General features: G+C 65.2%; 204 protein-coding genes, 2 tRNA genes and 6 pseudogenes (2 of these 212 only partly in view). 100 read left to right on the top strand and 112 right to left on the bottom strand.

What is annotated here, in order from left to right:
• From CHINAEXTREME_RS15870 to CHINAEXTREME_RS15845, 6 genes are all read right to left on the bottom strand, one after another.
• Positions 1-373 carry the 5' portion of a DUF7110 family protein gene (locus CHINAEXTREME_RS15870; protein WP_029601700.1) on the bottom strand. 209 nt of this gene lie to the left of the window's left edge, so the window shows 373 of its 582 coding nt (coding positions 1-373); the start codon lies at positions 371-373; its stop codon lies beyond the left edge, outside the window.
• A gap of 137 nt (positions 374-510) precedes the next feature.
• Positions 511-855 (bottom strand): glutaredoxin family protein, encoded by a 345-nt coding sequence (locus tag CHINAEXTREME_RS15865; protein ID WP_007142799.1) that lies wholly within the window; start codon positions 853-855, stop codon positions 511-513.
• A 77-nt stretch (positions 856-932) separates the two neighbouring features.
• Positions 933-2,297 (bottom strand): PQQ-dependent sugar dehydrogenase, encoded by a 1,365-nt coding sequence (locus CHINAEXTREME_RS15860; protein ID WP_007142798.1) that lies wholly within the window; start codon positions 2,295-2,297, stop codon positions 933-935.
• Between the two features lie 74 nt (positions 2,298-2,371).
• Positions 2,372-3,355, bottom strand: a complete 984-nt coding sequence (locus tag CHINAEXTREME_RS15855; protein ID WP_007142797.1) for a deoxyhypusine synthase — start codon at positions 3,353-3,355, stop codon at positions 2,372-2,374.
• Between the two features lie 82 nt (positions 3,356-3,437).
• The gene (locus tag CHINAEXTREME_RS15850) at positions 3,438-4,235 is read right to left on the bottom strand and encodes a M14 family metallopeptidase (protein WP_007142796.1); all 798 of its coding nucleotides are present in this window, start codon (positions 4,233-4,235) and stop codon (positions 3,438-3,440) included.
• 78 nt (positions 4,236-4,313) lie between these two features.
• A complete protein-coding gene (locus CHINAEXTREME_RS15845) occupies positions 4,314-4,808 on the bottom strand; it encodes a DUF309 domain-containing protein (protein ID WP_007142795.1) in 495 nt (164 codons plus the stop codon).
• A gap of 199 nt (positions 4,809-5,007) precedes the next feature.
• Between CHINAEXTREME_RS15845 and CHINAEXTREME_RS22465 the strand changes: the two genes are divergently transcribed.
• The 6 genes and pseudogenes from CHINAEXTREME_RS22465 to CHINAEXTREME_RS15820 all read left to right on the top strand — a co-directional run bounded on the left by CHINAEXTREME_RS22465 (position 5,008) and on the right by CHINAEXTREME_RS15820 (position 9,392).
• Entirely contained in the window at positions 5,008-5,139 is a 132-nt protein-coding gene (locus CHINAEXTREME_RS22465) for a hypothetical protein (protein ID WP_007142794.1), read from the top strand.
• A 206-nt stretch (positions 5,140-5,345) separates the two neighbouring features.
• Positions 5,346-5,428 (top strand) — tRNA-Leu (locus tag CHINAEXTREME_RS15840).
• 321 nt (positions 5,429-5,749) lie between these two features.
• A complete protein-coding gene (locus tag CHINAEXTREME_RS15835; protein WP_007142793.1) occupies positions 5,750-6,571 on the top strand; it encodes a hypothetical protein in 822 nt (273 codons plus the stop codon).
• 79 nt (positions 6,572-6,650) lie between these two features.
• Positions 6,651-7,490: pseudogene (locus tag CHINAEXTREME_RS15830) on the top strand (IS4 family transposase); the annotation flags it as partial.
• Between the two features lie 193 nt (positions 7,491-7,683).
• A complete protein-coding gene (locus CHINAEXTREME_RS15825; RefSeq protein ID WP_007142792.1) occupies positions 7,684-8,469 on the top strand; it encodes a hypothetical protein in 786 nt (261 codons plus the stop codon).
• Between the two features lie 110 nt (positions 8,470-8,579).
• Complete coding sequence (locus CHINAEXTREME_RS15820; protein ID WP_007142791.1) at positions 8,580-9,392, top strand: inositol monophosphatase family protein; 813 nt, start codon at positions 8,580-8,582, stop codon at positions 9,390-9,392.
• A gap of 6 nt (positions 9,393-9,398) precedes the next feature.
• Here the strand turns inward: CHINAEXTREME_RS15820 and CHINAEXTREME_RS15815 are convergent, their stop codons facing one another.
• Positions 9,399-9,815 (bottom strand): DoxX family protein, encoded by a 417-nt coding sequence (locus CHINAEXTREME_RS15815; protein WP_007142790.1) that lies wholly within the window; start codon positions 9,813-9,815, stop codon positions 9,399-9,401.
• Positions 9,816-10,147: 332 nt separating this feature from the next.
• Here CHINAEXTREME_RS15815 and CHINAEXTREME_RS15810 point away from each other — a divergent pair, with 332 nt between their 5' ends.
• Positions 10,148-11,272, top strand: coding sequence for a DUF63 family protein (locus CHINAEXTREME_RS15810; RefSeq protein WP_007142789.1), 1,125 nt, complete (start codon positions 10,148-10,150; stop codon positions 11,270-11,272).
• 96 nt (positions 11,273-11,368) lie between these two features.
• Here the strand turns inward: CHINAEXTREME_RS15810 and CHINAEXTREME_RS15805 are convergent, their stop codons facing one another.
• A complete protein-coding gene (locus CHINAEXTREME_RS15805) occupies positions 11,369-12,184 on the bottom strand; it encodes a TrmB family transcriptional regulator (protein ID WP_007142788.1) in 816 nt (271 codons plus the stop codon).
• Between the two features lie 143 nt (positions 12,185-12,327).
• Between CHINAEXTREME_RS15805 and CHINAEXTREME_RS15800 the strand changes: the two genes are divergently transcribed.
• The 3 genes from CHINAEXTREME_RS15800 to CHINAEXTREME_RS15790 all read left to right on the top strand — a co-directional run bounded on the left by CHINAEXTREME_RS15800 (position 12,328) and on the right by CHINAEXTREME_RS15790 (position 18,528).
• Entirely contained in the window at positions 12,328-14,346 is a 2,019-nt protein-coding gene (locus CHINAEXTREME_RS15800; protein WP_007142787.1) for a COG1361 S-layer family protein, read from the top strand.
• 6 nt (positions 14,347-14,352) lie between these two features.
• Positions 14,353-16,773: an efflux RND transporter permease subunit gene (locus CHINAEXTREME_RS15795; protein ID WP_007142786.1), complete on the top strand. Its 2,421-nt coding sequence runs from the start codon at positions 14,353-14,355 to the stop codon at positions 16,771-16,773.
• Between the two features lie 117 nt (positions 16,774-16,890).
• Entirely contained in the window at positions 16,891-18,528 is a 1,638-nt protein-coding gene (locus CHINAEXTREME_RS15790) for a potassium channel family protein (protein ID WP_007142785.1), read from the top strand.
• A gap of 115 nt (positions 18,529-18,643) precedes the next feature.
• Here CHINAEXTREME_RS15790 and CHINAEXTREME_RS15785 read toward each other — a convergent pair whose 3' ends face one another.
• The gene (locus tag CHINAEXTREME_RS15785) at positions 18,644-20,179 is read right to left on the bottom strand and encodes a TrkH family potassium uptake protein (RefSeq protein ID WP_007142784.1); all 1,536 of its coding nucleotides are present in this window, start codon (positions 20,177-20,179) and stop codon (positions 18,644-18,646) included.
• Positions 20,180-21,514 carry a Trk system potassium transporter TrkA gene (gene trkA / locus CHINAEXTREME_RS15780; RefSeq protein WP_007142783.1) on the bottom strand — a complete coding sequence of 445 codons (1,335 nt, stop codon included), beginning with the start codon at positions 21,512-21,514 and terminating at the stop codon, positions 20,180-20,182.
• A 581-nt stretch (positions 21,515-22,095) separates the two neighbouring features.
• Here trkA and CHINAEXTREME_RS15775 point away from each other — a divergent pair.
• The 4 genes and pseudogenes from CHINAEXTREME_RS15775 to CHINAEXTREME_RS21545 form a co-directional block, all read left to right on the top strand.
• Entirely contained in the window at positions 22,096-24,399 is a 2,304-nt protein-coding gene (locus tag CHINAEXTREME_RS15775; RefSeq protein ID WP_007142782.1) for an amino acid permease, read from the top strand.
• A 170-nt stretch (positions 24,400-24,569) separates the two neighbouring features.
• Positions 24,570-25,466 carry an NOP5/NOP56 family protein gene (locus tag CHINAEXTREME_RS15770; protein WP_029601697.1) on the top strand — a complete coding sequence of 299 codons (897 nt, stop codon included), beginning with the start codon at positions 24,570-24,572 and terminating at the stop codon, positions 25,464-25,466.
• Positions 25,459-26,106 (top strand): fibrillarin-like rRNA/tRNA 2'-O-methyltransferase, encoded by a 648-nt coding sequence (locus CHINAEXTREME_RS15765; RefSeq protein ID WP_007142780.1) that lies wholly within the window; start codon positions 25,459-25,461, stop codon positions 26,104-26,106. The genes CHINAEXTREME_RS15770 and CHINAEXTREME_RS15765 overlap by 8 nt, the downstream gene beginning before the upstream one ends.
• 1,194 nt (positions 26,107-27,300) lie before the next feature.
• Positions 27,301-27,564: pseudogene (locus tag CHINAEXTREME_RS21545) on the top strand (IS701 family transposase); the annotation flags it as partial.
• 162 nt (positions 27,565-27,726) lie between these two features.
• Here the strand turns inward: CHINAEXTREME_RS21545 and CHINAEXTREME_RS15750 are convergent.
• Entirely contained in the window at positions 27,727-28,209 is a 483-nt protein-coding gene (locus CHINAEXTREME_RS15750) for a hypothetical protein (protein ID WP_007142778.1), read from the bottom strand.
• Between the two features lie 422 nt (positions 28,210-28,631).
• Between CHINAEXTREME_RS15750 and CHINAEXTREME_RS15745 the strand changes: the two genes are divergently transcribed.
• Positions 28,632-29,885 (top strand): outer membrane protein assembly factor BamB family protein, encoded by a 1,254-nt coding sequence (locus CHINAEXTREME_RS15745; RefSeq protein WP_007142777.1) that lies wholly within the window; start codon positions 28,632-28,634, stop codon positions 29,883-29,885.
• A gap of 81 nt (positions 29,886-29,966) precedes the next feature.
• Entirely contained in the window at positions 29,967-31,049 is a 1,083-nt protein-coding gene (locus CHINAEXTREME_RS15740) for a glutamate--cysteine ligase (protein ID WP_007142776.1), read from the top strand.
• A 2-nt stretch (positions 31,050-31,051) separates the two neighbouring features.
• Here CHINAEXTREME_RS15740 and CHINAEXTREME_RS15735 read toward each other — a convergent pair whose 3' ends face one another.
• From CHINAEXTREME_RS15735 to CHINAEXTREME_RS15715, 5 genes are all read right to left on the bottom strand, one after another.
• On the bottom strand, positions 31,052-31,639 hold the full coding sequence (locus tag CHINAEXTREME_RS15735; RefSeq protein ID WP_007142775.1) for a DoxX family protein: 588 nt from the start codon (positions 31,637-31,639) through the stop codon (positions 31,052-31,054).
• A gap of 103 nt (positions 31,640-31,742) precedes the next feature.
• Positions 31,743-32,993 carry a hypothetical protein gene (locus CHINAEXTREME_RS15730; RefSeq protein ID WP_007142774.1) on the bottom strand — a complete coding sequence of 417 codons (1,251 nt, stop codon included), beginning with the start codon at positions 32,991-32,993 and terminating at the stop codon, positions 31,743-31,745.
• Positions 32,994-33,057: 64 nt separating this feature from the next.
• Positions 33,058-33,597 (bottom strand): SPW repeat domain-containing protein, encoded by a 540-nt coding sequence (locus tag CHINAEXTREME_RS15725; protein WP_007142773.1) that lies wholly within the window; start codon positions 33,595-33,597, stop codon positions 33,058-33,060.
• A gap of 73 nt (positions 33,598-33,670) precedes the next feature.
• Entirely contained in the window at positions 33,671-34,093 is a 423-nt protein-coding gene (locus CHINAEXTREME_RS15720) for a universal stress protein (RefSeq protein ID WP_007142772.1), read from the bottom strand.
• Positions 34,094-34,150: 57 nt separating this feature from the next.
• Complete coding sequence (locus CHINAEXTREME_RS15715) at positions 34,151-34,930, bottom strand: sulfite exporter TauE/SafE family protein (protein ID WP_007142771.1); 780 nt, start codon at positions 34,928-34,930, stop codon at positions 34,151-34,153.
• A 204-nt stretch (positions 34,931-35,134) separates the two neighbouring features.
• Between CHINAEXTREME_RS15715 and gyrB the strand changes: the two genes are divergently transcribed.
• Positions 35,135-37,069, top strand: a complete 1,935-nt coding sequence (gyrB, locus tag CHINAEXTREME_RS15710) for a DNA topoisomerase (ATP-hydrolyzing) subunit B (RefSeq protein ID WP_007142770.1) — start codon at positions 35,135-35,137, stop codon at positions 37,067-37,069.
• Between the two features lie 226 nt (positions 37,070-37,295).
• A complete protein-coding gene (gene gyrA, locus CHINAEXTREME_RS15705) occupies positions 37,296-39,800 on the top strand; it encodes a DNA gyrase subunit A (RefSeq protein WP_007142769.1) in 2,505 nt (834 codons plus the stop codon).
• A 304-nt stretch (positions 39,801-40,104) separates the two neighbouring features.
• On the opposite strand, the gene CHINAEXTREME_RS15700 is transcribed toward gyrA, so the two are convergent.
• The 3 genes from CHINAEXTREME_RS15700 to CHINAEXTREME_RS15690 all read right to left on the bottom strand — a co-directional run bounded on the left by CHINAEXTREME_RS15700 (position 40,105) and on the right by CHINAEXTREME_RS15690 (position 42,551).
• Positions 40,105-40,638, bottom strand: a complete 534-nt coding sequence (locus CHINAEXTREME_RS15700; protein ID WP_007142768.1) for an Rrf2 family transcriptional regulator — start codon at positions 40,636-40,638, stop codon at positions 40,105-40,107.
• A 136-nt stretch (positions 40,639-40,774) separates the two neighbouring features.
• Positions 40,775-41,707: a ZIP family metal transporter gene (locus CHINAEXTREME_RS15695; protein WP_007142767.1), complete on the bottom strand. Its 933-nt coding sequence runs from the start codon at positions 41,705-41,707 to the stop codon at positions 40,775-40,777.
• Between the two features lie 163 nt (positions 41,708-41,870).
• Entirely contained in the window at positions 41,871-42,551 is a 681-nt protein-coding gene (locus CHINAEXTREME_RS15690) for a metal-dependent transcriptional regulator (RefSeq protein WP_007142766.1), read from the bottom strand.
• Positions 42,552-42,765: 214 nt separating this feature from the next.
• Between CHINAEXTREME_RS15690 and CHINAEXTREME_RS15685 the strand changes: the two genes are divergently transcribed.
• Positions 42,766-43,935: an NAD(P)/FAD-dependent oxidoreductase gene (locus tag CHINAEXTREME_RS15685; protein ID WP_007142765.1), complete on the top strand. Its 1,170-nt coding sequence runs from the start codon at positions 42,766-42,768 to the stop codon at positions 43,933-43,935.
• A gap of 154 nt (positions 43,936-44,089) precedes the next feature.
• Here the strand turns inward: CHINAEXTREME_RS15685 and CHINAEXTREME_RS15680 are convergent, their stop codons facing one another.
• The 3 genes from CHINAEXTREME_RS15680 to CHINAEXTREME_RS15670 form a co-directional block, all read right to left on the bottom strand.
• Positions 44,090-44,680, bottom strand: a complete 591-nt coding sequence (locus CHINAEXTREME_RS15680; RefSeq protein WP_007142764.1) for an acyltransferase — start codon at positions 44,678-44,680, stop codon at positions 44,090-44,092.
• A gap of 63 nt (positions 44,681-44,743) precedes the next feature.
• The gene (locus tag CHINAEXTREME_RS15675; RefSeq protein ID WP_007142763.1) at positions 44,744-45,583 is read right to left on the bottom strand and encodes an Nmad3 family putative nucleotide modification protein; all 840 of its coding nucleotides are present in this window, start codon (positions 45,581-45,583) and stop codon (positions 44,744-44,746) included.
• Positions 45,584-45,671: 88 nt separating this feature from the next.
• Complete coding sequence (locus tag CHINAEXTREME_RS15670; protein WP_007142762.1) at positions 45,672-45,932, bottom strand: hypothetical protein; 261 nt, start codon at positions 45,930-45,932, stop codon at positions 45,672-45,674.
• Between the two features lie 753 nt (positions 45,933-46,685).
• Here CHINAEXTREME_RS15670 and CHINAEXTREME_RS15665 point away from each other — a divergent pair.
• A pseudogene (locus tag CHINAEXTREME_RS15665) lies at positions 46,686-46,910 on the top strand (type IV pilin); the annotation flags it as partial.
• A gap of 7 nt (positions 46,911-46,917) precedes the next feature.
• Here the strand turns inward: CHINAEXTREME_RS15665 and tnpC (CHINAEXTREME_RS15660) are convergent.
• Positions 46,918-48,354, bottom strand: coding sequence for an IS66 family transposase (gene tnpC / locus CHINAEXTREME_RS15660; protein ID WP_029601814.1), 1,437 nt, complete (start codon positions 48,352-48,354; stop codon positions 46,918-46,920).
• A 403-nt stretch (positions 48,355-48,757) separates the two neighbouring features.
• Here tnpC (CHINAEXTREME_RS15660) and CHINAEXTREME_RS15655 point away from each other — a divergent pair, with 403 nt between their 5' ends.
• Positions 48,758-49,240 (top strand): type IV pilin, encoded by a 483-nt coding sequence (locus CHINAEXTREME_RS15655; protein WP_007142725.1) that lies wholly within the window; start codon positions 48,758-48,760, stop codon positions 49,238-49,240.
• A 26-nt stretch (positions 49,241-49,266) separates the two neighbouring features.
• Here CHINAEXTREME_RS15655 and CHINAEXTREME_RS15650 read toward each other — a convergent pair.
• Positions 49,267-49,578: pseudogene (locus CHINAEXTREME_RS15650) on the bottom strand (hypothetical protein); the annotation flags it as partial.
• Positions 49,579-49,787: 209 nt separating this feature from the next.
• Between CHINAEXTREME_RS15650 and CHINAEXTREME_RS15645 the strand changes: the two are divergent.
• Positions 49,788-49,973: a hypothetical protein gene (locus CHINAEXTREME_RS15645; protein ID WP_076738754.1), complete on the top strand. Its 186-nt coding sequence runs from the start codon at positions 49,788-49,790 to the stop codon at positions 49,971-49,973.
• A 163-nt stretch (positions 49,974-50,136) separates the two neighbouring features.
• Here the strand turns inward: CHINAEXTREME_RS15645 and CHINAEXTREME_RS22300 are convergent.
• Together CHINAEXTREME_RS22300 and CHINAEXTREME_RS15635 are read right to left on the bottom strand one after the other, a co-directional pair.
• Positions 50,137-50,364: pseudogene (locus CHINAEXTREME_RS22300) on the bottom strand (DUF7563 family protein); the annotation flags it as partial.
• 109 nt (positions 50,365-50,473) lie between these two features.
• Positions 50,474-50,544 (bottom strand) — tRNA-Pro (locus tag CHINAEXTREME_RS15635).
• Between the two features lie 117 nt (positions 50,545-50,661).
• On the opposite strand from CHINAEXTREME_RS15635, the gene CHINAEXTREME_RS15630 reads away from it, so the two are divergent.
• Complete coding sequence (locus CHINAEXTREME_RS15630) at positions 50,662-50,961, top strand: hypothetical protein (protein WP_007142722.1); 300 nt, start codon at positions 50,662-50,664, stop codon at positions 50,959-50,961.
• A gap of 35 nt (positions 50,962-50,996) precedes the next feature.
• Here CHINAEXTREME_RS15630 and CHINAEXTREME_RS15625 read toward each other — a convergent pair whose 3' ends face one another.
• The 13 genes from CHINAEXTREME_RS15625 to CHINAEXTREME_RS15570 all read right to left on the bottom strand — a co-directional run bounded on the left by CHINAEXTREME_RS15625 (position 50,997) and on the right by CHINAEXTREME_RS15570 (position 63,773).
• Positions 50,997-52,019: a 3-oxoacyl-ACP synthase gene (locus CHINAEXTREME_RS15625; protein WP_076738783.1), complete on the bottom strand. Its 1,023-nt coding sequence runs from the start codon at positions 52,017-52,019 to the stop codon at positions 50,997-50,999.
• An 85-nt stretch (positions 52,020-52,104) separates the two neighbouring features.
• Complete coding sequence (locus CHINAEXTREME_RS22460; protein WP_274520304.1) at positions 52,105-52,236, bottom strand: hypothetical protein; 132 nt, start codon at positions 52,234-52,236, stop codon at positions 52,105-52,107.
• Positions 52,233-53,681 (bottom strand): branched-chain amino acid ABC transporter permease, encoded by a 1,449-nt coding sequence (locus CHINAEXTREME_RS15620; protein WP_007142720.1) that lies wholly within the window; start codon positions 53,679-53,681, stop codon positions 52,233-52,235. The genes CHINAEXTREME_RS22460 and CHINAEXTREME_RS15620 overlap by 4 nt, the downstream gene beginning before the upstream one ends.
• A complete protein-coding gene (locus tag CHINAEXTREME_RS15615; RefSeq protein WP_007142719.1) occupies positions 53,671-54,714 on the bottom strand; it encodes a branched-chain amino acid ABC transporter permease in 1,044 nt (347 codons plus the stop codon). The genes CHINAEXTREME_RS15620 and CHINAEXTREME_RS15615 overlap by 11 nt, the downstream gene beginning before the upstream one ends.
• 5 nt (positions 54,715-54,719) lie before the next feature.
• Positions 54,720-55,451: an ABC transporter ATP-binding protein gene (locus tag CHINAEXTREME_RS15610; RefSeq protein ID WP_007142718.1), complete on the bottom strand. Its 732-nt coding sequence runs from the start codon at positions 55,449-55,451 to the stop codon at positions 54,720-54,722.
• Positions 55,448-56,335, bottom strand: coding sequence for an ABC transporter ATP-binding protein (locus CHINAEXTREME_RS15605; RefSeq protein ID WP_007142717.1), 888 nt, complete (start codon positions 56,333-56,335; stop codon positions 55,448-55,450). Before CHINAEXTREME_RS15605 ends, CHINAEXTREME_RS15610 begins: the two co-directional genes overlap by 4 nt.
• 9 nt (positions 56,336-56,344) lie before the next feature.
• On the bottom strand, positions 56,345-57,712 hold the full coding sequence (locus CHINAEXTREME_RS15600; RefSeq protein WP_007142716.1) for an ABC transporter substrate-binding protein: 1,368 nt from the start codon (positions 57,710-57,712) through the stop codon (positions 56,345-56,347).
• A 143-nt stretch (positions 57,713-57,855) separates the two neighbouring features.
• A complete protein-coding gene (locus CHINAEXTREME_RS15595; RefSeq protein WP_007142715.1) occupies positions 57,856-58,557 on the bottom strand; it encodes a helix-turn-helix domain-containing protein in 702 nt (233 codons plus the stop codon).
• Positions 58,558-58,624: 67 nt separating this feature from the next.
• Positions 58,625-60,199 (bottom strand): AMP-binding protein, encoded by a 1,575-nt coding sequence (locus CHINAEXTREME_RS15590; protein WP_007142714.1) that lies wholly within the window; start codon positions 60,197-60,199, stop codon positions 58,625-58,627.
• Complete coding sequence (locus CHINAEXTREME_RS15585) at positions 60,196-61,020, bottom strand: alpha/beta fold hydrolase (protein ID WP_007142713.1); 825 nt, start codon at positions 61,018-61,020, stop codon at positions 60,196-60,198. Before CHINAEXTREME_RS15585 ends, CHINAEXTREME_RS15590 begins: the two co-directional genes overlap by 4 nt.
• Positions 61,021-61,181: 161 nt before the next feature.
• Positions 61,182-62,096, bottom strand: a complete 915-nt coding sequence (locus tag CHINAEXTREME_RS15580) for an RNA-guided pseudouridylation complex pseudouridine synthase subunit Cbf5 (RefSeq protein ID WP_007142712.1) — start codon at positions 62,094-62,096, stop codon at positions 61,182-61,184.
• 5 nt (positions 62,097-62,101) lie between these two features.
• Positions 62,102-62,677 carry a (d)CMP kinase gene (cmk, locus tag CHINAEXTREME_RS15575; protein WP_007142711.1) on the bottom strand — a complete coding sequence of 192 codons (576 nt, stop codon included), beginning with the start codon at positions 62,675-62,677 and terminating at the stop codon, positions 62,102-62,104.
• 151 nt (positions 62,678-62,828) lie between these two features.
• The gene (locus tag CHINAEXTREME_RS15570) at positions 62,829-63,773 is read right to left on the bottom strand and encodes a DUF106 domain-containing protein (RefSeq protein ID WP_007142710.1); all 945 of its coding nucleotides are present in this window, start codon (positions 63,771-63,773) and stop codon (positions 62,829-62,831) included.
• A gap of 169 nt (positions 63,774-63,942) precedes the next feature.
• Between CHINAEXTREME_RS15570 and CHINAEXTREME_RS15565 the strand changes: the two genes are divergently transcribed.
• Both CHINAEXTREME_RS15565 and CHINAEXTREME_RS15560 read left to right on the top strand, forming a co-directional pair.
• Complete coding sequence (locus CHINAEXTREME_RS15565; RefSeq protein WP_449289593.1) at positions 63,943-66,609, top strand: vWA domain-containing protein; 2,667 nt, start codon at positions 63,943-63,945, stop codon at positions 66,607-66,609.
• A gap of 254 nt (positions 66,610-66,863) precedes the next feature.
• Positions 66,864-68,360, top strand: coding sequence for a DUF7289 family protein (locus tag CHINAEXTREME_RS15560; RefSeq protein WP_449289592.1), 1,497 nt, complete (start codon positions 66,864-66,866; stop codon positions 68,358-68,360).
• 4 nt (positions 68,361-68,364) lie between these two features.
• Here CHINAEXTREME_RS15560 and CHINAEXTREME_RS15555 read toward each other — a convergent pair whose 3' ends face one another.
• The gene (locus CHINAEXTREME_RS15555) at positions 68,365-69,000 is read right to left on the bottom strand and encodes an adenylate kinase (protein WP_007142707.1); all 636 of its coding nucleotides are present in this window, start codon (positions 68,998-69,000) and stop codon (positions 68,365-68,367) included.
• A gap of 72 nt (positions 69,001-69,072) precedes the next feature.
• On the opposite strand from CHINAEXTREME_RS15555, the gene CHINAEXTREME_RS15550 reads away from it, so the two are divergent.
• The 4 genes from CHINAEXTREME_RS15550 to CHINAEXTREME_RS15535 all read left to right on the top strand — a co-directional run bounded on the left by CHINAEXTREME_RS15550 (position 69,073) and on the right by CHINAEXTREME_RS15535 (position 73,934).
• A complete protein-coding gene (locus CHINAEXTREME_RS15550) occupies positions 69,073-69,501 on the top strand; it encodes a hypothetical protein (RefSeq protein WP_007142706.1) in 429 nt (142 codons plus the stop codon).
• Positions 69,502-69,902: 401 nt separating this feature from the next.
• On the top strand, positions 69,903-70,970 hold the full coding sequence (gene coxB, locus CHINAEXTREME_RS15545; protein WP_007142705.1) for a cytochrome c oxidase subunit II: 1,068 nt from the start codon (positions 69,903-69,905) through the stop codon (positions 70,968-70,970).
• Positions 70,967-73,477 (top strand): cbb3-type cytochrome c oxidase subunit I, encoded by a 2,511-nt coding sequence (locus CHINAEXTREME_RS15540; RefSeq protein ID WP_007142704.1) that lies wholly within the window; start codon positions 70,967-70,969, stop codon positions 73,475-73,477. Before coxB ends, CHINAEXTREME_RS15540 begins: the two co-directional genes overlap by 4 nt.
• A gap of 190 nt (positions 73,478-73,667) precedes the next feature.
• On the top strand, positions 73,668-73,934 hold the full coding sequence (locus CHINAEXTREME_RS15535) for a cytochrome C oxidase subunit IV family protein (protein WP_007142703.1): 267 nt from the start codon (positions 73,668-73,670) through the stop codon (positions 73,932-73,934).
• Between the two features lie 297 nt (positions 73,935-74,231).
• On the opposite strand, the gene CHINAEXTREME_RS15530 is transcribed toward CHINAEXTREME_RS15535, so the two are convergent.
• Positions 74,232-75,200 carry an FKBP-type peptidyl-prolyl cis-trans isomerase gene (locus CHINAEXTREME_RS15530; protein WP_007142702.1) on the bottom strand — a complete coding sequence of 323 codons (969 nt, stop codon included), beginning with the start codon at positions 75,198-75,200 and terminating at the stop codon, positions 74,232-74,234.
• Between the two features lie 88 nt (positions 75,201-75,288).
• Between CHINAEXTREME_RS15530 and cyaB the strand changes: the two genes are divergently transcribed.
• From cyaB to CHINAEXTREME_RS15510, 4 genes are all read left to right on the top strand, one after another.
• The gene (gene cyaB / locus CHINAEXTREME_RS15525) at positions 75,289-75,927 is read left to right on the top strand and encodes a class IV adenylate cyclase (protein ID WP_007142701.1); all 639 of its coding nucleotides are present in this window, start codon (positions 75,289-75,291) and stop codon (positions 75,925-75,927) included.
• Positions 75,928-76,020: 93 nt separating this feature from the next.
• On the top strand, positions 76,021-77,226 hold the full coding sequence (locus CHINAEXTREME_RS15520; protein WP_007142700.1) for a methionine adenosyltransferase: 1,206 nt from the start codon (positions 76,021-76,023) through the stop codon (positions 77,224-77,226).
• A gap of 210 nt (positions 77,227-77,436) precedes the next feature.
• The gene (locus CHINAEXTREME_RS15515; RefSeq protein WP_007142699.1) at positions 77,437-78,666 is read left to right on the top strand and encodes an MFS transporter; all 1,230 of its coding nucleotides are present in this window, start codon (positions 77,437-77,439) and stop codon (positions 78,664-78,666) included.
• A 54-nt stretch (positions 78,667-78,720) separates the two neighbouring features.
• On the top strand, positions 78,721-79,905 hold the full coding sequence (locus CHINAEXTREME_RS15510; protein ID WP_007142698.1) for a tRNA sulfurtransferase: 1,185 nt from the start codon (positions 78,721-78,723) through the stop codon (positions 79,903-79,905).
• A 12-nt stretch (positions 79,906-79,917) separates the two neighbouring features.
• Here CHINAEXTREME_RS15510 and CHINAEXTREME_RS15505 read toward each other — a convergent pair whose 3' ends face one another.
• On the bottom strand, positions 79,918-80,568 hold the full coding sequence (locus tag CHINAEXTREME_RS15505) for a helix-turn-helix domain-containing protein (RefSeq protein ID WP_007142697.1): 651 nt from the start codon (positions 80,566-80,568) through the stop codon (positions 79,918-79,920).
• A gap of 87 nt (positions 80,569-80,655) precedes the next feature.
• On the opposite strand from CHINAEXTREME_RS15505, the gene hutU reads away from it, so the two are divergent.
• From hutU to hutH, 4 genes are read left to right on the top strand one after another with little or no spacing between them, the layout of a single operon-like run.
• Complete coding sequence (gene hutU / locus CHINAEXTREME_RS15500) at positions 80,656-82,446, top strand: urocanate hydratase (RefSeq protein WP_007142696.1); 1,791 nt, start codon at positions 80,656-80,658, stop codon at positions 82,444-82,446.
• Entirely contained in the window at positions 82,443-83,441 is a 999-nt protein-coding gene (gene hutG / locus CHINAEXTREME_RS15495; protein WP_007142695.1) for a formimidoylglutamase, read from the top strand. The genes hutU and hutG overlap by 4 nt, the downstream gene beginning before the upstream one ends.
• Positions 83,438-84,673 carry an imidazolonepropionase gene (hutI, locus tag CHINAEXTREME_RS15490; protein ID WP_007142694.1) on the top strand — a complete coding sequence of 412 codons (1,236 nt, stop codon included), beginning with the start codon at positions 83,438-83,440 and terminating at the stop codon, positions 84,671-84,673. The genes hutG and hutI overlap by 4 nt, the downstream gene beginning before the upstream one ends.
• Positions 84,670-86,322: a histidine ammonia-lyase gene (gene hutH / locus CHINAEXTREME_RS15485; RefSeq protein ID WP_007142693.1), complete on the top strand. Its 1,653-nt coding sequence runs from the start codon at positions 84,670-84,672 to the stop codon at positions 86,320-86,322. The genes hutI and hutH overlap by 4 nt, the downstream gene beginning before the upstream one ends.
• Positions 86,323-86,636: 314 nt before the next feature.
• Here the strand turns inward: hutH and CHINAEXTREME_RS15480 are convergent, their stop codons facing one another.
• Together CHINAEXTREME_RS15480 and CHINAEXTREME_RS15475 are read right to left on the bottom strand one after the other, a co-directional pair.
• Complete coding sequence (locus CHINAEXTREME_RS15480; RefSeq protein WP_029601688.1) at positions 86,637-88,706, bottom strand: bacterio-opsin activator domain-containing protein; 2,070 nt, start codon at positions 88,704-88,706, stop codon at positions 86,637-86,639.
• Positions 88,707-89,026: 320 nt separating this feature from the next.
• Complete coding sequence (locus tag CHINAEXTREME_RS15475) at positions 89,027-89,278, bottom strand: MTH865 family protein (protein WP_007142691.1); 252 nt, start codon at positions 89,276-89,278, stop codon at positions 89,027-89,029.
• A 206-nt stretch (positions 89,279-89,484) separates the two neighbouring features.
• On the opposite strand from CHINAEXTREME_RS15475, the gene CHINAEXTREME_RS15470 reads away from it, so the two are divergent.
• Positions 89,485-89,871 carry a hypothetical protein gene (locus CHINAEXTREME_RS15470; RefSeq protein ID WP_007142690.1) on the top strand — a complete coding sequence of 129 codons (387 nt, stop codon included), beginning with the start codon at positions 89,485-89,487 and terminating at the stop codon, positions 89,869-89,871.
• Positions 89,872-89,886: 15 nt separating this feature from the next.
• On the opposite strand, the gene CHINAEXTREME_RS15465 is transcribed toward CHINAEXTREME_RS15470, so the two are convergent.
• The 4 genes from CHINAEXTREME_RS15465 to CHINAEXTREME_RS15450 form a co-directional block, all read right to left on the bottom strand.
• Entirely contained in the window at positions 89,887-91,518 is a 1,632-nt protein-coding gene (locus CHINAEXTREME_RS15465; protein ID WP_049918413.1) for a cobyric acid synthase, read from the bottom strand.
• Positions 91,519-91,564: 46 nt separating this feature from the next.
• The gene (locus tag CHINAEXTREME_RS15460) at positions 91,565-93,067 is read right to left on the bottom strand and encodes a hypothetical protein (protein WP_007142688.1); all 1,503 of its coding nucleotides are present in this window, start codon (positions 93,065-93,067) and stop codon (positions 91,565-91,567) included.
• A complete protein-coding gene (locus CHINAEXTREME_RS15455) occupies positions 93,064-93,906 on the bottom strand; it encodes an ABC transporter ATP-binding protein (protein WP_007142687.1) in 843 nt (280 codons plus the stop codon). Before CHINAEXTREME_RS15455 ends, CHINAEXTREME_RS15460 begins: the two co-directional genes overlap by 4 nt.
• Positions 93,907-93,998: 92 nt before the next feature.
• Positions 93,999-94,685, bottom strand: coding sequence for a cob(I)yrinic acid a,c-diamide adenosyltransferase (locus tag CHINAEXTREME_RS15450; protein ID WP_007142686.1), 687 nt, complete (start codon positions 94,683-94,685; stop codon positions 93,999-94,001).
• Between the two features lie 117 nt (positions 94,686-94,802).
• Between CHINAEXTREME_RS15450 and CHINAEXTREME_RS15445 the strand changes: the two genes are divergently transcribed.
• The 3 genes from CHINAEXTREME_RS15445 (at position 94,803) to CHINAEXTREME_RS15435 (ending at position 98,624) form a co-directional block, all read left to right on the top strand.
• Positions 94,803-95,174, top strand: a complete 372-nt coding sequence (locus CHINAEXTREME_RS15445; protein ID WP_007142685.1) for a winged helix-turn-helix domain-containing protein — start codon at positions 94,803-94,805, stop codon at positions 95,172-95,174.
• A gap of 85 nt (positions 95,175-95,259) precedes the next feature.
• Entirely contained in the window at positions 95,260-96,282 is a 1,023-nt protein-coding gene (locus CHINAEXTREME_RS15440) for an ornithine cyclodeaminase family protein (RefSeq protein ID WP_007142684.1), read from the top strand.
• Positions 96,283-96,476: 194 nt separating this feature from the next.
• Positions 96,477-98,624: a PAS domain-containing protein gene (locus tag CHINAEXTREME_RS15435; RefSeq protein ID WP_007142683.1), complete on the top strand. Its 2,148-nt coding sequence runs from the start codon at positions 96,477-96,479 to the stop codon at positions 98,622-98,624.
• A gap of 56 nt (positions 98,625-98,680) precedes the next feature.
• Here CHINAEXTREME_RS15435 and CHINAEXTREME_RS15430 read toward each other — a convergent pair whose 3' ends face one another.
• The 3 genes from CHINAEXTREME_RS15430 to CHINAEXTREME_RS15420 form a co-directional block, all read right to left on the bottom strand.
• The gene (locus tag CHINAEXTREME_RS15430) at positions 98,681-99,268 is read right to left on the bottom strand and encodes a response regulator transcription factor (RefSeq protein WP_007142682.1); all 588 of its coding nucleotides are present in this window, start codon (positions 99,266-99,268) and stop codon (positions 98,681-98,683) included.
• A gap of 127 nt (positions 99,269-99,395) precedes the next feature.
• The gene (gene purL, locus CHINAEXTREME_RS15425; RefSeq protein WP_007142681.1) at positions 99,396-101,552 is read right to left on the bottom strand and encodes a phosphoribosylformylglycinamidine synthase subunit PurL; all 2,157 of its coding nucleotides are present in this window, start codon (positions 101,550-101,552) and stop codon (positions 99,396-99,398) included.
• A gap of 98 nt (positions 101,553-101,650) precedes the next feature.
• On the bottom strand, positions 101,651-102,991 hold the full coding sequence (locus CHINAEXTREME_RS15420) for a S8 family peptidase (protein WP_007142680.1): 1,341 nt from the start codon (positions 102,989-102,991) through the stop codon (positions 101,651-101,653).
• Positions 102,992-103,245: 254 nt separating this feature from the next.
• Here CHINAEXTREME_RS15420 and CHINAEXTREME_RS15415 point away from each other — a divergent pair, with 254 nt between their 5' ends.
• Together CHINAEXTREME_RS15415 and CHINAEXTREME_RS15410 are read left to right on the top strand one after the other, a co-directional pair.
• A complete protein-coding gene (locus tag CHINAEXTREME_RS15415) occupies positions 103,246-103,932 on the top strand; it encodes a CehA/McbA family metallohydrolase (protein ID WP_007142679.1) in 687 nt (228 codons plus the stop codon).
• Positions 103,929-105,092 (top strand): asparagine synthase C-terminal domain-containing protein, encoded by a 1,164-nt coding sequence (locus CHINAEXTREME_RS15410; protein ID WP_007142678.1) that lies wholly within the window; start codon positions 103,929-103,931, stop codon positions 105,090-105,092. The genes CHINAEXTREME_RS15415 and CHINAEXTREME_RS15410 overlap by 4 nt, the downstream gene beginning before the upstream one ends.
• A 39-nt stretch (positions 105,093-105,131) precedes the next feature.
• On the opposite strand, the gene CHINAEXTREME_RS15405 is transcribed toward CHINAEXTREME_RS15410, so the two are convergent.
• From CHINAEXTREME_RS15405 to CHINAEXTREME_RS15355, 11 genes are all read right to left on the bottom strand, one after another.
• Complete coding sequence (locus CHINAEXTREME_RS15405; protein ID WP_007142677.1) at positions 105,132-105,878, bottom strand: ABC transporter permease; 747 nt, start codon at positions 105,876-105,878, stop codon at positions 105,132-105,134.
• Entirely contained in the window at positions 105,875-106,762 is an 888-nt protein-coding gene (locus CHINAEXTREME_RS15400; protein WP_007142676.1) for an ABC transporter ATP-binding protein, read from the bottom strand. Before CHINAEXTREME_RS15400 ends, CHINAEXTREME_RS15405 begins: the two co-directional genes overlap by 4 nt.
• Complete coding sequence (locus CHINAEXTREME_RS15395) at positions 106,759-107,583, bottom strand: ABC transporter permease (RefSeq protein ID WP_007142675.1); 825 nt, start codon at positions 107,581-107,583, stop codon at positions 106,759-106,761. The genes CHINAEXTREME_RS15400 and CHINAEXTREME_RS15395 overlap by 4 nt, the downstream gene beginning before the upstream one ends.
• A 38-nt stretch (positions 107,584-107,621) precedes the next feature.
• The gene (locus CHINAEXTREME_RS15390) at positions 107,622-108,797 is read right to left on the bottom strand and encodes an ABC transporter substrate-binding protein (RefSeq protein WP_007142674.1); all 1,176 of its coding nucleotides are present in this window, start codon (positions 108,795-108,797) and stop codon (positions 107,622-107,624) included.
• 146 nt (positions 108,798-108,943) lie between these two features.
• On the bottom strand, positions 108,944-109,309 hold the full coding sequence (locus CHINAEXTREME_RS15385; RefSeq protein WP_007142673.1) for a cupin domain-containing protein: 366 nt from the start codon (positions 109,307-109,309) through the stop codon (positions 108,944-108,946).
• 110 nt (positions 109,310-109,419) lie between these two features.
• On the bottom strand, positions 109,420-110,511 hold the full coding sequence (locus CHINAEXTREME_RS15380) for an Mrp/NBP35 family ATP-binding protein (protein ID WP_007142672.1): 1,092 nt from the start codon (positions 110,509-110,511) through the stop codon (positions 109,420-109,422).
• A 133-nt stretch (positions 110,512-110,644) separates the two neighbouring features.
• Positions 110,645-110,959 (bottom strand): hypothetical protein, encoded by a 315-nt coding sequence (locus CHINAEXTREME_RS15375; RefSeq protein ID WP_007142671.1) that lies wholly within the window; start codon positions 110,957-110,959, stop codon positions 110,645-110,647.
• 181 nt (positions 110,960-111,140) lie between these two features.
• Complete coding sequence (locus CHINAEXTREME_RS15370) at positions 111,141-111,470, bottom strand: hypothetical protein (RefSeq protein ID WP_007142670.1); 330 nt, start codon at positions 111,468-111,470, stop codon at positions 111,141-111,143.
• The gene (gene nrfD, locus CHINAEXTREME_RS15365; RefSeq protein ID WP_010546802.1) at positions 111,467-112,834 is read right to left on the bottom strand and encodes an NrfD/PsrC family molybdoenzyme membrane anchor subunit; all 1,368 of its coding nucleotides are present in this window, start codon (positions 112,832-112,834) and stop codon (positions 111,467-111,469) included. Before nrfD ends, CHINAEXTREME_RS15370 begins: the two co-directional genes overlap by 4 nt.
• Positions 112,831-114,513, bottom strand: a complete 1,683-nt coding sequence (locus CHINAEXTREME_RS15360; RefSeq protein WP_007142668.1) for a 4Fe-4S ferredoxin N-terminal domain-containing protein — start codon at positions 114,511-114,513, stop codon at positions 112,831-112,833. Before CHINAEXTREME_RS15360 ends, nrfD begins: the two co-directional genes overlap by 4 nt.
• Before the next feature lie 355 nt (positions 114,514-114,868).
• Entirely contained in the window at positions 114,869-115,546 is a 678-nt protein-coding gene (locus tag CHINAEXTREME_RS15355) for a helix-turn-helix domain-containing protein (protein ID WP_007142667.1), read from the bottom strand.
• A gap of 135 nt (positions 115,547-115,681) precedes the next feature.
• Between CHINAEXTREME_RS15355 and CHINAEXTREME_RS15350 the strand changes: the two genes are divergently transcribed.
• The 3 genes from CHINAEXTREME_RS15350 to CHINAEXTREME_RS15340 all read left to right on the top strand — a co-directional run bounded on the left by CHINAEXTREME_RS15350 (position 115,682) and on the right by CHINAEXTREME_RS15340 (position 116,581).
• The gene (locus CHINAEXTREME_RS15350; protein ID WP_007142666.1) at positions 115,682-115,909 is read left to right on the top strand and encodes a DUF2249 domain-containing protein; all 228 of its coding nucleotides are present in this window, start codon (positions 115,682-115,684) and stop codon (positions 115,907-115,909) included.
• A gap of 58 nt (positions 115,910-115,967) precedes the next feature.
• Entirely contained in the window at positions 115,968-116,201 is a 234-nt protein-coding gene (locus CHINAEXTREME_RS15345) for a DUF2249 domain-containing protein (protein WP_007142665.1), read from the top strand.
• 110 nt (positions 116,202-116,311) lie between these two features.
• On the top strand, positions 116,312-116,581 hold the full coding sequence (locus tag CHINAEXTREME_RS15340) for a DUF2249 domain-containing protein (RefSeq protein ID WP_007142664.1): 270 nt from the start codon (positions 116,312-116,314) through the stop codon (positions 116,579-116,581).
• A 1-nt stretch (position 116,582) separates the two neighbouring features.
• Here the strand turns inward: CHINAEXTREME_RS15340 and CHINAEXTREME_RS15335 are convergent, their stop codons facing one another.
• Positions 116,583-117,485 carry an alpha/beta fold hydrolase gene (locus CHINAEXTREME_RS15335; RefSeq protein ID WP_007142663.1) on the bottom strand — a complete coding sequence of 301 codons (903 nt, stop codon included), beginning with the start codon at positions 117,483-117,485 and terminating at the stop codon, positions 116,583-116,585.
• A gap of 150 nt (positions 117,486-117,635) precedes the next feature.
• Here CHINAEXTREME_RS15335 and nirK (CHINAEXTREME_RS15330) point away from each other — a divergent pair, with 150 nt between their 5' ends.
• From nirK (CHINAEXTREME_RS15330) to CHINAEXTREME_RS15300, 7 genes are all read left to right on the top strand, one after another.
• The gene (nirK, locus tag CHINAEXTREME_RS15330; protein WP_076738753.1) at positions 117,636-118,730 is read left to right on the top strand and encodes a copper-containing nitrite reductase; all 1,095 of its coding nucleotides are present in this window, start codon (positions 117,636-117,638) and stop codon (positions 118,728-118,730) included.
• A gap of 60 nt (positions 118,731-118,790) precedes the next feature.
• Positions 118,791-119,369 (top strand): cupredoxin domain-containing protein, encoded by a 579-nt coding sequence (locus CHINAEXTREME_RS15325; protein ID WP_076738752.1) that lies wholly within the window; start codon positions 118,791-118,793, stop codon positions 119,367-119,369.
• Positions 119,370-119,519: 150 nt separating this feature from the next.
• A complete protein-coding gene (locus tag CHINAEXTREME_RS15320; RefSeq protein WP_044961968.1) occupies positions 119,520-120,287 on the top strand; it encodes an SCO family protein in 768 nt (255 codons plus the stop codon).
• A gap of 3 nt (positions 120,288-120,290) precedes the next feature.
• The gene (locus tag CHINAEXTREME_RS15315; RefSeq protein ID WP_007142659.1) at positions 120,291-120,821 is read left to right on the top strand and encodes a TlpA family protein disulfide reductase; all 531 of its coding nucleotides are present in this window, start codon (positions 120,291-120,293) and stop codon (positions 120,819-120,821) included.
• Between the two features lies 1 nt (position 120,822).
• Positions 120,823-121,485: a cytochrome c biogenesis CcdA family protein gene (locus CHINAEXTREME_RS15310; RefSeq protein ID WP_029601686.1), complete on the top strand. Its 663-nt coding sequence runs from the start codon at positions 120,823-120,825 to the stop codon at positions 121,483-121,485.
• 282 nt (positions 121,486-121,767) lie between these two features.
• Positions 121,768-122,850: a copper-containing nitrite reductase gene (gene nirK, locus CHINAEXTREME_RS15305; protein WP_076738751.1), complete on the top strand. Its 1,083-nt coding sequence runs from the start codon at positions 121,768-121,770 to the stop codon at positions 122,848-122,850.
• Between the two features lie 44 nt (positions 122,851-122,894).
• Positions 122,895-123,482 (top strand): plastocyanin/azurin family copper-binding protein, encoded by a 588-nt coding sequence (locus CHINAEXTREME_RS15300; protein WP_076738750.1) that lies wholly within the window; start codon positions 122,895-122,897, stop codon positions 123,480-123,482.
• A gap of 526 nt (positions 123,483-124,008) precedes the next feature.
• On the opposite strand, the gene CHINAEXTREME_RS22455 is transcribed toward CHINAEXTREME_RS15300, so the two are convergent.
• Positions 124,009-124,134 carry a hypothetical protein gene (locus CHINAEXTREME_RS22455; RefSeq protein WP_007142655.1) on the bottom strand — a complete coding sequence of 42 codons (126 nt, stop codon included), beginning with the start codon at positions 124,132-124,134 and terminating at the stop codon, positions 124,009-124,011.
• A gap of 141 nt (positions 124,135-124,275) precedes the next feature.
• Positions 124,276-125,265, bottom strand: a complete 990-nt coding sequence (locus CHINAEXTREME_RS15295) for a transcription initiation factor IIB (RefSeq protein ID WP_010546799.1) — start codon at positions 125,263-125,265, stop codon at positions 124,276-124,278.
• Positions 125,266-125,461: 196 nt separating this feature from the next.
• Between CHINAEXTREME_RS15295 and gatC the strand changes: the two genes are divergently transcribed.
• From gatC to CHINAEXTREME_RS15280, 3 genes are all read left to right on the top strand, one after another.
• Positions 125,462-125,740, top strand: a complete 279-nt coding sequence (gene gatC / locus CHINAEXTREME_RS15290) for an Asp-tRNA(Asn)/Glu-tRNA(Gln) amidotransferase subunit GatC (protein ID WP_007142652.1) — start codon at positions 125,462-125,464, stop codon at positions 125,738-125,740.
• A 3-nt stretch (positions 125,741-125,743) separates the two neighbouring features.
• Positions 125,744-127,015 carry an Asp-tRNA(Asn)/Glu-tRNA(Gln) amidotransferase subunit GatA gene (gatA, locus tag CHINAEXTREME_RS15285; RefSeq protein ID WP_007142651.1) on the top strand — a complete coding sequence of 424 codons (1,272 nt, stop codon included), beginning with the start codon at positions 125,744-125,746 and terminating at the stop codon, positions 127,013-127,015.
• A gap of 290 nt (positions 127,016-127,305) precedes the next feature.
• Positions 127,306-128,091 carry a formate/nitrite transporter family protein gene (locus tag CHINAEXTREME_RS15280; protein WP_007142650.1) on the top strand — a complete coding sequence of 262 codons (786 nt, stop codon included), beginning with the start codon at positions 127,306-127,308 and terminating at the stop codon, positions 128,089-128,091.
• Positions 128,092-128,147: 56 nt separating this feature from the next.
• On the opposite strand, the gene CHINAEXTREME_RS15275 is transcribed toward CHINAEXTREME_RS15280, so the two are convergent.
• From CHINAEXTREME_RS15275 to CHINAEXTREME_RS15225, 11 genes are all read right to left on the bottom strand, one after another.
• On the bottom strand, positions 128,148-128,498 hold the full coding sequence (locus CHINAEXTREME_RS15275; protein ID WP_007142649.1) for a helix-turn-helix transcriptional regulator: 351 nt from the start codon (positions 128,496-128,498) through the stop codon (positions 128,148-128,150).
• 72 nt (positions 128,499-128,570) lie between these two features.
• Positions 128,571-129,389: an NRDE family protein gene (locus CHINAEXTREME_RS15270; RefSeq protein WP_007142648.1), complete on the bottom strand. Its 819-nt coding sequence runs from the start codon at positions 129,387-129,389 to the stop codon at positions 128,571-128,573.
• 52 nt (positions 129,390-129,441) lie between these two features.
• Entirely contained in the window at positions 129,442-131,073 is a 1,632-nt protein-coding gene (locus CHINAEXTREME_RS15265; RefSeq protein WP_007142647.1) for a class I adenylate-forming enzyme family protein, read from the bottom strand.
• Positions 131,070-132,182 (bottom strand): mandelate racemase/muconate lactonizing enzyme family protein, encoded by a 1,113-nt coding sequence (locus CHINAEXTREME_RS15260; RefSeq protein ID WP_007142646.1) that lies wholly within the window; start codon positions 132,180-132,182, stop codon positions 131,070-131,072. Before CHINAEXTREME_RS15260 ends, CHINAEXTREME_RS15265 begins: the two co-directional genes overlap by 4 nt.
• 1 nt (position 132,183) lies before the next feature.
• Positions 132,184-133,131, bottom strand: a complete 948-nt coding sequence (locus CHINAEXTREME_RS15255) for a 1,4-dihydroxy-2-naphthoate polyprenyltransferase (RefSeq protein WP_007142645.1) — start codon at positions 133,129-133,131, stop codon at positions 132,184-132,186.
• A 77-nt stretch (positions 133,132-133,208) separates the two neighbouring features.
• Positions 133,209-133,898: a hypothetical protein gene (locus tag CHINAEXTREME_RS15250; protein WP_007142644.1), complete on the bottom strand. Its 690-nt coding sequence runs from the start codon at positions 133,896-133,898 to the stop codon at positions 133,209-133,211.
• On the bottom strand, positions 133,895-135,094 hold the full coding sequence (locus tag CHINAEXTREME_RS15245) for an iron transporter (RefSeq protein ID WP_007142643.1): 1,200 nt from the start codon (positions 135,092-135,094) through the stop codon (positions 133,895-133,897). The genes CHINAEXTREME_RS15250 and CHINAEXTREME_RS15245 overlap by 4 nt, the downstream gene beginning before the upstream one ends.
• Positions 135,095-135,102: 8 nt before the next feature.
• Positions 135,103-136,410, bottom strand: a complete 1,308-nt coding sequence (locus CHINAEXTREME_RS15240) for a DUF7405 family protein (RefSeq protein WP_007142642.1) — start codon at positions 136,408-136,410, stop codon at positions 135,103-135,105.
• A gap of 73 nt (positions 136,411-136,483) precedes the next feature.
• Positions 136,484-137,377: a 1,4-dihydroxy-2-naphthoyl-CoA synthase gene (locus CHINAEXTREME_RS15235; RefSeq protein WP_007142641.1), complete on the bottom strand. Its 894-nt coding sequence runs from the start codon at positions 137,375-137,377 to the stop codon at positions 136,484-136,486.
• Between the two features lie 157 nt (positions 137,378-137,534).
• Entirely contained in the window at positions 137,535-138,269 is a 735-nt protein-coding gene (locus CHINAEXTREME_RS15230) for a DUF7345 domain-containing protein (RefSeq protein WP_007142640.1), read from the bottom strand.
• Positions 138,270-138,271: 2 nt separating this feature from the next.
• Positions 138,272-139,024 (bottom strand): hypothetical protein, encoded by a 753-nt coding sequence (locus CHINAEXTREME_RS15225; protein WP_007142639.1) that lies wholly within the window; start codon positions 139,022-139,024, stop codon positions 138,272-138,274.
• Positions 139,025-139,437: 413 nt separating this feature from the next.
• Here CHINAEXTREME_RS15225 and CHINAEXTREME_RS15220 point away from each other — a divergent pair, with 413 nt between their 5' ends.
• Positions 139,438-140,418 (top strand): DnaJ domain-containing protein, encoded by a 981-nt coding sequence (locus CHINAEXTREME_RS15220; protein WP_007142638.1) that lies wholly within the window; start codon positions 139,438-139,440, stop codon positions 140,416-140,418.
• A 20-nt stretch (positions 140,419-140,438) separates the two neighbouring features.
• Here CHINAEXTREME_RS15220 and menD read toward each other — a convergent pair whose 3' ends face one another.
• Genes menD through CHINAEXTREME_RS15205 form a run of 3 tightly spaced genes read right to left on the bottom strand, consistent with a single transcriptional unit; the run spans position 140,439 to position 144,290 of the window.
• Positions 140,439-142,238, bottom strand: a complete 1,800-nt coding sequence (gene menD / locus CHINAEXTREME_RS15215) for a 2-succinyl-5-enolpyruvyl-6-hydroxy-3-cyclohexene-1-carboxylic-acid synthase (RefSeq protein ID WP_007142637.1) — start codon at positions 142,236-142,238, stop codon at positions 140,439-140,441.
• Between the two features lie 4 nt (positions 142,239-142,242).
• The gene (locus CHINAEXTREME_RS15210) at positions 142,243-143,655 is read right to left on the bottom strand and encodes an isochorismate synthase (RefSeq protein ID WP_007142636.1); all 1,413 of its coding nucleotides are present in this window, start codon (positions 143,653-143,655) and stop codon (positions 142,243-142,245) included.
• A 32-nt stretch (positions 143,656-143,687) separates the two neighbouring features.
• On the bottom strand, positions 143,688-144,290 hold the full coding sequence (locus tag CHINAEXTREME_RS15205; RefSeq protein WP_007142635.1) for a sulfite oxidase-like oxidoreductase: 603 nt from the start codon (positions 144,288-144,290) through the stop codon (positions 143,688-143,690).
• 269 nt (positions 144,291-144,559) lie between these two features.
• On the opposite strand from CHINAEXTREME_RS15205, the gene CHINAEXTREME_RS15200 reads away from it, so the two are divergent.
• The 3 genes from CHINAEXTREME_RS15200 to CHINAEXTREME_RS15190 all read left to right on the top strand — a co-directional run bounded on the left by CHINAEXTREME_RS15200 (position 144,560) and on the right by CHINAEXTREME_RS15190 (position 146,764).
• Positions 144,560-144,859, top strand: a complete 300-nt coding sequence (locus tag CHINAEXTREME_RS15200) for a hypothetical protein (RefSeq protein ID WP_007142634.1) — start codon at positions 144,560-144,562, stop codon at positions 144,857-144,859.
• A gap of 312 nt (positions 144,860-145,171) precedes the next feature.
• Complete coding sequence (locus tag CHINAEXTREME_RS15195; RefSeq protein WP_007142633.1) at positions 145,172-146,422, top strand: RNA-guided endonuclease InsQ/TnpB family protein; 1,251 nt, start codon at positions 145,172-145,174, stop codon at positions 146,420-146,422.
• A gap of 111 nt (positions 146,423-146,533) precedes the next feature.
• The gene (locus CHINAEXTREME_RS15190; RefSeq protein ID WP_007142632.1) at positions 146,534-146,764 is read left to right on the top strand and encodes a ribbon-helix-helix domain-containing protein; all 231 of its coding nucleotides are present in this window, start codon (positions 146,534-146,536) and stop codon (positions 146,762-146,764) included.
• Here the strand turns inward: CHINAEXTREME_RS15190 and CHINAEXTREME_RS21910 are convergent.
• Complete coding sequence (locus tag CHINAEXTREME_RS21910; RefSeq protein ID WP_007142631.1) at positions 146,761-146,931, bottom strand: DUF7550 family protein; 171 nt, start codon at positions 146,929-146,931, stop codon at positions 146,761-146,763. The two genes, CHINAEXTREME_RS15190 and CHINAEXTREME_RS21910, sit on opposite strands and share 4 nt — an antisense overlap.
• 156 nt (positions 146,932-147,087) lie before the next feature.
• Between CHINAEXTREME_RS21910 and CHINAEXTREME_RS15185 the strand changes: the two genes are divergently transcribed.
• The 4 genes from CHINAEXTREME_RS15185 (at position 147,088) to CHINAEXTREME_RS15170 (ending at position 151,131) form a co-directional block, all read left to right on the top strand.
• Entirely contained in the window at positions 147,088-147,864 is a 777-nt protein-coding gene (locus CHINAEXTREME_RS15185; protein ID WP_238593301.1) for a hypothetical protein, read from the top strand.
• Complete coding sequence (locus CHINAEXTREME_RS15180) at positions 147,861-149,294, top strand: hypothetical protein (protein WP_007142629.1); 1,434 nt, start codon at positions 147,861-147,863, stop codon at positions 149,292-149,294. The genes CHINAEXTREME_RS15185 and CHINAEXTREME_RS15180 overlap by 4 nt, the downstream gene beginning before the upstream one ends.
• A gap of 121 nt (positions 149,295-149,415) precedes the next feature.
• Positions 149,416-150,231: an imidazole glycerol phosphate synthase subunit HisF gene (gene hisF, locus CHINAEXTREME_RS15175; RefSeq protein ID WP_007142628.1), complete on the top strand. Its 816-nt coding sequence runs from the start codon at positions 149,416-149,418 to the stop codon at positions 150,229-150,231.
• A 78-nt stretch (positions 150,232-150,309) separates the two neighbouring features.
• Positions 150,310-151,131, top strand: coding sequence for a hypothetical protein (locus CHINAEXTREME_RS15170; protein WP_007142627.1), 822 nt, complete (start codon positions 150,310-150,312; stop codon positions 151,129-151,131).
• Positions 151,132-151,335: 204 nt separating this feature from the next.
• Here the strand turns inward: CHINAEXTREME_RS15170 and CHINAEXTREME_RS15165 are convergent, their stop codons facing one another.
• Positions 151,336-151,620 (bottom strand): DNA-directed RNA polymerase subunit L, encoded by a 285-nt coding sequence (locus tag CHINAEXTREME_RS15165; protein WP_007142626.1) that lies wholly within the window; start codon positions 151,618-151,620, stop codon positions 151,336-151,338.
• A gap of 151 nt (positions 151,621-151,771) precedes the next feature.
• Between CHINAEXTREME_RS15165 and CHINAEXTREME_RS15160 the strand changes: the two genes are divergently transcribed.
• The 4 genes from CHINAEXTREME_RS15160 (at position 151,772) to CHINAEXTREME_RS15145 (ending at position 157,169) form a co-directional block, all read left to right on the top strand.
• The gene (locus CHINAEXTREME_RS15160) at positions 151,772-153,586 is read left to right on the top strand and encodes a rhomboid family intramembrane serine protease (protein ID WP_007142625.1); all 1,815 of its coding nucleotides are present in this window, start codon (positions 151,772-151,774) and stop codon (positions 153,584-153,586) included.
• A gap of 226 nt (positions 153,587-153,812) precedes the next feature.
• The gene (locus tag CHINAEXTREME_RS15155) at positions 153,813-154,607 is read left to right on the top strand and encodes an ABC transporter ATP-binding protein (RefSeq protein ID WP_007142624.1); all 795 of its coding nucleotides are present in this window, start codon (positions 153,813-153,815) and stop codon (positions 154,605-154,607) included.
• Entirely contained in the window at positions 154,597-155,910 is a 1,314-nt protein-coding gene (locus CHINAEXTREME_RS15150) for an ABC transporter permease (RefSeq protein WP_007142623.1), read from the top strand. The genes CHINAEXTREME_RS15155 and CHINAEXTREME_RS15150 overlap by 11 nt, the downstream gene beginning before the upstream one ends.
• Positions 155,907-157,169 (top strand): ABC transporter permease, encoded by a 1,263-nt coding sequence (locus tag CHINAEXTREME_RS15145; RefSeq protein ID WP_007142622.1) that lies wholly within the window; start codon positions 155,907-155,909, stop codon positions 157,167-157,169. Before CHINAEXTREME_RS15150 ends, CHINAEXTREME_RS15145 begins: the two co-directional genes overlap by 4 nt.
• 17 nt (positions 157,170-157,186) lie before the next feature.
• On the opposite strand, the gene CHINAEXTREME_RS15140 is transcribed toward CHINAEXTREME_RS15145, so the two are convergent.
• From CHINAEXTREME_RS15140 to CHINAEXTREME_RS15115, 6 genes are all read right to left on the bottom strand, one after another.
• Complete coding sequence (locus CHINAEXTREME_RS15140) at positions 157,187-157,378, bottom strand: CbaC protein (RefSeq protein ID WP_338013387.1); 192 nt, start codon at positions 157,376-157,378, stop codon at positions 157,187-157,189.
• 36 nt (positions 157,379-157,414) lie between these two features.
• On the bottom strand, positions 157,415-159,163 hold the full coding sequence (locus CHINAEXTREME_RS15135) for a b(o/a)3-type cytochrome-c oxidase subunit 1 (protein WP_007142621.1): 1,749 nt from the start codon (positions 159,161-159,163) through the stop codon (positions 157,415-157,417).
• On the bottom strand, positions 159,156-159,956 hold the full coding sequence (locus CHINAEXTREME_RS15130) for a cytochrome c oxidase subunit II (RefSeq protein WP_007142620.1): 801 nt from the start codon (positions 159,954-159,956) through the stop codon (positions 159,156-159,158). The genes CHINAEXTREME_RS15135 and CHINAEXTREME_RS15130 overlap by 8 nt, the downstream gene beginning before the upstream one ends.
• The gene (locus CHINAEXTREME_RS15125) at positions 159,953-160,135 is read right to left on the bottom strand and encodes a cytochrome oxidase (RefSeq protein ID WP_010546793.1); all 183 of its coding nucleotides are present in this window, start codon (positions 160,133-160,135) and stop codon (positions 159,953-159,955) included. Before CHINAEXTREME_RS15125 ends, CHINAEXTREME_RS15130 begins: the two co-directional genes overlap by 4 nt.
• Before the next feature lie 103 nt (positions 160,136-160,238).
• Positions 160,239-160,871, bottom strand: coding sequence for an METTL5 family protein (locus CHINAEXTREME_RS15120; RefSeq protein WP_007142618.1), 633 nt, complete (start codon positions 160,869-160,871; stop codon positions 160,239-160,241).
• Positions 160,872-160,881: 10 nt separating this feature from the next.
• Positions 160,882-161,283: a hypothetical protein gene (locus tag CHINAEXTREME_RS15115; protein ID WP_007142617.1), complete on the bottom strand. Its 402-nt coding sequence runs from the start codon at positions 161,281-161,283 to the stop codon at positions 160,882-160,884.
• Positions 161,284-161,449: 166 nt separating this feature from the next.
• On the opposite strand from CHINAEXTREME_RS15115, the gene CHINAEXTREME_RS15110 reads away from it, so the two are divergent.
• Positions 161,450-161,620 carry a zf-TFIIB domain-containing protein gene (locus CHINAEXTREME_RS15110; protein ID WP_007142616.1) on the top strand — a complete coding sequence of 57 codons (171 nt, stop codon included), beginning with the start codon at positions 161,450-161,452 and terminating at the stop codon, positions 161,618-161,620.
• A gap of 69 nt (positions 161,621-161,689) precedes the next feature.
• On the opposite strand, the gene CHINAEXTREME_RS15105 is transcribed toward CHINAEXTREME_RS15110, so the two are convergent.
• Together CHINAEXTREME_RS15105 and CHINAEXTREME_RS15100 are read right to left on the bottom strand one after the other, a co-directional pair.
• Positions 161,690-162,715 (bottom strand): disk-shape morphogenesis protein volactin, encoded by a 1,026-nt coding sequence (locus tag CHINAEXTREME_RS15105; RefSeq protein WP_007142615.1) that lies wholly within the window; start codon positions 162,713-162,715, stop codon positions 161,690-161,692.
• A 97-nt stretch (positions 162,716-162,812) separates the two neighbouring features.
• Entirely contained in the window at positions 162,813-163,718 is a 906-nt protein-coding gene (locus CHINAEXTREME_RS15100) for a DUF7139 domain-containing protein (RefSeq protein ID WP_007142614.1), read from the bottom strand.
• A gap of 152 nt (positions 163,719-163,870) precedes the next feature.
• Here CHINAEXTREME_RS15100 and dph2 point away from each other — a divergent pair, with 152 nt between their 5' ends.
• From dph2 to CHINAEXTREME_RS15075, 5 genes are all read left to right on the top strand, one after another.
• Positions 163,871-164,932, top strand: coding sequence for a diphthamide biosynthesis enzyme Dph2 (gene dph2 / locus CHINAEXTREME_RS15095; RefSeq protein WP_007142613.1), 1,062 nt, complete (start codon positions 163,871-163,873; stop codon positions 164,930-164,932).
• 272 nt (positions 164,933-165,204) lie between these two features.
• Positions 165,205-165,996, top strand: coding sequence for a DUF7344 domain-containing protein (locus tag CHINAEXTREME_RS15090; protein ID WP_007142612.1), 792 nt, complete (start codon positions 165,205-165,207; stop codon positions 165,994-165,996).
• Between the two features lie 176 nt (positions 165,997-166,172).
• Entirely contained in the window at positions 166,173-167,012 is an 840-nt protein-coding gene (locus tag CHINAEXTREME_RS15085; RefSeq protein WP_007142611.1) for an MBL fold metallo-hydrolase, read from the top strand.
• A 53-nt stretch (positions 167,013-167,065) separates the two neighbouring features.
• Entirely contained in the window at positions 167,066-169,084 is a 2,019-nt protein-coding gene (locus tag CHINAEXTREME_RS15080; protein WP_007142610.1) for a midas domain-containing protein, read from the top strand.
• 77 nt (positions 169,085-169,161) lie between these two features.
• Complete coding sequence (locus CHINAEXTREME_RS15075) at positions 169,162-170,115, top strand: hypothetical protein (protein WP_007142609.1); 954 nt, start codon at positions 169,162-169,164, stop codon at positions 170,113-170,115.
• A gap of 379 nt (positions 170,116-170,494) precedes the next feature.
• Here the strand turns inward: CHINAEXTREME_RS15075 and CHINAEXTREME_RS15070 are convergent, their stop codons facing one another.
• Entirely contained in the window at positions 170,495-172,045 is a 1,551-nt protein-coding gene (locus tag CHINAEXTREME_RS15070; protein ID WP_238593300.1) for a transposase, read from the bottom strand.
• A gap of 249 nt (positions 172,046-172,294) precedes the next feature.
• On the opposite strand from CHINAEXTREME_RS15070, the gene CHINAEXTREME_RS22295 reads away from it, so the two are divergent.
• The 6 genes from CHINAEXTREME_RS22295 to CHINAEXTREME_RS15055 all read left to right on the top strand — a co-directional run bounded on the left by CHINAEXTREME_RS22295 (position 172,295) and on the right by CHINAEXTREME_RS15055 (position 176,484).
• Positions 172,295-172,462 carry a hypothetical protein gene (locus CHINAEXTREME_RS22295; protein ID WP_238593299.1) on the top strand — a complete coding sequence of 56 codons (168 nt, stop codon included), beginning with the start codon at positions 172,295-172,297 and terminating at the stop codon, positions 172,460-172,462.
• A gap of 17 nt (positions 172,463-172,479) precedes the next feature.
• Positions 172,480-173,076, top strand: coding sequence for a transcriptional regulator FilR1 domain-containing protein (locus CHINAEXTREME_RS22290; RefSeq protein ID WP_238593298.1), 597 nt, complete (start codon positions 172,480-172,482; stop codon positions 173,074-173,076).
• 104 nt (positions 173,077-173,180) lie between these two features.
• Complete coding sequence (locus CHINAEXTREME_RS21540; RefSeq protein ID WP_152423901.1) at positions 173,181-173,411, top strand: hypothetical protein; 231 nt, start codon at positions 173,181-173,183, stop codon at positions 173,409-173,411.
• Between the two features lie 148 nt (positions 173,412-173,559).
• Entirely contained in the window at positions 173,560-174,996 is a 1,437-nt protein-coding gene (tnpC, locus tag CHINAEXTREME_RS15060; protein WP_029601814.1) for an IS66 family transposase, read from the top strand.
• Between the two features lie 187 nt (positions 174,997-175,183).
• Positions 175,184-176,119 carry a trypsin-like serine protease gene (locus CHINAEXTREME_RS21535; protein WP_156875546.1) on the top strand — a complete coding sequence of 312 codons (936 nt, stop codon included), beginning with the start codon at positions 175,184-175,186 and terminating at the stop codon, positions 176,117-176,119.
• 80 nt (positions 176,120-176,199) lie between these two features.
• Positions 176,200-176,484 (top strand): hypothetical protein, encoded by a 285-nt coding sequence (locus CHINAEXTREME_RS15055; protein WP_076738749.1) that lies wholly within the window; start codon positions 176,200-176,202, stop codon positions 176,482-176,484.
• Positions 176,485-176,713: 229 nt separating this feature from the next.
• On the opposite strand, the gene CHINAEXTREME_RS15050 is transcribed toward CHINAEXTREME_RS15055, so the two are convergent.
• The 3 genes from CHINAEXTREME_RS15050 to CHINAEXTREME_RS15040 form a co-directional block, all read right to left on the bottom strand.
• Positions 176,714-176,989: a hypothetical protein gene (locus tag CHINAEXTREME_RS15050; protein WP_193790360.1), complete on the bottom strand. Its 276-nt coding sequence runs from the start codon at positions 176,987-176,989 to the stop codon at positions 176,714-176,716.
• Between the two features lie 265 nt (positions 176,990-177,254).
• The gene (locus CHINAEXTREME_RS15045) at positions 177,255-178,313 is read right to left on the bottom strand and encodes a tyrosine-type recombinase/integrase (protein WP_007143000.1); all 1,059 of its coding nucleotides are present in this window, start codon (positions 178,311-178,313) and stop codon (positions 177,255-177,257) included.
• Positions 178,303-178,695: a DUF5805 domain-containing protein gene (locus tag CHINAEXTREME_RS15040; RefSeq protein ID WP_007143001.1), complete on the bottom strand. Its 393-nt coding sequence runs from the start codon at positions 178,693-178,695 to the stop codon at positions 178,303-178,305. Before CHINAEXTREME_RS15040 ends, CHINAEXTREME_RS15045 begins: the two co-directional genes overlap by 11 nt.
• Positions 178,696-179,797: 1,102 nt before the next feature.
• Here CHINAEXTREME_RS15040 and CHINAEXTREME_RS15035 point away from each other — a divergent pair.
• The gene (locus tag CHINAEXTREME_RS15035; protein ID WP_007143002.1) at positions 179,798-180,040 is read left to right on the top strand and encodes a hypothetical protein; all 243 of its coding nucleotides are present in this window, start codon (positions 179,798-179,800) and stop codon (positions 180,038-180,040) included.
• Between the two features lie 481 nt (positions 180,041-180,521).
• Here CHINAEXTREME_RS15035 and CHINAEXTREME_RS15030 read toward each other — a convergent pair whose 3' ends face one another.
• The 6 genes from CHINAEXTREME_RS15030 to CHINAEXTREME_RS15005 form a co-directional block, all read right to left on the bottom strand.
• The gene (locus CHINAEXTREME_RS15030; protein WP_007143003.1) at positions 180,522-182,447 is read right to left on the bottom strand and encodes an aldehyde ferredoxin oxidoreductase family protein; all 1,926 of its coding nucleotides are present in this window, start codon (positions 182,445-182,447) and stop codon (positions 180,522-180,524) included.
• A 164-nt stretch (positions 182,448-182,611) separates the two neighbouring features.
• Positions 182,612-182,845 (bottom strand): HVO_2901 family zinc finger protein, encoded by a 234-nt coding sequence (locus CHINAEXTREME_RS15025; RefSeq protein ID WP_007143004.1) that lies wholly within the window; start codon positions 182,843-182,845, stop codon positions 182,612-182,614.
• A gap of 267 nt (positions 182,846-183,112) precedes the next feature.
• Positions 183,113-184,528 carry a class II fumarate hydratase gene (locus CHINAEXTREME_RS15020; protein WP_007143005.1) on the bottom strand — a complete coding sequence of 472 codons (1,416 nt, stop codon included), beginning with the start codon at positions 184,526-184,528 and terminating at the stop codon, positions 183,113-183,115.
• A gap of 85 nt (positions 184,529-184,613) precedes the next feature.
• Positions 184,614-186,389 carry a PH domain-containing protein gene (locus CHINAEXTREME_RS15015; protein WP_007143006.1) on the bottom strand — a complete coding sequence of 592 codons (1,776 nt, stop codon included), beginning with the start codon at positions 186,387-186,389 and terminating at the stop codon, positions 184,614-184,616.
• 1 nt (position 186,390) lies between these two features.
• Positions 186,391-186,852, bottom strand: coding sequence for a PH domain-containing protein (locus CHINAEXTREME_RS15010; RefSeq protein ID WP_007143007.1), 462 nt, complete (start codon positions 186,850-186,852; stop codon positions 186,391-186,393).
• A 94-nt stretch (positions 186,853-186,946) separates the two neighbouring features.
• Positions 186,947-187,201, bottom strand: coding sequence for a BolA family protein (locus CHINAEXTREME_RS15005; RefSeq protein WP_007143008.1), 255 nt, complete (start codon positions 187,199-187,201; stop codon positions 186,947-186,949).
• Between the two features lie 107 nt (positions 187,202-187,308).
• Between CHINAEXTREME_RS15005 and CHINAEXTREME_RS15000 the strand changes: the two genes are divergently transcribed.
• Positions 187,309-187,839 (top strand): DUF7523 family protein, encoded by a 531-nt coding sequence (locus CHINAEXTREME_RS15000; protein ID WP_007143009.1) that lies wholly within the window; start codon positions 187,309-187,311, stop codon positions 187,837-187,839.
• 27 nt (positions 187,840-187,866) lie between these two features.
• Here the strand turns inward: CHINAEXTREME_RS15000 and CHINAEXTREME_RS14995 are convergent, their stop codons facing one another.
• Together CHINAEXTREME_RS14995 and CHINAEXTREME_RS14990 are read right to left on the bottom strand one after the other, a co-directional pair.
• Positions 187,867-189,828, bottom strand: coding sequence for an MEDS domain-containing protein (locus CHINAEXTREME_RS14995; RefSeq protein ID WP_010546787.1), 1,962 nt, complete (start codon positions 189,826-189,828; stop codon positions 187,867-187,869).
• A gap of 119 nt (positions 189,829-189,947) precedes the next feature.
• A complete protein-coding gene (locus CHINAEXTREME_RS14990; RefSeq protein WP_007143012.1) occupies positions 189,948-192,989 on the bottom strand; it encodes a PAS domain-containing sensor histidine kinase in 3,042 nt (1,013 codons plus the stop codon).
• Between the two features lie 157 nt (positions 192,990-193,146).
• On the opposite strand from CHINAEXTREME_RS14990, the gene cysS reads away from it, so the two are divergent.
• Positions 193,147-194,640: a cysteine--tRNA ligase gene (cysS, locus tag CHINAEXTREME_RS14985; RefSeq protein WP_007143013.1), complete on the top strand. Its 1,494-nt coding sequence runs from the start codon at positions 193,147-193,149 to the stop codon at positions 194,638-194,640.
• 24 nt (positions 194,641-194,664) lie between these two features.
• Here the strand turns inward: cysS and CHINAEXTREME_RS14980 are convergent, their stop codons facing one another.
• Together CHINAEXTREME_RS14980 and CHINAEXTREME_RS14975 are read right to left on the bottom strand one after the other, a co-directional pair.
• The gene (locus tag CHINAEXTREME_RS14980; protein WP_007143014.1) at positions 194,665-194,853 is read right to left on the bottom strand and encodes a hypothetical protein; all 189 of its coding nucleotides are present in this window, start codon (positions 194,851-194,853) and stop codon (positions 194,665-194,667) included.
• A 202-nt stretch (positions 194,854-195,055) separates the two neighbouring features.
• Positions 195,056-195,550 (bottom strand): hypothetical protein, encoded by a 495-nt coding sequence (locus CHINAEXTREME_RS14975; RefSeq protein ID WP_007143015.1) that lies wholly within the window; start codon positions 195,548-195,550, stop codon positions 195,056-195,058.
• Positions 195,551-195,721: 171 nt separating this feature from the next.
• On the opposite strand from CHINAEXTREME_RS14975, the gene CHINAEXTREME_RS14970 reads away from it, so the two are divergent.
• Together CHINAEXTREME_RS14970 and CHINAEXTREME_RS14965 are read left to right on the top strand one after the other, a co-directional pair.
• Positions 195,722-196,555 (top strand): manganese catalase family protein, encoded by an 834-nt coding sequence (locus tag CHINAEXTREME_RS14970; RefSeq protein ID WP_007143016.1) that lies wholly within the window; start codon positions 195,722-195,724, stop codon positions 196,553-196,555.
• A gap of 153 nt (positions 196,556-196,708) precedes the next feature.
• Positions 196,709-197,431, top strand: coding sequence for a DUF6517 family protein (locus tag CHINAEXTREME_RS14965; protein ID WP_007143017.1), 723 nt, complete (start codon positions 196,709-196,711; stop codon positions 197,429-197,431).
• Here the strand turns inward: CHINAEXTREME_RS14965 and CHINAEXTREME_RS14960 are convergent.
• A complete protein-coding gene (locus CHINAEXTREME_RS14960) occupies positions 197,428-198,498 on the bottom strand; it encodes a presenilin family intramembrane aspartyl protease PSH (protein ID WP_007143018.1) in 1,071 nt (356 codons plus the stop codon). The two genes, CHINAEXTREME_RS14965 and CHINAEXTREME_RS14960, sit on opposite strands and share 4 nt — an antisense overlap.
• 226 nt (positions 198,499-198,724) lie before the next feature.
• Here CHINAEXTREME_RS14960 and CHINAEXTREME_RS14955 point away from each other — a divergent pair, with 226 nt between their 5' ends.
• A complete protein-coding gene (locus tag CHINAEXTREME_RS14955; protein WP_010546786.1) occupies positions 198,725-199,144 on the top strand; it encodes a hypothetical protein in 420 nt (139 codons plus the stop codon).
• A gap of 21 nt (positions 199,145-199,165) precedes the next feature.
• Here the strand turns inward: CHINAEXTREME_RS14955 and CHINAEXTREME_RS14950 are convergent, their stop codons facing one another.
• The 3 genes from CHINAEXTREME_RS14950 to CHINAEXTREME_RS14940 all read right to left on the bottom strand — a co-directional run bounded on the left by CHINAEXTREME_RS14950 (position 199,166) and on the right by CHINAEXTREME_RS14940 (position 201,042).
• Positions 199,166-199,411 (bottom strand): H/ACA ribonucleoprotein complex subunit GAR1, encoded by a 246-nt coding sequence (locus CHINAEXTREME_RS14950; protein WP_007143020.1) that lies wholly within the window; start codon positions 199,409-199,411, stop codon positions 199,166-199,168.
• 2 nt (positions 199,412-199,413) lie between these two features.
• Entirely contained in the window at positions 199,414-199,695 is a 282-nt protein-coding gene (gene srp19 / locus CHINAEXTREME_RS14945) for a signal recognition particle subunit SRP19 (RefSeq protein ID WP_007143021.1), read from the bottom strand.
• A 99-nt stretch (positions 199,696-199,794) separates the two neighbouring features.
• On the bottom strand, positions 199,795-201,042 hold the full coding sequence (locus CHINAEXTREME_RS14940) for a PGF-CTERM-anchored ABC transporter substrate-binding protein (RefSeq protein WP_007143022.1): 1,248 nt from the start codon (positions 201,040-201,042) through the stop codon (positions 199,795-199,797).
• A gap of 59 nt (positions 201,043-201,101) precedes the next feature.
• On the opposite strand from CHINAEXTREME_RS14940, the gene btuC reads away from it, so the two are divergent.
• The 3 genes from btuC (at position 201,102) to gatE (ending at position 205,634) form a co-directional block, all read left to right on the top strand.
• Complete coding sequence (btuC, locus tag CHINAEXTREME_RS14935; protein WP_007143023.1) at positions 201,102-202,157, top strand: vitamin B12 ABC transporter permease BtuC; 1,056 nt, start codon at positions 201,102-201,104, stop codon at positions 202,155-202,157.
• Entirely contained in the window at positions 202,154-203,695 is a 1,542-nt protein-coding gene (locus tag CHINAEXTREME_RS14930) for an ABC transporter ATP-binding protein (RefSeq protein ID WP_007143024.1), read from the top strand. The genes btuC and CHINAEXTREME_RS14930 overlap by 4 nt, the downstream gene beginning before the upstream one ends.
• 64 nt (positions 203,696-203,759) lie before the next feature.
• The gene (gene gatE, locus CHINAEXTREME_RS14925) at positions 203,760-205,634 is read left to right on the top strand and encodes a Glu-tRNA(Gln) amidotransferase subunit GatE (protein WP_007143025.1); all 1,875 of its coding nucleotides are present in this window, start codon (positions 203,760-203,762) and stop codon (positions 205,632-205,634) included.
• A gap of 34 nt (positions 205,635-205,668) precedes the next feature.
• Here gatE and CHINAEXTREME_RS14920 read toward each other — a convergent pair whose 3' ends face one another.
• Entirely contained in the window at positions 205,669-206,151 is a 483-nt protein-coding gene (locus CHINAEXTREME_RS14920; RefSeq protein WP_007143026.1) for an Lrp/AsnC family transcriptional regulator, read from the bottom strand.
• A 179-nt stretch (positions 206,152-206,330) separates the two neighbouring features.
• Here CHINAEXTREME_RS14920 and CHINAEXTREME_RS14915 point away from each other — a divergent pair, with 179 nt between their 5' ends.
• The 4 genes from CHINAEXTREME_RS14915 (at position 206,331) to CHINAEXTREME_RS14900 (ending at position 210,607) form a co-directional block, all read left to right on the top strand.
• Positions 206,331-207,365 carry a DMT family transporter gene (locus CHINAEXTREME_RS14915; protein WP_193790382.1) on the top strand — a complete coding sequence of 345 codons (1,035 nt, stop codon included), beginning with the start codon at positions 206,331-206,333 and terminating at the stop codon, positions 207,363-207,365.
• Between the two features lie 82 nt (positions 207,366-207,447).
• Complete coding sequence (locus CHINAEXTREME_RS14910) at positions 207,448-208,089, top strand: HTH domain-containing protein (RefSeq protein ID WP_007143028.1); 642 nt, start codon at positions 207,448-207,450, stop codon at positions 208,087-208,089.
• A 245-nt stretch (positions 208,090-208,334) separates the two neighbouring features.
• Positions 208,335-209,633: a HEAT repeat domain-containing protein gene (locus CHINAEXTREME_RS14905; RefSeq protein WP_007143029.1), complete on the top strand. Its 1,299-nt coding sequence runs from the start codon at positions 208,335-208,337 to the stop codon at positions 209,631-209,633.
• 149 nt (positions 209,634-209,782) lie between these two features.
• Positions 209,783-210,607, top strand: coding sequence for a DUF7504 family protein (locus CHINAEXTREME_RS14900; RefSeq protein WP_007143030.1), 825 nt, complete (start codon positions 209,783-209,785; stop codon positions 210,605-210,607).
• Positions 210,608-210,614: 7 nt separating this feature from the next.
• Here CHINAEXTREME_RS14900 and CHINAEXTREME_RS14895 read toward each other — a convergent pair whose 3' ends face one another.
• A complete protein-coding gene (locus CHINAEXTREME_RS14895; protein WP_007143031.1) occupies positions 210,615-211,397 on the bottom strand; it encodes an RNA methyltransferase in 783 nt (260 codons plus the stop codon).
• A 792-nt stretch (positions 211,398-212,189) separates the two neighbouring features.
• Between CHINAEXTREME_RS14895 and CHINAEXTREME_RS21280 the strand changes: the two are divergent.
• From CHINAEXTREME_RS21280 to CHINAEXTREME_RS14875, 3 genes and pseudogenes are all read left to right on the top strand, one after another.
• Positions 212,190-213,006: pseudogene (locus CHINAEXTREME_RS21280) on the top strand (IS1595 family transposase).
• Between the two features lie 237 nt (positions 213,007-213,243).
• Positions 213,244-214,473 carry a Cdc6/Cdc18 family protein gene (locus tag CHINAEXTREME_RS14880; RefSeq protein ID WP_007142973.1) on the top strand — a complete coding sequence of 410 codons (1,230 nt, stop codon included), beginning with the start codon at positions 213,244-213,246 and terminating at the stop codon, positions 214,471-214,473.
• Between the two features lie 486 nt (positions 214,474-214,959).
• Positions 214,960-215,661 carry a 6-hydroxymethylpterin diphosphokinase MptE-like protein gene (locus CHINAEXTREME_RS14875; protein ID WP_007142974.1) on the top strand — a complete coding sequence of 234 codons (702 nt, stop codon included), beginning with the start codon at positions 214,960-214,962 and terminating at the stop codon, positions 215,659-215,661.
• Positions 215,662-216,092: 431 nt separating this feature from the next.
• On the opposite strand, the gene CHINAEXTREME_RS14865 is transcribed toward CHINAEXTREME_RS14875, so the two are convergent.
• Together CHINAEXTREME_RS14865 and CHINAEXTREME_RS14860 are read right to left on the bottom strand one after the other, a co-directional pair.
• On the bottom strand, positions 216,093-217,121 hold the full coding sequence (locus CHINAEXTREME_RS14865) for a TIGR04024 family LLM class F420-dependent oxidoreductase (protein ID WP_007142976.1): 1,029 nt from the start codon (positions 217,119-217,121) through the stop codon (positions 216,093-216,095).
• Between the two features lie 142 nt (positions 217,122-217,263).
• Positions 217,264-218,421, bottom strand: coding sequence for a tubulin/FtsZ family protein (locus CHINAEXTREME_RS14860; RefSeq protein WP_007142977.1), 1,158 nt, complete (start codon positions 218,419-218,421; stop codon positions 217,264-217,266).
• A gap of 477 nt (positions 218,422-218,898) precedes the next feature.
• On the opposite strand from CHINAEXTREME_RS14860, the gene CHINAEXTREME_RS14855 reads away from it, so the two are divergent.
• From CHINAEXTREME_RS14855 to CHINAEXTREME_RS14840, 4 genes are all read left to right on the top strand, one after another.
• Positions 218,899-220,824 carry an ABC transporter substrate-binding protein gene (locus tag CHINAEXTREME_RS14855; RefSeq protein WP_007142978.1) on the top strand — a complete coding sequence of 642 codons (1,926 nt, stop codon included), beginning with the start codon at positions 218,899-218,901 and terminating at the stop codon, positions 220,822-220,824.
• Positions 220,825-220,948: 124 nt separating this feature from the next.
• Positions 220,949-221,824 carry a phosphatase PAP2 family protein gene (locus CHINAEXTREME_RS14850; protein ID WP_007142979.1) on the top strand — a complete coding sequence of 292 codons (876 nt, stop codon included), beginning with the start codon at positions 220,949-220,951 and terminating at the stop codon, positions 221,822-221,824.
• A 126-nt stretch (positions 221,825-221,950) separates the two neighbouring features.
• Positions 221,951-223,420, top strand: coding sequence for a cryptochrome/photolyase family protein (locus tag CHINAEXTREME_RS14845; RefSeq protein WP_007142980.1), 1,470 nt, complete (start codon positions 221,951-221,953; stop codon positions 223,418-223,420).
• 185 nt (positions 223,421-223,605) lie between these two features.
• On the top strand, positions 223,606-223,920 hold the full coding sequence (locus CHINAEXTREME_RS14840) for a HalOD1 output domain-containing protein (protein ID WP_007142981.1): 315 nt from the start codon (positions 223,606-223,608) through the stop codon (positions 223,918-223,920).
• An 18-nt stretch (positions 223,921-223,938) separates the two neighbouring features.
• On the opposite strand, the gene CHINAEXTREME_RS14835 is transcribed toward CHINAEXTREME_RS14840, so the two are convergent.
• Positions 223,939-223,951, bottom strand: partial view of a sugar phosphate isomerase/epimerase family protein gene (locus tag CHINAEXTREME_RS14835; protein WP_007142982.1) — the end only. The gene runs 956 nt beyond the window's last position; the window shows 13 of its 969 coding nt (coding positions 957-969); the start codon falls outside the window, past its right edge; the stop codon is at positions 223,939-223,941.

Genomic DNA, 223,951 nt, shown 5'->3' with positions numbered 1-223,951 from the left:
CATACTGCAGCAGCGAGTTCTGGAGGACCGTCTCCCGGTCGCCCTTGAACGCCGCGAACTCGACGAGTTCGGACTCGATCTCCTCTTCCTCTTCCTCGTCCCAGCTGAAGGACTGTCGGCGCTCGTCCGGATCCTCCTCGTAGACGCGGTTCTCCGTGACGCTGGCCTTGAGCTGGGCGGTCGGCGTGTACTTGCTGACGGACTGATCCTCGGCGACAGCCTTGAGAATCAGGGTGTTGTTCCGCCGTGTGATCTCGACGTCGTCGATACCGTCGGGGTATTTTGCCTCCTCGATGTGGTCCCGAAGGTCCTCGAGGGGTAGTTCGAGCGTCGAATGCAACCGATATACGTGTCTGGATTCCTCAGTTGACATAGTGGGGAGTACGGCGAGGGTTCTTGCTCGCTAGTACGCCCGGGTGACTTATATGATCTGCTATTAACTGCGTGAAATACCAGTACGGACAAATTCAAGTCCCGGCTACGCTTCGTCCCGGTGAACGGGGAGGGAACTTACTCCGCGTTGAGCGTCTCGGCCAGTTCGCCGCGTTCCTCGAGTTCCTCGAGAACGTCCGAGCCACCGACGAACTCCCCGTCGACGAACGTCTGCGGGATGGTCTCCCAGCCGCTGTGGTCCTCGAGCGCGACGCGGAACTCGTCTAGCGACTCGAGGACGTCGACCGTCTCGAACTCGTCGCGGTGCTGGTCGATGAGCCCGAGCGCCTTTCGCGAGTAGCCACACTGGGGCATGAGTTCGGTCCCCTTCATGAAGAGGACGACCTCGTTGTCCTCGAGCGCCTCGGCGACCTGCTCGTTGACCTCCTCCTGGTCGAGTCCCTGGTTCGGTGGGAATTCCATGTCCCGTCGTACGGCAGTGAACGGGATAGGCCTTGCGTCACCACCCCGCGGAAGTAACTGAAACGGGTTACGTTACGTTACGGCTCGAGCCGAACGACGCGGTCGTCGCCGCTTCGGGGAAACTCGCCGCCAGCGCGGCCGTCCAGGTTCGACGTCAGCAGGTACAGTGAGCCGTCCGGCCCGGGTTCGACGTGGCGGAGGCGGCCGTACCTTCCCTCGAACAGGGGAGTGACGGTCGCCTCGAGGCGGTCGTCGAGCCACGGGAGGTCGGCGGGGTGGGGGTGGCCCTCCTCGCCGGTTGAATCGCCGCTCCCGTTCCCGTTCCCGTCTCCCGGACGCAAGGCGACCGCGTACAGCGTCTCCGAGGCCAGCCCACAGACGAGTACGTGATTCTCCCACGGACCGACCGCACCGTCAGCGTAGAACGCCAGCCCCGACGGGGCCCACGTCTCGTCCGGCCCGGTGTTGAGCACCGGCGGCGTCGCAGCGTCGTGATCCTCGTCGTCGTAACTCCCGTACTCGGAATCGTTCGGGCCGCCACGGACGATGGGCCAGCCGTAGTTCCCGCCCGGTCGCAGTACGGATACCTCGTCTCGAGCGGCCGGGCCGTGCTCGGCGATCACCGGCGCTCCCTCGGGCGTGAAGTCGATCCCCTGGGGGTTCCGATGGCCGAGCGTGTAGATCCGGTCGTCGCCGTCGGCTCCCCAGTCGGGGTTCCCGGGCGCGGGATCGCCGCCGGGCGTGAGCCGAAGGACGCTTCCCGCAAGCGAGCCGGGATCCTGCGCGAGCGCCGGCTCCTGGGCGTCGCCCGTCGTCACCCACAGATGACTGTCGGGGCCGAACGTGATCCGGCCGCCGTTGTGTGTCGTCGCGCCCGGGATCCCCTCGAGGATCGGCGTGGGTTCGGGGTCGGGATCGGAGTCGGGGTCGTCCCCCTCGAGATCACACCGGACGACGCGGTTCTCGAACCCGCCGTCGTCGACGGTGTAGGAGACGAACGCGACCGCCGACTCCGGGTAGTCGGGGTGGACGGCGACGCCGAGGGTGCCGCCCTCCCCCGGTGCGGCGCGGTCCGGCAGGTCGCCCGCCTCGAGGACGACCTCGCCGTCCTCGGGCGCGAGTTCTTCCCCGGTCGCGAGGTCGGCGGCGTCGAACCGCCGCAGTCCCCCGTCGCGTTCGGTGAGGAAAGCATCCTCGCCCGCGAACGCGAGGTCCCAGGGCACCTCGAGATCGGCGACGGCGGTCGTCGCGTCGACGTCGTCCTCGGTCGGCGTTCCGTCGGCGGGTCGCCAGTCGGGTTCGGTCCAGTCGTCTCCGGGCGCCTCTTCGGGGGTGGTCAACTCGAGCGAGTCGCCACCGAATCCATCGAGACAGCCGGCGATGGCGACGGAGACCGAGATCGGGCCGACCGCGGAGAGCAGTCGACGGCGCGTGGGGGACATGGCTGTGGTCCGCTCTTTGGACCGGAGAAGTGAGTGTCTTTGTCCTCGACGCGGGTGATGCGTCGAGAGCGAAATCAGTTGTAGAACGCTTCTGCCACGAGCAGCGGGAAGACCAGCGTCGCCTCGGCCTCGACCTGGGCGTAGTTCGTCTCGGTGTCGTCCTTGATCTTGCCCCACGAGACGGCCTCGTTCGGCGGCGCGCCCGACAGCGAGCCGTCGCCTTCCATTCCCGTCGAGATGTAGACGGCGTAGTCCGCGCCGCCGCGGAAGAGGTTCGTCATGATGGCGTGGTGTTTCGGCACGCCGCCGCCGACGGCGATCAGACCCGTCGTGTCCGCGAGCATGCCGTCCTCGATTAGCTTCTCGTAGTCGTCTAAGATCTCGATGCCGATGTCCGAGTCCGTGTCCTGTCGCTGCCGGTAGTAGTAGAGGAAGTTCCCGACCTCGGCGTCGGTCAGCGCCGGACAGTAGACCGGCACGTCGTTGTCCGCGGCCTGCTTGAGCACCGAATCCTCGTCCTCGAGGGTCGCGCCGAGTTCGCGGGCGAACTCGGTCGGCGTGCGGATCGACTCCTCGGCGAAGAAGTCGTCGAAGAACTCATAGAGGTACTCCTCGAGCCAGACGTACCGGTCCGAGGGAACGAAGATGTTGCCGAGCCGGTTGATTCCGCGTTCCCGGAGTTCGACCTCGTCGGCGTCCCATTCGCCCATCTTGAACGGTTTGGCGGTCTTGATGACGTCCTCGGTCAGCGACCCCGAGGTAGTGATGACGACGTCGACGTAGCCGTCGCGGACGAGCGCGGCGACGACCTCGCGCAGCCCCGAGGAGACGATATTCGAGGTCAGCGTGAGGTAGATCGTCGCCTCCTCCTCCTGCATCCGGTCGACGACGTCGATCGCTTCGGCGAGGTGGGTCGCCTGGAAGCCGGTCGTCTCGTAGGACTCGAGCAGCGACGACAGGTCGACGTCGCCACGGAAGTCGTGGCCGCGAACGTCCGCCGTCTCCAGGTCTTCGTCGCTACCCGGAACGACGTGGTCGCGGGACGAATCGTCGGTCATACACGACACCAGGAAGAGGAACGGTTTAAGCTACGTGTTAGCCGTCCGGTATGCGCCGCTTACCCAGTCCAGTCGGCCGGAGTCAATCGGCTGCCGCCGGCGACTCGAGAACCTCGAGTTTCTCGGCGGCGTAGCCGAAGACGTCCCGGTAGCCGTAGGGTGACATCAGTACGGGGTAGAACGACTCGTCGGCGACCTGTTCGTTCCCGTCGGCCGCCGCGAACGGGGCTCCGGCCTCGACTTCGGTGAAGTTCTCGACGAATACCTCGTAGGTGTCGGCCGGTTCCTTGGGCACGACGTCGGTGAGCCGGAAGACTGGCAGATCACGCGAGACGGTGTCGCCGGGCAGCACGCCGACGGCGGTGAGAAACGCCCGCATCAGCCGGTTCGCGTTCTGGGCGGCCGACTCCGACCCCTGCTGTCCACACTCGACCTCGATCGTGTCGATCTCGGTCATCAACCGCCCCTCGGCGAAGTTCTCCGTCTCGACCATCGCCGTCACCGGGAGTTGCGGACACAGTCTCGCCGCGGTCTCGTCGACGCCATCGACGATCGCGAACGGATCCGCGTAGCTCTGGGTCGAGTGCATCGAGAACGTGAGACAGCCCTCGAGTTCCTCGACGAGGCGGTGGGCGAGCCGTCGCTCGTGGGTCTCCGCGTCGGGATCGCCGGGGAAGACCCGGTTGAGGTCCTCGTCGACGAATCGGACGCGTCGCTCGAGGGCGTTCTCGTTTGCGACGACGAGTTTGACGGGGCGTTGGACGGTCGGCCGCTCCTCGAGTAACCGTTCGACCGCGCGGACGCCGCAGGGTTCGTCGCCGTGAACGCCGGCGAGGACCGCGATTTCCGGCGTCCCCGACCCGATCTGTGCGACTCTCATCAACATACAGGAGGATCCGAAGGCCCAAAGGCGACACGGTTCGGTCTCGCGGTTCCGGTCGATATCACCGTGCGCCCGTCAGTCATCGAGTGACGCTGCGTACTCGCGGTCGACCTGTCGCGCCGTCGGGTACTCGGCGTCGAGACGGATCTGCCACCCGTCGAGGTAAGACGGATCCTCGAGGGCGTTCGAGACGGCCGTCCGGACGTCGAGGACGTCGACCCCGTAGTAGTCGGCGGGCGTCCCACGGAGGTACTGCAGCGCCGTCCGGAACAGCGATCGCATCCCGTCGTCGTCTTCGAAGTCGTTGTGTTTGTACGCGCCGGCGGCGACCTGGACCATTCCGTGGAGGAAAGCGCTCTCGGTTCGGCCGCGACCGTAGTTGTACCACTCGTCCTCGAAACAGTCGTGGCTCTCGTGATAGTCGCCGGCGTTGAACAGGCGGACGCCGTGGACCGTCGCCCGCCGGAGCGTCGCGTGTTTCCAGCGGCCCTCGGACTCGAGCCAGCCGGTCGGCGGATCGCTGCGGTCCGGCGGCGGATCGACGGTCGGGTCCGCCGTGTGGTCGGTCATGGTTCCGTATTGGACTCGAGGACGGGTATACCGTTCGGCGCACCGCGGAAAACCGACGGGCAACGCGACAATCAACGAGATATTTCGGCTATGCGGCGGGCAGTCATCGGAACGTCGCCGGTGTAGTCGGCCCCCGTATATAGTGCATACACAGTGTCAGGCAAGGCCTTATTCGCCTGTGGACCGTTTCCCGAGATAGATGAACCATCCGTACGGGCGGTGTGAGAACTGCGGGAACCGTCTCTACGAACACGTCGACGGCGGCTACCGCTGCCCGAACTGCGAGACGCTGTACTCACAGGACACGATCGAGCAGTCGCCCTCGGTCTGAAGCCGCTCGAGACCGACCGGTCGTTTCTTCGAGCGGCCTTCGAGCGCCTCGATCGGGTGGTGTACGATAGCGACCCGAACGGACGCGGGCCACCGACTGGGACTCGATGCCACCCCTGCCGGACCGGAAGAGGGGGCGACCCTCGCGTCGAGAGACGAGGAAAATCGCAGACTATTCAAACGACACGGTCGTACGGACGATTGCGTGCGAGGGTAGCCAAGCGGTCAACGGCGGCGGACTCAAGATCCGCTCGTGTAGACGTTCGTGGGTTCGATTCCCTCCCCTCGCATCGCAACGAAGTGCAAATCGCACTGAGTGAGATGCAGGAGGGATCGAACGACGCCGGAGCTCTGCGCGAAACGCAGGTTCCCGGAGGTAGTTCGATTCCCTCCCCTCGCATCGCATGCGGCGCGAACGCGCCGGAAAGATGCGGAAGATCAGCACGACGCGATCTTCCCTCGCAACATTCTCGAGAACCCGATCCCCCGTCGAGAGTGACGGCCCCGTCTCTCGCCGTCGCGTGAAGAGGACAAAACACTTATACGACGGCTGAAAACCCCGCTACCGACTCGGGACGCGAACGACGTCCTCACGAGCGGAGTACGACGGAATGCCCTCCACAGCAGCGACCGACGATCGGGACGACCGCGACCGAGCCGATGGAACGGCCACCAGCGGGTCACTCCGCCGTGCCGCGAGAGCCCTCCTCGCGCCGCGATTCGGGATCGATCCCCGGGCACTCGCGGCGTTCCGGATCGCCGTCGGCCTGGTTGTACTCGGTGATCTGCTTTTGGTGCGTCTCCCGGGCGTACGGGCCTTCTACACCGACGCCGGGGTGTTCCCGCGGTCGACGCTGGCGACGCTGTACCCGCCGTTCGAATCCGCGTCGTTGCACGCACTGTCCGGCGACGCGTGGTTCCAGTACCTCCTGCTCGGGGTCGCCGCCGTCGCCGCGCTCTCGCTGACCGTCGGCTACCGGACCCGGAGCGCGACGGCCGGTTCCGCGATCCTGCTTGCGTCGCTGCACGCCCGGAACCCGCTGGTGTTGAACGGTGGCGATACGATCCTGTTGTCGCTGCTCGTGCTGGGACCGTTCCTCCCGCTCGGCGTACGATGGTCGGTCGACGCGGTGCGACGCGCCGAAGACGCGACGGAGGACGGACCCGGGACCGACGACGACCGCGTGCTCTCGGTCGCCACCGCGACGATCCTCGTTCACTTCGTCGTCATCTACGCGATCAACGGCGCGGTCAAGTTCCAGAGCGAGGCCTGGATGGACGGGACGGCGACGCCACGTATCTTCCACCTCGAGCAGTACGTCGTCTGGCTCGGCCCCTGGGTGGCGAAACTGGGGACGACGCTGGTCGTCGCGAACTGGTCCTGGGTCGCCCTGCTCTGTGGCTCGGTCCTGTTGCTCGTCCATTCGTTCTAGTTTAGCCATTCGTTCTAGTTTAGCAGAGTGTAGCGCCGTCTGACTAGATATCGTTGTGACTACCAGTCAGAGAAATCCGGTGGATAGTGTGACCTACTCCCCACCGGATTCAGTGATTGTTGATCGGATTCAAAGAGCGTTTCCCTCCGATGAGTTGCGCGAGCGCGCTCGCGCAACGAATCTCGTAGAGCGTGAACGGAAATTCGACGCTGTTGCGCTGTTCTACACGCTTTCACTCGGCTTCGCTGCTGGATCAGACCGATCTATTCAGGCCTTTCTCGAACGATTCGTCGAGATGGCTGACTGTGACGAACTCTCCTATGCAACCTTCCACGGGTGGTTCTCTCCACCGTTCGTTGCACTCCTTCGAGAGATTCTCGATGACGCCATCGAGAATCTCGATACCAGAAGTGCCGACCTTAGCGGACGTCTCGAACGGTTTCGAGACGTCCTCATCGTCGATGGGAGCATTGTGTCTCTCTATCAAGATGCTGCAGATGTGTACGCTGCAACCGGTGACGATCAGGCTGGTCTGAAACTTCACCTAACAGAATCACTCTCAACTGGCCTTCCGGCACGGTACCAGACAACTGACGCTAAAACCCAAGAACGGAGCCAGCTACCCACCGGCGAGTGGGTAGCTGGCGCACTTATCCTGCTTGATCTCGGCTTCTACGACTTCTGGTTGTTCGACCGCATTGACCAGAATAACGGCTGGTTCGTCTCCCGTGTGAAGGACGACGCAAACTTCGAGATCGTCGAAGAGCTCCGGACGTGGCGGGGCAACAGTATCCCGCTCGAAGGAGAGTCGCTGCAGGACGTCCTTGACGACCTGCAGCGACAGGAAATCGATGTTCGCATTACCCTCTCGTTCGAGCGAAAGCGAGGGTCGTCCACCAGCCCGCCCCGAACGTTCCGCCCCCCTGTCTCAATAGCGGCAGCTCTGGAACGGCGACGCACTCACAGCCGTGAGTGCGCCGCCTCAAAGGTATCACACGACGAATCCGTGACTGCCTGTTCCAGCGACCCACTCTCCTGAGCCAGTCCACTCCAATTTGGTATAGTCTCTGCTGAGATCCTGCTTCACCCCGTCGCTAAACTAGAACAGATGGTTGCTCGTCTTTACCGACCGACTCCGGGCCGCACTCGCGTTCGCGTTCGTCGGCTGTGAACTGGGGCTTGCCGCGACGATGCGACTCGGCGCGTTCCCCTTCGTCATGGTGGCGGCCCTGTTGCTGTTCTTGCCACCGCGGATCTGGGACCGCCTCGAGGCGGCGCTGAAAACTAAGGGCGGTCGGGATCCGCGGGCCGTCGGGGAGTCGATCGGCTCCCGGCACCTCGCCGTAGAGCGCGCTGCGTTGCCGTCGGTTCCGGTGGGGAGAAGGGACGTTCCGGCCCGGACGACCGTCCGCCGGCTGGGACGCGTTGCGGCCTCGGTCGTCCTCGTCTGTTTCCTCGTCGCCGTCGTTACCTGGCAACTGGCCGGCGCGGGGTTCGTCGACTCCCCGACCGACGTCGACGAGATCGAGGAGGCAAGCTGGTCGTTCTTCGCGCCGAATCCGCCCGACGCCTCCTGGTGGTACGCCTGGGAAGCCGACCTCGAGGGCGGCGAGACGGTCGGGACGCTCACGGACGAGAGCGGTGAGATCGACCGCCCGCCCGACGCCGCGGACACCTACCCTTCGGTCCTCTGGAAGCGGTACGGTACCGACCTGCGCTACGGCGGCGACGCTCACTACGAGCCCCTGGCCGACTACCGCTGTCGCCGGGTGGCGGACGATTCCACCTCCGACGGCGAACCGGAGACGGTGCGGCTGTATCACGTCGAGCAGCCGGTGACGGTCGACGGGCCGGTCGGCGACCCGGTCGCGGACCTGCGCCTCGAGCGCGACTGTTGATCGGTCGATGCCCGACGCCGGGCGGACGCGAATCGGGCCGAAGGCCGAGGGCCGAGCCCTGATCGTCACGAATCGCTACACCTTTTCGCCGCCGGAGTGATCCTTCGGCAATGAGCGAGCAATCGGATCGTGCATCCGTCGCCCTCGAAGCGGCCGAAGCCGGTGCCGAGGTCGCCGCCGATTCTTTTCGCGGCAGCCTCGACATCGCCACGAAAGACGGCAAGACCGACGTCGTCACCCAGGCCGATCGCGAGGCCCAGGAGCGCGTCGTCGAGACGATTCGCGCGGCGTTCCCCGACGACCCGATCGTCGGCGAGGAAGACGAGGAACTGAAGGCCGTCCCGGAGGACGGGCCGTCCTGGATCGTCGACCCCATCGACGGGACGAACAACTACGTCGCCGGCATCCGGGCGTTCGGAACGGCCGTCGCGGCAGTCGTCGACGGCGAACCCGTCGCCGGGGCGAACGTCTTCCCCGCGCTCGGGGACACCTACCGCGTCGGCCCCGAGGGCGCGTTCCGCAACGGACGAAAACTGTCGGTCAGCGACTACGAGGACCCCGATATGGCGACGACCTGTCCGACCTTCTGGTGGGATTTCGACCACCGCGGCGAGTACGGCCGGGCTGCCCGTGCGCTCGTCGAGCGGTTCGGCGACGTCCGCCGGTTCGGCTGCGCCCAGTTCGAGCTCGCGCTGGTCGCCGCCGGGGGGCTCGAGGGCGTCGTCACCAACAAACAGGCGAACCCGTGGGACACGGTCGCCGGCGTCGCGATGATCCGGGAGGCCGGCGGCGTCGTCACCGACCTCGAGGGGAACCGCTGGCGACACGACAGCCACGGGCTCGTGGCCTCGAACGGCGGGATCCACGACGAGTTGCTCGAGGCGGCCAACGAGATCGAGATCGAGATCGAGGCCGACGACTGACGAGTTCTACAGGGCCGTCACGTTGAGCGCGTACGGCCAGGTCGCGTTGGCCACCGCGAGGAAGGCCAGCGCGCCGCCGGCCCCGAAGACGTTCTTCAGGAAGTGGTTCAACTCGTTTTGGGCCTCCTCGCCCTCGAGCGACCAGAAGTCGTGCATGGTCAGCGCCGATGCGAGGAGGAAGACGGCGAGTGCACCGGCCCCGAGGGCAGGAACGACGCCGAGGACAACCGAGACGCCGCCGAAGATCAGCGTGCCGCCGCTGAGCGGCACCAGGAGTCGCGGGGCCGGTAGCCCCTTGAACTCGGCGTACCCGATCATCGACTCGGCGTCGACCAGGTTGTTCACCCCCATGAACGCGAGGATGCCGCCGAAGATCAGACGGGCACCCAGAAACGCGACGTCCGCGAGCGCGGATTCGAACATCAGTTCCCCACCTCCGCCCCAACCCCCCGGAGTCGCGTCCGAAGGCGGTAGCGGTCGTCGTGTGCTTCGTGCATCGAGAGTCGGTCGATCATTGCACCCGCACATCGTTGCCGCACAAATATATCGGTTCGCGAACATCAATGTAAGCGGGTAACACCGGCGTCAACGGGGGACGCCAGCAAAACCCAGTCGGGGAAATACGCCAGCCGATAGGTCCCGCTGCGGACGGTAGTCGCCTCGAGCGGTCCGATTCCGCAGGGGACGGGACACGAAACGGGGAGACGTCCGGAGAAATCGGAAACGGTAAGCGGGCGCCCCGACGGATATCGGATATGTACGAGTCCGTCGAGCGGTACGGGCCCGAGCGCGTCTGGGCCGCAGCCGTTCTCGTCCTCGCGTCCGCGGTGATTCTGCTCGCCGCCCGCTTTCCACAGCGGGTGTACGTCGACATCATCTGGCAGTACTACTGGGGCCCCGTTGTCGCCGACGCCCACGGCTGGAGCTGCGTCGCCTGGGCCGGCGGCGAACAGGTCCCCTGTGGTGAAGCCTCCGGCGCGGGGCCGACCGCCGAACCCGGCTATACGTTCGTCTCCTACGCCGGCTACATCCCGACGCTGGTACTGGCCGTCATCGGCGTCGTCTTCCTCATCAAGCGTCTCGAGATCGAACGCTACCGTGCGGGCTTCTACGGACTGTTCCCGTTCATGCTGTTCGGCGGGGCGCTCCGCGTCGTCGAGGACACGAACGTCGCCGCGTTCCGCTACACCGGCGAACTCGCGATCGATCTCCCCTGGGTCGGCTTCCTGATCAGCCCGCTGATCTACTTCACTGTCTTCCTCGTGACGCTGTTCGCGGTCGTCGGTTCGGTCTGGCTCGACCGGAACGACTACGTATCGGGGTACGAGTACCCGCTGTTCGGCATCGGCACCGCATTGCTGACCCTGACCGTCGGCTACCTCGGAGTCACCGCGGCGACCGAAGAGTACGCCACCTTCTACCCATACCTGCTGTTGACGACGCTCGCGGTCGCGACCCTCGCGACGTGGCTCACCTGGACGGCGATCGAACGCTTCGCACCCGAGATCAACCGCGGCACCCGGTTCATGGGTGCGATCGTCATCTGGGCGCACGCGGTCGACGGCGTCGCGAACGTAATCGGACTCGACTGGGCGACCGCCTTCGGCCACGATCGGAACCTCGCGCCCAAGCACCCGGTCAACGAGGCCATCGTCGACCTCACTGCCTCGATTCTGCCGGCCGAAATCGCCGAGGTGACGGGGGCGGCCTGGCCGTTCCTGCTCGTCAAACTCGCAGCCGCAGTCTTCGTCGTCTGGATCTTCAACGAGGAGATATTCGAGGAGAGTCCGCGCTACGCCATCCTGCTGATGATCACGGTCGTCGCGGTCGGGCTCGGTCCCGGTACCCGTGACATGCTGCGGGCCACGTTCGGCGTCTGATACGGGGTACTGTCCGTCAGTTCCGGCGCAACCGTGACCCGGACGCGGTTGCGCCGGTAACTCGGTACGGGGATCCGTCTGAATCGGTCCGTCGCCCTACTCTCCGGTTGCTTCGTCGCGTTCGGTCGGCTCCCACGCTTCGGCGTCGGCCCAGAGTTCGTCGAAACTCGCCGCGAGTTCGCGGGCCGTATCGTCCTCCCGGAAGTTGACGACCGCCAGCAACTCGTCAGGCGCGGCCGGGTTGACGACCTCGAGACAGGCCTCCGCGTCGTCCAGGACGATGAACCGCCGTTCCGGGACGCTGTCGGCCCGTCGGATCTCCATGCCGGCCTCGAGCAAGTCCGTGACTCGATCCTCGGCCTGGTCGATCTCGGTCACCAGCAGTCGGATCGAGACGCCCAGGTCGAGGAGATTCCGGAGCCGATCGGCGAACGCCGCCTCGAGTGCCGGGCTGACGTCGACCGTCGCCGCGGCGATCCGGATGGAATCGTCGACCGCGGCGAACCGCTCGAGCAACAGATCGCGGGCCGCCTCCTCGTGGAGCGCGCTCGTCGTGAACCCCTCCGCGTCGTCGCCGTCCGTGATTCCCGAGAGCGCGTCGGACGCTGACGCCGCCGTTCGTTCGTACGCTGTCCGTTCTTCCTCGAGTTCCTCGAGCCGTCGTTCCTTGAGCCGGGCGACCGCCTCCTCGGGCTCGACGTGGACGTACGTTCGGGGGCGACCGTCGTCGGCTCTCGCGAGCGACCGATCGACCAGCGAGTTGAGAACGTCGTAGACCCGCCCGCGTGGAACGTCGGACTCGTCGGCGACTTGGTCCGCCGTCATCGGACCGTTGCCCGCGAGCACGACGTAGGCCCGCGCCTCGTAGTTCGAAAGGCCGAGTTCGGCCAGTAGATCGGTGTGATCGTCCATACTGGACTTACCGGAGAAAGAAACAACAAGCTTGTGGTTTGTAATAGAAAGGTTGATACGTGGGCTGCCAATACAGTCACGTGATGAGACGGACTCGTATAGTCGCCCTCAGTTTCGTTCTACTACTGCTGGTCGGCTCACCGATGACGGCGTTGGTCTCAGCCTCCGACGAGCCCGATTTCGACGTTTACCTCACGGAAAACATCGTCGCACCGGGCGAGGAGACGACCCTCCAACTGGAGATTCGCAACGCCGCCTCGCCGTACGAGGACGATAGCGACGTCGGTGATCCGCCGCCGACCGAGGCGCGCGACGTGACGGTCGAACTCAACGAAACGGACGCACCGGTCGATGTGAAAACCAACGAGACACCGGTTCCGACGATGTCGGCCCAGACGCTGCTGTCCGAGTCGTTCACGATCGCCGTCGACGAGGACGCCGAGGCCGGGACGTACGAGCTCGAGGCCGAGATCGAGTACACACACGGCGAGGACGACAGCAGCACCGACACCGAGACTGTCACGATCGTCGTCGAAGAGCGAGCGCGGTTCGAGGCCGTCGACGTTCGCTCCGGCCTCGTCGTCGGTGACCGAGGACTGGTCACTCTGGAACTGAACAATACGGGCGTCGAGAACGCGAGCGACGCCGTCGTCCAGTTCGAGTCGCCGGACCAGAACGTCCAGACGATCACCCCGGCGGCCGACGAATCGGGGTCCCAGACAGGGCCGGCTGGCGGGGCGGCGCTCCAGCCGGTCGCCCCGACGAGCGAGGGATCGGACCTCCAGACGTCCGGCAGCACGGAGTACGTCGGCGACTGGGAGATCAACGAAACCGCGACGGTACAGGCAGCGATGGACGTCGATGCCGACGCGGTCGCGCGGACGTACCCCGTCTCCGTGACCGTCGACTTCCGCGACGGCGAGGGGGTCGATCGGACCTCCCGTGAGGTGCGTGTCGGTGCCGAGACCGCACCCGAACAGCAGTTCGCCGTCGAAAACCTCGAGACCGACCTCTACGTCGGCGAGGACGGGACGATCGAAGGAACGATCGTCAACGACGGTCCGAAACCGGTCAACGACACCGTTCTCGTCGTCGACGACGGAGAAGAGGGGATCGTCCCGAACCTCGAGGAGGGACTCGGCAGCGGATCGAACGTCTACCCGCGCGAGACCCAGTATGCCGTCGGCGACCTGCAACCCGGCGAAACGGCACCGTTCGAGTTCCGGGTCGGCATCGGCGGGGAAGCCGAGCCCGGTCCGCGGGTGATGGAAGCAAACGTCAGGTACCGTAATATCCACGACGACGTTCGAACGACGCAAGAGCCGGTCGACCTCCCGCTCGAGGTCGCACCCGAGCGCGACGAGTTCGACGTCGATGTGCTCAACGCCACCCAGAAGGTGGGGGAAACGCAGGAAATCTCGCTACAGGTGACGAACACGAAGTCGGAGACGCTCACTGATATCGAGGCGAAACTCTACACGAACGATCCGCTCGACAACCACGACGACGAGGGGTTCATCCCGTCGCTCGAACCCGGCGAGTCGGCGACGGTCACCTTCGAGGTCGAAGTCAGCGACGACGCGACCCCGCAGACCTACCCGCTGCGAATGGACTTCCGATACGACGACGAGCGCTCCAACTCGCAGTTGACCGACACGTACCGGATCCCGCTCGAGGTGGTCGAGCCCGAGGAGGGGATCTCCACCCAGGCCATCCTCGCCGCGGTTGGGCTCCTCGGCGGTGTCGTGGCGGTCTGCTGGTGGTTCCGCGCCCGGATCGCCGCCGCCCTCGAGGGCGTGCCGGTGCTCGGGCGGATCGGGGACCTCGAACTCCCTGGACCGATCGCAAAGCGGCTCGGGGAAGACGAGAGCGGAGGCTCGGGGGCCGAGAGCGGGACCCGAACCGGCTACGGCGGCCACAGCCAGGTCGAAACACCCGGAACCGACGCCGCCGAATCGGCGTTCGGCTACGACGAGACTGACGACGTGGAATCGGACTCCGACGTCTGGCCGGCCGACACCGATGAACCCGAAGACGCATCCGATCCCTCCGTCGAACGGACCGGCCCGACCGGGGAACGACTCGAGTACGACGAAACCGATGCCGACGACTCCGAGGAACAGCCCGCCGATTCCGGCACCGAATCCAACGCCGACCGCTAACGAGCGATGTCCGACCAACCGGAGTCCGTCGAACGGGTACTGGGGACGATCAACCACTGGATTATCGATCGTCCGCGAACGGTCATCGTCGTCTTCCTCCTCGTTACTGCGCTGTTTGCTGGCGGACTCAGTGCGATCGAAATGGACGCCGGGTTGAACGCGTTCACTGACGGAATCGACGCGCAGAACGCCCAGGACCAGGTTAACGAGGAGTTCGAGCCGCCGTTCGAGGAGGACGCGCCGACGACACAGCTCATCCACCGCGGTGAGAACGTCCTCACACGGGACGCTTTACTCCGGATGCTCGAGATCCAACACTACCTCGAGGAAAGCGAGGAACACCGCGTCACGGAGAGCTCGAGCGTCGCGGAAGGGGTCGCCCGGTCGATCGATCCCACGGCCGACACCAGGGAAGAACAGATCAGAACGCTCGAAGGGGCGACCGACGCCCAGGTCAGAGAAACGGTCAGAGAACTGGGGGACAACCCGGAGTTTGCGGCCTCACTGAGCGAAGACTTCAGTCCCGCCGAACCCGAGGCATCGGCGACCATCGCGGTCGTCACTCACGAGAGCGACGTCGACGAACAGGCGATCCAGTACCGGGTCCGTAGCACCGTCGAGTCGATGGACGGCAACATCGTTACCTTCGGGAACGGCATCCTGGACACCGAGTTCGAGAACGTGATTTCGGACTCGATGGCGATCATCGTGCCGGTGGTCATCGTGTTGATCCTCGCGTTCCTGATTACGGCCTATCGTGACCCGTTCGACGTGGTACTGGGGCTCGTCTCGCTCGTCATGGCGGTGATCTGGACGTTCGGATTCACCGGGCACGCCGGCATCCCGTTCTCGATGGTGATGATCGCGATCCCGCCCCTGTTGCTCGCGGTCGGGATCGACTTCGGGATTCACGCCGTCAACCGGTACCGGGAAGAGCGCGTCGACGGTGCCGGGATCGAAGAGGGGATGGATACCGCCGCCACGCAGTTACTCATCGCGTTCTTCATCGTCACTGGAACGACCGTCATCGGCTTCGGCGCGAACGTCACCAGCGACCTCGAACCGATCCGCGAGTTCGGGTTCGTCGCAAGCATCGGGATCATCTTTACGTTCTTTATCTTCGGCATCTTCCTGCCGGCGGCGAAGGTGTATCTCGATCAACTGCGAGACGCGTACGGTATCCGCGAGTTCGGCTCTTCACCGCTTGGCTCCGAAGATTCGCTGCTCGGGCGAGTCCTCCCCGTCGGTGCACACGTGGGGCGGCGGGCACCGATCGCGATGGTACTCGTCGCCCTGGTGGTGACCGCTGGAACCGGTGCGTACGCAACGACCGTCGATACCACCTTCGAGGAGGAGGATTTCCTCCCGGCCGAGGAACTGCCCGGCTACGCCGAGACGATGCCCGAACCCCTGGCGCCCGAAGAGTACACCGTCACCGCGACGATCAACTACCTCGAGGACACCTTCGAGAGCGGCGAGGACGACGAGGTGACGATCTACGTCGAAGGGCCGATACACGAGGATCACGCCCTGGAGTCCGTCCACCGCGCCGGGAACGATCCGCCGTCGACGATCGTCACCGAGAATGGCCGGGCCGAGAGCAACAGCATCGTCGACGTGATGCACGACCACGCGGAGAACGACGACGAGTTCGCTCGCCTGCTCGAGGCCAACGATATCGACGGCAACGGCGTCCCCGATCGCAACGTCGGGTACGTCCTCGATCGCCTCCTCGAATCGGACGCCCGTGACGACGCACTCGAGTACATTACCGAAGATCAGCGCAGTATGCGGGTCATCTACACCGTCGAGGCCGACGCCACCCAGGCCGAAGTCACGGAAGACGCCCGGGAACTGGCGGCCGACTTCCGACTGGATACCACACCGACCGGCGATATCGTCGTCTTCCACGAAACCTCGAAGGTGATCCTGGACTCGTCGCTGTTCAGCCTCGCGCTGGCGCTCGTGTTCACCCTGGTGTTCCTGATGCTCATCTACCACGTACTCGAGGGGCGTGCGTCGCTAGGGATTGCGAACATGTTTCCTATCGTGGTGACGGTTGCAGTGCTTGCCGGGACCATGCCGATACTCGACCTTCCCCTGAACGCGCTGACGGGAACGGTGCTGTCGCTCACGATCGGTGTCGGCGTCGCCTACTCTGTCCACGTCACTCACCGCTTCATCGACGAGTACAACGAGTGTGGGGACGCCTACGAGTCGCTCCTGACGACGCTGCGTGGGACCGGTGGCGCACTCACGGGGTCGATGCTGACGACCCTCGGCGGCTCGGCGTCGCTGATTCTGGCGATCACTCCGCTGCTCGGCCAGTTCGGACTCCTGATGTCGATCAGCGTCATCTACTCGTTCCTGATGGCGGTGGTCGTGTTGCCGCCGACGCTGGTGGTGTGGGAGCGTGTGGCCGGGTGAGGCGGCGCGGCGGTCCCGGACTCGAGAGACCGGTCGGCGAGTTCGGGTCCCACCTGAAATATTCCGTTCGGACCAGTAACACCCAAAACGGCGGCCGGCAAACCACAGATATCACCGATGATCGAATGGCGACGGCGGATCGTGCTGGCGACGGCGTTCGTCGTGGGGCTGGTGGCGTTGTACACCGTGGCATACCAGTGGGCGTTGCTCGTGTTCGAAGGCCACCAGACCTCGCTCGCGGACTCGTTACAGGTCGTCATCGAGGCCTTCACGACCGCAGGCTTCGGCGGCCACACCGACCACTGGAACAGTACGGCGATGAACCTGTTCGTCGTCGGGATGAACCTCACCGGCGTGCTCCTCGTGTTTCTGGCACTGCCGATCTTCGTCCTTCCCCTGTTCCAGGAGGCGATCGCTGACCGTCCCGCGATGGAAACCGAACTCACCGACCACGTCATCATCTGTTCGTACTCCCCGCGCGAGGACGTCCTTCGGTCGGAACTCGAGGCCGCGGACGTGCCGTACGTGATCGTCGAGGAGGATCCGGACGTCGTGCTCGAACTGAACGACGAGGGGATCGAGGCGATCCTCGGCGACCCCGAACTCGAAGAGACGTTCGAGCGGGCCAACCTCGACTCGGCCCGGGCGGTAGTCGCCGACGTCTCGGACGAGCGGTCCGTCTCGGTCATCCTGACGGTCAGGGAGTTCGGGGACGACATCGACATCGTAAGCATCGCCGAAAGCAGAGAAGACGCGGTTTACCACCGGTACGCCGGCGCCGATCACGTGATCCGGCCCCGGCAGGTGCTCGGCCACAGCCTCGCGGAGAAAGTGACACTGTCCATCACCCGGGAGCTCCGGGACACGATCGAGATCGGCGACGACTTCGAACTCTCGGAACTCGTGGTGAAAGGGGACAGCGACCTCGCGGGGAAAACGATCGCCGAGGCCGGACTCCGGGACCGGATCGGCGCGACGATCATCGGCGCGTGGTCGAACGGCGAGTTCGTCCCGACGCCGGAGCCCGACATGCGGATCGAGGGGAACACGATCCTGCTGGTCGCCGGCAGCCACGAGGAACTCGAGGAGGTTACGTCCCGAACGATCGCCCCGAACGGGCTGCGTGACGGGCAGGAACGGGTCGTCGTCGCCGGCCACGGGATCGTTGGACGAAGCGTCGCCACGGCGCTGGACGAGGCCGGGCTCCCTCACACGGTGGTCGATACCGAGAAAAACGGGTCGGGCGTCGACGTGGTCGGGGACATCACGGATCCGACCACGCTACTGGACGCAGAGATCAAGGACGCCGACATCGTCGTGCTGGCGCTCGACGACGATACGGAAACGATGTACACGACGGTCGTCCTCGAGCGGATCACACCCGAGACCGAGGTCATCGCCAGGGCCAACGAGATCGAGAACACGGGGAAGCTCTACCGGGCCGGCGCGGAGTACGTGCTCGCGCTGTCGACGGTCACGGGACGGATGCTCTCGACGGTGCTGCTCGAGGACGAGGAAGTACTCTCGCCGGAGACGCAGTTCGAGATCATCCGTACGTCCGCGCCCGACCTTGCCGGTCGAACGCTCGAGGGGGCGGCGATCCGCGAACGTACCGGTGCGACGGTCGTTGCCGTCGAGCGAAACGGCGACCTGGTGACCAACCCCGGCCCCGAGTTTCGGGTTCGACGCGACGACACGCTCGTGGTCACGGGGAGCGACACGGCTGTCAACGAGTTCATCAAGCTCGCCAGGTAATCGCCGTACTGCGGACCGACGGTTCAGCGATCGCTTCGGCCTCGTCTCTCGGACTCGAAGAAAAGGGAGAAACACAGTCGAAACGTAACGCCGAGCGGAAACGGCACAACGGCCATCAATCCGTCCAGTACGCCTTCGTCAGCAGGACGAGCACCGGGAATATCTCGAGGCGGCCGATCCACATGTAGAGGATCATCAGCAGTTTTGAACTCGTGGGGAAGTCGACGTACCCGCCCATCGGTCCGGTAATCGTTCCCAGGCCCGGTCCGATGTTCCCGAGCGTCGCGATCGATGCGCTGATGACGTCGAGCAGGTGGAGATCGAACCCGACGCGGGCCGCGTCCGCGGCGAACAGCGCAACGCCGACGAAAAAGAGCACGAGGTACAGCAGCGTGAAGGCGTATATTCCTCGGACTGCCTCTTCCTCGAGAACCCGACCGTTCATCCGGACCGGTCGGACGGCTTCGGGGTGGATCGTCGTGAACACCTCCCGCCTGAGCGTCTTCAGGATCACCAGCCACCGGAGGATCTTGACCCCGCCACCGGTCGATCCCGTCGAACCGCCGATGAACATCGCGAACAACAACAGCCCCTTGCCCGGGCCGTTCCAGGCGTCGAAGTCCATGTTCGCGTACCCCGTCGAATTCGTCAGTGAGGCGATCTGGAAGGCTGCGTAGCGTGCCGACCGCTCGATTTGTCCGCCGATCTGGCCCGTCTGGGGCGTCTCGAGGGCGGAGAAAAAGAGCATGATCGTCCCCACGATCGTGAGAACGGACACCGAGCCGAGGTAGAGTCGGAACTCGTTGTCCTGGAGCAAGGCCCTGGCGTCGCCGGAGATGACGTGCCACCACAGCACGAAGTTGACCCCGGCCGCGAACATGAACGGGATGACGAGCCATTGAACCAGTGGCGAGAACGCCTCGATACTGCGGGCTTCCGGAGAGAACCCGCCGGTCGGGAGGGTCGTGAACCCGTGAGCAATGGCGTTGTAGAGATCCATGTTCGGTGCGTAGCCAAGCAGGTTGACCGCGTACAGCAACAGAATATAGATTACCGTGAGCGCGACGTAGGCGATCCAGAGCACGCGGGCCGTTTCGGCGATGTGGGGCGTGAGCTTCGAGACGCCCGGCCCCGGCGTCTCGGCTCGCATCAGTTCGGCACCACCGACAGCCATCTGGGAGAGGATCGCGACCGCGAGGACGATGATTCCCATTCCGCCTAGCCACTGGGAAAGCTGTCGCCACATCAGCATCGCCCTGGAGTGAGTGTCGAAGGAGATATCGCCCATCACCGTCGCCCCCGTCGTCGTGAAGCCGCTCATGCTCTCGAAGATGGCGTTGATCGGATGTGCAACCGTTCCGTCCCCCGCAAGGACGTACGGAAGCGCACCGAAGATCGCCGCGAACAGCCAGGTCAAGGCGACGACGAGAAACGCCTCTCGAGCGCCCGGATCGGGCTCGGGATCGAGTTTACGAAGGAGGAGACCGAACGTGGCGGTGATGGCCATCGATGCGACGAATACCCAGAGGTCCTCGCCGCCGTAAACGAGCGCGACCAGGATGGGGACGACGAACGCGAGCGAAAGGAACGCCAGTAGCGTTCCGACGAGACTCAGCCCTGCCCGCCAGTCGACGTGTAACCTCCGTCGCATTCAGATCGCCTCGATTACATCGTCGATGACTGCCGAATCGACGAACACGACGACGTGATCGCCCGGCTGGACGACCGTCTCGCCACGGGGGGTAATCAGTTCGCCTTGACGGGAGATCGCTCCGATGACGACCCCATCGGGAAGCGACCGCATCGCGTCGACGATCGGCTTGCCGGAGAGGACCCCGTCGCCGTTGACCTCGAACTCGATGACCTCGGCCCGGTCGTGCTCGAGCATGGCGACTTTCTCGGTGTGATCGGCGCGGGTAAAGCGGACGATCTCCTCGGCGGTTTCCTCGCGAGGGTTGACCGCGACGTCGACGCCGACGGTTTCGAAGAGGTCGACGTACTCGCGGTTCTCGATGACTGCCACGGTCCGCTCGACGCCGATGCGTTCGGCCAGCAGCGAGACGAGCAGGTTCTTCTCGTCGCTGTCGAGCGCAGCGACGACGAGATCCGCCTCGTCGACGTGCTCGCGTATGAGAAACTCCGCGTCGGTCCCGTCGCTCTCCATCACCATCGTGTTCGGCAAGGCCTCGGCGACTTCTCGGGCCCGCTCGTGGTCCCGTTCGATCAGCCGGGGCCGGTAGCCGTGGTCCTCGAACTCCCGGGCGGTCTGGTAGCCGACCTCGCCGCCGCCCACGACCACGACCTCGTTGCCCTCCTCGCTCGTCGGTGCAGCCACGTCTCTGGCGAAGTCGGCGACGGAACTGGTACTCCCGATGACGACGATCCGATCACCTGCCTGCAACACCGTATCCCCGGTCGCGACGATCATCTCGTCGTCCCGGAAGACCCCTGCGAACGTCAGCGAGTCGTACCGGTCGGCGTCGCTCACCGTCGATCCGGCAACCGGACTTTCCGGACAGACCTCGAACTCCGCCATCCTGACCAGTCCGCCGACGAACGTGTCGACGTCCTGGGTCGCGGGCAGGTCGGAGATCCGGACGATCGCTCGCGCCGTCAACAGGTCCGTACAGACCATGAAGTCGACGCCGAACGCCCCCTGGGATCCCTCCCAGGTCTCGAGCAGGGTTCGGCGGCGCACGCGGGCGATCGTGAACGCGTCGCTGACGGTTTTGGTTGCTCCACAGATGACGACGTTCGCTTCGTCGTTGTCCGTACAGGCGATGACGAGGTCGGCCCGTTCGACGTCGGCCTCCTCGAGCGTTCCCAGTTCGGTACCGTCGCCCTGGATCGAGAGGACGTCCCTGGAGTAGGTCAGTTCCTCGACGACGTCCGGGTCGCGGTCGACGACGACCACGTCGTGGGACTCCTCGAGGTTGTGGGCGATAGTCCGACCGACTTCCCCGGCCCCGACGATGACTACGCGCATCGTTTTCCTCCGCCGATTCGATGATCCGTAAGCGTTGATTTCCGAGTCATCGTGATAGTGGTCGTCGTCCGCTTACCTGTCGCGTTCGCGTGTCCCGTCTCGGGTTTCATGACCCCAAGTCCGTGGTTTCTGCCGTCCGTCAATCCGAGAGTCCGCTTCGAAAGCGCGCTTTCGAGACTTTCGAGAGAGTCTCCGCGGTTGGGTCGTGTAGAGAGCAGAGCAGGGAAAGAGAGTTTCGTTTCCGAAGTTCGGCACATATACCTAGCTACTGATCAAGACCTCAACTTAATAATATCGGAGAGATACATAAGCTCGAACGGACTCGTCCGAATCCACAGCGCAGGCTAAATTGCGCCACAACAGTTTGGCACCCCTCTCGTTCTGCCTTCCGAACTCAGAGACAGGGTCTTTTTCGAATCAACAAGTGTTTGAACCCGCCGTTCGACGTAGGAACTGACAAAGCAGAAACGCCGACGAACGACACCTCGTACGCCGCGTTTCGTTATTACGCGAAACGACTACCCACTAATGATAACTGATTTACGAACGCTCTTCCAGGGAAAACAGACACAGAGGATAGCATGAGTGACGAGGAACTCGCCAAGGACCTGGGGCTGATCTCGGCCCTCGCGATCGGTATCGGGACGATGATCGGCGCGGGGATCTTCGTTCTGCCCGGCGTCGCGGCCCAGGAAGCGGGGCCGGTCGTCGTCCTCTCGTTCGTCATCGGTGGATTGATCGCGATGATCAACGCGCTCTCGGTGAGCGAACTGGGGACGGCGATGCCCAAAGCCGGGGGTGCATACTACTATATCAACCGCGCGCTCGGTCCCCTGTTCGGATCGATCTCCGGAATGGGTGACTGGATGGGGCTCGCCTTCGCCAGCGCCTTCTACTGCATCGGGTTCGGCGGCTACCTCGCGACCTTCCTCGGGGACGTCGTCGTTTCGCTCCCGGTGGTCGGCGAGATCGCCGTCCTGCCGACGATCGCGCTCGGCCCGCTCGTTCTCTCGGAGGTACAGGTCGGCGCGTTCGTAGCGGGCCTCGCGTTCGTCGGGGTCAACTACATGGGTGCGAAAGAGACCGGCGGCGTCCAGACCGCAATCGTCGCGCTGTTGCTGACGATCCTCACCGCCTTCTCCCTGCTCGGGTTCTTCTCGTTCGACTGGGGCACCGTGATGGTCGACGACACCGTCGCGCCGCTGGGCTACGGCGAGATCCTGCCCGGAACCGCTCTCGTCTTCGTCTCCTTCCTCGGGTACGCGAAGATCGCGACGGTCGGCGAGGAACTGAAAAATCCCGGTCGGAACCTCCCGATCGCCATCGTCGGTAGCGTCGCCATCGCGACCGTCATCTACGCGATCATCGTCGGGTTGCTCGTCGGCATCATCCCCTACGACTCGATCAGCGATCAGACGCCGATGTCCGACGCCGCCGAGATCATTTTCTCCGGGAACCTCGGCGTAATCGGCGTGACCTCGATCACGCTCGGCGCACTGCTGGCGACCGCCTCGAGCGCGAACGCATCCATCCTCGCGTCGGCCCGGATCAACTTCGCGATGGGCCGGGACAAGATCGTCACCGCGTGGCTCAACGAGATCCACCCGCGGTTCGCGACGCCGTACCGCTCGATCGCGGTCACCGGCGGGATGATCCTGCTTTTCATCGTCGTCCTCGGGAACGACCTCGAGGTGCTGTCGAAGGCCGCGAGCATCCTGCATCTGGTCGTCTACGCGCTCATCAACGCCGCGCTGATCGTGTTCCGTGAGGCCGACGTTCCGGAGTACGATCCCGACTTCACCGTCCCGCTGTACCCGATCACGCCGATCCTCGGGATGGTCTTCTCGCTCGGGCTGATCGGCTTCATGAAAGAGATCGAGATCGCGCTCAGCCTCGTGTTCGTCGTCGGCGCGGTGCTCTGGTACGGGGTCTACGCCCGTCACGAGACCGATCGGGAAGGCGTCCTGAGCAATTACATTCTCTCCCGCTCCGAGGAGATGCCCGACCTGGCGGTCTCGGCCGCGAACGCGGCTCGTCCGTCCGGGAACGCGGAGCATACGGTCGTCGTCCCGGTGTCGAACCCGCGCACCGAGTCCTCGCTGTTGTCGCTGGCGAGCGTGATCGCCAAGGCCAACGACGGGGCCGTCGAAGCCGTCCACATCGTCGAGGTCCCGGACCAGACGCCCCTCGAGGAGGGCTCCGAGCACATCCAGCGGATCGACGAGGAGTCCCAGCAGTTGATGGAACGGGTCCGTGAGAGAACGGAGACGCTCGACGTCCCCGTCGACGTCAAGACGGTGGTCTCACACCGATCCGTCGAGGAGATCTTCGACGTCGCCCGTCGAGAGAACGCGGACACCGTGGTCATGGGCTGGGGGCCCGGCCGCGCGTGGTCGGCCGGCCGCGTCGAGAGTCCGCTCGACGAACTCACCCACGACCTGCCCTGTGACTTCCTCGTGTTCGACGACCAGGGGCTGGAGACCGACCGCGTGCTCGTCCCGACGGCCGGCGGTCCAGATTCGGACTTGAGCGCCGAAGTCGCCCGCGACATGCGCGACCAGCTCGGCTCCGAGATCACGCTGTTGCACGTCGTCGACGAGGACGAACGCGCCGAGGGTGAACGGTTCCTGACCGAGTGGGCCGCGGACCACGGCCTCGAGGACGCCGCGATCCTGATCGACGAGTCCGGCGACGTCGAGGGGGCGATCGCCGAGGCCGCCGAGGACCACTCGCTGATCGTCATCGGTGCGACCGAGCGGGGGCTGCTCTCGCGGCTCCTGCGCGGGTCGCTCGCCTACGACGTGATCAACGAGGTCGACCGCTCGGTGATCCTGGCCGAGCGACCGACGGGCCGCTCGCTGTGGGAGCGACTGTTCGGTCGCTGAACCGACCCCGTCGTCCGTTCTTCGCACTTTCGAGGCCGTTCACGACTGCCGCGCAGCGCCGGGTGCGGTTCTCGAGCGACCGAGTCGGTCCGCCCCCGTTCTCCGGCCGGAAAGCCGGCCGCGGATCGCTTCGAGAACGCATATACAACCGGAGCGACTACTCCCCGGCAATGACCACGACCGATCCCGCGGACGCGGGCTGGTTCTCCGAGGCCGATCCGGATGACCCCGAGTCGGCCGCCGAGGCCGTCCGGGACGGTTCCGCCGACGAGCCCCGGAACTGGCCCGCGCTGGCCGTCGAGAGGGAGTTCGCCGCCGACGAGGAGGAGTACTACGACGCCCTGAAGGAGGCGACGACCGCGGCGACCCGCGCCGCGGTGACCGAGCGCGAAGCCGCCGACGACCGGCAACTCGTCCACGCGGTGCGCGCGATGGACGACTGCGAGCGGACGGCGAACGAACTCGCCGAGCGGCTCGCGGAGTGGGGCGGCACCGTCGATCCGAACGTCGGAACCGGCGTCGACTACGCGCGGGAGCTGGCCGCTCGAGACGGAAGCGAGGCCGACCTCCCGGGTGACGGCGGGGACCGGATCCGCTCGCTCGCCGAACGTGTCGCGGACCTGGCCGACGAGGCAGACGACCTCCGTGAGTTCGTCGAACGCCAGACGCCGACCGTCGCGCCCAATCTCGCCGCGCTCGCGGGCCCGGTCCTCGCCGCGCGGCTGATCTCGCTGGCGGGCGGCCTCGAGGAACTCGCGAAGAAACCAAGCGGCACGGTCCAGGTGCTCGGGGCCGAGGACGCGCTGTTCGCCCACCTGCGGGGCCACGCGCCGTCGCCGAAACACGGAGTCATCTACGTCCACGACGCGGTCCGGGGAACTCGCCCGGAGGACCGCGGCTCCGCGGCGCGGGCCGTGGCCGGCAAACTCTCCATCGCCGCGCGGGTCGACCACTACTCGGGCGAGCGCAAGCCCGAACTCGACGCGGAACTCGAGGAGCGAATCGACACGATCCGGGCGCGAGCGGACGGCGACGACGCGTCGACGGGAGGTGAGGGCGATGACTGACGCCCTGCCGGACGGCGTCGAGCGCCGCCGGTTCGACGGCGCGGAACGGCTCGCCACCCGCGGCGAACCCGTCTACGGCGAGCCGACCGATCGGGAGTGGCGCGCCTGGAACCCCGACCGGTCGAAACTCGGCGCGATGCTCGAACTCGGGATGGACGTCGACCTCGCCGGCGGCGACGACGAGACGGTCCTCTACCTGGGCGCCGCGAGCGGGACGACGGTGAGCCACGTCGCGGACTTCGCGGGGCCGACCTACGCCGTCGAGTTCGCCGCACGCCCGGCGCGGGACCTGCTGTCGGCCGCCGAGTCCCGGCCGCGGCTGTTCCCGCTGCTTGCCGACGCGCGAAAGCCCGAGACCTACGCCCACGTCGTCGAAGCCGACGTCGACGCCGTCGTCCAGGACGTTGCGACCCGCGGACAGGCCCGGGTCGCCCTCGAGAACCGGCGGTTCCTCGCCGACGACGGGCGGCTCCTGCTTGCCGTGAAGGCCCGCAGCGAGGACGTCACCCGCGACCCCGAGGACGTCTTCGCGGACGTCCGCGAGGAACTCGCCGAGGGGTACGAAATCCTCGAGGAGGAACGTCTCGAGCCCCACCACGCGGACCACCTGGGGATCGTCGCGCGACCGCTCGGGGAGTGATGGTCTGGCTCTATTGAATCGCTATAGTCAGGTCCATCTCACAGAACTCGCATTTCCATTCACGTGCTCTGACGGCGGAGACGTATGAGCGTCTGAGCGAGGAACCCACGGTTCCAGTCATTGACGGCTGGTTGTAGAGACCGTCGTTGATTCTTGTGCGCTCTTGTGTAGCACATTGTTGATGGGGCGCCCTCTTGCGATCGTGCGCTGATTGCGATGAACTGAGTCATCGAACAGGACCGCTCTACACGTGGACCTCAATCAAATAGACGAGAAACGCAACTGGATCAACAATCTCCTACGGAAGAGCGTCGGTGATTATCTCATGGGTACTTATTCCGCTACTCGGTCTTGTCGCTGTCTTCTGTGGGTACAAATTGTACGACGAAGAGGAGACGGTCGTCAGTTCGGGCCTGATGGCTACTATGGGAGGGATCGGCTTTCTGATGTGGCTTGCATATCTGGTCACGATGGTTTGAACTGAAATAGCGCCACTCCCTATCTCGATACATCGATATAGTATCTCTTCTGGCTGTGCTGAATCATACTCACGGACCGTTCGGACACCGCTCATTCGACTCGTTAGAGTTCGCCGTAGCAGCTCTGACACTGGTTGTTTAACCGAACCAGAATCTCAGCGCGACACTTGATACAGATCGCTACCGTTCAGGGATCGAACGACGGCAGAAGGGTGCGACCGGTGGAGATGAACGGAAGCACGAGTAAGATCTCGTGCCAGTTAGTGGGCTGGCGGGGTGCGGTCACTGTTCCTGACCGCATTTATTGCTTGATGGAAGGGATAATAAACCGCTCAACAGACTCCTATGAAGTAAGAATCCATCCCAGTAGTACATATTTCTGGTAGTCATCCCAGTCCATAATATCGTATTATCAGTAGTTCACAAAGCCGCTTAGTTAGAACGTCTGCTTGCTGAAGGTGTGTCTACAACCAAGCAAGCAGACAGTGAGATTAATTGCTCTGTTGAATAGGGGTACGGCGTCGGGGTGGGTGTGCTAAGGCTACTTCCGAGTGAGTGAACAGCGGAATTACAGAAATCACTCTTCGATTTGTTCACTACGTTAGATTAGTACACAACCAACCGTGGCTCAAAGAACTCCTTTGCGCCACAGTTATTCGTCTTTACTTAGCTTTGTACGTTGAAGTAGGAGCATGACGTAGGGGGGCAAGGACGGATGATGCCGATTACGGACTTCTTGTCCTGCGTGCGTGTGTTCGACGAGTTCGACTCGCTGTCGCCAGCACAACGTCATTACGCGAAAACCTACGCCACAGGTCTTGTTGCGGCCAGCAACAAGACCGTGGCGGGGATCGCGCGCGAAGTCCTTCCAGCCAATAGCAAACGCGCTCTCAACAAGTTCCTCACCGAGTACGACTGGGACGAACAGCAATCCAACCACGAACGCCTCGAAGAACTCCAAAAACACGGTGAAACACGCCTTCGAGCGAACCTCGAACATTCCCTGAAGGAAGCCGTCTACAACCTTCTCTCGTAGGTTCGGGACAACAATGATCGTGGCGTCGATGACCTCATGACCGAGATCGATCACCTCTGCGTTCACTCAACCGCCGAGGCTAACGTGCAAAGCTGAGTTTATAATTTATTCACGGAGACCGGTCGGCACCGACCAAATCACCCACTTATCATCCTCGAACAGGAGATAGATTGAGTTGAACGTGAGCCCTTCCGCTTCAGCGTCATGACGAACGTAGGCGTAGTCATCAAATCCGTACTCATCCTGAAGCGATTCTAATGCGGCTTTCTCTTCTTCAACGAATTCGTCAATTGGATGTTCATCGGGGTCTTCGTACATGTACCGAACACCCGTCTCTATATCGACTACTTCCGTTTCGTTGACTGTGATCCCCTCTGCATTCAGCAAAGGATGGTCCTTATTATTAAGATAATACTCGATATCCGGATGAGTGTACTGATTTGCACTCTCTCGGTCCCCATCACTCAGCGCTAGGAAGTACTGCTCAACCGCGTCAGTGGGTGAAGTCGCTTCGTCTTCATTATTTTCGCCCGTTTGACTACAACCCGCAGTCGTCGCTATGAAAGCAGTTGCAGTTCCGAGTAGCATTCTACGCCGATCCATAGTCGAATATTATTCTTTCCAAATATGACACAATGTTGATCGATATCTTGGGACACCGGGAGGAGACATGCATGGCCGTGAAACTGTCGAGTCGCCAGAGACGAACGCGAAGACGTCCCGACAGTCGTCGGGAAACGATAGCCCGGCGCAGCCTCGAGAATCCGGCGTATCTCCGACAAACCTGTGTGTCGACAGTATCGGGAAGGACCGCGGTCACGCCGGCCACCTCCCGAGGTCATACTCTCCGTTTGGGCCAGCGTCGATCTCCTCGTCAGTGCGGTCGCGTGCCCACTACCAGGTCTCCGTCACGGCGACTTCGAGGACGTCGACAAGGTGACCGTCGCGGCCGCCCCTGCTCGCCCGCCCGATGCAGGAAGCATATGTAGGCGGGCCGAATGGGACCGTTCATGAGAGACGAACGCGCTCGGCGCGGGTTCCTGCGGACGGCCGCGGTCGTCGGCACCGTCGGACTGGCCGGCTGTGCGGCCGAATCCGACGACAGCCCGAACCCTGACGACGAGTCCCCCGACCTCGACCTCGACCTCGAGTCCGACGGCTCCGACGACGACGAGGAGCCGCCGGACGGCTGGCCCTCCTTCCAGTTCGACGCCGGAAACACCGGCTTCACCGCGGCGTCCGGCCCGATCGACGGGGCCGAGACCCGGTGGGAGTTCACGACCGAGAGCGCGGTCTACAGCAGCCCTGCGGTCCTCGATGGGCTGGTCTACGTCGGCAGCAGCGACGGCCACCTGTACGCGATCGGCGCCGACTCCGGCGACGAGGAGTGGGCCTACCGGACCGGGGACGACGTCTCGAGCAGCCCCGCGGTCGCCGACGGTACCGTCGTCGTCGGGAGCCACGACGGGACGATCTACGCGCTCGCGGCCGACTCCGGCGACGAGGCGTGGACGTTCCAGACCGGCGAGATGGTCGCGAGCAGTCCGACGATCGTCGACGGGACGGTCTACGTCGGGAGCAACGACGGCTCGCTGTACGCGTTCTCCCTCGAGGAGGGCGAGGAGGAGTGGGCCTTCGACACCGCGGGCTCGATCCAGCGCGCGCCCGCGATCGCGGACGGGACGGCCTACGTCGGGAGTACGGACGGCCACCTGTACGCGGTCGACGCCGACTCCGGCGACGAAGAGTGGGCGTTCGAGACCGACGACTGGATCCAGAGCCGACCCACGACCGCCGACGGCGCGGTCTACGTCGGGAGCAACGACGACTCCCTGTACGCCCTCGAGGCCGACTCGGGCGACCTTCGGTGGGAGTTCCCGACCGACGGGTCGGTGACGAGTTCCCCGGCGGTCGCCGACGGTGTCGTCTTCTTCGGCAGTTACGATACCAGAGTGTACGCAGTCTCGGCCGCAGCGGGCGACGCGCCAGCGGACGGAAACCCCCGTCCCGAGTCGTTCTACTGGTACCACACCGGGTTCTTCGAGGTCCGGAGCAGCCCCGCCCTCGCCGGGGACACCCTCTACGTCGGCAACGAGGACGGCACGCTCACGGCGCTCGAGGCCGAGACCGGCGACACGCGCTGGCAGTTCTCCGGGGAGAACTGGGTGGCCAGTTCGCCGGCGGTCGTCGACGGCGCGGTGTACGTCGGGAGCGGCGACGGATCGGTGTACGCGCTCGAGGAGTCCGGGACCGAGGAAGAGTAGACAACCGACCGACGAGAGCGGTTCCGGCCGTACGCTCCGACTCCAAACCGTATTTACTGTCGGCGGCGAAACGGGGACACGATGGAACGCGGGTCGCCGGATTCGTTCACGCGCATGGGCACGCTGGGGATCGAGGAGGAGTGTTTCGTCGTCGACGAGCGCGGTCGGCCGACGAGCGGCACCGACGAACTCGTCTACGAACGCGATCCCCCCGAGATCCTCGAGGATCGCCTCGATCACGAACTGTTCAAGTTCGTCATCGAGACCCAGACGCCGCTGATCGAGGACCCCGGAAACGCCCGCGAGGCCCTGCGCGAGATCCGACAGGCGCTGCTCGATCACGCCCACGAGGCCGGCTACGACATCGCTGCCGCCGGTCTCCACCCGCTCGCGAAGTGGCGCGAACTCGAGCACGCCGAGAAACCCCGCTATCGCTCCCAGTTGGACCGAATCCAGTATCCCCAACACCGGAACACCACCGCCGGCCTCCACGTCCACGTCGGCGTCGACGACGCCGACAAGGCCGTCTGGATCTCGAACGAACTCCGGTGGTACGTCCCGATCATGCTCGCGCTGTCGGCGAACTCGCCGTTCTGGAACGGGTTCGACACCGGACTCCAGTCGGCCCGCGCGAAGATTTTCGAGGGACTGCCGAACACCGGGATGCCGACCTACTTCGAGGACTTCGAGGACTTCGATCGGTTCGAGCGTCGGATGCTCGAGACCGACTCGATCAACGACCGCGGGGAACTCTGGTACGACGTGCGCCCCCACACCTCCCACGGGTCCGTCGAGATCCGAACCCCGGACGCCCAGGCCGACCCCGACGTCGTGATGGCGTTCGTCGAGTACTCCCACGCGCTCGTCGAGGCCCTGGCCGAGGAGTACGAGGACGGCACGAGTCCGAGTCGACACCGGCGGGAACTGCTCGACGAGAACAAGTGGCGGGCGATCCGCCATGGCCAGGAGGCCGCCCTGATCGACCGCGACCTCGAGGGGACCGTCGACCTCGGCGAACTCGTCGACCGGGAGTGCGAACGGCTGGGGATCGACGGCATCAAGGAGGTCTACGAGCGCGAGAGAGGCGCTAAGAGGCAGCGACGACTCCTCGAGGACGAGGGGCCGGACGCACTCTGTGAGGCGCTACTGCTGGAGGCGGAGTAGCCCTAGCCGAGCAGGTAGCGCAGCCAGGGGTTTCGTCGAACGACTCCTGCCTTCTCGAGCCTCGCGTCCAGGCCCATAACGCGGCCCGCACCCCACGCGGCGAGGCCGAACAGCAACAGCAGGTAGACGAACGTACTGTCGACGAAGTAGCCGTGTTCGACGGGGAAGCCGGCCGCGAGCCCGCCCTGCCAGGCGGCGGTCCAGAAGAACAGCATCTGGATCGCACCCATCAGCGCGGCGAACCGGAAGAAAACGCCGAAAAGCAGCGCCAGCCCGATGAGGACCTGCCCGAAGACGACCAGCGGGTCGACGATCGCGGCGTAGTCCGCGAACCAGGTGAACACCCCGTACAGCGGGTTGGCCTCGGCGATGGCGTTGTTCAGGAAGCCCGCCGAGGACCACGCCAGCGGATCACCCCAGCCGCCTTCGGCCCACTTCTCGAGGCCGGCCTGGAGGAACACCCAGGCCATCACGATCCGCAGGCCGAAAATCGAGTACGCCAGCCAGGTGTCCGAGTACCGCAGCGAGATGTTTCGTCCCAGCAGGGACGTATCGAGCGTCTGTTCCGCGGGTCGCCGGTCGATTGCCATCGTTGGATCCCTCTGTATAACGGTTCTTCATTCGCGGAGTTAATAAGTTTGTAACTAGGAAAACATGAATGTCGAGGGAGAGTAGTGGTTGGCTCGAACACCGTTACTCGTCGACGACTTCGGACAGCACCTCGGCGACCGCTCGGTTGGTCGCCGGGCTGTAGTGACCGCCTTCGCCGCGGTCGACGTACAGCGATTCCACGTCCTCGTCGGCCGGCGAGAGCCGGCGTGCCATGTCGACGGTCTCGAGGGCGTCGTATCGATCGTCGAGGCGTTCGAGCAGGTCGCCGTAGATGGGGCCGTGTTCGGCCTCGTATTTGGCGTACCGGAGCTGCTGGACCATCACGAACACTGGGACGAACTCGTGCTCGGCGGCGTAGTCGACGAACCGCCCGATCAGTGCGTCGAACAGCGGTTCGTGGGTGTCGAACAGCCGTTCGTGGTACCGGACCCGTGGCCGTTCCATCCGCAGCGCTGACCGGGTCTGCGCCCGGTCGAGGTCGACGTCGATCCCCGGAATCGGACGTTCGAGCCGCTTCTCGATCTCGATGCCGGCCTCGAGCAACGCGTACCGCACCTTCTCGGCGTCGTCGAGGAAGTCCGTCGCGTACGGGCGCGACGCGAAGTGAGGACGAAACCAGTGCTCGTAGTGGAAGTCCCGCTCCCGCAGGAAGTCGGCGTTCGACTCGAGATCGAGCAAGTCCGATTTCTCGTCGACCGGGCTCTCGATGCGTTCGAGGTCGCCGTCCTCGAGGGTGAACCGGGGTTTGACTGCGAGGACGTTACCGAACTCCTGGTAGTGTTTCCAGACGCTGAGGATCCGGGCGATCGAGGAAGCGGTGACGACCATGAACACGTAGTCGGTGGGATCCTCGGGGTAGTTCCGCTCGAGGCGCAATAGCGCCTGGTCGAGTCCGTAGTTGCCGCCGCCGTAGTTGGCGACGTGGGTGTCCAGTTCCCGCGCCATGTAGTGCTGGAACGTCTCGTCGTCGTCGACCTCGCGGCAGAAACAGTACGAGTCGCCGTACGTCGAGACCGTCGGGAGCGTGCTTTCGTCCCGATCCCTGGCGGGACAGATCCGGCTCCCGTAGTCGTCGGTCGAGTAGGTGACCGTGGTCCGGACCTCCTCGCCCGGCAGGTGGTCGCCGGTGTCTTTCTGTTTCTCGCGGTTCGGCTGGGGACACCACCCGAGTTCCGGGTCGAAACTGCTGAACTTCTCGAGCAACTCCCGGTCGATTTCGGGAAACTCCGCCGTCGCGACCGAGGGGATCCGCTTCAGTGACACGGCGGAGACGGCCTCGAGAACGACGACGCCGACGACCACCGCAATCGCGATCGCTACGAACGGGAACATCCGATACGATGTACGTTGGGAGCGGTGACCAAGGGGATTGGCCCGGCAACTGCGATGTCGCTTCTTACTGACCTCGCCGGTCGTAGACCGCCGTCGGTCGAGCGTCCGCCTCGCGCCGACGCTTGTGCGCAATCGCCGCGCTGTAGGAGCCGACGCCGAACGTAAGGAGGCCGACGATCAGCAGGAACCCGGCGCCGATCTCGGTTCCGGCGGCGGCCGGTCCCGCGGTTCCGGTTTCGGGGCCGAACAGGAACGGCGACGCGACGAGCCACAGCCCTGCGATGGCGGCGAGCGTCTCGACGCCGACGCTCCCGAGTTCCTGGTTCGCCCGCCGGTAGTAATTGTACGCGCCGAAGACGCAAAGTGCTACACCGATCAGGCCGGCGTTCCAGGCGTGACTCTCGGCGAAGTCGATCGCGAGCGTTCCAGCGATCGTCACGACGCCGAGGAGGACGACGGCTACGGAGAGCAACGTCCCTCGCTGCTCGCGGTTCGGTCGGTACTCGATGACGTCCCGGTCAGTCCGGCGGTCGTCGGTGTGACTCCGCTCGTCGTGTTTCGCGTCCGGGTCGTGCTCGCTCGCATCCCAGTCAGATCCGGTCATCGTTCTCGACCGAAGCTGTACGCCGAGCCGAGACAAGTCTGGTGCCCGCCGCTGCAGGTCGCCTCACTGTCGCTCAGCGAACGACCGTTACCGGTACCGACGAGTGCCTGACGACGACTTCCGCGACGCTCCCGAGCAGAATTCGCGTGACGCCCGACCGGCCGTGGCTCCCCATCACCACGTGGTCCAGGTCGTTTTCCTCGGCGCACTCGATGATCTGCTGGGCCGGCGACCCGATCGCCACGTCCGTCTCGAGCGGCCGGTCGTGCTCGGCTGCGATCGCTCCCGCGGTCTCCAGTCGCTCGCTCGCTTCCCCGAGCAGTTCCTCGAGTTGGTCGTCGGTGTCGTCGGTCGACGAGCTGGGGATGAACGGAACTGACGACGTGTCGACGACAGTCAGCGCGACGAACTCGCCGCAGGGAAAGAGTTCGAACGCGTACTCGAGGGCGTCGCGAGCGGGATCGGAGTCGTCGAACGGGACGAGGACGCGTGCCATCGGGCAGTTTTTCCACTCCGACTGCCTTGAGTCTGGTACCTGTATCGCCGACGCCGCTCACAGCGCCAGGTACGGACCGACCCCCAGCATCACGAACCCGAGTGTGACTTTCAATCGGTTCGGATCGACGGCGTGAGCGACTTTCCAGCCGACGACGACACCGAGCAACAGCGGTATCCCGACGACGACCGCCAGGGAGAGCAACACCGTGCTCTGGAGGGCGTAGCCGGCCGTCGCGAACGCCGCGATGAAGATCGACTGGACCTGCGCGACGGCGACGGCGAGTAGCATGGGAACGCCGACCAGAACCAGCGTCGGGACGGCCAGAACCGGGCCACCGATGCCCAGCAGACCGCTGGCGACCCCGAGTCCGAACCCCAGCACGCCGAGAGTGACCCGTCCGGTCGACGTCCCGATCTCGAGGTCGTAGACCGGACTGAACCCCCGGCGAACCCGGAAGAGGATGGTCCCACCGACGGCCATCGATACGGTTCCGAGCAGGGCCCCGAAGACTGCACGCGGAACGAACGCGTTCGCGTACGCGCCGGTAAGCGCTCCCAGGACGCTCGAGAGGCTGAGAACGATCGCGAGCGCCCGCCCCTCGCCGGTTCGCATCTCGCCGGAGCGGAGGTACACCGCACTGCCGACGAGGCCGGTGGCGACGAAGGTCGCGTGAGCGGTGCCGGCGACCTGTCCCGAGGAAAGCGGCGTCAGCGAGTAGAGCGCGATGGTCACGAAGATGCCACCCGGACCGATCGTGGTGATACCGATCCCCGAAAGGAAGGCGATGGAAACGAGCAGGAACGCCAGCGGAGCGTCGAAGGGGAGTCCGAACATCGGCCGCTATCGTGTCGTTCGTACCCGCGTCCGTGACTCTTCTCATTGCGTATTCAGCCGCCGGGGAGGGTAGAACCCCGTCGAGAGTGGCCGGCGATAGCAGGGGGAATCGATTTATTCGCCCTCGGTGGGAACCGCGCTCGCGCTCGCGCGCGTACGTGAAGCTTTATTAGGCGTCGTCCACTACCCGAAAGCAGGTTTCTCATGTCCCAGGAAAGCGAGTACGGCGCTGGACAGATCCAGGTCCTCGAAGGCCTGGAAGCCGTGCGAAAACGTCCGGCGATGTACATCGGCTCTACCGACTCTCGAGGGCTCCACCATCTGGTCTACGAAGTGGTGGACAACTCGATCGACGAGGCGTTGGCCGGCCACTGCGACGATATCACCGTCACCATCCACGAGGATCGGTCGGTGAGCGTCGCGGACGACGGCCGAGGCATTCCCGTCGACACGCACGAAGAGTACGATCGCCCCGCGCTCGAGGTCATTTTGACGGTTCTCCACGCCGGCGGCAAGTTCGACAACAAGTCCTACCAGGTCTCCGGCGGGCTCCACGGCGTCGGCGTCAGCGTCGTCAACGCCCTCTCGGAGCGACTCGAGGCCGAGGTCAAACGCGACGGCGGCGTCTACCGGCACGCGTTCGAGGCCGGCGAACCCGTCGGCGACATGGAGCGAGTCCGCGACATGGAGAGCGACGAGGAGACCGGCACGGAGATCCGGTTCTGGCCCGACGAAAGCATCTTCGAGGCCGACGACTTCTCGTTCTCGACGCTGTCGAACCGGCTCCGTGAACTCGCCTTCCTGAACTCCGGCGTTCGCATCTCCCTGCGGGACGAACGCGAGGAGGCGGCCGACGCGGAGGGTATCATCGAGGAAACGTACGAGTACGAGGGTGGCATCCGCGAGTTCGTCGAGTACCTGAACGAGACGCGCTCGGCGATGCACGAGGAGGTCATCTACTTCGAAGACGAGGCCCAGAACATCCAGGTCGAAGTGGCGATGCAGGCCACCGAGGAGCTCCAGGGCTCGATCCACGCCTTCGCGAACAACATCAACACCCGCGAGGGCGGCACCCACCTCACCGGGTTCAAAACCGCCCTGACGCGGACCGTCAACGACTACGCCAACGAGAACGACCTGCTCGGCGACTTAGACGAGAACCTCAAGGGCGAGGACATCCGCGAAGGGTTGACCGCCGTCGTCTCGATCAAACACCCCGACCCGCAGTTCGAGGGCCAGACGAAGACGAAACTCGGGAACTCGGAGGTCCGAGGGATCGTCGAGAGCGCCATGCACGAGGGCCTCGGCACCTACTTCGAGGAGAACCCCGACACCGCCGAAGCGATCATCAACAAGGCGGTCGAGGCCGCGAAGGCGCGCAAGGCCGCCCAAAAAGCCGAGGAGCTGACCCGACGGAAGTCGGCCCTCGAGTCGACATCGCTTCCCGGCAAGTTGGCCGACTGCCAGACGAAAGATCCCGGGGAGGCCGAACTGTTCATCGCGGAGGGTGACTCCGCCGGTGGGAGCGCAAAGCAGGCGCGAAACCCCGAATTCCAGGCCGTCCTCCCCATCAAGGGGAAGATCCTGAACGTCGAGAAACACCGGCTCGACCGCATCCTCGAGAACGACGAGATCCGGAACATGATCACCGCGATCGGCGCGGGGATCGGCGACGAGTTCGACCTCGAGGACGTCCGCTACGAGAAGATCATCATGGCGACCGACGCCGACGTCGACGGTGCCCACATCCGCACCCTGCTGTTGACGTTCTTCTACCGGCACATGCGGCCGCTGCTCGAGAACGGCTACGTCTATGCGACCCAGCCGCCGCTGTACCGCATCCGGTATCGCGGCGACACCTACGACGCGATGACCGAACAGGAACGCGACGAGATCATCGAGGAGAAGTGCAACGGCAGTCCCTCGCAGGTCCAGCGGTTCAAAGGTCTCGGCGAGATGAACCCCCAGCAGCTCTGGGATACGACGATGGATCCGGAGAACCGCATCCTCAAGCAGATCACGATCGAGGACGCGGCCGCCGCGGACAAGATGTTCTCCGTGCTGATGGGCGACGCCGTCGAGCCGCGCAAGCAGTTCATCAAGGAGAACGCGCCGGAGGCCGAATGGATCGACATCTAACGAAATTTTGCTCTGCGGGCCAGCTTCCCTGGCCCTCGGCAAAATTTCGATCAAAAGCACTCCTCCCTTCCCTCCGCGCAGCAAGCTGCGCTCGGCTCACGGCCTTCGACCGTTCGCCTTTCCGCGGTGCTTCGCACCGCGCTCTCCGGGTCGGTCGTCGGCCCGTTCGAGCGTCCGCTCCACGGACGCAGTGCTTGACAACTAACCGACGGAACCATATGAAGACATGAGTTCAGAGGTACCCGATCCGACAGACGTAGACGCTCGAGCGGTAGAGAACGTCCGTATCGAGGACGAGATGGAACAGAGCTACATCGACTACGCGATGTCCGTCATCGCGGGTCGTGCGCTCCCCCGCGTCGAGGACGGCCTGAAGCCCGTCCACCGCCGCATCCTGTACGCGATGCACGAGATGGGCGTGACCTCCGGTTCGTCACACCGGAAGTCCTCCTCGATCGTCGGGGAGACGATGGGTGACTACCACCCCCACGGCGACAGCGCGATCTACGATACCCTGGTCCGGATGGCCCAGGACTTCTCGATGCGTTACCCGCTGGTCGACGGCCAGGGGAACTTCGGCTCGATGGACGGCGACCCGGCCGCTGCCCAGCGGTACACGGAGGCCCGGATGTCGCCCATCTCCGAGGAACTGCTCGCCGACATCGAGAAGGACACCGTCGACTTCTCCGCGAACTACGACGACCGCTTGCAAGAGCCCGACGTCCTCCCCGCAGCGTTCCCGAACCTGCTGGTGAACGGCTCCTCGGGGATCGCCGTCGGGATGTCGACCAACATCCCGCCGCACAACCTCGGGGAGGTCATCGACGCGACGATCGAGTTGATCGACAACCCCGACGCGACCGTCGAGGACCTGATGGAGCACGTCAAGGGACCGGACTTCCCAACCGGCGCGAACATCGTCGGCCGCGACGCCATCTACTCCGCGTACAAGACCGGCCGCGGCCGCATCCGAGTCCGCGCCGAGTTCGAGGTCGAGGAGTGGAAGAACGGGCGCGAGCGGATCGTCATCACCGAACTCCCCTTCCAGTCCAACAAGGCCCGACTGGTCGAGCGCATCGCCGAGGATGTCCACGAGGGCGAGATCGAAGGGATCTCCGACCTCCGCGACGAGTCCGACCGCGACGGCGTCCGCATCGTCGTCGAACTCAAACGCGGTGCGAACACCGAGGTCGTCAAGAACCGACTGCTCGAGAACCACCTCGAGCGTACCTTCGGCGTCATCAACCTCGCGCTGGTCGACGGCCAGCCCCAGGTACTCTCGCTGAAGGAAACGCTCGAGGAGTACGTCGCCCACCGCCGCGAGGTCGTCCGCCGACGCAGCGAGTACGACCTCGCCGAGGCCGAGGACCGCGCCCACATCCTCGAGGGCCGGCTGAAGGCCGTCGAGAACGCCGAGGACGTGGTCGAACTGATCCGGGACAGCGAGACCCGGGACGACGCGAAGGAGGCCCTGCAGGACGCCTACGGCTTCTCTCAGGATCAGGCCGACCACATCGTCCGTATGCAACTCGGTAGCCTCACGTCGATGGAGGCCGCCGAGATCGAGGACGAGTACGAGGAGGTCCAGGCCGAGATCGAGCGCCTGACGGAGATCCTCGAGAGCGAGCAGGAACTGCTCGAGGTCATCAAGGATGAACTCCGGGAGGTCAAAGCGGAGTACGACGACGAACGCCGCACCTCGATCGTCGAGGACGAAGGGACCGTCACTCACGAGGACCTCATCCCCGAGGAGGAAGTCGTCGTCGTCATGACCGAAGACGACTACGTCAAGCGCATGCCGATCGAGACGTTCGACCCCCAGGGTCGGGGCGGCAAGGGGATCATCGGCGCGGACGTCAAGGACGAGGACCGCGTCGCCACGGTCTTCCGGGCGAACACCCACGACTACCTCCTGTGCTTTACGAATCAGGGCCAGGTTTACCAGCTCAAGACCTACGAGATCCCCGAGATGGGTCGGACGGCACGCGGCAAGTCCGCGGTCAACATCCTCGATCTGGACGACGGCGAGGACATCACCGCCATCGTCGACACCGACGCCCTCGAGGGCGACGAGTTCGTGACGATGGCTACCCGGAACGGCTACGTCAAGCGGACTGCCAGCGAGGAGTTCGACAACATCCGCTCGACCGGGATCATCGCGGCCGACTTAGAGGAAGGCGACGAACTCGTCGACGTCGAGGTCACCGACGGCTCGCAGGACCTCGTGATTGCGACCGAGGGCGGTATGACGATCCGGTTCGACGAGGACGACGTCCGCGCCATGGGACGGAACGCCCGCGGTGTCAACGGGATCAAACTCCAGGACGACGACGCGGTCGCTGGGCTGGTCGCGGCCAACGGCAATGACGGCGACGACCAGGCGCTGCTTACCGTCACCCGGAACGGGTACGGCAAGCGAACCCCGCTCGAGGAGTACAGCACCCAGTCCCGCTACGGCAAGGGGCTGATCGACATCAAGACCGAGGGCCGGAACGGCCCCGTGACCGCCATCAAGGCCGTCTCTCCCGACGACCACCTCGTGTTGATGAGCGAGGACGGCCAGATCGTCCGCACTCGCGTCGACGAGGTGTCGACGGTCGGTCGGAACACGATGGGCGTAATCGTGATGGAGGTCGAAGACGAGGACGCCGTCGCAAGCGTCGACGTCATTCCTGCGGGCACCGTCGAGGATGAAAACGGTTCCGAAGCGGCCGACGGCGACGACGAATAACCGCCGCGTTCGAGTTTTCTCCCGGTTTTCGTTCACCGAGCGTGCCGGTCGATCCCGGTTAGGTTCGCGGCTCTCTCAGCAGTGGGCACGCTGGATCCGACTCGAGTCCGTCTCGAGTCGGCGGCGGTCGGACCGTTCGGGGCAGGTGTCAGGGGTCAGGGGTCGAGCGCGGGAGAGCGGGAAATCGGGAGACAGCGGGACGTGTAGAAACCGGAAATCCGTAGAGACTGACGGAGCAGTGGCAACCCGCCCGGCGAAGAACGGAAAACGGCAGAAAGGTGGAGAGTGGAAACGCGAGACCCGATCAGTGCTCGGGCTCTTCCGCGGGGGCAACCATATCCTCGATCCGGAGGATGAGGATGTTGTTCGTGTCGTCCTTGCCGTCGACGCGTCCGTCGATGACGAGCTTCGAGAGCGGCGTCGGGCCGACGGTGACGGCGTCGTCCTCGGAGATATCGCTCATCGATCCCTGCATATGGACCTCGGCGCGACAGAGCTCGGGGTGGTGGACGCTCGAGAGATCGATTTCCTCGACGAGGACGTCCTCGACGGGCTCGCCCTCGTGTTCGATCGGGACGGAAGCGGGATCGTCCATCTGCTGGATCTCGAGGGCCTCGTAGGCCGCGGCCGTCGGTTTGTAGCCGCCTTTCGGTCCGGGTACCCCCTCGACGAGCTGGAGGGCCTTGAGACTCTGCATCTGGTTGCGGATCGTCCCCGGGTTCCGGTCGACCTGCTCGGCGATGTCCTCGCCCTTGATGGCGTCTTCAGACTCCTTGTGGAGGTTCGTCAACGCGCGCAAGATCTTCTTCTGGCTCGGGGTCAGTTCGATTGATGACATGGCGAATTATTCGTAATTGTATTCCTTAAACCCGGCGGGTGAGACCGGTCGTTTTCTTCCGGATTTCGTCCTTCGTGCCGGGGAATCTAAGGCGTTTCCTTTGGCGGTCGAACGACCGCCTGCATTTCGGAAGCCGTCAGACGGAAGCCAGCCATCCCTCGAGGAAGACGGCGGTGAGGACGTCCTCGAGGAGGAACATCAGGGCAAAGCCCATCGAGAAGGTGACGGCGTTGGTGCGGGTGATCACGGCCTCCGCGTCGAACCGGATGAGTTCGGCGACCTCGATGAGGACCTGCAGGACGGCGCCTATCGCCATCCCGAAGAAGACGGCAGCGAGAGCGGCCGACTGGGCGATGCTGCCGATCCAGCCGCCGAGGATGACCGGCCCGCCGGCGAGCAACCCCATCCCCGCGAAGTGCCACAGTGGGGGCGTCTCGTGGTCGCGTGCAACGGCGGCGACGACCGTCGGCCCCTCCATCACGTTGTGCATGATGAAAGCCAGGACGAGCAGCGTGAGCAGGGAGGTGTTCCCCTGGACGTACGCGACGCCGATGCCCAGGCCCTCGCCAACGCTGTGGAGGCCGAGCGCGAACGCGACCAGATACGCGACCTCGAGACCGCTCTTTTCGGCCCCCGCGGCCGCGTGCTGGCGCCACCGGCTGACGAGGTACATGACGGCGAACGTGGTCCCGATGCCGGCGAGCGCGAGCGCGAGCACGACTGGCGTGTTGCTCGCTTCGCCGGCGTAGTCGGCGACGTCACCAACCATCTCGACGGCGATGAACGCGAGGACGCCCGCCGCCAGCGCCATGAACCCGTGGAGATACCGGGTCGGGAGGTTCCGGATGAACGGGAACCAGAGCATCCCGATCGCGACGGGGACGATCCCCGCGATCGAGCCGATCACCGTCAGCACGCGAACGATCTCGAGCGTCGTCGCGCCTTCGCCGGCCGAAAGATCTCCGAATGGGGAGGTCAGGGAGAGGAGTCCGAACACGACCGCGAGGACGACGAGAGGACCGATAGCGAGCAGCCACCGCGGCAGATCCTGGAGCGACCGATCACGCATCGGGCCCGATCACCTCCGTCGAAGCATACAGCAATAGTACTCCCACACGCATAGTTTAGATAACTCTAAACTTATTCCTTTTCACGCGACTTGCCGTTAGAGTCGATCTAAACCCGTGGATTCGGCGACCGAGAAACAGCAGGAACCACGGTCGGAGAGCACTCTACTGCTCGAGTTCCGGCGGACGGGCGACGCGGACGTGGTGTGCGACCCGGTCGGGCAGGGAGACGGGCTCGTCGGCGTCGCTCGAGCGGGCCGTCACCATTCCGAACGGAGCAACCTCGAGAATCTCGAGTTCGACGCCGGGTTCGACGCCGTGGTCCGCCAGGTACGAGAGGATCTCGGCGTCACGGTCGGCGACCTCCTCGACGACGACCGTGTCGCCCTCCTCGAACTCAGCGATCGATTCGCCGTCGGGCCGTTCGGGCGGCTCGAGGTCGGCGCTCGGGATCGGCGAGCCGTGCGGATCGACGTCGGGTTCGCCGAGCGCGTCGGCGACGCGAGCCTCGAAGTCCTCGCTGATGTGGTGTTCGAGTCGGTCGGCCTCGGCGTGGACCTCGGACCAGTCGTAGTCGAGATGTTCGGTGAGGTAGGCCTCGAGCAGTCGATGGTGGCGGACGACCTCGAGCGCGACGGTCTCTCCCTCGTCGGTGAGCGTGACCCCGCGGTATTTCTCGCGGTCGACGAGCCCGCGCTCCTCGAGTTTGTCTACCATGCTGGTGACCGTCGGCGACGTGACGTCCAGCTCCTCGGCGATCTCGGACGTCTTGATCCGGTCGTCCGTCCCGCGCTGGAGCTGGTAGATCGCTTTGAGATAGTCCTCCATCACGTCGCTCAGCATCATGTACTCGGTTTAGAACCGTCTAACCCTAAATCTATTGTCGTTCGAACTCACGCGAACTCGCGCGGTCTCGTCTCCACTCGACTACCCGACATGCAGACCTGCTACCGCGAGGCAGTCACGTTCGCTACCGGCCCGGAGTATGACGGGTGACAACACTCAACACTCCGATAACGGTTCCAACACCTTTGTATCATAGGGTTTCAGAGTGTGGGGTATGACTGAGAACGTCGTCGTGCTCGGTGCCGGATACGCCGGGGCCGGCGCGATCAAGAAACTCGAGTCGGAACTCGGTGATTCCGCTCGTCTAACGTGGATCGCCGACGTAGACTACCACCTCGTCCTCCACGAGTCCCATCGGGTCATCCGGGATCCGTCAGTCCGATCGGACGTCACCTTCCCCGTCGACGACATCGCCGCACCGTCGACCCGATTCATCCAGGCCGAAGTCACCGGACTCGACGTCGACGACCGAGTCGTCGAACTCGACGGAGCCGAAGACGTCGAGTACGACTACGTCCTCGTCGCGCTTGGCACCCAGACCGCGTTCTACGGCATCCCCGGCCTCGAAGAGCACTCTCTGACGCTCAAGAGCCTCGACGACGCCCTCGAGATCCACGAGGCCGTCAAGGAAGCCAGCCAGGAAGCGACCCGCGGCGACCCCGCACAGGTCGTCATCGGCGGCGCCGGCCTCTCGGGCATCCAGACCGCCGGCGAGATCGCCGAGTTCCGCGACAACCACCGCGCGCCGATCGAGATCCACCTCGTCGAAGCCCTCGAGGAGATCTTCCCCGGGAACGATCCCGAGATCCAGCAGGCTCTGCGTGACCTCCTCGAGGACGCGGGTGTCCACATCCACACGGACGACCCGATCACGGAGGCTACCGAGGACCACATCGAGTTCGACGAGGGCGATCCGCTCGAACACGACGTGCTCGTCTGGACCGGGGGGATCACGGGCCGGGACGCCCTTGACGACGTCGACCTCGAGAACGAGCACAACCGCGTCACTGCCGAAGCCAACTTCCAGACCTCCGACGAACGCGTCTTTGCCGTCGGCGACTCGGCGATCGTCGACCAGGGCGACCAGCCCGCACCGCCGACCGCCCAGGCCGCCTGGCAGGCCGCCGAAGTCGTCGGGGAGAACATCGCCCGTGCCATCGAGAACCGCCCGCTCAAAACCTGGGAACATGAGGACAAGGGGACGGTCGTCTCCGTTGGCGACAAGGCCGTCGCTCACGACGTCAAGCCCGCATTCGGTGTCTCGCTGCCGGTCGATACCTTCAGCGGCGTTCCCGCCGAGACCCTGAAGAAGCTGATCGCCGCCCGCTGGATCGCTGACGTCACCTCCTGGAACGAGGCCCGCAAGGCCTGGTCGTCGCTGTAGCCGTCCCGTAGACCGATACGGGAAACATACCGAACCTGATCACACCGGACCCGACTGAGCCGGATCCGACCGACCCGACCCGATTCGACCCGACCGAAATCGTACTCGAGCCCCGGACCGACTCGAGTTTCGTTCGCCTCTTTGTTCCTTTCCCCTAAGCGTCGCTCTCGTCGCTCTCGGTTTCGTCCGGCGGCGCGTCGTCGTCGGTCCCCATCGGTCGCGCCGGTACACCCGCGACGGTGGTCCCCGGTTCCACGTCTCGCGTTACAAGCGAGTTCGCCGCCACCCGCGCGTCGGCACCGATCTCGACCCCCGGGAGGACGATCGCCCCCGCGCCGATCATCGCCCGTTCGCCGACGACGACCTCGCCCGTCCGGTACTCCTCCTGGAGGAACTCGTGACACAGCAACGTTGCGTCGTAGCCGACGATGGCGTCGTCCTCGAGCGTGATCAACTCCGGCCAGAACACGTCCGGCGTGGCCTCGAGTCCCCAGGAGACACCCCGCCCGACCGTGACGCCGATCCGGCGCAGACACCACCGTCGGAGCCGCAGACTCGGCGCGATTCGGGCCAGCCAGACGAAGACGTAGTTGATCGCGACCCGTAGCGGGTGTTTCGCGTCCGTCCAGTACGCAAGCGAGTTGCGCCGCCCCGGCGTCGGGTGCCGATCCACGCGGTCGTGTCTGGACAGGTCTTGGGAGGAACCGTCCTCTGCCGTCGAATCGGGGTCCTGGTCGTCGGTCACTGCCGGTGGTTCGACCTTTCACCACAAGAAACCGATCGATTGCGGTCGGATATGGGGGGCGATTTACCGTGCCGTCTCCGTCCGTTCCGACGTCTCTACGCCGCTCGCGTCGACGGGCCGCTCTCCCGGCCTCCCGACCAGATCGACGAACTCCGCTCCCGTCAGGTCACAGCGGTACGCCGGTTTGTACATCATGTTGTCGCCACCCGCCGTGACCGCCCAGTCGTCGGCGATCCCCTCGCGGAGGTAGTACTGCGCCCGCTCGTTCCCCGGCTTGACGTAGTAGTCACTGAGCCGGACCGGCTCGCGCTCGAAGAGTCCACCCGGTTCGCGGCCGTCGACGAACACCACAGTCTTCTCCGTAAGGTAGAGTTCCCCATTGCGGGCACGCTTCGTGTGGGCGTTGTCGGGATGGGACGCTAAGATCGCCTCCCGATCGGCGGGCGGCGTCTCCGGCGTAACGACGTCGACCGAGTCGACGGTAAAGTACCCGATCAGGTAGCGGTGGGCGCGGTCGCCGTCCGGTCGGCGGAGGCCGGCGTAGAACCCGACGACGTCGCCCGGCTCGAGTTCCCGGAGCCGCGAGACGTAGCCGCTCGTCCGGTGTTCGCCGTACGTAAGCGCCTCGAAGTTGGGGTCGCGGTGAAGCGGCCACGACTCGAGAGCCGCGCCGCTGACGCTCTCGGTACCGCCCCGGACCGGTTGCGGTTCGATCCGGGACGTCAGATCGGCCGCGGTTCGATCGTCGACCCGCAGGTCCCACGAGCCGAGCGTTTCCGTCTCGCTCGTTTCGCGGGTCTTCTCCGGGATCGGAACGTATTCGAAGCGTCCGTCGTCGTACAGCGGTCCCAGGGCCCCGAGGTTCGTGCTGTCCGCACCGACACCAGCGAGGACGACCGTCATTACTCCCTACTGTGGCGAGTGCGGCGATAAACCCGGCGATAGCTGGTCTCCGAGTCTCGAGTCGACGACGCGTAGTTGGCCAGCTCGCTCAGCGCTCGTTCGAGCGCGAGGTATACAACAGCGGAATCAACAGCACGAGCAACAGCATCCCCATAACGGCGATCGCGATCCAGATCGTCGAAAGGAGCGTCTCCGGAATGATCCCCGCGACTTCGGCGAGCCAGAAGAGACTGTAGGCACCGGCAACCAGCAAGGCACCGATGTACAACTGGAGTCCCAGCCGAAACGCGTGATAGACCGTCGTCTTCGTCACCGGCGTCGGAAAATAGTCGTCGAGCGACTGGATCATCCCGACCGATCACCCGCGTTACGCGGTCGGTACCGGGCCTCCGTCGCGGCTGTAAATACGCGGCCTCGAGTCCGGTTCCCCGTCGAACTCGAGCGTTCCACGATTCGATCGCTGTGGCTCCGGTCGACGCCGACGGGCTCGAGTACCGTGGGGGGGAGACCGTGCCGGTCCCGTCCTCGAGTCGGTAAAGCGGAGCCGAGCACAGCTATCGATCGTGGCAAACCTAGTACCGGTATTCGTTCGCCCATTCTTGAATCTTACTGATAAATGAATTTCGTCCGATCGGAAACGTCGCCGGGGAAGGTGGTAGCCACGCGACAGTATCGATCGATCGGCTCCCGTCTCGAGGGTAGCTTCGACGTCCTCGATCGGTGTGGTTCCGACGTGGTGACCGGCGGTTCGCGCCCGGTCGAAGGGCGTTCTCGCAGCGCGAAGTCCGCACGAGATCACGAGTTCGTCGAGAGAGCAAAACCACTGGACGGCGAAGCTTCAAGGCGGTGCTGTAGTGGTTCTACACCCGGCTAATTCTCACATTTGAAACCGTCGTGGACAGTCGTTTTCACCGATGAGATACACTATGAGGTAAATATATGTACTCGTAGTCAACTGGTTGTTACCAGCACCAAAATCGACGGGTGGCGGGAAGGTGTGGCGGGGTGGTCATGCCTGGACCCCCAATCCCCGCACAGGTTCGATGTCCACGTGCGGGGACATAGGCCTTCCGGCGACCCTGGCTGTGGTGCTGTGAAAACAATGTTCGACGGAAGCAAAATCCGCGATAAACTGGTTGGATCGGACGAAGAACGGGCCGTGAGTCCGGTGATTGGAGTTATTCTGATGGTAGCTATCACAGTGATTCTGGCTGCCGTGATCGCCGCGTTCGTACTCGACCTCGGCGATTTGAGCGAATCTGCCAATGCCGGGGTTGAATTCGATGAATCTGGATCTGAAGTGACCGTACGGATAATTGATGAAGGGTACGTGTTTACCCCGAAGTCTCAACAGCCGGTTCAGTGTGAGCCCGTGATATCATCTCATTGTTGTTGACGACTCGGCGAAGTTCTTCGTAGGGATTGCGTCCCTGCTGGCGCCATGTCGCCAGCAGGGACAAGATCGTCTCGTGAACGAACATACCTCGATCGTTACGGAGTGTCCCGATGATTTTCCGGAGAACGACTGGTTCACGAAGTGCGTTCTCAGCTGCGTTGTTCGTCGGGGAGACCGCTGGCTCACCGACGAAGGTGAGCCAGTGGTCGATCCCTCCTTCGATTTTCCCGAGTAGTGTTGCCACTGGTTCGTCGGTTACTGACCGCCCCACGAGCGATCTAAGCCCGTTCTGGCATGAGCGGTGCATCTGTGCTCTCTCACGAAGACTCGGGTCGGTCTCCAGCCACGACTGGAGACCGACGAACATCTGCTTGAGATACCGGTAAACGGGTTCTGCCTCCTCGTGGTCACTAGCAGCGTCTTCAGCTTCTCGGAGAAGATGTGCCCAGCACCGCTGAAGGTTACTGCTGAACGCTGGATACGCCGTCCACCCATCGCAGATGACCGTTCCCGGGAAGTCCTCGCCGAGGACTTCCGCGGGAACATCACTTCCACGACTCTCCCTTACGGCGTATAGCGTGTGCTCGCTCGTCCGAAACGTCCAAATCCACGCCTGCTCACCCTCGCGTTTGATACCGGTTTCGTCAACGTGAACGATCTCTGCTTGCTGAATCTGTCTTCGAATCTGTTCGTATTCGCAGCGACCGGCGCGCGCAGCGCGCTCGGTCGCGTGCCACGCGGACGCGCCCGAGAGTTCTAATCCATGCAGTTGCTCGAACCGGTCAGCGATTTTCCGGTAGGGGAGGCGGTGATCGTACCGAGAAAGTGCTGCTTGAGAGATGACGTTCACCCCGAACTGCCCCTCATCGGGGCAGTCGGGGTGTGTAGCAACGGTTTCTGTTCCACAAGAGCTGCACTGGTAGTAGTGACGGTTGTACCGGGTGATTTCTGGTGGCTGTGGATCGGGAACCTCCTCGACGAGTCGGGGGCTGACGCCCACCGACTCGTCGAAGTGTTCGCCACACTCGGGACAACAGTCACAGGTGACATCGATCTCTTTGTCGGGATCTGCTGTTGCACGCCACTCAGGGTCGTGACCGTCCTTCCGTCCGGGAGTACCGCCATCGGTTCGAACATTCTCGTCTTCGTCGTCCTGCGAGGTCGGGGACTCGTCAGTCCCCGACCGTCGCTTACTGGGCGGTGTATGCGGATTTTCGTATTTGCGAAGGCGTGTTTCGAGTTCTTCTATCCGCTCGTCCTTCTGATCGATTTTCTTGTCCTTTCGCTTGTTCTCCCGTTCGAGTTCTTCGACTCGTTGCTCAAGTTGGAGAAGCCGAGAAAGGAGCTCTTCTTTGGTGAAATCGTCTGCGTTCACAGACTCCACCAACCAGTAGTGACAGCAGAAGTAACGGGATGGGCTCCGGTGCGGAGCCCATCCCTGAGAATCGTATCCGAGGTCTGCTGCCTGTTCATATCGCGTCCGTTGAACGCTTCCTACGAGAGAGTACCGAAATCAGCCCGGGCTAAACACATACGATGAAGGCAATACAGATTCGATCTACGTAGAAGCCCATGAGGGGTCTGATTCGGAATGGGTGGACACAAGTGGTAGTCAGTCTAGTGATGAAACTGCCTGGACTGTGGGTGACTCAGCGACGTTGGACTCAGATAGCCCATCAATCGGCGGTGATATCAGCAGTAGTATCGATGAGATAATTATTTACGGTGAAGTTGATGGAGAGAAGCAAGTTATCCAAACTTGGGAACCCTAAAATATGATGGACGGAAAAATCATTCGCGACAAATTGGTCGGCAGCGAAGAGGAGCGAGGAGTCTCTCCTGTTATAGGAGTAATCCTAATGGTCGCAATCACTGTGATCCTGGCTGCAGTTATTGCAGCTTTCGTGCTGGATCTTGGTGATATGAGCGAGTCCGCCAATGCGGGTATTGAGTTTGACGAATCTGGTGAATATGTAACCCCCCAAGTGATTGATGAAGGGAACACTGATGCAATCTATGTTGAAGTCGTGAACGGAAGTGGCGGTGCAGATTATATCGCTGTTAATGGAGATACATCTGATACCACTGAAGATTGGGAAGTCGGTGATTCAGTCCAAATCAACAGCGATGGACTCGGGGAAGACGAAGGCGAAATCAGTAATCTCGGCAGTCACGAGCTTCAGAGCAGTGACACAGTTGATGAAATCATAGTTTATGGCGAAGTCGAAGGTGAACAGCAAGTCATTACAACTTGGGATTAACTACTAGTACACTTCTACTTTTATTGGTACATCCCGCCCACCTCGAGGAGCCGGTCGTGCGCTCGGCGTTTGACGTAGTACCGGCCGTGCGTGGGATACGCGCCGTTGCTCGTCTCGTACTGACAGCCCTTGATCTCGATCGGGATCTCCGGCTCCAGGACGACCACCCCGTAGAACGGAAGCGACTGCTCCGACTCGAGGACGGTCGTCGTTTTCGCGTCGTGCCAGTCGGCCGTCGGATCGTCGACAAACTCCAAGGCGTCGATCCGCTGGACGATCTCGCCCTCGAGGAAGTCACCGCTGGCTTTCGGACTCTCGAGTTCCGACGTCGGGCTCACAGCGGACCACCTCGCGCTCGCCGCACCTCTCGAGCACGGTCGGGACAGAGTCGTCGCGTCGCGAGGATCGACTCTTCACACCGCTCGCACTCGTCGGAATCGACGACGCGGCTCATCGCCGACCACCGCCTTCATGGCCCGTGTTCTCGCTAATCCATCGCAGCCCTGTTAGATTCAAATAGTTGAACGTGGTCCCTGGACACAAGCAGATGGGGAACGAGACAGAGGAGCACGATTTTCTCGCCACCTGCGACGAATGCGGAAGAGCATATGCTGCCACGCTCACCGAAGATGGGGAGATTCTCCCGCTCGGGGCCCGGCCTGGTTGCAGATGCGGTGGAAAATCGTTCTCACCGGTGAATGAAGCGGATTTCGACGAAGCTTTTGACGACTGACCGCTCGCCCTCGAGGACGGGCCACCGTCGGCCCGAATCTCCTGATCCTCGAGGGCTTCCTGTCCCTCTTCGTCGCTCGCTTGATGGGCCGGATGGGCGATGGGCGTCCGGCTTTCGACGTGATAGAGCCGACTCGCGGGGACGAACTCGTCACACATCGGCCTCCACCGTGACGGCCGGGCGACGTCTCGGGATCGGGAACGTCGACGTCTTTTCCGGCTGCGGACCCGCGGCTCGATCGTCGGTAGCTATCGCACTCGGGACAGCGATGAGCGCGATCGCGATCGTCACCGAAGACCCGCGCGAATCGGTCGGTAACGTGACTTCCGCAGTGCTGGCACCTCGAGTCGGTGCCGGCCGACGGCCACTGAGCGACAGTCACGCAGACCACCCCACGACAGCCTGTCGACTAACCTGAATTGTACCGAAACCGAGAATTAGATTTTCAGTACGCTCGAGGGTATGAACGGCTAAGATTTGACGTTTCGAAGAATTTCGAGTGGGACCGCCGAGAATTGAACTCGGGTCCTACGGACCCCATCCGCAGAGGATACCACTACCCCACGGTCCCGCGTTTTGACCGAGGGTAGTCTGCCGTTTAAGCGTGTCGTTTCGGTTCCGACTCGAGCCCACCACCCATGACAGTTCGTGGCACCCCATTAGGACGCCAGTGGTGCAGGGGTCCAGTATGGACTGTGCCTTTTGTACGACGCCGGTCGAATTCAGCCAGGCGAAGATGGCCCACCGGATCTTCGAACTGGACGACCCCGGGAACAAGTGGTGGCTCTGTCGGGACTGCGCCGAGATACGTTCCGAGGGGGCGAAGACGAAAGGGACCGTCGGCCAGCCGGGCGACTGCATCGACTGCGACGACCCCGCGGAGTACGGCATCGCAATCGTGAAGAAGACGCCTCGAGGGGGCGTCGAAACGGACGGGACCGTTTTCCAGACCCTCTGCGAGGAACACTTCGAAGAACGCCAGGCTTGAGATGTCGATCGGGGGCCCGTGGAGGGGAACGCGAGTCAGCCCTGCCAGGTCAACGCCGTCGCCGACCACGTGTAGCCTGTGCCGGCGGCCAGGAAACAGACCACATCGCCGGGTTCGAGCAGGCCCTCCCGCCGTCCCTCCTCGAGCGCGATGATCTGGTCGGCGCTCTGGACGTGACCGTACTCGTCCAGGTAGTAGCCGTCAGTCACCGGATCGAGCCCCAGTTCCTCGAACAGCCGTTCGTGGAACGACCGCTTCATGTGCGTGACCGCGACGAAGTCCAGGTCCCCGCGGCAAAGGCCCGAACGCTCGAGGGCCGTGTCGGCGACCTCGAGGTAGTTCGGTAGCGAGACGGGGGCGAGCCGCTCTTTCATCCCGTCGGGGTCGGGTACGTCGAGTCGGTGCAGCCCCGTCGAGACCGTCTCCTCGCTGGGCGGCTCGAGCGACCCGCCGGCGGGCATGATCACGTCCTTCGAGAACGAGCCGTCGGTGACGGCGGCGCTCTCGTGGACGATGGCCCGGCTTCGCTCGCCCGGATCGGACTCGAGCACCATCGCGCTGGCTCCCGAGCCGAAGTTGAACATGAACGAGGAGCGGTCGTTTTCGTAGTCGATCAGGTCCTCCTCGCGGCTCGCGGCGACGAGCAGGGCCGTGTCGACGTGGTCCGCGCGCAACTGCGCCCGCGTCTGGCGGACGGCGATCGGCGCGCCCGCACAGAGGGTGTAGCTCTCCGTGGCGTAGGCGTTCTCCGCCCCGAGCCGTTCGGCGACGTTCGCGGCAGCCGACCAGACGACGTGGTCCTTGTACTCGCTGCCGTGGTACACCACCAGATCGACGTCCGCGGGCTCGAGGTCGGCGTCGGAGAGCGCTCCCTCGGCAGCCGCGACGCACATGTCGGTGGCGTGGTCCCCGTCGGGGGGACAGACCCGCTTCTCGCGCAGGCCCATCTTCTCACGGACGACGGATTCGGGGACGTCGCTCTCGGCGGCGATCTCCTCGGCGGAGACGGTCTCTTCGGGGAAATATCGGCCGTAGCCGGTGAGCCCGACCGTCGTCATCGGGACCACCCCGGGCTTCCAGCGAGACCCGAAGGCGTCGCGACCGTCGCATCCTCGAGGCTCGAGCGGGTCCGTGACCGGAGCGTCACGTCGGATCACCCGCCCGCTCCCCGGGTTCCGCCTCGAGCGTCGCTCGATCGATCTTCTCGGAGCCGACTCCGTGGTCGAGGGGCCGTCGGGTGTGGTCGGTATCCGGTGGGAGAATCGAGAGCGTCATCGTCGATATCGATCGAGATAGTCGGGCAGTCGTTTCGCAACGGGACCGCCGATCCGATCGCGGACCGAGCCGAGCAGTCCGTTGGGGACGAACAACACGAACAGCACGAAGACAATACCCAGGTACAGCTGACTCCGCCCGTCGACCGCTGCGTTGATCACCTCGAGGAAGGAAACGCCGCCGACGTCGGCCCCCAGCACGCTCTCGGGCAGCCCCTCCCGGAGGTAGGGGGCGAGCCCGCCCTGCTCCGAGGAGAGGACGTCCTCGAGCCACTCGAAGAACGCCGAGCCGAAGAACGGGCCGGCGAGGGTCCCCAGTCCCCCGATGATCGCGACGATCAGAGCGTCCGCGGTCACGAGGAAGTAGAACGTGGTGTCCGGCGACGCGGCCCCCGAGTAGGCGGCGAACAGCGCGCCGGCGATCGCGGCGAAGAAGCCGCTGAAGCCGAACGCGGCCATCTTGTACCAGAACACGTTGTAGCCCACCGCGCGGGCGCGCTCCTCGTTCTCGCGGATGGCGATCATCACGCGGCCGAACGGGGAGTGGATGATCCGCTGCATCGCGAAGTAACAGCAGACGACCACCAGCCCGATCGCGTAGTAGGAGGTCAGCGTCGCCGACACGTCGATCCCGAGCCCGAGGACGTTCTCGAAGCTGTCCCCGGCGAGGCGGCCGAGCGCGACCGACAGGGAGTCGACGTACGGGACGCCGATCTCGGGCGTCGGCCCCTCGAGAGTGGGCCCCTCCTGGGGGTTCGCGGCGACGTAGCCCCAGTTGCGGATGAGTTCGTACAGCACCTGGGCGAACCCGAGCGTGATCATCGCGAAGTAGACGCCCGTGAGCCGGAAGGAGACGGCTCCGATCGCCAGCGCGGCGAGGAAGGCGAGGATGGCTCCGAGGAGCATCGTGATCACGAACGGCGTTCCCTCGGACAGGAAGGGCACGTCCCCGTTAGCCACGAGGACGATGAAGTACGCCCCGATGCCGTAGAACGCGGCGTGGCCGAACGAGAGGTAGCCGGTGTAGCCGCTGATGAAGTCGAAACTCATCGCGAACAGCCCCAGGAACAGCATCGAGATCACGAACGTCGTCCCGGGGAGGAACGCGTCGAAGAACGCCGCCGGGGCGAACGACACGACCCCCAGGTCGATTCCGGGCAGGCGCAACAGAACGCCGTACAGCGGCGGGTAGATCGCGAAGACCGCGATCACGAGCGCGTGAGCCGTGTGTTCCCGCAAGTACCGGCGAACCCACCCGTTCTCGGCGAGCGGGCTCTCGGCCGTCGCGGTCGCGCCGTCGCCGAGGTCCCCGTCGTCAGCGGTCGCGTCCGGACCCGCGCTCGAGGCGGATTCGGTGCCGCCGTCGGTGGCCGTTCCGCTCGATGTGGAGTCGGCAGCGTCCGGATCGTGGCCCCGGTCACCGTCGCGAGTCGGGCTAATGGCCACCCACCTCCTCGACGCCGTACAGCCCCTGTGGGCGGACGATCAATACGGTCACCAGCAGGGCGAAGATCGTCACTTCGGGGAGGCCGGGGAAGGCGACGATCCCCGTGTTGAACAGCCAGGTCGTGAAGGAGTCGGCGATCCCGACGATCACCGCCGCGGCCAGCGTCCCCTTGAACGAGCCGAGGCCGCCGATGACGACCACGACGAACGCATAGAGTAACGCGTCGATGTTCAACAGGACGCTCGGCCCCCACGTGGGGTCCCACATCAGGAAGACGCCGCCGACGGCCGCGAGCCCGGTACCGAGCCCGAAGACGACGGTAAACGCCTTCCGGACGTCGATACCGAGCGCCTCGACCATCTCCGGGTCCTCGCTGCCGGCCCGGATGTAGAGGCCGTACAGCGTCCGGTTCAGGAACGCCCAGACCGCCGCCGCGACGGCAACCCCGGCGACGATCGCGAACATGTAGAACCCGCGGATGCTCGCCCCCAGGATCGAGTAGAACGTCTCGAGGGCGTTCGGGATCGTCGCCGCCGCGCCGGTCCAGGTCGGCTCTGGCTGGATTCCCCGCGCGGAGGTGACGATCCGGGCCCCCTCCTCGAGGATGAGGCCGACCCCGAACGTCAGTAGTATCTGGTACATCGGCGTCCGGTCGTATATCGGCCGAACGAGCCCGATCTCGAGGACGCTTCCGGCGGCCGTCATGAGCCCGAAGACGACCGCGGCGACGACCACGAAGAAGGCGACGCGGGCGTACGGACCAGTGCCGCTCGAGACCGCGAGCACCATCAGGAGGCCGCCGACGTACGCGCCGAGCATCGCGAAGGCGCCGTGTGCGAAGTTGAGCACGCCCATGAGCCCGAACACCAGCGTCAGTCCGACCGCGATGATGAAGTAGATCGACGCCTTCCCGAGCCCTTCGATGAGGATGCGCGACACCGTATCGGGACGGAACAGCCGCGAGACGGCGTCGACGACGAGCGGGGTGTCGGAGACGACCCCGGACGCCGCGACCGCGAGTGCGGATTCCATTCCCGTCATGCCGACAGATACCTCCGGATGCGTTCGTCCTCGGCGGTGACGCCCTCGGTCTCGCCCGACTCGACGACGGTCCCGTGATCGAGCAGGTAGAACCGATCCGCGAGGTCCATCGCCAGCGGGAAGTTCTGTTCGACGAGGATCATGGTCGTGTCCGCGGACGCTTCCCGCAGCGCCTCGACGACCTGGTCGACGATCATCGGCGCGAGCCCCTCGCTCGGCTCGTCGACCAGCAGCAGGTCGTTGTCGCCGACCAGCGCTCGGGCGATCGCGAGCATCTGTTGTTGGCCGCCGCTGAGGTTCCGGGCCTCCTTTTCGCGGAACTGCTCCAGGTCAGGGAACAGGTCGAAGACGTACTCCCGCAGGGCCTCGTAGTCGCGGTCGGGACCGACGGAGACGCGGACGTTCTCCTCGACCGTGAGGTAGCCGAACATCCGTCGCTCCTCGGGCACCCAGCCGATGCCGCGCCCGGTGACGTCGTGGGTGCTCTCGCCGGTGACGTCCTCGCCGCGGAACCGAACCGTCCCCTCGCGTGGCGGGGTCAGTTGCAGGATCGAGCGCAGCGTTGTCGTCTTCCCGACGCCGTTGCGCCCGATCAGGGCGACGATCTCCCCCTCGTCGACGGAGAGGTCGACCCCCTGGAGGACGTGGCTCTCGCCGTAGTAGGTGTGGACGCCCTCGAGTTCGAGCAGCGGTCGGGAGCCGTCTGCGGAGTCGCTGGGATCGCTCATCCGGCCGACACCCCCGGATCGAACTCGCCGCCGTCGGTCGCGGCCTCGGTCGTGCCCGCGGCGCCGTCACCGTTCCCATTTCCGTTCCCGCCCCCTTCGTAGCCGCCGAGATACGCCCGCTGGACGGCCTCGCTCTCCCGGATCTCGTCGGGTTCACCCTGAGCGATGAGGTCGCCCTGGTTGAGCACCGCCACGCGGTCGCTGATCTCCATCACGACGTCCATGTTGTGCTCGATCAGCATGACGGCGTGATCCTCGGCGACGTCCTCGATGATGTCCGTCACGCGGTCGACGTCCTCGCTCGAGACACCCGCCGTGGGCTCGTCGAGCAACAGGACGTCGGGGTCGCCGGCCAGTGCGATCCCGATCTCCAGGTTGCGCTTCTCGCCGTGACTGAGGTTCTCGGCCGGTTCGTCGGCGTACTCGAGCAGGCCGATCCGTTCCAAGATGGCGTCGGCTTCGGCGACGTGGTCCTCGAAGGCGTCGACGTTGCGCCAGAAGCGCCAGGAGTCGCCGTCGCGGTGGGCCTGGACCGCCACGCGGACGTTCTCGCGGACCGAAACCGTCGGGAAGATGTTCGTGACCTGGTACGATCGGTGGAGGCCGAGCAGCGCCGTCTCGTGAGAAGGGGCGTCCGTGATGTCGATCATGCCGTCGGAACCGGCCTCGCCGTCGTCGATCCCCCCTCCATCAGACGGCGAGAACTCGATCGTCCCCCGGGTCGGCTCGAGCACGCCCGTCAGGAGGTTGAAGAAGGTGGTCTTGCCCGCCCCGTTGGGGCCGATGACCGAACAGAGTTCGTCCTCCTCGAGTCGGAAGTCGACCCCGTCGACGGCAGTGATCCCGCCGAATTGCTTCGTGAGATCCTGGGTCGAGAGTAGCATTCGATCACCTCACCCCAGGTCGCAGGACGCTTCCTCGGCCGGCACCACGACCTCCTCGGCTGCGTAGGTCTCGACCGGTTCGCCCGGCATCACGGCCGCGTCCCAGGTGTCCTCGTACTCCTCGCTGGTCGGGACCGGCCAGGCGACCGTCATCGCGGAGGCCGCCTGGTTGTTGTGTTCCTGGAACGTGTACGCGTTCTCGCCTTTCGGCGTGTCCGTGACGGTCATCCCGTGCATGGCGTCGGCGATGTCCTCGCCCTCGGTCGACCCGCTTTCCTCGATTGCCTGGACGAGCGCCGACGCGCCGACGAAGGTCCCGGCGCTGAACAGGTCCGGCACCTGGTCGTAGGCGTCGATGTGCAGATCGACGAACTCGTCGTTGATCGGGTTGTCGTACTGGTTCCAGTGGTATCGGGTCGTGAAGGGGCCGAGCCCTGCATCCTGAATGTCTTCGGCGGTGAAGTCCTCGCCGAGGACCGCCTCGACCGTCTGCCCCGTGATCTGGGTCGTGACGAGCGCGGCGAACCCGCCGAAGGCCTGAATCTCGTCGTAGGACATCGCCGTCGGGAGGAACTCGGGGAGGGTGATGAACGTGAACCCGCCGACGACGCCGTCGGCGCCCTGCTCGACGGCCTCGTCGAACATGCCCTCGAACTCGCTGTAGCCGGCCTCGACGAACCGCGGCTCGAGTACCTCGACCCCCTGGTTCTCGAGGACCTCCTGGTAGTTGTTCGCGACGCCTTCGCCGAACGCGCCCTCCGCGGCGAAGATCGCGACCGTCGAGACGTCTCCCTGTTCGGCAACGTATCGCCCGCCGGCGCGAGCGTCCATCGCCGTGTGTTCGCTCGCGCGGAACGCGAGGTCGTGACAGTGCTCGCTCGAGACGGTGATGTCGCCGTCGGCGGCCGGCCCGATGATGTAGGGAACGTCCGCCTCGTCGACGACGTTCGGGATGATCCGCCGGGCTGAGTCAGACGACGATCCGCCGAAGAGGAGGTCGACGTCTTCGTCCACGACGAGGCTCTCCGCGACGTTCTGGGCCGTCTCCGGGTTGAACTCCGTGTCCTCGACGATGATCTCGAACGTCGGCCCGTCGTCGGGGTCGAGCTCGTACGACCCCGTCGTCATGTCCTCGATGGGATCGACCCCGTACTTGTACGCCAGGCCGGAGTAGAACCCCATCAGGCTGATCTGTCCGTAGTACTCGAGTTCGCCCGACACCGGCTGCAACGCGCCGATCGTTATCGTTTCGTCTTCCGGGTCGCCGCCCGCCTGTCCCCCTTGCTCGTCGAGACACCCTGCGAGCCCACCGAGGCCGACCGCGGTCAGTGCACCCGTTCGCTTCAGCGCCCCACGTCGAGTGGTATTATATCCCATACTAAGCATAGGATGTGTTTATACCAACAATACTGGATGGGTTGGTATACCAACCCGGGGTCAATGGGGACCGGACCTACGCCTGGGCGAACGAGTCAAACGCGGGAAAATAGGCCGAAAGATAGCTCTCGGTCCGATTCGATCTACTCGACGGACTCGAGCGCGTCGACGACTCGCCGCAGGATCTTCCGTTCGGCCCGGCGGACGTTCTTCGAGACGGCGGTATCGGAAATGTCGAACTCGTTGGCGAGCATCTGCAGCGTGGCACCCCGGGGCTGATCGAAATAGCCCTTCTCCGCTGCGACCCGAAGCGTTTCGCGTTCGACGGTCGAGAGCTCCCGACACCCCTCGAGCAGTTCGCGCGCGGCCTCGGCGTGTTCCAGAACGTCGCCACCAGCGTCGAACGCCATGACCTGGCGGCTTTCGAGCGAGTACTCGTTGTTCCGCTCGAGTTCCGCGAGCGCAGCGTCGGCGTCCGCCTCCTCGTCGAAGCCGATATCCCAGCGTTCGCTTCCGTCCTGGATGTGGAACGGCCCCGTGATGTAGCCGCCGTTGGCCCTGATCGTCGCCATCGCGTCCGTCTCGTCGATCACCGTCCTGATGACCGCTCGCTCCTCCCGTTTCTTGAACAGGTCACAGGTTCGCATGTTCGGGTGCTCCTGGACTGCCGAGAGCCCCGACTCGAGGACGGACCGGTTCTCTCCCTCGACGATCATCCGGGTCTCGAGTTCACGACTGTGACGGTCGAACTCCCACTGGAGCGTCGAGAACGACACGGCGTGGTCGTCCGTCGTATCGATGAACGGGCAGTCGTACTGCTCCATGTCCAGCGTAAGGTCGATCATGAACGATCCTGTCGTTCGTCCCGACTTTGATATGTTACCACTTGCCTCTGTCGGTGGGTAGACGGCGTCACTCCGGCTCACCCCCGAACCGATCCTTGACGGCCGCCCGGTCGAGCTTCGAGGGACCGCTCGTCGGCATCTCGTCGACGAACTCGAGGTACTTGGGGATCTTGAATCGGGCGAGGCGGCCGTCGAGGTAGGCCTCGAGTTCCCGCAGGGTCAGCGGTGTCCCGTCTTCGGTCTCGGCGTCCTCGGCTGGTTCGACGACGGCCTTCCCGACAGTCCCCCACTGGTCGTCTGGGACGCCGATGACGAGAACTTCGGCAACGGCGGGGTGGTCCGCGATCTCGTCCTCGACTTCGGGTGGGTAGACGTTCTCCCCGCCGCTGATGAACATGTTCTTCTTCCGACCCTCGATGTGGTAGAAGCCGTCCTCGTCCCGCCGGGCCAGGTCGCCCGTCGAGACCCAGCCGTCGGCGAAGGTCTCCTCGCCCTCGCCCGAATCGCCCCAGTAGCCCGCCGCGGCGTGGGGCCCGGCGAGTTCGAGTTCGCCGATCTCGCCGGTCTCGAGCACTCGCCCGTCGTCGTCGACCACGCGGACGTCCGTGTGCATCACGGGCTTGCCGACGCTCGCGACCTTCTCGTTTGCCCACTCGTCGGGCATCGCGAAATTGTTCGGCCCGCACTCGGTCAGCCCGTACCCCTGCGAGAACTCGACGCCACGGTTTCGCCACGCGCGGACGATCGCGTCGCGACAGGGGCCGCCGCCGCTCTTGACGAAGCGAAGCGTCGAGAGATCCGCCCGCTCCCAGCCGTCGTGGCGGGCCATCGTCCGCAACACGGCCGGCACCGCGACGAGCACCGTCGCACCGTGGCGATCGATCTGTTCCAGGACGCGGTCGGGTTCGACCTCGCGGTCGATGATCAGCGTGCCGCCCATGTTGAAAAACGGGAGCGTGAGGACGTTCCAGCCGCCCGTGTGGAAGATCGGGAACACCATCGGGGCGACGTCGTCGGGCCGCAGTCCCCAGGCCGTGATCGTGTTGAACGAGTTCCAGTAGATCGAGCCGTGGGTGATCGTCGTCTCCTTGGGCGTCCCCGTCGAGCCGCCGGTGTGCAACAGGAGGTGGGGATCCGAGAGCGACCGCTCGGCGGTTTCGACCGGGCTCCCGTCGTCCGGCACGCGGTCGGCGTACAGGTCCCAGCCGCCCGCGATCTCGTCCGCCGCCAGTTCGAAGACGATCGGATCGACGTCGGCCCGGGCCAGCGCGTGCTCGATCCGCTCGACGAACGGCGACTCGATGACCAGCAGCCGCGGCTCGACGAGATCCAGCAACTCGGCCAGTTCCGGCGGCGCGAGCCGATAGGACAGCGGCGCGAGGATCGCACCCAGCTTTCCGGTCGCGAAGAACAGGTCGAACGCCTCGACCCGGTTCCGGGAGACGACGGCGACCCGTTCGCCCTCGTCGACGCCGACCGACTCGAGCAGCCGCGCCGTCGCGTTGGCCCGGTCGTCGAGGTCGGCGTAGGTGTACGCTTCGCCCTCGGTCTCGTCGATCACTGCGGTCCGGTCCGGCGACAGCGACGCTCGGCGCCCGCTCCAGTCGCCGACCCACTCGTAGGGATCGGACCCCCAGTTCATGCGCGACCCTCCTCGAGGGGGTGTCGCGACAGGAACTCGCGGAGCCGCTCGTTGACCCACGCCGACTCCTCGATGAAAAAGAGGTGGGGACCGCCCTCACATAGCGCGAGCGAGGCGTCGGGGAGCCGCTCGGCCAGCAGTTCCGCGTTCTCGACGGGGACGACCCGATCCTCGGTCCCGTGGAGGACCAGGGCCGGCACCTCGAGGTCGGAAACGCGGTCGCTCTCGTCGAACGCCTCCACCGCCGCGGCCTGGGCGGCACGGGGCTCCTCGTCGGCGTCGCTCTCGAGCCGCCAGTCGACGATCCGGTCGACCAGATCCGGGTTCTCGTCGTAGAATCCGTCGGAAACGGCCGGTTCCATCCGGTAACGGATCGTCTCGCGCTCGTCTGCCCCCTCGGGAACGTCGAGCAGGCGTTGCTGGGTCCTCTCGGGGACCGGCTCGGCCTCCGGCCCGCCGGGACTCGTACAGAGCAGGGAGATCGTCGCTGCCCGATCGTACTCGAGCGCGTACGTCTGGGCGATCATTCCGCCCATGCTCGCGCCGACGACGTGAGCTTCCTCGACGCCGACGTCGGCGAGGACGGCCTCGAGGTCGGCCGCCATCCCCTCGATCGTGTACGGGCCCGACGGCGCGTCGGACTCGCCGGTTCCCCGGTTGTCGGGCAGGATCGTCCGGTACTCCTCGGAGAGCCCGCGTCGCTGCCAGCGCCACATCCATCGCCCGTAACCGAGGCCTTCGACGAAGACCACCGGCTCGCCGTCGGCAGGGCCGTCGACCTCGTAGGCGATCGAGGTTCCGTCCCTGTTAGCTGTTGGCATACCTTATACTGTGCAAGGACGTTCAAAGTATTACGGCGTTCGAGTATCAACCCCGACGGAACCGCGAGGCGAAAACCGTTCATACGGATCCCTGTACCGACATACCGGCACAACGGCGATCCGGGCGGCAGTTGCGCCGGAACTGACTGCAGTAAACCGTCTCAGACCAGAACCCGCTCGAGGTCGACGACGACGCCCGACCCCGCGTCTGCCGGGCCGACGAACTCGCCGAGACAGACCGCCGCGCCGTCGGGCGTGTAACAGGCGACCAGTTCGCCGGACTCGATGCCGTCGTCGACTTCGATGACACCGGGCGCGTAGACCGGCGCACCCTCGGCGACCTCGCGGGCCGCGCTCGGCGCGATCGAAACCCCGGGAATCCCCTCGAGGATGCGCTCGGCTGGGTCGACGATTTCGTACAAGGGTTCGGGGTCGTCGTCCTCGACCCAGAACGCCAGCGCGTCGAGGAACTCCTGGGCCGAGTGGAGGTCGCGATCGTCGAACGGCGACGTTGCCGTCCGCCGCAGATCTCCCATGTGAGCCCCCGTTCCCAGCGCCAGCCCCAGGTCGTGACAGAGTTTGCGGATGTAGGTCCCGCTCTCGCACTCGATTCGGAGCAGGAGCCGGCGGTCCTCGGCCTCGAGCACCTCGAGCTTGTACAGTTCGCGTACGCGCAGACGGCGGGCGACTGCGCTCTTGCGCGGCGGCTTCTGGTAGATCGGTCCCTCGAACTCCGCGACGATCGACTCGGTGTCGGCCGGCACCGACCCGTGACACTCGAGGACGGCGACGTACTCCTTTGGGCCCTCGAGGAAGACCTGTGCGAGACGGGTCGCGTCGCCGAGCATGACCGGCAGACAGCCCGTGACCTTGGGATCGAGCGTCCCGGCGTGGGCGGCCCGATCGATCGACGCCTCGAGCCCGCGATCCGCGAGCGTCTCGTCGACGGCGTCCCGCAGCCAGCCGCTCACCTGGTGGGAGGACGGCCCCGGGGGTTTGTCGAGGTTGACGACGCCGAACGTCAGCAGGTCCGCGGGCGAGCGCTCGTCGGGTGGGTCGCGGAGGTCGCGCGTCATCGGAATCAGAACTCGTACTCGAGGTCGATCCGGGCCTTCCCTTCGTCGCCGTCGGGATCGTACTCCTCGACCGCCGTGACGAGCATATCGAGCACTGCGTCGGGTTCCCAGCGCGCCGTGTTCACGGAGAGATCGTAGATCGTCAGGTCGCGAATATCGATTCCGTAGTACTCCTCGTAGCGCTGGGCCTCGCTGGCCTCGCGGGCCTTGGTCTCTTCGGTCGCCCGGACCGGATCCTTCTCCTCGCGCTCGGCGATCCGCTCGCCGCGAACCCGTGCCGGCGCGTCGAGCCAGAACCGGAAATCCGCCTGGTCGCCGGCCAGCCAGCCGGCGAGTCGTGACTCGAGGACGAGGTCGTCCTCCTCGAGGGCGATCTCGCGGAGCCGACGGTCGAGATCGCGATCGATCTCGTCGTTCTCCTCGGCGAGTTTGTTGAACTCGAGGGGCGTGTAGCCCCGTTCGTCGGCCAGTTCGCGGAAGATGTCGCCGCCGCTGACGTGGTCCAGGTCGAACGCGTCGGCGAGCAGTTCCGCTGTCGTGCTCTTCCCGCTTCCTGGCGGACCGGAGACGGTCAGTAACATATCCGATCTGCGACGTGGCGGCTAAAAGGGGTTTTGAAACGGGCGGCAGGTCACACCCTCCGGGCGTCGGGTCACGCCGTCGTCGTGAGGGGGACACGGTACCGGTGCCGGTACCAGTCCGGTGCCGGTGGCGGTGGCGGTGCTGGACCGATCAGGTCGGCGTCATATCGATGTTCAGCGACTTCCGAAGCAACTGCGTGAAGCCCATCGAGCACAGGAAGTACCAGACGATCCACGCCCACATCGGCCCGAGCAGGCGCTCGTCCAGCGAAACTTCGCCAGCGATGGGCATGATCATCCGCATCTCCGCGTCGGGAACCTCCCCAGTGAGGATGTTCCAGTACATCCACAGGAACAGCGGGATGGTAAACAGCATGATCCAGACCATCGGGCGGAACTGCTCTTTGAACATCCCGAGGTTGTCGGCCATCGCCTCCATCTGCTCCTCGCGAACCTCCTCGAGTTCGTTCTCGAGGCGTTCGATCTCGGCGTCGCTCGCACCGCGTTCTTCGGCCTCCTGCTTTCGCTCGCGGACGTCTTTTTGCTTGTCCTGCATGGCCTTCATCCGTTCCTGATACTTGCCGATGATCTCGGGATTCATCAGGTTCGCCTGCAGGAGCGTCGAGTACAGTCCCGTCAACATCGCGACCGCGAGAATAACTGCGTAGAACGGCAGGGCAGCGTCTAGCGGTCCGAGGACCGTGTCGATCGCGCCGCCGACCGTGTTTCGGACGGAGTCGAACCAGTACCCGATCATCAACAGGAGCGAGCCGACGCCGGCCATCTTGTCCCACTGTGACCACTGCGACTCCTCAGCGTCGACGTCGACGTCGGGGACGTCGATCTCCTCGGCGTCGCCGTCGAGAGCCTCGTCGTAGGCGTTCCGATCGGCGATCTCGAACCCCTCGTCGCCGTCGACCAACAATCCTTTCTCGATCAACCGGCCCCACTGCCCGCTCGTGAGCTCGTCGTTAACGTCCCCCCACTGAATCTCGCCGCCGTTCTCGTCGGCCGCCTCGCGGACCGCCTCGAGAGCGTCTGACATGGAGGCATCCTCGCGGACGAGGGCGTTGACCTTCTCGGCTGTACGCGTCATCTGGTTGAGCTAGTACACGTGCGGTATACAAGTGTTTATCTTCGGTGATCGCCCCGGTTCGCTGTTCGCGAACCGACCGGGGCCTCACAACCGTCGGTCGGCGACCCGACACACCCTTTGATTCCAACAATATATTTTAGTAATTTGAGTATCGATACGTGACTAAGGAATGAACGAGTCGCAAAAAAAGGACATTCGCGGCCGAACGGACCGTGGACTAAGTCCAGTGATAGGATTGATCCTGCTGCTGGGTCTCGTGGCCATGGCTGCGGTCCTCATCCTGCTCACGGGGTTCACGGCGGTCGACACCGTCGAATCCGATATCTCACAAGAGCGGGGCGAACAGGTGATGAGCCAGTTCGACGCCGACCTTCACACGGCGTTGATCGACGGCGACGCGAGCGAATCGGTCTATCTCGCGGAAGAGGGGACCTACGAACTGTCGAACAGCACGCTCTCGGTCAGCGTATCGAACGGCTACAGCGAACCGGAAACGATCGACGACATCGAAATCGGAACGCTCGAGTACGACGACGGCGAGGGTAACCGGATCGGTCACCAGGCTGGCGGTGTCTGGCGAATAGAGGGGGACACATCCACGGTCGTCTCGGAACCGGACATCCGATACTACCGCGAAGAAAACGAGGATGGGGACGAAGTGGGCCGACTCGACCTCTCCGTGACGAGCCTACAGGGCGAGGTCGGGAACGGCGAACACACGGTCGAGCCGCTCGAGCGGGGCGAACCGTCGTCGGTCGACGACGCGATTGACGAGGTCGGCTTCGTCGACGATATTACGCTCACCATCTCGGACACGCCGTACCACGACGCCTGGGCGGAGTTCCTGAAAGACGAGTTCGACGCCGTCGAGGTGGATGACTGCGACGCGGCCCCGTCGGATACGAACGCGGTCTGTCACGACCCCGACAACCAGGAAGTCAGCGTCGTTGCGACGATCGACGCCGACAACCCCTTCGCCGATCATGTCGGCCTCGAGCCAACGGTGTACGGCGGGTTATACGCCGAGGAGAGCGAGGGGAACTACAACGAACTCAACGTGCGCGGGTACGACGATCACGAGGTCGGCACGAACAGCTCCGACGACCTGTTGGTTATCAATGACGACCTCACGCTTACCGGTAGCTCTACGGTCGAAGCCGTCCCCGTCTTAGACGGCATTCTCGACAAAACGGGAGGGAAACCGACCGTCTCCCAGATCACCTATGCTGGTGGAATCGACGGATCGGGTCCGCCGGCCGACTACGAATTTATCAATACGACCGGGGACGGGAATACCGAGGTTTACTGGCTCGACGGGGATACGTCGGACAACTTAGTCGCAAACATGTCGTCCCCGTTCGACCCGGTCGAACCGATCGACGACGAACTCGAAACGGCCGTCGAGGACCTCGAGTACCTCGAGAGCACCGATCAAGCGGGCGATGCGGTCGCGGAAGACGACCTCGAGGCCGGACTCTATTACGGCTCGAGTCTCGACCCGAGTTCGATCGACACCCGTGACGGGGACGTCCACGTCGGGACGGACGGCTCCGTGACGCTCTCCGACCTCGAGATCGAGGGGGGCAACAGCACGTATCTGTACGCAGACGGCCCGGTGACGATCAAAGACGAGGTCACGATAGAGGACGACGATCGGGCACACGCCCTCTGGGTGTACGGAAACAGCAACGACAAGATTACGATCGAGGCGGACTTCGAGGGGGTCGTCTACGCCCCCGGTAGCGAGGTCGAGATCAAAAACAACGTCGAGATCACGGGTGCCGTCGTCGCAGGGGACGTAAAACTCGGTCCGCACGCTACGATCAACTTCGACCGCTCGCTCCGAACCGACGTACCGATTCCCGAAGAAAACCGGGAGATCGAGGTGGTCGAAGTCGGGACTCGAGACCCGCTCGACGTGACGTTCGTGTTGGATCGTTCCGGATCAATGGGTCCAGGGAATCCGTTCTCTTCGTATTACTCACCGAGCACTTTGGAGAAAATTGATGGTGACGAGTGGCAACCGATGCCGGTTGACGATCCGTTCCGAAATTATTGGCGTTATTCCGGGAGCAATAATCGAATCGAGGTAAAAGACGAAAACGGGAACACGAGCGTTCTCGATCCGCGACAGGGCGGGCGGACAGAACAGTGGGAGGAGATCCGTGTCTACCCAGACGATTGTGGATACTTTAGCTGCGACACGTATATCGGCACGTATCCCAATGCCGGGAACGACCCGGACAAGTTGCGGGTCGATGCGACTCGAGACTTCATCGGAATGTTGAACCAGACGGAAGACCGGGCCGGAATCTACGAATTCGCCACTGTATCGGATACGCAGGCACTACAGGAACTCACTGATGACCTCACCAAGGTCGAGGAAAGCGTCGTCGGTAACGAGTACGGCGGTACCAATATCGCTGCCGGGATGGACCGCGCTCTCGACGACTATCGGACGACTCCGGCGAATGGGAACGAACGGGTGATGATCCTCCTGAGCGACGGTGAAAACAGCGATTCAAACGACGACGAAGTTGCCCGTGAGCTAGCGGAGGAAGATGCGAACGACCTCGACGTGACGATTTACACCATCGGGCTCGGGTTCGACGATCTCAACGAAGATCTCCTCGAGGACATCGCCGAAGAGACCGGCGGTGAAAACGTCAACGTCGACGACGCCGAGGAACTCGAGGACGTCTTCGGCGAGATCGGCGAAGACGTCACGGCCGAGTCGGACTTCACCTTCGACATCGACTCGGTCCCCGACTCCGCCAGCGGTTCGAGCGAGTACGTGATCGACATCGACGAACACAGCGTGTTGATCGAGGACTGAACCGAGCGAGCAGAGTTCTCGAAGCGGCCCCGACGGGCCCCACCGGTCGGTTTCGGACTCGAGTCGCGGGATCGATCCGGTAGCAACCGACCGTTCAAATAGTTTATTGCCGCTCGTTGGCCTCGAGCGGTTCTTACTATCGGTGTCGGTCAACCAACGACGACCGTGATATGGGGCCACAAACGGACGTAAACGGTCCTGAAGTGTCTGACCGAAGGTGGCCATTATTCTATCAGTGACTGTCCGATTAGCGTATGCCTTTCCGCAGTCCCGAGGGTCCAGATCGGACCCGCCGCGGGCAGTCGACGCTGATCGGCCTCGTCCTCCTAATTGGAATGGCCGCGGCCATCAGCACGAGCATGCTGCTCGTCGCGGGGACGACAACGGCCGACATTCAACAGGACTCCGAAGACGAGCGGGTCGAGAGCGCGTTCGTGGAACTGGGACAGCAGCTGATGACTACGTCGACCGAAAGCGACGTCGCTCGCTCGATCGACATCGACGTCGGTCAGGACGGTGCGGTCGTACGAGAGGACAGCGGGACGATCAACGTCTCCTCGGAAGCCCTCGAGACCACTGCGTTGGAGGATCTCACGATCGGAACCGTCGAGTACGAAGGAGACGGTGGAACGACGATCGCGTACGAAGCGGGCGCGGTCTTCCGCGAGACAGGGAACGAAACTCGCGTCGTTTCCGCACCGCCTATCCACTACGAGACGGAGACAGATACTCTCACGATGCCGGTCACGACGATCACCGGCGAGCAAGAGCTCGGGACCGGCGACGTGCGTCTCGAGCACGCGGAGACGGAGGCGTTCAGGGAAGCGACCGTGGTCGAAAACGATAGCGTGACGATCACGATCGAGAGCGATTACTACCGCGGCTGGGAGTCGTTCTTCCGGAATCAGGCCGGCGATACGTCGGTCCAGCGAGTCGACCACGAGAACCGAACTATCGAAGTCGAAGTGGGGTACATCGACCTGGAAAGCGCCTACGATTCGGGCGTGACCTACTCGGAGGAAGTGGACGACTTCAAAGACGAGTTCGGAGACGATGCTCGCGTCGGAAATATGCCCGAGATGGACCCAGTCATAGAGGAGATGCGAGAAGACGCAATCGAAGAAGCCAACGAAAACCCGGCCCATGATCTTGGAACGATCACCGGTGACGTGAGCCTAGACGACGGGCTATACTACGCCGACGAGATCGATCTGCAGGACTCGAACACGATCTCCGCGGATGCCTCTTCCGGTAACGTCACGATATTGGTCGATGGGGATGTTACGATCTCTGATCCCCACGCCGAGGTAACCGTAGACACGGAAGGTGAAGATAACGCGTTGCGAATTTATCTAACCGGGAATTTTAATATGGATAAGGGAAAGGTCGCTCCCGATTCGTCCATCGGTGAAACGAAATCCGAACAGTTGCAGGTGTACGGAACCTCTGACCTGGACGGTCGGTTCTGGGACGGGAACTTTACCGGCACGTTCTACGCTGCGAGCAACGATTGGGAGGGACCGAACGAGTTGACCGGCAGCGAGTACCAGGTCGACTTCCACTCCAACCCCGAATTTAACGGAGGACTCGTGGTACACTCGGCCAACATTCATGCCAGTGCGGCGGAATTCGAATACGACGACTCCCTCGAAGGTGGCGAATTCAACGCCTACCCGGGAGACTATACTCTTCCGCCGCAACTGACCTACCTCAACGTCGCAAAACACGAAATCGAAATCGACCAGAACTGACCGGTTACGCCGCGTCTTCGATCGTCGCCCTGACGTCCTCCCAGACTTCGTCCGGCGACTGTTCCCCCTCGACCCGCTCGAGCGTTCCCTTCTCGTCGTAGTACTCGATCACGGGCTCGGTGTTCTCGCGGAAGACGCGGAGTCGCTCTTTGACCGTCTCTTCGGTGTCGTCGTCGCGCTGGACGAGTCGCTCCTCGACTTCGGGATCCTCCGGCGGGTTGTACTCCACGTGGTAGATTTCGTCCGTTTCGGGGTCGAGTCGGCGACCGGTCAGTCGGTGGACGAGTTCGTCCTCGCTAACGTCCAGATAGAGGACGACGTCGAGGTCGGTCATATCCTCGAGTTCCTCGGCCTGCTCGAGGTTTCGCGGGTAGCCGTCGAGGACGAACCCGTCGGCCTGGGAGAGGGCCTCATCGACGATGGCGTTGACGACCTCGTCGGGGACGAGTTCGCCCCGGTCCATGTACTCCCGCGGCGTGTCGTACTCCGTATCCATGTCCGAGATGTCCATGTCTTTGTTTGCACGGAGCGCGTCGCCGGTGGTAATGTGCTCGACGTCGAACTCTTCGGTGATCTTTGCGCTCTGGGTACCCTTTCCTGCCCCGGGCGCGCCGAGGATCAGGATGCGTGGCCCTGCCATACATCACCGTTCAGCGCCGGCGCATAAAGGCTTAAAGAAACGGGCACGTCCGTACGCGTACGACGAACCATCATGACTCGATTCGACGCGTCCGACCCGACGGAACGACGAAAACTGTACGTCGATGCGATCTCGGCTCACCGGAAGCGGAGTCACGGGTTTCTGACCCTTGAGGTCGACGATGACGTCCTGACCGACGACGGGGGCGACTCGAGCGAGGAAGGGCCCGACCCTGACCTCGGAGCACCCTGGCTCCAGTTCGCGGACGGGACGATCAACCTCGACTGCACCGACGCCGAACTCGAGACGCTCAAGTCGACGATCGGTGGTTTCCCGGCGTTCAAGATCGACGAGGTCAACCGACCTGAAGAAGCGGCCGGGACCAACGTACGGATCAGCGCGAAAGCCGACGGGAATCGGATCGCCCAGTTCATCGACGCGGTGTTTCTGGAGGTGTACGAACTGCCCGAGACGTTCCGTGTGTGGGTCGTCGAGATCTGAATCGAGCGTCTCGGCGGAGACTGAGCAGAATCGCGCCTCGGCAGTTCCGAAATTGCGCGCAAGCGCTGACTGCACCAGCGACCGCGAGGCGACCCTCGATTCGGGTCGTGCTCGGCATTCCGTGCCCGAACTGGTTCGGGAGAGTGGATTCTCGACCCGAAAGCAGTTTTCATACATACAGGACCGGGGCGAAAGGTCGATAGAAAAAAGTACACGCGACCCTACGAACCCGTGAAGACTAATAGAAAGTCATCGTGTATCATGGTACGTCCCAACAATGGTCGAACGGGAGTGGAACGCGGGCGGTTTCCAAATAGATAAGTGGCACGGGACACCATCGACCGACATATAGACGGTCTTCAAAAGAGGTGAATACAATCTTCAGCGCACTACAACTTCCGATGGAGGTGGTCCCGAGGACGCGTGTCGACGTGTTCGAGGATATCTTCCTCGTATTCCTCGGGCTGGGTACGCTCGTCGGTATCGTGGTCATCGCGTACACGCTGTACAACGCGTACAAGTACCGCGACACCGAGGATCGATCCGACGACGAGGACCTCCCTTCCGTCGGAGAACTACCGACCGGTGGAAAGGGCGGAAAAAAACTGTTCCTGTCGTTCGGGCTGAGTGCCATCATCGTCATCTCGCTGGTCATCTGGACCTACGGGATGTTGCTGTACGTCGAAGACCCTGGAATGGAAAATCCGGGCGAAGACGCGATGGAAATCGACGTCGAAGGCTGGGCCTTCGAGTGGGACTTCTACTACGAGAACGGCGTGGAGACGTCGTCGCTCGACGATGGACTGGTACTCCCGGCTGATAAACCGATCTGGATAGAGGTGACGTCGACGGACGTCTGGCACACGTTCGGCATATCCGATCTCCGGGTGAAAGCTGACGCCATTCCCGGCGAATACGACCAGACCTGGTTCGTCGCCGACGAACCCGGCGAGCACACCGTGGAGTGTTTCGAACTCTGCGGACCCGGTCACAGCGGGATGACGTCCGACGTCACCGTCTACGAGCAAGATCGGTTCGACGAATGGATGGACGAACAACTGACCATGACGATCACCCTCGAGGACGAAGACGAAGAACGGGTGACCGACGGCTTCGAACTCTCGCTCGAGCACCAGAACAACGACGAGTTCGAAGACGACCTTAGCTTCACCTTCGAGGACGACGAGTTCGAGAACGGGTCGATTACCATCGAGGACATCGAACAGGGCGGCCCCTACGACGTGGAAATCACGTTCGAGGGCGACGAGTTCGACGACATCGAGGATACGATCGATTTCACCGGACCCGTCGACGAGACCTACACCCTCGAGACTCCCGGCGGAGACGACGAGAACGGCGGCGAAGACGGTGAAAGCGGTGACGAGGGTGACGAAAACGGAGAAGAGAACCAAACCGACGATGAAAACACCGACGAAGAAACGACCGACGACGGAGGTGACGGCGAATGAGTGAGCTTCCACCGAGAACGTCGGTCAAGCGCTGGCTCGTTACGACCAATCACAAGGACGTCGGCATCCTTTACATAACGACGGCACTGTTCTTCCTGCTGTTTGGCGGGGTGCTCGCGCTGGCGTTCCGAGCCCATCTCTGGGAAACCGGCGGAACTGGGCTACTGGCGGACCGCGAGTTCAACCAGGCCGTCTCGATGCACGGTCTCTTGATGGTCTTCTGGTTCCTGTCGCCGATCGCGACCGGATTCGCGAACTACTTCGTGCCGCTCCAGATCGGTGCGGACGACCTCGCGTTCCCCCGACTGAACGCCCTGAGCTACTGGTTCTACCTGTTCTCGGGGATCATAGTCGCCCTCTCCTTCTTCCAGGGGAGCGCCTACGCGGGCGGCTGGACGATGTACGCTCCGCTGAACGTCCCCACCTACACGCCGGCAATGCAGGCGACAACCGGTGGGACGGCGACGATCCTCGGATTGGCGCTGTTCCTCATCTCGGTGACGGTCGGGACGGTGAACTTCCTCGTGACGATTCACCGCCAGCGCGCGGAAGGCCTCGGCCTCTGGAACATGCCGATCTTCACGTGGTCGTGGCTGTTGACCGCCTGGATGATGCTGTTCGCGTTCGCGGCACTGTTCGCCGCGGGGCTGCTGTTGCTGTCCGACCGCCTGTTCCTGACCCAGTACTTCGCGACGGACCAGGGGTCGGGGCTGTTGTGGGGACACCTCTTCTGGTTCTTCGGCCATCCGGAGGTGTACATCGTCTTCTTCCCCGCGTTGGGGATCATGTTCGAGACGTTCCAGACCTTCTGTGGTCGACGACTCGTCGGCCGGAAGTGGGTCATCATCGCGATGGTCCTCGTGGCCGTTCAGTCGTTCCTCGTCTGGATGCATCACATGTTCCTGACGACGATCAACCTCGAGATCAAGACCCTGTTCATGGCGACGACCATCGGGATCTCGCTACCGTTCGACCTGATGGTCTTCGCCCTGATTTACACGATGGTCAAGGGACGGGTCCGATTCACGACTCCGTTCCTGTTTAGTCTCGGCGCGCTCGTCCTGTTCATTCTGGGCGGGATCACCGGGGTCTTCCTGGGTGCCGTCGTGCTCGACTACGAGTTCCGTGGCACCTACTGGGTCGTCGCTCACTTCCACTACGTGATGGTCTCGGGCGTTACGGCATTGGTCGGCGGGCTCTACTACTGGTGGCCCAAGATGACCGGAAAGATGTACTCCGAGACACTCGGGAAGCTCAACTTCGCCGTCTACTTCATCGGCTTCAACCTGCTTTACTTCCCGCAGTTCCTCGCGTGGGAGACGCCACGACGCGTCTTCAACTACGCCGAGGGCGCGCAGTTCTACCACCAGCTCTCGACCGTCGGGGCCTTCGTCTTCGGCGCGTCGTTCCTGATCATGTTCTACACGTTCGCCAAGAGCTGGGTCTCCGGCCCCGACGCGCCGGACAACCCATGGGAGTACTCCCGTACGGCCGAGTGGGCGGTCCCGTCGCCGCCGCCGCTCGAGAACTGGACCGGCCGGCCGAGCTACGCCAGCGGCCGACTCGAGTTCGTCGACGACTCCGCGGCCACGACCGACGGTGGCGTCGCTCAGGGCGAAGGGAAAGCAGCCGAGGCGACCGTTGCACACGAGGAGGAACACGCCGATCATGCCAGCATCTGGCCGCTCGGGATCGGATTCGGGACGTTCGTGTTCTTCCTTGGGCTGGCCGGTATCACGCCCTACGTCGTCCAGTTCGCGGAAGGTGTCGCCGAAACCGTCGAGTACGAACCGACGCGAGAAGCGCTGTCCGGACTCGTCGGCGTCGCCGCCGAGCCGAACATAATCTACCCGGTGCTGACGCTGCTCGGGATCGCGATCATGGGCGTCTCGCTGTTCAAGTTCGGCGTCGAGGAGTTCAACGTGCCCGAGCCCGCGGTCGCCGAACGGTGGCCGTTCGAGGGCGTCGACAACACGAAGTTCGGCGTCTGGGTGTTCCTCGCCTCGGACGTCATGGTCTTCGGCGCCATCATCGGCGGCTACATCTTCCTGCGGCTCCACATGGGCTGGGGCCAGTGGGAGAAGGTGCCGTTCGCCTCCTGGCCCGGCCTGCTGAACACCTACGTCCTGTTGACCTCGAGTTTCACGGTCATCCTGGCGCTGGTGTTCGCCGAGCGCAAGAACAAGAAGGGCCTGCTCGGTTCGATGCTCGCGACGCTCCTGCTCGCGTTCACGTTCATGGGCGTCAAGGCCTACGAGTACGGCTACAAGTTCTCCCACGGCGAGTACTGGTGGACCAGCATCGAGTACTCGGTCTACTTCGTCACGACGGGGCTGCACGCCCTGCACGTGATCCTCGGGGTCCTGATCGCGCTGTTCATGGTCTACCGGATCGTGAGCGTCGACGCGTACCTCGAGGACCATCGTCCGGTCGAGTACTTCGGGCTCTACTGGCACTTCGTCGACATCGTGTGGGTGTTCCTGTTCCCGCTGTTCTACCTGATGTAGGACGGCGATAACGGACGCCCGCCCGGTTTTCGTCTCGCTTTCGTTCTTCGATCTTCTCTCACCGTTCGCCCGAGACTCGTAGGAGTGGAGACGTCTCGAGCGAACGGTATCGAGACTCGTGTGGATCGGTGACGGTCCTCTCCGTTCATATGAGGAAGGTATAAGTGGTCGCCACCCGCAATTGGGGGCAATGGCTGAGATTCGAACGTACGCCCTGATCTACGTGGCACTGTTGCTCCTGGGTACGGGCAAGTTCGTGTTCTTCGAGTTCGATCAGTACTTCACGTATACGATGGCAATGGGGGGAACGATCCTGCTGGCGGTTACGAAGTCATTGCTGATCGCTGGCTTCTACCAGCACCTCGTCGAAGAACCGCGTTCGATCACGTACATGATGGGTGTCGCCGTGTTCATGGTCTTCCTGCTTGCCGTCGCGGCGGGCTACTCCATCCAGTAACGGTTCCGAACAGGTCTGCGGTCGTTTCTCCCGGCGTTTGTAACTGATACCCGTTCCCCGTCCGACCCGCCCACTATCCGTTTCGCTCGCACGACTGTTCTGCAGTGATACACGCTCCTGTATCGCCTCGAGCAATCCGCGAGAAAGTTCGAACCCGACCGAACGGACAAACGACCGTCGACGACGAACAAGGAAGGATAGAGGGGCAGAAACGGCCCGTCGGGATCGTCCGAGTCCGGCCGCTCGAGTCCGGAAACGAAAACGAGCCGGGAGAACCGGCAGAAGAAAACGGCTACGTTACTCTTCGGCGCCTTCGAGCTCTTCGACGATCTCGTCGGCGTCGACGTCGGCGTCCTCGAGGGCCTCCTCGATGTCGCCGCCGCCGGCACCGCCCATGCCGCCCATCATACCGGGCATGCCCATGCCGCCCATGCCGTCGATGACTTCCTGGACGATGAGTCGGTCGACGCCGATCTGGTCGATGATCTGCTGACCGATCTGCTGTTTGCCCATCATCCACTGCTGGTTCATCGTCATCTGGGGCGTCGCCTCGAGGTAGAGGGTCTCCTTCTCGACGACTTCGGTCTCGAACTCGGGCTCGGCGTCTTCATCGTCCTCGTCGGGTTCGACGGGGACCTCTTCCTCGACTTCGTCGGTCTCGATCCAGAGCTCGGGTTCCATGCCGAGCATCATCTCGAAGAGACCGGCGGCCTGCTGCTCGCGGTCGTCGACGACGTCGACGACTTCGTACTCGTACTCGACGTCCTCGCCGGCCAGCGGGTGGTTGAAGTCGACGCGGGCACGACCGCCGATGATCGTGCTGATGTAGCCCTGGCGACCGTCGACCTGGACGTTCGCGCCGGGGTAGCGGTCGTCCTCGTCGATTTTCTCGGCGCTGACGGTCTCGACGTTGTCGGGGTCGTACTCGCCGAAGGCGTCCGCGGCGGGGACCGTCACGGTGCCCTCGTCACCGGGCTCGGAGCCGATGACAGCTTCTTCGACGTCCTCGAAGATGTGACCCTCGCCCAGCACGATCGTGCGGGGCTTGAACTCCTGGCCCTGGTCGTCGACGCCCTCTTCTTCGGCGACGTCGGGGTCGGTCGTGTCGACCAGCTGTTCCTCTTCGACGGTGTAGGCGGTGTAGGCGAGCTTGACGAAATCGCCTTCCTGAAGCCCTTCGGCTTCGGTCTCGGTTTCGTCTTCGACTGCGGCTTCGTCGACGTCATCGGCCTGCTCGTCTAGCTCGGCCTCTTGATCCTCGGTCATACCTTGTACGTCCGCCCGTCTACATTTAAGTACGACGTTTTCCCGCGAGAGCGACCGATACTTACGACCGCTCGGCGTCGCAGCGAGTATGTACGAGGTCGAAGTCAAGGTCCCGGCGGACTTACAGCGAGTCCGGGAACAGCTCGAGAGCCTGGAGGCTGGCGCACGACCGCTGGAGAGCGTGGTTCAGGTCGATACCTACTACGATGCGCCCCATCGCTCGTTTCCCGAGACTGACGAGGCGCTTCGGATCCGGTCGGAACGAACGGTGAGCGAGGCCGACGTGGTGGAGACCGAACCCTCCCAGGCAGAAGAAAGCGAGAGGGACGACGATCGAACGAAGCTCACGTACAAGGGCCCGCTCGTCGACGACGAGTCGAAAACCCGGGAGGAAGTCGAGACCCTGGTCGGCGACCGGACGGCGATGGACGCGCTCTTGACGAACCTGGGCTTCGATCCGGCGGCGACGGTCCGGAAGTCCCGTGATCGGTACGCCGTGTCGGTCGCGGACCTCGAGTTCGAGGACACGGCTGCCGAGACGTTGCTGGTCACCCTCGACGAGGTCGACGGCGTCGGCGAGTACGTCGAAGTCGAAACCGAGATCGACGACGAGGGGGACCTCGAGGCCGCACGGGAGGCTGCCTATGCTCTCCTCGAGCGGCTGGGACTCGATCCCGACGACGGGGTTCGGACCTCGTATCTCGGCCTATTGCTCGAGCGGTCCTGACGCTCTCGGCCCGCGAGCGTATAACCCACGGGTATCGGATCGACGAAATCCCTTTCCGCAAGTTATAGAACCACGCTGTTCGAAGACCCGGCAATGAGCGAGCGGAATATTCGAGTCGAGCCGATCGACCGGCAGGCAGTAGAAGACCAGGAGGTCGAGATCGTCGAGCGAAAGGGGATCGGCCATCCCGATTCGATCTGTGACGGCGTCGCCGAGAGTGTCGCCAGCGCCCTGGCCCAGGAGTACCTGGACCGGGTCGGCAAGGTATTGCACTTCAACACCGACGAGACCCAACTCGTCGCAGGCGAAGCCGCGCCCGCGTTCGGCGGCGGCGAAGTCGTCGATCCCATCTATCTCCTGATCGTCGGCCGTGCGACCAAACGCTACGAGGGCCAGACGATCCCGACCGAGCGGATCGCGCTGACGGCCGCTCGCGAGTACTTGGAGGAGACGATCCCCCAGCTCGAGTACGGCGAGGACATCATCGTCGACGTCAAACTCGGCGAGGGAAGCGGGGACCTGCAGGAGGTCTTCGGCGAGGACGAAGTGAGCGTCCCGATGGCCAACGACACGAGTTTCGGCGTCGGCCACGCGCCGCTGACGGAGACGGAACAGATCGTCTCCGAGGCCGAACGCCGGCTGAACGGCGAGTTCGCCGAGGAGAACCCCTACCTCGGCCCGGACGTGAAGCTCATGGGGAAACGCGAGGGCGACAAGATCGACGTCACCGTCGCGGCGGCGATGATCGACGAGTACATCGCGGATCTGGACGAGTACGACCGGGCCGTCGAGTCGGTCCGCGAGTTCGTCGCCGAGGTCGCAGCCGAACACACGAACCGCGAGGTCGACGTCCACGTCAACACGGCCGACGACTACGACGAGGGGTCGATCTACCTCACCGTCACCGGTACGTCCGCCGAACAGGGCGACGACGGCTCTGTCGGCCGCGGTAACCGCGCTAACGGACTCATCACGCCGAACCGCTCGATGTCGATGGAGGCGACCAGCGGCAAGAACCCCGTCAACCACATCGGGAAGATCTACAACCTCCTCTCGACCGAGATCGCCGAATCCGTCGTCACCGAGGTCGACGGCATCCGCGATCTTCGTGTCCGACTGCTCTCCCAGATCGGCCGGCCGATCGACCAGCCCCACGTCGCCGACGTCCACGTCGTCACCGAGGACGGCGTCACGATCGACGACGTCGACGCCGAGATCGAAGCGATCGTCGACCGCGAACTCGGAGACGTCACGGAGATCACCCGCCGCGTAATCGACGGCGAACTCTCGACGTTCTGAGCGGTCCAGTCGGTCCGAATCTGGAGTCCCGTTTTCCTCCTGGTTCCGCTCCAGTAGCCACTGCCGTCCGATATCGCACTCGAGCGTCACGTCCCACCGGATCAGTCCCGGCCCGGTAGCGACAGTGCGGACCGGATCCGACAGAACGATTAGCTGGGGTCTCGTTCGTCGAGACGAGTTACGTTTCGAAATAGTACGGAGCGATCACCAGTGAAGTTCCCCTCCCTCGAGTCCAACCGGGTCGTGCTCGCGGTCGTCGCCAGCACCTTCTTCGTCGGATTCGGCGGCGGGGTCATCTTCCCGATCCTGCCGAACCTCGGCGAGTACCTGGGGATCTCCGCGTTCATGGTCGGCTTCATCCTGAGCGCGAACCGGTTCACCCGGCTGGTGGCGAACGCGCCGGCCGGCGCGCTGGTTGACCGGATCGGCACCCGCACGCCGTTTATCGCCGGGTTGGCGATCGAGGGGGTCGCGACCTCGATGTACGTCGTCGCGCTGGTTGCTCCGCTCCCGGAGTTCTGGTTCATCGTTGCACGGGTACTGTGGGGCCTGGGTAGTGCCCTCGTCTTCGCGACGGCCTACACCATCACGGCCGACGTCAGCGAGGCCGACTCGAGAGGGACGAGCATGGGCATCGTGCGGGCGGGGATCACGTTCGGCTTCCCTGCCGGCCTGGTGCTGGGCGGGATCGTCAGCGACGTCTGGAGCAACGGCGCGGCGTTCGTCCTCGCGGCCTCGTTCGCAGGGCTTGCGAGCGTCATCGCGTACCTGATCGTCCCCGAAACGCACGTCGAGGGAGAACAGGAGTCGGTCAAGCCCTGGGACCTCGAGATTTCGGTGCCGGCCGTCACCGTCGGCCTCGTGAACTTCGGGCTCTACTTCGCGTACATCGGCGTGCTGTTCTCGACGCTCGTGCTCCTGCTCGATGCGCGTGCCGTCTCGATCTTCGGCCTCGACGCGCAGGGGTCGTCGGGCATGCTGATGGCCGTAACGGTGCTCACCGGGTCGGTGTTTACGCTCGGTGGCGGCGTCCTGAGCGATTCGGTCGGCGCTCGCGTCCCCGTCCTGCTGGGCTTTCTGCTTACCTCGTTCGTCGGGTTCGTCGCGCTGTCGGTCGGTCGGAGTTTCGAGGTGCTGGTACTCGCCTGCGTGCTGATCGGTGCGGGGCAGGGCGGCGTCGGCGGCCCGCTGACGGCGTTGCTGGCCGATCTCACCCCCGAGGACAGGGTCGGTCGCGCGATGGGGACCAACAACGTCCTCGGCGACGTCGGGGGCGGACTCGGACCGCTCGTCTCGCTCCCGCTCGTCGAGGCCGTCAGTTTCGAGTTCGTTTACGGAGTCAGCGCCGCCCTGCCGCTGCTCGCGGGAGTCGTCCTCGTCGGCGGTATCTACGCCCATACGGGCCGGATGAACCCCTCGATCGGCGAGTCGGCCGGGTAATTCGACGGGCCACGCTCGTAACCCCCTTATAGCCCCGGTCATCTATCCACGCCCATGCGCCCCCCTGGAGCCGACACGGTCCTCGTCCGCCACGGCGACCTCAATACGAAGAGTAACACGGTCAAACGCTACATGGAAGACCTCCTCGCGGCGAACCTCGAGGCCTTGCTCGAGGATCGGTCCATCCCCGGCGAGGTCGAGCGCCGCTGGAATCGCCCCCTGATCCACACGGACGAGGACGCGGTCGACGCCGCGACCGCGGCCGCCACGGACACCTTCGGCGTCGTCTCCGCGAGTCCCGCGGTGACCGTCAGCACGGAGAAAGCGCGAATCCTCGAGGTCCTCGAGGAGACCGCCCGCGAGTGTTACGACGGCGGGACGTTCGCCGTCGACGCCCGCCGGGCCGACAAGACCCTCCCCTACGACAGCGAGGACCTCGCTCGAGAGGGCGGGGCGGCCATCTGGGACGTCGTCGAGGACGAGTGTGAGTTCGAACCAGCGGTCGACCTCGACGACCCGGACGTCACGTTCGGCGTTGAGGTCCGGGAGGACCTCGCCTTCGTCTACCTCGAGTCGGTCTCCGGACCGGGCGGGCTCCCGCTCGGGGCCCAGGAGAAGACGATCGCGCTCGTCAGTGGCGGGATCGATTCGCCGGTGGCTGCCTACGAGATGATGAGACGCGGCAGCCCGATCGTCCCGGTCTACGTGGACCTCGGACAGTACGGGGGGATCGACCACGAGGCTCGAGCGATGGAGACGGTCCGGACGCTCGCCGAGTACGCTCCGAACTTCGACATGCAGGCCTACAAGGTCCCCGGCGGCGAGACGGTCGATCTGCTGGTCGACGAGATGGAGGTCGGCCGGATGCTCTCCCTGCGGCGCTTCTTCTACCGGGCCGCGGAGGTGCTGGCCGAGCGCGTCGACGCCCACGGGATCGTCACGGGGGAGGCGGTCGGCCAGAAGTCGAGCCAGACCGTCCAGAACCTCGGGGTCACCAGCCGGGCGACGTCGCTGCCGATCCACCGACCGCTACTGACCTGGGACAAACACGACATCGTCGACCGCGCCCGCGAGATCGGGACGTTCACTGACTCGACGATCGACGCGGGCTGTAACCGCGTCGCGCCCGACCGCACGGAGACGAACGCACGCCAGAAACGGCTCCTCGAGAGCGAGCCCGACGACCTGCTCGAGCGGGCCGAGGAGGCGGCGAGGGCGGCGGAACTCGTCGAACCCTAGTACCTTAGTACCCTAGTACAGGTACGACACCAGCGTCGTCAACAGTTTCTGCTCGGCGCGCCGGAGGTGATCCTCCACCGTCCGCCGACTGACCTCGAGTTCCCCGGCCAACGCCTCGGTCGTCGTCTCCCGCGGCAACTCGTAGTACCCCCGCTCGACGGCCAGCGACAGCACCTCGCGCTGGCGGCCCGTCAGTTCCGGCAGGGCGTCGTCCAGGGTCAACAGCGGCGAGGAGTGAGAGGGAACGGTTATCTCGCGTTTGCTGCGGACGTCGATGTGGAACCCGTCCTCGAGCAGGTCGACGTACAGGTCGGTGAGGCTGTCGGCCTCGAGCGCGAGGATCCGGCAGTGTTTGGTGCCGTCCTCGTACCGCAGCGGTGGCACGAGCAGACAGTTGTGCGCTGCGAGGTAGCGGTCGATGTGGGTCTCGTCGTACCCCTTGAAACACGAACTCGTGATGACGACGGCTTCGTCGTCGTGTCGGACCTGCTCTTCGACCCCGACGGTGTCGCGGATCCGCGAGAGCAGCGGCTCGATCCGGGAGCCAGCGGCGTAGAGCAGGTCCGAGTGCTCGTTACACCAGAGTTCGATCCTGCAGTCGCTCCCTTCGGTCGGTTCCGTGTAGACGGTCGAGTCCGCGATGGCAAAGGTCGCTTCGTACACGTGGTACCAACAAGCACGCCTTAACGTATAAAGGCACTTCCGAAGGGAACGTGATCGATATTGGTCCGTCACGTGCTAGTACTGAACATGACAGAACAGCAATCGTCGACGCAGGCACGGGATCGACTCGGCGAGCCGAGCAACCAGTGGCGCGAGTACCAGGGTGCGCCGACCGGGACCGATCTCGAGTGTGAGGGCTGGCGACAGGAGGCCGCACTCCGGATGCTCAACAACAACCTCGATCCGGAGGTCGCCGAAAAGCCGGAAGAGCTGGTCGTCTACGGCGGCACCGGCCGGGCGGCCCGGTCGTGGGACGCCTACGACGCCATCCTCGAGGAACTCCGGACGCTCCCGGACGACGAGACCCTCCTGGTACAGTCGGGCAAGCCCGTGGGTCGGTTCGAAACTCACGAGCGCGCGCCCCGGGTGCTGATCGCGAACTCGAACCTCGTCGGCAGGTGGGACGACTGGGAGCACTTCCACGAACTCGAGGCCGAGGGGAAGATCATGTACGGCCAGATGACCGCGGGGTCGTGGGCCTACATCGGTACCCAGGGGATCATCCAGGGGACCTTCGAGACGCTCGCCGAGTTGGCACGGCAACACTTCGAGGGCGATTTGAGCGGTAAGATCGTCGCGACCGCCGGCCTGGGCGGGATGGGCGGCGCACAGCCGCTCGCGGTCACGATGAACGGCGGCGTCTGCATCGCGGCCGAGGTCGACGAGGAGCGGATCGACCGGCGCATCGAGACGGGCTACTGCATGGAGAAGGTCGACGACGTCGACGAGGCGATCGAGCGGGCCGAGGAGGCCGCCGAAGCAGGCGAAGCCTATAGCGTCGGCGTCCACGTCAACGCCGCCGAGTTACACGAACGGTTCCTCGAGCGCGGGTTCGTCCCGGACGTGGTCACCGACCAGACCAGCGCTCACGACGCGCTCGAGGGGTACTACCCCGCGGGCTACACTGTCGAGGAGGCCGACGAACTCCGCGAGAGCGATCCCGAAACGTACCGCGAGGAGAGCCTCGAGACGATGGAGCGCCACGTCGACGGTATCCTCGAGTTACAGGATCGGGGTGCGGTCGCCTTCGAGTACGGGAACAACATCCGCGGCCAGGTCGAGGACCACCGCGAGGAGCGCCCGTGGCCCGTGTCTGGCAGCGAGCCCGATGAACGCCAGCCGTTCGACTTCCCCGGGTTCGTCCCCGCCTACATCCGCCCGCAGTTCTGTCGCGGCAAGGGGCCGTTCCGCTGGGTCGCGCTCTCGGGTGATCCGGCGGACATCCACCGGACCGACGAGGCCGTCCTCGAGTTGTTCCCCGAGAAGGACCATCTCCGGCGGTGGATCGAACTCGCACAGGACGAGATTCAATTTCAAGGACTCCCCAGCCGGGTCTGCTGGCTCGGCTACAGCACGGAGGGCGACGAGGAACTGACCGAGCGCGCGCGCTTCGCCCTGCGGATCAACGAACTGGTCGCCGAGGGCGAGATTTCGGCCCCGGTCGTGGTCACGCGGGACCACCTCGATGCGGGCTCGGTCGCGAGCCCCAACCGAGAGACCGAGGCCATGAAGGACGGCACCGACGCGGTCGCGGACTGGCCGATCCTGAACGCCCTGCTGAACTGCGCGGCCGGCGCGGACATCGTCAGCGTCCACGACGGCGGCGGCGTCGGCATCGGCAACGCCCTCCACGCGAACAACCACGTCGTCCTCGACGGGAGCGACCTGGCCGCCGAGAAGGCCCGCCGGGTGTTCACCACCGACCCTGGGATGGGCGTGATCCGCCACGCCGACGCGGGCTACGAGGAGGCACTTTCAGAAGCCCGCGAATCGAACGTCGAGGTACCGATGGCAACGGAGGCCGATCTCGAGCGATGAGCGGAGACGACGACCTCGCCGACCGACTGACCGTCCACCCCGACTGGGATGCGGCCGGCGGCTGGCGGACGGTCGCCGAGGCGAGCGACCCCAACGACGAACTGTTCGGCCACGTGGTCGAGACGCCGGGTGACGGTGACGGCTCCGAAGCGCCGGACGCCCAAGCCGTCCTCGTCGGCGAACCCTACGACGGCGCGGTCATCGGACGCGACGGCGCACGCGAGGGGCCGACGGCGATCCGGCGGTCGCTCGCGCGGGTGAAGACCCACCACTTCGACGGCGGTCCCGTCCGTTCGGTGGCCGACCTCGGTGACGTCCGACGGCTCGTCGACGGCCCGGAGAACGAGGAAGCCGTCGCCGACGTCCAGTCGACCCTCGCGGAGACGACGGCGCTCGTCCACGACCGCGAGGCCCTCCCGGTCTTCTTCGGCGGAGACAACTCGCTTACGTACCCGAACGTCGCGCCGTTGCTCGAGGACGCCGCCGTCGGCGTCGTCAACCTCGACGCGCACCTCGACGTCCGCGAACCCGTCGACGGCCCGACCAGCGGCACGCCGTACCGGCAACTGCTCGAAGACGGACTCGACCGCTACGCCTGTCTCGGGGCGCGCCACTTCGAGACCTCGACGGCCTACCACGACTACGTCCGCGAGCACCGCGGCGAGGTCGTCACCGCCGAGGAGGTCGGCGAGGATCCGGTCGCGGCGACGGGACGCGCGCTCGAGGCGATGGACGATGTCGACCGCGTCTACGTCAGCGTCGACTGCGACGTCCTCGACGCGGCGGCCGCACCCGGCGTGAGCGCGCCGACGCCGGGCGGGCTGTCGACCCGGGAGCTGTACCGGGTCCTGCGGGTACTCGCCGGCGACGACCGGATCGCCGGGTTCGAGGTCGTCGAGTGTGCACCGGCACTCGACCGCCGGGACCTCACCGTCGACGCGGCCGCGCGGGCCGTCGCACACTTCCTGGCCGGCTATCTGGAGGGGAGACGATGACGGAGCGGACGTGCGTCGTCTACGGCGCGAGCGAACTGGTCGTCGGGCCAGCGAACGACGACGAGGACGAAGGCCCTCTCGAGACCATCGAGAACGGCGCCTTCGCCGCGGTCGGTGACGAAGTCGTCGCCGTCGGCACGACCGACGAAATCGTCCGCGAGTACCCGCCCGAGAACGCCGACGTCGCGGTCGACGCCGACGGGAACGCCGTCGTCCCCGGCTTCGTCGACCCCCACACCCACGCCGTCTTCGCCGGCGACCGCTCCGACGAGTTCGAGGCCAAACTCCGCGGGAAGAGCTACCAGGAGATCCTCGAGGACGGCGGCGGGATCCTGCGGACCGTCCGGGCCACCCGCGAGGCGAGCGACGAAACCCTCCTCGAGAACCTGCTCGGCCACCTCGACGCCATGCTCGCGCGGGGAACGACGACCGTCGAGGTCAAGTCCGGTTACGGTCTCGACACCGAGACCGAACTGCGCCTGCTCGAGGCGATCGACCGGGCCGACGAGGCCCACCCCGTCGACCTCGTTCCGACGTTCCTGGGTGCCCACGCCGTTCCGGAAGGGGAGTCGACCGACGACTACGTCGACCGCGTCGTCGACGACCAGCTCCCGGCGGTCGAATCCCAGGGGATCGCCGAGTTCTGCGACGTCTTCTGCGAGGAGGGCGTCTTCGACGTCGAGCAGTCCCGGCGGGTCCTCGAGGCCGGACTCGAGGCCGGACTGACGCCGAAGGTCCACGCCGAGGAGTTCACGCGGCTGGGCGGGGCGGAACTGGCGGCCGACCTCGCGGCCGCGAGCGCCGACCACCTCCTGCACGCGACCGACGAGGACGTCGAGGCGATGCGCGCGGCGGACGTGGTTCCCGTCTTGCTGCCCGGGACGGCGTTCGGCCTCGGGGCCGACTATGCCGACGCGCGGGCGTTCCTCGAGGCCGGCTGGCCGGTCGCGGTCGCGACGGACTTCAACCCGAACTGCCACTCCCGGAGCATGGGGTTCGTCCAGACGCTGTCCTGCGTCGAGATGGGGATGACCCCCGCGGAGGCGCTGCGAGCGTCGACCAGCGCGGCCGCCCGGGCGCTCGACCGCGACGACGGGACCGGGACGCTGGGAGTCGGTGCGCCGGCCGACGCCGTCGTCCTCGAGGCGCCGTCGTACGCCCACATCGCCTACCGGTTCGACACGCCCGCAGTGGACACGGTCCTGAAGGGCGGCGAGGTGGTTCGATCGTGAGCGCGGTCGAACTCGACGGCGAGACGCTGACGCCCGAGGACGTCGTCGCGGTCGCCCGGGAGGACGCGACGGTCGTCGTGCCCGAACCGGCCCGCGAGCGAGTGCGAGCGTCGCGTCAGCGCGTCGAAGACGTCGTCGACGGCGAGGAGGCCGTCTACGGGCTCAACACCGGCTTCGGCGAACTCGTCGACGAGCGGATCCCGACCGAGGATCTCGAGGCGCTCCAGCACAACCTGCTTCGCAGCCACGCCGCGGGGGCTGGCCGCGAACTCGAGCGGGAGGAGGTCCGCGCGATGATGGTCGCCCGGATCAACGCCCTCGTGAAGGGCTACTCCGGGATCCGCGAGGACGTGATCGACCACCTGGTCGCGTGCTGTAACGAGGGGGTCCACCCGGTCGTCAAGTCCCGCGGTAGCCTCGGCGCGAGCGGCGACCTCGCGCCACTGGCTCACATGGCACTGGTGCTGGTCGGCGAGGGCGAGGCCGTCGTCGAGCGAGACGGAGACGACGTGCGACTCCCCGGCGACGAGGCGCTTTCGGAGATCGGCCTCGAGCCGCTGTCGTTGGCCCCGAAGGAGGGGCTCGCGCTCATCAACGGCACCCAGCTGACGGTCGGGCTGGCCGCGCTCGCGGTCGTCGACGGCGAACGGCTCGTCCGTGCGGCCGACGCCGCGGGCGCGCTGACGACCGAAACGAGTCTCGGCACGACGGCGACGTCCGACCCGGCGATTCACGAGGTACGACCGCACACGGGACAGGGGGAGAGCGCCGCGGCGATCCGACGGCTCACCGCGGGCAGCGAGATCGTCGAGGCCCACCGGAACTGCGACCGCGTTCAGGACGCCTACTCGCTGCGGTGTCTCCCGCAGGTCCACGGCGCGGTCCGGGACGCCCTCGAGCACCTCCGGGAGGCCGTCGCCGTCGAACTCAACAGCGCGACGGACAACCCGCTCGTGTTCCCCGCCGAGCGCGTCGCCGACCCCGGCCGTGCGTCGGGGACCGACCGCGCGTCGGTGCTGTCGGGCGGGAACTTCCACGGCGCGCCCTTGGCACTGCGCCTCGAGTACGTCCGCCTCGCGCTGACGGACCTGGCCGCCATCTCGGAGCGCCGGATCGATCGGCTGCTGAACCCGAACCTGCAAGAACCCCACCTCCCGCCGTTCCTGGCGGCCGACAGCGGCGTCGAGTCGGGATTCATGATCGCCCAGTACACCGCCGCCGCCTTACTCAACGAGATCCGGGCGATCGACGCGGCCTCGAGCGACAACACGCCCGTCAGCGGCGGTCAGGAGGACCACGTCAGCATGAGTTCCCAGTCCGCGCTCGGCGTGCGGACGGCCCTGGAGAACGCGACGTGGATCGTCGCGGCCGAACTGATCTGTGGAACCGAAGCCGCCGAGTACGTCGACGATGCCTTCGACGCCGCGACGGCTGCGAGCGGTTCGAGCGAGGGTGACGAAAGGGACAGGAACGGATCTGGACTCTCGCTCGGCGACGGAACCGCCGCCGTCCGGCACCTCGTGCGGGAGGTCGTCCCACCCCTTACCGAGACGGGTGATCGCCCGGTGCATGCCGACGTCGAGAGCGTCGTCGCGCTGCTCGAGGACGGACTCGTCGACGCGGCGGTCGATGACGCACTCGAGTCGTAGGTTCTCTTTCTCTCGTTCTTCGCAGCAGGGCGCCCGGCGACTTCTCCGGGTGCGATCGCCGTGACGGACGATCCGGTTCACACGTGTCTATCGGACAAGGTTATGAGTCTCCAGACCGTAGCCGCCGCTGCCTTCGGATATCCGGAGGCAACGGGTGCGAGGAAATCCATTCGAATCCCCACCACCTACCGTCCTCGCAACCCGACCTACCACTCCTATACAGCAGTGAATGATTACGCACCCGATGTGACAAGTGTAGCTCCTAAAGAGTTAGGCAGCCAGGGGGCACACGGAACGGGTCCTCGAGCGGGCGCTCACTCGCCCTCGTCCGGCGCGGGGCCGTGTTCCTCGAAGAACTCGCCGAGAACGGTCTTGAGGCCTTTCCGGAGGTGCTGGTGCATCGTCGGCGGCGAGACGTCCATCATTTCGGCGATCTCCTCGCCGGTGCTCTCGCGGGGCCAGTCGAAGAAGCCGCCGTAGTATGCGAGCCTGAGCGTCGTGAGCTGGCGGTCGGTCAGTTCGTCGAGGATGCGATCCCGCCGCTCCGAGGCGGTCCTGACGGGTCGGTCGACCTCCCGGCGGGCCACGAGTTCCGTGTTCTCGTAAACGAGCGAGAGCGCGTCGGCGATCTCCCTGACGTCCGCGTTCTGCGGAACCTCGACGAGACAGGTTCCGACGCCGTCGCTGACGGTGACGTCCCTGATCGTCGCGCCGTGGTTCGCGAGCGTCCGGACGCCCGACTCCGACAGCCGCAACTCGAGGGTGCACTGTTCGTTCCCGTCGTAGATGAGTCGGCACTCCTCGATTGACTCGTGGTTTCGCGCCTCCTCGAGGACCGTTTCCCCGCCGAGGCCGTCGATGTTCACGAACTGGTAGGTGCGGCCGTTTGTACCGGTACCGGCCCACTCGAGCGAGCAGGTACAGCCGTACTCCTCGGAGAGATCGAACGAAAGCGAGTCGCCACCGTCGATACGGAACTCGAGTTCGACGACGGAGTCGGCAAACAGGAGCTGGCGGTTCCGGACCGCCATGATCGCGAACCCCATCGTCTCTCCGAGGAGTTCGAACCCGGCCTGCTCGCTCTCGCTAAAGGCGTCTTCCCGGCTCGCGAGGACGGAGAGCACGCCGTAGGTGACGTCCTCGTAGATGATCGGCACGGAGATGGCTGCGTGTACCTCGTCCTCCCGGGCCGCCTCCTCGAGTTCGTCTGGCAGGGAGTTGCTCTCTAACACGTGGTTGACCGCCTCGACCTCACCCGTCCGGCCGACGCGTTCGACCGGCCGCTCGTGCTCGATGTCGATCTCCTGGACCCGCTCGAGGTACGTCTCCGCGTCGCCCGCACCCGTCCGGTAGGAGAGGGAGCCCTCGCCGGTCCGGCCGACGATCCACGACCCCGAGTACAGCTCCGAGGCGACCAGCTGTTCGCAGACGTCACACTCGATGGCCTCGCGGGTGGGGGCCTCGACGAGCGTCTCGATCACCTGGCGGACGACCGCGTTGATCCGATTCAGCGTCTCGAGTTCGGCCCGCTGGGAACGTAACTGCCGTTCCCGCTCGACCCGCTCGGTGATGTCTCGAGCCAGCCAGACGACGGCCCGTTTGCCGTCGATCCGTTCGTCGACCGGCACGACACGGCCTTCGAACCGGCGCGGCCCCTCGACCGTCGGCGCGTCGTACTCGATCGTCTGGATCTCTTCCGTCGCTATCGCCCGCTCGATACACGCCATGAGACGCTCCGCCTCTTCTTCGGGAAACGCGTCCGTGAGGTGGTTCCCGGTCAGCTCGCTGGGCGATATCGTATACAGTGCCACGGAGTCGGAACTCATCTTGCTCTCGAGGTACGTTCCGTCTTCGCTGATGACGAACGCCTCGTCCGGGAGCTCCTCGGCGATAATCCGGTGGAACTTCACACTCGGGTCGGAGCGCTCCAACCCGGACGAGACCGTCTCAAGGATACGGTCGGCGGAATCCTTGCCCTCGATCGGGACGTAGTCGTCGGCGTCGGCCCGAACCGCGGTCGCCGCGAGTTCCTCGCTGCCACTCCAGGATGAGACGATCGTCGGTACCCCGTCGCCGAACTCGTCGTCCATTCGGGTGAGCAGCGCCTCGAGGACCTCCGGTCGGGGGTCGCGGAGTTCGATCACCAGCCCGTCCGGTACGGTCGCGGTCCCCGTCCCTGTCCCCGTCGAACTCCCGTCGGGGACCGGCATCGACCCCAGGTCCGGATCGTGGTCGTCGCCGTTTTCCTCGAGATCCGGATCGACCGGCTGGACGACGACGTTAGCCTTGCCGCCCAGTCGCTCACGGAGACGACTCTCCCCCCGCGATGCGGTCGTGATAACGACGATCATCTCGCCTCGAGACTCGTTTTGCTCCCGTGTCATTCGCAACCTACCCTCAGTCGGCTCCCTTTCTATTTTCGATCACGTCGTAGATTAAGAATGTGGTGGTCCGGGGACCGCTCCGCGCCGATGGGTCGACACACAGGGTAGTGGTCGTCTAGCGGCCCAACACTGAAAAAGTCGGGGACGTCTGAGCGAAATCGCTGACGGTGGATCCGTCCCGGCTTCCCGGTTCCGTCTCCGTTACTCGCTCGAGTGTCGGTTGTCGGTTGTCGGTTTCCGTCGACCCGGCGCTCGTGCGGCGACGCTGCTGCGGGTCGCGGACCGGTCCCCCGTTCGGTGTCGTCGCGAGGGCGTTCCGGTTACAGTTCGTCCTGTTCTTTGAGTTGCTCGATGATGTCGTCGACGAGCGTTTCCACGTCGTCGTACGGGAAGTCGCCACCGGAGGCTTTCGTGTTCAGTTCCATTGCTGTCATCGAGAAGTCGCCGGACTCGAACTTCGTCCCGGGACCGTTCGGCAGCGCCGGAACGAGGTCCATCGGACTCGAGATCGGGTAGTCGGCTCCTTCGAACGCGTCGATCATCTGCTCGCGGATTTCGGCTTCGTCTGCCATTGCACCCCACAGTTGAGGGCGATAAATAATAAATTTGTAGGTAGTTGCGAGTGGCCGACCGGATCGAGTACCCGTCGACGAGCAAATTGCCCCTCCGGTTCAACGCGGACTTCGAACCGGAAAACGACGCCGTTCTCCGGGAGAAACCTATGCGTACCGATAATTCGCCGAAACAGTAATGAACGAGCAACGTGGAGATAGCGAGTATGGCGAAAGATACCGTCAGGTACCCCGACGAGGTCGTCGAGGAGATCGACACGCTCGTCGAAGACGGTATGTTCGAGAGCAAATCCGAGTTCTATCGGTTCTCCGCGGAGTACGTGCTGACCCTCATCAACCCCGACCACGAGGTCGAGACGTTCAACTTCGACGAGATCAAAGCCGAGATCGACATCTCCGAGGAGGATCACGCGAAGGCGCTGGGTGCCGACGGTGGTACGTTCTTCCTCGACGCGGTCATTACGGTCCGGAAACACGGCCTTCGCGGCGATTACGAGGCCGCAGAGCGGTTCATCGACACCCACTACGACTCGACCGATCAGGAGTGTATCATCCTCGAGGAGTTGCTGGGGACCTACCGCGGCAGCGCCTGATCGGCCCTCGTTTCGTTATTGCGACCGCGACGAGTACGGCTCGCCGAGCGGCTCGAGATCCACGTGTTCCTCGACGAGCGCGGCCGCCCGGTCGTACGGCGACGAACCCGGGCCCGCACTCGCCTGCGCCGACCTGTCGGTCCTGTCCACAGCGGGCAGGTCGACACCCGCCGACCGCGCGACCGCCTCGAGAAAGGCCCGACGGACGTTCTCGTTGTCGAACAGGCCGTGGAGGTAGGTCCCCAGCACCGTTCCTCGCGCCGCACTCGAGTCCTCGAGCGGCCGCGCCACGTCCTCGAGGGCCCGGGTACGGCCGGCGTGGATCTCGTAGCCGGAGGCCGTCCCGGTCGCCCCCTCGAGCAGCGGCGTCGCCGACCCGTCGACGGCGACGGTCGTTCGCTCGAGTCGCTTCTCCGGGTCGAACCGGGTTTCGACCGGGAGCAGTCCCAGCCCCTCGACGACGTCCGCCGAGCCGGTACCCTCGAGCGAGGCGTCGGTGATCCGCTCGCCGAGTTGCTGGTAGCCGCCGCAGACACCCACGATCGGCCCGTCGAACGCGGCGAGCGCGCGATCGAATCCCGCGTTCCGGAGCGCGAGCAGGTCGTCGACGGTGTTTTTGCTCCCGGGGAGGACGACGGCGTCGGGGTCCACTGCGTCGATCTGCGCGGCGGCCGGCGTCGCTCCGGCCGCGTGTTCCCCGGCGCCGGCGGCCGAATCGACCGGCACGAACTCCACCGAAACACCCGGCTCGTCGGCCAGCGCCTCGAGGTCCGTGGCGTTCGAGATCCGCGGCAACCGTGGAACGGCGATTCGAACGCGTCGCTCCGCCGGAACGCCGTCGTCGTCGCCGAGCGTCCCCCGCTCGTCGGTCGCGGGGAGGCCGACGCTGTCCTCCTCGGGGAGTCCGGGATCGTCGTAGGGGACGACCCCCAGGATCGGAACGCCGGTCCGGGACTCGATCTCCGCGATACCGGGCTCGAGCAGCGACGGATCCCCGCGGAACTTGGTGATGACCGCGCCAGCGACCCGTTCGCGGACGTCGTCGGGGAGCAACTCGAGCGTGCCGTAGAGACTGGCGAACGCGCCGCCGCGCTCGATGTCCACCAGCAGGAGGATCTCGGCGTCGGCGAACCGCGCGGTCTCGAGGTTCGCCAGGTCGCGGTCGTGGAGGTTGATCTCGGCGATGCTGCCGGCTCCCTCGGCGACGAGTACGTCGTGGTCGTCCGCGAGTCGGCGGTAGGACTCTTCGGCCGCGGTGCGGGCCCGTTCCCAGTAGTCCTCGTAGTAGGAACCCGCGGGAACGTGCTCTCGCGCCCGCCCCTGGATCACCAGTTGGCTCTCGCCGTCGCCCCGGGGCTTGAGCAGGACGGGGTTGCAGTCGGTCGTCGGCGTCGTCCGCGCCGCCCGGGCCTGGACGAACTGGGAGACGCCGATCTCGCCCCAGCGGTCGGCTTCTTCGCGGTGGCCGTCCACCCCCATCTCCGCCCCCGTGGAGCGAACGACCACTCGAGCGTTGTTACTCATGTTCTGGGCCTTGAACGGGGCGACCGAGACGCCCCGGTCGGCCAGCAGGCGACAGAGTCCGGCCGCGACGGTCGACTTGCCGACGTGGCTGGCGGTGCCGGCGACCAGCAGGGTTCGAGTCATCCGCGTGTACTCGTCTGCCGGCGCGGACACTATCGTCCTGTCGGTTCTACCGGTCGATCCGATAGCGGCGCTCCCAGCGCGGGCCGGCGCGACTCGAGAGAGCGAACCCGACGAGCCCGAACGCGAGGCCGGCGGCGGCGAGCGCGGCCCCGGACGCGAGCGAGGGCGGCACGACGACGAAGCCCACCACCAGTGCGGGCACGAGCGCGACGGCGACGCCGACGGTGAACGCGCCGAAGCGGACGGCGTCGAAGAGGAACTCGTTCGGATCGAAGCCGGCGACGTAGACGGTGAGCCCGTAGTAGTAGAGGCCGTAGCCCGCGAGCAGGACCGCGCCGACGGCGGCGTCAAGCGCCGTCGCGTCGAACCAGGCGACCGCCGCGAGGTACGGGACGAGGACGGTCGGCGCGCCGACGAGGACGAACGCCGTTCGCTTCGCGCGGAACACGTCCTCGACCCCGATCGGGTAGACCAGATACGACTCGAGGGCGTCGAACTGGGTCAGCCAGTTGTAGGTCGTAAACGCCGACAGGCCGAGCACGCCGCCGAAGAAGATCCCCGGCGCGGGTTCGATTCCCGTAATCGCGTCCACGATACCGACCAGCGCCGCGACGAGGGCGAACAGGATCGTCGCCGAGACAAGCGGCTTCCAGACGCCGCCGGAGGACCGCGAGAGGTCGAGCAGCGTCTTCGCGACGAGCGCGTCGGTTCCGGACCCCGACTCGAGCGGAAGCCGGTCGGTGAGGGCGGCGAACCGGTCGCCGACCGTTCGCGTCGGCCGGCCGTACGTCGGGTCGTACGCGACGAGAGCACCGGCCGCGAGGAGGACTGTCCCGGCAGCGATCCCGACCGCGGCGAGCGGGCCGGCCTCGAGTGGAACGACGACGGCGCGAACGTACGGGACGGCCGTCCCGCTTCCGCCGCTTACCCCAACGACGACGGCGACGAGCGCGATGACGGCTGCGATCGCCCACGTCGGAACGCCGCGGGTCCGGACCGCGATCGATCCGACCGTCGCGGTCATCCCGACCGCGAAAGCAAGCGACAGCGAGAGCCACAGGCCGACGACCGCCACCAGGATCGCGCCCGGAGTCGTAGCAGGCACGAGGACGACCGCCGCCGCAGCCATCGGCAACACGAAGACGACGGCGTAGAAAAGCCCGTCTTTCAGCAGGAAGAGGCCGAGCAGCCGTCGCCGGGAGAGCGGGAGCGTCTCGGCCGAACCGAGCAACAACGACAGGTCTCCGAACACGTTCTCGAGCATGTCCGAGCCGGCGAAGGCCGCCGTCCCGCTGTAGAGGCCGAAACCGGCGGCGAGGACGTGGACCCCGAGCAGGATCGTGCCGTCGCCAAGCCCGCTCTCGAGCAGGGCGACCGTTCCCGCGACCGCGACGGCGGCGACGACGAGCGGGAAGAACGCGAACCGCCAGCCGCCGAACAGTCGCGTATGCAGCCGCCACTCCTCGCGCAGCAGGGCGACGAACAGGAGGCGAGCGTTCGACGACGGGCCGTCGTCCCCGTTCCCGTTTCCGAGTGCGTCCGCGCTCATCGGCCCGTCGCCTCGAGTCGCGGATCGCGTTCGGAATCGCCCGCTTCGCCTTCGCCCTCGATCCGTTCGCGGGCCGACGAGGGCAGGTCGCGGGCCGCTGCATCCGTCACTTCCTCGAGGAACACGTCGAGCAGCGGGTCCGCATCGGCGTCTGCGTCCCCGTTCGCGCCGTCGGTCTCCGCTGCGAGCGAGCGTTCGGTCACCATCCGCCCGTCGGCGACGATCCCGACGCGCGTACAGATCGACTCGGCCACGTCGATGTTGTGCGTCGAGACGAAGACGGCGTTATCGTCGGCCGCGTACGCGACGAGGAACCGCTTGACCTGCTCCTGGACGAGCGGGTCGAGGTTCGCCAGCGGCTCGTCGATCAGGACTGCCTCCGGCTCGTGGAGGAACGCCTGCGCGATCATCACCTTCTGTTGCTGGCCGCGCGAGAGGTCGGTGTGCAACGTGTCGAGTTTCCCGCCGAAGCCGAGCCGGTCCGTCCAGCGGTCGATCCGCTCGGCGACGTATTCCGGCTCGAGGTCGCGGACGCTGCCGACGAACTCGAGGTACTCCCGTGGGGTGAGGAAACTCGGCGGCGAGCCCTGTTCCGGAAGGATGCCGACGCGTCGCCGTGTCTCGATCGGTTCGGCCGTCGGATCACAGCCGAGAACCCGAACGTCGCCGCTGTCGGGCGCTATTTGCCCCGTCAGCGCCCGGATCGTGGTCGTCTTGCCGGCCCCGTTCGGGCCGAGAAAGCCGAACAGCTCGCCGCGCTCGACGCGGAAGTCCATCCCGTCCACGGCGCGGACGGACCCGTACGACTTGCACAACCCGTCGACCCGAATAGCAGCCATTCAATCGCGTCGGTTCACAGGGATCGGTTATATCGATGACGACACCGGCGAACGGGGAAGCCGAACCAGTTCGGCCGACTTCGTTCTGACAGTCAGAACTCCGTCCCACGACGGGCCCGCTGGCCGTTCTCGATCGGATGGGCCTGCTTGCGGACGTTCGTGATCAGGTCCGCACGGTCCTCGAGGTACGTCGGCTCCGTGTGGCTCCCCGAGAGCACGAGTTCGAGGTCCGCGGGCTTGTCGTCGATCAGCGCGAGCACGTCGTCCTCGGCGAGTAGCCCTCGATCCGCGGCGTACAGCACCTCGTCGAGGATGAGCATGTGGACACCGTCGTCGGGGTCACCGTCGAGGGCGATCGGTTCGTCGAGGGCCGCTTCGGCGGCTCCCGCGAGCAACTCGCGGGCGCGCTCGAGGCCCGCCTGGGCCTGGGCCTCGTGTTTCTCCTCGTCGCTGCCGTCGGGCATCCCGTGCCAGCCGTAGTGGCCGAGGTTCTCGTAGCTGAACCCCGGCAGGGCGGCGATGGCGTTGTACTCGCCGCGGACGGCGTCGACGCTCGAGGCGCCGCCTTTCATGAACTGGAGCATGTGGACACGGAAGCCGTGGCCGGCCGCACGCATGCCCATGCCGAGCGTAGCGGTGGTCTTTCCCTTGCCGTCGCCCCACCAGACCTGGACGAGGCCGAACTCCTCGGGCGCCGACGGCTCGATGCGCTCCGCCTCCGGCGTTCGTCCCTCGCCGGGCGTGTCCTCGACTCCCGCAGATGGCATATCGTCGCTCATATCGGGCCCCTCGTGCCGGCGCTACATGTAGACACCGACCGACTGGACCCCTCCCGAACGCAGCGGCCGTCGGTTCGACCACGCACGTCATTAGGCTCCGCTCCTAACCCGTCCGCAATGTCATTCGGCGTTCCGTCGTCAGACGATAGGTCGGCGCCAGACCTCGCGGCGATAGTCAGCGCCCTGGACGACGACGGCTGCCGCGAAATCGTCACCGTCCTCGAGGAGCCGCTGACGGCCCAGGAGCTGTCCGGCCGGATCGACCGCCCGCTGTCGACGACCTACCGGAAACTCGACCGGCTGACGGAGGCGGGACTGGTCACCGAAACGGTCGGGGTGCGGTCGGGCAGCCACCACAAGTCACGCTACGTCGCCGACTTCGAGCGGGTCTCGATCGGATTCGGCGACGACGGTGATTTCGACGTCGACCTCGAGCGTTCGAAGGACTGCTCGGTCGGCATCTGGTCGGAGATCCAGCGCGAGTTCTGACGGCGTCCGATCGCATTCCCCTCTCGAGCGGCACGCCGGAGACGTCGAACTACAAGTACTCGAGCGACGATACTCGCCCATAGCCATGGTACGCGTACTCTCCGACGAGGACGTCGCTTCGGTCCTCGACCTCGAGGACCTGCTTCCCGTCGTCGCAGACGCCTTCCGGAAAGCGGAGGCCGGCGAGGTCGAACGACCGGAACGCCCCCACTACCCGATCGGGGCCGGACTCGAGTCCGACTCGAGCACGGGCGAGACCGCGGAGCCGACCGGCACCGGACTCTGTATGCCCGCGTACGTCCACGGGGCCGACTACGCCGCGACGAAGCTCGTGACGGTCGTCGATGACAACCCGGAGCGGGGCCTGCCGACCGTCACCGCACAGATCGCGCTGGCCGACGCCGAAACGGGCCAGCCGGTCGGCTACCTCGCGGGTAACCGGATCACGGGCGCACGGACCGGCTGTATCGGCGGACTGGCGGCCCGTGAACTCGCGCCCGAACCCGACGAGCAGGACACGCTCGACGTCGCCGTGATCGGTGCGGGCACGCAGGCCCGCTGGCAGACCCGTGCGATCGCCACAGCGACCGACGCCGACCTCGAGTCGGTCCGGGTCTACTCCCCGAGCGACTCACGGTTCGACTGCGCCGCGGACCTCGAGGCCGAACTCGACGCGTCCGTGGAGGCCGTCTCGTCGCCCGCCGCCGCCGTCGAGGACGCGTCGATCGTCGTTACCGCGACGACGAGTACGGAGCCGGTGTTCCCGGGCGACGCCCTGGAGCCGAACGCGCTCGTGATCGCCGTCGGCGCGTACACGCCGGAGATGCGAGAACTGGACGCGACGACCGTCGAGCGCGCCGAGCGGGTCGTCGCGGACGTCCCCTCGGAGGCCCTCGAGACCGGCGACTTGCGGGGCTTCCCGGCCCTCGAGGACGAAATCGAGTCGCTCGGGGCCGCCCTCTCGGACGACTCGCCCCGACACCAGCAGCGAGGGAGCGGGATCGTCGTCGTGGAAAGCGTCGGCTCCGCGGTGCTAGACGCCGCGGCTGCGGCTTTCGTCTTCGATCGCGCGGCCGAGCGCGGTGTCGGGACGACGGTCCCGCTTTGACCGACGACCGACGACCGACGACCGACGACCGTCGCCCGAGACGCGAGCCTCGAGCGTCGAACCGGCCACGACACTAACGTAATCTGTCGGCCAGGTGCGACGAACCGTCAGTAGATCTTTCAAACCGGCTGTCTGTATATGGAGACGATGAACACCGATCGCGTTCGCGACGCGCGACTGGACCGCAGGCGAAGATGCTGGCGCGCGAGCGAGCGCTCGAACAGCGCATCGGGGGGAGAGCGATCGTGACGTCCCGCACCGTTCCGATCATCGACCGCGTCACGGACGCGTTCTTCGCGCTCGACACCGACTTCCGGTTTACGTACCTCAACGAGCGGGCCGAGACCCTCCTGAAACGGTCTCGAGAGGACCTCATCGGCCGCGTTATGTGGGACGAGTTCCCCCAGACGGTCGAGACGCAGTTCCCGGACGGGTTCCATCGGGCGATGGACGAACAGGTGCCGGTCTCGTTCGAGATCTACCATGCGCGCCTGGAGACCTGGTTCGAGGCCCGGGCCTACCCCTCCGAGACGGGGCTGTCGGTATACATGCGCGACGTCACCGAGCGCAAACAACAGGAGACCACCATCGCCCAGCACGCAGCCGTCATCGAAGCGATCAACGATGGCGTCGTCACGCTCGACCGGAACCGGGAGATCGTTTCGGTCAACGGCGCGATGGAGCGACTGTTCGGCCGCGACCGCGAGGCCCTGGTCGGCGAACACGTCGAGGTCGTCCCCGAACTCGCCGGGATCACCGACGAGGACGCCGTCGAGATGGGGCGGGCTATCGCCGACGTGGACGTTGGCAACGCCGAAAAACGGCAACTCGAGGCGACGATCACCGACGCCGACGGCGTCGACCGGATGGTCGAGATCAGATTCGTTCCGATCGAGGACGACGCGGCGACGATCGCCGGCGTCCTCCGCGATATCACCGACCAGCACGAGTACGAACGGGTGGCCGCCTCGCTGCACGAGATCACCCGCTGGCTGCTCGAGTCCGACGACCCCGAGGAGATCTGTGCGATCGCCGTCCACTCGGGCAGCGACCTGCTCGATCTACCGATCAGCGGGATCTGGCTGCTCGAGGACGAACACGGCTACCTCGAGCCCGTCGCTGGCACGGCGGGGGCGTACGAGGAGTTCGGCGGCCTCCCCCGGTTCAATCCCGGTGAGGGGCTCGTCTGGAACGTCTTCGAGGGCGGTGAGGTCGAGCGGTTCGACGACCTCGAGTCCAACGAGGAAACCTACAACCCCGAGACGCCCCTTCGCTCGGAGATCATCGCGCCGATCGGAACTCACGGCGTGCTCATGACCGGCTCGCTCGAGCCCGACCGGTTCGACGAGACCGACGTCGAACTGCTCTCGACGCTGGCGGAGAACATCCGTGCCGCACTCGACCGGGCCGACCGCGAGCGGATCCTGCGGGAGCGCACCGAAGCTCTCGAGCGCCAGACCGAGCGGCTCGAGGGGGTCGCCAACGTCCTCTCGAACGACCTGAAACAGCAACTCGAGACGGTCGCCGAGCGACTCGAGGATGACGACGCCGACGCGGACGAACTGGGCTGGGAGTTCCCGCTCGCAGAGGACTCCGTCGAGACGACGCTCGACCGCGCCGAGCGACTGGTCGACGACGTCCGCGAGTTCGCTCGCAACGCCTCGGCGGTCGGCACCCGGAGCCGCGTCAGGCTCGACCGGGCCGTCGAAGCGGCTGCCAGGACCTCCCGGCTCGACGAGACGAACGTGACCGTCGAACGCCGCGCCACCGTCCGGGCCGACGCCGACCGCCTCGTGAACCTGCTGGAGACGGCGTTCGACGATGCAGCGGCTCGCGACGGCGTTTCCCCTGGCGACCCCGGAGACGAGACGGCGGACGTAACGGTCCGGGTGGGTCTCCTCGGGTTCGACGATCCCGGCCGGTCCCGCGGCTTTTACCTCCTCGACGACGCGGATGCCTCGCCCGAGACCGCTCGAGATCGGCTCCTGGCGTCCCCGGACGGGACGGGAAGCGGGGCGGGGGCCGCTGACGGGAACTCCGACACCGGAACCGGCGCGATCGACGGTCTCGGGCTCGCGCTCGTCCGCGCGATCGCCGAAGCCCACGGCTGGGAACTGACGGTCGAGACCGTCGAAGGCGACGGGACGAGGGAGGGCGTTGTCCTCGACCACGACCCCGACTCCGACCACGACTCGGACGAACCTGCGAACGGAACCCGGATCGAAATTCGGGACGTAACCACCCTCGAACTCGAGGGCAACGATCGTCACAACGGGGACGAAGACGGAAAGCGGCACCAAGACGGTCTTCCACGGCCCGGAGCGGGTCCGGGCGGTCCCTGACTGCCCTGTACTCTATCCAGAAGCTATCGCGCCGGTGTTTCGAGTTCGAGAACTCCTTACTCCTCGGGAACCGGATCGGCGGCGATGTCGCGACAGAGCTGACGGTACTTCCCCTCCTCGAGCAGTTCCGAGGTCGTCTCCGTGACGTGGGCCCGAAGCGCCGCGAGCCGGTCCTCGAGTTCGGCGTACTCCCGGCTCGACTCGAGTTCGGCCTCGGACTTCTGGGCGTCGAGCAGGGCCTTCTTCGACGCGAGCGCGAAGAACTCCCGAAGTTGGTCGTCGTAGGACGAGCGCAGCAGTAGCTGATCGACGATCCGCAACAGCTCTTCTTTCGAGACGGGTTTGACGAGATAGTCGTCGAACCCCATGCCGACGATGTCGAAGTCGGGTTCGATCGCGGTCACCATCGCGACGTAGCAATCGAGATCGTGCTCGCGGATCGTCTCGAGTACGGTATCCCCCGACAGCCCCGGCATCCGGCGGTCTAAAAGAACCACGTCGATCGACTCGTCGATCGCCGCGAGCGCGTCGTCGCCGTCGTAGGCCGTCCGGACGTCGTACTCGCTCTCGAGCCACGCGGCATAGAGATTAGCGAGGTCGGGCTCGTCTTCGACGATCAGTACGGACGGGGTGTCTGTGGCCATCGAGCGGAATCCTCCGGATCTGTCGTCCGGTCGAAGCACTCGCAGGCGGGCTATATCAAAATACCGGCACCGGAATCGTCGTCAGGGCAGCATGCCCTGGAAACGAGTGCCCGCCGAGTCCGGACGGCTACGCGAGTTCGTCCCCGATCGTCGACCGCAACTCGTCGATCGTCCCGGCATCCGTCTCGAGCAGTTCCGTTCCGACGTCTGCCTCGAGCACGAGCGACCCGTCGTCGGTGGCGGTGCCGAGTGAGACGACGGGAGCGACGCCGTCGAACGCCTCGCGGACGGCTGCCGGCTCCGCGGTCTGGATCAGCACGCGGCCGGGCTGTTCGTGGAACAAGGCACCGGCGACCTCGCCGTGGGAAACCGGGAGTGTCGCCTCGAGACCGGCCTCCTCGGTGACCATCTCGGCGAGCGAGACCGCGAGCCCGCCGTGACTGACGTCGTGGGTGGCGTGGGTCGCGTCGTCGTCCGCGACCTCGGCGATCGTCTCGACGAGGGCGGCCGGCTCCGCCGGCAGTTCGGGGAAGGCGTCGCTCCCGTCGAAGCGGGCGAGGTACTCCGAGCCGCCCAGGTCGAACGCCCCGGACTCGAGGCCGTAGTCGCCGACGAGCAGCAGTTCCGCGTCGGCCTCGGGCGCGAGCGACAGCGGCGGCGCGTCGTAGCCGTCCTTCGCGCCGACCAGCGCGAGCGTCGGCGTCGGCGGGATCGGGCCCGCCGTGGAGTCGTTGTACAGCGAGACGTTGCCCCCGACGACCGGCGTCTCGAGGGTGGCACACATATCGGCGAGGCCGTCGACGATGCCCTCGAACGCGCCGTAGACCTCGGGCTTCTCGGGGTTGCCGCCGTTGAGACAGTCGACCGCGGCCAGCGGCGTCGCGCCCTTGGCCGCCACGTTGGTCGCGTTCTCGAGTGCGACGGCGCGGGCACCCTCGTAGGGCGCCGTGTCGGTCCAGTTGGGGGCGGCACCGGACGAAATCGCGAGTCCCTGCTCGGCTTCTCTGACCGCAATGATTGCTGCGTCGTCGCCCGGCCCCACGCTCGTGCGGACGCCGACCTCGTGATCGTACTGGCGGTAGACCCACCGCTTCGAGGACGTGTTCGGACTCGAAACGACGGTCTCGAAGGCCTCCTCGAGGTTGACCTCGGGGAGATCCGTCTCGGGCTGCTCGGGTTCGACGCTTTCGAGATTGTTCATCGGCGCACCCTCGCCAAGGAACTCGGCGTCGACGTCGACGACCGTCTCGTCCCCGAAGGTCGCGACGTAGTTGCCCGCCGTCACCTCGCCGATCACGGAGCAGCCGAGGTCGAACCGCTCGGCGATCTCGCGGACGCGCTCGACGTTCTCGGGAGCGACCTCGTAGCACATCCGCTCCTGTGACTCGGCGAGCAGGATCTCGAGGGCGTTCATGTTGGGCTCGCGCTGGTGGACGCGCTCGAGTTCGATCTCGGCCCCGAGCCCGCCCTTGGCGACCAGTTCGCTCGAGGCACCGCCCAGGCCGGCCGCGCCGAGGTCGCGCGCGGACTCGATCAGGCCCTCCTCGATCAGTCGCTCGTTGGCCTCGATCAGCAGTTTCTCCGCGTAGGGGTCGCCGACCTGGACCGCGGGCCGGTCTTCGGTCTCGGCGTCCTCCGAGAGGTCCTCGCTGGCAAAGGAGGCACCGCCGAGGCCGTCCCGGCCGGTGGCGTTGCCCACGAGCACGAGCTTGTTGCCGGGCTCCTGGGCCTCGGCAGTGACGAGCCGCTCCTCGCTGGTCAGCCCGACGCAGGCGACGTTCACCAGCGGGTTCCCCTCGTAGTCGGGGTGGAAGTCGACGCTGCCCGCGACGGTGGGGACGCCGATACAGTTGCCGTAGTGGCTGATCCCCTCGACGACGCCCTCGAAGAGGTACTTCGAGTGTTCGCGGTCGAACTCGCCGAAGTACAGCGAGTCCGCCAGGGCGATCGGGTACGCGCCCATCGAGAGCGTGTCCCGGACGATGCCGCCGACGCCCGTTGCCGCGCCGTCGAACGGATCGACGTAGGAGGGGTGGTTGTGGCTCTCGATCCCCATCGTCACGTACGTCCCGTCGTCCCCGGGCAACGAGACGACCGCCGCGTCGTCACCCGGCCCGATTACGACGTTCTCGCCCTCGCTCTCGAACGCGGACAACAGGGGCCTCGAGGAGCGGTACGCACAGTGTTCGCTCCAGAGGTTCTCGAACAGCGCCGCCTCCGCCGGAGTCGGCTCCCGGCCCAGCTCCTCGACGACGAGTTCGCGGTCCGAATCGGCAAGACTCATTCATCTAGGTGATGAAAGTCGGCCGGTAAAGGGGTTTCTATATGCACGTTCGTGTATTCCAGGCCGCTCGAGTCTGCGGGAGAAGCGAGCGGGGAGAATTACCCAGTGACGGCCGCGCAGGTGTCGAGATACCCCGATCCGTAGTACTTGTTCTCGTACTCGTCGGGACGTTCGGCAGTACGGGTCAGGGCGATTCGAACTTGGTTCGCGTTATACTCGGAATGGGCGCTCTTGACGAGCGCGGCGGCGCCCGCCACCTGCGGGGCGGCCATCGAGGTGCCGGCGTAGAAGGCGTACCCGTACTCGGCACCCAGGTACTCCCCGTCCTCGTCGAACTGCGGTAGCGCGATGGCGTTGTACACGTCGTCGTACTGGGACTCGCCGCCCTTCCCGCCCGGCGCGGCGAGGTCGATCGCGCCGACGCCGTGGGTCGTGTACGTCGACGGCGAATACGGGGGTTCGTCGTACTCTTCCGTCTCCGGATCGAACCCGACCGGGCCGGTCGCGCTCGTCGTGATGCCGCCCGCCGTCTGCGAGGAGTCAGTCTCGTCCCGGTTGAACTGCAGACTCTCACCCCAGTTTCCGGACGCGTGGGTGTGGAGGGTGCCCTGCCCTCGGGCGTAGTTCCCGACTCGCTGGTGGACCTTGCCCCAGAACCGACCCCAGCCCTCCTGGCGCATCCGCCACGTCCAGCCGAGGCTGAGGTTGGCCGCGTCGCAGCCGATCTCGGCGGCGTAGACCAGCGCGGCCATCACGGTTCCCATGTACGTATCCGCCCAGTACCCCGGGGGGACGTCGCCGCCCCTGCTCTCGAGATTGGCTCCGAACACGCGCAGGTCGACCAGTTCCGCGCCGGGGGCCGAGCCGATCACCCCGCCGTCAGTCTCGTCGCTCGCGGCGACGATGCCCGCGACGTGGGTCCCGTGGGTCCCGCCGTACGGCGCCCCGACACCGTAGCCGTCCTCGGCGAAACTCCGCGAGAGGGCGAGGTTCACCTGTCCCTCGAGGTCGGGATGGCCGGCGGCGATCCCGGAGTCGATGATCGCGACGCGGGTCCCCTCTCCACGGGTCACCTCGTGGGCCTCGGGAATGCGCTGGTCCTGCTTGTCCCACTGGTAGCGGAAGCCGTCTCCCGTCCCCACCTCGTCTCCCGCCGGTTCCCGGTCGACCGGGGCGTGGGGTTCGGCGGGAAGTCGAACGTCCGGTGCGAACGGTGCGCCCGCGTCCTCGAGCCGTTCCTCGGTGGCTCTCACGACGAGGAGATCCACCGGGTCCATCTCGTGGACGACCTCGAGGTCCGCCTCGGAGCCGAGGCCGCGCCGGTCGACGACGAACCGTCTCGCTTCGTCGCCCTCCGTCGCCGCGCTCGCGGCCGTGGAGCCGAGGGTGAGTGTTCCGATCGATACGCCGGTTCGCGCCAGGAAGATTCTCCGGTTCATGGTTCGGTGTAGTGACTCGTCGGGGCTCCGCGTCACCGGCCCGCGACCCTCCGGTCGCGTCCGACCTCGAGCTGCCCCAGATTCCGTTGCCACTGGCTATGACCAATATCAAGCGTAATAAAAGTATTCTCGAGCGAGGGGTCGGCTACCGGTGGCGAGGGCTATCGGACGGAACGAGTGAGTCAGTGTCCGGGTGTTTCACGGTCCGCAGGCGGACCGAGGCGCTTTTGATCAGTCGAAAGAAACGTACACACGTGCTGTCGGTCGAACTCCACGTCCACTCGTCGCTATCTTACGACGGCCGGGACTCGGTCGAACTCCTCCTCGAGCAGGCCGAGGCCGTCGATCTCGACGCCATCGCGGTGACCGATCACGACGAGATCGACGCCAGCCTCGAGGCCGCCGAGCGCGCCGCCGAGTACGGCCTCGTCGGGATTCCGGGCATCGAGATTTCGAGCAAGGCGGGCCACGTCCTCGGACTGGGCGTCGAGGAGGCGATCCCGCCGGGGCTCTCCTACGAGACGACCCTCGAGAAGATCCGCGAACAGGGCGGACTGGCGGTGATCCCCCATCCGTTCCAGGAGTCGCGACACGGCGTAATGGCCCGCATCTCGCGGGAAGAACTCGCAAAGGGCGACGCGATCGAGGTCTACAACTCGCGGCTGCTGACCGGCCGGGCCAACCGCCAGGCCGAGCGGTTCGCCAAGTCCCGAAATCTGCCGATGACGGCCGGCAGCGACGCTCACATCGGAGAGATGGTCGGTCAGGCGGTCACCCGCGTCGACGCCGACGAGCGATCGGCCGACGCGATCCTCGAGGCGATCAGCCAAGGGAAGACCTCGGTGGAGGGCAAGCGGACGCCCTGGCACATCAGCTTTCGGCAGTTCGCCGGCGGGGTCACGCGCCGGGTCAGGAACAGCGTCATGGGGTTGATGCGATGACCGCGAGCGAGACCCTCCGCGGGACCGACGCCGACGTCGTCCGCGCGGCCCTCGAGTCCGGCGATCCGCTGCCGGGGACGACCGGCTTCGCGGGCGAAGTCGACGGCCGACTCGTCCGTGACGTCCTCGGGCGGGAACCGCTGTTTCTCGAGGCTGCAGGCGGTACGGAAAACGGGCCGGACTGGGCCTTCGAACCCGCCGCCCTCGCGGAGCCGGTCCCGTTCCCGGCGGGCGCCGTCCTCGAGACGGCCGACCTCGGAAACACGCCCGTCGAGGGGATCGACGACCACTGGACGCTTCCAGGCTCCGAACCCGACACGGACGATCCCGAGGCCGCCCTCGAGGCGCTCGAGGACGCCATCCGGCGGGCGGCCGACGAGGCGCTCGCGAGCGACCGCGAGATCGCCGTCGCCTTCTCCGGCGGCGTCGACTCGACGCTGGTCGCCGAACTGCTCGACGCGCCGCTGTACGTCGTCGGCTTCCCGGACAGCCACGACGTCGAGGCCGCCCGGACGGCCGCCGATGCGATGGGTCGTGAGTTGACGGTCGTCGAACTCGAGCCCGCGGCCCTCGAGCGGGCCGTCCCCGAGATCGCCCGCGCGACCGGGCGGACGAACGCGATGGACGTCCAGATCGCCTTGCCGCTGTACCTGGTCGGCGAGCGGGTCGCGGCCGACGGGTTCGACGCGCTCGCGGTCGGCCAGGGCGCGGACGAACTGTTCGGCGGCTACGAGAAGGTCGTCCGACTGGACCACCGCGTCGAGGCCGAGACCACCCGCGGCGCGGTGCGCGAACAGATCCGGAGCCTGCCGGACCAGCTCCCCCGGGACGTGCTCGCGATCCGGGCGACCGGCCTCGAGCCCGTGGCGCCGCTGTTGCACGACGCGGTCGTCGACGCTGCACTGGGACTGCCGGACGAGTTACTCGCCGACGAGGAGACCCGAAAGCGCGGCTTCCGCCGAGTGGCGGCTCGGTACCTGCCCGACGAGGTCGCCGAGAGGGACAAGAAGGCCGTCCAGTACGGCAGCCTCGTCGCCCGGGAACTGGATCGGCTCGCACGCCAGGCGGGATACAAACGGCGGATGGACGACCACGTGACGAAGTACGTGGCGTCGCTGCTCGAGGACTCGGACGGCGCGGCTGCGGCGGGCGAAACGTAACTGAAAGCGACGAAAGCGATTTTCGGCGGGTTCACGCCGTCAGGCCGACCCGTTCGCCCAGGGAACGAGCCACCGGTCGAGCCGTCCGACCGCGGCCGTCGACGCCGCGCCCAGGGCCGCGATGGAGAGCATGCCGACGACGATGTGAGGGTACGAGCCGCCCGTGTAAGCTGACCACGTCAGGTAGCCCAGGCCGCTCCCGCCCGCGAGCATCTCCGCGGCCACGAGGTTGAGCCAGGCCAGCCCCATCCCGACGGAGAGCCCGGTCGTGATCGACGGCAGCGCGCCCGGTACGGCGACGTGGCGGAACGTCGACGCCGGGTCGGTGCCCAGCGACCGGGCCGCCTTCGCGTACTCCCGGTCGACGCTCCGGCCGCCCTCGAGCGAGTTCAGCAGGATGGGGAAGAACGCGCCCAGGAAGGTAATGAACATGATCCCGGGTTCGGTGCCGGGGATCAGCAGGATCACCGCGGGAATCCACGCGATCGGCGGGATCGGCCGGAGCAACTCGAGCGCCGGCAGCGTCAGGTCGGCGAACGGGTCGTGCCACCCCGCGAGCAGTCCCACCGGAACGGCGAGCGCGACCGCGAGGAGGAAAGGGACGTACACCCGGACGGCGCTCCTGACGGCCGAGGAGAGAAACGACGGGTCCGTCGCCACGTCGGCGGCGGCTCCGGCGACGACCGGCAGCGTCGGCAGGCCGGGCGCGACGGTCGCGCCGACGAGCCACCAGACCGCCCCGAGTCCGAGCAGCGACGCCGTCGAGCCGATCCGGTCGCCGGTCACGGGTTTTCAACTCCGCCGGAGCCGTCGGCCACGTCGTTCCCGTTCCCGTCGTCACCGCCGTCGGCCACGGCCGCAGGCCGCGCCCCAGCCTCCGTCGCGAACTCCGAGCCGGCCTCGTCGTGGATCGACGCCAGCAGCCGCCGCTTCAGGTCGGTGAAGGCCCCGGTCGTCCGGGCGTCGTGGCCTCGAGGCCGGTCCAGCGGGACGTCGACGACGGTCTTGACGGTTCCCGGCCGGGCCGTCATGACGACGACCCGGTCGGCAAGCAGGATCGCCTCCTCGACGTCGTGGGTGACGAAAAGCGCCGTCGCGTCCGTCTCCCGCCAGGCCGACAGCAGTTCGACCTGCATGCGCTGTTTCGTCATCGCGTCGAGCGCGCTGAACGGCTCGTCCATCAGCATGATCGACGGCTCGTTGGCGAGCAGGCGGGCCAGTTCCGCCCGCTGGGCCATCCCGCCCGAGAGGTCGCTCGGGTACGAGTCCGCGAACGAGGACAGCCCCATCCGCTCGAGCAGGTCCGGCACTCGATCGGTCGGGCGACCCCGCACCGACGGTCCGAACGCGACGTTCTCCCGGACGGTCTTCCAGGGGAACAGCCGATTCTCCTGGAAGACGACCCCGCGGCTCGGATCGGGTCCGGTCACGGGGTCGCCGTCGACAGCGACCCGACCCTCGGTCGGTTCGACGTGGCCGGCGACGCAGTCCAGCAGCGTGCTTTTCCCACAGCCCGAGGGGCCGAGTACCGTCACGAACTCGCCTGGTTCGATCTCGAGATCGAGGCCGTCGACGGCGACGACCCGCTCGTCGTCGGCCTCGCCGCCGTAGGTCTTGGTCAGCCCCTCGATGGCGATCCGACCGCCCGAGGGCTCGCGATCGGAACTCATCGCGTCACCCCCGTCGGCGCGCCCTCGAGCCAGGGAGCCGCCCGCTCGACGGCGGCCGACAGCAGGGCCGTCGAGGCAGCGCCGAGGAACCCGACGGCGATCATGCCGACGACGACCGATTCGACGTCGATCAGCCGGTAGGCCTGGAAGACGACGTGGCCGAGCCCGTACTCGCCGGTGATCATCTCCGCCGCGATAACCGTCACCCAGCCCAGGCCGACGCCGATGGTGACGCCGGTGAAGATTGCCGGGAGCGCCGACGGCAACACGACGTGACGAAGCACCTCGCGGTCGCCCGCACCGAGGCTCGCCGCGGCACGGCGGTACTCGTCGTCGACCGATCGGACGCCGTTGACCGTGTTGACCAGTACGGGGAAGAATGCCCCGAGGAACACCACGAACACGACGCCGAGTCGGACGGTCGGGAAGATCACGAGCACCAGCGGCACCCACGCGATCGGCGGAATCGGCCGCAGGAACTCGAGCGCCGGCAGCAGGAACCGCTCCCACCGGGGCCGCGTGCCGATCAGCAGCCCCAGCGGGATCGCAGCCGTGACCGCGACCCCGACCCCGGCGAGCACGCGACCGGTCGTGTAGGCGGCGTGCAGGTAGATCGTGCCGCCGTCGGCGACCGGCTCGCCTGTCAGGTGAGCGGCGACGGCGGCGGCCGTCTCGACCGGCGAGACGAAGAACGCGAACCCGGCGACGCCGAACCGGACCAGTGCCCACCAGATCGCGAACACCGCGAACACCGACGCGCCGCGGCGCACCGACCGCGGGACCGCCTCGAGTCGGCGGGCAAACGCCGTCGCGCCGGTCATTGCGGTCCGTCGAACGCGGGCGACGGACGCAGCCCCGCTCACGATCGGTCACCCGCACGGCGGGGGTTCCAGTCGACCTCGGACTCGAGGTCGTCGGCCGCCTCCGACAGCAGATTCGTGTCGTACCGATCGCTCGGCGGCGTCCGATCGATCACCTCGGCCTCCTCGAGCAGGAACTCGGGGCCGGTGTCGGTGAGCAGGTCCTGGGCCGGCCCGACCGCGGAGAAATCGGTGTAGAACCGCTGTCGGTCGACCCCGGGGTTGACCTCGAGGTTCTCGTACAGCGTCGTCCGGACCGTCTCGCGCTCGAGGTCGCGGCTCAGTTCTGACTCCTCCATACCCAGATCCAGCGCACGGTCGGGTTCGGTCGCGAGCAGGTGTTTGGCCTCGAGTTCGGCCTTCAGCCACCCCTTCGCGACCTCGGGTCGGTCCTCGATCAGCGAGTCGGGCATGACGAGCGCCCCGAGGTCGGGTTCGTCGTAGTCGGCGCCGGTGAACAGGTACCGGCCGGACGAGGCCTGATCGACGACGCGGGCCATCGACGGCTCCCAGCCGAAGGCGACGTCGATCGACCCCTCGCGTAAGTTCGTGACGATCGTGTTGATGTCCTGGTCCCTGATCGTCACCTCGATGTCCTCCTGCTCGAGGACGGTCAGCAGGAACCGATGCGAGAGCGTCCCCTGGGTGACGTTGACCTCGCGGCCGTCCAGATCCGCCGCGGACTCGAGGTCGGCGTCCTCGTGGACGACACAGAGGTTGCCCTGCTGGCCCATCGAGTAGCCGCTCAGCCCGACGATCCGGATCGGCGTGTCGTCGTTCGCCGCGGCGATGATCGCCGGGTTATCGCCCATGTACCCCAGGTCCGTCTGGCCGGAGATGAGCCGGTTGACCGTCGGGGCACCCTGCAACACGGCGTGCCACTCGACGTCGTACCCGTCCGGGAGGTGTTTCTCCCACAGTTCGCCGTGGCGGATCACCAGCGCGGAGAAGGCCTCGCTGTAGTAGGGATGGTAGTCGACAGTGATCGTCTCGGAGCCCCCGACGGCGCCGCCCAGACAGCCGGCGACGGCCGAGAGGCCGACGCCCGCGCCCGCCACGCCGGCGGTTTCGAGCACGCTTCGCCGCGAGAGCCCGGTACCGTCGTCGCCGTTGCCGTCTCCACGCTCGAGAGGGGACCGTGACCGATCGTCCCGCCCGGATCGTTCTCGTTCCATACCCGTTCCTCTCGCCACCGGGTCAAAGCGGCGCTGAAGGTGGTGACGCTCGCCTCCGCTCGGGGATTCGGTCGAAAGTTACCGCTTTCGACGAGACTGAAGAGCGGTCGCGAGGCCCGAAGCGAAAGGATAGCGCGAGCGAACGATCAGGACGGCAACGGACACAGACTCGCCGTGAATATCACCGTCTCCTCGGTCTCGTTTCGCGCCCCGTGGGGGACGCCCCGATCGTGGCGGACCACGCCCGGCGCCTCGATCGCCTCCTCGTCTTCTCCGCGAACGACCGTGACCGTCCCCTCGAGCACGTGGAAGACGTTCGTGCTGTCGGGGTGATCGTGAGCCTCGAGTTCCGCGCCTGGGCCGAGCGCAAACGCCTTGACGAGCACGTCGTCGGTGACGACCAGTTCCGCGGTTTCGACCTCGCCGTCGCCCGGCTCGAGTCCGGGGTCGGCAAGCGCGGCGGCGTACTCGTCGAGTCCCGTGTCGCCGTCGGAATCGCTATCGGATGACATGGCCGTGGCTATCTTCGACGACGAGGGGCAAAACGCCTCCGTTCGCAGTCCTGGCGAGCCGGAACGGCAGGCTGACCGGTCGGAGCGAAAGAGAGGAAAACCGGCGCGGATCAGTCCTCGGTCTCGGTCGGCAGAACGTCCGCCGGTTCGTCCGAGGTGTGCTCGGCGACCGTGCGACGGTTGGCCTCGCCGATCCGGTCGGCGATCTCGGCGACCACGTTCTCGACCGGCTCCTGGACCTCGCTGTCGTCGTCCTTGACGATCGGTCCCTCGCTCCCGTCCGCGCCGAAGTCCGGGTGGATCGGGATCTTGCCCAGCAGGGGCACGTCGTACCGGTCGACGATGTCGTCCGCACCGTCGGTCCCGAACAGGCCGTGCTGGTCGCCACAGGACGGACAGACGAACGAACTCATGTTCTCGACGACGCCCAGGACGGGCGTGTCGTGCTTGTTGAACATCTGGACTCCCTTGCGGGTGTCCTCGAGCGCCATCTCCTGGGGCGTCGTGACGACGACCGATCCCGTGACGGGCATCGACTGCAGGAGGTTCAGCGTCGCGTCGCCGGTCCCCGGCGGCAGGTCGACCACGAGGTAGTCGAGGCGACCCCACTCGACGCCCTCGAGGAACTTCATCATGAACTTGTTGACCATCGGCCCACGGAGGATCGCGGGGTCGTCGTCCTCCTCGGTCATGAAGCCCATGCTGATGACGCGGACGCCGTCCGAGCGGGGCGGGACGATGTCCTCGTTGGGCATCACGCCCGGTTCGCCCTCGACCGGCAGGATCTTCGGGATGTTCGGGCCGTGGATGTCGGCGTCGAGCAGGCCGACCATCGCGCCGCGTTTCTCGAGGCCGGCCGCGAGGTTCGCGGCGACCGTGGTCTTGCCGACGCCACCCTTCCCGGAGGAGACGGCGATCACATTGCGAACGCGGGGCAGCACTTCGTCGTCGAAGCCGTGTTCCTGGCCGACGTGGGCCCGGAGGTCGGCCTCGAGGCCGACCTCGTCACAGACTTCACGCACCCGGTTGCCGAGTTCCATCTCGGAGGGCGCGTAGGGAGCGTTGAGCGCGAGCGAGATGCGGGCGGTCTCGTCGTCGATCACGACGTCGTTGACTAACCCGAGGGTGACGATGTCCTCGCCGATGTCGGGATCCTCGATCTCCTCGAGTTTGATCTTGAGTTCGTGTTCTGTGATACTCATGCTGCGTCGTTACCTAGAGCGAACGGGGTCGACGGGGATACGTGTGATGGTTCCGCCCCGTAGCGGGACGGAGACGGTTTCGAAACGGGATAGCGGACGGTCAGCGCGGCTCGTAACGAGCGGCTCTCGGAGACTACGGACCGGTCGCCCCGATCGGCTCCGGCGCGCCGCCGTAGAAGACGATGCCGATGATGACGGTCAGGAAGAACATGCTGATCCACATCCCCGAGGTCAGACCGACGAGGTAGGTGACGCCGAGCAGTCCGGTCTTGGTGTGCCGCGGGGTCCCGACGAACCACGCGATCACCATGACGTAGATCGGCACCAGAATCACCGCGAAAATCAGCCAGGTCCCCGTGTTCGGGAACCCGGTCAACCCCTGGGTCCCCTCGTAGCCGTGGTACAGCACCGTCGCGGTCACGGCTCTCGCGGCAGCGAGGGAAAGCATAGCCCGAGTACCACGTCTTCCGTGGTTTCGCTACCGCCTGCACGTGCAAGGGGTTGGGATCGGGTGCAGAAAAGACGGGCAGGTGGCCGTCCCGAAGCGTTCGATACTCGAGTCCGGTAGCTACGGGAAGACGAAAAATCGAACGGCGAAACCGAAGAGAAAGCGACCGCGAGGCCGTCCGTTACGGGCCGGTCGCGCCGATCGGTTCGGGCATCCCGCCGTAGAAGACGATGCCGATGATCATGGTCAGGAAGAACATCCCGACCCACATCGACGTCGTCAGGCCGACGAGATACGAGACGCCGAGCAGTCCCGACTTGGTGTCTCGCGGTTCACCGACGAACCACGCGATCACCATGATGTAGATCGGTACCAGGATCACCGCGAAGATCAGCCAGGTACCGATGTTCGGGAAGCCGGTCAGGCCCTCGGTCCCGTCGTATCCGTGATACAGCAGTTCCGGGGACAGGAACGCAAGCGTTGCGGCGATGGACGTGAGGGTCGGACTCATGCTTTCACCTCCTTCTCTGCGGCGGTTTCACCGTGTTCCTCGTGTTCGTGGCCGTGGTCGCCACGAAGGTGTTCGATCGCGTGAAGTTCGACGACCGGAACGACCTTCGAGACCGACAGGAAGATCAGCACTACCATGCCGATCGTGCCGGCAAGCGAGAGCCACTCGATGGCACTCGGGAAGTACTCCCCGGGCGTCGCGGCGTAGATCTCGAATTCGGGGTGCATGAACCCTTCGACGACGAACAGCAGCTTCTCGAGGAAGGTCGCGGTCAGCACGACGATCCCCGAGAGGATCGCTCGAGCCTTCGTGAACAGCGACGGGCGGATCGTCTGTGCGAAGATGTACGCAAGGGTCGCGAACACGAGGCCCATCGAGAGCAGGTAGATCGGGTGGTCGAGAGTGGCACCCTGTGCGGTGCTCGTCGAGAGCGGCGCCTTGAACAGCCCGGTGACGTTCTGCTGGAGCTGGAGCCAGAGGAACAGCAGGCAGAAGAACCCGAGCCACAGTAGCAGGCCGCGGAAGACGTCGTCGGTCATGATGTGTTCCCAGTCGTACGCACGACGGAAGGCGTAGGCGACGAGGATCACGCCGCTGATCGCCGAGGTCAGTGCGATAGTGAGGAACTGCGGCCCCTGGACGGCGCCGAACCAGGCGGGCATGCCCGGCAGCACGGCGAACAGCCACGGAATGACGCCACCGTGGAGCAGGAGCGGGGCCATGATGATGATCGCCAGCGCGAGCCACCAGACCATCCGTTCGATGATCCGGTCTTCCTCTCGGGTGTAACCGATCGTCATGATCTTGTAGACCGGCTCGAAGAGGTCCGGCAGCTGGTCGCGCAGTCGCGTGATGTCGTACCGGAGCGTCAGGGCGAGATAGGTGGCGGTCAGGACGAAGTAGGCGGTAATGACCGTCACGTCCCACACCAGCGGCGAGTTGTTAACCGTGATGTGGTAGTGGCCAAGGACGCTGGTGACCATCCGGTCCGGGCGACCCATGTGGACCAGGATGTAGAACCCGGCCGCGGAGAGGCCGGCGATCGTTAGCAGTTCTGCGAGGCGGGCGACCGGCATGTAGCGGTCCATCCCGAGCAGACGCACTGCGGCCGAGAGGATGATCCCGCCGTGTGCGATACCGACCCACCAGATGAACGCGCCGATGTACAGGCCCCAGGTGACGCCGCCACCGGAGCCCCAGTCGCCGAGGCCCGTGACGACCAGCCCCTTCTGGAGCTGGTAGGCCCAGGCGACGAGGAACGCGCCGAAGGCCAGTGCACACACGGCGAACAGCGCGATATACTTCTTCGTGAACGTGTTGATCGGTCGAAGGATGTCGGCCTCGGAGGGAGTCTTCGTGCTCACAGCGACCACCCCGTGTCACCGACGGTTTCCTCGTCGAGCACCTCTTTGCGGTTGTCGACGAGGTCGATCGTTTCGCCGTTGACCGCTTCGTAGCTGAGCTGTTCGTACTCGAGGCTCGTCGCGCCGGTCGGTTCGGTCTGCTCGGCATGCGGGCCGGGCTCCTGACCGAGGTAGACGATGTTCGGGTTGGTGCCCATGTCCTCGAGGAGCCGGAAGTTCGACTCGGGCGAGCCGGTGAACGCTTCCAGACGCTGCTGGGCGTCCTCGACGCTTGGTCCGTCGAACTCCTCGTCCTCGTCGGTCTCGTCGGCGAGGTCGAGTTCGACGAGCACGTCTTCGCTGTCGAGGTCGAGACCGTGGTCGGCAAGCGCGTCGAGCGCTTCCTGGAACTCGCGTTCGTATCCGGCGAGTTTGCCGTCGCCGGTGCCGAGTTCGCCGGTGATCTCGACGGCCTTCATCAGTGCGAGCGTGTCCTCGTCGAGGTCGGTCGCCTCGAGAACCGACTCGAGGTCGTCGTCGGCGCCGTCGAGCGACTCCGCGAGCGCGTCGGCCGACGGCGGCGAGATACGCTCGAGCGTCCGACCCCGACTCGGGTTCGCGGCGTACTTCTTGGGGTCGCTTTCCTCGTCGCTCATGTTACCGAACTGGATCGCACCGGGCGGGCAGGCCTGCTGGCAGGCCGTAGTGCCGACGTATTCCTCACCCATGTGACCGTCCTGTCGGCTGGGACACATCGTACACTTGCTCATGACACCGCGGGGCGCGCGGCTGTCGACCCAGCGATCGCGATCGTCGGTCATGTGATCGCCCTGACCGAGTTCCTCGTGGTGCTCCGCGATGTCTTCGGTCGAGACGTCGGGTTCGTCCCACTGGAAGTAGTTGACGCCGTAGGGACAGGCAACCTGACAGTATCGGCAGCCGATACAGACGTCGTAGTCGGTCAGGACGAGGCCGTCCTTGTCGCGGGTGTGGCGGGCGGTCGTCGGACAGACCTTCTCACACGGCGCGTCAGTACAGTGCTGACACGGCCGGATGAGGCGGTTCGGACTCGGTCCGCTCGTGCGGGCAAGTGAGGAATTCGTGTTCGCAGACTCACCCGGGTCCTCGAACTCGAGGACGTACATCCAGTTGACCCCGCTGTCGAGCTGGTTCTCCGTCGCACAGGCAGTAACACAGGAGAGGCAACCGTCACAGCGCTCGAGGTCGAGGGCCATCCCCCACTGGGTGCGGTCGTGCTCGTAGGGGTCTTCTTCCTCTTCAGCGGCGGCGGCGACGTCGGGTTCCGGGTCGGGCTCGTTCCCGTCGTCGACCGTGCCCCACGCGCCGAGGCCGACGGCGGCCGCGCCAGCGCCCATCTTCTTCATGGCTTCGCGGCGGCCCTCCTCCCCGTCGCCCTCGAACTTCGAGAGCATTCGGGAGGCGGCCCCTTTCGCTTCTTCCTGGGCCGCTTCGAACGCCTCCGCAGTCGGGCGGTTGTCCTCGCCGAACTCCTCCATCACGTCTTCGTGATACTTCTCGTGGAATTCGGCTTCCGACAACTCGCCCTTCGTGACGCGAAACGCGTCCTGGGCCATCTCCATACCGAGTTCCGTATCGTACTCGGTATCGTCGAGCATCGTTTCCAGTTCGTTTTCCCACTCGTTTCCGAGCGGATGGAATGATTCGTCGTCCGTACTCATCAGATCAGAACACCTCTGTACACGGCGTTTTCGTAGCGCAGTAACTCGCCGGTACCCACTTTAATATGTTCATCTGTGTCCCCTAGCCCGGATTCACAACCATATGCGGATGAAGTATAGAGCCGATTTCCAGCCGGTGAGAATCGGTGCGAATATGTTCGGGTATATATTAACTGCGGAGCCCAAGATCAGTTACGTTTCGTGTCCGATGACACCGCATCTCGTTACGAGGCTGCGTCGCAAATCCGCCGCAAACGCAAAGAAAAGTCGTCTTACGATGGGTTGGGCTGCTCGAGCAGGCGGGTCTCCACCGTCAGTGCAAACTGGAACGGCCCCGACTCCGACGACCTCCGAGTCAGCTCACTGCCAGTTGCTCCTCGAGGGGCTCTTCGCCGTCGTCGAGGGCGGGCAGGTCCTCGACGAACCGTTTGATAATCGCCTCCTCGGCACGGTGGAGGGTCTCGCTACAGGTCGATTTCGCGATGTCGAGGTGTTCGGCCAGTTCAGTCAGGGAGCACTCGCGGGGCGTGTCGTAGTACCCCTGCTCTACGGCAGCGGCGACGACTTCGAGTTGGCGTTCAGAGAGTAGTTGGCTCTCGTGGAGGCGCTCGCGAACGTTCTCGATGCGGTACTGGAGACCGAAGTGCTCGAGTTGCTCGGCCAGTTCCGCCAACCGGTCACGAGAGCCAGTGACCTCGATCGTCGCCTCGCCGTCCTGGATCTCGACGGGGAGTTCGATCGGCATCCCCGACTCCTGGGACGAGAACATCAACAGCGGAGCCGTCGTCTCGAAGTGGATCGTCGCCTCGTTCTCGCTCCACTGGGCGAGGGTTAGCTCCGTGATCTGGGAGTGGTCGTTCATGGCGTCGACCACCTCGGGGACCTCCGGTCCCGTTACCCGAACGAGTGCGAACCCGCTGTCGGTGCCGGGGACCGCTGCGAGGACGCGGAACGTCGCCGCCGGAAACTCGGTCGAAATCTGTTCGATCCAGACCTGCTCGGGCAGCGTGATAGTGAGCGTCGCTTGGGCCATACGGATACCTTCTAAACGTGGCCATATACCCGTGGCGACGAATATGTTCGGCGTAATTCCTACAGCGTGGGAACTCCGACGGCACGAACACGTTCGAGTAAATATCCAATCCCGAGCAGGCCGAAGTCGGGGGCGATGCCCACGAAATCAGTCGACAGGACGATCGACGTGCGCGAGATCGACGGCCCGCCGTTCGATGACATCATGTCTGCTGTCGGCTCCCTCGAGGACGGCGAACGCCTGGAGTTGCTCGCTCCGTTCGAGCCGGAACCCCTCTACGAAGTACTCGATTCGCGCGGCTACACGCACGAGAGCGACCGGCAAGATGAGGACCTCTGGCGAGTCCTCATCGAGCCCGCGTGAATATCCCGAACGGGTTCGGCCAAAGGCAAAGGACGCTCCGAGACCCACCAGCATTCGCATGACGCGACTCGACGTCAGGGACATCCCGCCGGTGAACCGCCACCCCACAATCCACGAAGAGTTTCAGGACCTCGAGCCTGGTGAGACGCTGACGATCGTCAACGATCACGAACCCAAACCGCTGTTCTACGAGTTCCAGGCGGAAGTCGAGAGCTTCGACGCCGACGGCTACGAGGTCGAACGCGTCGACACCGACGAGTTCGTCGCCAAGTTCCCCAAGCAAGAGGCCTAACGACCGCTTCGTCCGCCCTTACAGTCGCTTCTCGTTCCGTTCGAACTGCGAATCCGAAGCCTAACATGTACGGCACGGGAGCTACGCCAGTCGGACGCGTCAGTACGCGTATGCAGTCGTACGCTTCCGCCGTCGACCGTACCGACGCGCCCGGCGACAGCCCGCGCGAGGTCATCGACGTCCGATCGCTGGGTCCGCCGGAACCGCTCAAGAACACTCTCGAGACACTCGTGGACCTCGACGACGGGACCGTGCTGGTCCAGCGAAACGACCGCGTCCCGCAGTTCCTCTTCCCGAAACTCGAGGATCGAGGCTACGCTCACGAGACCGTCGAACTCGAGGACGAGGTGGTGACCGTCATCTGGGATCCAGACGCCTAGCTCAGCCTGAAAGGTGGTCGACCAGCATGTCGGTGAACCGCTCGGCCGCCTCGTGTTGGATCCAGTGGCTCGTTTCCGGGAACAACTCGAGGCGGCCGTTCCGACAGAACTCGTAACTGTCGATCGCGAGCGACGGGACGAGCGCCCGGTCGGCTTCTCCCCAGGCAACGAGTGTCGGGACGTCCACGTGTCCGCGCGACATCGCTGCCGGATACCGGCCGCTGGCACGGTACCAGTTCAGCATTCCGGTAAGCGCACCGTCGCGTTGCCACGCCCGGCGATAGCGCTCGAAGTCGGCGTCTGAGAACGTTCCCGGTGCGGCGCTCTCCCTGAGGCCTCGCTCGAGGACGCGGAACTCGTCGTATCGACAGAGCCGTTCGGGTAGCCACGGCAACTGGAAGACGTAAGCGTACCCGCTCCGCCGCATCTGTTCCGGGTTCGACAGCCACTGTCGCAGGTATGCCGTCGGATGGGGCGCGTTGGCGACGACGAGTCGGTCGACGACGTCGGGACGGCGAAGGCCGAGTTCCCAGGCGACCATCCCGCCCCAGTCGTGTCCGACGACGTGGGCGACGTCTTCCCCCTCGCTTTCGATCAGTTCAACGATGTCCTGCGAGAGTGTCGACCGGCGATACGCGCGTACGTGTAATGGTTTATCGCTGCGGTTGTAACCTCGCTGGTCCGGCACCAGAACGCGGTAGCCGGCCTCGACGAGCGGCTCGATCTGGTCCCGCCACCCGTACCAGAACTCCGGGAACCCGTGTAACAGCACCACCAGTGGGTCGTCCGGGTCGCCGGCTACCACCGCGTGCAGCCGAACGCCGTTGACCGTTCGAACGACTGATTCGGCCTCGCTCGAGGGCAGCAGTGCCGATATCGACGGTTCTGGAGGCCGCGTTACCATGGGATTACTACGACGGATCGGCATTTCAATCCCAGTTTCTGGGAATACCGTTCGATTCCGTCGAACGGGTTCGGTTGCGTTCCCTGGTCCGTAGAATCGTCGAGACCGATGTATGTACCACCCCCCAATCGGGAAATGAGGAGAAGACCAATGACCCAATTCGACGCTAACCGACGACGGTTTCTTCAGGGGATCGGGGCAGCGGGTGCACTCGCGGTCGCCGGCTGTCTCGAGAACGATGGATCGGCTACGACCGAAACGACGTCCGAAGACAGCGGAAACCAGGCGGGACTGTCGGCCGCGGAGAGCGTCGACGTCGATCGGATCGCCCGTGACCCGACGGACATCCCGGATCCGGTCGACTGGGACGAGCCCCGCGAACACGACATCACGATCGAGACCGAGCGGCTGACAGCCGAGATCGAGCCCGGCGTCACGTTCGACTACATGACCTTCGAGGGGCAGGTGCCGGGACCGATGGTCCGGGTCCGACGGGGCGATCGAGTCAACCTCACGTTCGACGTCCCGGACGACATGAACATCGAGATGCACAACGTGGACTTCCACGCGGTCTACGGCCCCGGCGGCGGTGCCGACGCGACGACGATCGCGCCGGGGGACGACCCCGCAGAGATCAGCTTTACGGCTGACTACGCGGGCGTGTTCATCTACCACTGTGCGGTCCCGAACATGGACCAGCACATCAGCTCCGGGATGTTCGGTTCGATCCTCGTCGAGCCCGAAGACGGGCTGCCCGAGGTCGACCACGAGTTCTACCTCGGTCAGCACGAGATCTACACCGAAGGCGAGGCCGGCGAGGAGGGCCACCACGGCTTCGACTTCGACGCGATGAAGAGGGAAGATCCCACCTACGTGGTGTTCAACGGCCAGGCCTACGCCTTCACGGAGAACGGCGTCGGACCGATGGAAGCCGAAGTCGGTGACACCGCCCGAGTGTACTTCGCCAACGGCGGTCCGAACCTCCTGAGCTCCTGGCACCCGATCGGGAACGTCTGGAGTGACTTCTACCGCGACGGCGACCTGCTGTCCGAACCCGACAACAACATCGAGACGGCGCCGGTCGCACCCGGTACGACCGCGGCCGGCGAGATGGAGTTCCCCGTCCCCGGCCCGGTCAAGATCGTCGACCACGCGCTCAGCCGCGTCGTCCACAAGGGTGCACTCGGCGTCATCGACGTCCAGGGCGAGGAGAACCCCGAGGTCTACGAGGAGGATCCCCAATAGAGCGGAACCTCCCGCTCGCCACGCAGAGCACCGCATTCGACCGATACCCACTCCAGAACCATGACACCAGTTACCCGCCGTACCGTCCTCCAGGCGTCCGCATCCGCGGTCGGCATCGCTCTCGTCGGCTGTCTCGAGAGCACAGCGGATCGCCTCGGCGGTGCGGAGGGCGACGGTACCGGCGAACTGGGGTCGCCGACCGATCGGATCACGGTCACGGCGAACTCTCAGCCCTACCCCGAGTTCGAGCCACAGATCGTCCACGTCGTTCCCGGCGGGACCGTCGAGTGGCTCGTCGAAACGGGCCGCCACGACGTCACCGCCTACCACGAGGACGGGCACGGCCCTCACCGAACGCCCAACGGCGTCGAGACCTGGGGAAGCCGCCGACTGACCGGCGTGGGATCGTCCTACGAACGGACGTTCGACCAGGAAGGTGTCTACGACTACGTCGACACCCAGCAGGTCTGTACCTCCCACGAGATCGCGGGTAATATCGGCCGCGTCGTGGTCGGCTGGCCCGATCCCGACGACGAACCCGCGATGGCCGACCCACAGCCGGAGCTTCCATCGCAGGCCGCCCGGGCGATCGAGCTGTTCAACGAGGAGACCCGCCCCGTCCTCGAGGCCGGACCGTAGAGGAGGTGCGACGACGGTGACGTCGCCGCGGTCCGGATCGGATGCTCGCCACGAAAGTCGGAACGGGGCCGAACATATTCGCTTCTTTCTAAGCGGGTGGGAATCCGAGCGGTGCTTTAGCCCGTCGAAGACCGACTAACACTCGAGAACATGACCCCTACATCCACATCTACATCCGTCGACAGGCGAACGATCTTGCGCGCGACGGGAGCAGCGGCACTCGGCACGTCCCTCGCGGGCTGTTCACAACTAACCAGTTCCGGCAACGGGGCGGACGGCGTCGTCCTGGATCCGCCGGAGAACCACGATCGAATCAAAGAGTCGGATATCCCACATCCGATCTACGGGGAGGAGATCCCCGAAGCGACCGTCCCGGCTCCGCTGCACGACCGGTCGGTCACGACCACGGAGTTCGAGGGCGATCGGCACGTCATGCTGACGTTCGTATACACCAGCTGTACGACCGTCTGTCCCGGTCTGACCGCGGCCCTGCGGCGCGTTCAGGCCGATGCCCACGAAGAGGGATACGAGGACGAGATCGCGTTCCTCCCGATCACCTTCGACCCCGAGTACGATACGCCCGAGGTGCTCGAGGCTTACGGCGAGGACTACGGCGTCGACTTCGAGGCAGGGAACTGGTACTTCCTGCGTCCGGAGACACACGGAGACGCCAAAGAGGTCGTCGAGGACACGTTCGGCGTGGCGTTCGAGCACGGGGAAGAGTCCGGTGACATGGCTCACGACGACGAATCGGATGAGATGGACGACGAGGAAATGAACCACGAGCGACACATCACTCACACGTCGCTGATCCTGCTCGTGAACAAGGACGGCCTCGTCGAACGGGCCTGGACGGGCGGCTCACCCGGCGGCAACGAAATCGTCGACGCCGCCCGGGCCGTCGTCGAGGGGTGGTGATCCATGCGCCGTCGTGAGGTCCTCGCGGGAGCCGCCGGACTCGCCGCCCTCGGCGGCGGCGCGATCGCAGTTAGCGAACGGAACCCGCTCGAGAGCGACGCGGTCGTCGATCCGATCGAACTGGAGACGATCGACGCGCCGGGGAGCGATGCCGGCACGGTGGCGGTGCCGGAACGCGGCCGGGTGACGTTCGTCGAACTGTTCGCCACCTGGTGTGGCGTCTGTCAGGACATGATGGAACCCCTCGGTCGGGTTCACGACGACCTCGACGGGGACATCCAGTTCGTTTCGGTAACCGGCGAACCGATCGGGAACACCATCACTCGCGAAGACGTCGCGGACTGGTGGCGCGAACACGACGGTGACTGGCCGGTCGCGCTCGACTCCGACCTCGAGCTGACGGAAGCGCTCGATGGCTCCGGGGTGCCGTACGCGTACGTCCTGAACGAGGACAACGTCGTGACCTGGTCCGGACGGGGTCGAAAGTCCGCCGAAGAGATCCGATCGGCCATCGACAGAGCAGGGGGTGAGTGACGTGGCGACCGGCGAACTCCTCGGAACGATGCTGTTCGCCCTCGGGATCGGCGTAGCGACGTTCTTCTCGCCGTGTGCCTACGCGCTGTTGCCCGGCTACGTCGGCTACTACGTCGCCGCGACTGGCGAGGAGACGACCCCGCCGCTGTCCGGCACGCTCGCCCGCGGGATCGCGGCAGCCGTCGGCGCGATGAGCGTACTCGGCATCCTGTCGGTCGCCGCGATCCTCGCCGGAGAGACGGTCGAACGGGCGTTGCCACTGCTCGAGTACGGCGTCGGCCTCGCCCTGATCGTGCTCGGCCTGTGGGTGCTGTACGGCGGGAGCGGTGCCGTCCACGTCCTCCTGCCCGAGCGCCGATCGACCGTCCTCGGGTTCGGACTCTTCGGCGCGATGTACGCCCTCGCAGCGACGGCCTGTGTCCTCCCGGTGTTTCTGGGACTGGCGTTTCGCTCGCTGACCATGCCGCCGCTCGAGACGGCGCTCGTCCTCGGGACCTACGCCGCCGGGTTCGGGACGCTCATGATCGCGGTCACGCTCGCAACGGCCTTCGGATACACGCTGGGAGCGGGACGTATCGCGAACTACGTCGATCGTGTGATCCGTGTTGCAGGGGTCGTACTGGTGATCGCCGGCGTCGGCCAACTGTACGTCGCTGCGGTCTGACGTCGCCTCGATCGCGTCCGTTTTGCCTTCGCCTCGATCTGCGGAAGGGGCTACGTTCCGACGACATCCACGCCGAACCGTCCAGGACCGTCCGGGATCCCGGTGATACGTAGTCGCCGTCGCCCGTCGTCGATCGACCGCGCGAGGTGATCGACGACCGACTGCTGGGTCCGCCGGAATCGCTCCCGCTAGCCGAACATGTTCACCAGTATTCCCCCTCGTGTAGAATTAACGAGACTGTTCTACATATGAGGGGTGTTTATTCGAATGAGGAGAAGAACAATGACCACGATTCAGGCCAACCGACGGCAGTTCATGCAGGCGATCGGGGCAACCGGCGCTGTAGCGGTAGCCGGCTGTCTCGGCAACGACGACGTGTCGGGGAGCAGCACGACAACCGAAAGTGAGGAGGGACTGCCGGCAGCGGAGCCTGTCGACGTCGATCGGATCGCTCGAGATCCGACCGACGTTCCGGACCCTGTCGACTGGGACGAGCCCCGGGAACACGACATCACACTCGAGACCGAACAGATGACGGCCGAGATCGAGCCGGGGGTCACCTTCGACTTCATGACCTTCGGGGGGCAGATCCCGGGACCGATGGTCCGGGTCCGCCGTGGCGACCGGGTCAACCTCCGCTTCGAGGTCCCGGAGGACATCAACATGGACCTCCACAACGTGGACTTCCACGCGGTCTACGGCCCCGGCGGCGGTGCCGACGCGACGACCATCGCGCCGGGCGACAACGCGGCCGAAATCAGCTTCACGGCCGAGTACGCCGGCGCGTTCATCTACCACTGTGCGGTCCCGAACATGGATCACCACATCAGCGCCGGCATGTTCGGTACGATCCTCGTCGAACCCGAGGAAGGGCTGCCCGAGGTCGACCACGAGTTCTACCTCGGCCAGCACGAGATCTACACCGACGGTGAAGCCGGCGAGGCGGGACACCACGGCTTCGACTTCGACGCGATGCAGTCGGAGGATCCCACCTACGTGACATTCAACGGCCAGGCCTACGGCTTCACCCCGGACGGCCTCGGACCGATGAAGGCCAACACGGGTGAGACCGCCCGGGTGTACTTCGCCAACGGCGGCCCCAACCTGACCAGTGCGCTCCACCCGATCGGCAACGTCTGGAGCCGCTACTACCGCGACGGCGACCTCATCTCGGACCCCGACCGCAACATCGAGACCGCGCCGGTCGCACCCGGCACGACCACGGTCGGCGAGATGGAGTTCCCCGTCCCCGGCCCGGTCAAGATCGTCGACCACGCGCTCAGCCGCGTCGTCCACAAGGGTGCCCTGGCCGTCATCGACGTCGAGGGCGAAGAGAACCCCGAAATCTACGACGAAGATCCGTAAGCCCCAGTCCCGTCCGGGACGGGCGAATTACGACTTCCACACCCATGACGCTCACGTCCCGCCGCCACGTGCTTCGATCGTCTGCGCTCGCAATAGCCGCCTTCGGGGGGTGTCTCGAGACTGCAGCGGATCGCTTCGACGACGACGAGCAGGCCCCGGAAGACGCCGGGGAGTTGGGAGCGCCCGCCGAACGGGTCACGGTTACGATCAACTCCCAGCCTCACCCCGAGTTCGACCCACAGATCGTCCACGTCGTTCCCGGCGGGACCGTCGAGTGGCTCGTCGAAACGGGCCGCCACGACGTCACCGCCTACCACGAGGACGGGCACGGCCCTCACCGAACGCCCAACGGCGTCGAGACCTGGGGAAGCCGCCGACTGACCGGCGTGGGATCGTCCTACGAACGGACGTTCGACCAGGAAGGTGTCTACGACTACGTCGACACCCAGCAGGTCTGTACCTCCCACGAGATCGCGGGTAACATCGGCCGCGTCGTCGTCGGGTGGCCCGACCCCGACCCCGACGCCGAACCCGCGATGGCCGACCCACAGCCGGGGCTTCCATCGCAGGCCGCCCGGGCGATCGAGCTGTTCAACGAAAAGACCCGCCCCGTCCTCGAGGCCGGACCGTAGGAGGGAATCTCGAGTTCACACCGGGTCCGAACGCGAGCGACCGGGAGGGTCGATCCCTGTGTCGTTTCGTCCCGTCACCACGAATCGAAGCCTCGTTTTGTTCGTTTGGTCCGCAACTGGTACAGCTCACACCACCCATGTCGTCCATCGTCGACAGGTGAACGTTCCACCGGACCGCTGGTGTGACTATGACCGCAACGTCGCTGACGGCCCGTCTCCAGTCGGGTGCGTTCGGAACCGACGTGGGAGACGACGACCTCGTACGTTTCCACTCGGGAGACGTCGAAGTCGGCAACCGGTATCCTACGGCCGAAAGCGCCGGCCGACGGGAAGGCGCCGGACAGAGGACACGTCGTGGGTGTCCGTCGGGGAAACGCGCTTCCCGTGCTCGAGTCCGGTGTCGGCGTTGTCGTCCCGACGGCGGCGGCAGTCGGCCAACTTACGTCGTGGACGCCTACTGGCTCCCCGACTCACGGCCTCCGGCCGTCCGTCGTTTCGCGGCGCGACGCGTCGCGCGTTCGGCCGCTCACGCCCAGACGTTGAGACAGTCCGCGGAGCAGAAGTGCAGATCCACGTGCTCCATGCCGTCGTCTTCGGGGTAGGTCGTGAGGGTGTACGCTACCTCTTCCGAACGACAGTTAGCGCATTCCATACGGATCCCGACGTGATCCCTACTGTTCAGTATAGACCGACTAACTGCGTGGCTGACCGGTTACGATCGCAATAACTCGAGTCAACAGGAGGTTGCCGCCGTTCTGGCGGGCGGTCCGATCCAAGCGGCGCGGGGAACGGGTCAGGCCGGCGCACCCTCCTCGGCCTCGAGGAGTTCGTGGTAGCGGTTGCGGATCGTGACCTCGGAGATGCTGGCGACCTCGCTGACGTCGTTCTGGGTGACCTTCTCGTTGGTCAGTAGAGCGGCGGCGTAGACCGCGGCGGCGGCGAGACCGACGGGAGACTTGCCGCTGTGGATCCCCTCGTCCTTGGCGGTCTTGAGCAGTCGCCGGGCGCGGCGTTCGGTCTCGTCTGGCAGTTCGAGGTCGCTGGCGAACCGCGGGACGTAGCTCTCGGGGTCGGCCGGCTGGACCTCGAGGCCGAGTTCGCGGACGACGTAGCGGTACGTGCGAGCGATCTCGTCCTTTTCGACGCGGCTGACCGCCGAGATCTCGTCGAGTGAACGGGGGGTGCCGGCCTGGCGGGCGGCGGCGTACAGCGACGCAGTCGCGACGCCTTCGATCGAGCGACCCGGGAGGAGATCCTCCTCGAGTGCACGGCGATAGATCACCGATGCGGTCTCGCGGACGTTCTCCGGCAGGCCGAGCGCCGAGGCCATGCGGTCGATCTCGCCGAGCGCCTGCTTGAGGTTGCGCTCCTTCGAGTCGCGGGTACGGAACCGCTCGTTCCAGGTGCGCAGCCGCTGCATCTTCTGGCGCTGGCGACTGGACAGCGAGCGGCCGTAGGCGTCTTTGTCCTGCCAGCCGATGTTCGTCGACAGGCCCTGGTCGTGCATCATGTTCGTCGTCGGGGCACCGACACGGCTCTTCTCGTCCTTCTCGGCGGCGTCGAACGCCCGCCATTCGGGGCCGCGGTCGATTTCGCCTTCGTCGACGACGAGCCCGCAGTCCTCACAGACAGTTTCGGCGTGCTCGGCGTCCGAGACGAGGCGACCGCCACATTCGGGACACTGTTCGCGCTCACGCTCGTCCTCCTCGGACGTCTCCTGCGACTCGGCACGGTCCGCCTGGCGTCGCTGGTCGCTGCGGGTTCGGATGGTGGAGTCGGTCATTGTTTTCGAAACGGCGCTGAAAACGCTCCGTAGTGCTGACTAGTAACGCAACTCAGTTACTTAAAAGCTCCGGTGGCGGGAGCCGTAACTGAGAGCGGTTACGTCCCGTCCGTGACGACCCGGGTCGGCACCGGTCGACTCCGCGGCGTTCCGTCGTATCGAAACCCTTACTCCCCGGAGGCCGGTTTCAACAGGTATGAGCGACGACGCCGTCAGCCCCGAGGAGGTCCGCCACGTCGCGGAACTCGCTCGTGTCGGCCTCGAGAACGACGAGGTCGACCAGTTCACCCGGCAGTTCGCGGACATCCTCGAGTACTTCGAGACGCTGGACGAGGTTCCGGAGGTCGATCGGGAGGCCGACCTCGTCAACGTGATGCGACCGGACGAAGAGCGCGACTCCCTGGACAGCGAGGAGGCGCTCCGAAACGCCCCGGAAACCGAGGACGGCTACTTCAAGGGCCCGAACGTCTCCTGATCTATGTCGGACGCAAACATCTTCATCACCGAGGAATCGATCGAAGGCGACGAGGACGGCCCCCTCGCCGACACGACCGTCGCCGTCAAGGACAACATCTCCACCGAGGGCGTCCGGACGACCTGCGGCTCCGAGATGCTCGCCGACTACGTTCCGCCGTACGACGCGACGGTCGTCTCCAGCCTGAAAGAGGCGGGTGCGACGGTCGTCGGCAAGACGAACATGGACGAGTTCGGCATGGGGACGACGACCGAAACCTCCGCGTTCGGGCCGACCGACAACCCCGCCGCGCCGGGTCACGTGCCGGGCGGCTCCTCGGGCGGTTCGGCGGCGGCCGTCGCGGCCGGCGAGGCGGACGTCGCGCTCGGGTCCGACACCGGCGGCTCGATCCGCTGTCCTGCAGCCTTCTGCGGCGTCGTCGGCATCAAGCCCACGTACGGCCTGGTCTCGCGGTACGGCCTCGTCGCCTACGGCAACAGCTTAGAGCAGATCGGCCCCTTCGCAAACACCGTCGAGGACGCGGCCGAACTCCTGGACGTGATCGCCGGCAGCGACGAACGCGACGCGACCACCCGCGATGCGGGAGACGAAACCGACTACGCCGACGCCGCCACCGGCGACGTCGACGGCCTCTCGATCGGCGTCCCCACCGAACTGCTCGAGGGTGCCGACGAGGGCGTCGTCGAGACCTTCTGGGACGCCATCGCGGACCTCGAGGATCGGGGCGCGGAGTACCACGAGGTCTCGCTGCCCTCCGTCGAACACGCCGTCGAGGCCTACTACGTGATCGCGATGTCCGAGGCATCCTCGAACCTCGCGCGGTTCGACGGCGTCCGGTACGGCCACTCGGGCGGCTACGACGGCAACTGGAACGAGGCGTTCTCGAAAGCACGCGAGGAGGGCTTCGGCGACGAGGTCAAGCGCCGCATCCTCCTCGGAACCTACGCCCTCTCGGCGGGCTACCACGACAAGTACTACAAGAAGGCACAGGACGCCCGCGCCTGGGTCAAGCAGGACTTCGACGAGGCCCTCTCCGAGGCCGACGTCCTGGCGTCGCCGACGATGCCCGTCCCCCCGTTCGAACTCGGCGAGAGCCTCGACGATCCCCTCCAGATGTACCTCGCGGACGCGAACACCGTCCCGGTGAACCTCGCGGACCTGCCCGCGATCTCGGTACCGGCGGGCGAAACCGACGGACTGCCGGTCGGCCTGCAACTTATCGGCCCCGCGTTCGGCGAACGAGAGTTGATCCGGGCCGCGAGCGCGCTCCCCTAATTTTTACACGCGTGTAGCAACCACAGGCGTCCCGAACGGTTCGCCCGAGTGGGCGCGCAAAAATCCCGGGGGATCAGGCAGTCGAGTTCGATGGGTTCTCGCGAGCGTACGACCTGATCGAGGGCTATTTCTGTTATTATCACAGAACCCATCAGTCAGAAATCACACACCTATGCTTGGCGCGACGAGCAGCGATCGCTCGATAGCGTCCTGTCGCCCACCGCCGAGCCCTCGACGGCCATGGCGTATTCATGTCGTCCCGTTATGTGTCACAAAAGCGCAATATCTGTGTGCCCATCGCCCCAGACCCCGACGAAATATTCGACCGGGCAGTCGAGGAAGGTGAACGGCGGCTCGACCAGTCGTTTCTCGAGCTGACGGCGACCAGCTTCATCGCCGGGTTCACGATCGTCTTCGGCATCGCCACGCTCGGCGTCGTCGACGCACTGGTCGAACCCCAGTTCGGCGAGGTAGCGCATATCGCGGGCGCACTCACGTTCGCGACCGGCGTCGTCTTCCTGGTCGTCGGCCGAACGGAGCTGTTCAACGAGAACTTCTTCGATCCAGCCGCGAAGGCGGTCGCTCAGGACGGCTCGTGGCTGCTCGGGCCGCTCCTCCGGCTGTGGGCCCTCACCCTCGTCGTCAATCTCGTCGGGGGGTTCCTCTTCGCGCTCGTCTTCGCCGTCGAGGGCGTCCTCCCGTCGGGGTCGGCACACGCGCTGGCGCGGACCGCCGAGGAGATCGTTCACCGGCCGACACGGGGGATGTTCGCGAGCGCCATCGTCGGCGGTGCGCTGGTGAGTCTCCTGTCGTACCTCCTCGAGGCCGTCAACAGCGTCCGGAGCCGCATCACGATGGCGTACATCGTCGGGTTCCTGCTAGCGCTTGGCCCCTTCGACCACGTGGTCGTCACCGCGATTCACGTCTTCTTCGGGTTCCTCTTCGACGCGGCGATCGGCTACGGCGCGCTCGGGGAGACGGTCGTCGTCTCGACCGCGGGCAACCTCGTCGGCGGCATCGGTCTTGTCACGTTCACACACGTCGCTCAAGTGCGGGGCGCGGAGGACGACGACTGACCGGTCTCCTCACTCGAGGAACCGAACGATTGCCGGCGAAAAGCAGCGGTCCCCGACTACTCCTCGTAGGCGAGGTTCATGATCCACTGCGAGAAGGCGTCGCTCTGTGGATCGATCTCCTCCTCGCCGATAAACGGCGAGAGCATGTCCCCGGCCATCAGCAGCCGGAAGTCCAGGTCGCGAGCCGTCGGGCTGATGTAGTAGGTGTTGTGTCCATCGTAAACCGTCTCCTCGCGGTCGACCAAGTCCTTCTCGACGAGCGATTCGACGATGCGGCTCCCCTTGCGCGAGGAGACGTCCAGTTCCTTCCAGAAGTCGCTCTGGTGGATCCCGCCGGTCTCGCGAACGAGCTCGAGCCCGGCGCGCTCGTCCTCGGTCAGCTCTTCTTCCGCCGCTGAGACGCTCACGGTGACCACCCCTCCGTGCTCGACGCGACAGGCAGGAGTTCGTCCATGTCCATATGAGATGCGGGGAGCCGCTTAAATGTGCCCTTCGCCGTCGACTTCGCGGCTAATTCCGAGCGAACGCGCCGCGGGTTCGTACTCGGTCCGACAGGGCGGCCCGTCCGCGAACGAGTAGCGAGCCGATGGAGCGTCGCCGTCGCCGGCCGAGCCGAGCGCGATCAGTGACGACGACCGCGTGCCGAACCCGTCCTCGTGGATACAGACGCCGTACTCGTGGTCGCCGAGGACGTCACCGGCGCGCTCGAGCCAGCCGTCGGCCGTCTCGATCGGCTCGCCCGAGGCATCGGCGTCGGTCTCGACCGCGAGTTCGCGACGCACCGTCCGGGCGTTTTCCGCCTGTGCTCGCGCGGCCTCGGTCCTGATCGGCGGGATCTCCGCGTCATCGTCTATCGCGACGTTGACCACGACGTGGACCCCGGGCTCGAAGGTCGTCCGGGTTAGCTCGCCGTCCCAGGCGTAACAGTAGGCGTTGTCGGCGTCCGCCACGACCAGGTTGAACCCGTCGTACTCGGCTTCGTTCGTCGCCGACTCGACGACCTCGGCAGCCTCCCGCGCGGACGTCGCGGCGAGGACGTCGGCGACGAGCAGTCCGCGCGAGCGCTCTCCCGCGAGATCGGCCCCGAGCCACCGGTTCGTGATCCCGGCGAAGACGCCGTGTTCGTTGTAGCCGATCCAGGTGCCGCCGGCCTCGGCGTCCTGCGGTGCGATAACGAGCGGGTCCTCGCGGTAGACGTCCGGCGGCAGCGAGTCGCGCTCGAGGGCCTCGTCGCGGTTCGCCGCGACGGCGACGGGTGCGTCCTCGAACACCTGCCACGCGAGCGTAAGCGTACACACGGTCTCACGTAGGACGGCCAGCGTCTTTACACCGGCGACGATGCGGATCCGCTCAGCGCCCGGAACCGGCCCGATCCTCGAGGTGAGCCGCGTCGAGGCCGTCCTCGAGCAGGCGTTTGCGAACCGCGTCGCGGTCGACCGTCCCCGAAGCCGTTCGCGGCAACTCGTCGGCGACGGCGAGGGTCTTCGGTCGCTTGAACCCCGCGAGGCGGTCGTCGCAGTGTGTGAGGACCGAGGCGTACTCGAGGTCGTCGCCGGTCGGAACGAGCAGCGCGCTCACCCGTTCGCCCCACTCCTCGTCCGGGAGACCGACGACGGCCGCCTCGTCGACGGCCGGGTGCTCGAGAAGCGCGTCGACGACCTCGCCCGGGTCGACGTTCTCGCCACCCGTGACGATGCGGTCGCTGCGCCGGTTGAGGATCCGGAGGCGGCCGCCCTCGTCGCGGTACCCCACGTCGCCCGTGTGCAGTCCGCGCTCGTCGAACGCCGCCTCGGTCACCGCGGGCTCGAGGTAGCCCGGCGTCACCGTCGGGCCGGCGACGACGAGTTCGCCCGGCTCGCCCGGTTCCACGGGGTCCCCGTCGTCGTCGACGACCGACACCTCGGTGCCGACCAGCGGCCGGCCGACGGTGCCCTCGTACCGGCGCACCTCGTCGGGGGTCGCCGTCGCGATCTGGGAGGCCGTCTCGGTCATCCCGTAGGTCGGATGGACGGGTACCCCGCGATCGAGACAGCGCTCGAGCAAGTCGTCGGTGGCGGGCGCACCGCCGAGGAGGACGAACCGCAGCGTGTCGGGTGGCTGCCACCCGTCCTCGCCGTCCCCGTCGCTGCCCCTGTCGCACTCGAGCAGACGCTTGCACATCGTCGGGACGAGCGAGACGCCGGTCACGTCGTACTCCTCGAGCACGTGGGCGGTCTCGCGGGCGGTGAACTCGCGCTGGATCACGACGGTCGTCCCGTACAGCGTCGAGCGAATCACGGGCGCGAGCCCGCCCATGTGGTACATCGGGAGACAGCAGAGCCAGCGGTCCGCGGGGTCGACGCCCAGTCGGAAGGCCGAGGCCGTCGCGCTGGCGACGAGGTTCGCGAGGGTCAGTTCGACGCCCTTCGGGTCGCCGGAGGTCCCCGACGTGAACATGATCAACTGGGTGGTCTCGGGGTCGATCCTGCCGCGCGTGTCTGGTTCGGGGGCAGCATCGGTCGCGTCTCCGTCCTCGAGTACATCGAGGGATCGAACGCCGTCGTCCACCCGCTCGGGGTCGTCGGCTGACGCGACCGAACACCCTCCAGCGCGGTCGGCGAGTTCGACCGCCGTCGACTCGGTCCCGCGCTCGCAGACGATCGCCTCGAGGGACGTCCGCTCGACCTTGTCGGCGAGTTCCGGCACCGTCTCGCGGACGTTCAGCGGGACGACGGTCGTCCCCGTCCGCACCGCGGCGAAGAAGACGACGGCGAAGGCGGGCCGGGTATCCATGAGGACGCCGAGTCGATCAGGCGGGGGTTCGCCGTCTCCCAACTCGCCGAGGACTCGAGCAACCCGGTCGACCCGCCGATCGAACGCCGCATAGGTCCACTCCCGGTCGGTCTCGACGTCGATCAGTGCTGTGGCGTCCGGCGTCGCCGCTGCGCGTGCCGAGAGCGGGTCTCGTTCCGGAACCTCGCCCGGCCTCGAGAGCGGGATCATTCCGGCCACACCCCGTCGACGCCGATGCCCTTCGCCTGCGGGACGAGCGCGGCCCCGTTCTCGAAGACGACCGGATCCCGCCCGAGGTCCTCGGCCAGCAGGTCCGCAGTCGCGAGTCCGCAGGCCGGCACGTCCGGAATCGCCGCCGCGAGGTGGACGGCCGCGGTCCGGGCGACCACCCCGTCGATCGTCGTCGTCACGAGCGGCGTCAGCCCGAACTCGCTCACCCAGGCCGCGACCTCGCGGGCGACGTCGACCCCGCCCAGGGCCATCGGTTTCAAAACCACGACGTCGGCCGCGCCGGCCTCACAGATGCGATCGACGCCGTGCTCGAGCAGGCCCTCGTCGAGCGCGATCCCGACGTCGCCCGCCTCTTCGCGGAGCGCGGCGTGACCCCCTAACGCGCCGGCGGGAAGCGGCTGTTCGAGGACGGAAACGCCGAGGTCGTCGAGCGTCTCCAGGGCGCGTTCGGCCTCCTCGTAGGTCCAGGCCTCGTTGGCGTCGACCCGGAGTTCGACGTCGGACCCGACGGTGTCCCGGACGCGGCGGACGCGCTCGAGGTCGTCCTCGAGGGAGCGCATACCGACTTTCAGTTTACAGCAGTCGAAGCCACCGTCGACCGCTTCGCGGGCCGCCACAGCGGTTTCCGGTGCGGCGGCGTCACCGACGGTCGCGTTGGCCCGGACCCGGCCGATCATCGACTCCTGGCCGAGGTGGCGATACAGCGGCGTCGCCGTACGGGACGCCTCGAAGTCCGCGAGGGCAAGCGAGACGGCGTGGCGCGCCGCGACCTGTTCTTCGACCGCGGCCAGCGCCGCGCCCGGACCGTCGTTGCGGATCGCCGTCCGGGCACGCTCGAGGGCCGCTTCGCAGTCGTCGTCGGACTCGGTCCAGCCGGCGAGGGGGGTCGCTTCGCCGTAGCCGACGGTCGACGTCGTGATCGCGCTCCCATCCGATCGCTCCGCGATACGGACCAGAAACCCGTCGCGGGACTCGATCGCACCGCCCGCGGTCTCGAGCGGCTCCGCGAGCGGCAGTGAGAACGATCGGACCTCGAGTTGGAGGTCGAGATCGTCCAGTCCCGTGCCGCCGTTCGTCTCAGTAGTCATCTCAGATCACCAGTCCCGCCGCGAACAGAAGCGAGTGAATCGCGAGCAGTTTGCCGGTCCCCTCCAGTGCGGGGTTCAGCGCATCGCCGTCGGTTCGCGTACAGACCGTCCGGGCGACGGCTGCGGCGTAGGGCAGGGTCAGGAGGGGCAACAGGACGACCGGCCCGAACCCGCTCGCCCTCGAGATGGGCCAGAACCACAGCGGTGCGAGGTACGCGAGCGCGATCAGCGCGACGTACTCGACGCGGCTCACCCGGTAGCCGAACCGCACCGCGAGCGTTCGTTTCCCGGTTTCGGCGTCGGTCTCCCTGTCGCGGATGTTGTTCACGACCAGGATCGCCGTCGAGATCCCCGCCACGGGGAGGCTGGCGACGAACGCCTCGAGCGTGACGGTTCCGTCCGGCACCGACGTCATCAGCGGCCCGACCGGGGCGACTGCGGCCGCCTGCACGTAGAAGGTCCCCATCACGGCAACGATCCCGAAGAAGACGAAAACGAAGAGATCGCCCAGGCCGTGGTAGCCGAGCGGGTACGGGCCGCCGGTGTACGCCCAGCCACACAGGACGCTGACGAGTCCGATGACGAGGATCGGGAGGCCGCCGACGTAGACGAGATACGTGCCCGAGAGGATCGCCAGGCCGAAAGTGACGATCGTGGCGAGTTTGACCCGTTCGGGCGGGATGAGTCCCGATTGCGTGACTCGAGTGAACCCGTCCCGGTCCTCCGTGTCCGCCCCCTTGATCGCGTCGTAGTAGTCGTTCGCGAAGTTGGTCCCGATCTGGATCAGCGCCGCACCGACGAAGGCCATCAGGGCCGGCAGCGGCGCGAAAACGCCCTCGTGGACCGCAAGTCCTGTCCCGACGATGACGGGACCCGCGGCAGCGGGCAAGGTCTGAGGGCGTGCCGCCATCAGCCACGCCTTCGTTCGTGACGTCTCGACCTCGGTCATGCCTATACCTCGAGTGTCCGACTCGCGAGAGTGTCAACGTTGGCATTGCGACCGACGAACCGGGTGGGACGAGTTCGTCAGCGCCGCCACACCGACCGGCCGATCGCTGCCAGGGTCGCGGTGAGGGCGACGGCCGCGAGCACCGCACCGGCTCCGAACCCGGGAGTGGGGATGGCGTCGGTGACTCCACCTTCGGCCTCGCCCGGGTTCTCGGCGGCTTCGACCGCGACAGTGGCATCCCGGACCGTCGTCCCCTGCGGATAGTCGGTAACGAGGATCGCCGACGTCTCTGCCACCTCGATCGTCTCGTTCGCCGTCCGCGCGTCCGGCGCGACGTCGAACCGAACGGTCGCCGCCGGGGCAGTCGTCGCCGCACCGTCTCCTGACGGGTCGCGTTCCTGCTCGATCGTCACCGTGCCGTCTCCGTCATCGACGGTCGCCGAGCCGTCGACCGACGCGTCCGGGTCGCCCTGGGCGAGCATCCCCTCGTGTGTGATCTCCGCGACCGAGAAGACCGCCGGGTCGTAGGCCAGGGTTGCCGACAGTTCGTCGATCCCGTTACCCGCGTAGTCGCCGTGAGTGCCGACGACCAGCGATAGCTCGACCGTCCCGCCCGACTCCGCGTCGATCTCGGCCGGCTCGAGGGCGAAGATCGCGACGTTGTCGCCCGCCGCGGCCGGGATCGCGAACGTGCCCGTGACGATAGCGAGAGCGCAGGCGAGCGCCAGGGCGAGCGCGACTCCAGCGCGACCGAACGCTCCGCTCACCGGTCGGACACCTCGAGTTCGACCGGCGGCATCTCGAGGAACGCGGTCTCGTACCCCTGGTGGCGGGCGACCTGCGGCGGCGACTCGAACGTGATCGTCACGGCGTCACCCGGTCGGACGTCGGCGAGCGACGCGCCGTAGTGGTGGCCGACCTCGCCGTCGACGGCCCCCTCGAGGGGAACTTCCGACGCGATGGGCTCGCCGTCGCGTTCGACGGTCGCGGAGAGAAACGCGTGGGGCAACGGAACGCCGTTGTACGGCGTCCGCAGCGAGACGAGCAGATAGGGGTCGGCGGCGAACCGGTTGCCGGACTCGACGAGGGTCGCGAGAACGGCTGTGTCGCCGCTCCGAGGGAGTTCCACGCCGTCGTCGTCCTCGGCTGCGACGAGTGCCGTCCCCGGGTACTCGTCGGCCGATGGTCCGTCCCCGGTTCCTCCCGTCGCAGCGTCCATCAACTCGAGCGCGTCCCGCCGCCCCCACTCCTCCTCGTCGAGATAGTCGACGCCGCCGACAACCCCCTCGCGAAACGCGTCGTCGTAGGTAAACTCGAACTCCGCGGTCGCACGCTCCTCGAATCGCCCCTCGAGGTCGCCGGTCGTCCGGGTCGAGAGCGGCGGCAGCGTGATCTCGACGCGGTAGGTCCCATCCCCCGGCAGCGAGACGTTGTCGCCGAAGTGAAACCCCATCTCCTGGGAGATCATCGGCCACGGGGAACGCGGGCCGCCGACCGGTTCGCCGTCCGCGGAGATTTCGATCCTGGCCCCGTCTCCGACTGGGAGCACGATGTCGGTCTTCGCGTCCCGAAGGACGAACATCAGGTGGACGCCGCGGCCGTCGTCGGGCACCTCGCGGGACACGTCGTCCTCGCCGGTCCCGCCCGTCACCAGCCAGAACGGGTGCGGATAGGAGAGCATCGGGACGATGGTGTAGTCACCGGCCTCGAGGGGGTCGACGGTCCGCATCGCCTCCCGGTGGGTCGGCAGGTAGACCGCGTCCGGCGGCTCCTCGACCTCCCGGAAGGCGGGGCCGACCTCGAGGTCCGCGTCTTCGACCTCGTCTCCATCGCCGCCCTCGCTCGCGTCGTCGTCGTCGTCCGATCCCTCGTTCGTACACCCCCCAACGGTGAGGGTCCCGGCTGCGACGCCGGTCACGAACGTTCGTCGGTCGATCCTGTCGAAGGTGGTCCGATCTCGCATAGTCAGTCTCAGCTCCGTCCCGGGTCCGGCACTGGCAGCGCCCGCAGCGACCGCGGCGGCAGCAGATAGTTCCCGCGCCGGTCGACGAAGACGTAGTGACGGATCCCGTTGTTCGCCGTCGGAACCCCCAGGTCCTCGCCGACCATCGCCTCCCGGACGCGGGCGAAGTCGGCGATGGTCCGCTGCAGGGAGAGGAAATGAATCCCCGGCCGGTCGCCGTCGACGGTATTGAAATCGCGCCGCAGCAGCGGAGGGTCGCCGTCCTCCCGCGCTCGCGCTGCCTTCTGGGCGTGGCCGACCACGCCGTGTTCGCGGGCGTCCGCGGCGGTCGAATCGATCCGCTCCTCGGTCAGGCCGTTCGAGGCCTCGAGGGCCTCGCCGTACTCGCCGACCAGGTCCCTCTCCGCGTGTTCCCGACTGAACAGCTTCGAGACGCGCTGGAAGTGGTTGTCCTGTTCGAACCAGGCCTCGAGCTGGAGGGCCATCGTCGTGATCTGCTGGGTCGTCCCACCCGCGAACGGCCCCGACTCGATCGTCACTCGGTCCTCGGTCGCCTGGCTGCGCCGGAATCCCGAGCGAAAGCCCATGAAGAACGGCGCTTCCACCGGGATCGAGTTCGGAACGCCCGGGACGTCAGTGTGTTCGGCCGGGAGACCCTCACCGACGAACCCGGTCCGACGCCGCTCCGGGAGCGGGTCGACAACGGCCGTCGGGTCCGCCTCGAGGGCGATACCGTTGACCGTCTCACGGTCGCCGAACAGCGCCTCCTCGGCCTCGAGGACGACCGCCGCCTCGTCGCTCGCCAGGTGGAGGACGGCATCGTGTGCGTCGACCGCGGGGTCGCCGCCGGGAAACAGCGGTTCGGGGTCGGGGAGGGAGTCATCGGGCAACGGCTCGTCGAACCGATCGAAGTACTCCGGAGTGTACCCCAGCGTAAACAGCAGTCCCTCGTTGCTGCGTTCGTACGCGCGCTCGAGCGTTCGCAGCGCCGTCTCGAGGGTCTCCCGTGCGTCGTCACTCGGCGGGACGTCGACCCCGTCGGCGAGCGAGAGCGCGACCAGCACGTGGTGTTCCGGCGGGCGAACGTTCCCGCCCTCGTCGGTCGGGAGGGCTTCGTTCCAGGCGTGCTGTCGCTCCGGCAGCGCGGCCGGGTCTGTGCCGGACGGCACGGACACGGCGTTCGAACCCCCTGCTCCGTCGCCGTCGGCCCCGAGATCGAGACACGCGCCGAGCGCACTCACACCGCCGACGGCGACCAGCGCACGGAGATGCTCGCGCCGGGAGAGCCCGGAGCGATCGGTGTCGGGGAGCGTCACGGCACGCACTTCGAGAGTCGGGTGGAAATGGTTTGCTCCCAACAGCTACCGGACGACGCCCGTCAGTAGTCCGTCAGTAGTGCCACGGATAGTCGTCGAACTCCGGTTCGCGGCCCTCCACGAACGCGTCCCGCCCCTCCTTCGCCTCGTCGGTCATGTAGCCGAGTCGGGTCGCCTCGCCGGCGAAGACCTGCTGGCCGACCATGCCGTCGTCGGTCATGTTGAACGCGTACTTGAGCATCCGCATCGCCGTCGGGCTCTTGGCGTTGATCCGCTCGCCCCACTCGAGGGCGGTCTCCTCGAGTTCTTCGTGCGGGACGACCTCGTTGACCATGCCCATCTCCTCGGCTTCGGCGGCATCGTAGGTCTTCCCGAGGAAGAAGACCTCACGGGCCTTCTTCTGGCCGATCTGTTTGGCGAGGTACGCCGAACCGAAGCCGGCGTCGTAACTCGCCACGTCGGGATCGGTCTGGAGGAACTTCGCGTGGTCCTCGCTGGCGAGCGTGAGATCGCAGACGACGTGCAGCGAGTGGCCGCCGCCGACAGCCCAGCCCGGGACGACACAGACGACGACCTTCGGGATATGGCGGATGAGCCGCTGGACCTCGAGGATGTGCAGGCGGCCCTGTTCGGACGCTCGTTCTTCGTCACCCTCGTACTGGTAGCCGTCCTCGCCGCGGATCGTCTGATCCCCGCCGGAACAGAACGCCCAGCCACCGTCCTTCGGCGAGGGACCGTTCCCGGTCAGCAACACGCAGCCCACGTCGGTCTGTCGTTTGGCGTGTTCCAGGGCGTCGTAGAGTTCGTCGACCGTCCCGGGGCGGAAGGCGTTGCGCACCTCGGGGCGGTCGAACGCGATCCGGACCGTTCCGGAGTCGACGGCGCGGTGGTACGTGATATCCCGGAAATCGGCGTTCAGGTCCTCGATCGGCTCCCAGCGATCGGGGTCGAAGAGTTCCGATACCATCTGTCTTGCCTCGAGTTTGGCGACGGCGACGTGAAATAGGTTCGCGTGTCGGTTCGCGATGGATCAGACGGGCTGCTGTAGCGGCGTTCCGTCCCCAGGACAGCTACCGCGACACCTAACGGGTACTCGGCGACGAGGACTCGAAAAACGGACGCCGCTACTCGGCTCGCGACCGTCGACCCGCCGCGCGTCTCGCCAGTCCGACCCCGGCGACTATCGCGACCAGCGCGACGCCGACGCCGAACCCGGGCAGTTTGTCACCGGCTCCGGCACCGGTCTCGGTTTCACCGTCGGCTTCCGTGTCGACTCCCTCGAGCGAGAAGGCCATCTCGAAGCCGCTCAGATCCGTTCCGGCGTCCCACGAGGCTCGGTGCTCCGATTCCTCGTCGGGTTCGTGGGAGACGCGTTCGATCGTCGACCCGTCCGGACCGGCGACGACCAGCGGCTGGTCGGCTTCGAACCCGCTCGCGAACGGTTCGGCCACGACGAGCGTATCGCCGTCGGTCTCGGCGAAGTCGGTCCACGTGACCGAGACCGTCACGATACCGCGCTCGCCTTCGGTCCGGACGTCGATCGACTCGTCGGTGATCGTCGTCGCACCGTCCTCACCGACCCCGTCGGCAACCGACGCCATCCGCTCAGCGAACCGATCGCGCAGTTCGTGCTGGGCGCTTTCGTCGTTCTCTAGCGATTCGAACGCCGCACGCTCCGTTTCGTCGCTCAACTCGTACACGGTGACCAGGGATACCGTCGCGTCGCCGGTGGTCTCCACGGCGACGTGTACGGTCGATTCGTCGGGATCCTCGATCCCGGTCGTCGCCGCTACGGGAGTCACGAGGACGCTCGCGAGTAGCAACGAGGCGACCGCGACGACTGCGATTGACCGCGGCATGGTTAGCGACCGTGCTCGTCACCGTCGGCCTCGGCGTCCCGTTCGTCCTCGGTCTCAGTCTCGTCGTCCTCGGCGTCTCGTTCCTCATCGGTCCCGTCGTCCGAGTCGGAGCCGTCACCCTCCGGTTCGCTATCCTCCTCAGCATCCGGTCGGTCGGGCGTTCGATCGTCGACGACCGACGTCCCGACGTCCTCGCCCGCGATCGATTTCGCGAGTTCCGCCGTCTCCGGCCCGCCGAGTTCGCTCGCCCGGTCACGCAGTTCGTGAATCGCGTCCACGTCGATGCCCTGCTCGGCCAGGACGTCCTCGGGGAGTCCGTCAGCGGTCTCCCCGACCTGCTCGGCCGCTCGCTCGGTGTTTGCCTTCTCGGCCTCGATCGTCGCCACCTCGGCCCTGTACTCGCCTTCGCTGATCTCACCCCCTTCGCGCGCCCGTTCCAACTCCTCGAGTTCCGCCTCGTGGTCCTCGAGGCGGTCTCGGATCTCGTCGAATCGCTCGTCCACGACGTCGGCTTTCGCCTGGTCCGTCCGAGCGGTCGCGATTTTCACGCCGTACGTGCGCTCGTCCAGTTCGCCGTCTATTTCGGCGGTTTGGACGCCAACGACGCCGGCCATCCGTTCGCCGGGCTCGACCGATTCGTTCGCCGTCTCGGTTTGCGTGTCGGTACCATCGAACGCGGCAGCCGCACCGAGCGGGAGCGCCGCCAGCGCGGTCACCAGCGCGATCGTCAGGAAGATCGTTCGGATTCGGGTCATTGCGATCTCTCCTCGGTCACTCACCTCAATATATACCGAAGTCGTTGACTCCGGCTCAACGATATTTTCCCCGTATTGAGGCTGTTTCCACCGACCTTTTCCCCCGATTTCCCGATTTACTCCGGTTTGGTGGACGTTTTCGTCGCTCGACGGCTGATCCGGGAGCGCTCTATCACAACCGGAATCCGGCGCGGGTTGTGGCGACACAGCGCGAGGGCTGTCTCCGTTTCCGACTACCGGTTCCACCGACGATCCCCCTCGAGGAACTCGACCGCGAACGCCTTCGTCCGGATCTCAGCAGTCATCGATCTCCATTTCGTATATCCCTATACAGTTCATTCGGGTGATGGCGGACGAGCGCGGTAACCCGCGGCGACAGTAGCGTTTTTATCGCGGCGACGAAACCGGATCGCGTGGCCGAGACGTACTACGACGTTCTCGAGGTCGACCCCGACGCCACCCCGGCGGAGATCGAGGCCGCCTACCGGGAGCGAGTCCTCGAGACCCATCCGGACCAGAGCGACGACCCGGACGCCGCCGAGGAGTTCCAGCGGGTCGCCGAAGCGGAGTCGGTGCTCGGGGACGAGGCCGAACGCGCTCGCTACGATCGCCTCGGCCACGAGGCGTACGTCGAGTTAGCCGACGGACCGGCGACGGCCGATAGCGGCGAGCGCGACGGGTCGACTGGAGACGAGGATCCGTCGGCCGACCCAGGCCGCGGGACCGCCGACGGCGCGCGCGGGACGAATACCCGCACCCGCGGGACGGGTCGACGCGGATCGACCGCCAGCCAGACGGGGACCTCGAGCGGCAGATCCGGCCGCCGAGGAGGCCGTCGACGTACCGGCAACCGGAGTCGGTGGCAGGAGGTCTACGAGGAAGTCAACCGGGAAACGGCTGGGACCGGGACGTCCGAGCGGGCGAACCCGGGGAAGGGGTTTTCGACCCCCGAGGGAGCGTCGGCCGCGGAAACGGACGCTGGGACCGGCGAAGCCGGGACCGAATCCGCCGCGGACGACGGCTACGCGGTCCACGACTGGGACGACGACGTCGACCTCGAGTGGCAGGGACGGCCGCTCACGCGATCCGCGGCGGTGACGCTCGCCTGTCTCTGGGCGCTGTACCCGCTGTTCGTCTACTCGAGCGTCACCCCCGTGTTCGCGACCTGGACCAACGCCGTCGTCGCGGCGTGTACGCTCGCGTTCGTGGCCTACGCGCTTACGTTCCCCAGGGTCGCGACCGCGATGTTCGGGTTCTGGAGCCTGGTGATTCCGACCGTGGTGGTCCGGACCGCGATACTGTCGCCGTTCTCGCTTCGCGGCGCGGCGACGATCGCGTTCGCCTGGATCCCGTTCGGGTACGCGATCGTCGTCTGGTGGGCGTTGCGGCCCTGAAGGCCGTCGAGAGAAGCCGTCTACTCGTCCCGTTCGACCGCGTTCGAGACCCGCCGCGCGAGTTCCTCCCGCCGACGATGGCTCGTCTCCGCGTCGAACGAAACCGAAAGCACCTGTGTCCCCGTCCGCTCGAGCGACCGCTCGTAGGCGTCCGCGAACCCGCCGGGCGACACCGACTCGAACTCGAGGCCGTAGAGGTCCGCGAGCGCGTCGAACTCGAGGCCGTGGGGCGTCTTGAACTGGTCGGTAAACGGCGGATCGAACTCCTCGATCGGGAGTTTGTGGAAGATGCCGCCGCCGTCGTTGTCCAGCAGGACGATCGTCGCGTCAACGTCACAGCGGTCGACCGCGAGCAACCCGTTCGAGTCGTGGTAGAAGGCGAGGTCGCCGGTGACGACCACGAGCGGTTCGTCGGCGGCGCTCCCGGCGCCGAGGGCCGTGCTCGCGATGCCGTCGATGCCGCTCGCGCCGCGGTTCGAGAGGACCGTCAGGTCGGCGTCCCGGGGTTTGCCGAACCGGTCGGCGTCCCTGACGGGCATGCTATTCGAGACGAAGATCGTCGCGGGATCGGGCGCACGCTCGAGGACGGACGCGAGGACGGCCCCCTCGAAGGGCGTCTCCGCGAGAGCATCGCGGGTCCGGGCGTCATCCCGGAGCTTCCAGTGACGGCGCTCCGCGGCATCGAAGCGGGATCGCCACGCGTCGTTCGTTCCGTTCTCGTCGGTCTCGAGTCCGTCGAGGACCTCGAGGACGGCTTCGACGACCGACTCCGGCCGTGCGGCGAGCAGATCGGTTGCAGTGAACGTCGCCTCGCGCCACGCGCCCGCGGGGTCGATCAAGAACTGGCGCGCGTCGGCGTCCCGCAGCGCGTGGCGCAGGGGTTTCGAGGTCGGCGACGCGCCGAACCGGAGGACGACGTCGGGATCGACGACCGCGTCGGCGTAGGCGTCGTAGCCGCCGTAGACCGGGCCGTCCTCGACGTGCGGGCCGAACCGGAGCCCGGAGAGCGGATCCGCGAGCAGCGGCGCGCCGATCCGCTCGGCGAGTTCGACCGCTCGATCGGGCTCGAAGTCCCGGAGATCGGCCGGATCGGCCGGCCCGGCGACGATCAGCGGGCGGTCGGCATTCGCGAGCGCGTCCGCGACGGGGCGTGCCCGCTCGAGTTCGAGGGTCACGTCCCCGCGATCGACGTCGACGAACGGTCCCTCCCGGCCGCGGCCGGCGAGCGTTTCCGCGAACGACTCCGGGACGGAGCCGGGGAGTTCGGTCGGCTCGAGCGGTTTCCGGAACGGACAGTTCAGGTGGACCGGTCCGGGTTCGGGGCCGCCGGTCTCGGCGAGGGCGCGCGCGGCGGTCGTCCGGAGACTCCTGACTTTCCGCTCGTCGGCTTCCGGTTCGGGTAGCTCGGCGAACCAGCGGACGGCGTCGCCGTAGAGTTTGGTCTGGTCGATCGTCTGGTTCGCGCCGCTGTCGCGCAGTTCGGGCGGCCGATCCGCCGTCAGCACGAGCAGCGGCACGCGGGCCTGGTTCGCCTCGATCACCGCGGGGTGGAAGTTCGCCGCGGCGGTGCCCGAGGTACAGATCAACGCCGTCGGCTCCCCCGTCCGGCGCGCACGGCCGAGCGCGAAGAAGGCGCTCGATCGTTCGTCCAGGTGCGAGTAGACGTCGATCTCCGGGTGTTCTGCGAAGGCGACCGTCAGCGGCGTCGAACGGCTTCCCGGGGCGATACAGACGGCCTCGAGGCCGCCGGCGGCGAGTTCGTCGGCGAGCGTCCGTCCCCACAGGGTCGCGGGGTTCGGGCTCGGGGTGGAATCGGTCATCGTATTAGCGGAGTTCGTCGAGAATCGAGCGTAGCTTCAACTGGACTTCCTCCCATTCGTCGTCGGGATCGCTGTCGGCGACGATGCCGTTGCCGGCGAACAGTGTGATCTCGTCCCCGCGGGCGACGCCCGAGCGGATGCCGACCGCGAACTCGCCGTCGCCATGGGCGTCGAACCAGCCGACCGGCGCGGCGTACCAGCCGCGAGCGAACGATTCCGTCTCGCGTATCGTCTCCCAGGCAGTCGCGGGGGGAACGCCCCCGACGGCCGGGGTCGGGTGCAGCGCCTCGGCGAGTTCGAGCACGTGCCGATCCGCGTCGAGTTCGGCGTCGATCGGCGTCCTGAGGTGCTGGATCGTCGCCAGCTTCCGGACCTCGCGGTCGGCGATCGTGAGTTCCCGGGCCAGGGGCTCGAGTTGCTCCCGGATCGACTCGGCGACGAGGCCGTGCTCGCGCCCGACCTTGTCGCTGTCGAACAGCCGCTCGGCGTGTTCGTCGTCCTCCTCTGGCGTCTCGCCGCGGGGGGCCGAGCCCGCCAGGGCCTCGGTCTCGACCCGAGTGCCGGTTTTCGCGACCAGCCGCTCGGGCGGTGCGCCGAAGAAGGTCCTGCCGACCTCGTGGCCGACGAGGAAGCGATAACAGTTCGGGTAGCGACGACGCAGCCGCTCGAGGGCCGCCGCGACGTCCAGGTCGGCCGCCAGATCGACCGAAAGCGCCTGTGCGAGCACGACCTTGGTGAGTCGGCCGTCGGCGATCCGCTCGAGTGCGGTCTCGACCTGATCGGTCCACTCGCCGGGCGAGGTGCTGCGACGGGTGTCGGCGATGCCAGGACCCGACCCGCTCGGTCGCATCGCAGGCATTTCGGCCAGCCGGTCGGTCCACCGCTCGAGACGATCCTCGGCCGCGTCGGCCGACTCGGCGACGGCGGTCAGCCAGGTCCCGTCGTCGCTTCTGACCACGAGAATCTCGGGGATGACGAAGGAAGCCGCGTCGAACCCGGTCCAGGGGTCGGCGGCAGGGTCGTGCTCGTCGTGGAAGGCGAACCCGCCGAACGCGCGCGGTCGGGCGACCGCTGGCCCGTCGTGCTCGAGGGTCGCGAACAGTCGATCCGCGCGCCGGCGAACGGTATCGAACCGGTCGGGACCGGCCGCCGTGATCTCGGCGACTGCCCCGCGACCGACGACCTCGAGGCCAGCGGGCGTCGCCCACTGGATCCGCGTCTCGGCGTCCGTATCGACTATCGCGCCGAAAGAAACGTCCTCGTCCTCGAGGTCCCGGCTCCGGGCGACGAGTTCGCGAGTGTCGCCAGCGGATTCGGTCCCGCCTTCGGTTCGGGTGTCGGTCTCGGTGTCGGTCTCGGCCGTAACTCGGCCTCGCTCCGGCTCCCGGTTCCGGCCCTCGCCCGACGTCCTCTCCATCGAACGGGGTTCAGGACCGCCGCGCCTTCAGCCTAACTATATCGCTCCTCTTCCCAGGGGTTGGCCGTCTCCGAATAGCCGCGCCGCTCCCAGTAGCCGAGTTCGGGTTCGGTGAGGAACTCGACGCCGTCGACCCACTTGGCCCCCTTGTAGGCGTACTTGTGGGGGGTGACGACCCGGAGCGGGCCGCCGTGGTCCGCCGGCAGTTCCTCGCCGTCGAACGCCCACGTGAACAGGACTTCCTCGCGCATGCAGTCCTCGAGGGGGAGGTCCGTCGTGTACCCGTCGAGCGCCGAGAACAGGACGTGGCAGACGTCGTCGTCGAGGCCCGCCCGCTCGGCGAGTTCGGGGAACGGAACCCCGGTGAACTCGCAGTCGAACTTGCTCCAGCCCGTTACGCAGTGAAAGTCCTGGCGTTGTGTCTCGCTTGGCAGGTCGCGGAACTCGTCCCAGGAGAAGGTCAGTTCCTCGTCGACGGCCCCGGTGACGGTGAACTCCCAGGTTTCGGGATCCCAGTCGGGAGTGGAACCCTTCGAGAGGACCGGAAACGCGGTCGTCTCCCGCTGTCCCGAGGGGAGCCGGTCGTCGCCGAACTCCTGATAGAGGTCCGTGACGTCGATGGCGTCGTCAGTCATACGCGTAGGTTAGTGGGGACGACCGTAGATGTGACGCCTTCTCGTTCGACCGAAGACGTCGAACTCCCTCTCAGCGGCGTGTCACTTGCGAGCGACGCCACCTCCCCTCGAGCATGACGGTTGGGGCGCGTAACGACGAATTTCCGCCCCAGTGGCGGGATCGAAACGATTCGAAACACGTCGAAACGGTCGTCTCCTCGTCACAAGTCGAGGGATTCCTCACGAAACCCTCGCCACCCCTTAGTACAGTCTCGACTACGCTCATCTGTATGGCAAGTAGACAGCAGCTACCCGAACGGGAAGTCACGGAACAGGCAGCAGAAGAAGTCGGCGAGGAAGCCATGGGCCCTGCGGCCATCGCGTCGGCGGCATCCGTGGGCCTCTCCCTTTACTACTTCTTCATCCGCGGAGAGCGCCAGCTCGGCACGTTCATCGGCCTCTGGCCGCCGACGATTCTCGCGTTCGCGAGCTACTTCAACCAGCGGAAGATGCTCAACAAGCTGCAGTCGATCACCCAGCCGGGGACGTCGCTGCGGAACGCCATCGACTCGATGATGGGGAACCGCTAACGCCGGGGGCCCGATTCGGGCCGCACGGACGCGGGCCTGCAGGTTCGGTCGACGGAGAGTCGGAAATCGCAACTGTCACCGTGTCCAGCTCTGCGACTTCACCCTGATCAGCGGACGGAATCGGTCGATCGCTGCGGGGCCGGGGCGGTCCGTCGACGCCGTTTTTCGATCTATCTTTGGACAGCGAGAGAATCCCACCGTTTACGGTGGGCGTGAATCGCGTCGTTGGATGACACAATCCACTGTCGGTAGCAGGCTGGATATTCCACGATAATCCGCACCATTAAGTTGGATTATCAACATAGGCTATACATGGTGATCGAGGTCACTCGTACTTACGTTGGCTCTATCCAGAACCAGCGACAGGTCTGCGATGGCCTCGATTCGCTCGGAGACTCCGCCTCGAAGATCTGGAACGTCGCACGCTGGACAGCCGACCGCATCTGGAACGCAACAGGAGAAATCCCATCTGAAGGCGTCCTGAAAGCGTATATGAAGACCCAATCATGCTGGAAAGATTTGAACGCACAATCCAGTCAGAAAGTCATCGAAGAACTTTCTGATGCTTTCCAGTCGTGGTTCGATCTGCGACAGACAGACGACGAGGCGAATCCGCCCGGCTACCGCAAACACGGCGATGACCGACCCAAGAGTACGGTCACGTTCAAAGCAGACGGGTTCAAACACGACCCAGAGAACAACCGCGTCCGACTCTCGAAAGGGTCGAATTTGAAAGAAGGGTGGTCGGACTTCATCCTCTGTGAGTACCAGACCCGGCCAGACGTTGACCTCTCGGAAGTCACCCGAGTGCAGAACGTTCGTGCCGTCTGGAACGGTAACGAGTGGGAACTGCACTTCGTCTGCAAAGTCGAACGCGAGACCAATGACTCGGCAGGCGACAGCGTAGCAGGGATCGATCTCGGAATCACGAATATCGCCACGGTTGCATTCCCTGACGAGTACGTCCTGTACCCCGGGAACTCGCTTAAGCAAGACAAGCACTATTTCACCCGAGCAGAGTACGAGACTGAGGGTGAGAACGGCCCGTCAGAGAAGTCGATGTGGGCACGCAGGAAACTCGCAGACCGCGAGACGCATTTCTACCACGTTCTCACGGACACCATCATCACCGAGTGTGTCGAACGTGATGTTGGCACGCTCGCGGTGAGCTGGCCTGAAGACGTGCGGAACTCAGACTGGGGCAAAACGGGGAACAAGAAGTTGCACTCGTGGGCGTTTGACCGCATCTACCAGTACCTCGCGTACAAGGGTGAGATCCGTGGCGTCGAGGTGCTGAAGGAGAACGAGTGGAACACCTCGAAGACCTGCTCACGGTGTGGTGACGACACGAAGTCGAACCGTGTCGAACGTGGCCTGTACGTCTGTTTGTCGTGTGAGTTGGTAGCCAACGCAGATTGTAACGGAGCGGAGAACATGCGCCAGAAGATAACTCCGAGTCCTCACGGCGAGGATAGGAGTAACGGCTGCGTGTCACAGCCCTCGACACACCTGTTCGACCGCGAGAGCGGGACATTCAAACCGAGAGAACAGGTCGTGTCGTAGACCAGCAAATATCCCACCCACGGTACGGGAAGCCGCGTCCTTCAGGGCGCGGAGGATGTCACGTTTGTTCCCCGTCAAACCTAAATACCCCCTCGCCGAAAGCGGAATCAGATGCCGAAAGTAGAGATCACCATCCCGGAACACCTCGAGATGCAGATCGCCCAGATGGTCGAACGCGGTGAGTTCGTCAACCGCGAGGAGGCCATCGAGGACCTCCTGTCGACGGGCATCAAAGCCTACAAGACCAGCGGGCCGATGGACGAAGAGGAGGGAGCTACCGGTGGCGGTACCGGCCTCGAAGACGACGGAATGATGGGCCACGACGACGAGTACGTCTTCTAAAACGCGATCAGCGGTATTCCGAACGCGACCGCGACGCCGATCAGCATGACGACGAAGCCGACGGTGACGTCGCTCGCCGTGTACTCGCTCATCGGTGCCGTCGTTCGTTCGTCCTCGAGGTCGTGACCGACGTCTGCGGCCGAGTCGTGGTCGGTGTCGTCTGCCATGTCCGGGCGTTGTCCCCTCGAGGTCTTAAAAACACCTACACGCTGCGAGCGGCGGCTCCGACCAGTACGGTCGGTCGCTGACGGGGAAGATCGGACGCGAGGCGAAGCGTCGTGTCACCCGGAGATATTTACCGCTCTGGCGACGAGTCGCTACCGATGCCCTCCACGTGCAGATCGACGTCTCCATCTCAGTCCCCATCGCGATCGCGGTCGCGAAGGCGGCTGCTCGCCGCCGTTGGCGGTTGTCTCGCGGCGGCGCTGGCCGGCTGTGCCGGCGACGGAAGCGAATCCACGACTGAATGGTCGGCGAGCGAAAGTCCCCCGGACGGTGGGTTCGACTCCACTCACGAGTACGAGTCGTTGTTCGTCCGCTCCGACGACCCCGACCCGTTCGTCTATCGGTCGGAAGACGAGGCCGAGGACGCCCAGGACGACGAGACCGTCGCTCATCGACTCTCGAGGCTGTTCGTCGTCGACGAATCGGCGGCCGACGACCTCTGGATCGACCCAGCTCTCGCGGAGGAAGACGAGAGTGAGATCCGGAGGTTCCTCGAGGCCACCGACTTCGGGAGCCAGTCGATCGTCGTCCACCAGCGGACGATCGAAGATTGTTACGAGCGGCGACTCCTCGGGATCGAAGCCCGGGACGACGAGTTCCGCGCGCGGTTCTGTCGGACCCTGAAGGGCCCGATGGCGCCCTGCGAAGCCGATAGGGAACTGATGGAGGTGATCCTCATCAGGGTCGACCGGCCGTACGCCGAGCGGCCCTCGAGCAGCGGCAGTTCCGAGCACATGTCGTGTCCCGATTCGACGACCCCTGACGCCGGGGAATCCGACGGGTCCGAAGGCGATCGGGACGGCGGCACCGACACCGACGGGAACGACTCGAGCACCGGGGCGAACGAGTCGACCGACGGAGGTGAGGACGAATGACCGCGAACGACCGCGGCACGTCCGGCCGGTCGTCCCGTCGACGCTTCCTCGCCGGCCTCGCGGGCGTCGGCGGGGTCGCCCTCGCGGGCTGTAGCGCGCTCTCCTGGAACGACGAGACGAGTTCCTCGGTCCGGTTCAGCGCGGGGGACGTCGACGCCGCCCTCGGGGACGTCGATCCCGTCGAGTTCTCGTGGCCAGTCCCCGTCCGGCCCGACTCGACCGCGCTCGAGGGCGCGCTCGAGCGCGTCGATACGCTGCTGGCCGACGTCCCCGACGCACTGGAGCCCGAGGACGTCCCCAACGGCGTCGTGCGGACGGAGATCGTGGAGCAACGCGACGAGGCGACCGCCGGGCGCGACGACGCCGGCGACGCGACCGGCGACGCGCAGTACCACGCCCTGCGGGAGAGCCGTAGCGCCCGACAGGCGGCCCGCCACGCGTTGACGAGTTGGTTCGTAGTCAGGTTCGCGGACGAAGACGACCCGGACCGACGGACGCGCTTGCTCGAGGAACTCCGCGACGAACGAGGGGCGGTTCGGTCCGTCGCGCGGGACCGCCACGATGGGATCGACTATCGGGGGACCGATACCGGAGACGGCCGACTGCGGGCGTCGCTGTACGCTTATCGCCGCGAGTCCGACCTGGCACGTGCCGCTGCGACCCTCGATCGCTGGAGCGTCGCCGCGGGCGACGACGCCCTCGAACTCGGCGAGAGCGCGGGCGAACTCGAGCACGCGACGGCGACGGTGGAGGCCTGGGACCACCTCGACGAACGCTACCGGGCGGGGCTCGAGAGCGAGGGCGACGGCGAGGGTGGTACCGACCTCCAGCCCGTCTTCGAGGACGCGCTCGAGCGGTCGATCGAAGCCGCCGACGCGGCCGATTTTCCCGAACAGGACGAGGAGTGGCTCGAGGGGGTCGGCCTCGGCGACCTCGAGGACTCGTATCTCGAACACACCGTCTGGCGCGCCGGTCAGCCGGTCGACAGCGCCCGCAAGCGGCTGAAGACGGCCACGGACGACGGCGAGTTGGGAACCGCCCTCCACCGCGCACTCGAGTTCGAGGTTGCCCTCCGCGCGTTCGAGTCGGTTCGCGACCGGATCGCCGGCGGCGGGTTCGCGGACCCCTCACTCGAAGACGTGCTGGCGGAGCGGTCGGCGGCCCTGGAGGCGGCAGAGGGGGTCCGCGACCTCGAAGTGGCGGGCGAACCCGTCTCCCCGTCCGAGTCACCGTCGCTTGCCGCCTACGTCCTCGCGGAGACGCTGCGCGGGATCGAGTGGGCCGACGACGGCCTCCGCCGGGCGGCCGAGCGGGATCCGGAGACGAACGTCTCGCTTGGTGACCAGTACCGCGACTACGCGATCGCACGCGGACGACTCGAGGGTTTCCGAGAAGCAGTCGAGACCTTCCGCGGGCGAGTGCTCGAGTAACGGCATCCGCGGGTACCGACGGCCGAAGCGGACGGCGAGCGGGCGCCACGCGACGACGGCTGCAATCGCCCGATCCAGACCCCTTTACTACCCTCGGAACGAACCCTCGCGTAACAGCTACATGACACTGACCAAACGAATCATCCCCTGTATCGACGTCGACCTGGACGAGGACGGGAACCCGGCAGTCTACACGGGCGTTAACTTCGAGGACCTCAAGTACACCGGCGACCCGGTCGAGATGGCCAAGGCCTACAACGAGTCCGGGGCCGACGAGTTCGTCTTCCTCGACATCACCGCCTCCGCGGACGGCCGCGAGACGATGCTCGACGTCGTCCGCGACGTCGCCGACGAGGTGTTCATTCCCCTTACGGTCGGCGGCGGCATCCGCACCACCGACGACATCAAGGAGACTCTGCGGGCCGGCGCGGACAAGGTTTCCATCACTACGGGGGCGCTCGAGCGACCCGAACTGGTCAACGAAGGGGCCTCGGCCTTCGGCAGCCAGTGTATCGTCATCAGCGTCGACGCCCGCCGCCGGTTCGACGAGGAGGGCGAACACTACGTCGAGGTCGACGGCGAGTCCTGCTGGTTCGAGTGCACGAAGAAGGGCGGCCGCGAAGGAACCGGGATAGACGTCCTCGAGTGGGCCGCAGAGGCCGAATCCCGCGGCGCGGGCGAGCTGTTCGTCAACTCGATCGACAAGGACGGCACCAAGGACGGCTACGACCTGCCCCTGACGGAGGCGGTCTGTGACGTCGTCGACACCCCAGTCATCGCCTCCTCGGGCTGTGGCGGTCCCGAGGACATGTACGACGTGTTCACCGAGGCCGGCGCGGACGCGGGACTGGCGGCGTCGATCTTCCACTTCGACGAGTACTCGATCGCGGAGACGAAGGAGTACCTCGACGAGCGAGGCGTGCCGGTTCGGCTGTAAGGCGCTCTCCCGCCTCGTTTCCCGCGTCGAGTTCGTCGTTCCAATACGCTTATCCCTTCGGAGTCGACCGTTTTACTAGTGAAGTGGCGGTGTACCTGGTGCGGCAAACCACACGAGGAAAACGACCCGCCCTGTGACAACTGCGGGCACAACAAGTTCGAGAGGGCGATCGTCCGCGAGGGGGACCCCGACGACCGGCAGTCGACCGAGACCGTCGACACCGGCACGACCTACGTCTGGGAGTGTCCCAACTGCGGACGCGAACACGTCAGGAACAACCCGCCCTGCTCGCGGTGTGGCAACCCCGAACTCGAGAAGACCGAGCAGACCTACGACGACGTCGAACGGGAACTCGACACCCCGGGCTGGTTCGAGGTCGCCAGACCGTACCTCCCGGTGTTCGCCGTCGTCGGCGTCGTCGTCCTGCTGTTTGTGACCGGAATCGTCCCCCCGGAGATACTTCCCGGCATCGGCGCGCCGGAGCCGCCCGAGGCGTCCGGCAACGGGAGCGTCGCGGGCGGTCTGGATCTCGAGGCCACGGAGGGAGAGATTCACGAGCGCCTCGAGGCCGACCGGCAGGGCTCGCGGAGCTACGACGAAAGCCTCGCGGCGTTCGCGGAGTACCAGAACCGCGGGTTCGTGGCGATGGAGTACGACGACGCCCAGCCCGAGCCCGTTTCCCCGGACGAGTTCGGCGTCGAGTGCGCCGTCGATCTAAGCGGTGACCGGATCGCGCTTTCGGGTCCGGACGAGTACGAGAACGAGGGCGAATTGGCCGATACGGTCGCCGAGCAGTTGCTCGCCGCGAGCGACGTGAGCACGGCCGACGGCCCCGCCGCGGAGGGGGTCGACGTCCACGCCGTCGAGGGGACGATTTACGTCACCTACGTCGCCTGTTGAGCGACGAGGGCATTGGGTTTTCCCGCGGTCGACCAACGTCGGGGACCCCGGGACCCCCCTCGCGTTCGTAACAGCGGACGGAACTGAGAGTGCAAGGGAACTCGAGTACTCCATCGGAGACCGTCGAAGCGTCGCTACGAAACGAGGAAAGCCACGGAAGACGACGTCCCTGTACCGACGCAGTCGCGGAGAGAAACGGGACCGTTACGCAGCGGCTTCGAACGCCTCGCGGAACGAGACGGCCTTGTCGCGAACGTCGCCGGCCGCTTCCTCGAGGGCGTCGATGGGGTCGACGTCGTCTTCGGTCTTGATCGTCAGGATCGGTTCCGTCTGACCGCCGGACTGCTCGGGGTTGACGTCGTAGGTGGCCGCGCTCACGTCCTCGTGCTCGAGCAGTGCGCCCTTGAGGACGTTCATGAACGTGTGATCCTCGCCGGCGATTTCGATCGAGAGTTCGTCGTCGGTGCGCTCGGTGACCCGCAGTTCCATGTCAACGAATCCGGCCGTCGGCCGCTTGTACCTTTCGAAGCCGGTTTCCGGCGGGGATCGATTCCGCGCCCTGAACGGCTGTGGGCGATCGCGACCGAACCCGGGAGAGGGGAAGGTAATCACTATACGGCTCCGGTCGAACCAGAGTGACATGCGCTTGCTCGGGACGGTGCTCGCGGCCGCGGTCGCGGTCACCTTCGCGGCGTCGATCGCCGCCGTTCGACGCCTCCAGAACCCCGAACGCCCGTGGCGCGAGATCGCCGGCGATCGGCTCGTCCTGGGCGTCCCCTGGGGCACGCTCGTCGTGACTGCGTTCGTCCTCGCGGTCTACCTGTTCGTCCAGGACGGGATCACGGACTTCTCCGATCCGGTCACGATCCCCTACCGCGCCTGGTCGTATTTCTACCCGCTGGGGATACTCACGGGGTCGTTCGCCCACGCCGGCCCGGGCCACCTCGTGAGCAATCTGGCGGGGACGGTCGTCGTCTCCCCGCTGGCGGAGTACGCCTGGGGTCACTACCCGGACAGTGGCGACGACGGCCGACTCCGATCGAACCCCTGGGTCCGGGCGCTTTTCGTCTTCCCCGCCGTCGTCATCGGAATCGGACTCCTCACGAGTCTGTTCTCGCTGGGCCCCGTAATCGGATTCTCGGGCATCGTCTTCGCGTTCGTCGCCGTCGCGCTCGTCCAGTACCCCATCACGACGCTCGTCGCCGCGATCGGCGTCCAGAGCGTACTCACGACGATCTACCGCGCGCTCCAGTCGCCGATCTACCGCTACGTCGCCGAGCCGAGTCCGCCGTCCGCGCCCTCGTGGGCCGCCGTCGCCATCCAGGGCCACGCCCTCGGGTTCTTCGTCGGCCTCGTGATCGGGATCGCCCTCCTCGAGCGCCGCGACACCCGCCCCGACGCGCTCCGGATCTGGGCGGCAGTCCTGATCTACGCCGTTTCGCGTGGCCTGTACCAGATCTACTGGTTCGGCGAGGGCAACGTCTTCTACCTCTACCGGGGCCCCGGCATCGTCATCGTGGCCGTGCTCGCGCTCGTGATCACGGTCGCGCTTACCGCCTCGGAACGACCCGCCGTGCCGAGAAAGATCGCCCGCCGACTCGCTCGCGCCCGGACCGAACTGTCGGTCGATCGGCCCCTCGAGATCGCGGCGGGGAGCGGCCCCGATCGGGGAGCCGAGGGTGGCAACCCCGACACGGACGGCACGGACCGGTTCGACCGCGTCTACGACATCGCCGGCGGCTACCGCAACAGTCGGGCAACCAGACTGACGTCGCTGCACCGCCGCGGTGTCGCGTTCCTCTGTGTCCTGTTAGTCCTCGCGGCCCTCGCGGGCATGGCGATCCCCGTGAACGTGGTCGCGGTCGACGGGGCGGCCCACTCCCCCGAGTCGGCGATCGAAATCGAGGACTACACGATCGAGTACGCCGAAAACGTCGAGAACGAACTCGTTTCCGACTTCGGTATCGAATACCTAGACGAGAGCCTCGAGGCCAGTGGCGTCATCGTCGCGAGCGAGCGGCGCAACATCTGGATGGAAGCGGTCACCGCGGATCACCTGGCGTACACCGGCGAGGAGACGGTCACCGTCGGCGGCCCGGGCTGGCGTTCGACCGTCCACGTCGAACGCGCGGGCTGGGAGCCGGTCGGGAACGACCCCGTCTATCAGGTCCGGATGGGTGAATCCCCCGACCCCGAGACCGTCGTCTTCGAGTCCGACGACGCGCAGGCCGAGGTACGGATCGACGACAGGTTCGTCACCGTCGCCTCCGAGGACGGCGAGTTCGTCCTCGAGGTGACCGTCGACGGGACCGACGCCGTCGAGACCGTGGCGATCCCCGCGGCCGACGAGTCCACCGCGGCCGCCGGCCTCGAGTTCGAACGGCAAGACGACACGGTCTACGCGATCACCGACGGGACCGTCGTCGCCGTCGCGACCGAGGAGAGCTACGACTGAGCCTCGAGTCAGTGCGCCGAACGGTCGGCTGTACGTGGACGTTTCGTCACCGTTCGTCGTCAGCGCCGGAGTTGTAGCTGCTACAAACGTTCCGCTCGAGTCGGACGACCGTCGGCCGGGTTCGACCGCGCGCGTCCGGGGTGTGGTTAACCGCAACGTGGCCACAGGAAGCCAGCGGGAAACAATGGCCCGGTGGACCGTTCGCTCGAGCAACTGGACCGGACCAATGATCGACCTACACCTCTCACTGCGGCGGACGGCCTCGACGTCGGGGGCGACTCGGGCTGACGATCGCGACGGTTCGAGCGAAGACTCGGCAGCGGCCGTTCGTCTCGAGGCCGTCGGTCACGAGTACGGGACGGACAGCGGCCGACTCCGGTCGGGGCGGGATTCCTCGGTCACGGCCCTCGAGGACGTCTCCCTCGAGATCCGGCCGGGCGAAGTGGTCGGCCTGAAGGGCCCGAGCGGGAGCGGCAAATCGACGATCCTGCACTCCGTGGCGGGGCTACTGGTCCCGACCGAGGGACGAGTCGACGTCCTCGGAACCGACGTCACCGAACTCTCGGCCAGGGAACGCACCCGTTTGCGCCGGCAACACGTCGGGATCGTCTTCCAGCGGTTCCACTTGCTCCCGTCGCTGTCGGCCCGCGCGAACGTCGCCTTGCCGCTCGTCCAGGCCGGCGTCCCGCGGTCGCGACGCCGCCGCCGGGCCGAGTCGCTGCTCGAGGAAGTCGGCCTGGCGGACAGGACCACCCATCTCCCCGGCGAGTTGAGCGGCGGCGAGTGCCAGCGGGTGGCGATCGCCCGGGCGCTCGCGACGGACCCGGACGTCATCGTCGCGGACGAGCCGACGGGCGAACTCGACACGACGACCGGCGCGGAGGTGCTCGACCTGCTGACCGACGCCGGCCGCGACGGCGACCGGGCAGTGCTCGTCGCCTCGCACGACGACGCCACGCTCGAGGTCGCCGACCGGGTGATCCCGCTCCGTGACGGACGGGTGGTGACGGATGAGCGATGACCGCGGCGGACGCGGGTCACGGTGGCTCGGGGTCGTCGGGTTCTCGCTCGATCGCCTGTGGAAGCGAGCGACCCGCACCAGGTCGGGCCGGGTCGCGGCGACGACCGCCGCCGTCGCGATGACGATAGCCCTGCTCGTGATCGTGACGGGGATCGCGCTGGCGCTGGCCGACGGCGGGGTGGCGACCGAGACGGACGCCGACGTCCGGGTCGCGCCCGAAGATACGGGCTCGCTCACCGCCGTCGACGGCGTCGAGGGACCACGACTGGGCGAGGCGAACCAGCGGGCGGAGACGATCGCCGCGGCCGACGGCGTCGACCACGCGACGCCGATGCTGGTCGAGAAGGTCCGCCTCGAGGCGGCAAACGGGAGCGACGCGAACGGCGCGGTGTCGGAACCGCGCACGATCCTCGTCATCGGAGTCGTTCCCGACGAGGAGCCACGGACCGTCGCTGGCCTCTCGACGGGTGCACTCGAGCCGGGTGACCTCCACTACGCCGGCGGTACCTACGCCGGGGCACAGCGCGGCGAGATCGTTCTCTCGGCGACCGCGGCCGACAGGCTGGGCGTGACCGACGGCGATCGACTCGAACCGGCGGGCCTCGATCCGGCCGAGATAGCCGACGCAGACGCTGCCGACGCCGACTCGAGACCGGCACCCACCGTCACCGTGACCGCCGTCGAGGACGCCGGCAGCGACGCCCCCGTCGCGCTCGCGCCGCTCAGCGAGGTACAGACCGTCTCCGGGGCGTCCGACGGCGAACTCGCCGATCGGGTCCTCGTCTGGGGCGACGACGAAACCGCCGCCGCCGTCGCGGGCGAGGCGTACCCCGAGGCGGCGGTCGAGACCGACGCCGGGACCGACCCCTCGAGCCTGTTCGACGACGGGCTCGCGTTCGCGACGAGCGCCCTCGCGCTCGTCGTCGGCGTGACGATCTGTGCCTCGTTCGTCGCGACGACGACGGGGATGACCGTCGATCAGGACCGGCGGACCCTCGCCGTCCTCGAGTCCGTCGGCTTCCCGACCGGCAGTCGCCTCGCGATCGTCGCGCTCTCGACGGTCGTGACGACGCTGTGCGGTGCCCTCCTCGGGGCCGCGCTCGGATTCCTCGGGATCGAGGCCGTCAACGCCGTCGCGGCGTCGACGGTCGCAGGCGCTTCGAGTTCGGGCGCGGTCGCCCAGACACACCCGCTGTTGTTCCCCTACGCCGTCGTCGTCGGGCTGGCCTCCGGACTGATCGCCGTCCCCTATCCGCTTGCGATCGCCCACCGGACGACCGTCCTCGAGGAGGTGGGCCGATGACCCGGGCGCCGCTCGCGCTGGTGCTGTTGCCGCTCGTCCGGACCCGCGCGATACTGGGGATCGCCGTCGCTCAGCTTCGGCGCTCGCCGGGTCGGACCGTCCTCGCGGTCCTCTCGGTGGCCCTCGCGGTGCTCGCCGTGACCCTGCTTGCGAGCCTGGGGGCCGGCGTCGTCGCCACCGGCGAGGAGGGACTGGACAACGCCGATCGGGATATCTGGATCTCGAGCGACCCCGTCGATCCGGACGCGAGCGGGACGGAGAACCCGATCGTCGGCGCTCACGGGACTGCGGCTGAACTCACCCAGCGCGACGACGTCACGTCCGCGTCACCGCTGGCGCTCCAGGACGTCTACGTCGGCACGGACCCCGATCCGTCGGAACTGCAACGCCACCCCGCGATCGGGGTTCAGGAAACCCACGACGGGTTCGACTTCCGGTCCGGCGGCGGTTTCGAAACGCCCGAGTCGGCCTACGAAACGGACCAGCCGCGGTCCGACGATCCAGTGACGGACGAGATCGTGCTCGATCCGCGCGTAGCGGACGAACTCGACGCGGAGGTCGGTGACACCGTCTACGTCGGCACCAGCCGACAGACCGCGCCGGAGTACGAGTTCACCGTCGTCGGGGTTTCGGACTACTACTCCCAGTACCTGGGGTCGGAGACGGTGACGATGCCGCTCGTCGACCTGCAGGCCGTCGCGGGAACGACGGGGACCGATCGCGCGACCTTCCTGACCGCCGACGTGGCCGACGACGCCGACCGGGAGGCCGTCGCCGCGGACCTCGACGAGTCGTACCCGGAGTACGACGTCCGGACCAGCGACGAACAGGTCGAGGCGATGATCGGCGAACGCCCGCTCGTGGTCGCCAGCGGGGCGACGCTCGTCGGCCTCGCGGTCGTCGGCGGCGTCGTCCTGACGGTCAACCTGTTCGCGCTCGTGGCCGCCCAGCAACGCGAGGAGTTGGCCGCGCTTCGGGCAGTCGGCCTCTCCAGGAGACTCCTCGCCGGGACGGTCGCGGCCCAGGGACTGGTGATCGGGCTGCTCGGCGGGCTCGTCGGTATCGCCGCGACGCCGCTGCTCGCGTCCGGGTTGAACCGATTTGCGGCCTCTATCGCGAGCTTCGACGCCCTCGTCCGGACCTCGCCGGACGTCTACGTCCTCGGGATCGCCATCGCCCTCGTCGTCGGCACCGTCGTCGCGCTCATCGCCGGGTGGCGTGCCGGTCGGTACGCGACGATCGATCACCTCGAGGGGTAGCCGACGCGCGACGTGGCTCACTCCGCGCTTTCTGCCGGCTGTACTGCCCAGAGTAACAGCAGTACGATCGCAACGGCCCCGACTGCGACCGTCGCACTGACCGACAGGGAAACGCCGACGAACGCGAGCGCCGTCCGCAACTCGACGAGGACGACGAGACAGAGCGCGACCAAAACGAGTAACTTCGCTGGAGAGGTTCGCAGCCGCATACTGAATACCACACGGCGCGAGCCTTCAACCCGCCGTTAGCGAACGACGGCCGCGACGGCCTCGAGTGCCGTCCGCGCTACCGTCGACGCGGCGTCGATCGCGACCGGGATCGGACCGATGTCGGGGCCGAACAGGCCACCTCTCGAGACGATACTCGCGAGCGGGAAGCTGTAGGCGATGACGACGAGGACGGCCGCGATGGCGACCCACAGTTTCAGGTTGTCGAGGACGGCGGGGGAGTCCTCCGGGCCCGAGAGCGCGGGCGGGATCGACCCGTCGTCGATCGGTTCCGTCCCGCCGTTGAACGCGGTCAGGACCATGAGCGCGAGAAAGAGCATCGCGGAGACGAACAGGAGCGTGCCGCCGACCGCGAGCTGGGCGTTGAGTTCGCCGACCGAGCCGGCAGCCACCTCGTACTCGAAGCCCTCGTACTGCGGTTCGGCCGTCCGGCGGGGCATGCCGACCAGCCCGCCGCGGTACATCGAGTTGGTCATGAAGACGATGCCGACGAACCAGAGCACGACCTGTACCAGCGCGACGCTCCGGCCGACGAGGCGATTGCCGGTGAGCTGGGGAACCAGCCAGTAGGCGCCGGCCATGAACGTCAGCGCGGCCGCGGTGCCGACCTGCGTGTGGATGTGGCCGGGAACCCACAGCGTGTTGTGGACGAGGTAGTTGATGTTCATGCCGGCGTTGACGATGCCGGTGAACCCCCCGAAGGCGAAGATCATTCCTGCGAGCGCCATCCCTGTGAAGGCCGGGTCGCGCCAGGGGAGTGCGGTCAGCCAGTTGAAATAGCCCTCGCCGCCGCGCTGGCGCGCGCCGTGTTCCATGCTCGCGATGATCGTGAACGCGGTCAGCAGGCTCGGCAACAGGAGGAACATCGTGTTCGTCATCGCGATGAACTTGAACCCCTCCGAGATGCCGGGGTCGAGGTACTGGTGATGGATCCCGACCGGCGTCGACAGCAGGACGAACAGGATGAACACGACGCGGGCGAGCGGGTCGCTGAACAGCCGTCCGCCCGCCAGTTTCGGCAGGAGGATGTACCACAGCAGGTACGCCGGCAGCAGCCAGAAGTAGACCACCGGATGCCCGAAGTACCAGAACAGCGTCCGGGTCAACGTCGGGTTCAGCGACCCGGTGAGCTCGAGCGACCACGGCAGAATAAAGGCGAGGATCGCGACGGCGACGCCGATCGAGGAGATGTACCACATAATCATCGTCGTCAACACCATGAACGTCGGCAGCGGGATCCGCTCGCCGGGGTTGTCGCCCTTCCAGGCCAGCCAGCTACGGAACCAGTCGGCCCCCGCGAGCCAGGTACCGACGACGAACACCACCAGCCCGACGTAAAACAGCGGATGGGCCTGCAGCGGCGCGTAGAAGGTAAAGAGCACGTCGGCGCTCACGTCGATCGAGTCGGTGAAGCCGGCGAGGATTGCAAACGCCGTGAGCGACGCGCCGAGTGACATCAGGCCGTACCAGCCCCACGTGAACCGCATGTCGACGGGCGGGCGCTCGAGGCTGTCGGTGACCGCCCACTGGAAGACCCCGACCAGAAAGAAGATGGTAAACGAAATCACGAGGAAGACCCCGTGTGCGGTCAACACGGTGTAGTAGGTCTGTGATTCGATCACGCGAAGGATGTCGGTCCGGTGGAGCGCCTGGATCAGGCCGAAGAACGCGCCGACGCCAAGCGAGAGGAACGACGCCCAGAACGCCGCCCTGATGTGGCGTGCCTGGGTGGGGTAGGCGTCGGCGAAGGTATCGCCGTTAGCCATCGTCGTCCCCCTCGGCGTCGTCTTCGCTCCCTTCGACGACCGACACCGTACCGCTCTCCGTCAGGTCGCCCGCCGACGCCGTCCAGTCGTGATCGCCCTCGCCGAGGTCGGCCGCATCGACCGTCAACGTCACCGACTCGCTGTCGTCCCCCTCGACCGTGACCGACTCCTCGAGCGTCTCGTCGCCGAGTTCCACCGTAACGGTCTCCTCGATCGCCTCGAGTTGGCCGTTGGTCACCGTCGCGGTGATCTCGATCTCCCCGTCCGGTTCGACCTCGTCGGGGGCCTCGACCTCGAGTTCGGTCAGGTCGAACTCCTCGTCCTCGAGGACGGCCAGTTGCCCCTCCATCTCGTGGTGGGCGGCACCACAGTACTCGGTGCAAATGAGACCGTACTCGCCGGGTTCGTCGAACTCGACGGTCACGACCGAGATCTCCCCCGGGATGACCATCGTGTTCGTGTTGGTCCCGACGACGTAGAAACTGTGAATCACGTCCCGGCTCGTGACGTAGAACGTGACCTCGCTGTCGGCGGGGATCTCGATCGGATCCGGCTGGAAGGCGAAGGTCATCGCGACGGCGTAGACCTCGTACTCGTCGTCGCCCACCTGCTCGACTCGCGGGTCGCCGAATCGCTCGTCCTCGTTGATCTCGTCCGGCGCGATCGTCGCCCCGCGATCGTCGACCATCGTGATCCCAAGCCCCACCGCGCCGTACGTGATCGTCGCGATGAACCCGACGATCAACACCATCGACGCGAGCAACCACACCCGTTCGTACTGGTGGATCCTCATGCGACGACCACCGGCGTCGGGACGTTCCCCAGAAACTCCACGAAGTACGTGAACAGCCACAACAGCACCAGCACGGCGAAGTAGAACGCGATGAGCGCGAGCGTTCCGACTGGATCGAACTCGTCGTGTTCGATCCGCTCAACGGAGGCCGGGTCATCCTGTCTGGCAACGTTCGACATGCTACGGATGCCCACCATGGCGGCAATTATAAAGCTCTCATTCGGTTTCCGACCCGTTCGTACGGCTACTCGAGGAATTTGAGCGACCGACTGCAGAGATACCCTATCGCCACTCGATCCGGAAGACCTCCGCCTCGAGGGTCTCCGTCGCCGCGGTGTGGAACTCGAACCGCCGTTCTATCGGGAACGGCGCTCGAAAGGCGTGCGTGACCGTCCCCCCCTCGTCGTCCGCGTACGATTCGACGAACTCCTGGCTCCCCTCGTTGTGGATCGTGTAGGAGACGGCGGCGATCGAGCGGGCGGTCTCGAGGAACTCGCGGTCGGCGTGGCGGTTCCCGTGCTGTGCGCCGAAGGGCGGGTTCGAGACGACGGTGAGTCCGTCGTCCGCGTCGGACTCGGGGGAGCAAAAGGGCGGCCGAGTGACGTCTCCGCGGACCCAGTCGACGTCCGCGCCGACACGGGCGGCGTTCTCCGCGGCGGTCGCGAGGGCGTCCGGGTCGACGTCGATCCCGGCGATCCGATCGGCGCCGGCCAGCGACGCCGCGACCGCCAGCATACCGGTTCCGGTGCCGAGGTCGATCACCAGCCGCTCGAGGTCGCTTTGCAGCCCGGCGAGATGACAGACGTGGGCGGCGACCTCCGGCGGCGTGAGGTACTGTTCGAGGTCGGGATCGGGATCGGAGAAGTCCGCGAGCGACTCGAGTTCGCGGGCGAGCGTGCGCCGGGAGGGTGCCATCGCGCCGACGTTAGGCGTCGAGCGTGATAGGCCCCTCGAGTTCCAGAACGATGCCCTCGCGGTCGGCCCGTTCGGCACAGGCCGCGAGCGCGGGCCGGACCTTCTCCGGGTTCTCGACGTCAGAGACCGAGACCGTGAGCGAGGCGACGCCGAGGAACGCGCCGGCACGGACGTAGCCACGGATGCGGTCGACCTCCTCCTGAGTCGCGAGCGAACAGTCCTCGTCGAAGCAGGCCTCGAGGGAGAGGCCGGTCGGCGCGAGGTCGGATTCGGCCAGGTCGCGCTTGAGATCCCGCAGGTACTCCGGGGCGGTCGACTCGAGGTCGCTCGCCTCGATGGTGACGGGGGTGACGTCGGCCTGGTTACAACAGTCGATCGTCGACGATCGGTCGGGGGACGAGGTCGTGCTCATACCAATTCATACATAGCCCTCATACAAAAACTTTGTTGCATGCACAGTAGTAATTCTTTGGCGGGGATTTCGGAGACGGCGCGGCGATAGAGGTCGGATAACCAACACCTCCCAGTTTCGAGACAACTACGCATAGAGTTAAGGACGCTCCGTCGGACGATCAACTATGGACGAGTGCCCCAGATGTCAGCGCTCGCTCGAGGAACTCTCGCTGGGCGAGGTGTCGACCGTCACCTGCCCGCACTGCGAGTACGCGGACATCCCCGTCGAGCACGAGTCCCGACGGGAAGAGCCCGAATCCTGGCGGGACGCGTTCAACCGCTTCTACGAGGAGTGAGTGTCACGGTCGGCGCTATCCATCGAAAACGGAACGAACGGGAACCGACCGAACGGGAACCGAACGCCGTTACTCGCTCGCGGTCGCCGCTTCCGCGTCTTCCTCTTCGCGATCGACGTCCTCGTCGGATCGTGCGGCAACGAGTCCGCCACGAGCCACGCTGTAGAGCGGTTCGTCGGCGTGAGTCACGTCGCTGATCGAGAACGGAATGTTCGCCTCGTCGAGGTGGTCGCGGAACAGTTCCTCGAAGCCGTCCGGACTCGAGGTGCCGCCGGTGACGACGACGGGGACGTCCAGCCCTTCCTCGACGTCCTCCTCGTCGACTTCCTCGACGATGTTGTCGATGACGTAGTCGAGCAGGTTCTCGTAGTAGATCGACAGCGCACCCTCGACGCCGCCGACGTCGGTGGTGAAGTCCAGTTCGAAGTCGTCTTCCTTGATGGAGGTGACCTTGTCGACGGGCGTTCCGGTCGCGCGGGCGGCCTGTTCGTCGACCCAGTCGCCACCGCGGGCGACGGAGAACTTCATGACCGGGACCGCGTAGTAGGACAGGCAGACGTTTGTCATGCCGGCACCGAACGAGATCCCGAGGCCGGTGAAGTTGTTGTCCGCGAGTTCGGAGTAGATGACCGACATCCCCTCGTTGATGGGTTCGGCGTCGTACCCCATGTCGTCGAGGAAGGATTCGATCGTCTTCTGGTGGTACAGCGTCGAGAGATCCGAGTCGATCGGATCGGCGGGCGTCGAGAAGTACAGTTTCTCGTCGGGATAGGCGGGTTCGCCGACGACCTGTTCGATGATGAGTTTCATCATCGGGATCGCGCTCTGTTCGTCGTTCGAGAGGATCCCGTGTTTCATCGGCCGGCGGGTCTCCTTGTTGAAGATGTTCGCGAAGTTCAGGGCGTCGTCCCCGACGACGTAGACCTTGTCGTCCTTCCGAATGTGGAGGACTTCGCTCCGCGAGAGCATCTGCTCGGCCATGTCCGAGTACTCGATCTCTACGAAGGAATTACGCTGTTGCACGAACACCGTGTCGTTCCCATCCTGCTGTGCGGACAGGATGTTCATCGTTCCGACGTCTAGGCCTTTGGCCATAGTTGAGCAAGGCGGTTGACGGATTATAAATCTATGTGCTTTAATTTCAATTTAGGAAAGTAGGTAAATATATAACGTTACTCGAGTTAATAGATCGTTATTTCCGGCCGAGAAGGGCGCGGAACCGATCTACGACCGCCTCGAGAACGCGTGCGGGCCCGCTCTCGTCTTTCGTCGCGAGTTCCTCGGCGCGTTGCTGCTCGCGGAGTTCCTTCAGTTTCTGGGTCTGATCGTCGACGGTCGAACTCGAGGTGGTCGTCTCCGTCTCGCCGCCTTTCAGCCCCTTGAGTCCGGCGACCTGGGCGTCGACGCCGGACGATCGTTTCGTCTTCGTGCCGGCGTCGGTGTTGACCTCGACGTCGTCGAACTCGTCGCTCGAGAAGCTCAGGCGCGTGTGTTCGGTTTTCTCGACGCCGCCCCAGGAGAGTTCGACGCCCTCCATCGCCTCGTCGATGTCCTCCTGAATCTCCTCGTCGGTGTAGGATTCGCCGTCCTCGTCGGCATCGCCGGCCTCGAGGTGGTCGGCCGACTGGGCCATGTCGAGGTAGTGGGCGATCAACGCCGCGCCGGTCGAGGCCGCGACGCCGGCCAGTCCGACGGCGTAGGTCGCGACGACTTCGACGGAGTAGTCGGCCCCGTACAGCCAATCGTCCGGGTAGGCGAGCAGGAACCCGACGACCGCGGCGACCGTGATCGCCACGCCGGCGACCGAGGTGTAGAGGGTGCGCCGCTCCGAGGGCAACAGGACGACGACGCCCAGCAGCGTCGCCGGCACCGACAACATCGCGATGGCGTAGGCCGGCTGGACCCACGCGAAGTACGTCGCCGTCCGGGCCTCGAGCGTGGTGCTCCACAGGAAGAGCAACAGGGCCACGACGGCAAGGCCGATTCCGCCGAGGAACAGTCCGAAGCCGACGTAGACGTCGGTCCGGCCCTCCGGTTCGCCGATGTAGCGGCGATAGAGGTCGAAGAGATATCCATCCGCGGGCGCTTCCGCTGACATTAACCCCTGGTTTAGACTCCAGTACTATGACTGTTGGGTCGACACCGCTCTCAGGTCACACCAGGAAGGATCGTTCGCCACCGGTCGAACCGCCCCCACGAGGAGAACCGAAAAGCGCGGCCGTTATACGTCCGTGGCCGTTAACGCGGCCAATGAGTCAGGAGTCGGAGCCGGGATCGGAGTACACCGAAGGCGACCTTCGGAACACCGGAATGCGTCTCAAGCACGATCGCGAGTGGGACTACGAACTCGAGCGGATCATCGAGGCGATCGAGGAGCGCGACGCCGAAACGGTCGGCCTGCAGTTCCCCGAGGGCCTGAAACGCCGCGGCCCGAAGGTGGCCGACGACCTCCGGGCGCTCGCCGACGACGACGTCACGTTCATGCTGTCGGGCCAGCCCTGCTACGGGGCCTGCGACCTCGACACCTATCTGATGAAACGCACCGACGTGTTCGTCCACTTCGGCCACTCGCCGATGAAGAACACGGACAAGGTGATCTACGTCCCGCTGTTCTCGAACGTCGAGGTGACGCCGATCATGGAGGAGGCACTCGACACCCTCGAGGACCCCGAGGAAACCGAGGGCGTCGGCCTCGTCACCACGGCCCAGCACATGAACCGCTACGAGGAGATGTCCGAGTTCCTCGAGGAACGCGGCTACGAAGTTCACAGCCGCCGCGGCGACGAGCGACTGACCCACGAGGGGCAGGTCCTGGGGTGCAATTACGCGAGCGCGGACGTACCTGCGGACCAGGTCCTGTACGTCGGCGGCGGGAAGTTCCACCCGCTCGGGCTGGCGATGGAACACCCCGACAAGCACGTCGTCATCGCCGACCCCGTCAACAACGTCGTCACCGTCGCCGACACGGAGAAGTTCATGAAACAGCGCTACGCCTCGGTCCACAAGGCGATGGACGCCGAGAAGTGGGGCGTCATCTTCTGTACCAAAATCGGTCAGGGTCGCTGGGACCAGGCCCAGGAGATCCTCGAGGACAACGACGACGCCTACCTCATCACGATGGACGAGGTCACGCCCGACCGCCTGCGGAACTTCGACATGGACGCGTTCGTCAACACCGGCTGTCCGCGGATCACGACCGACGACGGCCCACAGTTCCACAAGCCGATGCTGACCCCGGGCGAGTACGAGATCGCCGTTGGCAACAAGCCGCTCGAGGACCTGTCTTTCGACACGTTCCACGGAACCTGGTAGGCTGATCGTCGAGGACCCGGTTCGTCAGCAACGGTCCGAGTTCTCGAGTTGCGCTGGCGGCCTCTCGATCCGAGCGGTCCGGCGAAGGCGGGACTGCCTCGTCGCCGGAACGTTCTCCTAAACGAATGTTTACTACGTATCAACCCGCCACGGTACATCAAGGATCTCTTCTATTAATATTCGAGAAATTCGGCAGTACAGTCCTAATTACCCGCGGATTCCAAATTGATTTGGAGCAGTTCTTATGCAGAAACGGCCCCGACGAGTAGTCGATGAGTAACCCATCGTCCGACGACCGATCGACTCACGCCGGGGACGACCTCTTCGGAGCACTCGCCGACGGGACGCGCCGCCGACTGCTCCGAACCGTCTACGACCGATCGCCGGAAGGCATCGGGAAAAAGGAGCTTGCCACCGAACTCGCCGCGGTAACGAACGACAAACCCGTCGCGGCAGTCGACGAAACCGAACGCCAACGCGCCCACATCGACTGCCAGCACCGCTCGCTCCCGGCGCTGATCGACGTGGGCCTCGTCGAGGAGACCGACGACGGGACGGTCGTCGCGACTGACCATCCCGTTTACGACGACCCGAACCTCGAGCCCATCCTCGCGGGGCGGACCGACGCCTCGAGCGCCGAACTCGACGCGCTGTTCGCGGCGCTTTCCGACGATCGACGGCGATCGATCCTCTCCGCGCTGGGCGGTCGCCGGCGCCGGCTCTCGACGGCCGAACTCGCGCGGGCCGTCGCTGCCCTCGAGGAGGGAACGATCGAACGCGACGTCGACTGCGAACGCGTCGAGCGGGTCCGGACGTCGCTGGTTCACGTCCATTTGCCGGCGCTGAGCGAGGCTGGCCTCGTCGCGTACGACCCCGACGCCGACCGTGTGTTCGCAGAGAACGACCGGTTCGTCTCCGCGGCCTGGCTCGTCGACGAGTCGGGCGGTCGAACTCACACCGGCTCGGAGACGGCGGGGGCGTGCGCCGAAGTCGGTGCAGAGACCGGGGTCGAAGTTCGATCGCTCGAGGGCAGCGAAGCGCTCATCTCCCTTCGCCAATCGTGAACGCGATTGATCCACTGTTCTCTCCGTTCGGCGGGCGAGGACTGCACGAGGACGAAACGAACGACACCTCGGACGACCGCCGGTCACGGGGCCGCAATCGAGACTGCTGACGATCCGCTCTTCGGACGTGAACACAGACGGTAACACTTACCCGCACGGTGGTCACACCCCCGAGTATGGAAAGCGACTGGGACGACTGGCTCCTTCGTGACGTCGAAGCGGCGACGCCCGACGGCGTCGCAGTCTGGTATCTGGGCTGTAACGGGTTCGTTCTCAAAGGAACCGACGGGACGACGCTCTTTATCGATCCGTATCTCGGACTGGGCGACCCGCCGCGGACGGTCCGGATGATCCCGGTCCCGTTCGATCCCGAGGACGTCGCCGAGGCCGACGCCGTTCTCGCGACCCACGAGCACACCGACCACGTCCACGGGCCGAGCCAGGCCCCGATCCTCGAGCGCACGGGCGCGACGTTCTACGCCCCCGACGACAGCCTGTCCGTCGCGCGCGAGGACGAAAACTGGACCGGGGAGTGGAACGTCACCGAGAACCAGCTCACCGAAGTGAACGAGGGAGAAACCGTCGAGATCGGCGAGTTCACCGTCCACGTCGAGGAGGCCCACGACGCCGACGCGACCCACCCGGTGAGCTACGTGATCGAACACGACGCCGGCACCTTCTTCCACGGCGGAGACACGAAACCCGGCGAGGCGTTCGACCGGATCGGACGGGAGTACGACATCGATCTCGGCGCGCTCGCGTTCGGTACCGTCGGGCGGATTCCGGACAAGGAGACCCGCGAACCGAAGCGCACGCGCTGGTACAACGATGAGAACCAGATCGTCGAGACGGCCGCGGCGCTCGAACTCGAGCGGCTCCTCCCGACCCACTGGGACATGTGGAAGGGGCTGACCGCAGACCCGAAAGTCCTTCATCACCACACGGCGAGCTTCGAGTTCCCGCGGCGACTCGAGATCGTCGAGATCGGCGATCGGGTCGACCTCGCCGACGCCTAGGGCTCCCTGACTCCCCCCATCATTTATATTAATGGTATGGTAACGTTGGCTCCATGAGCAGCACCGCCGACGCGGACGACGTAATCGAAGTCAGCGCCGACGGGTTGACCGTCTCGAAGACGTTCGAGGCGGACGAGTTCCCCGTTCCGGCGATTCGATTCGAGATCGAGTCCGAACGCGACGAACAGGTCGAGTTCCGGCTCTCCGAGGACATCCCGTCCTCGTTCCCGATGGACAAGATCGGGTTCCACCCCGACTATCACAGCGACGACTGGACGGCGTTCCAGGACAACCACGTCGAGTTCACCGGGACGCTCGAACCCGACGAGCGGATCGTCACGGTCTACGGGATCCGGCTGGACGAGGACAGCGCCGTCGAAGAGTTCCTGACCGAGCCGACGATCGTCGAGGTCAGCGCCGACGAGGACCGATCGACCGGTGACGAGGTCGACGACGCGGTGATCGACAGCATCGTCTCCGACGACAGCGACCGGGCGGTCAAGGAGATGATCTCCGGGGAGTCGTCGGCGGTGCCCGGACTCGAGAACAGTACTGGAGGAGCCGAGCCGACGACGAGCGAGGAGGACGCGGACGAAACGGGGGCTGTCGACGAGGAGCCGGACGACCTCGAGGAACCCCCCGAAGACGGGGCCGAAACGGCCGACGACGGGAGTGCGAAAGCGGAATCCGAGGACGGCCTCGAGGAGCCCACCGAGGGCGAGGGGACGGACGTGGCTTCGGCTGACGACGAGGTCGGGACGGACGACGCTGGCGGCCTCGACCTGGATCTCGACGACGTGGACGCCGAGCCGGTCGACCCCGACCCGGCCCAGGAGACCGACGACGAGGATGCCCCTGACATCGACCTCGGCTTCGAGGAAGAGGAGATTCCGGAACCGGAGGCACCCGTCTCCGAGGCGGACGACGACGAGATCGACATCGACCTCGAGAGCGGTGCCGCGGTGCTCGACGAGGACGACGGGGAAGCCGTCGGTATCGACGCGGACGGCGACACGGACTCGGACATCGACGCAGACCCGATCGAACACGAGTCGGACGAAACGACCGAGCCGGAACTCGAGAGCGACCTCGAGTCGGAACCGACGCCGGACGCGGCGGACGAACTCGAGGACGTAGAGGACCGGGCAGAGGCCGACGAGTCGGAGCCGTCCGTTGCCGAACCGGTCGACACCTCGGACGAGGACGAAACTGGGGACGAGCACGAGGACGGGACCGTTTCGGAGGCCGGAACGGAGCAGACGTCCGAACCCGAATCGGAGCCAGAGCCGGAGCCGGAGCCGGAACCCGAACCAGCGGCGGAACCGAACGAACCACCGGTGGCCGAGACCGGAGCCGAAACGGCGCCCGCGACCACACCCGTCAGCGGGGACGACACCACCCTCGCAGCCCGACTCGCCGACGAAATCCGCAGCGGTGACGTCGACGACGACGATCTCGAGACGCTCGGTTCGGAACTCGACCTCGAGGACGACGGCGAGCCGACCACGGCGGCGCTCGCGAAGGTCGATCACCTCCAGTCCCGGGTCGAGGAGGTCGCCGCCTACACCGAGGCACTCGAGGAGTTCCTCGGCGAGCACGGTACCGGCGAACAGCTCATCGAGGAGTTCCGGGAGGAACTCGCCGATCTCAAGGACGACTTCGAGGCCGTCGACGACCGGCTCGACCGAACCGAGGGGCGGGTCGACGCGGCCGAAACCGAGATCGAAACCCTCACCGACTGGACGACCGACATCGAGGACGACCTCTCCGCCACGACCGACGACGTCGACGCGCTCGCGGACCGGACGGATACGGTCGAAGCCGATCTCGAGACGGTGACGACCGAGGTCGACGAACTTACCGACAGGACCGTATCGGTCGAGGACCACGTCGAGGAGGTCGACGACTCCGTCGAGCACCTCGGCGACGACCTCGACGACCTCGAGGAGGAGGTCGAAGACGTCGAAGACGACGTCGAGGACCTCGAAGACGACCTCGAAGGGGTCCGCGAGGACGTGACCGACCTCCACGAGTGGCGCGACCAGCTCGGCTCGATGTTCTCCGACGACTGAACGCGTCCGGGCCGACGCGAACGTCTCCGGAAACACAACCTGTTTATCCGTCGCCGGCTGAAACCCGCTCGATACTGATGGGTGAGACGATTCCGATCGCTGTCCCCCGCAAGGGGCGACCCCTCGAGGCGGTGCTCGACCGCCTCGCACGCCGGCTCGACGTTCCGGATCTCGCGGACGACGTGACGTCGACGTTGCGACACGAGAAGGCGCTCACGAAGGGCACGCTAGACCCCGACCATCCGGAGCGCAGCGTCTACCATCGTCTCGCCGACTACAGCGACGTTGACGATCCGACCGAACCCGAGTACACGCTCCTCCGGGACGATCGCGCGGGCAAACCCCGTCGGATCGTCTTCGACAGCGTCACGATCCCGCTCGAGGAGGCCGGTCCGGACGCCGGGCTCGACGGCCGCGTTCCCGACGACACCGTAGTCCAGCTCGTGGGACGCGAGGAACCGTTCCGCGCGCTCCGCACCCACGAGTTCGCGCTCGGGTTCGACAGCGCCGACCTCGTTCTCGAGGAGGTCGTCGAACTGCGTCCCGATCCCGTCGGTCGGATCGAGGACGTGAACGCCCGAATCGACCCCGCGGAGAGCGACGTCCGCGTCGTGACCGGGCTCGGGGACACCGTCTACCACACCTTGATGGCGACGCCCGACGTCGCACCCTCTTCCGGCGCTCTCGACCGCGAGTTCCTCGAGTCCTACGAAGGCCCGCTATGTATCGAACCCCGGTACGAACGGCTGGTTCGCGCGGTGCTCGGAACGCGCGCGCTCGAGGGAGTCGAGTTCCGTTACCCCGAGGAAGGCCAGGAAGAAGAGGCCGCCATCGCCGAGACGGGCCTCGGTGTGTATCTTACCGTCACCGGATCGACGGCCCGCGAACACGGCCTGTTGCTGGGAGAGCAACTGTTCCCCAGCGAGACGGTATTGCTCGAGAGTCCGCCCGAAGTTTCGAGGGCGACCGCCGCCGTTCGCTCGCTACTGAACGGCCCGGACCTCGAGACGGAGCTGGCGGTTCAGGAGTGAGTCCGAGGTCCCGGGAGTAGCCGATCGACAGCCCCGATTACGTCTCCCCGTCGTTTTCCCGCTCGAGCCGTGTTACGACCCCGAGATTTGCCTTCGATTCGATCGCCCAAACTGAGGTCAGCTAATCGAGAAACGGGTTCCTCCAAGCACAGCTAACAGTGAACAAAAGTTCTATCGGGGCCAATCCGGGTGAAAACATGGCCTCTCAGAAAACTAGAATCAGCTATCTAGTCGAATCTGATAAGAAAACGGCGAAAACTGAATCACAGAATAGTGTCGCCACTATCGGATTTCGAACCCGAAACGGCGGCCAGTTCAGTCGACTGGCCGCATGAAGTTCGCTACGGCGGCCACGAACACCTCGAACTTGATGAGCGGCTCACCAGCGAACTCCATCCCGAGACAACTGGTTGTGGACTTCTGAACACCGCCCGTAGGCGGCGTCCATGTACACCGTATCCACTACCACGAGGTCCTGCGCTCGCTCGACGAACTGACTGACGTGGTTGGCTAGCTCCTCTCCACTCCGACTGTCGATCGGCTCCACCCCGTAGATCATCGGACAGGTATGCTCAGCGAATGCCGCAGCGGCGAACTGGAAGCCGTATTCGATATCCTCGTCTTGCTTTTTCGTGCCGTTCACCCACTGCACACAGTCCCGTACGCGCTTGGCAGCAGCCCGTTTATCTGGGTCGTCGAAGTTCGCGTGCTTGATGTCCGCTGGGTCCTCGCCGACGATCGGCTCGAGGTCCCACTCTTCGATCGCCTCTTTCACTTCCGACCGCTCGCGAGCGCCCCAGTCATCGTTGTCGGGATCGGCGATCGTTTCGAAGCTGAACGTCTTCCCGATACCGGTGTACTCGACGGTCGTCACGTCGATTGCAATGTCGACGGGCCGGTCGTAGAGGCCGATATCCTGTGCCCCGCCGACCATACTTTCGATTGCGGCGTCGAACATCTCGAGCATCTCCTCGAGACGTAGCCCCTTCATGTGGTCGAAGAAGGTCTTGCCGTGGGGCAGTTCGCCGTCCTCGGGGCAAGCGTAGATATCGAAGACGTCGCCGCCACCGTAGACACTCGAGTTCGTCAGCCCGCAGTGGGCGATCACCTCGAGAAAGAGGTTTTTGCGGATCTCCTTGCTCTTCCCGCGTTGGAAGCTAATATTCGGACAGACGTGGCGCATCAACTCGTTCACGAGCCGGCGGATCTGCTCTTTCGTGAGACCATCTGGGTCGAGTTTTTCCTCCGACTCGCCGGGATTCACGTCATCGTTCTCGCTCCACAGCTCATGCATCTCGACGAGGTGGGTGTGTCGATGCCAGTAGGCTTCGACCTCGTCGGCGACGTCCGTGATGAACTTCTCCGCTCGAGCGAGGAATCGACGATTCGCACACCGGGTGATCGTCGTCTGATGAGGCGTCTCTGGCGTGTGATACACCTTGAGGGCAGGATACTCGTTTTCGTCACCGAAGTCCGGTTCGAAGCCCAGTGTGAACGCGATCGTGGGGTTGCGCTCGAGGAAGTCCGCGAGATCCTGGTGATAACGGATTCCTCGGAGTTCGGCGTAGATGAACGACCGGCGCATTACCTCGAACTCGTAGATTTCTGGGTGGTCATCCCAGTAGGGATCGTTGAATTTCTCGAGTGGAATATTCGCGTTCGTCACGGCATTGGCCACGTCGATCTCATCGTTGAGATCGTCGATAATTTCGTGGGCGGTGATGAGAGCAGCTCGATGGGTAGAGTGTTTTGGATCAACTGGATCAGCAGAGTAGAAACTATTATACGGGTTTTCTCCAGGCTCTCGGGAAATGTTATCTAGGTCAATCGAGCCGAGAAGATTACGATTCCGTTCCTCCCACGAATCAGCATCACCAGAGACGGATTCAGTAGACAGAGAGGTGTTTTGTTCCGGGAACCTGTTTGTCATTACCCCATACTTTCCTGAGTTCGAATAAAAAGTATACGCTACCGGAGTGAAAGTATAACTCATTACTATCGATTGGGTATTCGACAACACGTGGTTTCTTTTCCGTCGCTTCACCTGTTGATTATGCACACAGAGTGCGAATGTCGTACGTTATCTGGCTTGACTATGCCATATTGAATACCACTGTGTTAGTTATCTCTTATCGTTATCTCCAGTAGCTATAAGTGAATTTTCACAATACATAGAATTATGGATACGGAGAAAGCGCACGCCGCCTACATGGTCCTCCACAAACGGTCGTCGATATTCAAACGACTCATCGATGGCCCGGCTTATCAAAACCAACTGGTCGACGAGGTAGACGCCTCACAGTCGACGGTTTACCGTGGCTCAAACAACTCGAAGATCACGATCTAGTCAAAAAACAGGATGGTATGTATGCACCGACAACGTTTGGCGAAATCATCTATACACAGTATAAGCGAACCAATGAAATCGTCCGGACATTTGCAGAATCGAAGCGATTACTCAAAACAAGACAGGAGATTGGAACGGTTCTTGATCCGTCCGTCGCTCGTGATGCAACGACACTTGTAATCGGGGAGACAAGACCAGATCGTGTGTACGAATATCTTGAAGAACAAGTCTCTGAGGCGACCAAGATTAGTGGTGTCGTGCCGACTATTTTCTCGCCTATGGTTGAGACGTATTTGACTCAGACGAGAGTGAACCGACTGGATGCTGAGTTTGTCTTCGGAAGAGAGGCGACTGAACACATACAAACGAAACTCAGTGACAAATTCAAAACCCTCATCAACACCGGGAATTTCGACGCCTATTCGTACTCTGGTAAAATCCCAATGGGGGTCGTCGTGATCACAGAACCTGTCGAACATGTTCTTGTCGTTATTCACGACGATATTGGTGTTGTTCGTGGCGTCATTGATTCTGAGGATAGGGCCGCAGTTACGTGGGCGAGAGACTGGTATTCAAAACATGAAGCCGAGGGTACGCTGCTAACACTCTCTTGAATATCTCCTGAAGTGAGATTTCTTGGTGTGGGAATATATTCATATAATGAATATTATCCCAGAGATTAATCTCTTCTATTATCAGGAACTAACGATAGTTTGCAATGGAAGACGATACCAGCGATCGCAGAAATTCAAGAAAGAAAGTGGAGAGCGAGCAGAGTTCACCTGTACAGAACAGTACCGACTTACACCTCATGGGAAAACGGCGATTCATGAGTAACTTAGCGAGTCTAGGTATCTCCGCAACGGGAGTTACCCTCCTGAGCCAGGAGGCATTAGCTGACCTCACCGATGATCCAGAAGAGAAGGTTCCACGGATAGTATGTGTTTAGCCCGGGCTGATTTCGGTACTCTCTCGTAGGAAGCGTTCAACGGACGCGATATGAACAGGCAGCAGACCTCGGATACGATTCTCAGGGATGGGCTCCGCACCGGAGCCCATCCCGTTACTTCTGCTGTCACTACTGGTTGGTGGAGTCTGTGAACGCAGACGATTTCACCAAAGAAGAGCTCCTTTCTCGGCTTCTCCAACTTGAGCAACGAGTCGAAGAACTCGAACGGGAGAACAAGCGAAAGGACAAGAAAATCGATCAGAAGGACGAGCGGATAGAAGAACTCGAAACACGCCTTCGCAAATACGAAAATCCGCATACACCGCCCAGTAAGCGACGGTCGGGGACTGACGAGTCCCCGACCTCGCAGGACGACGAAGACGAGAATGTTCGAACCGATGGCGGTACTCCCGGACGGAAGGACGGTCACGACCCTGAGTGGCGTGCAACAGCAGATCCCGACAAAGAGATCGATGTCACCTGTGACTGTTGTCCCGAGTGTGGCGAACACTTCGACGAGTCGGTGGGCGTCAGCCCCCGACTCGTCGAGGAGGTTCCCGATCCACAGCCACCAGAAATCACCCGGTACAACCGTCACTACTACCAGTGCAGCTCTTGTGGAACAGAAACCGTTGCTACACACCCCGACTGCCCCGATGAGGGGCAGTTCGGGGTGAACGTCATCTCTCAAGCAGCACTTTCTCGGTACGATCACCGCCTCCCCTACCGGAAAATCGCTGACCGGTTCGAGCAACTGCATGGATTAGAACTCTCGGGCGCGTCCGCGTGGCACGCGACCGAGCGCGCTGCGCGCGCCGGTCGCTGCGAATACGAACAGATTCGAAGACAGATTCAGCAAGCAGAGATCGTTCACGTTGACGAAACCGGTATCAAACGCGAGGGTGAGCAGGCGTGGATTTGGACGTTTCGGACGAGCGAGCACACGCTATACGCCGTAAGGGAGAGTCGTGGAAGTGATGTTCCCGCGGAAGTCCTCGGCGAGGACTTCCCGGGAACGGTCATCTGCGATGGGTGGACGGCGTATCCAGCGTTCAGCAGTAACCTTCAGCGGTGCTGGGCACATCTTCTCCGAGAAGCTGAAGACGCTGCTAGTGACCACGAGGAGGCAGAACCCGTTTACCGGTATCTCAAGCAGATGTTCGTCGGTCTCCAGTCGTGGCTGGAGACCGACCCGAGTCTTCGTGAGAGAGCACAGATGCACCGCTCATGCCAGAACGGGCTTAGATCGCTCGTGGGGCGGTCAGTAACCGACGAACCAGTGGCAACACTACTCGGGAAAATCGAAGGAGGGATCGACCACTGGCTCACCTTCGTCGGTGAGCCAGCGGTCTCCCCGACGAACAACGCAGCTGAGAACGCACTTCGTGAACCAGTCGTTCTCCGGAAAATCATCGGGACACTCCGTAACGATCGAGGTATGTTCGTTCACGAGACGATCTTGTCCCTGCTGGCGACATGGCGCCAGCAGGGACGCAATCCCTACGAAGAACTTCGCCGAGTCGTCAACAACAATGAGATGATATCACGGGCTCACACTGAACCGGCTGTTGAGACTTCGGGGTAAACACGTACCACGGATAAAATATGTCCGTGAAGGTGACCCGACTCAAAGTGAGGACAAAGCTGATGCCGATTTCTACACAATTCCTCGTGATGAATGGGTTTATACCCAAAGCCGATACCGCGCTGGTAGACAGCTAATCAACCGATTAAATGCTGAGAGAGTCGATTCAGAAGGTATTGATATTGTTGTGACTACTAAAGATAGTGAACGAGTTGTCTCTGTTCAAATAAACAACGAGAAACGAAGAAAAAAGTTATCGGAGGAAACAGATGTAACTGAGTCTGTTGTACAGTATGTCCCTGATCAAATTTCTGTAAAATTGGAATATGGGATAGAAGACAGTACAAAAACAATAACCAAACAGCGTGAGGTTCCTGTAATTATTGAAGAAGAATCTGGGTTTGCAGAAACAGATATGCTTGAGGGAGGTGAGATCTCGCCAGACTACGGTGGGAGTTACTATCGACCACTTCCTGGTGCAACACAGATTGAGGTTGCACAGGTTGATGATCCGGATTACGATGATAGCGATGATTGGGGAGGATGTACAGGCTGTATCGGAGTTTACGATGAAGACTTAGAAGAAGATGTATATATTACTGCTGCACATTGTTTTGATGCAGGTGAGGGTCGAGTATTTGGGCAGCCCACAAGGAATTTCGAAGCCGGCGAAAGTGACAAAATATCATATAGTAGCAACCCCTATTTTGGGACCCGAATGGATGCTGCTACGGTCCAGCTTGATGATGTCGACGTAACCGATGAAATGTCAGATGGAGAGGGAGACACATATTCCAATCCAGTTGAAGGGTATCTTCACCATGACTGGATTCAAGATAATGAGGGGGAAGAGGGGCTAAGTAAACTTGGAATTGCTACAGGACATGTTGCGGGAACCATATCTAATGTTTCTGCAAGTAATGATTACTTCACAACAACAGCCGACCGTGATGAAGGTGACTCAGGAGGCCCCCACTACCATATTGATGGAGATGACCCGTACCCATTTTACCTAGCTGGACTCCATCGTGGTGCAACAGTAACAGGGAACGCGAGAGGGATCCTATTCACAAGTATAATGGATGAATTCAATATTACTTTTGGAGATCAGTACGATGACTAACTCTGAAAATTCTAACTAACTCAGGTTGCCCAAATGTCAAAAACACCAAAAATAAGGCCCCAGACCCGCTATCTTATTACATGAGTAACTGGTGGTCAACCACTGGAAGTATCCTTCTTTTACTATCGATAGGAGGAATGGTACTCACAGCAGTCCGGTTTCCCGATATTCCTCTGTCCGAATGTACAGACGTAGGGCGTATTGAAGGAACGCCACCAGAGGAGTTCGTTTATCACGATTTTGAATGGGGGGTTCTTATTTATTCTCCAGATGGTGGACTCAATGAGTGTGCGACAATATTTCCCACTGTAACGGTTATTATTACTATCATCGGGCTAATTTCCATATTCATGGGTTATTACTAGCCACCACACATTCTCCAACACTATTATATTTATAAAATGAAATTTAAAGTCTTATTTCCCAATTCGCTGTTCTGGTTGCCTCGTTTCCTTCGAGCACGCTTCATGCACGCGCCGAGAGTGGTGTCATGAGTTCGCTGATGACTGGCGGCAGCTCGCTGCAGGCGGCCTCGAGCAACCAGAGACAGACGCGAACCCACCGACCGACGTTGACATAGTCGACCTCGCCAAGTCAGTCGATGTCGATCGCCGCAATCTCGAGTGGAACGGTGATGTTTGGGTGCTGGCCGATCCCTCGCTGCTCAACCAGGACACGAACGATATGTTTCGTCGAACCCTTCGCGTCGTCACTGATCGGTTGACTGAAGGTGACACCCACTACCCGTACGATCATCTTGAGGACGGCGGTCAGCGTGCCGAGTGGATCGAACGCTGCCTCGAATCTGGGGAGATCGTTGATCCAAGGTCGATTCGTGGCGGCGGTCGGAAAGGCGTCACGGACGACCAACGAAGCCTCGATTCTTTCTAGAATCTGTCACCTACCAGTATCAGGTAGCGGACAATACGGTCTAAACATCCGGTTCGGGTGCTCTCTCACTGGAATAAAGCTGTGCTTGTCATAGAGGTATCTCCATTAGCTCTGAGGTCATTCAATATAGCGATATAGGATTTATTAGAACGATTTGGGACAACATTATTTAGTACAAAGATAGTGACTACTCTCCAAAGATGTGGATGAGCCACCGGAGAGAACCAGAAACGACGCTCGAATCTCAGCTAGTCACGGCGTAGATGTGCTCGAGGTACGTCTCCCGGACTCGATCACCCCAGTTGTGGGTGTAGGTGTCGATCACGTCGCTCGCGACGTCTCCGCGGAGGTATTGGACGATACCGCGATCCCCGGTCCGGTCCCGCAGATGGGTAGTGAAGAAGTGCCGGAAGTAATGGGGCGTGACGTTCTCGGTCGTCCCGCCGCCTTTCCGGTACCAGCCCCGGTCCTCGGCGTGTTTTTTGACGATATAGCGCACGTCGGATGGCTCGAGACGCTGTCCCCACGAGTCGCCGGTATCGAGGAACAGCGGCCGGGCCTCCGAGATCGGATCCGGTCGAATCGCCAGCCACTCGAGCAGCACGCGCCGGAGTTCGGCGTCGACCGGGACCACCGTATCACGCTTTCGCTTGTTCGAGGCCGTCCGCTCCTCACCGTTAATGGTCGTTCCCCGGGAAGGATCGGCCGAGACGAACAGCGAGTCGGGGCGCCGATCCAGTTGGACCCGCGGGGTCCACTCGAGATCCAGTTCCACAGTCCCGCTGTCGAGCCGTAGGTCCCGCAGATCCAGGTTACAGAGTTCGCCGACGCGCATCCCCGTTTTCAGCAGGGTGACGACGACCGCTCGCTCGAGCGGGTGAGTGATCGAGCCGACGAACGACCGCATTTCCGGCACGGAGACGTCGCGTCGTGTTGGATCCGTGTCGATGGATTCGGACATCTCCTCCATGACAAGCGCCATCGGGTTGTCATCGAAGACGCCGACGCGATTCATGTAGTCGTAGAACCGGTTGAGATAGGACGCGTAGGTCGCGATCGTGCTGGGCTCGAACTCCCCGCGCAGCGAGTGGATCCAGGCCATACACTCCCGCCTCTCGGCGTCGCGTACCCCGTCAACGTCGTCGAACCGCTCCCGGAGAAACTCCTCGAACTGGTGGAGTACCCGGTCGTAGGCCTCGAGGGTGCGTTCGCTCTTGCCGTGGTACCGCTGGTCGTCGAGGAAGTACTCGATCGGCTCCGCCACGTCGGTCGCCGCCTCGACGTCACGAGGGTCAGTTGCCATCGCTATCACCGACGGTAGTGTACCCGCCGCGGCGACCACTATATCGAATCTCGTTTCGCGACTGCAACTCCTCGAGGGCTTCGTCGAGTCGCGACTCGATGTCGTCGCTGACCGCTTCCAACAACTCGTCCCAGGAGTACGTGTCAGCGGACAGTAATTCGAGAACCTGTGTTTCGAGGCCGTTACCCCCAGGGTCAGCGTCGGGAGAATTGGGTTCCTCGCGGTCGGGTTCGAACCCTCGTCGACCGGCCTGGACCATCGTCCTCACGAACTCGCTTTGGCTCATGCCGAGTTCGTCTGCGTGGGACTGCCACTCCTCTTTCTGGTAGGCCGGGACGTAGGTTTTGACGGCTTTTCTAGATGTGTCCGCCGAATCGCTCATGTGCTACCGATCAAACGCCGTGACCTTCAACCTTCCCGTTATTTGGGCTAAGTAAGTTTATCTCTACTGAGAGGACGAAAGACCTGGCGTTTTCAGCCCTATATTTTCGGATGTATAGATTATTCGGCCTATCAATAAGGATCTAAATCGCGCCCTGTTAGGCCCATAATTCGATATTTAGTATATGGCAGGGGAAAGAAGGACGATGGTCTCCCTCTCGTCACCGTGGTGCATATCGGTCACCGGAGTGAGAAATATCGGTAACCACGAAAAGATCGAGCCGTAATTTCGGTGAAGACGGAGGACTTCATCCACTGGAGAAGTGAGGGCTTCGACTCCGGTAGAGGAGATGGAAGGCTTCGCCGCGAGAGTCCAGCTCGAGTCGGCGTGGACGCGGTCCTCAAACCCATCGGAACGTTTCCGTTTCCGTCGTTCCGGTACAGGTTCGCTAGTCCGTGAACGATCCGTCTTCCATTCCCTCTGCAACCGGTCTCGATCGATCTCCTCGATACGGCCCACCCAGTTCACGAAGAGTTGTTCGCACCCCTTGCCAACAACTCACTCTCGAATTGGAGCGTACTTCCTTCGGCCCTCGTTCGACGGTGGAGGCCCGGCTGGAGGCAGGGTGTAATCCTCGACATCGGGCCGCTCGCGAGGGCCGGTGATGGTACCACACGGTTCGCCAGAGAGACCCCTGTCGCTCGTCCGGTGTGATGAGGTTACGCCACGAGTTCGAAATTCGCCGGATCGAGTGAAGGAAGACGCTGGACGTGGTGGATGCGAGTGACCAGAGAAGCGGTGCACGGAGGTTTTAGGTCCTCCCTCCCCCGGCTGAATAGTAGTTCTCACTCGGATCTAACCCGCCTAACAGCCGCAGTAAGGAATTTTCACAGCCAACGTACGGAACAACTGGGTTCGGACTAAGATCGGGTTCGAGACGGGGGTCTCGCCGACTGAGCGGGTTTGCTGGAAGTGGTGGGTGGACAGTGACGGGGCCGGAGAGAGTGAACCGACTTCGGGCCGACTGAACCCGTCCGAGAGCCGACGGCTCCGGACAGGGAGCCTTCGTCGTACTTTTACGATAGTTCATTTTCTTTAAACTATGACGGGCGTAACAGTTCCGGCTGAGAACCGGCCCTCCATCGGTAACTACGTTATCGTGGCTGTCGCGGGAATCATGCTTTTTACTGCGTTCATCATGTCGATTGCAGGCGGTGCTCGTGATCCCGCTGTCCCGTTCGGGGGAGTTCTCGTTGTCGCAGTAGGGACCGTCGCCGTTCTCGTGTTTACGATCGGATGGCTCGTCGAAGAGTGGATCGATGCGACCGAGGTCGTCGACGAATAAGCCGATAGGAGCCCAAGCGTGGTGCGATTTCGGCCGACTCACGAACCCCAGCATCTTCGGTCGAGACTCCCGATTTCGGCGTGTCCGGTTTCTCTTCGTACTCCTCCGTGGAGTTCTTCAGCAGCGCTGAACGGCATCTCCGTGTATCATCGGGTTTTCGATCCCGTTTCCGTGGACTTCGCCATCAGCGCCCTTTCAGTAACCCTGACTACACCGGGATAGTGTGAGAACAGCCACAGACCGAACCCCTCGATATAGGTCCCCTTGGAGTCTAAAATGCTGCTTATCGATTCAGATAGGTCGTGGAATACCGTCGTAGACAGAACTGCTAAACCACATATCGCTATACCGAATCTCGAGCGAACCTCTCACTCGAGCGAGGCCCAAACGGCAACGAAAATCGAAGGCCCCGGGAATGGCCCTCGAGTCGACGCGACCATGGGGCTGAAGTGATCCGCGACGGGAGAAGCGAGAACCGAAGTTACCTCGAGACGGCGAGTTCGTTCGCGACGCCGACCTCTCCGGCGACGTCCTCGAGATCGAGTTCACCGAGCGTTTCGGTCAGTGGTACGCCGTCGGCGTTCCAGCCGCGGGCCGTGTAGTAGCGGTCGAGTTCGCGTTCGTACAGTTCCTCGTCGATCGATTCGCCCTCGTTCGGGCCGTTGGGCACTTCCTCCGTGAAGCGGGGCGGAAGCCGGTCGTCGTCCCGGTCGAAGCCCTCGCGGACGTTGAACGCCTTCGAGAGGTTGTACATCCGCTCGCCGGCGGTCAACAATTCGGACCGGGAGAGATCGAAGCCGGTCGCGGCGTTCAGTAGTTCCCGGACCCCCTCCTCGAGCGTGAGCCCGCGGGTGAACTTGCAGACCCCGGTGATGTCGTAGACCGCCATCAAGTCCTCCATGGACTTGAGCGCGAGGGCCTTCCCGTCCATCCGCGTCCGGTCGTAGCCCTCGAACTCCCAGAAGTCCCCGTTCATCTCGAGGGCGTACAGGCAGGACGTAAGGTGGTCGGCCCCGCGCGGCGAGACGCCGAAAGCAAGCGCCATTCCCTTGATGCCGCGGGGTTCGAACCCGGCCGGGGCCTGGTTCTTGACGTGGACGGCGAACTCCTCGCCGCCGCCCGCGCGGCGGGCCGCACGGACGTGGCCGTCCTTCAGGAGTCGGCCGAGGTCACCCTCGGCGCGGGCCATCCGGCGCAGCGTCTCGAGGACGGCCTCGGCGTCGCCGAACTCGAGGTCGACATCGGTATCGAGGTCCTCGAGCAGTCCGCGTTCGTCGGCCTCCATCGCCCAGGCGATCGCGTTCCCGGCGTCGATGGTGTCGAGACCCAGGCGATCGCAGATCTCGTTTGCCTTCGAGACGGCCTCGATGTCGTCGACCTCGACGTTGCCCCCGAGCGCGTACTGGGTCTCGTACTCCGGCCCGTCGACCTCGATGTCGCCGTAGTCGGTGTCCTCGGCCTCGAAGAACTGGCTACAGGGCTTGGTACAGTACGGACAGGGGCGCTTGGTGTCGACGTACTCCTCGGTCCACGCGCGCGGATCGAGCGAGATGCGCTCCTCCGAGGGGTCCTCGAGCCGTTCGTAGGCCCGTTCGAAGTAGCCCGATTGCCAGTTCCGGGTCGGGAAGATCCCCAGCGCCGTGTTCTTCGCGTCCAGGGCCTCGCCGGTCCCGTACTGGACGTCGACCGAGGCGTCGCCGGTCCCGGAGATCTCGATCTCGCCACGGCCGGTCGTCTCGAGTCGCCACTTGCGGTTGTACTCCTCGAGTTCCTCCGGCCGCGCGACGGGGAGGTCCTTCGACCCGCTGACGGCGATCGCCTTGAGCTTCTTCGAGCCCATGACCGCACCGGGTCCGCCGCGGCCCGCCTGACGGTCCTCGCACTCGATCATCGAGATGCGGGACTCGTGTTCCCCCGCCGGCCCGATGATGGCCGTCCGGAACTCGGAGCCGTAGCGCTCCTCGATCCGGTCTTTGGCCTCTCGAGTGTCGAGCCCCCAGAGGTCCTCGGCCGACTCGAGTCGGACGTCTTCGTCCTCGACGACGAGGATCGACGGCTCCTCGCACGCGCCCGAGATCGTCAGGACGTCGTAGCCGGCTCGTTTGAGCTGATCGCCGAGCTTCGCGCCGACCAGCGATTTGCCGTAGCCCCCGGTCAGCGGTGACTTGAAGCCGAACGTCGTCTTCGAGCCGGTCGGGACCGACGGGCCGACGAGGACGCCGGGCGCGACCGCGAGGACGTTGGCCGGATCGAGCGGATCGACGTCCGGCCCGACCTCATCGTAGAGGATCCGCGTCGTAAAGCCCGCACCGCCCAGATACTTCCGGACGAACTCCTCGGACAGTTCCGTCGTGTCGCCATCGCCGTCGGTCAGATCGACCTCGAGACGTCGGTACCAGTGGGTCATACTCGAGCGGCCGACTCCCGGAACGATAATGATGGGTCGTCGTTCCCAGCGCCAGGAGTTTGACACGGACGTTTATTTGATAGGGACGAGGGAGTGTCCGAGTCGAGCGACGACGGAAGAGGCGAAAGCGGGCGGCGAGCGAAAAGGAACGTCTCCGGACCGGGTCAGTGCGTCGCGGTTCGTACGTCGTCTACGTGATACAGGTCGTCCTGTAGTCCCTCGCCGTCACAGTCCTCGTTCGGACATTCGTAGTGCCATCCGTCCTGTGTGGCGTCGCCTTCCCGGAACCGGTCGCCGCATTCCTGACAGAAGAGCTGTCCTTTCTTACAGGTGTCTCGGTGGAGCTCGAGGGCGAGCTCGGTCCGGAAGGACTGGTTGCAGTTGCGACAAGTGTGCATATTTCGTCTGACGCGAGCCTCCACCAAAACTGCTTGGGTTCTTTTATTACGTCGAATTCGCGCGTGATTAGGGCCCTATACCCCGATTTCCCCGTTTCGTGATCGGAAGAAAGAACTCCCGGCCAGCGAGAGTACCGGAACGCGAGTACGACGAGAACTGTCACGTGAGGCGTTCACACGCTCCGTCGCCGTCGAACTGGAACGGAGTCGGGACGCCGCAACCGAGCGGTTAGAAATCGGAACGGCTCGGCGGGACGCGGCGACGGCTCAGTCGTCCTGACCCAGAATACCGCGTTCGGTCATTTTCGCCGGGTCGAGCACCTCGTCGGCCTCCTCCTCCGTGAGGTAGCCCTTCTCGAGGACGACCTCGCGGACGGTCTTGTCCTCCTTGAGGGCGGTCTTTGCGACCTCGCTTGCCTTGTCGTAGCCGATGTGGACGTTGAGCGACGTGGCGAGCGCCATCGACTGTTCGACCTGCTCTTCACAGTGGTCGCGGTTCGCCTCGAGCGGGTCGACGAACCGCTCGGCGAAGACCTGACTCGCGTTCGAGATGAGTTCGGCGGACTCGAGGAAGTTGTGTGCGAGGACGGGTTTGTAGAGGTTCAGATCGATCTGACCCTCGGCGGCGCCGGCGGAGACGGCCGCGTCGTTGCCGACGACCTGCTTGTGGACCTGGTTGACTGCCTCGGCGACGACCGGATTGATCTTGCCGGGCATGATCGAGGACCCGGGCTGGTTCTCGGGCTGTTCGATCTCGCCGAGTCCGTTCCGGGGACCGGAGGCGAGCAGGCGCAGGTCGTTGGCGATCTTGTTGAGCGAGCCCGCAACTACGCGGAGCGCGCCGTGGGCCTCGCTCATCGCGTCGTGGGCGGCCTGGGCCTCGAAGTGGTTGTCGGCCTCGCGGAACTGGACGCCGGTCTCTTTGGTGATGTACTCGGCAGCGCGGCCGGGGAACTCGGGATGGGTGTTCAGCCCCGTCCCGGTCGCGGTCCCGCCGAGGGCGAGTTCCGCGAGGTGGTCGCGGATCCTGTCGACCCGGTCGAGGCCCTTCTCGACCTGCGTGCGGTAGCCGGAGAACTCCTGTCCGAGCGTGACAGGCGTCGCGTCCTGGAGGTGGGTGCGGCCCGTCTTGACGACGTCGTCGAACTCCTCTTCTTTCTCCTCGAGGGCCTCACGGAGCGTATCGAGCGCCGGGATGACGTCCTTCTCGACCGCCTCGAGCGAGGCGACGTGCATCGCGGTCGGGATGACGTCGTTGCTGGACTGGCCGTAGTTGACGTGATCGTTGGGGTGGACGACGCGGTCGCCGATTTCAGCGCCCATGATCTCGGCGGCGCGGTTGGCGATGACCTCGTTTGCGTTCATGTTCGACGAGGTGCCCGAACCGGTCTGGAAGATGTCGACGGGGAACTGGTCGTCGTGTTCGCCCTCGATGACCTCGTCGGCGGCGTCGACGATCGCCTCCGCGACGTCGTCCTCGATCAGGCCCAGGTCGCGGTTGGCCTGTGCGGCGGCCTTCTTGACGACGCCGAGTGCACGGACGAATCGCCGGCTGAACGTGATCCCCGAGATGGGGAAGTTCCCGATCGCGCGCTGGGTCTGGGCGCCCCAGTAGGCGTCTTCGGGAACCTGCATTTCGCCGAGGCTGTCCTCCTCGATTCGGTAGTCGTCTTCGCCTCCCATACGCGGAGCCTCTCGGCCGGCGGGGTAAAATCCACCGAAACCGGCGGCGTCGCGTGGCTGTACGCGTACAGTCCACCGGCCGGCGTCAGGTGAAGTCGACCGAGAGGCCGACGTCGTCAGCCTCGGCCCGCTCGCGCAGCGCAGTCTGGAGTCGCTCCCGGCTGGCCTCGCGAACCGCCCGGGCGTCCTCGAGGTCGACGTCGTAAATCGTCGTCGACGACCAGAAGAACGACCGCGAACTCGCGGTGTCGACGACCAGCGAGGCGAGGCCCAGGCGCCGCTGGAAGATCGAACGGCGAGCCGAAACCGTCTGGATCCGGTAGTAGGGGATCACGGTCGTCCGCCGGCGCCAGAACCCGTTTCGGATCACGAGGTGGTCGTCGCCGACGTAGTACCCGATGTGGACGTACCGGAGGTGCGCCGCAGGCGGCACCGCCAGGAACGCGGCCGCCGCGACGTACCAACTCTCGAAGGGAGTCAGGGTAGAAACGCCGAACGCGATCGCGACGAATGCAGCGGCGACGAGCGAATACCGTACCGCGTACCGGCGGCGGGCGATCGGCGACGGGCTCTCGAACGACGGCGTCTCGACGCCGGTGAGGTTCTCGGCGAACCGGTAGACGCGGCCGTGTTTCGCCAGCGGGACGGCCGACTGGCTCCCGCCGTTGCTGTCGGGGCCGTAGCCGGCGGTCTCGACCCACAGCCCGCCGTACTCGATCAGCCGCTGGAGGGGGTTGTCGGTCACGGTGACTGACTGTACTTTCTCGGCCGGAATCGAGCCGCTGTAGCGCTGGAGGAGCCCCCGCTCGTAGACGAAGTCGTCGCCGACTCGGCCGAGTTGGAAGTCGTAGTACGTCGCGAACGTGTACGCGACGCTGATCGCGTAGGTGACCACGATACTGATGCTCCCCGAGACGATCGTCAGGATCCCGTAACTCGCCGGGTCACCGGTCCCGAGGTCCGCCGGACCGCCGAACGGCTGGGCGGCGGTGATAAACGCCTCGAGGATGGCCTCCGTCGCGAAGAAGAACACGAAGAGGACCGCGGCGACGGCCGCCGGACGGAACGACGTGAACGAGTACAGGAGCAGTTCCCGCGGCTCGAGGTCGAACAGCGGCCGTTGCTGGGGGTGTCTGGTCGGGTCCTCCCGCCGGTCGCGGTCGGCGACCGGGCCGAGAGTGCTGCCCTCTTCCGCGGGTTCCTCCCCCGGACGTCGTGAGCGAACTCGAGTCCCGTCCTCGGCCGCTCGCGGTTCTTCGCCGGTTCCGGGCGGGCGGTCGGCGTCGGGGCCGCTCGAGGCGCCCTCCGGCGGGACGGACGCGTCCCCTTCCTCGACCTCCGGTGGCTCCGGGCCGACGACGGTCGAGTCCTCCTCGGCGACGGATCGGTCCCGCTTTCGCTCCTGTCGGCGATCCTTCGCGTCGGCGGTTCGACGGCGGATCTCGGCCTGGAGGCGGTTGGCCTCGGTCTCGCTGACGAAGTTCAGCGTCGCCTCAGTGTCGCCGCCGCCGGCCGTTTCGATCGAGACCGTGGCGAGGCCGAACAGGCGCTGGAAAACGCTCTGTCTGATGTCGACGTTCTGGATACGGCCGTAGGGAATCTCTCGATCCCGTCGAGCAACGACGCCGGAAGCGACGTCGACGGTGTCCGAGGTGATCTCGTAACCGAACCGGTAGTAGTAGACGACCCCGTAGGCGGTCCCGAAGAGGAACCCGAGCGGCGCGGCGATGGGGACCCACGCGGCGCGTATCGGATCGAAGATACCGGAGAGCACGACGACGAAGACGACGGGGATCCAGAGCCAGAAGAACCCGTACTGGAGGGCGTACGTGGCGGCGCTGAGTGGGTGGAGCCGGTTCATGTTAGACTGCGTCGTCGGCTTCGCTCTCGATCGCGAGGTCACGCAGCGCGTCCTGAAGTTCGCGGGCGCGGTCCGGCGTCAGCCCGGGAATCCGGACGTCAGCGTTCCGCGAGCCCGCGGTGTAGACGACGACGCTCGAGAGCCCGAGCGCCCGTTCGATCGGCCCGAACTGGGTGTCGACGTGCTGGACGCGGACGAACGGCACCGCGGTCTCGACGAGCGTGACGACGCCGCGTTCGAGATAGAGCGCGTCGTTCTGGAGTTCGAACTGCCAGATCTGGTAGAGACGGATCGCGTAGAGGGTTCCGGCGCCGAGAACGAGCGCGACGACGGCACCCAGCGCGACCGTCGGCACCGGACGGACCCACTGGTCGACGGCGGCGAGAACGACGCCGAGGACCGCCGCCACGAGCACCCCCTGGGCGATCCAGAGGAGTCGAATGCGCGGATTGAGCGATTCCATACGGATATCCTATCAGGATAGCAGGATAAAGCTGCGGGTCTCTCGGGTACGCTCGGCGGACGCGACGGTACCGTCGCGGGCCACCGTGGGGCGATCAGGCGTCGACCTCGTCGTACTCCTCTGGCGTGTACGTCGACAGTTCCAGGGCATGGATGTCCGTCGTCATGTGGTCGTCGAGTGCGTCGTACACTAGCTGGTGTTGCTGGACCAGCGGCAGGCCGTCGAACGCCGGGGAGACGACCGTCGCTGCGAGGTGGTCGTCGTCGTGTTCGTCCCGGGCGTAGGTGACGGTCGCGTCGGCGTCCTCGAGTTCCGATTCGATGAGTTCCTCGACGGCTGGTGGGTTCATACTCGTTCCGTCGGGCGCTCGGGGCAAAAGCGCCGCGGTCCCGGAACCCCATCGTCCCGGCGGTCGTCGCGTTTATGCGCCCCGCGGCCGCTCTCGAGCACGTACACATGTCACTGGCAGCCGAGACCCGGGCGGAACTCGATCGCCATCCGTTCCTCGTGGCGGCGCTGCGGGCCGGCGTGGTCAACTACACCGCCGCCGCGCGTTTCCTCGAGGTCGACGGCGAGACGGACGCGATCGCGACCGCGCTGCGCCGGTACGCAGACGAATTGCCGGCTCACGAGACGGAGTCGCGGGACGTGCGGGTCAGAATGGAGAGTGGAATCGGCCCCGTCGACAGCGGCGTAGATAGAGATTCGGGCGACCCCGAGCCTGTCGTCACAGTCGGCGGGACGGGCTTCGGACCGAGCGACGGCGATCGGACCGCGATCGTCGCGACCGGAGCCGTCGACACGGCCGCGCTCGCTGACGCGCTCGAGCGGCTCGCCGTCGAGGGAATCGTGCCGGAGGCGGCAGGGGTCGCCGAGGGAACGATGACCCTCGTGGTCGACCGGCTCGAGGGGGCGAACGCGGTCCGGGCGGTGGAAGACGCGCTCGATCGGAGTCGGGTTCGACCGGAGGGAGACGAGAGCGGGTGATCGAGCGCGGGACGGCAGGGGAGTTCGTTACGGGTCAGTCGCACCGGTGGTCGCAGCCGGCAGCGTCACCGAGAACGTCGACCCCTCGCCCGGCTCGGAATCGACCCGGATCTCCCCGCCGTGGCGCTCGACGATCCGCTCGCACAGCGCCAGCCCGATGCCGGTTCCGTCGTAGGCCTCGCGGCTGTGGAGCCGATCGAAGAGATCGAAGATCCGATCCTGCTCGGCAGGGTCGATCCCGATCCCCTGGTCGTGGACCGAAACCGTCCACTCGTCGTCGTTCCGTTCGGCCGTGACGTCGACCTGCGGCGGTTCGTCGCCGGAGTAGGTGATCGCGTTCTCGATCAGGTTCCGGAACAGTTGCTGGAGCTGGTCCCCATCACCTCGGACGCGTGGCAGCGGCTCCGCGTCGAGGTCGGCGTCGGTTTCCTCGAGCCGAAGCTGCAAGTCGCTACGGACGTCCGCGAGTACGTCCTCGAGCTCGACCGGCTCGAGCGGGTCGCCGTCGGACTGGACCCGGGAGTAGGCGAGCAATCCGTCGACCATCGCACGCATCCGGTCGGCGCCGTCGATGGCGAACGAGAGGAACTCGCGGGTCTCCTTCGAGAGGTCGTCCGAGCGGCGCTCGATCAACTGGAGGTAGCTCGAGACCATTCGCAGCGGTTCCTGCATGTCGTGGGAAGCGGCGTAGGCGAACTGTTCGAGGCGTTCGTTCGACGTCTCGAGGCGGTCGACCGTCCGCTCGAGTTCGCGTTCGCGCTCGTGTTGCTCGAGTTCGTACTTCACCCACTGGCCCATCGAGCGGAGGAACTCACGTTCGTCCGCGGAGAACGGTTTGTCCCGCGTCTCGGACCCGACGAAGGCGAAGGTCCGGTCTGACCCGCCGTCGATCTCGATGTACGTACCGAGGTACGCCCGAACGTCGAACTCTCGACACGTTGCGATGTCGTCGTATCCCTCGAGTTCGGGGTCAGTAATGCCCGTGACACCTTTCTTTCGGGCCGGCAGCGCACAGAGGGTCTCGGACAGCGGCAGTTCGACGCCGGGTTCGAACCGATCGTGGTCGCCGCTCAGGCGTTCGACCACGAACCTGTCTTCGTCGGGATCGGCGCGGGATATCCTGCCGAGATCGAGGTCGAACCGCTCACAGCCCAGGTCGAACAGCGCGTCGAGTTTCTCCTCGAACGAGCGGTCGGGATCGGAGATGATCTCGTTTTGCCGCTGCTGGTAGCGCTTTCGGTCCCGCAACTCGGTTTTCGCCTCGGTTCGATCGAGGAGGGTCCCGAGCATTCGATCGAGTTCGTGTGCCGGCCGGTTCGGCCCGCAGAACTCCCCGGGCGGGGTGTAGTAGAAGTTGTGACAGACCGTATTGTCGTAAATGAGGTGCGGATGAACGCGGACGACGTCGCGGATCACCTCGGCCGGGAACTCGGTCCGGTCGTACTGGCAGACCGCGATGGCGTCCTCGTCGTCGAACAGTTCGTTCACCTTGCTCTCGTAGGCCATCGAGTCCTCGATCGAGACGTCGTCCTCGAGGATCCACGACATTTCGGCCGCCAGCCGGAACGCCTCGTACTCCTCGGTGGTCTCCTGGATAACGTCCTCGTAGAACGACATCATTCCGTCGACGTCGAAGGCCCCGTCCCTGAGGTAGGTGTCCTGGAACGTCTCGACGACGAGCGCGCCGGACTCGGTCGCGGACTCGACGTCGATTCCACCGTCCCGGAGCGCGGCCCGAACCTCCGCTTCGGACGCCTCGTCAGTGACGTAGACGCACCGCTCGCCCCGCTCGAGTCCCTGTCTGAGAAACGGGACGACGGCGGCGAACTGGTCGGCCGGGGACTCGTAGATCAGGGCGAAATGATCGTTACAGAACTCGCCATCCATCGGCTCGACGGGGCCCCGGAAGTCGGAGCTCGTTTCCAGTGCTTCGAGCGGACTTTCGAGGCCGAGAACGTCGTCAGTGGCGGGGGAAGGGCTCTTGCTCATTGTTGGGAGACCGGTGTTCGTGGAAGCGGACGACGCGGGATAAAAGCGCCGGTCAAACACGTATAAGCAGTCGTGAGTGACCGTCGTCGGCGGATTCTGTTTCGTCCTCTCGGCCGGGACTACCGGTCTCCGTCGTCGGCCGCCAGTAGGGTAAACGAGAACGTCGACCCCTCGCCCGGCTCGGAGTCGACCCAGATCTCGCCATCGTGGCGCTCGACGATCCGCTGACACAGCGCCAGTCCGATCCCGGTTCCGGGGTGGTCGTCACGGCTGTGCAGCCGGTTGAACACCTCGAAGACCGACTCCTGATCGTCGGGGTCGATCCCGATGCCCTCGTCGTGGACCGAAATCCGCCACTCGTCGCCCCGGCGCTCGGCGTCAACGTGGACCCGCGGGGGCCCGTCTCCGCTGTACTCGAGTGCGTTCCCCAGCAGGTTCTGGAACACCTGTCGCAGTTGACTGGCATCGCCCTCGACCCGCGGAAGCGGTTCGGCCGTGATCTCGGCGTCGGTCTCCTCGATCCGGAGTTGCAGGTCCGCGAGAACGTCCTCGAGGATCGGGTCGAGTTCGACGGGCTCGATCGGCTCGCCCTGTGTCTCGACCCGGGAGTAGGCAAGCAGGCCGTCGATCATGTCGCGCATTCGGTCCGCGCCGTCGATTGCGAACTCGAGGAACTCCGTCCCGTCCTCGTCGAGGGTATCGGCGTAGCGGTTCCCGATAAGCTGGAGGTAGCTCGAGACCATCCGCAGGGGCTCCTGCAGGTCGTGAGAAGCGGCGTAGGCGAACTGCTCGAGTCGCTTGTTCGACTCCTCGAGTTGATCGATCGTCTCCTCGAGTTTCCGCTGGTACTCCTTGCGCTCGGTGATGTCGTGGGCCATCGTCACGCCGGCGAAGACGTCGCCCCGGTTGTCGGTGATCGGAACCACGTACAGCACCCACTCCCGGCCGGCGTACTCGAGTTCGACCGAGCGCTGCTCGCCGTTCAGCGCCGCCCGGAACGCGGGCTCGAGCGTCTCGGTCGTTTCGGCGGGCCAGACGTCGTCGAAGCTCCGTCCCTCGAGGTCGTCGGGGTCGACCGGGAGTTTGTCGAACCCCTGGCCGGCGGCGAGCGTGTACTCGAGGTCGTGATCGAACAGCGTGACGAGGCCGTTCGGGAAGTACTCCGCGAGGGTCCGGTAGCGCTGTTCGGACTCCTCGAGTTCCCGTTCGCGTCGCCTACGTTCGGTGATGTCCCGATCCGAGACGATGATCGAGACGACCTCGCCGTCGTCGTTCGTCACCGGCCGAAACACGCCATTGAGCGTGTACCAGTCGCCGTTCGGCCTGGTGAGGTCGGTCTCGAACTCGACGTACTCGCCGGCGGCCGCGCGCTCGGTCCACTCCCGGACCCGGTCCTGGACCCCGTCGCCCTCTCCCCACCACGGCGTCTCCCAGAAGGGCTCGTCGGTCACGTCCTCGAGGTCCGCGTCGACGTAGTCCATCGCGGTTCCGTTGATGTCAAGCACCGTCCCGTCCGGTTCGAGCAGCCCGACGAGGATGTTGGGGTCCTCGAAGATCGCCTCGAAGCGCCGTTCGGTCCGCTCGAGATCCCGTTCGCGTTCGACGCGGTCGGTGACGTCGCGGAAGTACACGGAGATCCCGCTCTCGGAGGGGTAGAGGTTCGCTTCTACCCAGAAATCCAGCGTGTCGTAGTAGAGTTCGTAGCTGGTCGGCTCCTGGCTCTCCATGGCCGTGTGGAAGGCGTTCCAGACCTCGTCGAGATCGACGAGGTCCGGAAACACGTCCCAGATCCGCTCGCCGAGGAGTTCTTCCTCGGAGTGCTCGAGCAATTCCGCGGCGCGGTCGTTGACGTGGGTAAACCGGAACTCGTCGTCGACGGCGTAGAACGCGTCGGAAACCCTCCCGAGTACCCGCTGAAGCTCGCTCTCGAGTTCCTGTTCGCGCTGCCAGCGATCGGTCATATCACGGGTCACTTTCAAATAGCCCCGGTGAGTGCCGTCGGCGTCTAACACGGGCGTGATCGTCACGTTCGCCCAGAACCGCGAGCCGTCCTTGCGGACGCGCCACCCCTCGTCCTCAACGGAGCCGTTCTCGGTCGCCCGCTCGAGGTTTCGCTCGGGGATCCCCTCCGCGCGGTCTTCCTGCGTGTAGAACGTCGAGAAGTGCTCGCCGACGATCTCCTCGCGGTCGTACCCCTTGATCCGTTTCGCCCCCTCGTTCCAGCTGATGACGGTCCCCTCGGGATCGAGCCGGAAGATCGCGTACTCCTCGACGGCGTCGACGAGCGACTGGAACGCCTCCCGGCTCTCGCGCAGTTCGCTTTCGGACCGTTTCTGGTCGGTGATGTCGTAGTAGAGTTCGATCCGGCCGCCAGCGTACTCGCCGGACTCGATCGGCTTGCTCCGGTACTCGAGCCAGCGGGGATCGTCGCCCGCATCGGTCACGCGAAACTCGAAGCGATCGAGATAGCTGTCGTCCTCGTAGGTCGCCAGCACGCGCTGGGCGAACGCTTCGGGATCCGCGAGCCGGTCGGCGACCGTCCCCTCGATCACCGACCGGTGGTCCCGACCGAGGACCCGCCCGCGCTCGAGGCCGAGGTACTCCTCGACCGTCTCGTCGATCCACTTGACCTCACCGGCGTCGTTGAGAACGACGACCCCCACGTTGGTCTCGTCCGGGATGGTCCCGACCGATCCGTAGGATCGCTCCAGTTTCGCCGCCTCGAAGGACTCGAGGCACCGGATCGGTTCCGAGCGGCCGCGAACACGGACGACGCCGATCGAGCCGCACAGTTCGTCGTCGTCCGCCAGGGGAGAGATCCGGACTTCGCAGGGAAGGGGGTCGCCGTCCGCCGTCCGGACGGCGAGTTCGAACGTGGAGACGTCACAGCCAGTCGCGACGGCCTCGGCCAGCTCGCGTTCGATGGCGTCGACGTCGTCCTCGTCGAGAAGCAGGGAGACGTGTTCCCCGAGGAGGTCCTCACGATCGTAACCGGTCGTCTCGACGATGACGTCGTTGACCGCGACGAACCGCCCGTCGGCGTCGAGTTGATAGATCCCGTCGTCGATCGTCTCGACGAGCGTCCGGTACCGCTCGAGCGCCACGTCGTCGTCGGCATCCCCCCAGAAGGCGCTCGCTGCGGGATCCGATCGAGTACTCATGACTTATCCGCTAGCTAGTCCGACGGATAAATCTCCCGTCGATCACCAGGGGGCCCCGGGCGTCGGGCGGCCCTCGAGCGACTCCGTCGAATCCCCGGGAGCGGCCGAGTTGAGTTGCATCACACCGTTTAACTATCGTCCGGGGCAAATACGGGTAATGACCCTACACGTGACGAACACGTTGACGGGCGAAACGGAGCCGTTCGAGCCACAGGACCCCGATAACGTCTTGCTCTACTACTGTGGCCTGACGGTCTCCGACCCGCCCCATCTGGGCCACGCGCGGTCGTGGGTCCACGTCGACGTCATGCACCGCTGGCTCGAGTTCCTCGGGTACGACGTGCGTCACGTCGAGAACTTCACCGACGTCAACGAGAAGATCGTCGCCCGCGTCGGCGAGGACGGCCTGGGCGAGGACGAGAGCGAGGTCGCCGAAAGCTACATCGAGCGCACCCTCTCGGATATGCGCTCACTGAACCTCCTGCGGGCGGAAGTCTATCCCCGCGTATCGGAACACGTCCCGGAGATCATCGACCTGGTCGAAACCCTGGTCGAGAAGGGGTACGCCTACGAGTCGAACGGGTCGGTCTACTTCGACGTAACGCAGTTCGACGACTACGGCAAGCTCTCGAACCAGGAACTCGAGGAGATCGAGTCCCAGGGCGACCCCGACGAGCGCTCGGAGAAGCGCCATCCCGCGGACTTCGCGCTCTGGAAGGCCGGCGGCGTCGACGCCGACGCGATCGAGGAACACCGCCACGAGGGCGCGGCAGAGCCGGAACAGGCCTGCGAGACCGCCCAGACCTGGGACTCGCCGTGGGGCGAGGGACGGCCCGGCTGGCACATCGAGTGCTCCGCGATGAGCATGACCCACCTCGACGAGACGCTGGACCTCCACGTCGGCGGCCGCGACCTCGTCTTCCCCCACCACGAAAACGAGATCGCCCAGTCCGAGGCGGCGACCGACGCGACGTTCGCGAACTACTGGCTCCACTGTGAGCTGTTCGAGATGGACGACGAGAAGATGTCCTCGAGCCTGGGGAACTTCGTCACCGTCGAGGACGCGGTCGAACGCTGGGGAACGAACGTCCTGCGGACGTTCCTGACCGCGGGGTCGTACAACAGCACGCAGCTGTACTCCGACGAGACGATCGCCGAGGCCGAGGAACGCTGGGAGCGACTCGAGCGCGCCTACGAGGCGGCCCTCGACGCCGTCGACTCGCCGGACGCCCGGACGAAAGTCGAAGACGCGGAGTTCCGCGCCACAGTCGGGGACGCCCGCGAAGCGTTCGTCGAGGCCATGAACGACGACTTCAACACCCGGGAGGCCCAGTCGGCGCTGCTCGAGGTCGCGACGGCGATCAACAGCCACCTCGAAGGCCGCGAGGAGTACGACTACCGCGGGCTTCGCGAGGCCGTCGAGACCCTGAAGGAACTGGGCGGCGTCCTCGGGCTCTCCTTCACGGGCGAGACGACGGGGAAGGCCGACCTCGCCGGCGACGTGGTCGACCTCGTGCTCGACGTCCGCGAGCAGGAACGCGAGGACGGCAACTACGAGCGGGCCGACGAGTTGCGCGACGAACTCGAGGCCCTGGGGATCGAGGTTCAGGATACCGACGACGGGCCGACCTACCGGCTGCCGTCCGAGTAACGGAACGCTATTTTTCGCCGGCGCTTACGGTTCGTCCTCGAGATCGTCGACCTCCTCCCCCTCGAGGATCCGGAGCGCCGGATCGGCACAGTCACAGATACCGCGGCCGCTGACCGGTTCGATTCGGCCGTTCTCCCAGATCCTGACGAGCCCGATCGTTCCGCACCGATCACACCGGGCGGCGGCCCGGCGTTTCTCGCTACCATCGGTCATTCGTGGTCACTCACCCCGGCTGTCGTTGGACGGTTGACGACGGTCGACGGGTCCGGCCGGATCGCGTCGACCGGGAACCGCCTCGAGCGACGGTGACGGCGACGGCAGCGACTACTGGCTCGGTAGCGGGAACGGAACACTGCGACGAACGCAGCGGCGATACCGGAGACATGAGTGCGAACGCGGGCGACCACCGGTCCCGTCACTCGTGCTCGCGTTCGAATTCGAGTTCGAGTTCGACGCCGGTCAGGGGGACGGATCCGGATCCCGCGGGGCAACCGGATACGTCCCGGAGGGCAAACGTGTCGAATCCGTTCCCGTCGGTTTCCGTCGACAGCCCCCCGTCCGTAAACAGGAACGCTCGAAGCGACGGCGACCGCTCGTAACTGACGACGTGGGTCCGGTACGACGGGGCGAGCGCCGACGGCCGCCACTCGAGGTCCCGTTCGGGGACTCTGACCCGCCCGGGGGCGTACTGGTAGGCGAACATCGCGCCGTCGACGGCACTGTGAGGGGACGGGGATGAGGACGATTCGTCCCCGGTCGGAGCCTCGTTCACGTCGTCGCCGGTCGCCCCAGCGGCTCCCGTCGTGCCGACGATACCACCCGTTACCGCGACGCCGCCGTACTCGAGGACGCGACGCCGGGAGGGTCCGGTTCGGGTCGTCTTCGTCTCGGTGTCGTGGTTCTTTGGCATCGAGATCGGCCTACGACACCGTCACCGAGGGGCGAAAAAAGGTTTGTTCCGGGTCGGGTTGACCTTCGCTGAACCGACCTTTTCACGCACGGAAGGTAGTTCACCGATCGTAATTATCCGTCGGTTCGCAAGTGAAATCTTCATGGACGGACTCGATATCCGTTCGTCCGAATGTTCTTCCACGAACCGGAGTTACAGTACGAGGTCACCGTCGAAGAACCGGACCCACACTTCGCGAAACTCCTCCAGCAGGCGATCGGCGGCCAGGAGGGCGAGATGCGCGTCGCCCTGCAGTACATGTTCCAGGCGTGGGCGCTGCCCGAAGAGTACGAGGCCTACCGGAAGCTGCTCATGGAGACCGCCACCGAGGAGCTGGGCCACATCGAGATGCTCGCGACGGCGGTCACGAAGAACCTCCGGGGTTCGCCGAAGCAGATGCGCGAGGAAACGGAGGAGACGGCGGCCGCCGCCGCAGCGATGACCGGACAGAACCCCCGGCAGTTCCTTTCGTCCGGACTCTCCGCGATGCCGGTCGACAGCAACGGCGTGCCGTTCGACGGGGCCTACGTCGCCGCCTCGGGGAACCTCGCGGGCGACCTCTACGCGAACGTGATGGCCGAGGCGACCGGCCGCACCCTCGCGACCCGCCTCTGGGAGTACACCGACGACCCCGGCATGAAGGACATGCTCTCCTATCTCATCGCCCGGGACACCATGCACCAGAACCAGTGGCTCGAGGCCCTCGAGAGCCTCGACGATCCGGTCCCGGTGCCGGCGAGTTTCCCGCAGGAGGAGGAGAATCAGGACGTCAACTACGCATTCATCTCGACGCGCCGGGATCCCCAGGAGGATCCGGGCTTCCCGTGGACCCAGGGAACCGCGCCCGACGGGAACGGCGAGTTCTCCTACCTCGCCGAACAGCCGGGTGACGGCGACGGGGTGCCGCCGGCACCGGATCCGAAGACGTACAGCGACCCGGAACCGGACGGGTCCGACGGCGACTGACTGGGTATCAGCACCAGATCTCGCCCCCTCCCCGCTCCGCCCTGCTCCGCCCTGCTCCGCCCTGCCCCGCTCGAGTCCCGTTCACCGACTCCCGTCATCTACGGGCGTGATAGCCTGCCCGAGACTTATCCCGCCGAACGTCGAGGAGCCGATATGCACCGACGGCAGTTCGTCGCGGCGCTTACGTCCGGCGGCGTCGTCGCCTCGACTGGCTGTCTCGGCGACCTGCTCGAGGACGTGACGACGGTGTCGGCGTCGCCGGCGATCGTTCCCGAGTCGGTCGCGACGGAGGTCGGGTACGACTACCGCGGGACCGAAGAGTCCGTCAGGACGGAATCCGTGGCGGGCGAGACGGTCGAGGTGACGAACTACGCCAGCGAGTACGTCCGGACGATCGATCTCCCGCTGGATCCGTTCGGCGGCGACGGCGACGAGAGTGACGGCGACGAGGACGAGAACACGGACGGCGTCGAGGCCGGCGTCTTCGGTCTCCTGACGACCCCCGAGGTCAGCGTCGCCGGCGAGAACTTCAATCCCGTCGGCGACATGAGCCGCGCCGAGATCGCCGAACGCGTCCAGGACCGGTACGGCGAACTCGAGGTCGGCGACGATCCCGTCGATCGCCGCTCGGTCACGGTGCTCGACGACACGACGACGGTCGAGACCTTCGAGGGGGAAGCGACGCTGCGGGAGATATCCGTCGACGCCGTCGTCGAGGTCGCGCGCCCGGATCGGGGCGGGGACCACCTGGTCATCGTCGGCGTCTACCCCGACGAGACGGGGTTCGATCGAGGGGCCGAGGCCGAACGGATCGACACGCTGATCGAGGCGATCGAACACGGGGACGGCGTCGAAGTGAATCTCGAGGGCGATTAGAAGCCGAGCGCGGTCGCGATCGACAGCCCGCTCGCGAGCGCGCCGAGCAGGTACCCCCCGATCGCGCCGCCGTTGAGCAGCGGCAGGCCGGCGTGCGCGCGGCCTTTCAGGACCATGTACATGAGCACCAGCAGGCCCGCGATCGTGCCGAGTAATGCCCCCAGCGCCGGGAGGTTCAGCGCGATCCAGGGAAGGCCGAGCGTGCCGACTTCGAGGAAGAAGGCCGCGCTGACGACCAGGATCGTCGGGATAACTGCGTCGCCCAGCCCGATGAACAGGGCGTCACGCTCGAGTTTCCCTCCGTCGTCTTGGTCCGCGTCCTCGTCCCCCTCCTCCGACACCGAGGGATCCGGCTTGAGTTCGGGATCCATCTCGCCGTCTGCCTCGAGACTCCGGTTGTCACCGCCGTCGGAGGCGGCCTCGTCGTCGAGTGACTCGAGCGTCTCGGGTTCGCCCGCGCCCGACTCGAGGTAGGAGTAGGACAGCGTCGTCGGGATGACGAGCACGACGGGGATCTTCAGGTCCATCACGCCCTCCGCGAGGTCGAGCATGTGTTCGGTACCGTAGACGCTGATCGCGTCGTAGACCGCGAGGACGGTCAGCAACAGCAGTGCCGGGAGGAGGCCGAAGCTGATGCCGAACAGCGCGGCCGCGCCGGCGCCCATCAACATCCCGGTGAGGTCGATAACGTACCACTCGGGATAGAGGAGGAGCGCGGCCCCGACGCCGGCCGCCGCGAGGGCGGCGAGGGCGTTGACCGAGCCGACGGTCACCGTCGGCGGGACGAACTCGCTGAAGACGAACCAGGAGAGCATCACGCTTACCCCGACGATCAGCGCGCGGATCAGCCACTGCTGGTCGAACTTGAACGCCGCGAGCATGAGCGCGGTCGCGGCGAGGATGATGCCGAAGTAGACGACACTGTTGGTCGGGTCCTCGGGGTTCTCGACGGCCTGGCGCTCGGACTCGTAGAAGGGCTCGATCAGCGCCAGCGCGCCGAGTTGCACGCCGAGGAAGAGGAGAACCGTCACGCCGACGGCTCCGAGAATACGCGTCCGGTCGTTCATAACGCGCCGTTTGCACCCCGGTCGTATGGGTGTTTTCGTTGGCGGCGGATCGCCGAGCGGATCGCCGGCCGGATCGAACCAAGTCCCCGTTATCACCAGCGTCGAGTTACCGAATACGAGGGACAGAATCGAAGAAACATTGATAGTCTAACACGTACAGTGGGGTGTGCCCTCCAGCATATCGCGACGCGATTTCGTCACCGGACTCGCTGCCGGAGTACCGATCGTGACCGCCGGTTGCCTCGGAAGCGACGAAGCGATCGCCCGGTGTTCCAGTAAGGGTGCAAACCTCGAGGACGGTCCCCTCGAACGCGCGAAAGTGATCCGCGGTGACGAGGAACTCGCACTCGGGATCCTCGTCGACGCCGACGCACCAACCGACGAGTCGGTCGACGCGGTCGTCGTACGCAACCGCGACGGCGACCTCATCGCGGACGTGCCGATCAGGGACAATCGAGAGATGAGCGCCCTCGAGCCGGATATCGATCCCGCCCTCGACGAGGACGGCGAGCTGTACGCCGTCCGGATCGGCGCGCCGCCACAGCACGGGGACTTCGATCTCGAGGTGATCGATCCGGAAGGTGAGGTCGTCCAGTCGGTACACACTCGGTTCAACTGCTACGAGCCGGACGGCGAGCTCCCCTGACCGGACTCGAGAAGCGAGGAATTATCGTGCGTACAGCGTCCCACCGACCAGCGACGGGAGATGTACGTCGTCGCCCGGTGAGACGGCCAGGTAGGGTCGATCGACGGGACCGAAGACGTCGACGACGCGGCCGACTTCCTCGAGCGAGTCGTCGAGGACGGGGGTACCGACTTCGTTCCGGAAGCGGTCGTCGTCCCCATCGCTCTCGTCGGCCCGCAACACCGCGAGTCCCTGTGCCGTTCGAACGACGGTACCGACGCGACGCATGCTCATTCGCGCATTGCGGCGACGTACGCTGCCACGGCCTGGACGAGGTCGTTCTTCGTCGAGTCGTCGGCGCCGCGGACGACGACCCGGCCCCGCTGGGCCCAGTGCTCGCGGGAGTAGGACTTGTCCCGCTCTATCGTGGCGTCGTATCCGATCTGCTGGACGGCTTTCGCGATCTCGTCGACCGTCGGTTCCTCGACGGCCAGGTCCTCGGAGACGCGACGGCCCTCCGAGCGGGAGAGCGACGCGTCGAGGTAAGCGGGCCAGATAACGTTCTCGACCATGCGTTGGTGTGTGCAGGCCGACGAGTAAACGCTTGTGAACTCCGCGTCCCGCGATCGGCCGTGGCTCGCGACGGAACGGGGTACGAAAGCGAAACCGGGTTACGCTCCTCGAGCGGAGCGAGCGGCTCCGACGACCGCGAGCATCGCGAGGACGGCGACGGCGACCGGGACGCCGAAGCCGGGGATGGAGTCGCCCGATTCCGCGGTGTCGTCGGCGTCGGTGTCGCCGGTATCCTCCTCGTCCGACGTTTCGGAGTCCGACTCGTCGGCATCGTCGTTATCACTGCCGTCGGTCTCGTCACCATTGCCATCGCCATCGCCATCGCCCTCGCCCTCGTCGCTCGAGAGGTCGCCGTATTCTGCGATCCGGTCGTCGTCGGCGAGGCCGGCCTCCTCGTACGCGTCGGGGTGGACCTCGTGGACCAGCTCGGCGATCGCCACCACGACGAGCGGGCCGGGCTGGTTCATGTACTGGTCGTTCACCGCGACGAACCGCTCGTTCTGGTAGGCCGAGGTCTCCATCACGCCCTCGCTGACCGGCGGTTCGCCCCAGGATTCGCCGTAGACGATCCAGTCGGGATCTTCCTCGATGACTTGCTCGTCGTCGACCATCTGCCAGCCCTCGATACCGATCTCCGCGCCGAGGTTCTCGAGGCCGGCCGTCGTCAGGAGTTCGTGGGAGAAGGTCCCTTCGCCGGCGGTGAAGCCGTCGCCCATCTCGTAGTAAGCCAGTGGGCGGTCCTCCGACGGGACCGCGTCGTCGATGTCGGCCAGCGTCTCGTCCATCCAGTCGAGGGTCTCCTCGGCTCCCTCGCACTCGCCGGTGATCTCGCCGGTCCAGCGGACGTTCTCGGCGACGCCGTCGAGGGACTCGCCGGTCGGGAAGACGAAGACGGTCAGCCCGGCGTCACGTAGCTGGTCGACTACGGGGTCGTCCTCGAGGGTGTTGGCCGCCAGGACGACGTCGGGTTCCTCGGCGATCACTTCCTCGACGATCGGCGTGAGGCCGTCGTCCTCGGTGATGTCGAGGTCCTCGTCGGCCTCGAGGTAGGCGGTGTACTGCCCGACGGGCATGCCGACGACCTTGTCCGCTGCGCCGATCTCGAACAACGTCTGTGCGTCGCTTGGCTGCAAGGCGACGACAGCGTCGGGTTCCTCCTCGATGGTGACGGTTTCGCCCGTCGCGTCGGTCGCCTCGAACGGGAACTCGCAGGTCGGCGACTCCTGTGCGCTCACCGCCGCCGCGTTCGGTCCGCTCTCGGCCGCCAAACCGGCTCCGGCGACGGGAGCAACCGTGAACGCGAGGGCCATCGATACCGCGACGATAACGACCAGTGACTTTCGCATCGCCGGAGTACAGACGGCACTCCAACAAATATTTGACTAATGCAATCGGGGTTTCAGACATGCGAATCCCCCGGGTCTCCGGACGGATCCTCACCTGGTCGCTGGCGCTTGCGGTCCTCCTCGCCGGAACCGTGATCGGCAGCGCGATGCTCGGACCCGTCCGGATCGACCCGCTCACCGTCTCGAAAGCGGTGCTCAATCTCACGGGGATCGTCGCCTACGACGTTCCCTCCGCCCACCAGACCATCGTCACGGACGTGCGACTGCCACGGATCGCCCTCGGCGCGGTCGTCGGCTTCTCGCTCGCTGCTGCGGGGACGGTCATGCAGGGGTTCTTCAGGAATCCGCTCGCCGATCCGTCGATCATCGGCGTCTCGACCGGCGCGGCAGCCGGAGCGGTCGCCGCCATCGCGTTCCCCGCCCTGTTGCCGTTCTCGAGCGTCCACGTGCCCGCCTTCGTCGGGGCGATCGGAACCGCGCTGTTCGTCTACGCGGTCGCGACCGAAGGCGGGCGGACGCCGGTCGCGACCCTGTTGCTGGCCGGCGTCGCGGTCCAGGCGTTTCTCGGCGCGGTGATCTCGTACATGCTGGTTCTCAGCGGCGAGAACCTGCGGGAGGCGGTCGTCTGGATGATGGGCCACCTCCACCGGAGTAGCTGGGACGACGTCACGTTCGCCTTGCCGGTCGCCGTCGTCGGGACGGTCGTCCTCGGCGCGTACGCACGCGAGATGAACGTCCTCTTGCTGGGCGAGGAGGACGCCCACCACCTCGGCGTCGACGTCGAGCGGACCAAGCTCCTCCTGCTCGCGCTGGCCAGCATCGTCACCGCCGCAGGGGTGGCCGTCGCCGGCGTCATCGGCTTCGTCGGCCTGATCGTCCCCCACATCATGCGCCTGATCGTCGGGCCGGACCACCGGATTCTGCTGCCGACCAGCGCGCTCGCGGGGGCCTCGTTTCTCGTCGCGACCGACACGATCGCCCGACTCGACACCCTGCCGCTTCCGCTGGGTCTCGAGGTCGGGACGCCGATCGTCCCCGTCGGGATCGTGACGGCCGCGCTCGGCGCGCCGTTTTTCCTCTATCTGCTCACCAAACGGGAGGTGCACGCGCTGTGATCGATCCGTTCGGCGTTCGGAGCGACGGAGACGGGAGCGGCGACCGAGAGAACGGGAGCCACAGCGCCGCCTCACTGTTCGACGTCGACCCCGCGACGATCGCTATCGAAGACGTGTCCGTCTCGTTCGGCGAGCTCTCGGTCCTCGAGGACGTCTCCGCGACGGTTCGACCGGGCGAGTTCGTCGGACTCGTCGGCCCGAACGGAGCTGGGAAGACCACCCTGCTGCGCACGATCAGCGGGGCGCTCGAGCCCGATGCCGGACGGGTGACGGTCGACGGCGTCGACGTCCACGACGTCCCCTCGCGGGAGTCGAGCCGGCTCGTCGCGGTCGTCCCGCAGGACACCACGCTCTCGTTTTCGTTCCCCGTCAGGGACGTCGTCGAGATGGGGCGACATCCCCACCGCTCGCGGTTCTCACCGCCGACCCCCGAGGATCGCGACGCGGTCGCCCGGGCGCTCGAGCACACTCGCACGGTCGAACTCGCCGACCGCCCGATCGACGAGATCAGCGGCGGCCAGCGCCAGCGGGTCGTCCTCGCGCGAGCGATCGCCCAGGGGACGCCCGCACTCCTGCTGGACGAACCGACCGCGAGCCTCGACGTCAACCACGCGATCGAGACGCTCGAGCTGGTCCGCGAGCTGGTCGCCGACGGCCGGACCGCGGTCGCGGCGATCCACGACCTCGATCTCGCCGCGCGGTACTGCGATCGACTGGTGATGGTCACCGACGGCGGCGTGAGAAGCGTTGGCTCGCCCGCGGAGGTACTCACGAGCGAGGCGCTCGCGGACGCGTTCGACGCGACGGCGACGGTGACCCCGAACCCGGTGACGGGGACGGAAACGGTGACGGCGCTGCCCGACAGCGACGATGCGCTGGCGGCCGTCGAATCGGCGACGGTCGACACCGGCGATCGGGGCGAACGCGGACCGAGCACCGAGCGGTCCGCCGACGCCGCCCGACTCGAGGGCGACGGCGGACGGATCGTCGACGTCGAGGCCGACCTCGCGATTCACGTTCTCGGAACGGGAACGACCGCCGCGGGCGTGCTTGCGCGCCTCGAGACCGCGTTCGACGGGTCCGATCGCCCGATCACCCTTACTACGTCCGTCGGTCCCGTAACACCGGGCGTCGTCACCGAAACCGCCGACCGCCTCGCGGCCGAGATCGAAGTCGAGGTCATCGAGGCAGAGCCACACGCCGCGCTGTCCGAGGCTCGCCGGGAAACGCTCGCCGAACGGATCCGGACCGCCGACGCAACGGTGCTGGCCGATCCCGTGCTGGGCTCGGCGGGCGTCGTGCTCGAGACCCTCGAGGCGGCCGAACCGGCGGCGCTGGTCGTCACGGATCGACGACCGCTCGAGGAGCGCAACTTCGCGGGCGAGACGGCCCGCCAACGGTACGAGCGGCTTCGCGATTCCGACCGGGACGGAGTCGTAGAAGCGACCCCGGAAACGGTGCTCGAGGGCCTGTCGCGGGCGCTCGAGGGGATCGGCTCCGACCGCGTCGACTCGGCCGCCGAATCGACGGCCGACTGACCGTTCGACGGCCGGAACCGCGAACTGGACGGTTTTTTACCCCTCCGTCACCGAGTCACCGGCAATGAGCGAGACCGAGTACGACTACGACGAGCTCGGACTCGTCGCCGGGCTGGAGATCCACCAGCAACTCGATACGGCGACGAAGCTGTTCTGTCAGTGTCCGACCGACCTCCGCGAGCCAGAGGAGGCCGAGCGTACCTTCACCCGCTACCTCCACCCCACACGGAGCGAACTCGGCGAGATCGACGAGGCCGCCCTGGAGGAGAGCAAGGTCGACCGCGAGTTCGAGTACCTCGCGTACGACACCACCTGTCTCGTCGAGGAGGACGACGAGCCGCCCCACGAACTCGACGACGAGGCCCTCGAGACGGTCCTCGAAATCGCCCAGCTGCTGGACATGGAGCCGGTCGATCAGGCCCACGTCATGCGCAAGATCGTCGTCGACGGCTCGAACACGTCGGGCTTCCAGCGGTCGACGCTGATGGCGACCGACGGCGAGATCGAGACGAGCGAGGGGACCGTCGGCGTCGAGGACCTCATGCTCGAGGAGGAAAGCGCCCAGCGCGTCGAAGAGACCGACGACGGGGTTCGCTACAGCCTCGACCGGCTCGGCATCCCACTGGTCGAGATCGGCACCGAGCCGGACATCTCGACGCCCGAGCAGGCGCTCGAGGCCGCCGAGCGGATCGGGATGTTGCTCCGCTCGACGGGCAAGGTCAAGCGTGGCCTCGGGACGATCCGACAGGACGTCAACGTCTCGATCGCGGAGGGCGCTCGCGTCGAGATCAAGGGCGTCCAGAGCCTGGACGACATCGACGATATCGTCCGCAACGAGGTCGCCCGGCAGGCCGAACTCGTCGAGATCGCCGACGAACTGGCCGACCGGGACGCCTCGATCGGCGACACGCAGGACGTCACGGCGGTCTTCGAGGACACGGACAGCGGCGTCATCCGGGGCGCGCTCGGCTCCGGCGGCAGCGTGATGGCCGTTCCGCTGTACGGTTTCGACGGCCTCGTCGGCCGCGAGATCGCCCCGGACCGCCGTCTGGGCACGGAGTTCTCCGACCACGCGAAGCGCCACGGCGCGGGCGGCATCTTCCACACCGACGAACTGCCGGCCTACGGCGTCACCGAGGAGGAGGTCGAGGCACTCAGGGACGCGGTCGACGCGGGGCCGGAGGACGCCGTCGCCATCGTCGCCGACGATACCGACACGGCCGAGGCCGCCATCGAGGCCGTCGTCGAACGCGCCGCAACCGCCCTCGAGGGCGTTCCCGAAGAGACTCGTGGCGCGAACGACGACGGGACGACCCGCTACCTGCGACCGCTCCCGGGCGCGGCGCGGATGTACCCCGAGACGGACGTACCACCAGTCGAGCCCGACCCGAGTGACGTTCCCGAACCCGAACTGCTAACCGAGAAGGTCGAGCGCTACCAGGCGGAGTACGACCTCGGCGAAGGACTGGCCGAACAGGTCGCCTACGGGAAGCACATGCCGCTGTTCGAGGACGTCGTCTCCGACGGGATCGACCCCACACTGGCCGCGTCGACGCTCGAGTCGACCCTGACCGAACTCCGTCGCGACGACGTCCCCGTAGCGGACCTCGAGGATGGACATCTGCGCGGCGTGCTCGAACTGGTCGAGGACGGCGAGCTTCCCAACGAGGGCGTGCCGGACCTGTTGACCGCGCTGGCCGAGGACCCCGATCGGACCGCCGAGGAGGCGGCCGAGGAAGAAGGGCTCGGCGGTGCGGACGAGGAAGAGGTCCGGGAAGCTGTCGTCGAGGTCGTCGAGCGAAACGAGGCCCAGGTCGAGCAAGAGGGGATGCAGGCCTTCTCGGGACTCATGGGCGAGTGCATGGGCGCACTTCGCGGGAAAGCCGACGGCGACCTCGTGAGTCAGTTGCTGCGCGAGGAGATCCAGAAGCGCGCCTGATCTCCCCACCTTCTGTTCGACGCCAGTCGGCGTCTCAGTCGTCGACGAGTTCCTCGAGCAACGTCTCCAGTTCGTAGCTCTGTAACGCGTCCCGTTCCTCGATCGCCGAGATGACGAACGTCGAGTCGGTACGCTCGACGCCCTCGAGTTGCTCGAATTCGGCGATCAGCCGCTCGACGGTCTCGCTGCTGCTCAGACGAGCGACGACGATGAAGTCCGTCTCGCCCATCGTGAAGTAGACGTTCGTAACGCCTTCGACCGTCAGGAGCCGATCCGCGAACGACTCGTATGAGCCCTGGTAGTCGGCGTGGACCTCGACGATGACGGTCACGCCCAGCCCGAGTTTCTCGAGGTCGAGGTCGTACCGGTCGTTCGTGATGATGCCCTCCTCACGGAGGTTGGAGAGCCGATAATGGATCGTCGAGACCGGGATGTCCGTTTCCTCGTGGAGCTGTTCCGGGCTTCCAGTTCCGAGTTCGGAAATCGCCTTCAACAGTCGCACATCGCGCTCGTCCATACGCGCACACTCGAGGGTGGAGAACAAGTGTCCTTCGACTGATGATATTGGAGAAATCTACAACGTGCCACCGCAATATGGAGGGTGTTTGAATGCAATCCATATGTATGATTGTCAATCCGAGATTAGTGGCCTTGTTGTAGAAGGGACTAAGTACAACCACCTATTCTGAATCCCATATGAAGATATCCGGATTAGTTCCAGAGAAGTACCTCGAGTTGGTGTTGTTTTCGATACTCGCGATCTGCTGGGGCGGGTCGTTCGTCGCGATCGAGATCGGGCTCGAATACGTCCCGCCGCTGTTGTTCGCCGGGCTGCGGTACGCCCTGGCTGGCGTGATCGTTCTGGGATACGCCGTCCTTACCACGAACCACGTCTGGCCCGCCGATCGTGGGGAGTGGCTCGCCGTCGGCGTCGCCGGGACGTTCGTCATCGCGCTCTATCACGGACTGCTGTACGTCGGCGAACTGTACGTTTCGGGAGCCGTCGCCGCAACGCTCGTCAGTACGGCCCCGATCCTCACGGTCGCGTTCGCCGGTGTCGTACTGCCGAGCGAACGGCTTGGGCCCGTCGGTCTGGTCGGGTTCGCCCTCGGACTGCTGGGCGTGATCATGGTCGTGCAGCCGACGCCCTCGATGCTCGGCGCGGACGCGACGGTCGGGGCTGCCCTCGTCTTCGCCTCGGCGATCGCGTTCGCGCTGGGCGGCGTCCTCGTACGGCCGATCGAGTCGAATCTCCCGATCGAGTCGCTCGAGGCCTGGGCGATGATCCTCGGCTCCGCCGTGTTGCTCGGCTGGGGGTTCCTGCGGGGTGAGTCGATCGCCGCGATCGAACTGACGACGACCGCGATCGTCTCCTACGTCTATCTCACCTTCGTCTCCGGCGTATTCGCGTTCCTGCTGTACTTCGAGTTGCTCGACCGGAGCGGCCCCACGCAGGTCAACCTGGTCGGGTACGCCGAGCCGGCCGTCGCGATCGTCATCAGCTGGCTCGTCCTCGGGTCGGTCGTCGACTCGTTGACGATCGTCGGCTTGCTGACGATCCTCGTCGGGTTCGTGCTGATCAAGCGACGGGCGATCCGACGGCTCCTGCGCTCCCGCTGGAAGCCGACCGCGGCGCGTCACGGCGGCCGAACGCCGACCGTCTCGAGCGAGCGAGCGCAGCCGCGAACCGACGGCGGAACGCCCGAGTCGGAGCCCGAGTCCGCCGACTAGGCGCTCTTCCGACGGGGAAGTTGTTTGTTATCGTTTAACATCCTAGAAAGATTTATCAGCGGGAACGTGGGCCGTACGAATGATGACTGCACCGACACGTACGATCGTGGCCCACGTCCGCGCACCCCTACTGCTCGAGCCCGTCGACAGCCAGATCGAAACGCTGCGGGCCTGCGAGTCCGAGGGAGCGATCGACGACCTGCTGTTGCGCAGCTGGCCCAAGGAGGTCACGCGCTCGGAGACGAGCCCGCACCAGGAGGTCCTCAAGGCATACGAGCGGTTCGAGTCGTGGGCCGATCGCCGCGGGGTGAGCATCCGCCCGCCGTTCAGGGAACGGACCAGCACCTCGCAGGTGACCGGCGAGACGCGGGAGTTGCTGGTCACGCCATTGCTCTGTCTCGAGGTCTACGCTGACGACGAGTTCGTGGGCGTCTTCCCGCACTCGGAGGCCGACGGGGATGAAACGTACACGTCCGACGAGGCCATCGCGACGCTCCGGACCGGCGAGCTTCCGACGCCGCTGGGGGAGGAGCCAACCGTGGAACCCGCAGCGAACGACGGAGCCTGCCCCGAATGTGGTAGCTCACTGGTCGATGGCCAGGGGCTGTACGCCTGTGCCGAGTGCGAGTGGGTCGGCACCGCGACGGCGACCGGCGAGTTCGCCGCATTCGAGACACCAGCAGTCGAATCGGAGCGCCGCGGTCGAGTGCTCGAGAGCCGGTAGCTTCCTCGCTTCCTTTCTCGCCGTTCGTCCCGAGCGTCCCCGCGAAGTGGGGCATGGCGTCCGTAGGGACGAATACGCGTTATGCGTCCCGATCCCAACCAACTATCACACGTACCGATCCCAAACAACTATGTAATCGAGTGATAATTTCTCGAACAGCAATCGGTTCGGGTTGCGGTCGATTGCCGTCGGCGATTCGACCGACAATCCGGAGCGTAGCCGGGACTTCAGGGGAAATTCAGATCATGCGCGAGGGAGATACGGCGTTCCTGTACGAGTTGGCACGCGATTCGGAAGAACTGAAGCTTCTCGAGTACCTGGCGGACGCGGAGAAGCCGATCATCCGGTACCGAGCGGCGGAGCTACTCGGCGGCCTTCGGACGGGAACGAATTCACAGAGCGAGGAACGGATCGGGACGGCGTTGCTCCGGACGGCCAAGAACGACGAGAGCGACGACGTACGTGCGGCCGCGATCGATGCGATGTACCTCCGCGACGAGGGCTACCTGGAGCGGCTGATCGAGGAGGTCGCCGCGAGCGAGGTCAACGATCCGCCGAAGTGGATGGACGTCGACCGGGTCACCGACTGGCTCGCCGCCGACCAGTCCGAGTTCCGGATGGTGGCGGCTGCCGCCGTCGGTCGCATCGGCGACGACACCGCGGTACCGGCCCTCGTCGACGCCGTCGCCGACGCCGACGTTCGCGTTCGAACGAAAGCGGCCGAGGCCTGTGGAAAGATCGGGGACCCGCGTGCTATCGACGCGCTCGCGTCGCGGCTGGACGACCCCCAGAATCAGGTGCGTCGCGCTGCGGCAGCGGCGCTTGCCTCGATCGGAACGCGGCGGGCCGTCGAAGCGCTCGCGCCCGCCGCGCGCTCGGAGACGGAGTCCGTTCGAGTCATCGCCGTCGGCGAACTCGATCGATTCGGCTCGCTGGAGCCGCTACCACTACTGGTCGAGGCCCTCGAGGACGGTTCCGAACTCGTCCGCCGGACGGCGACGCGGACGATACTCGAGTTGCTCGCGAACGCCCCCGCGGAACGGAGCCACGACGTTCGACACGAGGTGGCCGAAGGGATCTTCGACGCCTCGCCGCCGGATCTCGCGGCGCAACTCCTGACGATACTGCAGGGGAACCAGCCGGCCTACATCCGGCGGAACGCGACCTGGCTGCTCGGCCGCGTCGCCGAGAACGAACGGGAGTATCCCGACGGGGTCGTCGACTACCTGATTCGCGCGCTCGACGACGAGGACGAACTCACCGCGAAGTTCGCGCTCTCGACGCTGGTCGAACTCGAGGACCCGAGCCTGCTCGAGCGACTCCGGGAGTTCCTCGAGCGCGACGACGTCTCCGAAGCCGCGACGTCCCGGGCCGAGTTCGTCCGGAAAAAGCGGGCCGAAGCGAACCGCCCCTCCCGGGAAGCCGTCACGAACTCGGTGGAGTACACGTACGTCTCGGATCCGTCGGACTACACGGCGAAAAAGCGCGAGCGGGGAAGCGGCTCGTCGACCGACGCAGTGGACGACTCGGATTCGAACGAATGATCTCTCCGATGGCATTCCGCCCTGCCGGTCGTCTCCCCACCTTCGCGGTCTCCGCCTCGAGCCCCTCCATCACGTTCGCCGAAACATGATACGTACTGTCCAACGGCATACCGGCCCAATCACGGCCGGCACGGAGCGGGGGAGGATGTATGGTCTATAGGTGGGACTGTCGTCAGTGCGAGTTTACGGTCTGGTCGCCGTCGGAGGGGACGACCCGCGACGCGGTGAGTTCGCACCTGCTCGAGCACAACCGTCGGTCGCTCTACAGGGAGGGGTACCAGATCGGCTGGAACTGTCCTCGGTGCGGGGCGGCCACCCTGAAACACGACAAGGACGAGGCCGTCGGGGCGTTCAAGCGCCATCTCTACGAGCACGTCGAGGGACGCGTGCAGTCGGGAACGCACGTCGCCAGCGAGGTCGATGGCACCGGGAACACGCTGGTCCTCGCATCGCCGGACAGCACGGGCGCCAACAACGCCAGGGTCCACTTCTTCGCCCCCTACGACGTCGCGATCCTCGTGACGACGGCCGTCGCGGATCGCCTTCGCCTGCTCGAGGCTCACCAGTCGTCGTGGCCCGACCGAACGATCGTGCTGACGACGAAACGGCAACCGCTGTCCTCGGCCGACGACCTCGACCTTCGCGACGTGCCCCTCGAGATCGTTCAACTAGATCCTGGGATCGGACTGGACGGGATCGGGGAGACCATCTCGCGGGTCATCGCCGAGCACAACTCGCCGGAAACGACCATCTCGCTGTCGTTCGAGATCCTTTCCGAACTGCTCGTCAAGAGCAAACTGGAGACGCTGTTCAAGTTCCTCCACCTGCTTACCTCGCGAGTCGACAGCGCCGACGCGTTCTCACATTTCTACTGCGATCCGGAGACCAAGTCCGGACCGACGATCAACCTGCTTTCGGAGGTGTTCGACCTCCGGATCTCCGCGACCGACGACCGCCTCGTTCTCGAGTCCTGAACCGGCGCTACCGCTCGGGACGTTCCGTCGCGCGCCGCAACAGCCCGAGGAGGGTGTTCGCCTCGCGCGCGGTGAGATCAGCCCGGCCGTAGATTCTGCGGAGCATCCGCATCGTCTTCTCGCGTTTCTCCTCCGGGTGGTTGATCTCCTCGAGGAGATCGCCCCACTGGTCGTACAGGCGATCGACCGTCTCCTCGGGCGCGCGAACGCGCTCGAGATCCGGTAGTTGCGTCTCGTCCCCCGCGAGCGTCAGCGTCCGCAGTTCGTAGAGAGTTACCGTCGCGGCCTGGCCGAGGTTGAGCACGGGATACTCCTCGTCGGCCGGGATCGAACAGATCTCGTCGATCTCGGCGAGCTCCTCGTTGGTGAGCCCGACGCGTTCACGCCCGAAGACGAGGGCGGTGGGTGCCTCCACGGTCGGCAGCCGGTCGGCGAGGTCGGCGGGGGTCGAGAACGGGAAGCGGACGTGGCTCCGGTCGTCCTCGTTGGTGACGGCCGTACAGCCGATGGTGTGGTAGTTCGAGACCAGTTCGTCGAAGGTGATCTCCGTCGCGTTCGGGAGAACGTCTTCCCGAGCGTGACCGGCGAACCCGTAGGCCTCGCCCTCGGGGTCCAGTTCCGGCGGATCGATCAGCAGGAGGTCCTCGAAGCCGAAGTTCTTCATTGCCCGGGCGATGGTTCCAACGTTGCCGGGTGACTGCGCGTCGACGACGGCGACGGCCGGCGGCGTTCGACGGGTCGGATCGGACGGCGTGCTCGAGTCGTCCGTCGGTGACGACGGTTCGGTCATTGCTAGAGTCAGGCGGGAGCGCGAGGTTACGGGTTTCGGTTTCGGGGACGGATCGAGACGGACTCGAAGCGACAGGGTTCGAGGCGTTGGAGACCGAAGAAGGTCAGGACGGTCGTGAGCGGAGGGACGACGTGACCGTTGTCGGTCGTCCCAGTCACCTCTTCTTCCTCTTCATTTCATCATATAGTTTCTAGATTCTAGATTCTAGATACAATCTAGAGAGACTAGTGAGAGTAATTAAAGCGAGGAGAATGTAGAGAAGTCAGAAGAGTCGGGAGAGGTGTGGAGATCGGTGTTACCGATAGCGGGAACCATGAAAGAAGGGTGAGAACGGGACGACTCGGGAGGAAGAGACGAAGTATGGCCTCTCGAGAGCGTCGGTTCGCTGTTCTGGGTCCCGTGGATGGGGCACACACCACCCTCGCGTTTGTAACCGCTATTGGGTGTGGGGGAGTTCTGTTCGGGAACACACCACCGTCGCGGATGTAAAATATCGGGTGTGGTCGAGCGAAAATGGAAATATCGCCAGATTTCTTCCACCCACCCCCACCTAGTCAACGTTACATCCGCGACGGTGGTGTGTGTGTGCCAAACGGCCGGTTCGAGGGCCCCCGCTCGAGCGAGGGATCTAGTTTTGCGGTCGAACGGACGTGGATTCTATTTCGAGACGCGATTTCGGTCGGTTATTCGAACCAGATCTCGTTTCCCCAGCCCCGTCGATCCAGATTTCGGCCGTCGCTCATCCCGACCAGTCGTAACTTCCAGTAGCGAGGAGTTCGTTGGTTGCTGTTGATGGACAGGGACTCGGTAGAAGTGTTCCTTCCCAATCCGGACGACTGCTACGAGCGACTCCGTCGCGCCCGATTCGGCGCGACGGTGTCGTGTGTCTACTGCGGGGAGAGCAACCCAGTCATCAAGAAGGGGACGACGGGGAAAGGCGCTCAACAGTACCGTTGCAAGGGGTGTGAGACATATTTCAACGACCTCACGAATTCGGTCTTCGAGCATCGGAAGTTCCCCATCGAGGAGATGTTCTACATGATCAAGGAGATGCGATCTGTGCCGACGACACAGATCGCATCGGACTTGGAGCGGGACTACGAGGCGGTGTTGAACTTCCGCCATGATCTCCAAGAGATGTGCGGTGAACTGGACGACCTGACGCTTTCAGAGGTGTGTGAAGCTGATGAGATCTACGTGACAGCAGGCGAGAAAGGGATTGAGAAGAAAGAGGAGAGTCCGCGCAAGCGCGGACTCAAAAAAAGGGGCGAGGAAGCTTCGAGTCGGACAAACCGCCGGTCGTGACACTCGTCCGTCGGAGCGACGGACGAGTTGAATTTCTGGTTCGAGAGAATCTCGAAGATGTCGACGAGGAGATTGCCGACCGAGGCGATGAGACGGTGATTCTCTGTACCGACGACTACACGATCTACGATGACATCGACGAGACAGCGGCGAGACCCGCCATAGCTTCCTTCGCCAGTGGCTGGCGAAGTTCAGAGGTGTCTCGAAGCATCATCTTCAGGGCTATCTCAACTTTCTCGGCCTCTTGCTGAACGATGACACCGACTGGTTCAGCAAAATCCTGAGTTACGAGTCATCGGGATGAGCGTCGGCCGTTACATCCGCGAGGGGGGTGTCGGTCTCCGTCGCCGAGTATCGATCGCGCCGACGAAGCGAACCGACGGTCCCCCTCGATCGATTAGAAGCGCGAGGAAGGCAGTCGGATGAATTTCGACCGCTCGGGACGAATAGGCACTCGACAGGTTCTCAGGCTTCGCTTTTACATCCGCGATCGATCTCCATAGCTTTATTTCAGTCCAGTTGGTAGGCTCCCGGTACTGCAATGTCCGCGAACGACGATCGTGATCCACTCTTTCGGTACGACGATCCGGTCTTCGCCGACGAGCGGCTGCTCGAGATCACGCACCTGCCCGGTCCGGACCGGATCGTCGGGCGTGACGAGCAGATGCAACGGGTCGCGGACGCCCTGAATCCAGCTATCTTCGGGAGCGAGCCGAACCACCTGTTCATCTTCGGCAAGACCGGTACCGGCAAGTCGCTCATCTCGCGGTCGGTCACCCAGCGGGTGATCTCGGAGGCCCAGCACGACGGCGTCACGGTGAAGTACGCCTTCATCGACTGCGGGGAGCAAAACACCGAGGCGTCGATCATCAAGACGATCGCACAGATCGTCAACGAACCCGACGACAGCGGCGTGACGATTCCCGACCGGGGGCTCGGGACGGGCGACTACTACAAACGGCTCTGGCAGGCCGTCGACCGCTGTACGGACGTGACCATCGTCATCTTAGACGAGATCGACATGCTCGAGGACGACGAGGTCCTTCGGAAGCTCTCCCGGGCGGGCGAGAATCGGCGGATCTCGGACTCGAGCATCGGGATCATCGGCATCTCGAACAAGATCGACTTCCCCGATCACCTCTCGGAACGGGTCAAGTCCAGCCTCTCCCGGGACGAACTCGTCTTCCCGCCCTACGATGCGAACCAGCTCGTCGAGATCTTGGAGAAGCGACGCGACGCGTTCCACGACGGCGTCCTCTCGGACGACGTGATCCCGCTGACGGCCGCGCTCGCGGCCCAGGAACACGGGGACGCCCGCAAGGCGATCGATATCCTCCGGAACGCCGGCCGGATCGCGAAGAAGCAAAACGACAGTCGCGTCACCGCCGACCACGTCCGGGACGCCAAGGAGAAGACCGAAGCCGACCGGTTCAACGAGTTGATCGAGGGCTCGCCACAGCAGGCGAAGGCGATCCTCTACGCGCTGACGATCCTCACCGAAAACAGTTCGGAGAAGGAGTTCCCGACGAAGATCATCTACAACCAGTACAAGGAGATCGCTCGCCGGCTCGACTTCGACGTGCTCTCGGAGCGACGGGTCCAGGAGATCCTCCAGGAACAGAACTTCCTCAACGTGATCCAGTCCGAACGCGAGGGCCGGGGACGCGGACGCGGTGCCCACGCGAAACATCGGCTGCTCGAGAACCCGTCGATCGTCAAGAAGGTCCTCCTCCGGGATGCACGACTGGCGGTCCTCGAAGACGACGAGTAGCTCCACCCGAACGACGGACCGGGCGCTCCGACTCCAGTTCTTTTCGTTCTCCTCGTACGACTCGTGTGCTCGAGTCGAGGCCCATCCCCGCTTGACCGAACACGATCGGACACTGACCCGTCCGGCTGTAGGGGGGTCTCCAAGTTACGTGGTAATACGATATTACCGAGCGGGGAACCAAGGGAATCTCGTTCCTAGTTCGGTCGATTGAACGGGTCGAACGGGGGAATATGATCGTTGTCGGTAGAAATAGAGAATATACTACAGTAAGAGAAAGCTTATGCCGGATGCTTCGAAATGAGGGAGTGGACGCCGGGCGGCCTCCCGGGTAGGGGTACTTCGGAGGCGACCCCCGGCCCACAACACGGAATTATTGTGGCATTACGCCGACCAGTAGCGACGCAGAGGGGATGGCGTCGCGGACTATGCAGGTCACGACCGGTAGAGCCGAGTGTCTCGAGCGCGCAGCGCCGACCGAGAACGAGTATGGAGTTCGACGACTGGGAACCGGTCTACGAGGCGATACTGCAGGATTTCGGCTTCGACCGCGCCGAGGACGAGCGGGCGCGTGATCTCCTCGCGTCGCTCACCGGCTCATTCGACGTCGATCGATTGTCGGCGGCCGACGGCGCGAGGGTCGCCATCGCCGGGGCCGGCCCCTCACTGACGCGTGACGCCGAACTCGAGCGCGCGGAGAACGCCGACGTCGTGTTCGCGGCGTCGACGGCCGCGGACGTGCTTCGGGACCGGGGCCTCGAGGTCGACTGTCTGATCACGGACCTCGACAAGAACCCGGAGACTGTCCGTCGGTTGACCCGGGAGGGAGTACCGGTTGCGGTCCACGCCCACGGGGATAACGTCCCCGCGCTCCGGTCGGTGGTCCCCGACTGCGTGGACGCGTTCGTCCTCCCGACCACGCAGGCGGCTCCGGCGGATCACGTCGTAAACCCAGGCGGGTTCACCGACGGCGATCGCGCGGCGTTTCTGGCCGACTGGCTCGGGGCGGTCGACCTCGTTTTCGTCGGCTGGGACTTCGACGACCCCGACGTGAGCCCGATCAAGGCCCGCAAACTCGAGTGGGCCGAACGGCTCCTCTACTGGCTCGAGTCGCGGCGGGAGGAGCGGTTCGGCGTGCTCGACGGACGACGTGACGGGATCGAGACGGGTCCGCTTCCATCCGGGGAGTAGCTCCCGTTGGGGTGTTGCTACTGGGACAGATAGGCAACCGACTGAAAAGCCGATGCGTTACTGAATTCGATACTCGACGAAATCGGCACAGCCGCAAGCCGGACAGTCCCCCTCTGCCCCGTCGATCGTCTTTCCACAGCGCCGGCACTCTTCGATCGTCGTCGCCCCATCGCCGCGGAAGAGAACCGATTTGACTGCCTCTCGCATCGTCGACCCCGTGGTACGCCCCGAACGGTTCTGGCTGCCCATGGAGGACTCGAAGCCAATATCATAGTTCGTTATTCTCTCGCTAACGGAACTTTCAGGAATTCGTTTAGTTCGCGAGGACCCATCCGACGGTCGATGTCGGAAGAAATCGGCTCTCGAGGCGCTGCTGTGTCATGGACCGGGGCAACGCCGGTCGAACGAGCGAGGACCGGTGACGGCGCAGGTCAGTGCTTCGACGCGGGCGCGAGGTGGTCGATCGTGTCCTCGATCTCTTCGGGGGTCGCTCCGCGGGGGAAGCCGATCGCGATATCGTCGAGGCCGTCGATCTCCTCGAACTTCCGGAGTTCCTCGCGGGCTCGTTCGGGGGTTCCGGCGGCCCCGATCGCGTCGAGCAACGCCTCCGGAATCGCCTCGAGGGCACCCTCTTTGTCGCCACTTGCCCAGGCAGCAGCGATCTCGTTGGCCTCGTCCTCGTACCCCTGTCGGGAGAGCGATTCGCGGTAGTACGTGCCCATCGCACCGACGTAGAACGCCAGGTGCTCGCGCGCCAGTTCGCGGGCGCGCTCGCCGTCCTCGAGCGCGCAGGCCGTCAGCGAGAGCGTGACGCGGACGTCCTCCGGGTCGCGGTCGCCCAGGTCGGCGCCACGGCGGAGGTCCTCGAGTCGATCCTCGAGGCCGTCGGACGTGAAGACGGTTGCGTGCCAGCCGTCGGCGAACCGGCCGGCGAGTTCGACCGACTTGGGGCCCATGCCGGCGGCGTCGATCGGCACGGGGTCTTCGGGCGGATCACAGCGCAGTCGGAAGCCCGACAGCGAGAAAATCTGGCCGTCGTAGTTGACAGTCTCGCCGGACATGACCGCGCGCATGATCTCGAGGTACTCGCGGGTCCGCCGTAGCGGGCGGTCGAAGTCGACGCCGTGCCAGCCCTCGATGACGGCGGGGCCGCTGGGGGCGATCCCCATCCGGAGACGGCCATCGGCGACCTCCTGGAGGGTCGTCGCGGTCTGGCCGAGCAGGGCCGGCGACCGGGAGTAGACGTTGACGATGCTCGGCCCGAGGCCGATCGTCTCGGTCTCGCGCGCGATGTTCGTGAGCACTGTCGGGGCGTCCCGGCCCCACGTTTCGGGGAGCCAGGCGTACTCGTAGCCGCGTTCTTCTCCGCGTCGAGCGTAGTCGACGATGGTATCGACGCTCGGCTGTGCAGCGACCGGGAGGTGAAGGCTTCTGTCTGTGTCTGTGTCTGTGTCTGTCATGGTAGTGTCCGACCGTCCTGCTCGTACGGACACAGTCAACTCTCTTAAAGTTCCCTCCGGTCGTGGCTCTCGAGGACAGGAGACCGTGAGAACGGCTGAGTCGAAGCGACGGCGAAAACGTTCGTCGGCCGCGGCGATCGGATTAGAACAGCGCGTCGAGTTCCCCGCCGGTGTCCATCAGCGAGGCGAACTCGTCCTGGGCGTTCGCGCGCACCGACTCGGTCGTCTCCTGTGCTTCGATGGCGACCTCCTGGAGCTGGTCGACCCGCGGTACGTCGGTGACGCCCGACAGAAGGACGATCGCGCCGACCTCGTCGCGGTCCGACAGCGGGTAGTCGCCGCCGCGGATCTCCATGCTCCCGGTCTCGTCCTCGAGCCACTGGCGGCCGCGTTCGACGCCCTTCCGATTGAGGTGCTCCGCGGGGCCGGTCGCGACGACCAGCCCACGGTCGGCACTCGAGACGTCGCAGGGAAGCGTGAGCCGGCCGAGCGTCGCCTTGCGGACGAGACTCGTCATCCGGTTCGTCGCCTGTCCCTCGTCGAACTCCTCGTCGCCGCGGAACGACGAGAGCAGTCCGCCCGACGTATCGACCTCCTCGCGGGCGTAGCCGATCGTCGAGACGCCCTCCTCGAGGGTGTTGATGATCTCCGAGGAGTCGACGACGCTCTCGGCGACGTCGTCGTCATCGTCGACTTCGCCGGCCGCGAACAACAGTCCGAACCGTTCGACGATCTCGCGGTTGATCCGATCGTAGCCGTCCTGGACGGATTCGCCGGCGCTGCGCCAGACGTCGTTGTCGAAGACCAGCAGGTTGTCGACCTCGCGGACGAACGTCTGGAACGAACGCGCCGCGTTGAGCGTGTAGATACCCCCTTCGTCCGTGGCAGGGAGGATGCCCAGTCCGTAGACCGGTTCGTTGTAGATCCGCTTGAGGTGTTTCGCGAGGACGGGCGCGCCGCCCGATCCCGTCCCGCCGCCCATTCCGGCGACGATCAGGAACGCGTCGATCTCGTGGACCGGGATCCGGTCGATCGCCCCCTGGATCTCGTCGATGTCCTCCTCGGTGACGGTCGCGCCGAGTTCGTTGTCGGCGCCGACGCCGTGGCCCTTGACACGGGCCTGTCCGATGAGGACGCGGTTCTCTTTCGGCACGTACTCGAGTCCCTTGAGGTCCGTCGTCGCGGAGTTGACGGCGATCGCGGAGTTGATGAATCCGCCGCCGATCGCCTCGTCGTACGCCAGGAACTCGTCGACGACCTTCCCGCCTGCCTGTCCGAAGCCGATGAGTGCGAGTTTCATAGTTGTCTCTCGTGGTCGTTCCCGAACCCGACGCGACCGATCGGCGAGTCCCTCGTCGGCTGCAGTCGGCGTCGCGTACACGTTCGAATCCCGTCGGCGAGCGATCGGTTGCGTCTCGAGGTGGGAACGGGTGCCACGCCCCGATGGTATCCGAATACGGCTATTGTTATGGTGCTCGTATAACTGAAGGAAAGACGTTCATCGCGAGCATATCGTCGTGAAATCAATATAGTCATCGATTACTGATACTCAGGAATTCAAAATAGTCACTCATTCGTACCTGTCTGTGCAGTCCGTCGGTCGTCCCCTCCCGTGGGCGATGCGGTGATCCGACGTTTCCGGGTTCCCGGCCGTTTTCGCGGTCCCGCCGCTCACCGTCCGTCTGCGGTGGGAAATGCTCGTCCCGCTCGGCCTCGAGCCTCGAGGTGTCGTTCAGAGAGTAAGTCCTATACATCGTGGAGATGTACCTGCTATGATATGGACGAAGGCGCGCCGTCGGCGACGCGACGAGGGGCACTCGCAGGGGCGGGGAGTGCAATCGCCGCGGCACTCGCGGGCTGTTCGGAACGGCTCTGGTCACGGGCGGGCACCGCCGGTTCCGAGCAGATCGAACTGACGATCAAGACGGTGCCCGCGGACGACGACCTCGCGGCGGCCAAGATCGTGAGCCAGTTCCGCGAGAACCTTCGCGACGCCGGGATCGGCGTGACCCACGAACCGGTTCCGGAAGCCGACCTCTATCGGGACGTACTCCTTGACGAGGAGTACGACGTTTTCGTCGCCCGTCACCCGGGAATCGAGGAGTACGACGCGCTGCGGGGACTGTTACACTCCGAGTTCGTCAACGAACAGGGGTGGCAAAACCCCTTTCACTTCTCGGACGTGCTCGCGGACGACCTTCTCGAGCGACAGCGACGCGAGACCGGGGACCAGCGCCGGGAGACGATCGCCGAGTTGCTCGAGTACCTCGGCGACACCGTGCCGTACACGACCATCGGTTTCCCGATCGAGATCGCCGGACATCGCGCCGGAATCGACGCCCGGCGGACGCTCTCCCGTCCTGGGGATTACTTCGACCTTCTCTCTCGCGAACCCGCCGACGGGGCCCGGGACGGGCCGCTCGAGGTCGGGGTCTACGGCGATCGGCTCGGTCAGCGCCTGAATCCGCTCGTCGTCGACCGGAACCGAATCGATGGCCTGCTGGGACTGCTGTACGAACCGCTGGTTCGCCGAGTCGAGACGGGTCCGTCGCGCGAGGACACTCGAGTAGACGACGAGAACGGCGACGACACGGGAGCCGAATCGCAGCCGAACTGGTCCGACTCCGGGACCGAAACGGAACGGGTCCCGTGGCTCGCGGAGGAGGTTTCCTGGGACGAGCGTGGCACCGGATCGGAACCGCGACTTCGGGCCGACGTGACGCTCCGCGAGGGCCTGGAGTGGCACGACGGAGAACCCCTCGAGGCAGACGACGTCGTCTTCACCTACCGGTTCCTGGCGGACACCTCCATGGGCACGGTCGACGGCGGGGTGCCGGCACCGCGATACCGGAGTCGGGGGACGATCGTCGAGACGGTCGACAGGCTCGACGATCGCACCGTCCGGTTTTCCTTCGGCGAGACGTTGCGACCCGCTGCGACCACCGCGTTTTCGATCCCGATACTGCCCGCACACGTCTGGCGCGACCGGACGGAACCCGTCGCCGATCAACGCACCGAAGCATTGACGACGGACAACGAGGAGCCGGTCGGCTCCGGCCCCTTCGAAATCACCGACATCACGATCGACAGGATCGAACTCGAGCCGGTCGAGGACCACGTATTCAGGGAGTCTGACGACCGGCCCGAGTTCCTCGAGGGATTCTCACAGTATTCCGGGATCAGCTTCCGGATCGACCCGAACGTCGGGACGATGATGGACTCGCTGCTCGATGGCGAGATCGACATAACAGGCGACGGCATCCCACCCGAAGATATCGGCCGGTTCACCGATGCCGAGGACGTGTCGACGGTTACGGGGCGGGCCGATTCGTTCTACATGATCGGGTACAACCACCATCATCCGGAACTCGGTAACCCCCGGTTCCGGCAGATCGTCTCCCGGCTCGTCGACCGGGAACACATTGCACTCGAGTTGTTCGGTGGGTTCGCGGAGCCGGCGACCTCGCTGGGGGCGCTCGTCGGACTCTCCGACGACGAGTTCGGGCCGAACGGTCGGTCCGGTGGGGGAACTGGTGATCAAAATCAGGACGCAAACGAAGACGAAAACGAGGACGGGGACGAGGGAGACGGCATCGAGATCATCGACTTCCCCGGAACCGACGGCGAGATCGACGTCGAACTCGTGCGGTCGCTGTTCCGGGACGCCGGCTACCGCTACGCCGATGGAGAGTTGCTCGAGTAGACGGATTCCGCCGACTCGAGGACGTTCCGTCCTCCGACCCGCAGTGCGTGACCCATCTCGAGGTCGGTCATCGCCGACCCCAACCACGTTCTATTAATGGGTCATGGATCCTACCTCGAGACGAATGACGCTCGCCGCCGTCGTCCTCGAACTCGCCCTGGTCGTCGCGACGATGCTCGCGGTCGCGACCCTGGTCGTCGTCGGGCCGCGACCGGTAGCGACGGCCCTGAACGACTTTCGATGGCGACTCAGGGCCTGTCTGTTGCCGCTTGCCGCGCTCGCGGTCGTGTTGCTTCTCCGATGGGCGACCGTCGACGTCGTCGTGCGTCTCGAGCGGGAAGTGATCGGCAACCCGGTCACCTCGTATCTCTTCGAATTCGAACGGGTAGTCTTCCCCGAGTATCCGGTGGTCGTCCTCCAGTCGTTCCAGACCCCGGAAGTGACGGCCTACTTCGTGTTCGTCTACATCTACGGCTACGCGTTCCTGCTTTTGTTCCCGTTCGTCGCGTACTTCGCGCTCGAGGAGATGGAGGAGCTATCGACGCTGATCGTCGCGTTCGCGGTGAACTACGGTGTCGGCCTCGTCTGTTACGTCCTCTTCCTTTCGATGGGGCCGCGCAACCTCGAGCCGACGCTGTTCGAGGGGCTGCTGTACGACGCGTTCCCGCAGTCGCGGACGCTCACGAACCAGGTGAACCAGAACACCAACGTGTTCCCCTCGCTGCACTCGTCGCTGTCGATGACCGTCTTCTTCATCGCCTGGCAGACCCGTGAGAAGTATCCGCTCTGGGTACCCATCTCGGGCGTGCTCGCCATTAGCGTCGTCGTCTCGACGATGTATCTGGGGATCCACTGGTTCCTCGACGTCGTCGCCGGGACGGCGCTGGCGGCCGCGAGCGTCTACGTCGCCCGCAACTACTCGATCGAAAGCGCGATCAGCGGGATCCGCGGGTACCTCGACGGTCGACTCGGCCGCAACGGGCGACCCGAACGCGACTAACGGGGTACTCTGGACCGAAAAACGAGCGAGGCCCCACGCCGTCTCGGAACCCGTCGGCACCGATGGCACGCCGACGCCAACACTGATGCCCCGCACGCTTTCAGTTCTCGAGTGGTCAGATCCGATATGATCGTTCACTGGCACCGCAAGGATCTGCGGGTGCGGGACAACCGCGGGTTGGGACGCGCCGCGGCGATGGGAAACCGCGACGATGAGGGCGAGGGCACGGGAGAGGGCGAGAGTGAGGGCACGGGTGAGGACGCCCACATCGTCCCCCTGTTCGTCCTCGATCCGACCGTCCTCGAGCACGCGTCGCCGGTCCGGGTCTCCTGTCTGCTCGAGGCGCTGGGGGGGCTTCGCGACCGGTACCGCGAGTTGGGCAGCGACCTCCTCGTGTTCCGTGGTGAGGCCAGCGAGGTCGTCCCCCGAGTCGCGGCCGAGTACGACGCGGAAGCCGTCACCTGGGGCGAGGACTATAGCGGACTCGCCGCCGAACGGGACCGCGCCGTCACTGCCGCGCTCGAGGACGACGGGGTCGAAACGGAGACGGTCTACGACTCGATCATTCACGAACCGGGGTCGATCACGCCCAACCAGGGGGATCACTACTCCGTCTTCTCGTATTTCTGGAAGAAGTGGCGCGACCGGGAGAAGCCCGCGCCCGTCGAGCCGCCGGCTGCGGACGACCTCACGGACCTGCACGGCGACGACGGCACCGATCCGTTGCCCTCGCTCGCGAATCTCGGGTTCGACGAGCCGAAGGCGTCGACCCGGCCAGTGACTCAGGCGACGGCCCGCGAACGCGTCGCGTCGTTCTGTGCGGGCCCGATCTACGAGTACGACGACCGCCGCGACTACCCGGCGGCGGGGGCGACCTCGCGGCTCTCAGTCCACTACAAGTGGGGAACTATCGGCCCCCGGGCCGTCTACGCGGCGACCGAGCGGGCGATGGACCGGGCCTCGAGCGACGACGAGCGGGACGGGGTGACGGCGTTTCGTCGACAGCTCGCGTTCAGGGAGTTTTACGCCCACGTGCTGGCGTTCAACCCGGAGATCGTCTCCGAGAACTTCAGCGACGCGACGGGCGAGATCGACTGGCGGAACGACCCCGACGAGTTCGCCGCCTGGAAGGCCGGGAAGACCGGCTACCCGATCGTCGACGCCGGGATGCGACAGCTTCGCGAGGACGGATGGGTCCACAACCGCGTCCGGATGATCGTCGCCGCGTTCCTGACCAAGGACCTCCTCGTCGACTGGCGGAAGGGGTACGACTGGTTCCGGTACAACCTCGCCGATCACGACACGGCAAACGACGTCGGTGGCTGGCAGTGGGCCGCCTCGACGGGGATGGACGCCCAGCCGTACTTCCGGGTCTTCAATCCGACCAAACAGGGCCAGGACTACGACCCAGACGCGGAGTACATCCGCGAGTACGTGCCGGAACTGCGGGACGCGTCGGCCGACGAGATCCACGACTGGGGCTCGCTCTCCGATGCAGAACGGGAGCGTATCGCCCCGGAGTATCCGGCGCCGATCGTCGATCACGGGGAGCGTCGGGAACTCGCGATCGAGACGTTCGAGCGGGCGCGTGACTGATTCGGTCTGCTGTACCGGCTTCCCGGCCCGATCGCAGGGGTTTGCGGTTCGGCCAGCAGTAGTTTCCAGTGATCCGTATAAAAACAGTAACTGCTTTCGGTAACATCACGGCAGCGTGCCCCCTCGACCGTATTGTCAGGATATTGGGCACCATTCTTATCCGCGTGAATCTATTACGTCGAGACATGTCCTCTCCCGGAAATACGTCGACGGCGAGCGGAGAGGTGCCTCCCTCACAGGCTATTATCGAAGCGATCGCCGCCCAGGAAGGCGTCGATCCCACCGAGATGGAGCCCCCGGAGTACGAACCTCTGTATTCGGTCGTCAACCCGGAAGCGCTCGACTCGCTCTTTCGAACGTCTCACGCGACCGGTCAGCGGAACGCCGTCGTTGCGCTCGAGTACGAAGGCTACGACGTCGTCGTCCACGGCGACGGCCGCGTCGACGTCCACGAATCAGGCTCCGACGAGAGTCCCCTCGTCGACCGAGTCCTGGAGTAAGGGCCCCGAATCCGCCAGTCACTCGGCCCAG

Origin of the sequence: Halobiforma lacisalsi AJ5 (assembly GCF_000226975.2) — an archaeon.
Lineage (GTDB): Archaea > Halobacteriota > Halobacteria > Halobacteriales > Natrialbaceae > Natronobacterium > Natronobacterium lacisalsi.
The sequence above is the reverse complement of the archived record's forward strand: the minus strand, read 5'-3'. Positions and strand labels throughout refer to the sequence as shown.

What these genes read in the sequence shown, in the direction of transcription:
- CHINAEXTREME_RS15185 (WP_238593301.1), top strand. Translation starts at nt 147,088, where the DNA reads ATGCCCTCCACGTGCAGATCGACGTCTCCATCTCAGTCCCCATCGCGA.
- trkA (WP_007142783.1), bottom strand. Translation starts at nt 21,514, where the DNA reads ATGCGCGTAGTCATCGTCGGGGCCGGGGAAGTCGGTCGGACTATCGCC.
- CHINAEXTREME_RS15670 (WP_007142762.1), bottom strand. Translation starts at nt 45,932, where the DNA reads ATGATCCAGTCGCTCGACGACTATTTTCCGACGCCGGTGACGAAGACG.
- CHINAEXTREME_RS15180 (WP_007142629.1), top strand. Translation starts at nt 147,861, where the DNA reads ATGACCGCGAACGACCGCGGCACGTCCGGCCGGTCGTCCCGTCGACGC.
- CHINAEXTREME_RS15225 (WP_007142639.1), bottom strand. Translation starts at nt 139,024, where the DNA reads ATGACCCGAATCCGAACGATCTTCCTGACGATCGCGCTGGTGACCGCG.
- CHINAEXTREME_RS15745 (WP_007142777.1), top strand. Translation starts at nt 28,632, where the DNA reads ATGAGAGACGAACGCGCTCGGCGCGGGTTCCTGCGGACGGCCGCGGTC.
- CHINAEXTREME_RS15320 (WP_044961968.1), top strand. Translation starts at nt 119,520, where the DNA reads ATGACCCCTACATCCACATCTACATCCGTCGACAGGCGAACGATCTTG.
- btuC (WP_007143023.1), top strand. Translation starts at nt 201,102, where the DNA reads ATGCGAATCCCCCGGGTCTCCGGACGGATCCTCACCTGGTCGCTGGCG.
- CHINAEXTREME_RS15055 (WP_076738749.1), top strand. Translation starts at nt 176,200, where the DNA reads ATGAGTAACTGGTGGTCAACCACTGGAAGTATCCTTCTTTTACTATCG.
- CHINAEXTREME_RS15645 (WP_076738754.1), top strand. Translation starts at nt 49,788, where the DNA reads ATGGGGAACGAGACAGAGGAGCACGATTTTCTCGCCACCTGCGACGAA.
- CHINAEXTREME_RS15735 (WP_007142775.1), bottom strand. Translation starts at nt 31,639, where the DNA reads ATGGCAATCGACCGGCGACCCGCGGAACAGACGCTCGATACGTCCCTG.
- CHINAEXTREME_RS15540 (WP_007142704.1), top strand. Translation starts at nt 70,967, where the DNA reads ATGAGTGAGCTTCCACCGAGAACGTCGGTCAAGCGCTGGCTCGTTACG.
- CHINAEXTREME_RS15435 (WP_007142683.1), top strand. Translation starts at nt 96,477, where the DNA reads ATGCTGGCGCGCGAGCGAGCGCTCGAACAGCGCATCGGGGGGAGAGCG.
- CHINAEXTREME_RS15040 (WP_007143001.1), bottom strand. Translation starts at nt 178,695, where the DNA reads ATGAGCGATTCGGCGGACACATCTAGAAAAGCCGTCAAAACCTACGTC.
- CHINAEXTREME_RS22295 (WP_238593299.1), top strand. Translation starts at nt 172,295, where the DNA reads ATGGATACGGAGAAAGCGCACGCCGCCTACATGGTCCTCCACAAACGG.
- CHINAEXTREME_RS15600 (WP_007142716.1), bottom strand. Translation starts at nt 57,712, where the DNA reads ATGGGATATAATACCACTCGACGTGGGGCGCTGAAGCGAACGGGTGCA.
- CHINAEXTREME_RS15460 (WP_007142688.1), bottom strand. Translation starts at nt 93,067, where the DNA reads ATGAGCGCGGACGCACTCGGAAACGGGAACGGGGACGACGGCCCGTCG.
- CHINAEXTREME_RS15855 (WP_007142797.1), bottom strand. Translation starts at nt 3,355, where the DNA reads ATGACCGACGATTCGTCCCGCGACCACGTCGTTCCGGGTAGCGACGAA.
- CHINAEXTREME_RS15025 (WP_007143004.1), bottom strand. Translation starts at nt 182,845, where the DNA reads ATGCACACTTGTCGCAACTGCAACCAGTCCTTCCGGACCGAGCTCGCC.
- CHINAEXTREME_RS15395 (WP_007142675.1), bottom strand. Translation starts at nt 107,583, where the DNA reads ATGACCGGCGCGACGGCGTTTGCCCGCCGACTCGAGGCGGTCCCGCGG.
- CHINAEXTREME_RS14980 (WP_007143014.1), bottom strand. Translation starts at nt 194,853, where the DNA reads ATGACCGATGGTAGCGAGAAACGCCGGGCCGCCGCCCGGTGTGATCGG.
- CHINAEXTREME_RS15695 (WP_007142767.1), bottom strand. Translation starts at nt 41,707, where the DNA reads ATGCGTGATCGGTCGCTCCAGGATCTGCCGCGGTGGCTGCTCGCTATC.
- CHINAEXTREME_RS15120 (WP_007142618.1), bottom strand. Translation starts at nt 160,871, where the DNA reads ATGGCACCCTCCCGGCGCACGCTCGCCCGCGAACTCGAGTCGCTCGCG.
- CHINAEXTREME_RS15005 (WP_007143008.1), bottom strand. Translation starts at nt 187,201, where the DNA reads ATGAACCCACCAGCCGTCGAGGAACTCATCGAATCGGAACTCGAGGAC.
- CHINAEXTREME_RS15800 (WP_007142787.1), top strand. Translation starts at nt 12,328, where the DNA reads ATGACGGCGTTGGTCTCAGCCTCCGACGAGCCCGATTTCGACGTTTAC.
- CHINAEXTREME_RS15440 (WP_007142684.1), top strand. Translation starts at nt 95,260, where the DNA reads ATGGTACGCGTACTCTCCGACGAGGACGTCGCTTCGGTCCTCGACCTC.
- CHINAEXTREME_RS15720 (WP_007142772.1), bottom strand. Translation starts at nt 34,093, where the DNA reads ATGGCACGCGTCCTCGTCCCGTTCGACGACTCCGATCCCGCTCGCGAC.
- CHINAEXTREME_RS15115 (WP_007142617.1), bottom strand. Translation starts at nt 161,283, where the DNA reads ATGAGCACGACCTCGTCCCCCGACCGATCGTCGACGATCGACTGTTGT.
- CHINAEXTREME_RS15520 (WP_007142700.1), top strand. Translation starts at nt 76,021, where the DNA reads ATGAGCGAGCGGAATATTCGAGTCGAGCCGATCGACCGGCAGGCAGTA.
- cmk (WP_007142711.1), bottom strand. Translation starts at nt 62,677, where the DNA reads ATGTTACTGACCGTCTCCGGTCCGCCAGGAAGCGGGAAGAGCACGACA.
- CHINAEXTREME_RS15255 (WP_007142645.1), bottom strand. Translation starts at nt 133,131, where the DNA reads ATGACCGAGGTCGAGACGTCACGAACGAAGGCGTGGCTGATGGCGGCA.
- CHINAEXTREME_RS15355 (WP_007142667.1), bottom strand. Translation starts at nt 115,546, where the DNA reads ATGGCCCAAGCGACGCTCACTATCACGCTGCCCGAGCAGGTCTGGATC.
- CHINAEXTREME_RS21540 (WP_152423901.1), top strand. Translation starts at nt 173,181, where the DNA reads ATGGAAGACGATACCAGCGATCGCAGAAATTCAAGAAAGAAAGTGGAG.
- CHINAEXTREME_RS15210 (WP_007142636.1), bottom strand. Translation starts at nt 143,655, where the DNA reads ATGGAGAGGACGTCGGGCGAGGGCCGGAACCGGGAGCCGGAGCGAGGC.
- CHINAEXTREME_RS15590 (WP_007142714.1), bottom strand. Translation starts at nt 60,199, where the DNA reads ATGAACTGGGGGTCCGATCCCTACGAGTGGGTCGGCGACTGGAGCGGG.
- CHINAEXTREME_RS14905 (WP_007143029.1), top strand. Translation starts at nt 208,335, where the DNA reads ATGCGCGAGGGAGATACGGCGTTCCTGTACGAGTTGGCACGCGATTCG.
- CHINAEXTREME_RS15085 (WP_007142611.1), top strand. Translation starts at nt 166,173, where the DNA reads ATGGAAAGCGACTGGGACGACTGGCTCCTTCGTGACGTCGAAGCGGCG.
- CHINAEXTREME_RS15815 (WP_007142790.1), bottom strand. Translation starts at nt 9,815, where the DNA reads ATGTTCGAATCCGCGCTCGCGGACGTCGCGTTTCTGGGTGCCCGTCTG.
- CHINAEXTREME_RS15130 (WP_007142620.1), bottom strand. Translation starts at nt 159,956, where the DNA reads ATGAGGATCCACCAGTACGAACGGGTGTGGTTGCTCGCGTCGATGGTG.
- CHINAEXTREME_RS15530 (WP_007142702.1), bottom strand. Translation starts at nt 75,200, where the DNA reads ATGACCGAGGATCAAGAGGCCGAGCTAGACGAGCAGGCCGATGACGTC.
- CHINAEXTREME_RS15110 (WP_007142616.1), top strand. Translation starts at nt 161,450, where the DNA reads ATGGACGAGTGCCCCAGATGTCAGCGCTCGCTCGAGGAACTCTCGCTG.
- purL (WP_007142681.1), bottom strand. Translation starts at nt 101,552, where the DNA reads ATGAGTCTTGCCGATTCGGACCGCGAACTCGTCGTCGAGGAGCTGGGC.
- cyaB (WP_007142701.1), top strand. Translation starts at nt 75,289, where the DNA reads ATGTACGAGGTCGAAGTCAAGGTCCCGGCGGACTTACAGCGAGTCCGG.
- CHINAEXTREME_RS15845 (WP_007142795.1), bottom strand. Translation starts at nt 4,808, where the DNA reads ATGACCGACCACACGGCGGACCCGACCGTCGATCCGCCGCCGGACCGC.
- CHINAEXTREME_RS15470 (WP_007142690.1), top strand. Translation starts at nt 89,485, where the DNA reads ATGGCGAAAGATACCGTCAGGTACCCCGACGAGGTCGTCGAGGAGATC.
- CHINAEXTREME_RS14880 (WP_007142973.1), top strand. Translation starts at nt 213,244, where the DNA reads ATGTCCGCGAACGACGATCGTGATCCACTCTTTCGGTACGACGATCCG.
- CHINAEXTREME_RS21910 (WP_007142631.1), bottom strand. Translation starts at nt 146,931, where the DNA reads ATGGCAGACGACACCGACCACGACTCGGCCGCAGACGTCGGTCACGAC.
- CHINAEXTREME_RS22290 (WP_238593298.1), top strand. Translation starts at nt 172,480, where the DNA reads ATGTATGCACCGACAACGTTTGGCGAAATCATCTATACACAGTATAAG.
- CHINAEXTREME_RS14940 (WP_007143022.1), bottom strand. Translation starts at nt 201,042, where the DNA reads ATGCGAAAGTCACTGGTCGTTATCGTCGCGGTATCGATGGCCCTCGCG.
- CHINAEXTREME_RS15015 (WP_007143006.1), bottom strand. Translation starts at nt 186,389, where the DNA reads ATGAACCGGCTCCACCCACTCAGCGCCGCCACGTACGCCCTCCAGTAC.
- CHINAEXTREME_RS15715 (WP_007142771.1), bottom strand. Translation starts at nt 34,930, where the DNA reads ATGTTCGGACTCCCCTTCGACGCTCCGCTGGCGTTCCTGCTCGTTTCC.
- CHINAEXTREME_RS15190 (WP_007142632.1), top strand. Translation starts at nt 146,534, where the DNA reads ATGCCGAAAGTAGAGATCACCATCCCGGAACACCTCGAGATGCAGATC.
- CHINAEXTREME_RS15730 (WP_007142774.1), bottom strand. Translation starts at nt 32,993, where the DNA reads ATGTTCCCGTTCGTAGCGATCGCGATTGCGGTGGTCGTCGGCGTCGTC.
- CHINAEXTREME_RS15360 (WP_007142668.1), bottom strand. Translation starts at nt 114,513, where the DNA reads ATGAGTACGGACGACGAATCATTCCATCCGCTCGGAAACGAGTGGGAA.
- CHINAEXTREME_RS15020 (WP_007143005.1), bottom strand. Translation starts at nt 184,528, where the DNA reads ATGGGAGGCGAAGACGACTACCGAATCGAGGAGGACAGCCTCGGCGAA.
- CHINAEXTREME_RS15335 (WP_007142663.1), bottom strand. Translation starts at nt 117,485, where the DNA reads ATGGTAACGCGGCCTCCAGAACCGTCGATATCGGCACTGCTGCCCTCG.
- CHINAEXTREME_RS15605 (WP_007142717.1), bottom strand. Translation starts at nt 56,335, where the DNA reads ATGCTACTCTCGACCCAGGATCTCACGAAGCAATTCGGCGGGATCACT.
- CHINAEXTREME_RS15370 (WP_007142670.1), bottom strand. Translation starts at nt 111,470, where the DNA reads ATGAGTCCGACCCTCACGTCCATCGCCGCAACGCTTGCGTTCCTGTCC.
- CHINAEXTREME_RS15740 (WP_007142776.1), top strand. Translation starts at nt 29,967, where the DNA reads ATGGAACGCGGGTCGCCGGATTCGTTCACGCGCATGGGCACGCTGGGG.
- CHINAEXTREME_RS15795 (WP_007142786.1), top strand. Translation starts at nt 14,353, where the DNA reads ATGTCCGACCAACCGGAGTCCGTCGAACGGGTACTGGGGACGATCAAC.
- CHINAEXTREME_RS15125 (WP_010546793.1), bottom strand. Translation starts at nt 160,135, where the DNA reads ATGTCGAACGTTGCCAGACAGGATGACCCGGCCTCCGTTGAGCGGATC.
- gatE (WP_007143025.1), top strand. Translation starts at nt 203,760, where the DNA reads ATGAGCGAGACCGAGTACGACTACGACGAGCTCGGACTCGTCGCCGGG.
- CHINAEXTREME_RS15555 (WP_007142707.1), bottom strand. Translation starts at nt 69,000, where the DNA reads ATGGCAGGGCCACGCATCCTGATCCTCGGCGCGCCCGGGGCAGGAAAG.
- CHINAEXTREME_RS15685 (WP_007142765.1), top strand. Translation starts at nt 42,766, where the DNA reads ATGACTGAGAACGTCGTCGTGCTCGGTGCCGGATACGCCGGGGCCGGC.
- CHINAEXTREME_RS15200 (WP_007142634.1), top strand. Translation starts at nt 144,560, where the DNA reads ATGGCAAGTAGACAGCAGCTACCCGAACGGGAAGTCACGGAACAGGCA.
- CHINAEXTREME_RS15295 (WP_010546799.1), bottom strand. Translation starts at nt 125,265, where the DNA reads ATGACCGACTCCACCATCCGAACCCGCAGCGACCAGCGACGCCAGGCG.
- CHINAEXTREME_RS14875 (WP_007142974.1), top strand. Translation starts at nt 214,960, where the DNA reads ATGGAGTTCGACGACTGGGAACCGGTCTACGAGGCGATACTGCAGGAT.
- CHINAEXTREME_RS14900 (WP_007143030.1), top strand. Translation starts at nt 209,783, where the DNA reads ATGGTCTATAGGTGGGACTGTCGTCAGTGCGAGTTTACGGTCTGGTCG.
- CHINAEXTREME_RS15420 (WP_007142680.1), bottom strand. Translation starts at nt 102,991, where the DNA reads ATGAACCGGAGAATCTTCCTGGCGCGAACCGGCGTATCGATCGGAACA.
- gatA (WP_007142651.1), top strand. Translation starts at nt 125,744, where the DNA reads ATGTCGGACGCAAACATCTTCATCACCGAGGAATCGATCGAAGGCGAC.
- CHINAEXTREME_RS14845 (WP_007142980.1), top strand. Translation starts at nt 221,951, where the DNA reads ATGATCGTTCACTGGCACCGCAAGGATCTGCGGGTGCGGGACAACCGC.
- CHINAEXTREME_RS15785 (WP_007142784.1), bottom strand. Translation starts at nt 20,179, where the DNA reads ATGCGACGGAGGTTACACGTCGACTGGCGGGCAGGGCTGAGTCTCGTC.
- srp19 (WP_007143021.1), bottom strand. Translation starts at nt 199,695, where the DNA reads ATGGTCGAGAACGTTATCTGGCCCGCTTACCTCGACGCGTCGCTCTCC.
- cysS (WP_007143013.1), top strand. Translation starts at nt 193,147, where the DNA reads ATGACCCTACACGTGACGAACACGTTGACGGGCGAAACGGAGCCGTTC.
- CHINAEXTREME_RS14965 (WP_007143017.1), top strand. Translation starts at nt 196,709, where the DNA reads ATGCACCGACGGCAGTTCGTCGCGGCGCTTACGTCCGGCGGCGTCGTC.
- menD (WP_007142637.1), bottom strand. Translation starts at nt 142,238, where the DNA reads ATGACCGATTCCACCCCGAGCCCGAACCCCGCGACCCTGTGGGGACGG.
- CHINAEXTREME_RS15430 (WP_007142682.1), bottom strand. Translation starts at nt 99,268, where the DNA reads ATGGCCACAGACACCCCGTCCGTACTGATCGTCGAAGACGAGCCCGAC.
- CHINAEXTREME_RS15690 (WP_007142766.1), bottom strand. Translation starts at nt 42,551, where the DNA reads ATGATGCTGAGCGACGTGATGGAGGACTATCTCAAAGCGATCTACCAG.
- CHINAEXTREME_RS15315 (WP_007142659.1), top strand. Translation starts at nt 120,291, where the DNA reads ATGCGCCGTCGTGAGGTCCTCGCGGGAGCCGCCGGACTCGCCGCCCTC.
- CHINAEXTREME_RS22455 (WP_007142655.1), bottom strand. Translation starts at nt 124,134, where the DNA reads ATGGAATGCGCTAACTGTCGTTCGGAAGAGGTAGCGTACACCCTCACG.
- CHINAEXTREME_RS15345 (WP_007142665.1), top strand. Translation starts at nt 115,968, where the DNA reads ATGACGCGACTCGACGTCAGGGACATCCCGCCGGTGAACCGCCACCCC.
- hutG (WP_007142695.1), top strand. Translation starts at nt 82,443, where the DNA reads ATGAGCGGAGACGACGACCTCGCCGACCGACTGACCGTCCACCCCGAC.
- CHINAEXTREME_RS15585 (WP_007142713.1), bottom strand. Translation starts at nt 61,020, where the DNA reads ATGCCAACAGCTAACAGGGACGGAACCTCGATCGCCTACGAGGTCGAC.
- gatC (WP_007142652.1), top strand. Translation starts at nt 125,462, where the DNA reads ATGAGCGACGACGCCGTCAGCCCCGAGGAGGTCCGCCACGTCGCGGAA.
- CHINAEXTREME_RS15450 (WP_007142686.1), bottom strand. Translation starts at nt 94,685, where the DNA reads ATGAGCGACGATATGCCATCTGCGGGAGTCGAGGACACGCCCGGCGAG.
- CHINAEXTREME_RS15010 (WP_007143007.1), bottom strand. Translation starts at nt 186,852, where the DNA reads ATGGAATCGCTCAATCCGCGCATTCGACTCCTCTGGATCGCCCAGGGG.
- CHINAEXTREME_RS15535 (WP_007142703.1), top strand. Translation starts at nt 73,668, where the DNA reads ATGGCTGAGATTCGAACGTACGCCCTGATCTACGTGGCACTGTTGCTC.
- CHINAEXTREME_RS15350 (WP_007142666.1), top strand. Translation starts at nt 115,682, where the DNA reads ATGCCCACGAAATCAGTCGACAGGACGATCGACGTGCGCGAGATCGAC.
- CHINAEXTREME_RS22460 (WP_274520304.1), bottom strand. Translation starts at nt 52,236, where the DNA reads ATGACGCTCTCGATTCTCCCACCGGATACCGACCACACCCGACGGCCC.
- CHINAEXTREME_RS15565 (WP_449289593.1), top strand. Translation starts at nt 63,943, where the DNA reads ATGAACGAGTCGCAAAAAAAGGACATTCGCGGCCGAACGGACCGTGGA.
- CHINAEXTREME_RS15850 (WP_007142796.1), bottom strand. Translation starts at nt 4,235, where the DNA reads ATGAGAGTCGCACAGATCGGGTCGGGGACGCCGGAAATCGCGGTCCTC.
- hisF (WP_007142628.1), top strand. Translation starts at nt 149,416, where the DNA reads ATGACACTGACCAAACGAATCATCCCCTGTATCGACGTCGACCTGGAC.
- CHINAEXTREME_RS15655 (WP_007142725.1), top strand. Translation starts at nt 48,758, where the DNA reads ATGGACGGAAAAATCATTCGCGACAAATTGGTCGGCAGCGAAGAGGAG.
- CHINAEXTREME_RS14995 (WP_010546787.1), bottom strand. Translation starts at nt 189,828, where the DNA reads ATGAGCAAGAGCCCTTCCCCCGCCACTGACGACGTTCTCGGCCTCGAA.
- CHINAEXTREME_RS15145 (WP_007142622.1), top strand. Translation starts at nt 155,907, where the DNA reads ATGACCCGGGCGCCGCTCGCGCTGGTGCTGTTGCCGCTCGTCCGGACC.
- CHINAEXTREME_RS15375 (WP_007142671.1), bottom strand. Translation starts at nt 110,959, where the DNA reads ATGCTTTCCCTCGCTGCCGCGAGAGCCGTGACCGCGACGGTGCTGTAC.
- CHINAEXTREME_RS15100 (WP_007142614.1), bottom strand. Translation starts at nt 163,718, where the DNA reads ATGTCAGCGGAAGCGCCCGCGGATGGATATCTCTTCGACCTCTATCGC.
- CHINAEXTREME_RS15550 (WP_007142706.1), top strand. Translation starts at nt 69,073, where the DNA reads ATGACTCGATTCGACGCGTCCGACCCGACGGAACGACGAAAACTGTAC.
- CHINAEXTREME_RS14860 (WP_007142977.1), bottom strand. Translation starts at nt 218,421, where the DNA reads ATGAAACTCGCACTCATCGGCTTCGGACAGGCAGGCGGGAAGGTCGTC.
- CHINAEXTREME_RS15340 (WP_007142664.1), top strand. Translation starts at nt 116,312, where the DNA reads ATGCAGTCGTACGCTTCCGCCGTCGACCGTACCGACGCGCCCGGCGAC.
- CHINAEXTREME_RS15820 (WP_007142791.1), top strand. Translation starts at nt 8,580, where the DNA reads ATGAGCGAGCAATCGGATCGTGCATCCGTCGCCCTCGAAGCGGCCGAA.
- CHINAEXTREME_RS15090 (WP_007142612.1), top strand. Translation starts at nt 165,205, where the DNA reads ATGAGTAACCCATCGTCCGACGACCGATCGACTCACGCCGGGGACGAC.
- CHINAEXTREME_RS15615 (WP_007142719.1), bottom strand. Translation starts at nt 54,714, where the DNA reads ATGGAATCCGCACTCGCGGTCGCGGCGTCCGGGGTCGTCTCCGACACC.
- CHINAEXTREME_RS15400 (WP_007142676.1), bottom strand. Translation starts at nt 106,762, where the DNA reads ATGAGTTCCGATCGCGAGCCCTCGGGCGGTCGGATCGCCATCGAGGGG.
- CHINAEXTREME_RS15625 (WP_076738783.1), bottom strand. Translation starts at nt 52,019, where the DNA reads ATGACGACGGTCGGGCTCACCGGCTACGGCCGATATTTCCCCGAAGAG.
- CHINAEXTREME_RS15245 (WP_007142643.1), bottom strand. Translation starts at nt 135,094, where the DNA reads ATGCGAGATCGGACCACCTTCGACAGGATCGACCGACGAACGTTCGTG.
- CHINAEXTREME_RS15140 (WP_338013387.1), bottom strand. Translation starts at nt 157,378, where the DNA reads ATGCGGCTGCGAACCTCTCCAGCGAAGTTACTCGTTTTGGTCGCGCTC.
- CHINAEXTREME_RS15805 (WP_007142788.1), bottom strand. Translation starts at nt 12,184, where the DNA reads ATGGACGATCACACCGATCTACTGGCCGAACTCGGCCTTTCGAACTAC.
- CHINAEXTREME_RS15070 (WP_238593300.1), bottom strand. Translation starts at nt 172,045, where the DNA reads ATGACAAACAGGTTCCCGGAACAAAACACCTCTCTGTCTACTGAATCC.
- CHINAEXTREME_RS15260 (WP_007142646.1), bottom strand. Translation starts at nt 132,182, where the DNA reads ATGACTACTGAGACGAACGGCGGCACGGGACTGGACGATCTCGACCTC.
- CHINAEXTREME_RS14975 (WP_007143015.1), bottom strand. Translation starts at nt 195,550, where the DNA reads ATGCCAAAGAACCACGACACCGAGACGAAGACGACCCGAACCGGACCC.
- hutI (WP_007142694.1), top strand. Translation starts at nt 83,438, where the DNA reads ATGACGGAGCGGACGTGCGTCGTCTACGGCGCGAGCGAACTGGTCGTC.
- CHINAEXTREME_RS14920 (WP_007143026.1), bottom strand. Translation starts at nt 206,151, where the DNA reads ATGGACGAGCGCGATGTGCGACTGTTGAAGGCGATTTCCGAACTCGGA.
- CHINAEXTREME_RS15475 (WP_007142691.1), bottom strand. Translation starts at nt 89,278, where the DNA reads ATGGCAGACGAAGCCGAAATCCGCGAGCAGATGATCGACGCGTTCGAA.
- CHINAEXTREME_RS15675 (WP_007142763.1), bottom strand. Translation starts at nt 45,583, where the DNA reads ATGACGGTCGTCCTCGCTGGTGTCGGTGCGGACAGCACGAACCTCGGG.
- CHINAEXTREME_RS15455 (WP_007142687.1), bottom strand. Translation starts at nt 93,906, where the DNA reads ATGGCTGCTATTCGGGTCGACGGGTTGTGCAAGTCGTACGGGTCCGTC.
- CHINAEXTREME_RS15770 (WP_029601697.1), top strand. Translation starts at nt 24,570, where the DNA reads ATGACCACGACCGATCCCGCGGACGCGGGCTGGTTCTCCGAGGCCGAT.
- CHINAEXTREME_RS15725 (WP_007142773.1), bottom strand. Translation starts at nt 33,597, where the DNA reads ATGACCGGATCTGACTGGGATGCGAGCGAGCACGACCCGGACGCGAAA.
- dph2 (WP_007142613.1), top strand. Translation starts at nt 163,871, where the DNA reads ATGAGTCAGGAGTCGGAGCCGGGATCGGAGTACACCGAAGGCGACCTT.
- CHINAEXTREME_RS15630 (WP_007142722.1), top strand. Translation starts at nt 50,662, where the DNA reads ATGGACTGTGCCTTTTGTACGACGCCGGTCGAATTCAGCCAGGCGAAG.
- CHINAEXTREME_RS15790 (WP_007142785.1), top strand. Translation starts at nt 16,891, where the DNA reads ATGATCGAATGGCGACGGCGGATCGTGCTGGCGACGGCGTTCGTCGTG.
- CHINAEXTREME_RS14915 (WP_193790382.1), top strand. Translation starts at nt 206,331, where the DNA reads ATGAAGATATCCGGATTAGTTCCAGAGAAGTACCTCGAGTTGGTGTTG.
- CHINAEXTREME_RS15205 (WP_007142635.1), bottom strand. Translation starts at nt 144,290, where the DNA reads ATGACTGACGACGCCATCGACGTCACGGACCTCTATCAGGAGTTCGGC.
- hutU (WP_007142696.1), top strand. Translation starts at nt 80,656, where the DNA reads ATGACAGAACAGCAATCGTCGACGCAGGCACGGGATCGACTCGGCGAG.
- CHINAEXTREME_RS15480 (WP_029601688.1), bottom strand. Translation starts at nt 88,706, where the DNA reads ATGACACGGGAGCAAAACGAGTCTCGAGGCGAGATGATCGTCGTTATC.
- nirK (WP_076738751.1), top strand. Translation starts at nt 121,768, where the DNA reads ATGACCACGATTCAGGCCAACCGACGGCAGTTCATGCAGGCGATCGGG.
- coxB (WP_007142705.1), top strand. Translation starts at nt 69,903, where the DNA reads ATGGAGGTGGTCCCGAGGACGCGTGTCGACGTGTTCGAGGATATCTTC.
- CHINAEXTREME_RS15030 (WP_007143003.1), bottom strand. Translation starts at nt 182,447, where the DNA reads ATGACCCACTGGTACCGACGTCTCGAGGTCGATCTGACCGACGGCGAT.
- CHINAEXTREME_RS15510 (WP_007142698.1), top strand. Translation starts at nt 78,721, where the DNA reads ATGCGCCCCCCTGGAGCCGACACGGTCCTCGTCCGCCACGGCGACCTC.
- CHINAEXTREME_RS14910 (WP_007143028.1), top strand. Translation starts at nt 207,448, where the DNA reads ATGACTGCACCGACACGTACGATCGTGGCCCACGTCCGCGCACCCCTA.
- CHINAEXTREME_RS15195 (WP_007142633.1), top strand. Translation starts at nt 145,172, where the DNA reads ATGGTGATCGAGGTCACTCGTACTTACGTTGGCTCTATCCAGAACCAG.
- CHINAEXTREME_RS15560 (WP_449289592.1), top strand. Translation starts at nt 66,864, where the DNA reads ATGCCTTTCCGCAGTCCCGAGGGTCCAGATCGGACCCGCCGCGGGCAG.
- CHINAEXTREME_RS15160 (WP_007142625.1), top strand. Translation starts at nt 151,772, where the DNA reads ATGCGCTTGCTCGGGACGGTGCTCGCGGCCGCGGTCGCGGTCACCTTC.
- CHINAEXTREME_RS15135 (WP_007142621.1), bottom strand. Translation starts at nt 159,163, where the DNA reads ATGGCTAACGGCGATACCTTCGCCGACGCCTACCCCACCCAGGCACGC.
- CHINAEXTREME_RS15580 (WP_007142712.1), bottom strand. Translation starts at nt 62,096, where the DNA reads ATGACGCGCGACCTCCGCGACCCACCCGACGAGCGCTCGCCCGCGGAC.
- CHINAEXTREME_RS15860 (WP_007142798.1), bottom strand. Translation starts at nt 2,297, where the DNA reads ATGTCCCCCACGCGCCGTCGACTGCTCTCCGCGGTCGGCCCGATCTCG.
- CHINAEXTREME_RS15235 (WP_007142641.1), bottom strand. Translation starts at nt 137,377, where the DNA reads ATGGTATCGGAACTCTTCGACCCCGATCGCTGGGAGCCGATCGAGGAC.
- CHINAEXTREME_RS15000 (WP_007143009.1), top strand. Translation starts at nt 187,309, where the DNA reads ATGTCACTGGCAGCCGAGACCCGGGCGGAACTCGATCGCCATCCGTTC.
- CHINAEXTREME_RS15075 (WP_007142609.1), top strand. Translation starts at nt 169,162, where the DNA reads ATGGGTGAGACGATTCCGATCGCTGTCCCCCGCAAGGGGCGACCCCTC.
- CHINAEXTREME_RS14990 (WP_007143012.1), bottom strand. Translation starts at nt 192,989, where the DNA reads ATGAGTACTCGATCGGATCCCGCAGCGAGCGCCTTCTGGGGGGATGCC.
- CHINAEXTREME_RS15445 (WP_007142685.1), top strand. Translation starts at nt 94,803, where the DNA reads ATGTCATTCGGCGTTCCGTCGTCAGACGATAGGTCGGCGCCAGACCTC.
- CHINAEXTREME_RS15700 (WP_007142768.1), bottom strand. Translation starts at nt 40,638, where the DNA reads ATGTCATCAATCGAACTGACCCCGAGCCAGAAGAAGATCTTGCGCGCG.
- CHINAEXTREME_RS15595 (WP_007142715.1), bottom strand. Translation starts at nt 58,557, where the DNA reads ATGATCGACCTTACGCTGGACATGGAGCAGTACGACTGCCCGTTCATC.
- gyrA (WP_007142769.1), top strand. Translation starts at nt 37,296, where the DNA reads ATGAGTTCAGAGGTACCCGATCCGACAGACGTAGACGCTCGAGCGGTA.
- gyrB (WP_007142770.1), top strand. Translation starts at nt 35,135, where the DNA reads ATGTCCCAGGAAAGCGAGTACGGCGCTGGACAGATCCAGGTCCTCGAA.
- CHINAEXTREME_RS15865 (WP_007142799.1), bottom strand. Translation starts at nt 855, where the DNA reads ATGGAATTCCCACCGAACCAGGGACTCGACCAGGAGGAGGTCAACGAG.
- CHINAEXTREME_RS15105 (WP_007142615.1), bottom strand. Translation starts at nt 162,715, where the DNA reads ATGGCCAAAGGCCTAGACGTCGGAACGATGAACATCCTGTCCGCACAG.
- CHINAEXTREME_RS14950 (WP_007143020.1), bottom strand. Translation starts at nt 199,411, where the DNA reads ATGCGTCGCGTCGGTACCGTCGTTCGAACGGCACAGGGACTCGCGGTG.
- CHINAEXTREME_RS15035 (WP_007143002.1), top strand. Translation starts at nt 179,798, where the DNA reads ATGACGGGCGTAACAGTTCCGGCTGAGAACCGGCCCTCCATCGGTAAC.
- CHINAEXTREME_RS15810 (WP_007142789.1), top strand. Translation starts at nt 10,148, where the DNA reads ATGTACGAGTCCGTCGAGCGGTACGGGCCCGAGCGCGTCTGGGCCGCA.
- CHINAEXTREME_RS15045 (WP_007143000.1), bottom strand. Translation starts at nt 178,313, where the DNA reads ATGGCAACTGACCCTCGTGACGTCGAGGCGGCGACCGACGTGGCGGAG.
- CHINAEXTREME_RS15610 (WP_007142718.1), bottom strand. Translation starts at nt 55,451, where the DNA reads ATGAGCGATCCCAGCGACTCCGCAGACGGCTCCCGACCGCTGCTCGAA.
- nirK (WP_076738753.1), top strand. Translation starts at nt 117,636, where the DNA reads ATGACCCAATTCGACGCTAACCGACGACGGTTTCTTCAGGGGATCGGG.
- CHINAEXTREME_RS15570 (WP_007142710.1), bottom strand. Translation starts at nt 63,773, where the DNA reads ATGACGCGTACAGCCGAGAAGGTCAACGCCCTCGTCCGCGAGGATGCC.
- CHINAEXTREME_RS15150 (WP_007142623.1), top strand. Translation starts at nt 154,597, where the DNA reads ATGAGCGATGACCGCGGCGGACGCGGGTCACGGTGGCTCGGGGTCGTC.
- CHINAEXTREME_RS15410 (WP_007142678.1), top strand. Translation starts at nt 103,929, where the DNA reads ATGACCGCGAGCGAGACCCTCCGCGGGACCGACGCCGACGTCGTCCGC.
- CHINAEXTREME_RS15325 (WP_076738752.1), top strand. Translation starts at nt 118,791, where the DNA reads ATGACACCAGTTACCCGCCGTACCGTCCTCCAGGCGTCCGCATCCGCG.
- CHINAEXTREME_RS15390 (WP_007142674.1), bottom strand. Translation starts at nt 108,797, where the DNA reads ATGGAACGAGAACGATCCGGGCGGGACGATCGGTCACGGTCCCCTCTC.
- CHINAEXTREME_RS15265 (WP_007142647.1), bottom strand. Translation starts at nt 131,073, where the DNA reads ATGATCCCGCTCTCGAGGCCGGGCGAGGTTCCGGAACGAGACCCGCTC.
- CHINAEXTREME_RS15835 (WP_007142793.1), top strand. Translation starts at nt 5,750, where the DNA reads ATGCCCTCCACAGCAGCGACCGACGATCGGGACGACCGCGACCGAGCC.
- CHINAEXTREME_RS14960 (WP_007143018.1), bottom strand. Translation starts at nt 198,498, where the DNA reads ATGAACGACCGGACGCGTATTCTCGGAGCCGTCGGCGTGACGGTTCTC.
- CHINAEXTREME_RS22465 (WP_007142794.1), top strand. Translation starts at nt 5,008, where the DNA reads ATGAACCATCCGTACGGGCGGTGTGAGAACTGCGGGAACCGTCTCTAC.
- CHINAEXTREME_RS15155 (WP_007142624.1), top strand. Translation starts at nt 153,813, where the DNA reads ATGATCGACCTACACCTCTCACTGCGGCGGACGGCCTCGACGTCGGGG.
- CHINAEXTREME_RS14970 (WP_007143016.1), top strand. Translation starts at nt 195,722, where the DNA reads ATGTTCTTCCACGAACCGGAGTTACAGTACGAGGTCACCGTCGAAGAA.
- CHINAEXTREME_RS15080 (WP_007142610.1), top strand. Translation starts at nt 167,066, where the DNA reads ATGAGCAGCACCGCCGACGCGGACGACGTAATCGAAGTCAGCGCCGAC.
- CHINAEXTREME_RS15750 (WP_007142778.1), bottom strand. Translation starts at nt 28,209, where the DNA reads ATGCTACTCGGAACTGCAACTGCTTTCATAGCGACGACTGCGGGTTGT.
- CHINAEXTREME_RS15385 (WP_007142673.1), bottom strand. Translation starts at nt 109,309, where the DNA reads ATGTCATCCGATAGCGATTCCGACGGCGACACGGGACTCGACGAGTAC.
- CHINAEXTREME_RS14865 (WP_007142976.1), bottom strand. Translation starts at nt 217,121, where the DNA reads ATGACAGACACAGACACAGACACAGACAGAAGCCTTCACCTCCCGGTC.
- CHINAEXTREME_RS15775 (WP_007142782.1), top strand. Translation starts at nt 22,096, where the DNA reads ATGAGTGACGAGGAACTCGCCAAGGACCTGGGGCTGATCTCGGCCCTC.
- CHINAEXTREME_RS15300 (WP_076738750.1), top strand. Translation starts at nt 122,895, where the DNA reads ATGACGCTCACGTCCCGCCGCCACGTGCTTCGATCGTCTGCGCTCGCA.
- CHINAEXTREME_RS15380 (WP_007142672.1), bottom strand. Translation starts at nt 110,511, where the DNA reads ATGAGTATCACAGAACACGAACTCAAGATCAAACTCGAGGAGATCGAG.
- CHINAEXTREME_RS15165 (WP_007142626.1), bottom strand. Translation starts at nt 151,620, where the DNA reads ATGGAACTGCGGGTCACCGAGCGCACCGACGACGAACTCTCGATCGAA.
- CHINAEXTREME_RS15230 (WP_007142640.1), bottom strand. Translation starts at nt 138,269, where the DNA reads ATGCCGCGGTCAATCGCAGTCGTCGCGGTCGCCTCGTTGCTACTCGCG.
- CHINAEXTREME_RS14850 (WP_007142979.1), top strand. Translation starts at nt 220,949, where the DNA reads ATGACGCTCGCCGCCGTCGTCCTCGAACTCGCCCTGGTCGTCGCGACG.
- CHINAEXTREME_RS15765 (WP_007142780.1), top strand. Translation starts at nt 25,459, where the DNA reads ATGACTGACGCCCTGCCGGACGGCGTCGAGCGCCGCCGGTTCGACGGC.
- CHINAEXTREME_RS14895 (WP_007143031.1), bottom strand. Translation starts at nt 211,397, where the DNA reads ATGACCGAACCGTCGTCACCGACGGACGACTCGAGCACGCCGTCCGAT.
- CHINAEXTREME_RS14855 (WP_007142978.1), top strand. Translation starts at nt 218,899, where the DNA reads ATGGACGAAGGCGCGCCGTCGGCGACGCGACGAGGGGCACTCGCAGGG.
- CHINAEXTREME_RS14840 (WP_007142981.1), top strand. Translation starts at nt 223,606, where the DNA reads ATGTCCTCTCCCGGAAATACGTCGACGGCGAGCGGAGAGGTGCCTCCC.
- CHINAEXTREME_RS15465 (WP_049918413.1), bottom strand. Translation starts at nt 91,518, where the DNA reads ATGACTCGAACCCTGCTGGTCGCCGGCACCGCCAGCCACGTCGGCAAG.